The following is a 226,958-nucleotide window of genomic DNA, read 5'->3' as shown; positions in this document are numbered from 1 at the left end:
GCAAGCAAAATTTTATGGCTGAAGCGCAGATTTTTGTTCATGGCTTGGGGTTCCGCTAAGGTCTTAATGTCCTGGGCGTGCTTTTATAAAGGCGCGCAATATGGGCAAAGGTGAATGCAAACTGATATTTCCGACTCTCCTTAGGGAAATGTCCGACCGACTTTTCAGTCAGGTTCACGCTTTATCTATCGGCCACAGCGAATCAAAGATTAACCATAGGTGACAAAATGCCTGACTCATCGCAACTCGTAATCGGCGCCGATCTCGCGGGACAACAGATCGGTCAGGGCATGCGCCTGGCGAACCGCCACGGGCTGATCGCCGGTGCGACCGGTACCGGTAAAACCGTGACATTGCAGCGCTTGGCTGAAGCGTTCAGCGACGCCGGCGTGGCGGTATTCGCCGCTGACATCAAGGGTGATCTGTGCGGCCTCGGTGCCGCCGGTAACCCGCAGGGCAAGGTCGCGGAGCGCATCGCCGGGATGCCGTGGCTCGACTACAAGGCGCAGGCTTATCCGGTGACCTTGTGGGACATTCACGGTCAGTCCGGTCATCCACTGCGCACTACGTTGAGTGAAATGGGCCCGCTGTTGATTGGCAGTCTGCTGGAGCTGACCGACAGTCAGCAGGCGGCGCTGTATGCCGCTTTCAAAGTCGCGGATCGGGAAGGCCTGTTGCTGCTGGACTTGAAAGACCTGAAAGCGCTGCTCAATCACCTCAAAGACAACCCGCAAATGCTCGGTGAAGACGCCGCGCTGATGACCACCGGTTCCAGCCAGGCGCTCTTGCGTCGTCTGGCGACGCTGGAGCAGCAGGGCGCCGAAGCGCTGTTTGGCGAGCCGGCGCTGCAACTCGAAGACATTCTGCAACCGGCCGCCGATGGCCGTGGACGCATTCATTTGCTCGATGCCAGCCGTCTGGTTCACGAGGCACCAAAAGTCTACGCGACGTTCCTGTTGTGGTTGCTCGCCGAGTTGTTTGAGCAGCTGCCTGAGCGCGGCGATGCCGACAAACCGTTGCTCGCGCTGTTTTTCGATGAGGCGCATTTGTTGTTCGGCGACACCCCGAAGGCCTTGCAGGAGCGCCTGGAGCAAGTGGTGCGGTTGATCCGTTCGAAAGGCGTTGGGGTGTATTTCGTCACGCAGTCGCCGGCGGACTTGCCGGACAACGTGCTGGCGCAACTCGGGTTGCGTATCCAGCATGGCTTGCGCGCATTCACCGCCAAGGAGCAGAAATCCCTGCGTGCGGTGGCAGACGGCTTCCGGCCGAATCCGGCGATCGATACGTTATCGGTACTGACTGAGTTGGGCATTGGCGAAGCGCTGGTCGGCACGCTGGCAGAGAAGGGTACGCCGGAAATGGTTCAGCGCGTGCTGGTGGCGCCGCCGCAATCGCGGATCGGGCCGTTGACGGAAACCGAGCGCACCGTGTTGATCGCCGGTTCGCCGTTCAAAGGGCGCTATGACAAGCCGATCGATCGTGAGTCAGCGTATGAAATTCTGATGGGCCGTAAAGGCTTGGCGCCGGAGGCCGAGGCAACGGCCAGCAAACCGCCGGCTGAAGAGCCAAGCCTCGCCGACAGGGCCGGAGAGTTCCTCGGCACAGCCGCCGGTCAGGCGCTGAAATCCGCCATGCGCCAGGCTGCCAACAACCTCGGCAAACAGCTGGTACGCGGCCTGATGGGCTCGTTACTCGGAGGCAGCAAACGCCGCTAAACCCGTAGGAACCGTATCAAACAACATCAACGCTGAATGACACACCGCGTCCTTAGTAGGAGCCGAGCTCGCTCGCGAAGGCGCCGTATCAGACAACATCAATGTTGAATGACACTGCGCTTTCGCGAGCAAGCTCGGCTCCTACAAAAAAACGGGATCAGGTTTTGTCTTTGGCGTGCGCCGCAAGACGTTCCAGCGCCGCCCGCAAACCCGGATCGCTGATCCCGTCCGCCGTCGCCTGAATCGTCGCTGCCGCATCCGTCGACAGATCCATCGTGTGCCCAATCGCGCCGCGCTGAACCGTCGGTGGCTGCACCTTGAACAGAATCCGCGTCAAACTGGCGAACTCATCGAACATCTGCAATTGCCGCTGCAAACGTTTCTGCTGATAACGCAGGCGCGTGGCCCAGTGGCCATCGGTGACAATCAGTAACAGACTGCCCTCACGCCACGACGCGACGTGGCAATGCTCGCGGGCGGCGGGTTGCAGTTGGCTTTCGAGCAGGCGTTGCAGATGACCCAGACGTTGGGCATGGCCGAGGATGGCTTTGAGCGGCTTGGCTTCGCGTAATAGAACGGCGGGTGCTCTGGCCGTAAGAGGGCGAAATGCCATGATCGAACACCTGAAGTAACAGAAGCGCCATGGTAGCAGATGCAGCGAAATCACTCGCCCATTGCTTTTGCACCTGCTTTACCCATTAAATCAACAACTAACTTCTTTGCCGTACGACTTGAAGTTATGCAAAACGCCCCTATTTTAAGTGAGCCCCGTCAACGCGCAGTGCCAGCATCGTGGAATATCGCCACTTTCCTCACCACCGTTTCCGGGTAGAATGCTCGTTCGCATGCGGCCATGAGGGCTGCTCGGGCGACTCACGGGGCCGCCCTCCATCCCTTTAGTGTGGAAGATCCTGCCGATATGTTTGCGCCTTTGTTAAAGAAACTTTTTGGAAGCAAGAACGAGCGTGAAGTCAAACGCATGCTCAAGACGGTGCAGCTCGTCAATGCCTTCGAAGAGCAAATGGTGGCCCTTTCGGACGATCAATTGCGCGCCAAGACCGATGAGTTCAAGGCCCGCATCGCCAAAGGGGAAACCCTCGACAAGCTGTTGCCAGAAGCCTTTGCGGTCGCCCGTGAAGCCGGTAAGCGCATCATGGGTATGCGCCACTTCGACGTACAACTCGTCGGTGGCATGACCCTGCACGAAGGCAAAATCGCCGAAATGCGTACCGGTGAGGGTAAAACCCTCGTGGCGACCCTGGGCGTTTACCTCAACGCATTGTCCGGCAAGGGCGTTCACGTTGTGACCGTGAACGACTACCTGGCCCGTCGTGACGCCAACTGGATGCGTCCGCTGTATGAATTCCTTGGCCTGACCGTCGGCGTCGTGACGCCGTTCCAGCCGCCGGAAGAGAAGCGCATCGCTTACGCCGCCGACATCACCTACGGCACCAACAACGAATTCGGTTTCGACTACCTGCGCGACAACATGGCGTTCAGCATGGAAGAAAAATTCCAGCGCGAACTCAATTTTGCCGTGATCGACGAAGTCGACTCCATCCTCATCGACGAAGCGCGTACCCCGCTGATCATTTCCGGTCAGGCCGAGGACAGCTCCAAGCTGTACATGGAGATCAATAAACTGATCCCGCAGCTGGAACTGCACGTCGAAGAAGTCGAAGGCGAAGTCACCAAGGCTGGCCACTACACCGTTGACGAGAAGACCCGCCAGGTCGAACTCAACGAAGCCGGTCACCAGTTCATCGAAGACATGCTCACCCGCGTTGGCCTGCTGGCTGAAGGCGAGAGCCTGTACTCGGCGCATAACCTGGGCCTGTTGACCCACGTGTATGCCGGTCTGCGTGCGCACAAACTGTTCAACCGCAACATTGAATACATCGTGCAGGACGGTCAGGTCGTACTGGTCGACGAACACACCGGTCGTACCATGCCGGGCCGTCGTCTGTCCGAAGGCCTGCACCAGGCCATCGAAGCCAAGGAAGGTCTGAACATTCAGGCCGAGAGCCAGACCCTGGCCTCGACTACGTTCCAGAACTACTTCCGTCTGTACACCAAGCTGTCCGGCATGACCGGTACCGCTGACACCGAAGCGTTCGAATTCCACCAGATCTACGGTCTGGAAGTCATGGTCATTCCGCCGAACAAGCCTTTGGCGCGTAAAGACTTCAACGACCTGGTGTTCCTGACGGCCGAAGAGAAGTACACGGCCATCGTCGCCGACATCAAGGAAAGCATGGCGGCTGGTCGTCCGGTACTGGTAGGTACTGCGACCATCGAAACTTCCGAGCACATGTCCGCATTGCTGGTGAAGGCAGGCATCGAACACAAGGTTCTGAACGCCAAGTTCCACGAAAAAGAAGCCGAGATCATCGCGCAGGCCGGTCGTCCGGGCGCACTGACCATCGCCACCAACATGGCCGGTCGTGGTACCGACATCCTGTTGGGCGGTAACTGGGAAGTTGAAGTCGCGTCGCTGGAAGACCCGACCCCTGAGCAGATCGCGCAGATCAAGGCCGACTGGCAGAAGCGTCACCAGCAAGTGCTGGAGTCGGGCGGTTTGCAGGTAATTGCCTCCGAGCGTCACGAATCCCGCCGTATCGACAACCAGCTGCGTGGCCGTGCCGGCCGTCAGGGCGATGCCGGTTCGAGCCGCTTCTACCTGTCGCTGGAAGACAGCCTGATGCGCATCTTCGCCTCTGACCGGGTGAAGAACTTCATGAAAGCCCTGGGCATGCAGCCCGGCGAAGCGATCGAGCACCGCATGGTGACCAACGCGATCGAGAAGGCGCAACGCAAGGTTGAAGGTCGTAACTTCGACATTCGTAAGCAACTGCTCGAGTTCGACGACGTCAACAACGAACAGCGTAAAGTGATTTATCACATGCGTAACACGTTGCTGGCCGCCGACAACATCGGTGAGACCATCGCTGACTTCCGTCAGGACGTACTCAACGCCACCGTCAGCGCGCATATTCCGCCGCAATCGCTGCCGGAGCAGTGGGACGTCGCCGGTCTGGAAGCTTCGATTGCCAGCGACTTCGGTGTGAAGCTGCCGATCCAGCAATGGCTCGACGAAGACGATCACCTGTACGAAGAAACCCTGCGCGAGAAGCTGATGGCCGAGCTGATTGCCGCGTACAACGAGAAAGAAGACCAGGCCGGTGCCGACGCACTGCGCTCCTTCGAGAAGCAAATCGTTCTGCGCGTGCTGGACGACCTGTGGAAAGACCACCTGTCGACCATGGATCACCTGCGTCATGGTATCCACCTGCGTGGCTATGCCCAGAAGAACCCGAAGCAGGAATACAAGCGCGAGTCGTTCACGCTGTTCTCCGAGCTGCTCGATTCGATCAAGCGCGACTCGATCCGTGTGCTGTCGCACGTTCAGGTTCGCCGCGAAGATCCGGAAGTCGAAGAACAACGTCTGCGTCAGGAAGCCGAAGATCTGGCCGCCCGCATGCAGTTCGAACACGCCGAAGCACCTGGTCTCGACCAGCCGGAAGCATTGGGTGAAGAGGTTGATGTCGCCCTCGCCACCGCGCCGGTGCGCAACGAGCAGAAGCTGGGCCGCAACGAACTGTGCTACTGCGGTTCGGGCAAGAAATTCAAGCATTGCCACGGGCAGATCCAGTAAAACCCGTTTCAATCGCTGAAATACCCGCGCCGCGACCGGCATAAGCCGTCGCGGCGTTTTGCCATTTAAATCACCGTCCCTGTGAGTGGCGGTGCTGACATCATTGAGTAAGGAGCGCATTCATGGCTGTTGGTCTTGGTCCTTTGCCAACGTTGCACCCGGTTGCCGGTTTTGAACTCGGTATCGCCTCGGCCGGCATCAAGCGCCCCGGGCGCAAAGATGTCGTTGTGATGCGCTGCGCCGAAGGCTCGACTGTGGCCGGCGTGTTCACGTTGAACGCCTTTTGTGCGGCACCGGTGATTCTGGCGAAAAAGCGCGTACAGAACGCCGTGCGTTATTTGCTGACCAACACCGGCAATGCCAACGCCGGCACCGGCGAGCCTGGCCTGGCTGCTGCCGAGCGCACCACCGCGAAACTGGCCGAGTTGACTGGCGTTGATGCCAGCCAGATTCTGCCGTACTCCACCGGTGTGATTGGTGAGCCGCTGCCGGTCGAGAAGATCGAAGGCGCGCTGCAAGCGGCGCTGGACGATCTGTCGGAAAACAACTGGGAAGCGGCCGCCACCGGGATCATGACCACCGACACCTTGCCGAAGGGCGCCAGCCGCCAGTTCGAGCATGACGGTGTGACCATCACTGTCACCGGCATCAGCAAGGGCGCGGGCATGATCCGCCCGAACATGGCGACCATGCTCGGTTACATCGCCACTGACGCCAAAGTCTCCCGCGATGTGCTGCATAACCTGATGCTCGACGGCGCCAACAAGTCGTTCAACCGCATCACTATCGACGGCGATACCTCGACCAATGACTGCTGCATGCTGATCGCCACGGGCAAGGCTGCATTGCCGGAAATCACCCGTGCCGAAGGCGAGCTGTTCGCCAAGTTGAAGCAAGCGGTGTTCGAAGTGTGCATGGACGTGGCCCAGGCCATCGTGCGTGACGGCGAAGGCGCGACCAAGTTCGTGACCGTTGAAGTCAATGGTGGCGGCAATCATCAGGAATGCCTGGACGTCGGCTACACCGTGGCGCACTCGCCGCTGATCAAGACCGCGCTGTTCGCTTCAGATCCGAACTGGGGCCGTATCCTCGCCGCCGTCGGTCGTGCCGGCGTGCCGGATCTGGACGTGAGCAAGATCGACGTGTTCCTCGGCGATGTGTGCATCGCCAGCCGTGGCGCTCGCGCAGCGACCTACACTGAAGCGCAAGGCTCGGCGGTGATGCAGCAGGAAGAGATCACCATCCGTATCGAGTTGGGCCGCGGCGATTGCAGCGAAACCATCTGGACCACCGACCTGTCGCATGAGTACGTGAAGATCAACGCCGAATACCGCACCTGATCCAGGATCGGGTCGCTTCTTTCGCGAGCAGGCTCGCTCCCACAGGGGATTTGTGACAACACGATCCAATGTGGGAGCGAGCCTGCTCGCGAAGACGGCAGCTCAAGAATTCAAATCTCCAGGTTTCTCCACTGACGAAAAGGCGCCACACCATGTCTCTGCACCTGATCATCGGCGACAAACTGCTTTCTTCCTGGTCCCTGCGCGCGGCATTGGCGCTTGAACTGACCGGCGCGCCCTATAGCGAAGAATTGATCAAACTCGGCAAGCCCGACACTCGCGCGCTGCTGCTCAAGCATTCGCCGACCGCGAAGGTGCCGCTGCTGCAAACCGCACGCGGAACCATTGCCGATTCGCTGGCCATCGCCGAATACCTCGCCGAGCAATTCCCGTCCGAGCAGCTCTGGCCAAGCGACATCTTCGCCCGTGCTCAGGCCCGATCGGCCTGCGCGCAAATGCACAGCGGCTTCTTTGCCATGCGCAATCACATGCCGTTCAACCTCAGCCACGACGCGCCGCTAAACCCGGTGCCGCCGGAGGTCAAGGTCGATATCGAACGCATGCTCGCGCTGTGGGCCGAGTGCCGCGCCGCCGCCACCGAAAGTGGGCCGTATCTGTTTGGCCGCGTGAGCCTGGCCGATGCTTTTTTCGCGCCGATTGCCGTGCGCCTGCGCACCTATCAGGTGAAGCTGCCGGCCGCCGACGAAGCCTATGTTGAAACCGTCTACCAATGGCCCGCCTTCAAGGCGTGGCAAAAGGCTGGACTGGAGGAGCTGATCCCGTGAAACGCGTACACGTCGCCGCCGCCGTCATTCGTGACGAGAGTGGCAAAATCCTCATCGCCCGCCGTGCCGACACCCAGCATCAGGGTGGCTTGTGGGAGTTCCCCGGTGGCAAAGTCGAGGCCGACGAGTCGGTCGAAACGGCGCTGGCCCGTGAATTGAACGAAGAATTGGGCATTGTTGTAGGCGCCGCCCGACCATTGATCAAAGTACGTCACGACTACCCCGACAAGCAGGTATTGCTGGATGTCTGGGAAGTTTCGAGCTTCAGCGGCGAGCCTCATGGTGCCGAAGGCCAGCCATTGGCCTGGGTGACCGCGAAAGAGCTGGCGGGCTACGAGTTCCCGGCCGCCAACCAGCCGATTGTTGCTGCGGCGCGTTTGCCCGCCGAATACCTGATCACTCCGGAAGATCTGGAAACTCCGGCGTTGCTGCGCGGTATCCAGAAAGCAATTGCTGGCGGGATCAAACTGATCCAGTTGCGCGCCCCGAATGGTTACGACCCCAAGTACCGTGACCTCGCGGTGGATGCTGCCGGGTTGTGTGCCGGCAAGGCGCAACTGATGATCAAGGGGCCGTTCGAATGGCTCGGCGATTTTCCTTCCGCCGGTTGGCACATCACCTCTGCTCAGTTGCGTAAATACGCAGCCGCAGGCCGTCCGTTGCCGGCGGAGCGCTGGTTGGCGGCGTCGTGCCACAACGCTGAAGAGTTGGCGTTGGCTGAGCAGATGGGCGTGGATTTTGTGACGCTGTCGCCGGTGCAACCGACGCTGACGCACCCGGATGCGCAACCGCTGGGCTGGGAGCAGGCGTCGACATTGATCGAAGGCTTTAGCAAACCGGTGTTTCTGCTGGGCGGGGTTGGCCCGGCGGAGCGGGAGAAGGCCTGGAGTTCTGGGGCGCAGGGTGTGGCGGGAATTCGCGCGTTCTGGCCTGAACCTTTGTAAAAGGCCACTGGCCTCATCGCTGGCAAGCCAGCTCTCACAGGTATTTTGGTGAACACAGTGTTAGTGAACGACCCAAAACCCTGTGGGAGCTGGCTTGCCAGCGATGGCGGCCGATCAGGCGCTACAGATCTGAAGGTTTAGCCGCAGGCTGCCACAATATTTCGGCAATCCCCTGCCGCCGCGCAATCAACCGCGCCGCCACAAACAACAAATCCGACAACCGATTGATATACGCCAGGCCAACCCCGGCCAACGGCTCCAGCGCATTCAAATGCTGGCAGCGCCGCTCGGCACTGCGCGCCAGACTGCGGCACACGTGCGCCTGTGCAATCAACATCGAACCCCCGGGCAGAATGAAATTCTCCAGCGGCCCCAGCTCCTCATTCCACACATCGATCGCCGCTTCGAGCCGTTCGATTTCCGCCGCGTTCAACGCCTGATATTCCGGCATCGCCAGTTCGCCGCCCAAATCGAACAGACGATGCTGACACGGCGCCAACACGTCGATCAGTTCATTCAATCCCGGATAAGTCTCGCGCTCGGCGATCAGGCCTGCGAGCAACACGCCGACCTGACTGTTCAGCGTATCGACTTCACCAATCGCTTCAATGCGTGGGTGATCCTTCGGCACGCGGCGGCCGTCGCCCAGGCCGGTTTCGCCTTTGTCGCCGGTGCGGGTGTAAATCTTCGACAAGCGAAAGCCCATGGGTTACCTCGGTAGTTGATTGGTTTCGGCCGCGATGGCCGCCGGTTGCGCCAGCGGCAGGCGCAGGGTGAAGCAGGTGCCCTGGCCGGGCGCCGACTGCACTTCCATCTGGCCTTTGTGATTGTTGGTGATGATGAAGTACGACACCGACAAACCAAGGCCTGTGCCCTGGCCGATTTCCTTGGTGGTGAAGAACGGCTCGAAGGTGCGTTTGCGCACACTCTCGCTCATGCCGATGCCATTGTCCTCGACCTGAATCTCGGCCCACGGCGGATTGAGTCTGGTGCGCAGAATGATCCGCCCGGGCTCGCTGTCGTCCTCGCGCTGGTGAATCGCCTGCGCGGCGTTCTTCAGCAGATTGAGCAGCACTTGTTCAAGTTCGTTGGCGGTGCCCGGCACCGGGCCGAGCGCCGGGTCGAACTGACGGACGATTGCCTGGCCCTTGAAGTCGAAACCGATGGCCAGATCAAAGTCGTTGCCGGCAATTTCCACTGCTTGATCGATCAGCGCCGGCAGATCGCACGGGGCCATTTGCCGGGTGCTGCGGCGGCTGAAACTGAGCATATGGGTGACGATCTTCGCCGCGCGGGCGCCAGCCTGTTGAATGCCGTCGAGCAGCTTGGGCACTTCGCGGCCTTGCAGGTAGCGGTTGACCGTGTCCAGTTCGATGCCCAGTTGCTCGGCGGTTTCGAGGTTCTTCGGCAGATCCGCCGACAACCGTCGACGGATGTTTTGCACGTTGTGCAGGATCGCGCCGAGTGGGTTGTTGATCTCGTGGGCCATACCGGCGGCGAGGCCGCCGACCGAGAGCATCTTTTCCGACTGCACCATCATTTCTTCCAGCGACAAACGCTGGGTGATGTCGTCGATACGGATCACCACGCCACGCCCGGCACCGCCCATCAACGGATAAAACGTCAGGGCGTAATGCTTGGGCTCGTCGTCCTTGAACCAGGTCACGCGCTCGATCTTCGCCACCGTGTGTTCTTCGACGGTTTGCTTGAGTTGCGGCAGAAACGGCTTCAGCGGTTCAAAGGCGAGGAAGATCGGCTGGTTCAGCGCTTCGTCCAGACGTGTGCCGGAGAGCGCGCTGGCCTCCTGATTCCATTGGGTGACGTAGAGCTGCTCATCGAGGGCGATCAGCGCCGAAGGCATCGAGTCGATGATGCTGTTGAGGTAGTTCTGAAAACCGGTGAGCTTCTTCTCGATCTTGCTGCGCACCTGGACTTCCAGTTCCAGTTTACGGTTGGTGTGGCGGGTTTCTTCGGCCAGCCCCTGGGCCTGATCGTAAGCGGCTTGCGAGTCGTCGCGAGCGCGCTTGAGTTGCTGTTCGCGCGCCTCGATGCGCGAGAGCATGGTGTTGAACGCCTCGGCGAGGCTGCCGATTTCGTCATGGTTGCCGCGAGAGGCGCGCAGCGCATAGTTCTCTTCACGGGTGACCTGACGCGACAACTCCTCAAGCTGATGGATCGGGCGGGTGATCAGGCGCTTGATCTGCCGGGCAATCACCAGCCACAGCAACACACTGAAAATCAGGATGCCGAGGCTCGCGGTCAATGTGCCGGTGTAGAACGCCATGGGCAGTTCGCTGCTGGCCACCAGCAACAAGTGGCCCGGCGCGGTGCCGGGGCGGGGCAGGGTGATCAATTGGTTGCTGCGAAATTCGGTGAGCTGCCAGGCTTCGATGTGGCGGTAACGTTCCGGCAGATTGAGTTTGTCGCCGCGCTGCACTTGTGCGATCCGCTCGCCCTTGCCGTCATACAGGGCGGCCGCGCGCAGCGGTGAATAGCTGTCGAGTTCCTTGAGCAGGCGTTCGGCGCTTTGCGGTGATTGCAGAGCTTCACTGACCAGGCTCGGGTTGGCGATCAACCTGCCAATGGTCTGCAAGGCCTGGGGCGCCATGCTCTCCTGGGAGATGTAGTAGGCGGCGCTGATAAAGGTCAGGTTGGCGACCAGCAGAACGGTGGTCAACAGCACCAGCAGGGCGGCCAGCAGTTTCTGGCCGACTGGCAGGTTTTCGAGGCGCTGGCGCAATGGCATCAGGTTTATCGCAGCAAAGGAACAAGTGGCCAGCGTAGCCGCTGCTCAGTCGCTGGGCAATCCAAGGCTGCCGAGATGGGCGATCAGGCGCTGCTGCAATTGATTGAGGTGCGGCAGGTTCAATTGGTGACGCGCGGCGACTTTGCAGGCGTGGCCCAATAGATAGCTGATTTCGGTGCGGCGCTGGTTGGCGACGTCCTGATACATCGATGAGTAATTGGCGGCCGTGGCCTGGATCACCCGTTCGACCTCCTGTTGCAGATTGTCGGCGGCGGCGGGCTGGCCGCAACGCTCGAGCAATTCGGCGAGTTCGGCGCACAACGTGGCGACTTCGCAGTGATGGTCCTGCAATCCGCCGTTGCGGCAATGGTGCAGCACGGTCAGCGGGTTGATCGCGCAGTTGAGTGCCAGCTTGCGCCATAGCCGGGTGAGGATGTCGGTGCTCCATTCGTGGGGGATTTTTGCGGCCTCCAGGTCATCCAGCCAGATCGGTGCAACCGGATGACCGGCATCGCCCAGCCAGGTGTAACCGTGGCCGGCGAACACCACGCGCCAATCACCGTCGCGAAACGCGCCTTCGGTGCTGGAGGCACTGATGCAGCGCGCCTGTGGCACTTGCATGGCCACGGCGTCCTGACTGCCCAGGCCGTTTTGCAGCAGGATCAGCTCGGCATCCGCCGCCAGGCGCGAGGCGAGGCGGGCGACGGCGTTTTCGGCGTCGTAGGCCTTGCAGGCTACCAGCAGACGACGGATCGGCTCGGGGCTGTCCGGGGTTTCGCCGGGAACTGCATAGGTGTTGGCCTGTCCGTTTTCTACGAGGGTCAATCCGCCTGCTGCCTTATAGCTGTGCAAGCGCATGGTATCGCGCACGATCAGCCTGACCGGCAGACCGGCGCGGGCCAGTCGCGTGGCCCACAGTGTGCCGAGGCTGCCGGCGCCGAGAACATGCCAGGTGGTGGACATCAGTTTTTTGCTCGTTTGATTGCAGGCATGTGCGGCTCGCCGTGTCGTCAGGAAAAGACCCGTTATAATGAGCCCGATTTTAACCGCAAGCCAAGCGCGCTCCATCCTCATTGAGCGCGCCTTTTTATTGGAGAGATTACATGCCGTCGTTCGACGTGGTATCCGAACTGGACAAACACGAACTCACCAACGCGGTCGAGAACGCCGTGAAGGAACTCGATCGTCGTTATGACCTGAAAGGCAAAGGCAGTTTCGAGTTCAAGGAAAAGGACCTGACCGTCAGTCTGACCGCTGAAGCCGGGTTCCAGCTGGAAGCGATGATCGAGATCCTCAAGCTGGCACTGGTCAAGCGCAAGATCGATGTGCAGTGCCTTGAGGTCAAGGATGCCTATGCATCGGGCAAGCTGATGAAGCAGGACGCCGTACTCAAAGAAGGCATCGACAAGGAACTGGCGAAGAAAATCGTCGGCCACATCAAGGATGCCAAGCTCAAAGTACAGGCCGCCATTCAGGGCGAGCAGGTACGTGTGACCGGCAAGAAGCGTGATGATCTGCAAGAAGCCATCGCGGCCCTGCGTGCCAAGGAATTCGGCATGCCACTGCAGTTCAACAACTTCCGCGACTAAGCTATCCGCGGCCCTGTGGGAGCGAGCCTGCTCGCGAAGACGGCGTGTCAGTCAACCTTATTGCTGAATACACACGCCTTTCGCGAACAGGCGCGCTCCCACATTGCATTTATGTACAACCCGGCGGTTTTCTGCCGTTCATCTTTCGCGTGCCGAATGGCCGGAAATCAGGAGATAGAACATGGATTTGAATACTGAGGTAGACAACCTGGTCAAGGCGTCCCAGGCGTGGATACCGATGATCATGGAATACGGCAGCCGCGTGCTGCTGGCCGTGATCACTCTGGCCATCGGTTGGTGGTTGATCAACAAGGTCACGCAAAAGCTTGGTGGTCTGCTGGCCCTGCGTAACGCTGACCTGGCGCTGCAAGGCTTTATCAGCAGCCTGGCAAACATCATTCTCAAGGTGCTGCTGATCGTCAGCGTGGCGTCGATGATCGGCGTTGAAACCACCTCGTTCGTTGCTGCCATCGGTGCTGCCGGTCTGGCCATCGGTCTGGCATTGCAGGGCAGCTTGGCGAACTTCGCTGGCGGCGTGCTGATTCTGCTGTTCCGTCCATTCCGCATCGGTGACTGGATCGAAGCGCAAGGCGTATCGGGTACTGTCGACAGCATCCAGATTTTCCACACTGTGCTGCGTACTGGCGACAACAAGACCATCATCGTGCCGAACGGCAACCTGTCCAACGGCATCATCACCAACACCAACCGTCAGCCAACCCGCAAGGTTGTGTTCGATGTGGGTGTCGATTACGAAGCCGATCTGCAAAAGGCTCGTCAGGTGCTGCTGGATCTGGCCAAGGATGATCGCGTTCTGCAGGATCCTGCGCCACAAGCGGTGATTTCGACGCTGGGTGACAGTTCGATCACGGTTTCCCTGCGTGTCTGGGTTAAAACCGCCGACTATTGGGACGTGATGTTCATGTTTAACGAACAGTCCCGCGACCGCTTAAAAACGGCTGGTATTGATATCCCGTTTCCGCAGCGGGTGATTCGCGTAGTTCAGGAAAGCGCTGTTCAGTAACAACTTTGATACCTGGCCTTGCGGTCAGTTAATTAATGAAAACCCAGGAGCTGTTCGCACTCTTGGGTTTTTTTATGTCTGTGTTAAAAGATTGCTGGCTAATAGATAGCTGGCTAATCTTTGTTGTTTGGAAGTAAGTTGCCTGGCATAAGTAAGTCGGGCATAAAAAAACCGCTCACCTGAATCAGGTGAGCGGTTCTTGTTAGAGCAGAGCTCTACAGTACGTCAGCTGTGCATCCGGATTAGAGGATGTTCAGTGGGTACTCAACGATCAGACGGGTGTCGTTGTTGTCAGACGAGTAGCCGCTGTACGCGCCGTTGGAGCGGTACATGGCATAACGCAGACGGAACGACAGATCCTTGGCTGGACCTTCCTGAATCACGTATTTGGATTCGGCGTTCCACTCGTTCTCTTTACCTTCACCCAGACCGTTGGTCTCGATGTTGTCACCCATTACGTAACGGGTCATGAAGCTCAGGCCAGGTACGCCGTAGGTTTTCATGTTCAGGTCGTAACGAGCCTGCCAGGATTTCTCTTCGCGGCCGACGAAGTCGGAGATCTGGATGGAGTTGGCTACGAAGATTGTGCTGTTACCGTCAACGCCATAGTAGTAAGCGTTGTCGCCGCTCGACTGCTGGTAGGCAACGGTGAACTTGTGCGCGCCCAGGCTATAGGCAGCGGCCAGGGACCACAGGTTGTTGTCTACACCGAGGGTGCCGTCGCCGATGGCGTCAACCAGATCACCGCGCTTGTCGCCTTTGGTCTTGTAACCGTTCAGGTCGAAGTTCAGCGACTGTTCGTCGTTGATTGGCAGGGTGTAGTTCAGGTTGATGTAGTACTTCTTGAAGTACTCATCAGCGTCGGAGGCAGCCAGCGCACCGGTGAAGTTGTCGGTGAAGGCGTAGCTGGCACCGAAGATGTTGATGTTGGTCAGGCCTTTGCCGCCAAAGCCATTTTCATCAGGCAGACCGCCGATGCTGTCACGGCCCATACCGGTTTGCTTGCTCAGCGCGGTGAAACGACCGGCGCTCAGTTCCAGACCCTTGATCTCTTTGGAAGTGATCAGGGTACCGGTCGCGACTTCTGGCAGCAGTCGGCTGTCATCGGTGGCGAAAACCGGGCTGGCCACGAACTGCTGGCCGTATTTCAGAGTGGTGTCGGAAACGCGGAATTTAACTGCGCCGCCGATTTTGCCCTGGGATTTTTCCGGGTTGCCGTCGCTGTCGCTGGCGAACAGGCCGTTACCGCGGTGGCCCGAGCCGCCGTCCAGTTTGACCGAACCCATTGCCATGGCATCGAGACCGAAGCCTACGGTGCCTTGAGTGAAGCCCGACTCGTAGGTCAGCAGTTGGCTGACACCGGTGTCCTGACGATAGCCAGCGGTACCGGAAGAGCTGTTGCCTGCACCGTTTTTGTAATCGCGGTTCATGTATTCCATACGAGTCTTCAGTTTCAGACTCTGGTCTTCCAGGAAGCCTTTGGAATCATCCTGAGAGGACGCCATTGCGAACTGCGAGGTGCCTGCTGCTACAGCCAGGGCGATCATGCTCCACTTCATCACGCGCATCGTGATTTGCTCCTTTGGTTTTTAGAAGAGTACTGCCGTCCCACCTGTTTTATTATCTGGGCGGCTCTTTCTTTTTGTGTCGGCGCAAACTTATATCACGCAGACAATGTTGGCGATACTTGCGAATCTAACCTTTCACCTTCTTTACGACGCTGTCGCAGACGGTTGTGTAGATGTCGCAAATTCACAGTACCGATGCAATCGGGCCTACAACTTTCTCGCTGTTTTTTTAGCCGTTTGCATCGCTAAAAAAGAGTCCCTGGCAAAACACTTGAATCTCCATCGGGCAACCCTGCCACTGTTTTTGTTGGGCTTGAGGCATCCACATCGTGTGGTGCGCTTATAGTCCATATGTGTGCGAATGCAACAAGCGTGCACAAACCGCAATGTCGCTGCGGTTATTTTTCTGCACAGCGCGTGTTACCTGTAAAAACCTCATAAATACGGGGCGCAAAGCCCATTTTTACAAGGGCTTGACGCCATTCCTGCAATGGTGTTGCCACGGCGTCAGCCGCACGCGACAGCCAAAAACGTTACCGGTTCACCCCAGGAGTGAGTATTCGGCGGATGCTTCGACGCATGAGCGTAGACGCACTGTGCGGTTTTGGTGCAAAAAAAATCGCACGCTGTCCTGTAATCACACAGCTTGGTGAGTGGGCGATCTCGAACGCATCAACGTTTTTCGGTCATTTGCGGGTGTTCATTGCCTTTCTCGGGTCTTTGTTGGTGCGGCGTGTCGGTAAATGTCACATGTCGGGGCGCGCGGTGAATGACGAGAGGGCACTGCTGTCGTGAAGGCTGGCGTAATCGCAGGTATGCTGCCGGTCTGTCGCTTGGTGCAACGTCCTGCGGGATGGCCGCTAAGCTCACTATGTCGATCAGCCGGAGTGCACGCAGTGTTTGCTTTAGATTCACGACTTCAACAGGACACGCTGGTTATCGGCGACTTCCCGCTCTGCCGGCTATTGCTGTCCAACGACGCCAACTACCCGTGGTTCATCCTGGTGCCACGCCGCGACGATATCAGCGAGTTGTTTCAGTTGGATGTCGCCGATCAGCAGCAGTTGTGGCTGGAAACCACCGCAATGGCGGAGTTGCTCAAGGATCTGTTCGACGCTGACAAAATGAACGTCGCGACGCTGGGTAACGTGGTCAGCCAGATGCACATGCATGTGATCGTGCGTAAACGGGATGACGCCGCCTGGCCGGCGCCGGTCTGGGGCAAGCACCCGGCCAAGCCTTACAGCGCCGAGCAAGCAGCGGCCATTCGCGAGCGGTTGCGTCTGGTGTTGACCGAAGACTTCACGTTTCTGGAGGGCTGAAGCATGAGCCTGGAACAACGCGTTATGGATCTGGAAAGCCGTCTGGCGTTTCAGGATGACACTATTCAGGCGTTGAACGACGTGCTGGTCGCGCAGCAGCGTGTGGTTGATCGTCTGCAATTGCAGATGGCGGCATTGCTCAAGCGTCAGGAGGAAATGGTCGGGCAGTTCGAGTCGTTCGAAGAAGAAGCGCCACCGCCGCACTATTAAGGAGCCGTTTGCTTCAATAGAAATTGAGGGCATAAAAAAACCGCGAACAGCCAGGCTGTTCGCGGTTTTTTATTGCCTCGGATCAGCGACGCGGCAGAGCGGCGATCACGTCCTCGGCTTGCAGGCCTTTGTCTCGGTTCATCACCGAGAATTCCACGCGCTGGCCTTCGACCAGAACGCGGTGGCCTTCGCCACGGATTGCACGAAAGTGCACGAAAATATCATCGCCGGAATCGCGCGAGATAAAGCCGAAGCCTTTGGAGGTGTTGAACCACTTGACGGTGCCGGTATCGCGGTTGGTCATGTCGTAGCTGGTTGGCGCGGCAGCCGGTGAAGATCGATAGAAGCTGACAGCCAGGTGCAGGATAACGGCAACCAGCGCAATTACCAGGCTGAACAACACAGCTGGCTGGCCGGCGATGACAGGCATCGGCGCGATCAGAGTCAAGGTTTGCAGGACGACAGTCAGCACCAGAAGCGCGCTGACCAGATTTTGCAGATGCTGACGCGGGCCTTTGTTCCAGTAAGGAATCACTGGAGCGATGACCAGGTTCAGCAGGCCGAAAAAGGCCAGGTAGAGTGCGTCGGGTTGTTGCAGGTAGGGAACGGCTTCGGATTTCAAGCTGGGTATGAACGACAGCAGCAAGGCCGCTGCGCCCATTAGCAGGTGGACGATTTTCAACATTTTAATTGGCTCACGTTTATGACGGCTCACAAGGAAGAGCTGAAGGCGTACGGTTCGCTTCACAACAAAATAAAGAGGCGGTAGGCACGTACACGGCATCAGCCTATGCGCAACACCCCGGAAAATTGGGCATGGCGACACACTGCCTATTTAACAGCAAAGCCTGCAGCGACTCAAATCAGCCCGGCCAGTGGCAAGGTGCCGGTCGATTTGTCGCAGCCTGTATGCGTGATCGGGGCTGCGAGGTGTCGACAGCCTTGCTAGAGTGGGTCTGCACCTTTGGATGAATTCAATCGCCGTTAGGGGGTAAAACATGGCAATCGATATCGGTATCAGTGAAGAGGATCGCAAGTCCATCGTTGAAGGGCTGTCGCGTCTGCTGTCGGACACCTACGTGCTGTATTTGAAAACCCACAACTTCCACTGGAACGTCACCGGGCCGATGTTCCGCACGCTGCACTTGATGTTCGAAGAGCAATACAACGAACTGGCGCTTGCCGTGGATTTGATCGCCGAGCGCATTCGCGCCCTCGGTTTCCCGGCGCCGGGTGCCTATGCCACCTACGCGCGTCTTTCTTCTATTAAGGAAGAGGAGGGCGTACCGGCTGCCGAGGACATGATCAAGCAACTGGTTGCCGGTCAGGAAGCGGTGACCCGCACGGCTCGCGGTATCTTCCCGTTGCTCGACAAAGTCAGCGATGAGCCCACCGCCGACCTGCTGACCCAGCGTATGCAAGTGCATGAAAAAACCGCGTGGATGCTGCGCGCGCTGCTGGAAGCATGACCCAGCCGCGCGGGCATCTCGACCAGGTGCTCGCGCGCTGTCCAGACTCTTACCTGTTTCGTTGGCTTATCCTACGTTGATGGTCAATAAGTCATCTGGATATAACTTTGCGTCTGCGGTTTTATGAAGTCACAGGATGTGGCTTCAAATAACCCGCAGAGATGGCAAAGGAGTGTCACCGAAATGGAAGATGCAGACAGGCGAAACGACAGGATTGTCGGGCCGCCACAGGAATTTATCGTCGGCCCGTTCATCAACGAGTTCGACATGGCATTGGTCCGACCGCTGTCGCGATCCGTGCGTTTGAATGGTTATGCAACCTGCCTGCGGCTCGAGCAGGTGTACTGGAATATCCTCGGCAACATGGCGCGCAATAACTGCTGTTCGATCAGCTCGCTGTTGTCCCACGTTGATCGCCAGGTGCAATTGCGCCACGGTGGCGTGAAAAACTTCAGCGCGCTGGTGCGGGTGGTCTGCGTGATGAACGAGGGCAGGGAGGTGACGCCAGCGCCTGCGCTTTGAACAACAGCGGTTGCAGGCAAGGTGTCGGACTGTGCAGTGTTACGGCTGCACAGCCCGCATTTAATGGATATAATCCCGCCCTTTCGCCGCAAAGCCCTGCGCGCGGTGGCAATCTGATCGCCGAGACACCCCCATGCCGATGTACGATTACCAATGCGCTTCCTGTGGTCATCAGTTGGAAGCCATTCAAAAGATCAGCGAGTCACCGCTGGTCGACTGCCCTGCCTGCCAGGCGCCAGAGTTGAAGAAACAACTGTCGATGCCAGGCTTTCGCCTCAGTGGCGGCGGTTGGTACGAAACCGATTTCAAGACCGGCGCCAAGAAGAACCTGGCCGGTGGCGACAAATCTGACTAGGGTTCAACCCCAGGTTGAACGACACGCGTGAGTTTCCGCATTGCTTGAGAGCAACGGGATCTCCACCGAATATCGAATGACGAGAAGCGAACCATTATCATGATGCGCAGCCACTATTGCGGCCAACTGAACGAAAGCCTGGAAGGCCAGGAAATTACCCTTTGCGGATGGGTTCACCGTCGTCGCGACCACGGCGGGGTGATTTTCCTCGATATCCGTGATCGTGATGGTCTGGCCCAAGTGGTATTCGATCCGGATCGCGCCGAAAGCTTCGCCGCTGCCGATCGCGTGCGCAGTGAATACGTGGTGAAGATCACCGGCAAGGTACGTCTGCGTCCGGCCGGTGCGACCAACGCCAACATGGCGTCGGGCATGATCGAAGTGCTGGGCTACGAGCTGGAAGTGCTGAACGAGTCGGAAACCCCGCCGTTCCCACTGAACGAATTCTCCGACGTCGGCGAAGAAACCCGTCTGCGCTATCGTTTCCTCGACCTGCGTCGTCCGGAAATGGCCGAGAAGCTGCGTCTGCGTTCGCGCATGACCACCAGCATCCGTCGCTTCCTCGACGAAAACGGCTTCCTCGACGTTGAAACGCCGATCCTGACCCGTGCCACCCCTGAAGGTGCGCGTGACTATCTGGTGCCAAGCCGTACCCACGCCGGTTCGTTCTTCGCCCTGCCGCAATCGCCGCAACTGTTCAAACAACTGCTGATGGTTGCCGGTTTCGACCGTTACTACCAGATCGCCAAGTGCTTCCGTGACGAAGACTTGCGTGCCGACCGTCAGCCTGAATTCACCCAGATCGACATCGAGACCAGCTTCCTCGATGAAAAAGAGATCATGGGCCTGACCGAGCAAATGATCCGCAACCTGTTCAAGGAAGTGCTGGATCTGGAATTCGGCGAGTTCCCGCACATGACCTTCGAAGAAGCCATGCGCCGTTACGGTTCCGACAAGCCAGACCTGCGTATTCCGCTGGAGCTGGTCGACGTTGCCGATCAACTCAAAGAAGTTGATTTCAAGGTGTTCAGCGGCCCGGCCAACGACCCGAAATGCCGCATCGCCGCACTGCGCGTTCCAGGCGGGGCGAGCATGCCGCGCAAGCAGATCGACGACTACACCAAGTTCGTCGGCATCTACGGTGCCAAGGGCCTGGCATACATCAAGGTCAACGAGCGCGCAGCCGGTGTTGACGGTCTGCAATCGCCGATCGTGAAAAACATCCCGCTGGACAACCTCAATGCCATCCTTGATCGCGTTGGCGCAGTTGACGGCGACATCGTGTTCTTCGGCGCCGACAAGGCCAAGATCGTCAGCGAAGCCTTGGGTGCGCTGCGCATCAAGCTCGGTCACGACCTCAACCTGCTGACCTGCAAATGGGCACCGATGTGGGTTGTCGACTTCCCGATGTTCGAAGAAAACGACGACGGCAGCTTCTCCGCGCTGCACCACCCGTTCACCGCACCGAAGTGCTCGCCAGAAGAGCTGGAGGCCAACCCGGCCGGCGCTCTGTCCCGTGCCTACGACATGGTGCTGAACGGCACTGAGCTGGGTGGCGGTTCGATCCGTATTCACCGCAAGGAAATGCAGCAAGCGGTATTCCGTCTGCTGGGCATCAACGAAGCGGAACAGGAAGAGAAATTCGGCTTCCTGCTCGACGCGCTGAAGTACGGTGCACCGCCACACGGTGGTCTGGCTTTCGGTCTGGACCGTCTGGTGATGCTGATGACCGGCGCTCAGTCGATCCGTGAAGTGATCGCCTTCCCGAAAACCCAGAGTGCTGCCGACGTGATGACGCAAGCGCCGGGTGTGGTGGATGCCAAGGCACTGCGCGAGCTGCATATTCGTTTGCGCGAAACGCCAAAGGCTGAGTAAGACGGGCCTGAAGGCGCATCTTCGGATGCGCCTTTTTTCTTTCCAGAGAGCAGGTCGAGATTTTTTGTTTGCTGGCCGCTGCATGAGCAGGGCGGGCAACGTTTCAAAGAGAATTCGGAGCGAGTTATGGCAGGTCATTCCAAGTGGGCGAACATCAAGCACCGCAAAGAACGTCAGGATGCCAAGAGAGGCAAGATCTTCACCAAGTGGATTCGTGAGCTGACCGTTGCGGCCCGTCAGGGCGGCGGCGATCCGGGCTCCAACCCGCGTCTGCGTCTGGCCCTCGACAAGGCGTTGAGCGCCAACATGAGCCGCGACATCATTGACCGCGCCGTTGCGCGCGGCGCCGGTGCCACCGAAGCGGACAACGTTGAAGAGCTGACCTACGAAGGTTACGGCCCGGGTGGCGTGGCAGTGATGGTCGAGTGCATGACCGACAACCGCAACCGTACTGCGGCAGCCGTACGCCATGCGTTCAGCAAGTGCGGAGGCAACCTCGGCACCGACGGTTCAGTGGCGTACCTGTTCGAACGCAAAGGCCAGATCAGCTTCGCGCCGGGCGTCGACGAAGATGCACTGACCGAGGCTGCACTGGAAGCCGACGCCGATGACGTGGTTACTCACGAAGACGGTTCGATCGACGTGTTTACCTCGTTCACCAGTTTCTACGCGGTGCGTAACGCGCTGGAAGCCGCTGGTTTCAAGGGTGATGACGCGGAAATCGTCATGCAGCCGACCACCAGTGCCGAACTGGATCTGGAAGGTGCGGAGAAGGTACTCAAGCTGATCGACATGCTTGAAGACCTGGATGACGTGCAGAACGTCTATTCCAACGCGGACATTCCTGAAGACGTGGCCGCTCAACTCGGTTGAGGCAAATAGAAAGGTCGCAGTTTTTGCTGGCTCTACACTTCACCTGTAGGAGCTGCCGAAGGCTGCGATCTTTCTGTTTTTAAAGATCAAAAGATCGCAGCCTTCGGCAGCTCCTACATGTACCCTCAGCTTTCGCATCAATTTCTGCAGGCGTTATGACTTTAATTCTTGGTATCGACCCCGGCTCGCGCATCACCGGTTACGGGATTGTTCGTGATACCGGGCGTGGCGGCTGCATTTATGTGGCCTCTGGCTGCATCCGCACCGGCGCAGGCGAATTGCATGAGCGTTTGCAAATTGTTTATCGCGGCGTGCGTGAGATCATCCAGACTTATGGCCCGGTGACCATGGGCATCGAAAAGGTGTTCATGGCGAAAAATGCCGATTCGGCGCTGAAGCTGGGGCAGGCTCGTGGCGCTGCGATTGTCGCTGGCGCTGAAGAGAGCCTGGAGATCGCCGAATACACCGCCACTCAGGTCAAGCAGGCCGTGGTGGGCACCGGCGCCGCCAATAAAGAACAAGTGCAGATGATGGTCATGCACATGCTCAAGCTGACCAGCAAACCGCAGATCGATGCCTCCGACGCCCTGGCCATCGCCATTTGTCACGCGCACACCCGTTCCAGCCTGCTACCGCATGGCTTGGGCACTGCACGCAGTCGTGGCGGGCGCTTGCGTCTCTGATAGCATCAGCATCAATTTTCCTGAAAGCGGATTTTTGCGCCTGGGTCGTCGGCCCTTGATCCGCCTTTCGACAGTCGCCAGCCCACGGCTGGCCAACGCTCAAGGATCTGAAACGTGATTGGACGCTTGCGCGGCACTCTGGCTGAGAAACAGCCGCCGCACCTGATTCTCGATGTAAACGGCCTCGGGTATGAGCTGGAAGTGCCCATGACCACGCTTTATCGTCTGCCGTCGGTCGGTGAACCACTGACCCTGCACACCCATTTGGTCGTACGCGAAGACGCGCAGTTACTCTATGGTTTTGCCGGCAAGCGTGAGCGAGACTTTTTTCGCGAGTTGATCCGTCTCAATGGTGTCGGGCCGAAATTGGCGCTGGCATTGATGTCGAGCCTGGAGGTCGACGAACTGATCCGCTGCGTACAGTCCCAGGACACCTCGGCCCTGACCAAGGTGCCGGGCGTCGGCAAGAAAACTGCCGAGCGTTTGCTGGTCGAACTGAAAGATCGCTTCAAGGCCTGGGAAACCTCGCCGGCAATGTTTGCCCTGGTACCGAATCAGCCCGACGGCCCGGCGCCGGTCAACACCGCCGAGAACGATGCAGTGAGTGCGCTGATTTCCCTGGGCTACAAGCCGCAGGAAGCGAGCAAGGCGATTACCGCCATCAAGGACAAGAATTTGAGCAGTGAAGACCTGATCCGCCGCGCCCTGAAGGGAATGATTTAAGTGATTGAAGCTGATCGTCTGATCGCCGCTGCGCACAGCCCGCGCGAGCGCGAAGAAGTCCAGGACCGCGCCATTCGCCCGGTCAGCCTGGCCGACTACATTGGCCAGCCGACCGTGCGCGAACAGATGGAACTGTTCATCCAGGCCGCCCGTGGCCGTAGTGAATCCCTCGATCACACGCTGATCTTCGGCCCGCCGGGGTTGGGTAAAACCACGCTGGCCAACATCATTGCCCAGGAAATGGGCGTGTCGATCAAGAGCACCTCGGGCCCGGTGCTGGAACGTCCGGGCGATCTGGCCGCACTGCTGACCAACCTTGAACCGCACGATGTGCTGTTTATCGACGAAATCCATCGTCTGTCGCCAATCGTTGAAGAAGTGCTGTACCCGGCGATGGAAGATTTCCAGCTCGACATCATGATCGGCGAAGGGCCAGCAGCGCGCTCGATCAAGCTCGATCTGCCACCTTTCACCCTGGTGGGGGCGACCACTCGCGCCGGCATGCTGACCAATCCGTTGCGTGACCGCTTTGGTATCGTCCAGCGTCTTGAGTTCTATAGCACTGCCGATCTGGCGACGATTGTCAGTCGTTCGGCGGCTATCCTTGGTCTGCCGCTGGATCCGGAGGGTTCTTTCGAAATCGCTCGGCGCGCCCGTGGTACGCCGCGAATCGCCAATCGTCTGCTGCGCCGCGTGCGCGATTTTGCCGAAGTACGCGCCAAGGGCCATATCACCAAATCGGTGGCTGACCTGGCGTTGAACCTGCTGGATGTCGACGAACACGGTTTCGATCATCAGGACCGGCGTCTGCTGCTGACCATGATCGAGAAGTTTGATGGCGGCCCGGTGGGCATCGACAGTCTTGCTGCTGCGATCAGCGAAGAGCGTCACACCATTGAAGATGTGCTGGAGCCGTACCTGATTCAACAGGGTTACATCATGCGCACGCCACGGGGCAGGGTGGTGACGCGGCATGCGTATCTGCATTTCGGTTTAAACATTCCGTCACGAATGGGTGAGATGCCCGTGGTAGACGAGTTTCTCGATGCCGTGGACGATTGATACACATTTTTTGGCGATTTATTCAGGGTTTGTACTGTCAGACGACGGTACTTTTGCAGTAAAGCCCTGAAACCATGAAAAACAGTTGCCTGGCCGGATTGGCAACCCGAGGAGTAAGCACTAGAGTATGCGCGCGCAAAACGGGCTTGAGCCGTTCGCACATCGTTGTCGCGTTTATTACGAGGACACCGATGCGGGCGGCATCGTGTATTACGTTAATTACCTCAAGTTTATGGAACGGGCTCGAACCGAGCGGCTCCGCGAGCTGGGCTTTGCCCAATCGCAGCTGGCCGGGGAGGATCTGTTGTTCGTCGTGCACTCCAGCGAAGCGCGTTACCACGCGCCGGCGCGACTGGACGACGAACTGCTGGTAAGCGCTGATGTAATCGAATTGAACCGGGTCAGCCTGCGCTTCAAACAGCAGGTCAGGCGGGCAACGGATAATGTGCTGCTCTGTGAAGGGCAGTTTTTGGTGGCCTGTGTGCGCACTAACAGTTTGAAACCCCGGGCCCTTCCCGAAGACTTGCGTGCGGCCTTTGCCGACGCGGTCGGCCCGGGTACACACTCAAAGCAGGAGATAAAGCGTGGAAGCTAACGTCGTCGACCATTCCTCCATGTGGAGCCTGGTCAGCAATGCCAGCATCGTGGTGCAGTTGGTAATGTTGACCCTGGTGGCCGCATCGGTGACCTCATGGATCATGATCTTTCAGCGCAGCAATCTGCTGCGCGCCGGTCGACGCGCCCTGGAGAGCTTCGAAGAGCGCTTCTGGTCGGGTATCGACCTGTCCAAACTGTACCGTCAGGCGGGCAGCAACCCGGACCCGGATTCGGGCGTGGAGCAGATCTTCCGTGCCGGTTTCAAAGAGTTCTCCCGTCTGCGTCAGCAGCCAGGTGTCGATCCTGAAGCGGTGATGGAAGGCGTGGCTCGTGCCATGCGCGTTGCCATCTCCCGTGAAGAAGAGAAGCTGGAGCAGAGCCTGCCGTTCCTCGCCACCGTTGGTTCGGTCAGCCCGTACATCGGTCTGTTCGGTACCGTGTGGGGCATCATGAACTCCTTCCGCGGCCTGGCCAGCGCCCAGCAAGCGACCCTCGCCACCGTGGCACCGGGTATCGCCGAAGCCCTGATCGCCACCGCGATCGGTCTGTTCGCCGCGATCCCTGCGGTCATCGCTTACAACCGTTTCGCTGCTCGCAGCGAAACCTTGCTGGGCCGCTACTACACCTTCGCCGATGAATTCCAGGCGATCCTGCACCGCAAAGTGCACACCAGCGAAGAATAAGCAGGTAATTTCCAATGGCTTTAATCGCTCGAGCTCGCAAAAAGCGCAAGCCGGTCGCCGAGATGAACGTGGTGCCTTACATCGACGTGATGTTGGTACTGCTGGTCATCTTCATGGTGACCGCGCCGATGCTCAATCAGGGCGTGAAAGTTGATCTGCCCAAGGTTTCCAGCGAAGCCTTGCCGCAGGACAACAACACCCAGGTCCTGACCATTTCGATCAAGGCTGACAAGACCTACTACTGGAACCTTGGCAGCGAAGTCGACACCGAGAAGCAACAGGACAGGGCCATGACCCTGCCGCAAATGACCGATGCGGTGACCAAGATCATTCGTGCCGGCACCGAAGGCGGCAAGCGTACCCAGGTCTTCATCCGCGGTGACAAAACCGTCGACTATGGTTCCGTCATGGGCGCCATGGGCGGGTTGCAGAAAGCCGGGGTCGGTAATGTTGGTTTGATTACCGAGGCCCCCTGATGCAGCAACAGCGAGAGCCGTCCGCCTCGGAAAGCTACTTCTGGCCTAGTGTTCTGGCAATTGTCCTGCACGTGCTGGTGTTCGGCATGCTGTTCGTCAGTTTTGCCTTTACACCAGAGCTGCCGCCGGCCAAGCCGATTGTCCAGGCGACCTTGTACCAGCTGAAATCGAAAAGTCAGGCAACCACCCAGACCAATCAGAAGATTGCGGGTGAGGCGAAGAAATCCGCCGCGCGCCAGACCGAAGTCGAGCAGATGGAACAGAAAAAGGTCGAGCAGGAAGAGATCAAGGCCGCTGCGGAACAAAAGAAAGAAGAAGCGGCTCAAAAAGCCGAGGAAGCCAAGAAGGCCGATGAGGCTAAAAAAGCGGACGAAGCGAAAAAGGCGGATGACGCCAAGAAAGCCGACGACGCGAAAAAAGCCGAAGCCAAGAAGGCCGAAGAGAAACAATTGGCTGATATAGCCAAGAAGAAGGCTGAAGAAGAGGCTAAGGAAGAGGCCAAGAAAGAGGCCGCTGAAGAAGCCAAGAAGAAGATCGTCGAAGACGCGAAGAAGAAAGCCGCCGAAGACGCCAAGAAGAAAGCTGAAGCTGAAGAGGCGAAAAAGAAAGTCGCCGAAGATGCGAAGAAGAAAGCTTCTGCCGATGCTGCGAAGAAGAAAGCGCAGGATGCGGCACGTAAATCGACCGAAGACAAAAAGGCTCAGGCCTTGGCCGACTTGCTTTCCGACACGCCGCAGCGCCAGCAGGCCTTGGCCGATGAGCAGGGTGACGAAGTCGCGGGCAGTTTCGATGACCTGATTCGTGCGCGAGCAGCGGAAGGTTGGGCTCGTCCACCTTCGGCACGCAAAGGCATGACGGTCGTGCTGCAAATCGGCATGTTGCCGGACGGTACGGTGACTTCGGTCAGCGTCTCCAAGTCCAGTGGCGACGGTCCGTTCGATGCGTCGGCAGTCGCGGCAGTGAAGAATATTGGACGTTTGACAGAAATGCAGGGAATGAAGCCGAGCGATTTCGCTCCGTATCGTTCATTCAAGATGACATTCACACCTGAGGATCTAGCCTTGTGAGAAACCTTCTTCGAGGAATGCTGGTCGTGATCTGCTGCATGGCAGGGATCGCGATGGCTGATGAAAAGAACATTCTGGTCACCAGCGGCAGCGATCGGGCTACTCCGATCGCCGTTGTACCGTTCGGTATGCAGGGCGGTGCCGTGCTGCCGGACGACATGGCTGAAATCATTGGTAACGATTTGCGTAACTCGGGCTACTACTCGCCGATTCCCAAGCAAAACATGATCAGCCAGCCAAGCCAGCCGAGCGAAATCATCTTCCGTGACTGGAAGGCGGTGGGTGCTCAGTACATGATGGTCGGCAGCATCGCTCCAGCGGGCGGTCGCCTGCAGGTGCAGTGGGCACTGTTCAACGTGGCCACCGAACAGAAAGTGGCAGACGGCAGTGTTTCCGGGACCACCGAGCAATTGCGCGACATGGCGCACTTCATCTCCGACCAGTCGTTCCAGAAGCTGACCGGTATCGAAGGTGCGTTCTCGACGCGTCTGCTGTACGTGACGGCTGAGCGCTTCTCCGAGAAGAACACTCGCTACACCCTGCAGCGTTCTGACTACGACGGTGCTCGCGCAGTGACTCTGTTGCAATCGCGCGAGCCGATCCTGTCGCCGCGTTTCGCACCGGATGGCAAGCGCATCGCCTACGTGTCGTTCGAGCAAAAGCGTCCGCGCATCTTCATGCAGAACATCGACACCGGTCGCCGTGAGCAGATCACCAACTTCGAAGGCCTGAATGGCGCTCCAGCCTGGTCGCCGAACGGTGATCGCCTGGCGTTCGTGCTGTCGAAAGACGGTAACCCGGACATTTACGTGATGAACCTGGCCTCGCGTCAGATCACCCGCGTGACCGCAGGTCCTGGCATTAATACCGAACCGTACTGGGGCAAGGATGGTTCGACCATCTACTTCACGTCGGACCGTGGCGGCAAGCCGCAAATCTACAAAACCAGCGCCAGTGGCGGCGGTGCGGAGCGAGTGACCTTCATTGGTAACTACAACGCCAACCCGAAACTGTCGGCTGATGAAAAGACTTTGGTGATGATTCATCGTCAGGATGGCTTCACCAATTTCAAGGTGGCAGCCCAGGATCTGCAGCGAGGTAGTGTAAAGATCCTCACTGATAGCACTCTGGACGAGTCACCTACTGTTGCGCCCAACGGCACCATGGTAATCTACGCCACCCGCCAACAGGGCCGGGGAGTCTTGATGCTCGTGTCCATTAATGGACGCGTTAGGCTCCCGCTTCCTACCGCTCAAGGCGAAGTCAGAGAACCGTCCTGGTCCCCTTACCTGAAGTGAGCGGGCGCTACACGTTTTACTTAACACACTGGGGTTCATTAGGAGTTTCACGATGGAAATGCTGAAGTTTGGTAAATTTGCTGCGCTGGCTCTGGCCATGGCTGTAGCTGTAGGTTGCTCGTCCAAAGGCGGCGACAACGCCGGTGAAGGCGCTGTTGATCCAAACGCTGGTTACGGCGCAAACACTGGTGCCGTTGACGGTTCCCTGAGCGAAGAAGCTGCTCTGCGCGCAATCACCACCTTCTACTTCGAATACGACAGCTCGGACCTGAAGCCAGAAGCCATGCGCGCTCTGGACGTTCACGCCAAAGACCTGAAAGCAAACGGCGCTCGCGTTGTTCTGGAAGGCAACACCGACGAACGTGGTACTCGTGAGTACAACATGGCACTGGGCGAGCGTCGTGCGAAAGCCGTTCAACGCTACCTGGTACTGCAAGGTGTTTCCCCAGCTCAGCTGGAACTGGTTTCCTACGGCGAAGAGCGTCCAGTTGCTACCGGCAACGACGAGCAGTCCTGGGCTCAAAACCGTCGCGTCGAACTGCGTAAGTAATTCGATATGCGAACGTGCCGTCGTGCTGTAACTGTTCTGGCTCTCAGCCTCGCGCCGCTTGCGGCGTGGGCTGCGGTTCCTGTGGTCGATGACAACTCCGGTTATAACAATAGCGGGAGCAGTTATCCGCCTGCAGGTTACGGTACGAACGGCGCCTATGCCGGGGGAGCGGCTTCGGCCCCTGCCTCGGCACAAGGCATGCTGTTCAACCAATTGCAACAGATGCAGGATCAGATATCGCGCCAGCAAGGTGTGATTGAAGAGCTGCAAAATCAGGTTGCGCGCATGAAGCAGGAATCCCTGGAGCGATACCAGGATCTTGATCGGCGCATAGGATCCGGTGGTGCTGCACCTGCCGCGACTCCTGAGAATTCTTCTGCCGGTGGCGACGCAAGTGCTGCTGCCGGTGCTGCCGCTGGCGCCGGGGCTGCTGCAGCCCAGGCACCCGCTGCAGGTAGCGAACCGGCTGATCCGGCGAAAGAGAAGCTCTATTACGATGCTGCTTTCGACTTGATCAAAGCCAAGGATTTCGACAAGGCCAGCCAGGCTTTCGCCGCTTTCCTGCGCAAATACCCAAACAGCCAATACGCGGGCAACGCTCAGTACTGGTTGGGTGAAGTGAATCTGGCAAAAGGCGATCTGCAAGGTGCAGGTCAGGCATTTGCCAAGGTTTCGCAGCTGTATCCCAAACACGCCAAAGTGCCGGATTCGCTGTACAAGCTGGCTGATGTAGAGCGCCGCCTCGGTCACACCGACAAGGTCAAAGGCATTCTGCAACAAGTGGTTTCCCAATATCCGGGTACGTCCGCTGCTCAGTTGGCCCAACGCGATCTGCAACGCATGTAAACGTGTTTGACCCGTTTGGAAGAAACCCGCGCTAGTCGCGGGTTTTTTCGTTAGAATTCACGCCCTTTTTCTGAAACACGCTTCTTGTGATCCACGCGTTGGCGGGTTTGCCTGAAGTGCCTGACGGAGGCGGACAGCCTGTTTAGCTGTTACGCCCGTGGCGACTATGCAAGACACATTGAGAATTACCGAAGTTTTCTACTCTTTGCAGGGGGAAACGCGGACTGCCGGGCTGCCCACTGTTTTTGTGCGCCTGACCGGTTGCCCATTGCGTTGCCAATACTGCGACAGTGCCTATGCGTTCAGTGGCGGTACGATCCGCACCCTCGACGACATCCTCGAACAAGTGGCCGGATTTCGTCCGCGCTACGTCTGCGTTACCGGCGGTGAGCCGCTGGCACAGCCGAACGCCATTCCTTTGCTTAAACAGTTGTGTGATGCCGGTTACGAGGTCTCGCTGGAAACCAGCGGTGCTCTCGACATCTCGGCTGTGGATCCGCGTGTCAGTCGCGTTGTCGATCTGAAAACCCCGGATTCGAAAGAAGCTCATCGCAACCGCTACGAGAACATCGAACTGCTGACCCCCAACGATCAGGTGAAGTTTGTCATCTGCTCGCGGGACGACTACGACTGGGCTGTTTCCAAGTTGATCCAGTACGGTCTCGAGCGCCGTGCTGGTGAAGTGCTGTTCTCGCCAAGCCACCACGACCTCAATGCTCGCGATCTGGCGGACTGGGTGGTGGCGGACAACCTGCCGGTTCGCCTGCAATTGCAGCTGCATAAATATCTTTGGAATGACGAGCCGGGGCGCTGATATGACTGAACAACTGAACACCACTGAAAAACGTGCAGTCATCCTGCTGTCCGGCGGCCTCGATTCGGCCACTGTTGTGGCCATGGCTCGCGCCGAGGGCTATAGCTGCTACACCATGAGCTTTGATTACGGTCAGCGCTCGCACGCTGAGCTGCACGCTGCTGCGCGCGTCGCTCGCGATCTGGGCGTGGTCGAGCACAAAGTCATTGGCCTCAACCTGAACGGCATGGGCGGCTCGGCGCTGACTGACAGCAGCATCGACATCCCGGAAGAGCTGGGCGAAGGCATCCCGGTCACTTACGTGCCAGCGCGCAACACAGTGTTCTTGTCCCTGGCGTTGGGCTGGGCTGAAGTGCTCGGCGCTCGCGACATCTTTATTGGTGTGAACGCCGTGGACTATTCCGGCTACCCGGATTGCCGTCCCGAGTTCATCGAATCGTTCGAGCGCATGGCCAACCTGGCGACCAAGGCCGGCGTTGAAGGCAATGGCTTTCGCATTCAGGCGCCGTTGCAGAACCTGAGCAAGGCGCAAATCGTTCAGGCCGGCGTGAAGCTTGGCGTTGATTACGGGCTCACCGTTTCCTGCTATCAGGCCGACGATGACGGCCGTGCCTGCGGTAAATGCGACAGCTGCCGCCTGCGCGCAGAAGGCTTTGCGGCGGCGGGTGTGAGCGATCCAACAGCTTATTTTTGATTATTTTCAAAAAGGTGTTGAATAGTCCTTAAAAATCAGTATTATACGCGCCACCACACAGCGGGTCGTTAGCTCAGTTGGTAGAGCAGTTGGCTTTTAACCAATTGGTCGTAGGTTCGAATCCCACACGACCCACCATTTTTGGCGGTTTAGAAAATCCGGAAGGCCCACGAAAGTGAGGATTTCCGGGTTTTTTTTTGCCTGCAATTCAGGCACCTCTTCTGTCATCGTTGCCTGCGCTGACACAGGTCAGAATCATCTTTTGTATCAACGGGATATTCTGTAGCCTTGCGCAGCTTCAACGCTGTCCGTGCCTGATAAAACTCACTCTCCCGGCGGTACCCTCAAGTGGTCCGGAGCCGGGTGTATACTCGACTTTCGCGCGAAAGCGCCTGCAGGTCTTGCGAACATGACGCAGATTTCCGAACGCCTTCTGGTTCAAGCCCACCTCGATGCCAAACAGCCCAAACCGCTGACTGCCGAGGAAGAGGCTTATTACCGTTCTGCCATCGCCGCCGAGCTCAAGGCTCAGGACGCGGTGCTGGTGGCCCACTTTTATTGCGATCCGGTGATTCAGGCGCTGGCCGAAGAAACCGGCGGCTGCGTGTCCGACTCCCTCGAAATGGCGCGCTTCGGCAACGCTCACCCGGCGAAGACCGTGGTGGTTGCCGGCGTGAAGTTCATGGGCGAAACCGCGAAGATTCTCAATCCTGAAAAACGTGTACTGATGCCGACCCTCGACGCGACCTGCTCGCTGGACCTGGGTTGCCCGGTGGACGAGTTTTCAGCGTTCTGCGATCAGCACCCGGAGCGCACAGTGGTGGTCTACGCCAACACTTCCGCTGCCGTGAAGGCGCGGGCTGACTGGGTGGTGACATCAAGCTGCGCGCTGGAGATCGTCGAAAGCCTGATGGACAACGGCGAGACGATCATCTGGGGACCGGACAAGCACCTGGGCACCTACATTCAGCGCAAGACCGGCGCCGACATGCTGCTCTGGGACGGTGCCTGCATCGTCCACGAAGAGTTCAAGTCCAAGCAGCTCGAAGACATGAAGGCGCTGTACCCGGACGCCGCCATTCTGGTGCACCCGGAGTCGCCGACCTCGGTGATCGAGTTGGCGGACGCCGTCGGCTCCACCAGCCAGTTGATCGCTGCCGCGCAATCGCTGCCGAACAAGACCCTGATCGTCGCCACTGACCGTGGCATCTTCTACAAGATGCAGCAGCTGTGCCCGGACAAGGTCTTCATTGAGGCGCCAACCGCCGGTAACGGCGCAGCGTGCCGTAGTTGCGCACATTGCCCGTGGATGGCCATGAACACCCTTGAGCGCACACTGAGGAGCTTGAAGGAAGGGACGAACGAGATCTTTGTGGATCCGGCGTTGATTCCGCAGGCGATTCGGCCTTTGAAGCGCATGCTGGACTTTACACAAGCGGCGCGGATGAAGCTGGCCGGTAACGCCTGAGATCTAGACGCAGACACAATCCCTGTGGGAGCGAGCCTGCTCGCGAAAGCGGTGTACCAGTCACCATTGAAATTGACTGATACGACGCCTTCGCGAGCAGGCTCGCTCCCACATTGGTATTCGGTGTCTGGACGTTACTTGATTTTCTTCGGGATTCGTACGACGCGGGTATCGGAATAGATGTCGTGCCACGTGCGCTTCTGCTTGTCATACAGCGACCAGAAGAATCCAAGCCCTGCACACAGCCACGATGCAATCGACACCATAAAGCGCAGCAGCGCCTGCCACAGGCTGATTGCGCTGCCATCGGCGTTCTGCACGCGAATGCCCCACACCTGCATGCCCAGCGTCTGCCCGCCATGGGTCCAGAACTTGGCGAAGAAGGCGAACAGCACCAATAGCAATACCGTCGAGTACAGCGGATCGCCATCAAGTTTGCCGGCATCGGTCATCACCCGCAGTCGCTCTTCGCCAATGATTGCTGCCTGGATGAGCTTGTAGATGAAGCCGGTCACGATCAGCAGGGCGGTGCACAACAGGAAGTCATAGAACATTGCTGCCAGACGACGCCCAAGGCCGACGGTGGGAAAGTCGCCTTGCGGGGTGAGCAGGTTTTTCGACATGGCAGCCTCTGGACGCAAAATGAAGCGCCATTTTACGGATTCGCGCGCACAAAAAAGCCCCTGATATCAATATCAGGGGCTTTTTCGTTACAGAAGATCAGCCTTCTGCTTGAACTTCATCAGCCTGCATGCCTTTCTGGCCTTGCACAGCAACGAAGGTCACTTTCTGGCCTTCTTTCAGGCTTTTGAAGCCGTTGCCCTGAATGGCGCGGAAATGCACGAACAGATCCGGACCGCTTTCTGGAGTGATAAAACCAAAACCTTTCTCGTCGTTAAACCACTTGACGGTACCGCTCTGACGTGTGGACATTTCTTATTTCCTTTGACGCAAAAAATTAATGACAGTCTCCTTCTCATGAAAGAGTACTGGGGCTGGTTGCAGGAGAGTAAGAAGACGTCGAACGGGATGTAGCTAACTTGTAGGCTACTGCCCAGGTCACGATTCCAAGCTGACCCATGCAAACACAGTGGACAAACTCTACGCCAACTACGGGAGAAAAAACAAGCCCCGTTAAGGCCCCGGTTTTGCTGCCCTTGGTGGTGTTTAGTCGGTTCGCTAGTGCAGGCTTAGACGATGAGCTTGTTCAATTGTTTTCGATCGTTATAAGCAAAGTTCATATTCGAATCAGTTGATAGAAAATGCACTTTTTTGTGGCGATTGCGTTACACATTAGTGCACGCATAACGCAACCGCGTTACGTATAGAAACAGTCAATCAACCCCGGTAGTAGCGTTGTGGAACAAATGGCATTTTGCTTACAAGCATTTGCACCTTTTTCCCACGAACGATTGCCCAAACTGGCGTATCAAGTGTGACATAAGCACTATCGAGGTAACCCATTGCCAAGGGACCGCCCAAGGTCGGACCGAAACCACCGCTGCAGACGGTGCCGATGATCTCGCCTGCTTCGTTGACGATTTCTGCGCCTTCACGCACTGGCGTACGTTCTTGTGGCAGCAGGCCGACGCGTTTGCGCGCAACACCGTTCTGTTGCTGGGCGAACACAACTTCTGCCCCCGGGAAACCACCGGCCCGTGGGCCATCAGCGCGACGCGGCTTGGAGATCGCCCACAACAGGCTGGCCTCGATTGGCGTGGTCTCGGTGTTCATGTCGTGGCCGTACAGGCACAGACCGGCTTCAAGGCGCAGCGAATCGCGAGCACCAAGGCCAATGGCCTGAACTTCTGGCTCGGCGAGCAGGGCTCGGGCGAGTTTTTCCGCAGCGTCAGCCGGCACCGAAATTTCGAAACCGTCTTCACCGGTGTAACCCGAACGGCTGACGAAGCAATCGATGCCCAGCAGATTCACGCGGGCGAATTGCATGAAAGTCATCTTCGCCACTTCAGGAGCAAGACGTGCGAGCACGCTGACCGCCGCCGGACCTTGTAGCGCGAGCAGCGCGCGTTCTTCGAACAGCGCCGTAATGGTGCACTGATCGCCGATGTGTTGTTGCAGGTGGGCCAGGTCCTGATCCTTGCATGCAGCGTTGACCACGAGGAACAGTTCGTCGTTGCCGAGGTTGGCGACCATCAGGTCATCGAGAATGCCGCCGGTTTCATTGGTGAACATCGCGTATCGCTGCATGCCCACTGGCAGGTCGATGATGTCCACCGGCACCAGAGTTTCCAGGGCTTTGGCGGCATTGGCGCCAGTCAGGCGGATCTGGCCCATGTGCGAAACATCGAACAGACCGGCCTGTTCGCGGGTGTGCTGGTGTTCTTTCATCACGCCGAGCGGGTATTGCACCGGCATGTCGTAGCCGGCGAACGGCACCATGCGAGCGCCGAGTTCGATGTGCAGAGCGTGCAGCGGGGTTTTCGACAGTTGTTCGGTGGACATGCGGAACTCCTTGATTCACGCCAACCCTCTCCCGGAGGGAGAGGGAGTTAGTTACGTTTCTCTTCCGGAGGGAGAGGGGGCTAAGTACGATCGTCTCCCTGAGGGAGGCGGAGTTAAATAAGGCTCAGCACTCGATAATGTTGACCGCCAGACCGCCGCGGGCGGTCTCTTTGTATTTGCTTTTCATGTCGGCGCCGGTCTGGCGCATCGTGCGGATGACCTTGTCGAGCGAGACGAAATGCTGGCCGTCGCCGCGCATCGCCATGCGCACCGCGTTGATTGCCTTCACCGAACCCATTGCGTTGCGCTCGATGCACGGCACCTGCACCAGCCCGCCAATCGGGTCGCAGGTCAGGCCGAGGTTGTGCTCCATGCCGATTTCCGCAGCGTTTTCGACTTGCTGCACGCTGCCGCCGAGCACTTCGCACAACGCTCCGGCCGCCATCGAACAGGCCACGCCGACTTCACCCTGGCAACCGACTTCGGCACCGGAGATCGAGGCGTTTTCCTTGTACAGAATGCCGATGGCCGCAGCGGTCAGCAGAAAACGTACAACGCCGTCATCGTTCGAACCGGGGATAAAACGCATGTAGTAATGCAGCACTGCTGGAATGATCCCCGCCGCGCCGTTGGTCGGCGCCGTGACCACTCGCCCGCCATTGGCGTTTTCTTCGTTGACGGCCAGCGCGTAGAGGTTGACCCAATCGAGCACTGACAGTGGATCGCGCAGTGCCGACTCCGGGTTCTTGCACAGTTGTCGATGCAGCGCCGCCGCACGGCGTTTAACCTTCAGGCCACCCGGCAAGATGCCTTCGTTACGGCAACCGGCGGCGACGCAGTCCTGCATGACCTGCCAGATCTTCAGCAGACCGGCACGGGTTTCCGCTTCCGGGCGCCAGGCGCTTTCGTTGGTCAGCATCACTTGGCTGATCGACAGACCATAAGTGGCGCAATGGCTGAGCAAGTCTTTTGCGCTTTTGAACGGGAAGGTCAGCGGCGTGGCGTCTTCGACGATACGGTCGGCACCCGCGGCGTCTTCATCGACGACAAAACCACCGCCGACCGAGTAATACTCGCGGCTGCGGATTTGAATGCCAGCGGCGTCGAAGGCGCGAAAGATCATGCCGTTGGGGTGATAGGCCAGCGGCTTTCGGATCATCGCCAGATGTTCTTTCTCGTTGAACGCAATGCTGTGTTCAGCGAGCAGGTTCAGTCGGCCATCGCCGCGAATTTGTTGCAGGCGGGCGGCGACGGTTTCGGTGTCGACGGTATCCGGGTGTTCGCCTTCGAGGCCGAGCAGCACGGCTTTGTCGCTGCCGTGGCCTTTGCCGGTAGCGCCGAGGGAACCATATAACTCGACGCGCACGCTGGCGGTGGTGGTCAGCAGATTTTCACGTCGCAGGCCTTCAGCAAAGCGCGCAGCAGCACGCATCGGGCCGACGGTGTGGGAGCTGGAGGGGCCGATACCAATCTTGAACAGGTCGAACACGCTTAACGACATGAGTGGTTCTCCGGTTTCTTGTTATAGGAATTGGCGGATCTTTGCGGCTGCCCGCATTCCCTTGTAGGAGCTGAGCTTGCTCGCGAAAGCGGTGTGTCAGTCAACTTGTCAGCTATCTGATACACCGCTTTCGCGAGCAAGCTCAGCTCCTACAGGGATGCGGTGTGTGCGGGATCAGCGATAACTGATCCCGCATCGGGTTAAGCGTAGCTTTCGATCGACGGGCAGGCGCAGACCAGGTTGCGGTCGCCGAACACGTTGTCGACGCGACCGACCGGTGGCCAGTACTTGCCTTCGATCAGCGACGCGACCGGGTACACCGCTTGCTCGCGGCTGTACGGGTGAGTCCACTCGCCAACCAGTTCCGCTGCGGTATGCGGCGCGTTTTTCAGCGGGTTGTCGTCCTTGTCCAGCGTGCCGTTTTCCACCGCGCGGATTTCTTCGCGGATGCGGATCATGGCGTCGCAGAAGCGATCCAGTTCTTCCTTGGACTCACTTTCAGTCGGCTCGATCATCAGCGTGCCGGCCACCGGGAACGACATGGTCGGGGCGTGGAAACCGAAGTCGATCAGGCGCTTGGCGACGTCATCGACGCTGATGCCGCTGCTGTCTTTCAGTGGACGCAGGTCAAGGATGCACTCGTGCGCGACCAGACCGTTGCTGCCGGTGTACAGCACTGGATAGTGCTCTTCGAGGCGGCGGGAAATGTAGTTGGCATTGAGGATCGCCAGTTGCGAAGCACGCTTCAGACCCGCGCCACCCATCATCCGAATGTACATCCAGGTGATCGGCAAAATGCTCGCACTGCCGAACGGTGCCGCGCAGACCGCGCCTTCCTTGCGCTCCATCTGGCCGTGGCCGGGCAGGAACGGAGTGAGATGCGACTTGACGCCAATCGGGCCAACGCCCGGGCCGCCACCGCCGTGCGGGATGCAGAAGGTTTTGTGCAGGTTCAGGTGCGAGACATCGCCGCCGAACTTGCCCGGCGCGCAGAGGCCGACCATCGCGTTCATGTTGGCGCCGTCGATGTACACCTGGCCGCCGTTGTCATGAATGATCCCGCAGATTTCGCGGATGCCTTCTTCGAACACGCCGTGGGTGGACGGGTAAGTGATCATCAGGGCGGCGAGGTGTTCGCGGTGCTCGATGGCTTTGGCGCGCAGGTCTTCAATGTCGACGTTGCCACGCGCATCGCACGCGGTCACGACAACGCGCATGCCCGCCATGTTGGCGGTGGCCGGGTTGGTGCCGTGAGCGGACGACGGGATCAGGCAGATGTCGCGACGCTCATCGCCACGGCTCTGGTGATAGGCGCGGATCGCCAGCAGGCCAGCGTATTCGCCTTGCGAACCGGCGTTCGGTTGCAGCGAGATCGCGTCGTAACCGGTGGCGGCGCAGAGCATCGCTTCCAGTTCATCGGTCAGTTGCTGATAACCGGCGCTTTGCGCGGCGGGGGCGAACGGGTGCAGGGCGCCGAATTCAGCCCAGGTCACCGGGATCATTTCGCTGGCGGCGTTGAGTTTCATGGTGCACGAGCCCAGCGGGATCATGGTGCGATCCAGCGCCAGGTCCTTGTCGGCCAGTTTGCGCAGGTAGCGCATCAGCTCGGTTTCCGAGTGATAACGGTTGAACACCGGGTGGCTGAGGATTGGCGACTGGCGCACCAGCGACGCCGGAATGGTGCTTTGCACCGAAGCGGCCAGCGCAGCGAAGTCCGGCAGGGTCTTGCCGTCGGCGAACAGGCCCCACAGGGTTTCGATGTCCGACTGTGTGGTGGTCTCGTCAACCGACAGGCCCAGACGCTCAGCGTCGATCACGCGCAGGTTGATCTGCGCAACGTGCGCCCTGTCGTGCAGCGCGGCGGTTTGTGCGCCGGTGGCCAGGGTCAGGGTGTCGAAGAAGCTCGCCTGCTCGACGGTCTGGCCCAGAGCGGTCAGGCCCTTGGCCAGAATCGCGGTCAGGTGATGCACGCGGTTGGCGATCTGCGTCAGGCCTTTCGGGCCGTGGTAGACGGCGTACATGCTGGCGATGTTGGCCAGCAGCACTTGCGCGGTGCAGATGTTCGACGTGGCCTTCTCGCGACGGATGTGTTGCTCGCGGGTTTGCATGGCCAGGCGCAGCGCCGGCTTGCCGAAACGGTCAACCGAAACACCGACCAGACGGCCCGGCATGTCGCGCTTGAACGCATCTTTGGTGGAGAAGTAAGCGGCGTGCGGGCCACCGAAACCCAGCGGCACGCCGAAGCGTTGTGCCGAACCGATGGCAACGTCAGCGCCGAACTCGCCTGGCGCGGTCAGCAGCGTCAGGGCCAGCAAGTCAGCGGCCACGGCCACCAGCGCATTGGCAGCGTGGAAGCGTTCGGTCAGTTCGCGGTAGTCGAACACGTCACCGTTGGCGGCCGGGTATTGCAGCAGCGCGCCGAAGAACGGCGTCACCTCAGTCAGTTCACGCTCATCGCCCACTACAACTTCAATACCCAGCGGCTCGGCACGGGTGCGCAGCACGTCGAGGGTTTGCGGGTGACTGTGGATCGAGGCGAAGAACTGGTGGCTGCCCTTGTTCTTGCTCAGGCGTTTGCAGAAGGTCATGGCTTCGGCAGCGGCGGTGGCTTCGTCGAGCAGGGAGGCGTTGGCAATCGGCAGGCCGGTGAGGTCGCTGATCATCGTCTGGAAGTTCAACAGCGCTTCGAGACGGCCCTGTGAAATTTCAGGCTGGTATGGGGTGTAAGCGGTGTACCAGGCCGGGTTTTCCAGCAGGTTGCGCAGGATCGGCGAAGGCGTATGGCAGTTGTAGTAGCCCTGGCCGATGTAGGTCTTGAACAGCTGATTCTTGCCGGCGATGGATTTGATCATCGCCAAGGCGTCGGCTTCGCTGAGACCGTCGTCCATGCCAAGCACGCTGGTGCCCTTGATGCTTTCCGGGATGACGCTGGCGCTCAGCGCTTCGAGCGAATCGAAGCCGAGGCTGTTGAGCATGGCTTGCTCGTCACCGGCGCGCGGGCCGATATGACGGGCGATGAATTCGTTGGCGGTGCCAAGGTTTACTTGAGTCATGTCGGCGTTCCTCAGGCTTCGGCTTGGGCTTTGATCAGACGGTCGTACGCGTCCTGATCGAGCAATTTGCCGACAGCGGCGGCATCGCTTGGCTGGAAGCGGAAGAACCAGCCTTGGCCCAGCGGATCTTCGTTGACCAGTTCCGGAGCGTCTTCCAGCGCCGGGTTGACTTCCAGTACGTCGCCGTCGAGAGGCATGTACACGCCGCTGGCGGCTTTCACCGATTCCACGGTGGCGGCTTCGGCGCCTTTTTCGTAAGCCTGCAGCTCAGGCAGTTGCACGAATACCACGTCGCCCAAGGCGTTCTGCGCGAAAGCGGTGATGCCGACAGTAACGCTGCCGTCAGCTTCGGTGCGCAGCCATTCGTGATCTTCAGTAAAACGCAACTCGCTCATGGAAACTCCTCAGGGGGCCAGACTCGTCTGGTGGACGCGGTGGAATAGTCGGGCGCGAAGGCCCTTATTTATGAGGGGTTGATTAGCAAGATCGCGGCCAAGGTTTATTTGTCGTTATAAATCAATGAGTTATGTGTTTCAGCGAAATGGCTGACTTGATCGCGTGTAGCGAAATCGCTACAGCATGGAGCGAGGAAAAAAGCTGAACGGGATCAAAGCCTTGCACAGCGGTGATCGGAGGTGGGTGTAGCGATATCGTTCCGCTGTAGCGCTTTCAGTACAGACAGAGGTCGTTTTTGACGCGATTTCGAATCTACCCTCTAACCCCTGTGGGAGCGAGCCTGCTCGCGAAGAGGGTGTGTCAGTCACCAATGATTCTGCAGATATACCGCTTTCGCGAGCAGGCTCGCTCCCACAGGGGGGTATTTCCCACAGGGGGGATTTTTGGTGTGCTCAGGGTTTGTTGGGGATGCCGTACTTGCGCAGTCGATGGGCGATGGCCGTGTGCGAGGTTTGCAGGCGGCTGGCCAGTTGGCGGGTCGAGGGGTAGCTGACGTAGAGTTTTTCCAGCAGTGATTTCTCGAAGGACTCGACCGCTTGTTCGAGGCTGTCGACATCGCTGTCGGTCTGACGCGCCACCGAGGTGCCGGCGATGTCGAGGTCGCCGATGTCTACAAGGCTGCTTTCACAAATCGCCGCCGCGCGGAAGATCACGTTTTGCAATTGCCGCACATTGCCTGGCCAGCGGTTGCCGAGCAGCGCCGGGTAAGTCCCCGGTGCGAGGCGGCAGACCGGACGCTGGATCTGCGCGCAGGCCTGCTGCATGAAATAACGCGCCAACAACAGAATGTCCTGACCACGTTCACGCAACGGCGGCACTTCGACGTTGAGCACGTTGAGGCGATAAAACAGGTCTTCGCGGAACAAACCTTCGACGACCATTTTTTCCAGGTCACGGTGAGTCGCGCTGAGGATCCGCACGTTGACCTTTACCTCACGATCACCGCCAACCCGACGGAAGCTGCCGTCATTCAAAAAGCGCAGCAGCTTGGCCTGCAAGTACGGCGACATCTCGCCGATCTCATCAAGAAACACCGTGCCTTGGTTGGCCAGTTCCATCAGCCCCGGTTTGCCACCGCGAGCCGCGCCGGTGAAGGCGCCGGGGGCGTAGCCGAACAGTTCGCTCTCGGCGAGGTTCTCCGGCAGCGCTGCGCAGTTCAGCGCGAGAAACGGCGCGCTGTGCCGCGCGCTGATGGCGTGGCAGGCGCGGGCAACGAGTTCTTTACCGGTGCCGGTTTCGCCTTGAATCAATAGCGGCGCATCGAGGGCCGCGACTCTTTGAGCGCGGGCCTTGAGGGTGCGGATCGCCGGGGATTCGCCGAGCAAAGCATCGAAGCCCTCGGCGTGGTCATGGTGCAGTGCCGAGAGTTGTTCGCCGATGCGGTTCGGTTGGTACAACGTGAGCAGGGCGCCAGCGTCGGTGATCGGCGTGGCGTCGAGCAGCAGGGTCTGGCCGTTGACGGTGATTTCGCGCAGCGGCAGACGGAAACCGTGTTCGAGCAAGGTGTCGAGCAGGGCGGGGTCGTTGAACAGTTCAGCGACGCTTTCACCGGCCGGTTCACGACCGTACAGCGCGATCAACGCCGGATTGGCCAGCAACACCTTGCCGGCACTGTCGAGTGCCAGCACCGGGTCGGTCATCGCCGCGAGCAGGGCATCGAGCTGCAAATGCCGGCGCTGGCCGGGGAGGATGTCGACCACCGTCACCGCTTCCACGCCGAGCACACGAAACAGCGCATCTTTCAGTTCTTCGAGCACTTGCGGGCTCAAGGTCGGCGCGTCGATGTAGACGTTCGGCGGGATCATCTCCACCGCATCCAGATTGAGATTGCGCCCACCGAGGATAGCCAGGACTTCCTGGGTGATGCCGACGCGGTCGATGAAACTGACGTGGATACGCATGGGGCGGTTTTGGGTTCTGGATTGCGGAGGGTGGCAAGTATGCCTTAAATCAAAAACACCCTCATCGGAAACGCCGCCCGCCCATCCCTCTCCCGGAGGGAGAGGGGGCCGATTGTGGGATGCTCATGAGATACGCCGACCTGAAAATACGGCTGTGAATCCATAATCGACTCGGACTTCCAGGTCGATGTCTGCCGGCATACACCTCGTTCAGTCCCCTCTCCCTCTGGAAGAGGGCTAGGGTGAGGGTTTTTTAAAGGGTCATTCGAAATGCTCGAGATTGACCGGATCCCCGGATTGCATATTCAACTGCTTGCGGATGTCTTCAAACATCAAGTCGTAATGTTTGTGAACCGAGCCGATCTGGCTGTGTGTCTTGGGGATTCCGTATTTTTCGGCGATCCGGGTCACGTCGCGGGCAAAGTTGTATGCCTCTTCCTTGGGCAGGAAAAACGTTTCCTTCATGTCCTTGCCCTGCATATTGCCATGCAAGGTGAACTGTATCCCTTTGCCTTTTTGCGGGTCGGTGAACACTTCATAGTCGAGGTGCACGTTGTAATTGACGTCATCGTCGGTCAACGCGTGCCGCTCGATATGCAAATGACCAGGTTCAAACTGAGCCATGGTTTTCTCCTTTCAAGGCATGGGAGAAGGGCAGGCCTGGGCCTGCCCCCGGAGTTTCTAATTATCGATAGCTGATGCCCGGCTTCGCCGTACTCACGCGAGTACCGGCGGTGCCCTGGACGATGGCTTCGATGTCCGTTAGCGAACCGATCACCGCGACCTTGCCAGTATGGCGCGCGAATTCGCAAGCTGCCTGCACCTTCGGCCCCATGGACCCGGCGGCAAAACCCAAGCGTTCCAGTTCATCCGGATGCGCTTCGGCGATGGCCTTCTGCGACGGCTTGCCGTAGTCGATGAACGCCGCATTGACGTCAGTGGCGATCACCAGCAGATCGGCTTCCAGTTGTTCGGCGAGCAGCGAGGAACACAGATCCTTGTCGATGACCGCCTCAATGCCTTTGAGATTACGGTTCTCGTCATACATGGTCGGAATCCCGCCGCCACCGGCGCAAATCACGATGCTGCCCTTGTCCAGCAACCACTTGATCGGGCGGATTTCGAAGATGCGTTTCGGCCGAGGGCTGGCCACCACACGGCGGAACTTGTCGCCGTCGGGAGCGATGGCCCAGCCTTTTTCGGCGGCGAGTTTTTCCGCTTCGGCCTTGTCGTAGACCGGACCGATCGGTTTGGTCGGGTTCTTGAAGGCCGGGTCATTGGCGTCGACTTCGACCTGAGTCAGCAGGGTGGCGAACGGCACTTCGAAGTCGAGCAGGTTGCCCAGTTCCTGTTCGATGATGTAGCCGATCATGCCTTCGGTTTCGGCACCGAGCACGTCCAGCGGGTAAGGGGTGACGGAGGTGTAAGCCGCCGCTTGCAGCGACAGCAGGCCGACTTGCGGGCCATTGCCGTGGGCGATGACCAGTTGGTTGCCGGGATGGATCTTGGCGATTTGCTCGGTGGCGATGCGGATGTTGGCGCGCTGATTGTCAGCGGTCATCGGTTCACCACGGCGGAGCAGGGCGTTACCGCCCAGCGCTACGACGATACGCATGGTGCATGTCCTTCTGAAGAACAATAAGGTCTGACGGAACAAGCGCGATCCTGTGGGAGCCGGGCTTGCCCGCGATGGCGGTGTAACAGTCAGCATTCTCGTCGGCTGACACACCGCTATCGCTGGCAAGCCAGCTCCCACATTGACCGTGTCTCGTCAGGAGGAGCGGGCGAGCTTTTTAGATATCCGCCAACGCCGACACCAGAATGGCCTTGATGGTGTGCATGCGGTTTTCCGCTTGCTCGAAGGCAATGTTGGCCGGGGATTCGAAGACCTCTTCCGTCACTTCGACGCCGTTGGCCAGGTGCGGATAGCGCGCGGCGATGTCTTTGCCGACCTTGGTTTCACTGTTGTGGAACGCCGGCAGGCAGTGCATGAATTTCACCCGTGGGTTGCCGGAGGCTTTCATCATCTTGGTGTTGACCTGGTACGGCAGCAGTTGCTCGATGCGCTCATCCCACGCTTCCACTGGCTCACCCATCGACACCCAGATGTCGGTATGGATGAAGTCGACATCTTTGACCGCTTCTTTCGGGTCTTCTGTGAGGGTGATGCGCGCGCCGCTTTCTTCGGCGAATTCTTTGCACTGGGCAATGAAATCAGCGTGTGGCCACAGCGCTTTCGGTGCAGCAATGCGCACGTCCATGCCCAGTTTGGCGCCGATCATTAGCAGCGAATTACCCATGTTGTAACGGGCGTCACCGAGGTAGGCGTAGCTGATGTCATGCATCGGCTTGTCGCTGTGTTCGCGCATGGTCAGCACGTCGGCAATCATTTGCGTCGGGTGGAATTCAGCGGTCAAACCGTTGAACACCGGCACACCGGCGAACTTGGCCAGTTCTTCGACGATTTCCTGTTCGAAGCCACGGTACTCGATGGCGTCAAACATCCGGCCCAGTACGCGGGCGGTGTCTTTCATGCTTTCTTTGTGGCCGATCTGCGACGACACAGGGTCAATGTAGGTGACGTGAGCACCCTGGTCGTGGGCGGCGACTTCGAAGGCGCAACGGGTTCGAGTCGAGGTTTTTTCAAAGATCAGCGCGATGTTCTTGCCTTGCAGGTGTGGACGCTCGGTGCCGGTGTACTTGGCGCGCTTGAGGTCGCGGGACAGGTCGATCAGGTAGTTGAGCTCGCGAGTGGTGTGGTGCATCAAGCTCAGCAAGCTGCGGTTGCGCATATTAAAAGCCATGATGGATCTCCTTCGGTGTCGGTTATCCCCCTGGCCGCACGTTGTAAGTGTCGGCCAGGGCTCAGAGGTTTAGTAATCGATCGGGTCGCGGATGATCGGGCAGGTCATGCAGTGGCCGCCGCCACGGCCACGGCCGAGTTCGCCGGCGCTGATGGTGATGACCTCCACGCCCGCCTTGCGCAGCAGGGTGTTGGTGTAGGTGTTGCGGTCGTAGCCGATGACCACGCCCGGTTCCACGGCCACCACGTTGTTGCCGTCGTCCCATTGCTCGCGTTCGGCGGCGAAGCTGTTGCCGCCGGTTTCCACTACGCGCAGCTTCGGCAGGTTGAGGGCTTTGGCGACGGTGTCGAGGAAGCTCGATTCTTCGCGGCGGATATCGATGCCGCCCTGTTTGCTTTCGTCAGGGCGCAGGGTGAACGCGACGATCTGATTGACCACCTCAGGGAAAATCGTCACGAGGTCGCGGTCGCAGAAGCTGAACACGGTGTCCAGGTGCATCGCCGCGCGGGATTTCGGCAGGCCGGCAACGATGACTTTTTCCACGGCTTTGTTCTTGAACAGGTTCAGCGCCAGTTGGCCGATGGCCTGACGGGATGAGCGCTCGCCCATACCGATCAGCACCACGCCGTTGCCGATCGGCATCACGTCGCCGCCTTCGAGGGTGGAGCTGCCGTGGTCCTTGTCCGGGTCGCCGTACCAGATTTCGAATTCGGCGTTGGTGAACTGCGGGTGGAATTTGTAGATGGCGGTGGTCAGCAGGGTTTCCTGACGACGCGCCGGCCAGTACATCGGGTTCAGCGTCACGCCGCCGTAGATCCAGCACGTGGTGTCGCGGGTGAACTGGGTGTTCGGCAGCGGCGGCAGAATGAAGCTGGAGTGGCCGAGGAAGTCGCGGAACATCTGGATGGTCTTGCCACCGAAGCTGTCCGGCAGATCATCGGCGGACACGCCACCAATCAGGTATTCGGCGATGTGTCGCGGCTCCAGACTTTTCAGCCAGGATTTCACTTCGTTGATCAGGCCCAGGCCCACCGAGTCGGCGGTGACCTTGCGCTCGAGAATCCAGTCCAGCGCTTCCGGGATGGCGACGATGTCGGTCAGCAGGTTGTGCATTTCCAGCACATCGATGCCGCGCTCGCGCATCTTGGTGACGAAGTCGAAGTGGTCGCGCTTGGCTTGGGCAACCCAGAGCACGTCATCGAACAGCAGTTCATCGCAGTTGTTCGGGGTCAGCCGCTGGTGGGCCAGACCTGGGGAGCAAACCATGACTTTGCGCAGTTTGCCGGCTTCGGAATGGACGCCGTACTTAACTTTTTCCGTGGTCATTGCAGTGATCCTCCAGAGATAAAACGTTTGGCAATTACAGAGTCAGGAAACCGTCGTAGAGACCGTAGGCAGCCACCAGGGCACCGACGACCACCGCGGCAAAAATCAGCTTCTCGACATTGGTGAAAACAGCTTGTTTGAGTTCCAGCTTGGCCTTGGCGAACAGGATCGCGCCGGGCGCATACAGCAGGGCGGAAAGCAGCAGGTACTTGACCCCGCCGGCGTACAGCAGCCACACCGCGTAGATCAGGGCGATGCCGCCGATGATCAGATCCTTGCGCCGCTCGGCCGCGAAGCCTTCGTAGGTTTCGCCGCGCACCGCCAGCAGCAGGGCATACGCCGCCGACCACAGGTACGGCACCAGAATCATCGAGGTGGCGAGGTAGATCAGCGACAGGTAAGTGCTGGCCGAGAACAGGGTGATGATGAGGAAAATCTGCACCATCGCGTTGGTCAGCCACAGGGCATTGACCGGTACGTGGTTGGCGTTTTCCTTACGCAGGAATTCCGGCATGGTGTGGTCTTTGGCGGCGGCGAACATGATCTCCGCACACAACAGCACCCACGACAGCAACGCGCCCAGCAGCGAGATGATCAGACCGACGCTGATCAGCACCGCGCCCCAGTGACCGACCACGTGCTCAAGCACGGCGGCCATCGACGGGTTCTGCAGTTTGGCCAGTTCCGGCTGAGTCATGATGCCCAGCGACAGCACGTTCACCAGCACCAGAAACAGCAGCACGGTGATGAAACCGATCACGGTGGCCTTGCCGACGTCCGAGCGTTTTTCTGCTCGGGCCGAGAAGATGCTCGCGCCTTCGATGCCGATGAACACCCACACGGTGACCAGCATCATGTTGCGCACCTGGTTCATCACGCTGCCCAGATCCGGGTTTTTCACGCCCCAGATGTCAGCGGTGAAGATGTCCAGTTTGAAGGCGAAGATCGCGATCAGCACAAACAGCAGTAACGGCACGACCTTGGCGACCGTGGTCACGAGGTTGATGAACGCTGCTTCCTTGATCCCGCGCAGCACCAGAAAGTGCACGGCCCACAACAGCGCGGAAGCGCCAATGACGGCAGCAACGGTGTTGCCCTCACCGAACACCGGAAAGAAGTAGCCGAGGGTACTGAACAGCAGAACGAAGTAACCGACGTTGCCCAGCCAGGCACTGATCCAGTAACCCCAGGCGGACGAGAAACCCATGTAATCGCCGAAACCGGCCTTGGCGTAGGCGTAGACGCCGCCGTCCAGGTCAGGCTTGCGATTGGCGAGGGTTTGAAAGACAAAAGCGAGGGTGAGCATGCCGACAGCGGTAATGGCCCAACCGATCAGCACCGCGCCGACGTCGGCGCTGGCGGCCATGTTTTGTGGCAAAGAGAATATCCCGCCACCGATCATTGAACCGACTACCAAGGCAACCAGTGCACCAAGTCGTAGTTTTCCGGGAGCTTCAGACATTGCATGACTCCATTGCAGGAGAGAAGAGTTCACAGCGTAGGACTGTTGACTGTTCGAACAACTGACGTAGATCAGTTCATGGACACATTCCATTGTTAATGAATGACTTAGTAAGCCACTGCAGGCATAAAGCTATTGTCTGTAAAGCCCGTCCTAGAGGGGTTTGTTGTGGGTTTTTGGGAATGGCTATTATTACTTTCGAACTATCACGCTAGTTCTTTTTCAGGTTTTGGCAAATTTTCCGCTTCTGTTTTCAGTACAGAATTGATTTATTAGGTTCAGCGCACAAAACTGTCTTAACGTGCTAGGCGTTAGCGTCTTCGGCTATATATAAATGGACGTTTTTCGGTGGTATTCAATAAACGTTTTTAGTGTTTATCCATTTAGTTAATGTTTGATGAACACGCCTATTCTGTGGCGAGGGGATAAAATCCCTCGCCACAGAGAGTCACTCTCACCACAGGTGTAAACAGGTTCTGATAACCCGTTGTTTGGAAAAGGGAGACTGGAATGTCGCAAACGACGCAAAAGCTGCGCCTGGGTGCGTTGATCGCCCTAGTGGTGGGTTCAATGATCGGCGGGGGGATTTTCTCGTTGCCGCAGAACATGGCCGCGCGCGCCGATGCCGGGGCGATCCTGATCGGTTGGGGTATCACGGCGATCGGCATGTTGACCCTGGCGTTTGTGTTCCAGACCCTGGCCAACCGCAAGCCGGAGCTGGATTCCGGTGTGTATGCCTACGCCAAGGCCGGTTTTGGCGACTACATGGGTTTTTCGTCTGCGTGGGGTTACTGGATCAGCGCGTGGCTGGGCAACGTCGGTTATTTCGTCCTGCTGTTCAGCACCCTCGGTTATTTCTTTCCGGTGTTTGGTCAGGGCAATACGCCAATCGCCATCGGCTGTGCGTCGGTGCTGCTGTGGGCTGTGCATTTTCTGGTGATGCGCGGGATCAAGGAGGCTGCGTTCATCAATCAGGTGACCACAGTGGCGAAGATCGTGCCGTTGATCATGTTCATCGTCATCGCCGCCGTGGCGTTCAAGGCCGACATCTTTACCCGTGACATCTGGGGACGCAGCAACCCGAGTTTCGGCGGGGTGATGGATCAAGTGCGCAACATGATGCTGGTCACCGTGTTCGTGTTCATTGGTATCGAAGGCGCCAGCGTGTATTCGGCGCGGGCGGCGAAACGCAGCGACGTCGGCCGCGCCACAGTGATCGGTTTTATCGGCGTGCTGGCGCTACTGGTGCTGGTCAATGTGTTGTCGTTGGGGATCATGAGCCAGCCGGAACTGGCCAAGCTGCAGAACCCGTCGCTGGCGGCGGTGCTGGAGCACATCGTCGGGCCGTGGGGGGCGTTGCTGATCAGTATTGGTCTGGCGATTTCCCTGCTCGGCGCATTGTTGTCCTGGGCGTTGCTGTGTGCGGAAATCCTCTTCGCGACCGCCAAGGACAAGACCATGCCGGCGTTCCTGAAAAAGGAAAACAAGAACCATGTGCCGGTCAATGCGTTGTGGCTGACCAACGTGATGATCCAGATTTTCCTGTTGATCACGCTGTTTTCGGCGGGCACCTACACCAGCCTGATTTATCTCGCTTCGTCGATGATTCTGGTGCCGTACTTGTGGTCGGCGGCGTATGCGGTATTGCTCAGCGGGCGCGGCGAAACCTACGAACACGCCTCGGCCGAGCGCACCAAGGACTTGCTGATCGGCGGCATCGCGCTCGGTTATGCGGTGTGGCTGTTGTATGCCGGCGGAGTGAAGTATTTGCTGCTGTCGGCGTTGCTGTATGCGCCGGGGGTGATCCTGTTTGCCAAAGCCAAGCATGAGCAGGGCGAGCCGTTGTTCACCCATGTCGAGAAAGGCATTTTTACCTGCGTGATCATCGGCGCCGGGCTGGCGGCTTACGGTTTGTACAGCGGATTGCTGTCGTTGTGAGGTTGCGGCTTGAGTATCAGCCGCCTTATGACTGGGCGGCGATGCTGGGGTTTCTCGCGGCGCGGGCGGTGGTCGGGATGGAGACCGTTGTCGACGGTGTGTACTCGCGAAGCATCGGGTTGCACGGCGTTCACGGTACGGTTTCGGTCGGCCCCGGCACCGCTGATGCGCTGGAGGTGGCGCTGGATTTTCCAGATTTGACGGCGCTGCCGGAGATCGTTGCGCGGTTGCGGCGAATGTTTGATCTGGATGCTGATCTGCCGCTGATGCAACGGCATCTGGCGCAAGATCCGTTGCTGGCGCGGTTGATCGCCGAGCACCCGGGGTTGCGGATTCCCGGCGCATGGGACGGTCTGGAACTGGCGTTTCGCGCGGTGCTTGGGCAGCAGATTACCGTGGTCGCGGCGATTCGTCTGGCGGGGAAACTGGTCGGGCAATATGGCGCGCCGCTGCGTTCAACAATTCCCGATTTGACTCACGTTTTTCCTCAGGCGGATGTTTTGGCAGCGGCGGATCTGGCCGCTTTGGGCATGCCAAAAAGTCGTGGGCGCACGCTGTCGGGCGTGGCACAGGCGTTGCTGGAGGATCCGTCGTTATTTGAGCCGAATCGCGAGGGCGGGGTGGTGCGATTGTTGGCGCTGCACGGCATTGGTGATTGGACGGCGCAGTACATTGCGCTGCGGCAGTTGCGCGATATGGATGGGTTTCCCCATGGCGATATCGGGTTGCTAAGAGCGCTGGAAGTGCTGGAGGGGCAGCGGCCGACGGCGCAGGAACTGGCCGTTCGTGCAGAGGCGTGGCGGCCGTATCGAGGGTATGCCGCTCAGCTTTTGTGGACGTCCTTGAGCCGGGCTGACTGATCCGAAGTGTGTGCCGGCAAAACCGGCCTCATCGCTGGCAAGCCAGCTCCCACAGGTTTCCGGGCGCTCACAGATTACGAGGGCGACACGGACACTGTGGGAGCTGGCTTGCCAGCGATGGGGCCCGAGCAGTCACTACCACTGTGGCCGGTGTGAACCCAATTCTGTGGCCGGCAACGCCCAATGCACCGGCGTCCCGCTGATCGTCAGCGGCGCTTGCAACCGGTGCGCCGGGCCCCACGGGGTTTGCTCGAGAAATGAACCCTGATCCCGCTCATCCTCGGCCCGCAACGCCTCACCTGTTCCCGGCCCATGCTCGATCAGCAACTTTGCCGTACGCGCCAGCGACAGCCGTGCCGAACCACTGCGGCCGCTGCGCAAGCGCTCGGCCAGCAAGGTGATTGCACTCGCGGCCATCAGATACCCGGTCGCATGATCCAGCGCCTGTACCGGCAGTGGCGTCGGTTTGTCGGCGTGCTTCCAGCGTTGCCCCGCCTCGGCGATGCCGCTGCTCATCTGCACCAGGCTGTCGAACCCGCGCCGGTTTTGCCACGGGCCGCTCCAGCCGTAGGCGTTGAGGCAGACATCAATCAGACCCGGCGCCAGTTGCCGACGGCGCTCGGCGCCGAAACCGAGCTGCTCCAAGGCATCGGCGCGGTAGCCGTGGAGCAGAATGTCCGCGTCTTTGAGTAGATGTTCGAACACGCTGCGATCGGCCGGATTGTACAGATCCAGTCGCGCACAACGTTTGCCGAGGGTGACTTCCGGGACCACACCCGGCTCGTTCCAGGTCGGCGGATCGATGCGCAACACATTGGCGCCGAGGCCGGCAAGAAAGCGGCTGGCGGTCGGGCCGGCGAGCACGCGTGTCAGGTCCAACACCTTGATTGCGGCCAACGGACGCTCCACTGAGCCTTGCCACGATTTGGCTTGTTCATCCTGAGCGGAGCTGAAGTGCACAAGCGGCTCGGCATTCACCGCCAACCCCTGCGGATGTTGTTGCCACTGCGCCCAACTGCGCATCTCGGCGGCACAACCTTTGGCATCGACCACCGCTTGCTCCAGATCCTTGCTGACCCATTGCGCAACTTTGGCGGCCATCGCCGCGCGGTCGGCACAGGCGCCGAGTACGCTTTCGGCGGCAGCGCGGTGGTGCGGGGCATTGGTGTGCAGGCGGATCCAGCCGTCCTTTGTCGCATAGTCGCCGGCCACCGGATCCCACAGCGGCGGCAGTTGCCAGCCGATCGGGCGGATCGAGGTGGCGAACCAGAACGAGGCCAGGCGTCGGTCGACTTCAACGGCGGGCAGGTGACCGGTTTGCTGATTCAACAGTTCGCTGACGGCCTGAGCGGCAGCGGCGATGCTGGCGCAGGCCAGTTCGGTGACGGTGAACGCCGAGGGCAGGGCGCCACGGTCGGTGAACGCAATCGACGTGTGCGGCAAGCCGAGTGCGGCTTGAATGGACGTGAGCAGATCAGTCATCAAAGGCCCTCCGGAACGAGAGGGCGATGATAGTGCAAAAAATCGATGGGTTAGATGAAACCCCCGATTCCAGAGTTGCCACTTGACCCTGTGGGAGCTGGCTTGCCAGCGATAGCGGTGTGTCAGTCAACAATCTATCGACTGATCTGCCGCCATCGCTGGCAAGCCAGCTCCCACAGTGATTTGTGGTGATTTTTTGGTCGGTGATTACACGCGGAACTGGTCCATCAGCTTCATCTGCTGACTGGCCAGTGCATTGAGTTGGCTGCTGATCGCGGCCGATTCGGTTGCCTGGCCGGTCAGGGTTTCGGTCACGGTACGAATCGCCGAGACGTTGCGGTTGACCTCCTCAGCCACCGCACTCTGTTGCTCGGCGGCGCTGGCGATTTGCAGGTTCATGTCGCTGATCACCGTCACCGCATCGCTGATCTTGCCCAGCGCATCGACGGCCTGGCGGATCTGCCCGGCGTTGTTGTGCGCTTGGGTCTGGCTCGAATGCATGGTCGCGACCACGCCACGGGTGCCGGTCTGGATGCGTTCGATCACCACGCGAATCTCTTCCACCGAATCCTGCGTACGCTTGGCCAGATTGCGCACTTCGTCAGCGACCACGGCGAAACCACGTCCGCTCTCGCCGGCGCGGGCCGCTTCGATCGCCGCGTTGAGCGCCAACAGGTTGGTCTGTTCGGCGATGCTGCGGATCACTTCCAGCACTGAGCCGATCTGTTCGCTGTTGACCGCCAGCGCTTCGACTTCGGTCACTGCTTTGCTGACTTCGTCGGCCAGTTGATTGATGTCGCGGGTGCTGCGCTCGATGATCGACATGCCGTCGCGGGCCGATTGGTCGGCACCTTTGGCGGCATTGGCAGCGTTCGATGCGCTGTTGGCGACATCGTGGGCGGTGGCGCTCATCTCGTTCGACGCGGTGGCCACCTGATCGATCTCGCGGAACTGCACCTGCATGCCTTCACTGGTCTGCCGAGCGATCTCCGAAGACTGGTCGGCAGTGCCGCGCGCTTCGGTGATGCTTTGTTTGATCTGCGCGATGGTCGGTTGCAGCTTGTCGAGGAAACGGTTGAACCAGTTCACCAGTTCGCCCAATTCATCCTGCTTTTTGTAGTTCAGGCGTTGGGTCAGGTCGCCCTCACCACTGGCAATGTTCTTGAGCATTTCGGCGACGCTGTTGATCGGCCGGGTCACGCCCGAAGCGGTGAGCCAGATCAGCAGCAGGCCGATGAGACCAGCGGCTACAGCCACCAACACGGCGGTGATCACGCCGGTTTCCTGAGCGTCGTCGAGTACCGCTTGCAGCTTGACCGAGTCGGCCAGCAACACTTGTTTCGGCAGGTCGATGACCACGCCCCAGGCGCGCGAATTGCCAATCGGATCGACCGGGTAAACGGCGCGAATCAGGTCGCCCTGTTCGAGGATTTTCGGCGTGCTGCTGGCGAGCAATTGCAATACGTCCTTGCCATCGGCGCCAAGGGTGTCGCTGATCTTCTTGCCAACCTTGGCAGCGTCTGAGCTGTCGGCAGCCAGGACGCCACTGCCAGAGACGATGAGCATGTGCCCAGCGTTGTTGAACAGGTTGCGCTGCGAGTCCACTGCTGCCGCTTGCAGGGCATCGAGGGCGATGTCGACACCGACCACACCGATGGCTTTGCCATCGACAATCAACGGTACGGAAATGGTCGTCATGAGCATTTCCTTGGTGCCGACGGTATCGGCGTACGGGTCGAGCAAGCAGGTTCGTTTATTGTCGCGAGGGCAGGTGTACCAGCTGTTGTAGGGCGTGCCACTGACGCTGAGGGTGGTCTTGGTCAGGTCTTCTTCGACCATGATCGTGTTCAGCGAGGAACCGGCCGCGCGGCTCCAATAGGTCGCGAAGCGTCCGGCTTCGTTGGATTGGCGGGCGGCGTCGTTGACGAACTCGCTGTCCTTGCCGTCAAGGCCGTTCGGTTCAAAGGCGAGCCAGATGCCGAGGACTTTGTCGTTGCGCTCGAACGCGGTTTTCAGGCTCAGGTTCAACTCTTCACGTAATGCGCCCGCCTCCAGCGAGCGCTTGGTGGCCATCGCGCGCATGTCCTTGATCTGGTCGGCCAGCGCAGTGATCACCGTCAGGCTTTCGCCGAAGGTTTTCTGGACGCGCACGGCTTGTTCGGCGGCTTTGGCTTGCAGCAGGTTCTCCACGCTGGCGGTGAGCATTTTGCTGCTGGAGTCGCTGACCAGTTCGTCGTTCTGGTTAGTCTGGTAAATATTCATGCCGACGATCAGCGCCACCACACCGAGCAGGCACAGACCGGAGAGCAGAACGATTTTCAGGCGAATGGACAGAGCGTCGAACATGGGGCGATCTCGCGAATGAATAAACGGGTGGCATGCGGACATGAACGGTCCGGTTCGCCAAATCCATTCAGCGCCATTCAATGCTCATCGGCGAGAAGCGAGAGGGCATGAGCAGGCTGCCGACGGACGGTCAGCGCTAAACGTTTGCGCAGGAGATTGTGCTGAAAAGGCGATTAATTACAGGGAAGTTTCAGGGGGACACAGCGTGTTGATCGGGCCTGAGCCTTGCTGTGGTGAGGGGATCAAGGGGATAGGGTTTCCGGGCGCGACCAGATCCACAGGTTGCCCAGACTCATCCCGGCAATTGCCAGATAAACCGGCCAGCCGTGATCGAGCATCACCAGCATCAAGGTCGCGCACAGCAGCATGCTCACCGTGGCACTGACCTTGGCCTTGCGCGCAATGATCCTGCCGTTGCGCCAGTTGAAGAGGATCGGCCCGAACAGGCGATGGTTTTCCAGCCAGGCACTCAGGCGCGGCGAACTGCGGGTCGCGGCCCATGCGGCGAGAAGGATGAACTCGGTGGTCGGCAGGCCGGGCACGACGATGGCGATCAGGCCAATGCCGAGGCTGACGTAGGCCAACAAGCCGAACAGCAGGCGGGCGAGTTTCGAGGAGGCTGGTTGCGGCATGGGCTCAGCGGATTGCTTCTGAAGCGGAATGGAGATCTTACAGGCTTACGCGGCCCCTTGTCGGAGCAAGGCTTGCCCGCGAAGGCGGCGGGTCAGTCAACGGTGATGTTGAATGGGCTGACGCCTTCGCGGGCAAGCCTTGCTCCGACAAGGGGTGTGTTGCTTCAGGCCGGTTCGGCTTCTGTGGCGTAAGCCTGTTCCAGCAGCACGGTGAAACGGTTGAACGCGTCAATCGCGCCTTGCTCGACTTCAGCCTCTTCCTGGGCCGTGAACTGCAGCGAGTCGAGGGTTCTGACAAAGCTCTTCCAGCCTTCGGCACGGCCACCTTCTGGCTCGCCGAGGTGACGGGCGCCAAAGTTTTCGCTCAACTCCAGCGCCACGGCGCGTTTGATCAGGAATGCAGCGCCGAGCTTGGAACCTTCGGAGACGAAGATCCAGCCCAATGCACGGGCCTTGCCCGGGTTTTTCACCGCGCCGGCCACTGGCGCCGGGACTTCGGTGTGCAAGTCTGCGAGGTCTGCCTTGGCCGCTTCGGCGCGGCAACGCGCTGGCAGGTCAGGCACGATCGCGGTCAACTCGGCATCGTTGTACAAGTCGACCAGTTCCGACTGAAACAAGTACTGCGCGACGACGAAACGAGCGAAGTTGGCGCGGGTCTCGAACGGCGCATGCGCCTTCACCAGCGCATCGAGCTTGGTGTGCGGCTCGTTGGTGATCTGGTTCAAGCGTTGCGAACGCAGGGCAGGGCGTTGTTCGGTGTCTTGAGCTGTCATGAGGAGTCCTTGAGAAAAAGAGGCGCTTGTTAACGAGACGAACCACATCACGCCAGAGCGTAAAAAAACCTCACTGCGCGGTGAGTCAACACGCGCAGTGAGGTCGACCGGATCAGATGTCCCAGATCAGGTTGATCGCGAAGTTGCGGCCCGGCTGGGTCAGGCGGTCAAGGTTGGCCGGTTGTGTGACCGAGGCCTCGCCGACGCTGTCGTATCCGCGCACGTCATCCCACAGCCAGTATTTCTTGTCGGTCAGGTTGTAAATGCCGCCGCTGACGGTGACGTCGTCGGTGACTTTGTAGTACCCGGCCAGATCAAGAATGCCGAAGCCTGGCGACTTGAACTGATTGCTGACGCCATCCGGCGACTTGAAGTTGCTGTCGTCGACGCGATCCTTTTTCTTCACCATGGTCCAGCTCAGCAGGCCGCCGTAGTTGTCCTGGTCGTAACCCAGGCCGAACACGCCGGTCAGCGGGTTGACGCTGTTGAGCGGCTCGCCGTTGTCGTTGTTGCGACCGTAGGCGTAGGCAATCGAGCCTTGGGTGTAGAGGCCTTGCGGGGCGCCAAAGGAGTCCAGGTTCAGACGACCTTTGACTTCCGCACCCTTGATGGTCGCGTGCTTGATGTTGCTCGACTGGAAGGTCAGCTCGCTATAGCCGGGGGTGACGGCATCTTCGTTGATGAAGTCGCGGTACTTGTTATAGAACACCGCCACATCGAACGAGCCTTGTTCGAAGTTGCCGCGCAGACCGGTTTCGTAGCTTTTGCTCTTCTCCGGTTCGAGGTCCGGGTTCGGCGCGACGTTGTAGCCGGTGGTGCTGTTTTCGAAACGACCGTACAGCGCTTTCGCCGTCGGGGTGCGGAAGCCTTCGGCGTATTGACCGTACCAGGTGTAGTTCTCGGTCAGGGCGTAGGTCAGGCCGAATTTCGGCGAGACTTTGTGCCAGGTCTTGTTCTCGTCGCTGACCGTGCCCTGGCCATCCGCCGCCACGGTGTTGAGGAATTCCTCGGTGATGTGCGGCTTGAGCTGCGTGTAGTCGTAGCGCAGGCCTGGCAGGAAGGTCCAGTTGTTCCAACTGATCTGATCCTGGGCAAACAGGCTATAGGTATTGATGGTCGGGTCGGGGAAGTCGCTGGCCTTCTTCAATACATCCGCCGGACTGACCGCGCCGATCTGGCGGCAACTGCCGAGGACTGCGACACAGGTGCCGTTGCCACTGCGCGAACCGGTGACTTTCTGCTGCTTGATGGTGGTGCCGTAAGTCAGCACGTGATCGGTGTCGCCGATGGCGAACGCCTTGTCCAGTTGCGCGTCGAAGACCCACTGTTTTTCTTCATAAATCGTGTCGCGGGTGCGCAACACTTTACGCGACATCGGGTAGTAGAACTCTTCGGTACTCTGATCGGTTTTGGCGATCTGGTGATTAAGGCTCCACTTCACGTTGTCGACCAGCAGGCTGTCGAGAGCAAAGCGGTGCTCGATGCCGAAACGTTCACGGGTGATGGTGTCGTTGCCGGTGCGCCACTGGTACATGCCGCCGGGCAGCATGCTGTTCGGGATTGTCGGGGCACCGTTGAAATACGGGCCGCCGTAGGCACTTTTCTGATCGGTGTCGCGATCATCCTTGTACTTTTCGTAGGTCAGGCCCAGGCGTGAATCTTCGTTGTAGTTCCAGCCGATCTTGGCCAGCACGTTGGTGGCTTTGACGTCTTCCGGGTTGGCGGCGGTGCGCTCAAGGCCAGTGCCGTTGTTGCTGCCGTAGGAATCGGTTTCGTGGCCGTCGCGCTGGCTGTAATGCAGCAAACCGTCGAACTGCTCGGCACGGCCGGCGACGGTGGCGGATTTCAGCCAGCTCTCATCGGCGGAGCTGTAGCCGGTTTTCAGCCGCGCGCCGACGTCTTTGCCCGGTTTGATGATGTCGTCGGCGTCGAGGGTGTAGTAGCTGACGGCGCCGCCGATGGCGTTGCTGCCGTACAGCACCGAGGCTGGGCCGCGAAGAATTTCCACGCGTTTGACGATTTCCGGGTCGACGTAATTGCGCTGGGTCTTGGCGTAGGGACCGTTGAAGAAACCGTCCGGTATTTCGACACCGTCAACCTGAGTGAGAATGCGGTCGCCGTCGATACCGCGGATGTTGTAGCCGCTGATACCGCCACGCTGACCGGCACCGCCGACCGAAACCCCCGGCTCGTAACGCACCAGATCCTTGATCGTGTTGACGTTGTTGCGGTCCAGATCCTCGCGGGTCTGCACGGTAACGCTGGCCGGCACGCTGCTGACCGACTGTTCCTGACGGGTAGCGCTGATGGTCACCTGATCAAGATTGAGGGTGCCGCTGTTGTTGCGTTTTTCCAGCACGACGTTGTTGTTGCTCAGCTTGCGGAAGCTCAGGTTGGTCCCCACCAACAGGCGCTCCAGGGCTTTTTCCGGTGGCAGCGAGCCGCGCACGCCCGGCGACGAGACGCCTTGACCCAGTTCTGCCGGCAGGCCGACTTGCCAACCGGTGACGGCGGTGAAGGCATTGAGCGCCGACACCAGCGGTTGCTGGCTGATGGAGAACGAGTAATCACCCATGTTGCGCGCGGGTTGCTCGGTGGCAGCCATCAGCGGTGCGGTGCCGGCCATGAGGATGGCAGCGGTCAGCAGCGACAATACGCGGGAAGGGGAAGAGGTCTGGCGGGTAAGGCGTGAGGACATCGATAGCGCTCCGTGTCGCACGAATCTTTATAGGTGCAGATTGGCATCGCGTGATGCGAATCAATTGCATTGGCTATAACTAGACGTACCTGCTTCGGCTATCGAGTAAAAATAATTCTCATTTAGTTCAAGATCACCAGCGCGGGGAATTCCTGCAAGCGCGCGGAGGTGATGTGGGCGAGGGAGCGGACGACGTCGAGCGGTTGATCGAGGCGGTAATTGCCGGTCACGGCGACGTCGGCCAATTGCTCGTTGTTGTTGATGATCCAGCCCGGATAGTAGCGGCGCAGTTCGGCCAGCACCTGGTTCAACGGGCAGTTCTCGAACACCAGTCGGCCCTGTACCCAGGCCAGATCAGTGGCGGCATCGAGTTTGGCCGGGCGGTCGAAACCGTTAGGGCCGATGCGAATGCTTTCCCCCGCCGACAAGCGCACGTGGCTATCGTTGTGCGTCGCGCGCAAATCGACATCGCCGCGTTGCACGTTGACCTGCGCCACGCCATCGAGATAACGCACGGCGAATGCGGTGTCGCGCACGCTGGCCTTGACCGGGCCGGCATCGATTTCCAGCGGTTGATTGCGGCTGCCAGCCACTTCGAAAAATGCTTCGCCCTGGTACAGCCGCGCGACGCGCTGTTGATCGTTGATGGTGCTGGAGAATGCGGAGTTGGTGTTGAGCAGGACTTTCGAGCCGTCCTCCAGTTGCAGGCGCTGGCGCTCACCGACCACGGTCAGATGATCGGCCTGAAGGCGCATCGGCAAATTACTGAAACTGAACAGACCGAGAACCAGCACCGCCGCGGTGGCCAGCGGTTTCCAGTGCGGGCGCAAGCGTCGGAGGAAGGTGACTTTCGCCGGTTTCAACGCCAAGCTTTGCGCGCACTGGGCGACTTGCGGGCCGTCCCAGATCGCCTGCGCCTTGGTGAACGCCTCGGCATTCAAGGGATCAGCCGCCAGCCAGGCATGGAACTGCCGGGTCTGTTCCTCGTCCGGGCTGCCGAGCACGATGAGCCAGTCCAGCGCCTGGTCCATTGCGTTTGCAGCGTCCTGCGCCGAGTCTGGCGAAGGCGAGCGGTGGGTGTCCGTCACGGTGTTTCCTCGGCGGTGTCTGCGCACGGCTGTTTTTTTAAGTGAAGCGTAAAGTCGGGCAAGGGTAACAAAGCCCAATGATCAGTGCAGTCGATCCTGATGTGTGCCGGATCGTTCAGTCGCCATTCAGGCGTTCGGCAACGCCAATGCAAATGGACATGATCAGTTTCAATTCTTTCTGCACGGTGCTGAGGGAAACGCTCAGTTCATCGGCGATTTCCTGATAGCTGTGCCCGTGCAGGCGGCTGAGGATGAAAATCTGCTGCTGACGGGCGCTGAGTTCACTGAGGCTCACGTTCAAGCGCTCCAGCATCTGTTCGGCGTGGGCGGCGTCTTCGGCGCTGCTGGCGGGGGCGGCAATGCTGTGCACGACATCCTGCGGGACGTCGTCAACCATCGTCCGTGAATGAATCTTGCGCGCACGCAAATGGTCCAGGGCCAGATTGCGCGCAGTCTGGAAAACAAAGGGTTCAAGATGATCGATGGCCCGCTCGCTCAGCGCCCGCGTCACGCGCAGGTAGGTTTCCTGCAGCAGGTCTTCAGCGGTGCTGTGATTGTTGACCATCCGTTCCAGCGTGCGCAGAAGTGAGGTGCGCTGGGTGAGGAAGACGTGGTTGAAGCGCGATTGACTCACGGGGGAACCTGATCCATTTCGAGCGAATGATAATGCTTATCATCTGCCCGTTTGGTCAAGCCTTGATTTTGAATTGAAATCGAAAACCTGTGGGAGGTGGGGTGCTCGCGAAAGCGCTGTATAAGCCAACATGAATGTTGAATGACAGATCGTATTCGCGAGCAGGCTCGCTCCCACTGGGATTGGGAATTTATTCCGCGTTACACAGCGCCAGGCAGTTATCCAGCATGCGGTTGGAGAAGCCCCATTCGTTGTCGTACCAAGCCAGTACTTTCAGCAATTTGCCGCTGGATTTGGTGTGGTTGGCGTCGAAGATCGACGACAGCGGGTTGTGGTTGAAGTCACTGGAAACCAGCGGCAACGTGTTGTAACCCAAAATTTTCGAATGCTGGCTCGCGGCTTTCATCAGCGCGTTGACTTCTTCGGCGCTGGCTTCTTTTTTCAGTTGCACGGTCAGGTCCACCAGCGACACATTGATCACCGGCACCCGCACGGCCATGCCGGTCAGTTTGCCCGCCAGCTCCGGCAGAACCAGGCCCACCGCTTCGGCGGCGCCGGTCTTGCTCGGGATCATGTTCTGCGTGGCCGAACGCGCGCGGTACGGGTCGGTGTGGTAGACGTCGGTCAGGTTCTGGTCGTTGGTGTAAGCATGAATCGTGGTCATCAGACCGCTTTCGATTCCCAGCTCGCGGTGCAGCACCTGCGCCACCGGCGCCAGGCAGTTGGTGGTGCACGAAGCGTTGGAGATGATCTGGTGCGACTGGCGCAAAATGTCGTGGTTCACACCGTAAACCACAGTGGCGTCGGCGCCTTTGGCCGGTGCCGAGATGATCACTTTGCGTGCGCCGGCAGTAATATGCGCAGCGGCTTTGGCCCGGTCGGTAAAGAGACCGGTGCATTCGAATACCACGTCGATTTTTTCCGCAGCCCATGGCAACTCGGCCGGGTTGCGGATAGCGCTGACTGCAATGCGGTCGCCGTTGACCGTCAGGCTTTCGTTGTCATGTTCGACCTGTGCGTCGAATGTGCCGTGAACGGTGTCGTATTTGAGCAGATGAGCGTTGATCGAGCTGTCGCCCAAATCGTTGATGGCGACGATCTGCAAATCCTGTCGATAGCCTTGGGTATACAGTGCGCGTAGGACATTACGGCCGATGCGGCCAAAACCATTGATTGCGATTCGTAGAGTCATGGAACAGCGCCGCCGTCGTTTTGTTGTTGGAATTACAAGATTATTCGCATAAAAATAGAAAACAAGCCTTTTTAGTGGCAATATTTTGTTTTATCTACAACGAGTGACCTGAATCAACTGGTCCGAATGGTCAAAAAAACCGTCTGTCATTCCAACGACAACGGTGTTTGATCAGCATAGACAATCAGGTCGCCACATCCGTTAGCCTGGAGTTCTACACATGCATCCCCGCGTTCTTGAGGTCACCGAACGGCTTATCGCCCGCAGCCGCGCCACGCGTCAGGCTTACCTTGCACTGATTCGCGGCGCCGCGACGGATGGCCCGATGCGCGGCAAGCTGCAATGCGCCAACTTCGCCCATGGCGTGGCCGGCTGCGGCAGCGAAGACAAGCACAGCCTGCGGATGATGAACTCGGCGAACATCGCCATTGTTTCTTCATATAACGACATGCTCTCGGCGCATCAGCCGTACGAAGTGTTTCCCGAGCAAATCAAGAATGCCCTGCGCGAAATCGGCTCGGTCGGCCAGTTCGCTGGCGGCACTCCGGCGATGTGCGACGGCGTGACCCAGGGCGAGCCAGGCATGGAGCTGAGCCTGCCGAGCCGCGAAGTGATCGCCATGTCGACCGCTGTGGCGCTGTCGCACAACATGTTCGATGGCGCGCTGATGCTCGGCATCTGCGACAAAATCGTGCCAGGCCTGATGATGGGTTCGCTGCGCTTCGGTCATCTGCCGACGATCTTCGTACCGGGCGGGCCGATGGTCTCGGGGATTTCCAACAAGGAAAAAGCCGACGTGCGGCAGAAATACGCCGAAGGCAAGGCAACCCGCGAAGAGCTGCTGGAATCGGAGATGAAGTCCTACCACAGCCCGGGCACCTGCACTTTCTACGGCACTGCCAACACCAACCAGTTACTGATGGAAGTCATGGGCCTGCACTTGCCGGGCGCCTCTTTCGTCAACCCGAACACGCCGCTGCGTGATGCGCTGACCCGCGAAGCCGCGCATCAAGTGACGCGCCTGACCAAGCAGAACGGCAACTTCATGCCAATCGGCGAAATCGTCGACGAGAAGTCGCTGGTCAACTCGATCGTCGCGCTGCACGCCACCGGTGGCTCGACCAACCACACCCTGCACATGCCGGCCATCGCCATGGCTGCGGGCATTCAACTGACCTGGCAGGACATGGCCGACCTCTCTGAAGTCGTGCCAACCCTGAGCCACGTTTATCCGAACGGCAAAGCTGACATCAACCACTTCCAGGCCGCGGGCGGCATGTCATTCCTGATCCGCGAACTGCTTGCTGCAGGCCTGCTGCACGAAGACGTCAATACTGTCCTGGGCCACGGCTTGAGCAAATACACCAAAGAGCCATTCCTCGATAACGGTGAATTGGTCTGGCGCGAAGGCCCGGTCGACAGCCTCGACGAAAACATCCTGCGTCCAGTCGCGCGCGCGTTCTCCACGGAGGGCGGTTTGCGCGTGATGGAGGGCAACCTCGGTCGCGGTGTGATGAAGGTTTCGGCCGTGGCGCTGGAAAACCAGATCGTCGAAGCACCGGCGATGGTGTTCCAGGATCAACAGGATTTGGCCGACGCCTTCAAGGCTGGCCTGCTGGAAAAAGATTTTGTCGCGGTGATGCGCTTCCAGGGCCCGCGCTCCAACGGTATGCCCGAGTTGCACAAGATGACGCCGTTCCTTGGCGTGCTGCAGGATCGCGGCTTCAAAGTCGCATTGGTGACGGACGGACGTATGTCCGGCGCTTCGGGGAAAATCCCGGCGGCGATCCACGTCAGCCCGGAAGCTTATGTCGGCGGTGCTTTGGCGCGCGTGCAAGAGGGCGATATCATCCGCGTCGATGGCGTCAAAGGCACCTTGGAGCTTAAGGTGGACGCCGACGAATTTGCTGCGCGCGAACCCGCCAAAGGCCTGTTGGGCAACAACATCGGCAGCGGGCGCGAGCTGTTTGGTTTCATGCGTTTGGCCTTCAGCTCGGCGGAGCAGGGCGCCAGCGCCTTCACTTCTGCCCTGGAGACGCTTAATTGAAACTGGCTTTGGTCGGTGATATCGGAGGCACCAACGCGCGGTTCGCGTTGTGGAAAAACCAACAACTGGAATCGATTGAGGTCTTGGCTACCGCCGACCACGCCAGCCCGGAAGAGGCGATCAGCCTCTATCTGAGCGGGCTCGGTCTGGCGCCGGGTTCGATCGGTTCGGTGTGCCTGTCGGTGGCAGGTCCGGTCAGCGGCGATGAATTCAGGTTCACCAACAACCACTGGCGGCTGAGTCGCAAGGCGTTTTGCCAGGCCTTGCAGGTCGAGCAGTTGTTGCTGGTCAATGACTTCTCGGCGATGGCGCTGGGCATGACCCGATTGCAGCCTGACGAGTTTCGTGTGGTTTGCGAGGGTACGCCGGAGCCGTTGCGTCCTGCTGTGGTGATTGGGCCGGGCACTGGCCTTGGCGTCGGCACGTTGCTCGATTTGGGCGAAGGCCGGTTTGCCGCGTTGCCGGGCGAGGGCGGTCACGTCGATCTGCCGCTGAGCAGCCCGCGTGAAACACAGCTGTGGCAGCACATCCACAACGAGATTGGCCATGTCAGCGCGGAAACGGCGTTGAGCGGTGGTGGATTGCCGCGTGTTTACCGGGCGATCTGCGCGGTGGATGGTCACGAACCCAGGCTTGATACGCCGGAAGCCATCACGGCTGCGGGCCTCGCGGGCGACCCGATTGCGCTGGAAGTGCTGGAACAGTTCTGCTGCTGGCTCGGGCGTGTGGCCGGGAATAACGTACTGACTACTGGCGGTCGCGGCGGTGTGTACATCGTGGGTGGGGTGATTCCACGGTTTGCCGATTTCTTCCTCGAAAGTGGTTTCGCCCGCAGCTTTGCTGACAAAGGTTGCATGAGCGATTATTTCAAAGGCATTCCTGTGTGGCTGGTGACAGCGCCGTATTCCGGCCTCGTTGGCGCCGGTGTGGCGCTCGAACAGGCTTGAGACCGAGTCGCTTTCATCGCTGGCAAGCCAGCTCCCACAGGATTGAGGACATTCTCAGGATGTGTACAAGACCCTGTGGGAGCTGGCTTGCCAGCGATGGGGCCAGAACAGACAACAAATTTCCAAGGTTCATCAGGCATAATCCGCCCCAATTCCAACAACAAGGATGCCTTCGAAGTGAGCTCAGTCAACAAGTCGATATTGTTGGTCGATGACGACCAGGAAATACGCGAGTTGCTGGAAACCTACCTGACCCGCGCCGGGTTTCAGGTGCGGGCCACCGCCGATGGCGCCAGTTTCCGCCAGGCACTCAATGAGGCGCCGAGCGATCTGGTGATCCTCGACGTCATGCTGCCCGACGAAGATGGCTTCAGCCTCTGCCGTTGGGTGCGTCAGCATCCGCGTCAGGCGCAGGTGCCGATCATCATGCTCACCGCCAGTTCCGACGAAGCCGACCGCGTGATCGGTCTGGAACTCGGTGCCGACGACTACCTCGGCAAACCCTTCAGCCCCCGCGAACTGCAAGCGCGCATCAAGGCATTGCTGCGTCGTGCGCAATTTGGCCAGGAACGCAGTGGCAGTGAGGTGCTGGCGTTCGACGAGTGGCGGCTCGACATGGTCAGCCATCGGCTGTTCCACACTGATGGCGAAGAAGTGATCCTGTCCGGCGCCGACTTCGCCCTGCTGAAACTGTTCCTCGATCACCCGCAGGAAATCCTCGACCGCGACACCATCGGCAACGCTACCCGTGGCCGCGATCTGATGCCGCTCGATCGCATCGTCGACATGGCGGTGAGTCGCTTGCGCCAACGCCTGCGCGACACGGAAAAACCGCCACGGCTGATCCGCACCGTGCGCGGTAGCGGTTACCAACTGGCAGCCAACGTGGTTGCCGGCAATGGTCACTGAGTCGCTGCGTAAACTTGCCGCCAAGGTGCCGGTGCCGCGCTCGCTGCTCGGGCGGATGCTCCTGCTGACCTTGCTCGCGGTGTTGTTCGCACAGACGTTATCCAGCGTGATCTGGGTGTCGCAATTGCGCGCCACCCAGCTCGAAGGCCTGGTCACCAGCGCCCGCAGCCTTGCCCATTCGATGACCGCCAGCGTCAGCTATTTCCGCTCATTGCCGGTGGCGTATCGGCCGTTGGTGCTCGACCAGTTGCGCAGCATGGGCGGCACCCGGTTCGTGGTGACGCTCAACGATAAACCGTTGGGTATGGACGTGCTACCGGTCACGCCGCGTAAAGCGGCGGTGATGAAAGCGGTGGATGAAGTCCTGCGCCAGACCCTGGGCAATGACACCGATATTTCGGTGACATTTGTCAGCCCCGAAGACCTGCGGATTTTCAACGCCGGGTTGAAACTTGATGAACTGCCGCGTTCCTGGGCGCATTACGCCTTGACCCTTGAGCCGGTGAACCCGCCGGTACTGGTCACGCAGATTCAAATGGCGCCGGGCGAATGGCTGTACATCGCCTCGCTGTTGCCCGAGCCGTACACCAGCCTGGAAGAACAAGGGCTGCCGTCGCAACAGGTGTGGTTCATCGTCCTAACCAGCGGCTTTTTGCTGCTGTTCATCGGCCTGCTGGTGCACTGGCAGAGTCGGCCGCTCAAGCGTCTGGCGCGTGCCGCGCGGGATATGTCGCTGGGCGCCGACGTCGAGCCGGTGGCTGAGGGCGGCGGCAGCGAAGTGGTGGAAGTGGGCCGCGCGTTCAACAGCATGCGCGAACGCATCAGCCGTTACCTGACCGAACGCAGCCAATTGTTCAGCGCGATTTCCCATGACCTGCGCACGCCGATCACGCGTTTGCGCTTGCGCGTCGAGTTGCTTGAGGACGAGGCGTTGCAAGCGAAGTTCGGCCGTGATCTGGATGAGCTGGAGCTGCTGGTCAAAGGCGCGCTGCAATGCGTGAAAGACACCGATATCCACGAGAACATCGAACCGGTGGATCTCAACCATGTGCTCGATTGTCTGGTCGAGCCGTATCTGGCGCCCAACGGCAATGGTCGCGTGACCCAGCACGGGCGTGCGCTGGCGGCGTATTCGGGCAAGCCTTTGGCGTTGAAGCGTTGCATTGGCAACCTGATCGACAACGCGCTGAAGTATGGGCAGAACGCGCATTTGCATATCGATGACGATGAGAGTGCGTTTGTCCTGCACGTCGACGATGAAGGGCCGGGGGTGCCGGAGCAGCGGCTGGAGCAGGTGTTCGAGCCGCACTTTCGCTTGGCGGGGCAGCAGCAGGGTTATGGGCTTGGTCTCGGGATCGCGCGCAACATTGCCCATAGCCATGGTGGTGAGGTGACGTTGCAGAATCTGCGTGAGGGTGGCTTGCGCGTGACCCTGCAACTGCCGCGTTCGGCGGATTGAGTCAAAAGCTTTCCCTCACTGTAGAGACCGGTACATCCTTTACACATTAGACCGGGGACATCGTTTACACCTTTTCCAGGCTTGCTACGCGTTTAGCGCCGCGTTCAAGCCTGCCTAAACAGAAGGTGCAAAAGTACAACTCCCACACATCATCAGCCACCTCCTTCAGCGCGATCTCTTCGCCGATCAGTGCCTCTCCCAGAAAAATCAGCTGTCCTTTCCATTTGAACTCTCCGTTCGAACGAACCTTACGCACTTCAACGTCAGTGCCGTATTCAACCGCTGGCAGGTAACCGGGGTAGGGTCGTAACGACGGGCTATACACCGAAGCAGGTGGCTTCATGTCCAACGCGGTGTGCGGTCGAACCTGATTGAAGTCCTGGATGAAATCCTCAAAGGCCAATTGCTGGCGCACAAGATTTTCCGCAGGTGTTCGTAATACCGCTGCTTTCAGCGTTCGGTGCATCCGTTCGTGCCGGCCATTTTGGTCGGGACGGCCAGGCGTAATTGTCTCGACGTGAATTCCGTGCCTGATGAACCACACCGACAACTTCGATAAACGCGCCAAACCCGTTGATGCGAAGGGAGCGCCATTGTCCGTGCGAATCACATCCGGCAACCCAAACTCCCGGAAGGCCCACTCGAAGCCCTGCCGCGTCGGCTCCCCATGCGTGCTGGGCAATGCCCGGCAAAGCAGCAGATAGCGACTCATCTGGTCGGTAATGGTCAGCGGATAGCACCAATTGCCATCCTGCATTTTGAATTGCCCTTTGTAATCGGCACACCAGGTCTGATTGGGTTGATCGACCGGACGCAAATGCGTCGGAGCGCGTGGGCGCACGGGATAGGGGCGCCGCGCGGTGACCAGACCAGCCTTCTTCAACCATATCCCGGCGGTACTCGCGGCCGGCCAGTGGATATCCGGATCGGAGACGCGCAGACGATCAATGATCTGCTTAGGCCCCCGATCGGGATGCTCGTTTTTCTTGGTCAGCAGCGTGGCTATGATTTCGTCGGGCGTTTGATGAGGGCAATTCAATGGCTTACGCGATTGCTCTTTCAAGCCGTCCACGCCCAGTGCTGCATACCGTTCCAGCCACTTGTCGATGGTTGGACGGCTGACGCCATAGCGCCGACTTAATTGGCTTTTGGTGTAACTGCCGCCAAGCCAGTCGCTGACTAACTTCACTCGTTGATCCATTGGGGACTCTTGATTCCAGGGCATGGTCAGCACCTCCTGACCATGATTGATACCTGTAAACCATGTCCCCGGTCTCAAACGTAAAGGATGTACCCGGTCTTTACCCACCCTAGCCCTCTCCCAGAGGGAGAGGGGACTGATCGGGGGATGCTGCAGAGATACGCCGACCTGGAAGTCCGGTAGCGAATCCATAATCGACTCGATGTGACAGGTTGGCGGATAGCTCGGCACCACTCGGTCGGCCCCCTCTACCTCTGGGAGAGGGCTGGGGTGAGGGCTGTTCTTTGTCACGGATCGGTGACAAAACCCGCCCCCTTCGTTACAAGCCCGCCCCGGCCCGTTGTTTAGACTCCCGCAGTCATAACAACAAAAAAGGCCACCCATGGATCTCTTCCAACCCGGCTTCAGCAGTTGGCTGAACGCCCCTGCCCACCAGCAATGGCTCGCCGCCGAAGGCCTGCGCCTGCTGGAATTCGCCAAGGCGTCCAAACTGCCCGAAGGTTTCGGCAACCTCGACGAACGCGGCCATCTCCCCGCGAACGCGCAAGCCGAAACCATGAACACCGCGCGCATGACCCACAGCTTCGCCATGGCCCATATTCAAGGCTTGCCGGGTTTCGCCGAACTGGTTGATCACGGCATTGCCGCCCTGCGCGGGCCATTGCGTGATGCGCTGCACGGTGGCTGGTTCGCCGTCGCCGAACACCGCGATGACAACACCGGCAAAAACGCCTATCTGCATGCCTTCGTCGCCCTGGCCGCCAGTTCGGCCGTGGTCGCCAAACGCCCCGGCGCACAGGCATTGCTGGATGACGCCATCGACATCATCGACACCTGTTTCTGGAGCGAAGAAGAGGGCGCCATGCGCGAATTCTTCAACCGCGACTGGAGCGAAGAAGAAGCCTATCGCGGCGCCAACAGCAACATGCACGCGACCGAGGCATTCCTCGCGCTGGCCGATGTCACCGACGACACGCGCTGGCTGGTGCGTGCGCAACGTATCGTCGAGCGGGTGATTCACGGTCACGCTGCCGCCAACGGTTACATGGTCATCGAGCATTTCGATCGCGACTGGCAACCGCTGCGCGAATACAACCATGACAATCCCGCCGACGGTTTCCGTCCTTACGGCACCACCCCAGGCCATGGTTTCGAGTGGGCGCGGCTGTTGCTGCACCTCGAAGCGGCGCGGGTGCAGGCGGGTATGCTCACGCCGGGTTGGCTCGCCACCGACGCGCAAAAACTCTTCGAGAACAACTGCCGCAACGGCTGGGACGTCGATGGTTTGCCGGGCATCGTCTACACCCTCGACTGGGGCAACAAAGCCGTCGTCCGCCATCGCCTGCACTGGACGCACGCCGAAGCCAGCGCTGCTGCCAGCGCCCTGCTCAAACGCACTGGCGATGAGCAATACGAAACCTGGTACCGGCTGTTCTGGGAATTCTGCGAGGTGAATTTCATCGACCGCTGCGATGGCAGTTGGCACCACGAACTCAATCCGCAAAACACCCCAAGCGCCGATATCTGGGCGGGAAAACCCGATCTGTATCACGCCTGGCAAGCCGTGCTGATCCCTCGTCTACCCTTGTCACCGAGTATGGCGACTGCTTTGGCGCAGTTGTCCCAGAGCAGTCCTGTGTAACCATGTGGTGACATTCGCGCGTCCCTTCGTTACCTGCGAAGGGAATCGCCCTGTTTAAACTCCTGTGCAGCGCAAGCACCAGACTTGCATGCATAACAACAAGAAAGGTACATCTCAGATGAATGCGATTTCTCGCCTCGCTACTGTCATTTCTGTCGCCTCCCTGTTCCCGCTCGCAATTCTGCCTCTCAGTGTTTCCGCTGCCGAATCCAAAGGTTCGGTTGAAGTCGTGCACTGGTGGACGTCCGGTGGCGAAAAAGCTGCCGTTGATGTGCTCAAGGCCCAAGTCGAAAAAGACGGTTTCACCTGGAAAGACGGCGCTGTCGCCGGTGGTGGCGGTGCGACCGCCATGACCGTGCTGAAAAGCCGTGCCGTTGCCGGTAACCCGCCAGGCGTTGCCCAGATCAAGGGCCCGGACATTCAGGAATGGGCGTCGACCGGTTTGCTCGACACCGACGTCTTGAAAGACGTTGCCAAAGAAGAGAAGTGGGACAGCCTGCTCGACAAGAAAGTCTCCGATACCGTGAAGTACGACGGTGATTACGTGGCCGTGCCGGTGAACATTCACCGTGTGAACTGGCTGTGGATCAACCCGGAAGTCTTCAAGAAAGCCGGTATCACCAAGAACCCGACCACCCTCGAAGAATTCTACGCTGCGGGCGACAAGCTGAAAGCCGCGGGCTTCATTCCGCTGGCCCACGGCGGTCAGCCTTGGCAGGACAGCACCGTGTTCGAAGCCGTGGTGCTTTCGGTCATGGGTGTCGATGGTTACAAGAAAGCCCTGGTTGATCTGGACAACGGCGCGCTGACCGGTCCGGAAATGGTCAAGGCGCTGACCGAGCTGAAGAAAGTCGCGACCTACATGGACGTCGACGGCAAAGGCCAGGACTGGAACCTGGAAGCGGCCAAAGTCATCAACGGCAAGGCCGGCATGCAGATCATGGGTGACTGGGCCAAGTCCGAATGGACCGCCGCCAAGAAAGTCGCCGGCAAGGATTACGAGTGCGTAGCGTTCCCGGGCACCGACAAGGCGTTCACCTACAACATCGACTCGCTGGCGGTGTTCAAGCAGAAAGACAAGGGCACTGCTGCCGGTCAGCAGGACATCGCCAGAGTCGTGCTGGGTGAAAACTTCCAGAAAGTCTTCAGCATCAACAAAGGCTCGATCCCGGTTCGCAACGACATGTTGAACAACATGGACAAGCTCGGCTTCGACTCCTGCGCACAAACCGCTGCCAAGGACTTCCTGGCGGATGCCAAATCCGGTGGTTTGCAGCCGAGCATGGCGCACAACATGGCGACCACGCTGGCCGTGCAAGGCGCGTTCTTTGATGTCGTGACCAACTACATCAACGACCCGAAAGCCGACCCGGCCGACACCGCCAAGAAACTCGGCGCAGCGATCAAGTCCGCCAAGTAATGCTTGGACCTGTAGGAGTGAGCTTTTGTGGTGAGGGGATTTATCCCCGTTGGGTTGCGCAGCGACCCCAGAAAGTTGCAGCGGCGCAGTTTCAGAAACACCGCATGCAATGGTTTTGCGACTGCTTCGCAGCCGAACGGGGATAAATCCCCTCGCCACAGGGCTCACTCCTACAGGGAAATGCCCTTGTCATCTTTATTCTGGATTTCCCCATGAGTTCTGTTGCTGTGTTCAGCAAGGCCTCGCCGTTCGATGCATTGCAGCGCTGGCTACCCAAACTGGTGCTGGCGCCGAGCATGTTCATCGTGCTGGTGGGCTTCTATGGCTACATCCTGTGGACGTTCGTGCTGTCGTTCACCACCTCGACGTTCCTGCCCAACTACAAGTGGGCCGGTCTGGCGCAATACGCACGGTTGTTCGACAACGACCGCTGGTGGGTTGCGAGCAAAAACCTCGCGGTGTTCGGTGGCATGTTCATCGGCATCACGCTGGTGATTGGTGTGCTGCTGGCGGTGTTCCTCGACCAGCGCATCCGTCGTGAAGGCTTTATCCGCACCATTTACCTGTACCCGATGGCGCTCTCGATGATCGTCACCGGTACCGCATGGAAATGGCTGCTCAACCCGGGCATGGGCCTGGACAAACTGTTGCGTGACTGGGGCTGGGAAGGCTTCCGTCTCGACTGGCTGATCGACCCTGATCGCGTGGTTTATTGCCTGGTGATCGCCGCTGTCTGGCAAGCCTCGGGCTTCATCATGGCGATGTTCCTTGCCGGCCTGCGTGGCGTTGATCAATCGATCATCCGTGCTGCACAGATCGATGGCGCGAGCATGCCGATGATCTACTGGAAAGTGGTGCTGCCAAGCCTGCGTCCGGTGTTCTTCAGTGCGGTAATGATCCTCGCGCATATCGCGATCAAGAGCTTCGACCTGGTCGCGGCGATGACCGCCGGTGGTCCGGGTTATTCCTCCGACCTGCCAGCGATGTTCATGTATTCCTTCACCTTCAGTCGCGGCCAGATGGGCATGGGCTCGGCCAGTGCGATTCTGATGCTCGGTGCGATCCTCGCGATCATCGTGCCTTACCTGTATTCCGAGCTGAGGACCAAGCGCAATGACTAGTCTCGCTGCCAAACCTGCTATCAGCCTGAGTCGCATCGCGATCTACGCGGTGCTGATCCTCGCCGTACTGCTTTATCTGGTGCCGCTGGTGGTCATGTTGCTGACCAGCTTCAAAACCCCGGAAGACATCAGCACCGGCAACCTGCTGAGCTGGCCAACCGTGGTCAGCGGCATCGGCTGGGTCAAGGCCTGGGCCACGGTTGACGGTTACTTCTGGAACTCGATCAAGATCACCGTTCCGGCGGTGATCATCTCCACCGCCATCGGCGCGTTGAACGGTTATGTGCTGTCGTTCTGGCGCTTCCGTGGTTCGCAGCTGTTCTTCGGTCTGCTGTTGTTCGGCTGCTTCCTGCCGTTCCAGACCGTGCTGCTGCCAGCCTCGTTCACCCTCGGCAAAATGGGCCTGGCAAGCACCACCACCGGCCTGGTGTTTATCCACGTGGTGTACGGTCTGGCGTTTACTACGCTGTTCTTCCGTAACTACTACGTGAGCATCCCGGATGCGCTGGTGAAAGCCGCACGCCTTGATGGCGCGGGTTTCTTCACGATTTTCCGGCGGATCATTCTGCCGATGTCGACGCCGATCATCATGGTCTGCCTGATCTGGCAGTTCACCCAGATCTGGAACGACTTCCTGTTCGGTGTGGTGTTCTCCAGCGGTGATTCGCAACCGATCACGGTGGCGCTGAACAACCTGGTCAACACCAGCACCGGCGCCAAGGAATACAACGTTGATATGGCAGCGGCGATGATCGCCGGCCTGCCGACCCTGCTGGTCTATGTGGTCGCAGGCAAGTATTTCGTGCGCGGGCTGACGGCCGGCGCAGTCAAGGGGTAATCATGGCAACGCTCGAACTTCGCAACGTAAACAAGACCTACGGTGCCGGCCTGCCGGACACCCTGAAGAACATCGAACTGTCGATCAAGGAAGGCGAATTCCTGATCCTCGTCGGCCCGTCGGGCTGCGGCAAATCGACGTTGATGAACTGCATTGCCGGTCTGGAAACCATCACTGGCGGCGCGATCATGATCGGTGACCAGGACGTCAGCGGCATGAGCCCGAAAGATCGCGACATCGCCATGGTGTTCCAGTCCTACGCGCTGTACCCGACCATGAGCGTGCGCGAGAACATCGAGTTCGGTCTGAAGATTCGCAAAATGGCCCAGTCGGCGATCGACGAAGAAGTCGCGCGTGTCGCCAAGCTGTTGCAGATCGAACATTTGCTGAACCGTAAACCGGGTCAGCTCTCCGGTGGTCAGCAACAGCGCGTGGCCATGGGCCGTGCCCTGGCGCGTCGTCCAAAGATCTATCTGTTCGACGAACCGCTGTCCAACCTCGACGCCAAGCTGCGCGTCGAGATGCGTACCGAAATGAAACTGATGCACCAGCGCCTGAAAACCACCACGGTCTACGTGACCCACGACCAGATCGAAGCGATGACCCTGGGCGACAAAGTGGCGGTGATGAAGGACGGCATCATTCAGCAGTTCGGTACGCCGAAAGAGATCTACAACGACCCGGCCAACCTGTTCGTGGCGAGCTTCATCGGTTCGCCGCCGATGAACTTCATCCCGCTGCGTCTGCAACGCAAGGACGGTCGTCTGCTGGCGCTGCTCGACAGCGGTCAGGCGCGTTGTGAACTGCCGATGAGCATGCAGGACGCCGGGCTTGAAGATCGCGAAGTGATCCTCGGTCTGCGCCCGGAGCAGATCGTTCTGTCGAACGGCGAGGGCAATGGCCTGCCAAGCATTCGTGCCGAAGTGCAGGTCACCGAGCCGACCGGCCCGGACACGCTGGTGTTCGTCAATCTGAATGAAACCAAAGTCTGCTGCCGTCTGGCGCCGGACGTGGCACCGCAGGTGGGCGAGAGCCTGACGTTGCAATTCGATCCGTCGAAAGTGTTGTTGTTTGATGCCAATACCGGTGAGCGCCTCGGCACTGCCGGCCAACCACAGACCGATGCGCGGTCTGCGAACGTGGCGCAATTCAAAGGCCGCTGAATATTTGATGTAGGAGAGGGCTTTTGTGGCGAGGGGATTTATCCCCGTTGGGTCGCGTAGCGGCCCCATAAAAGCGGGGTCTGCTGCGCAGCCCGACGGGGATGAATCCCCTCGCCACAGGGCTCGCTCCCACAAAGGAGCACGCGGTGGATGGTTTGTCATTCGTCGCAATTTATGTAAACCGCGTTAGATAAAAACAGTTAATAACAATAAAGACGAGGATGTAGGGATGAAAAAGAAACACGTCAATGCCCGGTTGATCTGCCAAGTGTCAGCTGCGGCGGCATTGGTGCTGGCCGGTAACGCGATGGCCGCGGATGCCTTCAGCTCCGATTCCAAATGGATGACCGGCGATTGGGGTGGTGAGCGGACCAAGCTGATCGAGCAGGGTATCGACATCAAGGCCGACTACGTTGGGGAAGTCGGTGGCAACCTGCACGGTGGCTACAACGACGACAAGACCGCGCGTTACGCCGACCAGTTTGGTCTGGGCGTGGCACTCGATCTGCAAAAGCTGTGGGGCTGGGATAACACCCAGGCGAAGATCCAGCTGACCAATCGTAACGGTTACAACATCTCCAACGATCGCGTTGGCGATCCGCGTGCCGGCACCTTGAGTTCGTCGCAAGAAGTGTATGGCCGTGGCCACATGGTGCGTCTGACCCAGTTGTGGATTCAGCACCAGTTCTTCGACAACAAGCTCGACGTCAAGGCCGGTTACTTCGGCGAAGGCGAAGACTTCAACACCTTCCCGTGCGATTTCCAGAACCTGGCGTTCTGCGGTTCGCAAGTGGGTAACTGGGCGACCAACATCTGGTACAACTGGCCGGTTAGCCAAGCCGCGATTCGCGTGAAGTACAACATCAACGACGAGCTCTACGCGCAGATTGGTGCGTACAACCAGAACCCGTCGCAGCTGGAACACGGCAACGGCTTCAAACTCAGCGGCAGCGGCACCGCCGGTACTGTTCTGCCAGTCGAATTGGTCTGGTCGCCGAAGGTCAACAGCCTGCCGGGCGAATACCGTGTCGGTTACTACAAGAGCACGGCGGATGCCGACGACGTTCGCGAAGACGTCAACGGGTTCGACGCTGCTACCACTGGCGACGCCTACAAAACCCACAGCAGCAAAAGCGGCTACTGGTTCGTGGCGCAACAGCAACTCACCAGCCACAACGGTGATGCTTCGCGCGGTCTGAACATCGCGGCGAACGCCACGTTCCACGACAAAGACACCAACTTCATCGACAACTACCAGTCGGTGATGTTTGTCTACAAAGGCCCATTCGACGCGCGTCCAAAGGATGACGTCGGTATCGGCGCGGCGCGTATCCACGTCAACGACGACGTGAAGAAAAACGCCGAGTTGCTTAACGTTTCCAACGGTGTTTCGGACTACGACAACCCGGTGTTCTCGCCGATTCGTGAAACCGAATACAACTACGAGATCAACTACGGCTTCCACGTCACCAACTGGCTGACCGTACGTCCTAACCTGCAATACATCACTCACCCGGGCGGTGTGGATGCAGTGGACAACGCATTGGTCGCTGGCCTGAAAATTCAGTCTACGTTCTAACGCGTCTGCGATAAGCTCCTCTCTATGTGCGCATATTTGCGGACAGCCAAGGCTGTCCGCTTTTTTTTGTGACATAGGTCTGATGTGTTGCTTGATGATTTTTGTGGCTGGAGAGTTTTTGTGGTGAGGGGATTTAGCGAAACGTCGCACCGCCCCGTTCGGCTGCGAAGCAGTCGCAAATCCGTAAAACGCCGTCTGACTGATACGCCTCATTGAATGGTTTCAGGGCCGCTTCGCGACCCAGCGGGGATAAATCCCCTCGCCACAAAGTGCTATGCAAGGCTTTAGGATTGATAAGTACCCCCATGATTTTCAGGACCGTGGCAAATGCATGAGCATCCGCTACAACGCTTCTTCAAATCCCTGCGCGAACAACCGGTGTTCGCCTGGGAGCGCTATCAGATGCGCGACGTGTTGGTGATCGATCATCCGCTGTGTCAGGCGGTGTTCAGTCGTCAGGGTGCGCAGTTGCTGCACTTTCAGCCGCGCGGGCAAAAGCCGTGGTTGTGGTGTGCGGCGAAGTGGCCGCATGTCGGTGCGATCCGCGGCGGGGTGCCGGTTTGCTGGCCGTGGTATGGCCGTCATCCCAGCGAAAACGCGTGGCCGTCGCATGGCTGGGCACGACTGCTCGACTGGAAGTTGCTCGACAGCAGCAGCGCCGATGACGGCGTGCGCCTGCATTGGCAATTGCAGCTGTGCGACTGGCAGGTCGACCTGCACGCACACTTGGGTGAACGCATGGAATTACGCCTGAGCACCGAGCATCAGGACGACATGCCGTGCCAGTTGAGCCAGGCTTTGCATGCTTACTGGCGTATTGGCGATGTCGGTGAGATAGCGCTGTCTGGGCTCGAAGGTGCGCAGGGTTACGACCAGTTGAACCGCCAGATTTGCCAGCAGGAAGGCGAGTTGCGGGTTGATGGCGGTTGTCAGCGAGTGTTTCAGCATGACGGCGAATTACAGCTCAAGGATCACGCCTGGCAGCGCGAGTTGTGCATCGATACCGGTGACAGTGCCGACACGGTGGTCTGGCATCCGGGCTCGCGGCCGCTGTTGGGCGTGAGTTGGGATGAGGTGTTGGAGTTTGTTTGCGTGGAAGCGGCGGCGGGCGGGACGGACAGCTTGCACCTGGCGCCGGGGGAGAAGGCGCATCTGAGCTTGCAGGCGTGGGCCGCGGCTTAGTGAAATGATGATGACATTGTTGCCCCTCACCCTAGCCCTCTCCCGGAGGGAGAGGGGACCGAATGGGGGATGCTTAAGAGTTACGCCGACGTGAAAGTGCAGTACTGAATCTAAAATCGACTCGATCATTCGGGTCGATGGACAGCGCAAGACACCTCGGTCGGCCCCCTCTCCCTCTGGGAGAGGGCAGGGGTGAGGGGCTTTTGGTCTTTAGTTGAACTCGTCACCCACCGGATACCGGCTGGCGTTCAAGCTCTCTTTGATCTTGCGCAGATGCGGCTGGAAATCCACCCCGCGACGCAGGGTCATCCCCGTCGCCAGCACATCCAGCACCGTCAACTGAATGATCCGCGAGGTCATCGGCATATAGATGTCGGTGTCTTCCGGCAGCGGAATGTTCAGGCTCAAGGTACTGGCCTTGGCCAGCGGCGAATTCTCCGCCGTCAAACCCAACACCGAAGCGCCGTTCTCGCGAGCAATGCGCGCAACCTCGACCAGCTCACGGGTGCGGCCGGTATAGGAAATGATCACGAACAGTTCACCGGTGTGCGCCACCGAAGCAATCATCCGCTGCATCAATACATCGGCGTGCGCCGTGACCGCAAGGTTGAAGCGGAAGAATTTGTGCTGCGCATCCAGCGCCACCGGTGCAGAAGCGCCGAGGCCGAAGAAGTGGATCTGCCGCGCCTGAATCAACAGGTCGACGGCGCGGCTGATCAGGTTCGGGTCCAGCGCCTGGCAAGCACTGTCCAGGGATGCGATGGCGCTGCCGAAAATCTTTTGCGTGTACGCCTCGGGATTGTCATCGGCTTCCACCGCACGGCTGACATACGCCGCGCCGCTGGCCAGGCTCTGCGCCAGTTGCAGCTTGAGCTCGGGATAACCGCTGACACCGAATGAACGGCAGAAACGATTGACCGTCGGTTCGCTCACCGACGCGGCCTGGGCGAGGGCGGCGATGCTGAAGCGGGTGGCCTGCTGCGGGTTGAGCAGGATCACCTCGGCGACTTTGCGTTCGGCCTTGTTCAGGTCTTCAAGGCGACTCTGGATCTGTTCCAGTAAATTTCGCACGCGGTCCATATGGAATTCCTAATTCACCTGCGCAAAGTTGCGCCGGGCTATGCAAATTGGGCCTTTGATATGGCCCGTAACGGTGGCCTATCCTACTGATGGCTCCGACCGACCACCACTCGGAATCTGTATTTTGCGAAAATGTTGTGGTTATTACTACATTTTCCCTTGAGTGATGCCTTGAAAAAAGGTATTTGTAGCTTAACTTGATAAAAGAACAAACATCATGCCTTCGATTACGGTTGAACCGTGCACCTTTGCCTTGTTCGGCGCTCTTGGCGATCTGGCCCTGCGCAAGCTGTTTCCTGCCCTTTATCACCTCGATGGCGCTGACTTGTTGCACGAGGACACGCGCATCATCGCGTTGGCCCGTGAAGCAGGCAGCGAGCAGCAGCACATGGCGTTCATCGCCGCCGAATTGCGCCGCTACGTCGGCAAAGAGCTGGACGAAGCCGTCGCCGAGCGTTTTCTCGCTCGCCTGACCTACCTGCACGTCGACTTCCTCAAGGCCGAAGACTATGTCGCGCTGGCCGAACTGGCTGGCAGCACGCAACGCATGATTGCCTACTTCGCCACGCCGGCAGCGGTGTACGGCGCTATTTGCGAGAACCTGGCGAAAGTCGGTCTGGCGGAAAATACCCGCGTGGTCCTCGAAAAGCCGATCGGTTCCGATCTGGAGTCCTCGCGCAAGGTCAACGACGCCGTGGCGCAGTTCTTCCCGGAGAACCGTACCTACCGCATCGACCATTATCTGGGCAAAGAAACCGTTCAGAACCTGATTGCCCTGCGTTTCGCCAACAGCCTGTTCGAAACCCAGTGGAACCAGAATTACATCTCCCACGTGGAAATCACCGTGGCCGAGAAGGTTGGCATCGAAGGCCGCTGGGGTTACTTCGACAAGGCTGGCCAACTGCGTGACATGATCCAGAATCACCTGTTGCAGTTGCTTTGCCTGATCGCCATGGACCCGCCGGCCGACTTGTCCGCCGACAGCATCCGTGACGAGAAAGTAAAAGTGCTCAAGGCGCTGGCACCGATCAGCCCGGAAGGCCTGACCACGCAGGTTGTGCGCGGTCAGTACATCGCCGGTTACAGCGAAGGCAAATCGGTAACGGGCTACCTCGAAGAACCGAATTCCAACACCCAGAGCGACACCGAAACCTTCGTCGCCCTGCGTGCCGACATCCGCAACTGGCGCTGGGCCGGCGTACCGTTTTACCTGCGCACCGGCAAGCGCATGCCGCAGAAACTGTCGCAGATCGTCATCCATTTCAAAGAACCGTCGCACTACATCTTCGCCCCGGAGCAGCGCCTGCAGATCAGCAACAAACTGATCATCCGCCTGCAACCGGACGAAGGTATTTCGCTGCGCGTGATGACCAAAGAACAGGGCCTGGACAAAGGCATGCAACTGCGCAGCGGCCCGCTGCAACTGAATTTCTCCGACACCTGGCGTAGCGCACGAATCCCCGATGCCTACGAGCGGTTGTTGCTGGAAGTGATGAACGGCAATCAGAACCTGTTTGTCCGTAAAGATGAAATCGAAGCCGCGTGGAAATGGTGTGACCAGCTGATCGCCGGGTGGAAAAAATCCGGTGACGCGCCCAAGCCGTATGCGGCCGGGTCGTGGGGGCCGATGAGCTCCATTGCATTGATCACGCGGGACGGGAGGTCGTGGTATGGCGATATCTGAAGTGAAACTGCCCGCGGGCGTGAACGCTCACGAATTCAAGAGCCCGGTGCTGTTGGCCGAAGGTCTGGCGCTGAATGTGGCCAAGCAACTGAGTGATGCCATCGCAGCACGCGGCAACGCCGTGCTGGTGGTGTCTGGCGGTCGCAGCCCGGTCGCGTTTTTCCAGCACCTGGCCAAGCAGGAACTGGACTGGTCGAAGGTCGTTGTGACCCTTGCCGACGAGCGCTGGGTGCCGGTTGAACACGCCGACAGCAATGCTGGTTTGCTCAAGCAGTACCTGCTCAAAGGCCCGGCAGCGAAGGCGCAGTTCCTCAGCCTCTACAGTGCTGCGGCGAACGTCGAGCAAGCCGCTGAAAACGCCGACCGCTTGCTCGCCGAGCTGCCGCCGATCGATGTGCTGGTACTGGGCATGGGTGATGACGGTCACACCGCGTCGCTGTTTCCTGGCAGCCCGAATCTGACTGAAGCACTGCAAGTCGACGGCACTCGCCGTTGCTGGCCGATGCTGGCGCCGAGCGTGCCGCGTCAGCGTCTGACCATGAGCCGTGCGCTGCTCGCTTCGGCCAGGCACAAGATTCTGTCGATTTCCGGTCAATCGAAACTGACCACACTGAATGCCGCACTGGCATCCGACGTCGCTGCCATGCCGGTGCGCGCGTTTCTGCAACCTACGTTAGAGATTTACTGGTGCCCATGAGCCAAGGAACAGCCGCTATGACAATCCCATCCCCGACCGTTTCCATGGCGGACAAAGTTGCCCTGATTGACAGCCTCTGCGCCAAGGCGCGGATCCTGCCGGTAATCACCATCGCCCGTGAACAGGACGTGCTGCCGCTGGCCGACGCCCTGGCCGCCGGTGGCCTGACCGCGCTGGAGGTGACCCTGCGCTCGCAGTTCGGCCTCAAGGCCATCCAGATCCTGCGTGAGCAACGTCCGGAGCTGATGACCGGTGCCGGCACCGTATTGGATCGCAACATGCTCGCGGCGGCTGAAGCAGCGGGTTCGCAATTCATCGTCACCCCGGGCATCACCCGTGATCTGCTCGAAGCCAGCGTCGACAGCCCGATTCCACTGTTGCCAGGCATCAGCAACGCCTCCGGCATCATGGAAGGCTACGGTCTGGGTTATCGCCGCTTCAAACTGTTCCCGGCTGAAGTCAGCGGTGGCGTAGCAGCGATCAAAGCCCTCGGCGGCCCGTTCGGTGAAGTGAAATTCTGCCCGACTGGCGGCGTCGGCCCGGCCAATATCAAGAGCTACATGGCGCTGAAAAACGTCATGTGCGTGGGCGGTAGCTGGATGCTGGATCCTGAGTGGATCAAGAACGGCGACTGGGCGCGTATTCAAGAATGCACTGCCGAGGCGTTGGCGCTGCTGGACTGATGCTGCCGGACTGATTGTTACCAAACACTTCGTTGTGTGTTCTACGGCTTTACGGTGCGCTTGGTCGGTGCACCGTTTTTTTTTGCCCGCAGAAAATCCAGCATCAAAAGATCGCAGCCTTCGGCAGCGCCTACAAAAGCACGTTACGACGCGATACATAGTTACCGCACACAGGTTTTTGCGTAGCGCTAATCTGCGTTCATCTTATGGAAGAGAGAACGCGTCATGGATCGAGACTCTGCAACAGCCTCACCGAACCCCGTGTATCAGTTGGCCCCCGAACAAATCGCCGGGCCGTATTTCCGTAACCCGCAACTATTGCGCCGCAACATCAGCGAAGGTGCAGATGGTCTGCCACTGCTGTTGCGCCTGAGCATTGTCGATGCCATGACCGGTGAGCCGGTGAGCGGCGCGCTGGTGGATATCTGGCATTGCAATGCGCGAGGCGCGTATTCGGGCTGGAGCCGCATCAACCCGGACCTTGAAGTCGAATCCGACGCCATCGGTTCAATCCCGCGTACCGACGATGACACCTACCTGCGCGGAAGCCAGTTCTGCGATAAAAAAGGCAAGGTGCGTTTCACCACGATCTATCCGGGCTTCTATGCCGGCCGCGCACTGCACATTCATGTGGCGGTGCGCATGGTGACCGGCAGCGAATATCTTGAAGAGCGCAACGTCGCCTGGGTCGGCCAGTTGTACTTTCCCGAGGTCGTCTCGCGCTCGGTGCTCAATGCCAAAGCCTATCGCGGGCGAGCCTCGGCGGCGCTGAACAATGTCGAGGACAGCATCTACGCTGGCATGGGCGGCGAAGCTTCGACCCTGGCCGTGTGGCCGATCGGCCGCGACACCTATGAAGACGGCTTCTTCGGACACCTGACCATCGGCATCGACACCTTCGCGGTGTCGTCGCAGATCAAGCCCGAGGACTTCGACAAATACACCGTCTAGGCCAACTAACGCAGTTCGTTCAGCGCGCGGGTGAGCAATTGCATTTCACCCGCGGTGGTGGTCAGCCCCGGCGTTATCCGGATGCACGGCCCGCACGCGGCACCGGTGCGCACCACGGTGAACAGATTGAAGTCGTTGAGCAAACGCTCGGCCATCGCCTGTTGATCGTCATGGCGAGTGAAACGCAGCGCCGTGATCCCGCAATAAAGGCGCGGATCGTCCGGCGTCAGCACCTCGATGCCCGGCAAATGACGCACGGCGCTGACCCACAGGTTACGCAGGTAATTCAGGCGCGCACCCTTGGCCGCGGCACCGCCGAGTGAGCGATGCTCCTCGAAGACCAACGGCAACGTCATCAGCGCCGGGATGTTGGGTGTGCTGTACGAGGTGCGGGCGCGGATGTCGTTGATGGGGTAATGCATCTCGCCCATGTCCGGGTCGATGTCGCCAAGGCGCTGCGGGGCGATATAGAGGAAGCCAAGTGTCAGCGGGGCGCCGATCCATTTGTGCAGGTTGTACCCGGCGAAGGCGATGCCCAGTGCTTCGAAGTCGAACTCGATTTGCCCGAGGGCGTGGGCACCATCAAGGATGATGTCGACCCCGTGCTCCTTGGCCAGCGCGGCAATCGCCTGTACCGGCATCACCAGACCCGTGCGATGGGTGACGTGCGTCAGGGCCATCAGTTTCAATTTCGGGTGACGGATGAACGTTTCACGGTAGGCGTCCAGCAGGCTGTCGAAGCTCGCCGGATGCGCATGGGCGATTTCAATGACTTCAACGCCGCGATGCTTGGCCAGCCAGCGCATGGCACCCTTGACCGTGTCGTACTCAAGGTCGCAGATCAGCACCTGATCGCCCGGCTCCAGGCGGTTGTAATTGCGGATCAGCGATTGCAAGCCCTCGGTGGCATTGCGCGTGAAAGCGACACTCTGTGCGCGCACGCCGATCAGCTCGGCCAGTTGTGCACGGATGTCGAGATTGTCGTGTTGCTCGAACCGCTGGCGCACGTACACCGAGTTGCTGGTGTTGATCAGCTCTACGTTACGTTGGTACTCCTCGATCACCGTGCGCGACATACGCCCGAAATAACCGTTTTCCAGGTTCACGGGGCCGGGTTGAACGTCGTAACGGTCGGAGAACGTTTGCCAAAAGGCTTCGTCACGGGCGCGGCGGGTGTTATCGGGCATGGCGGCTGGCTCTAAAGAGGAGGGCGCTTCAGTGGCGCGGGGCGGGTTTGCCATGTTTGGCGCGCAGCGGTTCGAGCAAGTCCGATAAGCCGTTGTGGTCGATCTCCTGCATCAGCGCAAGCAGGCCGCCCAGTTCGCCGTTAGGAAAACCCTCGCGGGCAAACCAGTTCAGGTAAGGCCCCGGCAGGTCGGCGATGATCCGACCCTTGTATTTGCCGAAAGGCATTTCGCGGGTGATCAGCAGTTCGAGTTTTTCGGGATTCATCAGTGAGATCGTCTGGCTTCAAATCAGAGTGGAAAATACAGGCATTCTGCATGCAGGCCAAATGACAGATCATGCAAATAACCACAATACAGATAGTTCATTTAACTTTAAGTTGTTGATTTATAAAGGTTTTATAGTTTTTAAAAAGCTGGCACGCACACTGCAATATCCCTTGCATCTTCCACCGATCGCAAGGAATTGAAAAATGACCGACATGAATAAAGAAGCCATCTCTGTACTCAATGACCTGATTGAAACCTGCAAGGACGGTCAGGAAGGGTTCAAGACTTGCGCCGAAGACATCAAGCATCCAGAACTGAAAACCCTGTTTGTCACTCGCTCTGCCGATTGCGCGACCGCAGCTGCTGAACTGCAAGCGGCCGTACGTTCGATGGGCGGCGATCCGGAAACTTCCACCAGCGTCAGCGGTGACCTGCACCGTCGCTGGGTCGACGTCAAAGCCATGTTCACCGGCAAGGACGAAGAGGCTGTGCTGAACGAAGCCGAGCGCGGTGAAGACCATGCGCTGAAGGCTTATCGTGAAGCCATCGAGAAAATCAACAAGCACAATCTGGTCGGCATTCGTGATCTGGTTGAGCGCCAATACCATGGCGTACAACGCAACCATGACCAGGTGAAAGCCCTGCGTAACCAGGCTCGCGCACGCTCGTAAGCGTTCGTAGCCCACAAAAAACGCCAGCTAGTCTGGCGTTTTTTTATGTGTCCGGGAAAGCAGAAGCAGAAGCAGAAGCCCCTCGCCCTAGCCCTCTCCCAAAGGGAGAGGGGACTGACCGAGTTGTTTATTCGAGGTCCATCGACCTGACAGTCCGAGGTGAATGTAGATCTCAAGAACAACACAGATCGGCTCCCTTTCCCCTCTACCCCTTGGGGGCGGTCCGACGTTTCGGGAGGGCTGGGGTGAGGGGGAAAAGCTCCCACTGACACTCCTCTAATCAATCAACCAATGCTGATCGCTGGCAAAGTCGGCAGCGTCACCGTCTGCTGCTTGCGCGGCGCCAGAATCTCAGCCTCGCCATCCACCACCAACTCATCGCGCTGGTTGAACACGCGAGTGGCAATGCGCACACGAAACTTCGGCAGTTTTTCGAGGATTTCCAGGCGCACTGTCAGCGTGTCGCCGATCTTCACCGGCTTCTGAAAGCTCATCTGCTGGCCGATATAAATAGTGCCCGGCCCAGGCATTTCGCAAGCCACTGCTGCACTGATCAGCGCACCGCTGAACATACCGTGCGCAATGCGCTCCTTGAACATACTGGCGGCGGCAAACTCGGCGTCCAGGTGCACCGGGTTGTGGTCGCCGGACATCGCGGCGAACAGCTGAATGTCGCGTTCTTCGACGGTCTTGCTGTAGCTGGCGGTCTGGCCGACTTCGAGGGCTTCGTAAGGGATGTTGGTAACCTGGGTCATCGGTCTTGATTCCTGTGACGGATTAAATGAATCCACAAAAAATTATTCGCTGCGGTGAGGGCGTTGATGGCCCAGCGCCTGGTCGATCCAGGCCAGCACATCGGCGATCACTTCGTCGCGGTTGGTTTCGTTGAACAATTCGTGCCGCGCCTGTGGGTAGATCTTCAGTTGCAGGTTCTGGCTGCCGGCTGTGCTTAATGCATTGGCCAGATCTGTCAGACGCTTGCCGTCACTCACCGGATCACATTCGCCGCCGATCACCAGCAACGGCAGGCCCGGGTCGATCTGGGCGAGATTGGACGCTTTGCTGATTTGCTGCAAGCCGCCGAGCAAGTCGATCCACAGCTGATTGGTGCAGCGAAAGCCGCACAGCGGATCGGCGGCATACTTGTCGACCTCGGCCGGATCGCGGCTCAGCCAGTCGAACGGCGTGCGCACCGGTTTGAATTTTTTGTTGAACGAGCCGAACGACAACCATTCGATCAGCGCACTGCGGCCCTTGCCGCCCTGACGCAGTTTTTCGAAGCGGGCAATCTGTCGCGCGGCGCCATACAGAGCCACCGGCTGGAAGTTCGAGCCGCTGAGAATCGCCCCCTGCAGACTGGCGCTGTGGTGCAGCAGATAACCCTGAGCGAGATAGCTGCCCATGCTGTGGCCGAGCAGGATGATGGGTACACCGGGGTGTTGCTGGCCGATGTGTTGATTGAGGCTGGCGAGGTCGCCGACCACTTTGCACCAGCCATCGTCATCGGCGAAATGCCCGAGGGTACCGTTTTCGGCAGTAATGCCATGTCCACGCAGATCCGGGGCGTACACGCCGTATCCTTTGTCGCAAAACGTGTCGGCCAATCGTGCGTATCGAGCGCTGTGTTCAGCCATGCCGTGAGCCAGCAGAACCACCGCTTTGAGCGGCGCGAGCGGCAACCAGCGATTGACGTACAGGCGGCTGCGGTCACTCGCATCCAGCCATAGGGTGTCGTGGGTCATGGCGATTCCTTTGCTCAGAGTCGGGACATTGTATAGCGCGTCTGATCAGCCCACGCCACGGCAGGAAGATTCACACGATCAATGACGGCTTTGCCCTTATTTGCCTGAATGGCCATAACTGCTAGTGTCCGTGAAGCTCCGCTTTTTCAGAAATGACAGAAAGCGGCCCGGATCGGCTCAGGTAAAGAGGACAAGAACAATGCAACCTGATTTCTGGAACGACAAACGCCCGGCCGGCGTACCGCTGGACATCGACATGGGCGAGTTCAAGTCGGTGATCGAGGTGTTTGAGCGTTCCTGCAAGAAGTTCGCGGATCGCCCGGCATTCAGCAACATGGGCATCACGCTGACCTACGCCGAGCTTGAACGCCAGAGCGCTGCCTTCGCCGGTTATCTGCAAGCGCATACCGACCTGGTGCCGGGCGATCGTATCGCCGTGCAGATGCCCAACGTCCTGCATTACCCGATTGCCGTGTTCGGTGCGTTGCGCGCCGGGCTGATCGTGGTCAATACCAACCCGTTGTACACCGCACGGGAGATGCGCCATCAGTTCAAGGATTGCGGTGCGCGTGCGTTGGTTTACCTGAACATGTTCGGCCAGAAAGTCCAGGAAGTACTGCCCGACACGGACATCCAGTACCTGATCGAAGCAAAGATGGGCGACCTGATGCCCACCGCCAAGGGCTGGCTGGTCAACACCGTGGTCAGCAAAGTGAAGAAAATGGTTCCTGCCTATTCGCTGCCGCAGGCGATCGCCTTCAAAAGCGCGCTGCGCATGGGCCGGGGTCTGGGCATCAAGCCGTTGAAGGTCGGCCTCGACGACATCGCCGTGCTGCAATACACCGGCGGCACCACCGGGTTGGCGAAGGGGGCGATGCTCACCCACGGTAACCTGGTGGCGAACATGCAACAGGTGCGCGCCTGCCTCGCGCAACTCGGCCCGGATGGCCAGCCACTGCTGCGCGAAGGCCAGGAGGTGATGATCGCGCCACTGCCGCTGTACCACATCTATGCTTTCACCGCGAATTGCATGTGCATGATGGTTTCCGGCAACCACAATGTGCTGATCACCAACCCGCGCGACATTGCCGGGTTCATCAAGGAGCTGAAGAACTGGCGTTTCTCGGCGTTGCTGGGCTTGAACACCTTGTTCGTCGCGCTGATGGAGCACCCGGACTTCAAGACCCTGGATTTCTCCAGCCTGAAACTCACCAACTCCGGCGGCACCGCGCTGGTCAAAGCCACCGCTGAACGTTGGGAGCAAATGACCGGTTGCCGCATCACCGAAGGTTACGGCCTGACCGAAACCTCTCCGGTAGCCTGCACCAATCCGTACGGTGATCAGTCACGCCTGGGCACGGTTGGCCTGCCGGTGCCGGGCACGCAGCTCAAAGTCATCAATGATGACGGCGTCGAACAGCCGATGGGCGAGCGCGGCGAGCTGTGCATCAAAGGCCCGCAAATAATGAAGGGCTACTGGAACAAACCTGAAGCCACCGCGGAAGTGCTGGATGCCGAGGGCTGGTTCAAGTCTGGCGATATTGCAGTGATTGATCCGGACGGTTTCGTGCGTATCGTCGATCGCAAGAAGGACATGATCATCGTCTCCGGTTTCAACGTGTACCCGAACGAGATCGAAGATGTGGTCATGGCTCACCCGAAAGTCGCCAACTGTGCAGTGATCGGCGTGCCGGACGAACGTTCCGGCGAGGCGGTGAAGCTGTTTGTAGTGGCGCGCGAGAACGGCGTGAGCCTTGAAGAATTGAAGGCGTACTGCAAAGAGAATTTCACCGCGTACAAGGTGCCCAAGCACATCGTGCTGCGTGAGTCGTTACCGATGACGCCGGTCGGCAAGATCCTGCGCCGTGAGTTGCGCGATATCGCCTAAGGGCGCAGAAACACAAAGATCGCAGCCTTCGGCAGCTCCTACAGGAAATGCATTCCCCTGTAGGAGCTGCCGCAGGCTGCGATCTTTTGCTTCCAAGCCCCAAATTCCGGGGCTTTTAAAGAGTTCTAGGATTTTTGCTCTAAAATGACCGTTAGCAAGTCTTGAGTCACGAACATGACTGTATGGGCTGCTTTTCCCTCTATTCGACCCTTGGCAAAGCTGCTACTCTCGGCGCGCTTTGTGACTTCTCGGCCTATATAAAAGCCAGATTCACCAATACAAAACAAACACCAATAATAATCGCATCAAATGCGGTGAAGAATTCGCGTTGCTGAGGAGTGGGCTTCCATGATCGAAGACTTTTGGAAGGATAAGTACCCCGCTGGAATTGCTGCCGACATCAATCCAGACGAGTACCCGAATATTCAGGCAGTGTTGAAGCAGTCCTGCCAACGCTTCGCCAACAAACCGGCTTTCAGCAACCTGGGCAAGACAATCACCTACGGTGAACTGTACGAATTGTCCGGTGCGTTTGCCGCGTATCTGCAACAGCATACCGACTTGCAGCCCGGCGATCGAATCGCCGTGCAACTGCCCAACGTTCTGCAATACCCGGTGGCCGTCTTCGGTGCCATCCGCGCCGGGCTGATCGTGGTCAACACCAACCCGCTGTACACCGCGCGGGAAATGGAACACCAATTCAACGACTCCGGTGCGAAAGCCCTTGTTTGCCTGGCAAACATGGCGCATCTGGCCGAGGCCGTGGTGCCGAAAACCGGCGTCAAACACGTCATCATCACCGAAGTCGCCGACTTGCTGCCGCCGATAAAGCGTCTGCTGATCAACAGCGTCATCAAGTACGTGAAGAAGATGGTGCCGGCTTATCACCTGCCCAAAGCCGTCAAGTTCAACGATGTGATGAGCAAGGGCCAGGGCCAGCCTGTCGCCGAAGCCAACCCGCACAGCGGTGATGTTGCGGTGCTGCAATACACTGGCGGCACCACCGGCGTGGCCAAGGGCGCCATGCTGACTCACCGCAACCTCGTCGCCAACATGCTGCAGTGCAAGGCGCTGATGGGCTCGAACCTCAATGAAGGTTGCGAGATCCTGATCACGCCGCTGCCGCTGTACCACATCTATGCGTTCACCTTTCATTGCATGGCGATGATGCTGATCGGCAACCACAACATCCTGATCAGCAACCCGCGCGATTTGCCGGCGATGGTCAAGGAGCTGTCGAAGTGGAAGTTCAGCGGCTTCGTCGGTTTGAACACTCTGTTCGTCGCGCTGTGCAACAACGAAGGTTTCCGCAAGCTGGATTTCTCGGCGCTGAAAGTCACGTTGTCGGGCGGCATGGCCCTGCAACTGGCCGCTGCCGAACGCTGGAAGGCCGTCACCGGTTGCTCGATCTGCGAAGGTTACGGCATGACCGAAACCAGCCCGGTGGCCACGGTCAACCCGATCCAGAACATCCAGATTGGCACCATCGGCATTCCAGTGCCGTCGACCCTGTGCAAAGTCATCGACGATGCCGGTGTCGAGCAGCCGCTGGGTGAAATCGGAGAGTTGTGCATCAAGGGCCCGCAAGTGATGAAGGGCTACTGGCAGCGTCAGGAAGCCACCGATGAAATGCTCGACAGCGAAGGCTGGTTGAAGACCGGTGATATCGCGCTGATTCAGCCGGATGGCTATATGCGCATTGTCGATCGCAAGAAAGACATGATTCTGGTCTCTGGCTTCAACGTCTACCCGAACGAACTGGAAGATGTGCTGGCAACCCTGCCGGGCGTGTTGCAGTGCGCGGCCATCGGCGTGCCGGACGAGAAGTCGGGCGAAGCGATCAAGATTTTCATCGTCGCCAAACCGGGCGTGACCCTGACCAAGGAAACGGTGATGGATCACATGCGCGCCAACGTCACCGGCTACAAGGTGCCGCGTTCGGTGGAGTTCCGCGATGCGCTGCCGACCACCAACGTCGGCAAGATCCTGCGCCGAGAGTTGCGCGACGAAGAGCTGAAGAAGATCAAGGCCAAGTCCGCCGCTTAAACCAAAAAGCCCCGCAGATGCGGGGCTTTTTGTTGGTGCAGAGCATGGCTTGGATTTTGGGGTGAATCCTGCCCCTCACCCCAGCCCTCTCCCTAGGGAGAGGGAGCTGATCATCTGCACTTCAAGATCTGCGTTCGACTCGATATCTCAGGTCGGTGTGGCTCGCTCAAACACCTCGGTCAGTCCCCTATCCCTCTCGGAGAGGGAGCTGATCACCTGCACTTCAAGATCTGCGTTCGCCTCGATATCTCAGGTCGGTGTGGCTCGCTCAAACACCTCGGTCAGCCCTCTCGCCCTCAGGAAGAGGGGGCTGATCATCTGCACTTCAAGATCTGCGTTCGCCTCGATATCTCAGGTCGGTGTGGCTCGCTCAAACACCTCGGTCAGCCCTCTCTCCCTCAGGAAGAGGGAGCTGATCATCTGCACTTCAAGATCTGCGTTCGCCTCGATATCTCAGGTCGGTGTGGCTCGCTCAAACACCTCGGTCAGCCCTCTCGCCCTCAGGAAGAGGGGGCTGATCATCTGCACTTCAAGATCTGCGTTCGCCTCGATATCTCAGGTCGGTGTGGCTCGCTCAAACACCTCGGTCAGCCCTCTCTCCCTCAGGAAGAGGGAGCTGATCATCTGCACTTCAAGATCTGCGTTCGCCTCGATATCTCAGGTCGGTGTGGCTCGCTCAAACACCTCGGTCAGCCCTCTCTTCCTCAGGAAGAGGGAGCTGATCATCTGCACTTCAAGATCTGCGTTCGACTTGATATCTCAGGTCGGTATGGTTCGCTCAAACACCTCGGTCAGCCCTCTCTCCCTCAGGAAGAGGGAGCTGATCATCTGCACTTCAAGATCTGCGTTCGCCTCGATATCTCAGGTCGGTGTGGCTCGCTCAAACACCTCGGTCAGCCCTCTCTTCCTCAGGAAGAGGGAGCTGATCATCTGCACTTCAAGATCTGCGTTCGCCTCGATATCTCAGGTCGATGTGGCTCGCTCAAACACCTCGGTCAGCCCTCTCTCCCTCAGGAAGAGGGAGCTGATCATCTGCACTTCAAGATCTGCGTTCGCCTCGATATCTCAGGTCGATGTGGCTCGCTCAAACACCTCGGGCAGTCCCCTATTCCTCTCGGAGAGGGAGCTGATCATCTGCACTTCAAGATCTGCGTTCGCCTCGATATCTCAGGTCGGTGTGGCTCGCTCAAACACCTCGGTCAGTCCCCTCTCCCTCTGGGAGAGGGCTAGGGTGAGGGAAAAAGGCGCCCCCAATCTTATTGACGGAATGGTGCGAAGTTGACGTTGGTGCCCGTCGGACGCATGTCCTGCAGATACGAATCCTTGTCTGCACTCAACTCCAGGCTCAACGCAGCCTTGCGCTTGCCCTCGTTGCGGATCACCAGTCCTTCGAGCTTTTCACGCAAAAACACTGTCGGCACTTTCAGGTGCAGCAGTTCGTCGGTGGCCGGCGTGTGCATCAACAGGTGAATCCACTCGTACTGACCCACGGCCAGACGAGTCACCGGCAAATCGAACCACCAGATGTTGCGGTTACGGTTCAGTTCGGCGAAGTGGCAGTTGTTGGTGCCGAGCACGGCGCCGCCCAGTTCCTGGTTTCTACGGGCGATGGCGAGCTTTTTATCGAGTTTCATAACATTCCTGCGGGATCGGTTCATGGCGCTTGGCGCCCATATATTGCGCATTCTCGGGGCTGCGCACGCAAACATAAAGCCTAACCTGCGCGCCGCGACGAAATGATCCCGCAAAAAATAAATGAAACTTGGCGCAAACCTGCCCGGTCAATCATTACGTACTGACTTTTCCCCCTAATTGCACCAAGGAGAAACACCATGAGTAGCACAGGCGATAAAGTAAAAGGCATGGCCAACGAAGCGGTCGGTAACGTCAAGCAAGGCGTAGGTAAAGCCACTGACAACACCAAACTGCAAGCCGAAGGCAAGATTCAAGAGAAAAAAGGCGAAGCCCAGCAAGCAGTCGGCAAAGCCAAGGATGCTGTCAAGAAAGGCGTCGACAAGGTGTGATTCAGCCTTGAACGAAAAACACGAGCGGCCATCCAAGGATGGCCGTTTTTGTGTCGAAAGGCTGCGCGCGCCCACCGAGGGTCGCCAAGTAGGCTAACGTGATGTAAAAAACGGCCCCTGAGTCGCCACGACTTCAACCTGTAATGCGGCGAAAGGAGACGCGAATGATATTTCCAGACATGAAAGGTCTGCCCCTGCACCGAGTGATGGTGCGCACGGTCACTGAATTCGTCGACGACGAGATGTCGACCTATGCCTCGGCGCTGGCCTACCAGATGCTGTTCTCGCTGTTCCCGTTCATTCTGTTCCTGATTGCCCTGATCGGTTTCCTGCACCTGCCGGACTTCTTTTCCTGGTTGCGCCTGCAATCGGAACTGGTGCTGCCACCGCAGGCCCTGGAGCAGGTCAACCCGGTGATTGATCAGTTGCAGCAGTCCAAGGGCGGCTTGCTTTCGGTGGGTATCGTCATCGCCCTGTACACCGCTTCTGCCGGCGTGCGCCTGATGATGAGCGCAATGAATGCAGCGTATGACGTGGTCGAAGGCAGGCCAATCTGGAAGCGCTTTCCGTTGTCGATTGTCTACACCGTCGGCATCGCCGGCATGCTGCTGGTGGCCGCGGCACTGATGGTGCTCGGGCCGCAAGTGATGGGCTGGATTGCTGCGCAGGTCGGCCTTGAAGAAGTCATCGTCACCGTGTGGACGATTGCGCGCTGGCCGGTGATCGTTATTCTGATGATGGTCGCCGTGGCGCTGATCTACTACGTGATGCCCGACGTCAGACAGGAATTCCGCTTTATTACACCGGGTTCGGTGTTGGCCGTGGTGGTGTGGATCATCGCCTCGTTGGGTTTTGCGTTCTACGTCAAAACCTTCGCCAACTACAACGCGATGTATGGCAGCATCGGTGCGATCATCGTGCTGTTGCTGTATTTCTACATTTCCGCCGCAGTGCTGTTGCTCGGCGCGGAGATGAACGCGGTGATCGAGCACATGTCCAGCGAGGGCAAGGACGCGGGTGAAAAAGTCCCCGGAGAACTCGATGAACAACCCAAACAACATGTCTCGGGCCTGGGCCGCGATCACTCGCTCAAGCCGGACACTGACGAAGCCTGACCATGATCCGTGAAATCCTCAAAATGGGTGACGAGCGCCTGCTGCGCATCGCCCCGCCGGTGCCGCCGGAAATGTTCGACAGCCCGGAACTGTGGCAACTGATCGACGACATGTTCCAGACCATGGAAAGCGTCGGTGGCGTGGGCCTCGCCGCGCCGCAGATCGGTGTCGATCTGCAACTGGTGATCTTCGGTTTCGAGCACAGCGAACGCTACCCGGACGCGGAAGCGGTGCCGCAGACGATCCTGATCAATCCGCTGATCACGCCGCTGAATCCGCTCACGGAAGAGGGTTTTGAAGGGTGTTTGTCGGTGCCGGGTCTGCGCGGTGCGGTGGAGCGTTTCCAACAGATTCGCTACGAAGGTTTTGATCCCAAGGGCCAGCCGATCGTGCGTGTGGCCGCGGGTTTCCATGCGCGCGTGGTGCAACACGAATGCGATCACCTGATCGGCCGGTTGTACCCCTCGCGGATTACCGACTTCAGCAAGTTCGGTTTTACCGAAGTGATGTTCCCGGATCTCGATCCCACAGCCGACGACTGATCCAAGACCCGGCACATACCCCTGTGGGAGCGAGCCTGCTCGCGAATGCGTAATTTCAGTGACAGGTTCTGTGACTGACCCAGCGCTTTCGCGAGCAGGCTCGCTGCCACTTTGGTTTTGCATTGCACATCAGGATTGAGCAGGAATCAGCTCCATCGCAATCATCGGTTTGCTCCGCGCATACCGGCTCAAGCGCTCCGCCATCGCTTGTGGCAGCGCCGGGTCGAACGTGAACCCGCGTCGCTCATAAAAATCGCGCAAATCCGGATGACAGAACAGCCACACCGGTTCGCTCACATCCTGCACCGCCGCTGCGATCAGCTGCGCGGCAACGCCCTGTTCACGACACCCCGGATCAACAAACAGCCCGGTCAACCATTGCCCGCCGGACACCGGCCGCAAACACAACGCGCCCACAATCTCTCCGCGCCGCGCGACCCACAATTGCGCATCGCGCACCGCTTTCATTGACGATTGGTGGCTGCGGTAAAACTTGTTGATCAACGGCCAAAGAGATTCATCGAGCAGGCTGTATTGGGTATCTGGCATGGGATCGGACTGGCGGTGGGGGAGGCGGCGATTATAAAAGAACGCGCGCCTTGGGATAGGTGTATACCTGAGCCTACAGCCCTGTGAATGGAGTAACCATCATGTCCAAAGGTATGAATTCAAAGAAAGCCGACAAGAAGAAACCGGCCAAGACCGCGATTGAAAAACGTGCGGAGAAAAAAGCCAAGAAAGTCGACATCTTCGGTCATTGATCACGCCTTTCCGGAGCCCGGTTCTCGGGCTCCCGCCTGAACCTGAAAATAATCTGCAAGATTTATCGGCGTCGTTGCACAGAAGGGGAAGATCCCCGTTTCGAGCAACGCCATGCCTCATTACTTCGACGCCGCGCACCGTCTGCATATCGAATCCCTGCGCCAACGCTTCACGGCCCGCAGCGAATGGCCGACCTGGTTGTTGCTGATCGCGGTGTATGGCGGCTGGTTTGCCATCCTTCTCAATAGCCGCACGCTCGGTCTCGGCCTGAGCACGTTGCTGTTGATTCCATTGCTGGTGCTGTGGCTGTCGGTGCAGCACGAATTGCTGCACGGGCATCCAACGCGCTCCAAGACCGTGAACAAAATCCTTGGCTACGCGCCATTGGCAGTTTGGTATCCGTACACGCTGTACCGCGACAGCCATTTGTTGCATCACCGCGACGAAGACTTGACCGTGCCTGGTGTCGATCCTGAAAGCCGTTACCTGAGCAGTGCAGGTTGGCAGGGCAGTTCGCTGTTCGAACGTAGCCTGCACTGGCTGAACAAAACCGTACTGGGGCGTTTCCTGATTGGCGCACCGCTGGGGCTGATTGCGCTGGCGAGGGAGGAGCTGCAACGATTGAACAACGGTGAGCGCCAAGCGTGGCTGATGTGGCTGACCCACGGCGCGCTGACTTTACTGATGCTCTGGTTTATCGCTCGCTACAGTGCACTGCCGGTGTGGCATTACCTGCTGCTGATCAGTGTGCCGGCACTGTCGATTGCGATGCTCCGCTCCTACTATGAACACCGACCGCACGCGCGACCGGAGATGCGTACCGTACTCAACGAAGCCGGGTGGCCGTGGCGCTGGCTGTTTCTGAACCTGAATTTTCATCTGGTGCACCACGATTTGCCGGGCCTTGCCTGGTACGACTTGCCCAAGGTCTATTGGCTGTATCGCGAACAATGGGTGCTGCGCAGTGGCGGGTTTCTGGTGCGCGGGTATGGGCAGCTCTGGCGGCAGAATGGCTTCAAACCGATCGACAGCCCCCAACACCCTTACCACTGACCCAAGAACACCGCCGCCCCTACAGTTGGAAATTTGTTGTCAGGAAACATGTGTATGACCCAGCACCACGCCGAACTGCTGATGTATACCGCCCCTGAGCCCATCCGCGTGGCCAATGAGCGTTGGCTCGCGCGCATTCTCGAACACCTCGGGCATACGCGGTTGAATGCTCAGGGCTTGTCGTTGCCTCAACTCTGGCTGTCGCCCGCTCTGCTTGTCACGCAAACCTGCGGCTATCCGCTGATGACAGTTTTAAAGGGGCGGGTGCGCGTCATCGGTCGCCCGCGTTACGAACTGCCCGACGCCAGTGCCGGCAATCATTGCAGCCTGATTCTCAGCCGAGCCGATGACTCACGCAAAACCCTTGGCGAATTTCGCCACAGCCGTGGGGTGATCAACAGCGAAGACTCCAACAGTGGCATGAACCTGTTGCGCCAGCGCCTGGCGCCGTTGCAACAGGACGGTCAATTCTTCACTGCCGTCGGCACCAGTGGCGGTCACCGCGAGAGTCTGCGCTGGCTGCGCGACCAACGTGCCGATCTGGCGGCTATCGACAGCGTCACCTATGCCTATCTTGCGCAACACGCGCCTGAAGAGGTCAGCGGCTTGCGGGTACTCGCGCGCAGTGCTTGCAGTCCGACGTTGCCTTTCATCACGGTTGCCAGCGCTACCGACGAGCACGTCGAACTCCTGCGGCAAGTGATGAACCAGGCCCTGCGCGAACTTCCTGATGTGGTGCGAACACTGGGTTTGCCCGAAGTGCTGCCGGCAGGCGAAGGTGATTATCAGGTTGTCCTCGACTATGAGCACGAGGCTGAAGCATTGGGGTATGGCCGCTTGCGCTGAAACATCGCCGCCAGTGATCTTTTGATCAGGTATTCCTATTGGTAATATAAAAATAAGTTTTAAGTATTATTAATGCATAAGGCGCCTTGTTACGATCGCGCCACCGGAACACCGGACATTCAGCGACCCCTCATTCAGGAGCCCCTATGTCCGGTGCCCAGCGTTCCCATCGTCAGGTTGTTGGCAGCCTGTTCCGCGCCCACTACCCGTGGCTCTGCCTGTACCTGCGCCGTCATCTGCACGATGCAGCCAGCGTCGAAGACATCGCTGCCGAAACCTTCGCGCAGTTGCTCGAAGCTCCCGCGTTGAGCGCCATCCGTGAGCCTCGTGCGCTGCTGACCACCGTCGCCCAGCGTCTGCTCTATCAGCGTTGGCGCCGGGCCGATCTGGAGCGTCGTCATGCGCAGCAAGTCGAGATCGATTTCGCCACCTCGCCCGAAGTGCTCGCGCAACTGACGCAAACCCTCAACCGTCTCGACCACAGCTTGCAGCGCTTGCCGGACAAAGTCCGTTCAACCTTTCTGCTCGCGCGCATCGACGGCCTGACGTACCCACAAATTGCCGCCGAACTGGGGATCTCCCAACGTTCGGTAAGTGCGTACATGACGCGTACCCAAGCGCTGTGCGATCGCCACAGCGCCAACCAATTCCTACAAGACAAGAGGTCTGCATGAGATCGATCAAAACCCTGCTCGGCGGCTCGTTGCTGGCGCTGAGCCTGAGCGTCGGCGCGGTATCGGCGACGGAGAACACTGCGCCGATTCATTTTGGTGACATCACTTGGGAGAGCGGTAGTTTCATCACTGAAGTGCTGCGCGTGATTGTCGAAAAAGGTTACGGCTACCCGACCGACACATTGCCGGGCAGCACTGTCAGCCTGGAAGCCGCGCTGGCGAAAAACGACATTCAAGTGATCGGCGAAGAGTGGGCCGGGCGCAGTCCGGCGTGGGTCAAGGCGGCCAACGAAGGCAAAGTGTTTGGCCTGGGTGACACGGTCAAAGGCGCGACCGAAGGCTGGTGGGTGCCGGAGTACGTGATCAAGGGCGACCCCGAGCGTGGCATCAAGGCTTTGGCGCCAGAGCTGAAGTCGGTCGCGGATCTGCCGCGCTACAAGGATGTTTTCCGCGACCCGGAAGACCCCACTCGTGGGCGTTTCCTCAACAGCCCGACCGGATGGACCTCGGAGATCGTCAACAGTCAGAAGCTCAAGGCGTATGCCCTGACCGACAGCTTCGTCAACTTCCGCACCGGCTCCGGCGCAGCGCTGGACGCCGAAGTGGCGTCGTCGATCAAGCGTGGCAAACCGGTGCTGTTCTATTACTGGTCGCCAACGCCACTGTTGGGGCGGTTCAAACTGGTGAAACTGGATGAACCAGCGTTTGATGCCGAGGCCTGGAAGACCCTGGCTGATGCCAACAACCCGAATCCAAAGGGCACTCGCTCAATGCCGGCGAGCCTGGCGATTGGCGTGTCGGCGCCGTTCAAGTCGCAATATCCGGACTTGGTGGCGTTCTTCGAGAAGGTCGATTTGCCGATTGATTTGCTCAACCAGACGCTGGCGGGCATGAGTGAAAAACGCCAGCAACCAAGGGCGGTGGCCGAGGCGTTTTTGCGTGATCAGCCGCAGGTCTGGAAGCCTTGGGTGCCGGGAGAAGTTGCTGACAAGGTGAGTGGAAGTCTGTAAGTCATTTCTGTTGTTTTCGCAGTGTTTGTAATGGCCTCATCGCTGGCAAGCCAGCTCCAACAGATAGTGCGCTGATTTGAAATAGCGCAGAACCCTGTGGGAGCTGGCTTGCCAGCGATAGCGTCAGACCCGCCAACACCTCCCGCGCTGAATCGATTTTTGTGCAAAAAGTGCCAGCTACTGGCCGACTAGTGGCCTTGCGCAAGGCTTTGCGCTGGCTATGCTGCTCTGTAACTAACTATGTCGACCGTGCACGGTTAGTGCGCAAATTCATGCTGCCAGAGTGCGCAAGCCAAGGCACCGACACTGAAACAACAAGGAGCATCTTGTACATGGAAGTTCTTCAACGCGTTAGGGCTGGCCCGCGTGCGGGCTATCAAGAGAAGGATGTCTTGATTAGAGCGCTGCTGCATGGACGCTCCGATTGATCATCATTTATCACCTGACAACTTCCTCCTGTGGAGGAATGCGTGTGCCTGTTCTGTGGAACGTAGTGGTGGATTCTGAAAGACCTGAACTTTCATCAAATCAAAAGAACGCGCGGAAGGTGATACAACCATGTTCAACCTACATCACAAGGCTGACCTGCAGGAAATCGAGCGATTCAGCTGCGCCCTGACCGAAGCCAATGCCAAGTTGGCGGCGATCAGCCGCTCGATGGCAATGATTGAATTCAGCCCTGACGGCATCGTTCTGGATGCCAACGAAAACTTCTGCAAGACCATGGGCTACAGCGCTGAGGAAGTGCGCGGCAAACATCACCGGGTATTTTGCGAAGAAGCGTTTTACCGCAGCGAGGAATACGCCAGGTTGTGGCGTGACCTGGCCCGTGGCGAACCGATCAGTGGCACGTTTCTGCGCTTGAACAAGGCTGGCAAGGAAGTCTGGCTTGAAGCCAGCTACATGCCCGTTTACGGCCCGGATAAACAGGTCAGAAGTGTGATCAAAGTGGCATCGGACATCACTGCCCGAGTGCACAAGGAACACGAAGAAGAAAGCATGCTCGCGGCGATCAGCCGCTCGATGGCGGTGATCGAATTCACCCCTGAAGGCAATGTCATCACCGCCAACGACAACTTTCTGAAAACCATGCAGTACTCGCTCAACGAAGTCGTCGGCCATCACCACAGTCTGTTTTGCCACCGCGCAGAAGCCGAGTCTGCGCAATACAAGGCATTCTGGGCTTCGCTCAATCGCGGCGAATATCACTCCCATCGTTTCGAGCGCAAGAACAAGTCCGGGCAGATGGTTTATCTGGAGGCCTCGTACAACCCGTTGTTCGACGCGAAAGGGCGGCTATACAAAGTGGTCAAGTTCGCCAGCGATATCACCCATCAGATGACCACCCTGCAGAACGCTGCCGAATCGGCCCACAGCACCTCGGTGCAAAACGACGCCTGTGCGCAGAAAGGCTCGCAAGTCGTGCAGCAGACGGTGCAGATCATCCAGGACATTTCCCGCGACCTCAACGAAGCCGCCGTGAGCATCGATGCGGTGAGCAAACAGTCGGACATCATCGGCACCATCGTTCAGACCATTCGCGGCATTGCCGATCAGACCAACTTGCTGGCGCTCAACGCCGCGATCGAAGCGGCGCGGGCCGGCGAACACGGGCGCGGGTTTGCGGTGGTCGCGGACGAGGTGCGCAGCCTCGCGGCACGAACCAGTCAGGCGACGCTGGAGATTGTCGACGTGGTGCGCAAGAACCATGATTTGTCGTTGAGTGCGGTGTCGAGCATGCAATCGAGTTTGAGCCGCACCGGGCTTGGGGTGGAGTTGGCCAACGAGGCGGGGGCGGTGATTCAGGAAATCCAGCAGGGTTCACGGCATGTGGTGGATGCGATCAGTCAGTTCAATGAGACGTTGCAGTTGAATTGATGCTCTGAAATCGTGAGGGTCATTTTCTAACAACCAAGGGCAGTTGCGACTGCCCTTGTTTTATTACTTGCACCTGTTACTTCAATTCGTAATTGGCACTGAACGTACCCTTGAAGGTAATCGGCCGCCCAATATCATCAAGGTAACTGGCGTCAATTGTTCCTTTTTGGGTATCCAGATTCGGCCCGATGGTGACTTTCCCTGTTCCGGTCAATCTGAGTAATGTTTTTCCATTGTGATACTGCAGTGTAGTAGCCCCAGCTGGAGTAAAATCCAGATCGTATTCACCAGGCTTGAGGTTTTCGGCGGCATATCCTATCTGGACATAATGTTTGTCCATGGTCGCTATAAAGCTAAGTTGATTAAATTCAACCTGTTCTGTATCAAAGTCCTTCCCGACGGGGTTTCCGTTGTAGGAGGACTTGCAATTGCAAAGACCGGTGAATGATTTGGCTTCCATGATTATCTCCTGATCCTGACTGTGACCCCGAGTGTGATCACTCGACCCATTAAACAAGCGATGTTCAATCAGCACTACTGTCAGTTCTTACAGGTATCAGGATTTTCTGATGTAGGGTAGCGAGCCGGAGGGAAGGGCGTGACACAGGACGGAGGCCTCCGTGTCCCCCGTCCAGTTGTTTGGCACTGACCAAGATGATGAATTGACCTGTAGGTGATGACTGACTGCTGTACAGGAGCAATTACCGGGTTTCAACGATGGGCAATGTTTTCCAGCGCCAGATTGCGTGTGCGCGGGCCGAACCAGCCGATGGTCAGCATCACGATCAACATGCTGCTGGCAATGAACGCCAACACGCCCGGCGTGCCGAAGCTGTCGAGAAAAAAGCCGATCAACAGACTGCTGAACACCGTCGACAAGCGACTGAACGAATAGCAGAAGCCCACTGCCCGTGCGCGGATATTGGTCGGGAACAGTTCGCTCTGGTACGAGTGATAACTGAAGCTCAGCCACGCGTTGCAGAACGTGATCATCACGCCGCAAAAGATCAGCCCGAATGCGCTGGTCTGCAGGGCGAACAACGTACCGAAGGTCATTGCGCCGAGGGCGGAGCCGACGATCTGCCATTTGTTCTCGAAGCGATTGGCGAACTTCACGAACAGCAACGGCCCGAGCGGGTAGGCGAGGGTGATGATGAAAGCGTACATCAGGCTATGGGTAACGCTGACACCCTGGCCGGACAGCAGCGCCGGCAACCAGTTGCCGAAGCCGAAGAAGCCGATCGCCTGAAAGACGTGGAAAACGATCAACATCAGTGCGCGACGGCGATAGGGTGGCTGCCAGATGTCGGCGAAACGGCCCTTGCCTTCGACATCGACCGGCACGGTTTCAGGAGCGTCCAGCGGCTTGCCGTGATCCTTCACGCATCGTGCTTCGATGTCGTCGAGAATCCGCGTGGCTTCATCGAACCGGCCATGTTGCGCGAGCCAGCGCGGCGACTCCGGCAGGCGCTTGCGCAGCCACCAGATAAACAGCGCAAACACCGCACTGGCCAATACCACCCAGCGCCAGCCGGACACGCCGAACGGCGCTTGCGGCACCAGCCACCACGACATCAATGCCACCGCCGGCACCGACAGAAACTGCACGAAAAACGCGAAGGCAAACGCCGAACTGCGCATGCGTTTGGGCACCAGTTCCGAGAGGTAGGCGTCGATGGTCACCAGTTCGATACCCAGACCGATGCCCACTAGAAAGCGCATGCCGATGATACCCAGCGCCGAACTCTGAATGCCCATCAACACCGTCGCCACGGTGTACCAGACCAGTGCGAAGGTGAAAATCGCCCGGCGCCCGAAGCGATCCGCCAACGGGCTGAGCAGGCTGGCGCCGAGGAACAGGCCGAGGAACGTTGCCGAGGCAAACGCTGCCTGATCGGAGAAACCGAACACACCCTGATTGCCGGTGGCGAAGATGCCGTCGCGAATCAGGCCGGGGCTGATATAGGCCGTCTGAAACAGATCGTAGAGTTCGAAAAATCCACCGATCGACAGCAGCGCCACCAACCGCCAGATCGTCGCGACGGCGGGGAGTCGGTCGATGCGGGCGGAAACCTGGGCGGAGCGAATCGGGTCGATGCCGTCGCTTTGCGCGGCGGCGGGTGCGTGAGCGGTCATGAGGCTGATCCATTTTTTATTGATGGAAAAGCTTAGCCTGCTATCGGAGTTCGCGGATTGTGAATATCAGCGGTTTTATCGGCTAAACCGCTGATTTTTTGCAATATCTGTTTACGAATTAACGATTTATGCCGCTGTCGCTGCATCCGGTAACGCCGAGGCCGGCAAACCGAAAATCCGGTCAAACAGCCAGTTGAACGCAAACGTGTAGCACGGGATAAAAATGATCAACGCCAGATCAAGCAGGAACGCCTGCACCAGACTGATGTTCATCCACCACGCGATCAGCGGAATCAGAAACACGATCAGCGTCAGTTGAAAACCAACAGCGTGGGCGATGCGCCGTTTTACGGTGCGGGTGCGCGATGGCTGGCGACTTTCCCACTGCTCGAACAGTGAGGTGTAGATGAAATTCCAGGTCACGGCGATGGTGGTGATGATCACTGCCAATGGCCCGGTGCTGCCCGGCGAGGTGCCGGACAACAGCGCCAGACCGAGGGCGGAAAAGCTCATGCCGATGATTTCATAGAGCGACACGTAAACCACTTTGCGTTTAACGCCTTGCATGCAGATTGCCTCTTTTCGTCGAATCAATGGCCAGCGGGGCTGGCGGAGGCGGCGAAAGATAGCTTCAATAGGTCTGACAGAAAAAGTCAGCTACTTTCAGTTTCTCTGATAGATAGATGCATTGACAGGTTAACCAAGTGAATTTCAACAGCGACAGCATTCAACTCTTTCTGGCCGTGATCGAACGCGGCTCGTTTTCGGCTGCCGCTCGGGCGTTGGGTAAAGTCCCGTCGGCGGTCAGCATGGGCATCGGCAACCTTGAGGCCGAGCTCGGTTATTTGTTATTCGACCGCAGTCATCGCGAACCACAACCGACAGCGATGGCGCTTTCACTGGCGCCCCACGCGCGATTGATCGCCGAGCAACTCAAACAACTGCAAGTGCACGCGGTGGAGTTGTCGTTGGGGCTGGAGAGCAAGTTGTCGATTGCCGTGGTTGCGGACATTGATCGGCGGCGTTTGCTGGCGGCGATCAAGGTGATTGCCGAGCGTCATCCGTTGCTCGACATCGAAGTGCTGACCGCGCCGCAGGATGACGTGTTGGCTATGTTGCACAGCGGTCGGGTCAGCGTGTGCCTGGCGTTTGCCGGGTTGAGCGTGAATGTGTTGGAACAGTTTCAGTTTGTCGGCAGCGAGCGGATGACCGCCACGCTGGCGGCGGACAGCCCGTTGTTGCAGGGTCGGGATCTGTTTCTCGAGGACCTGGTGCATGTGCGACAGGTCGTTGTGGCCAGTCGCGATTTACCGATCAGCGAGACACGGCCATTGGTGGCGGAGTCTTATTGGCGCACCGACAGCCTCGAGACAGCGATGGAAATGGTTGAGGCGGGACTGGGCTGGGGAAATTTTCCCCTGTCGGTGGTGCAGTCGCGGCTGGACAGCGGACGGCTGAAACGCCTGAATTTCCGCAACATCGAAAACGGCCTGGTGCTACCGGTGCATGCGGTGTGGCTCAAGAGCCAGCCGCTACAGAAAGGCGCATCGGCCTTGGTCGATCTACTCAGTCACTAAAGTCTGTGGAGATCCAATGTGGGAGCGAGCCTGCTCGCGAAAGCGGTGTGTCAGATAAGCCTGTGCCAAGTTACACGACGCTTTCGCGAGCAGGCTCGCTCCCACAGGAGGGTGTTTCAACCTCGAATCTTTGGGGATCAGGTGCTTTCGCGGATTTTCAGTTCGAAACCCATGTCTTCAACCGGGCGTGCCACCGAGTTGCCCGCCATCAGCGTCAGCATCTGCTCGGCGGCGCGCCGGCCAATCGCTTCGCGCGGGGTATTGATGCTGCTCAGACGCGGCACCATGTGTTCGGACATCGGCAAGTCGTTGAAACCCAGAATCGCCACTTGCTCGGGAATCTTGATGCCATGACGCAACGCCTCGAGCAACGCACCTTGAGCCAGGTCATCGTTGCCAAAAAAGATCGCATCGACGTCCGGGTGCGCCGCGAGCAATTGCATGAACAACTCACCGCCCAGGCCCACGGACGACGCGCGTGGCGTCAGCACTTCCAGGTCCGGGTCATAACGACCGGCCTTCTGCAGCGCTTTGCGGAAACCTTCACCGCGCAGCAAGGTGCGCTGATCGAGTTGCGCGCCAATGTAGGCCAGCCGCTGGCGCCCACGGGAAAGCAAATGGTCGGCCGCCGTTTCGCCGGCACTCAGTTGCGAGAACCCTACGCAATTCACCCCGGCGGCGCTGTCCAGTTCCATCATGTACACGCAGGGGATATTGCTGGCCTCGATCATCCGTCGCGAACTTTCGGTGCGATCGAACCCGGTCAGCAGCAAACCACGCGGTTGATAAGCCATGTAGTTGCGCAGCAGGTTTTCTTCTTCATCGCGCGAGTAGTGGAAGTTGCCGATCAGCACTTCAAAACCCTTGGGCGTCAGTACCCGGTGAATGGCTTCGAGCGTATCGATGAACAACAAGTTGGACAGCGACGGTACTAACACCACCACCGAATGGCTCTGTGCCGAGGCCAATGCGCGAGCAGCAGGGTTGACCACGTAGTTGAGTTCACTGGCGGCTTTCTGCACTTTTTCCACCAATTCGGTGGCCACAGTGCTCACACCTCTGAGGGCGCGCGAGGCAGTAATCGGACTGACACCGGCCAGGCGGGCAACTTCATTAAGGGTGGGACGGCCGGTGGTGCGGGTATTTTTATCGTTTTTAGGGGTGGTCATCGGGCGGCTTGCCAAACAAAAATCAAGGCACTAAGGTAGCGCTGTCCTGATGCAGCTGTAAATGCGTAAGCGAGGTCCTGCCTGATCTTCGCTTTTTGGCGTTGGGCGCAAACCTGCTGCAACCCAAAAAAACGACAAGAAGGCGTCGGCAACTTCTGCCTGTGCACTAGAGTCATAGCTAGCAAAGGTAGCGCTGTCTGCGCGCTGAGGTGTTATATGAGTCATCCCATCACCGCCCTGGTCATCATGGGCGTTGCCGGTTGCGGCAAGACGTGCGTCAGCGAGGCCCTGTGCCAATTGAGCGGCGCCACTGCCATTGAAGGCGATACTTTCCATCCGGCCGCGAACATCGAAAAGATGAGCGCGGGGATCCCCCTGAACGACGACGACCGCGCCGGCTGGCTCGACAGCCTGTGCGATGAACTGCGTCGCGTCGATGCATTGGGCAAGCGCCCGGTGTTGACCTGTTCCGCCCTTAAACACAGTTATCGCGAAGTGCTGCGCAGTGCCTTGCCGGGCCTGGGCTTCGTGTTTCTTGAATTGACCCCTGAAGTCGCTGCCGAGCGTGTGTCGCACCGCCCGGGCCACTTCATGCCGGCCACGTTGATCGAAAGCCAGTTCGCCACCCTCGAATCGCCCAAGGGCGAGCCGCTGACATTGGCGCTGAATGCGTCGATCCACAGCGTTGAAGAACTGGCGTCCCAGGCTCACGTCTGGTGGCAGGCCCACGGTCTGAAGCAGGCGGTATGAGTGTGTTGAAAGAGACTGCGCGGTCCTCACGACTTCTGTTTAACCCGCTTTAATAACAACAACAATCCAGGAGACACCCCCAATGTTTGGCATGTCCCACGACACGTTCCTGCTGCTCGACGCAGTGGTTACGGTAATCGGGCTGATTGTCCTGATTACCAAGTTCAAGATTCACCCGTTCATTTCCCTGACCATCGCTGCGGCGTTTCTCGGCCTGACCTCGGGCATGCCGATCGGCACCATCATCAAAGCGTTCCAGGACGGCTTTGGTGGCGTGCTCGGTTTCGTCGGCATCATCCTTGCGCTGGGCACCATGCTCGGCAAAATGATGGCCGAATCCGGCGGTGCGGATCAGATCGCCCAGACCCTGATCCGGGCGTTCGGTAAAGAAAGAGTCCAGTGGGCGATGATGTTTGCCGCGTTCCTGGTAGGCATTCCGCTGTTCTTCGAAATCGGCTTTGTCCTGCTGATTCCGCTGGTGTTCATCGTTGCGCGCCGTACCGGTGTGTCGATCATCAAGATCGGTATCCCGCTGCTCGCCGGCCTGTCCGCCGTACACGGCCTGGTGCCGCCGCACCCGGGTCCGCTGCTGGCCATCGGCGTGTTCGGCGCCGACATCGGCAAGACCATTCTTTACGGCCTGATCGTTGCGCTGCCGACGGCAATCATTGCCGGCCCGATCTTCGGTACGTTCATCGCCAAGCACATTCCCGGTACACCGAATCAGGAACTGGTCGATCAACTGGCCCGCGAAAACGACGACTCGGCGAAACTGCCGAGCTTCAGCATCACCCTGATCACCGTGCTGCTGCCGGTGTTCCTGATGCTGCTGAAAACCTTTGCTGACGTGGCGCTGCCGGACGGTAACTTCTTCCGCACCTGGATGGACATGATCGGTCACCCGATCTCGGCGCTGCTGCTGGCGTTGCTGCTGTCGCTGTACACCTTCGGCCACAAGCAGGGCATCGGTTCCCAACAAATCCTCAAGTGGCTTGATGCGAGCCTGGCGCCAACCGCCGCGATCATTTTGATCATCGGTGCGGGCGGTGGCTTCAAGCAGATGCTGGTGACCAGCGGCGTGGGCGACGTGATCGGCCACATGGCGGTCAGCGCGCAGATCTCGCCGATCCTGCTGGCGTGGCTGGTGGCGGCGGTGATCCGTATCGCGACCGGTTCGGCCACCGTGGCGACCATCACTGGCGCGGGCATTGTGGTGCCGGTGGTGGGGATGATTCCGGGCGTCAACCGTGAGTTGCTGGTACTTGCTACCGGTGCCGGTTCGTTGATTCTGTCGCACGTGAACGACGCCGGTTTCTGGCTGGTGAAGCAGTACTTCAACATGACCGTGGCCGAGACCTTCAAGACCTGGACGGCGATGGAAACTATCCTGTCGGTGGTCGCGTTGGGCTTTATCCTGCTGTTGTCGCTGTTCGTTTAAACAGCTTCTTGCAGACACAAAAAAACCGCAGTGATGCGGTTTTTTTGTGCCTGAATTTCAGGTTCCACCCAGAACCAATGTGGGAGCGAGCCTGCTCGCGAAGAGGCCATGCCAGCCAACCAATATGTTGACTGATAGATCGCTTTCGCGAGCAGGCTCGCTCCCACAGGGGGCAGGTGTCAGGCGCCAGTTTTCGTGACTAATCCATCGGCCCGGAACATCCCGCGAATGCCGCGTACGGCCTGGCGAATCCGGTCCTGGTTTTCGATCAGCGCAAAGCGTACGTGGTCATCGCCGTACTCACCAAAACCAACCCCCGGCGAGACGCACACCTTGGCCTCGGCCAGCAGTTTCTTGGCGAACTCCAGCGAACCCAGATGCGCATACGCCTCGGGAATCTTCGCCCAGACATACATCGACGCCTTCGGGTTCTCGACCATCCAGCCCAGTTCATGCAGGCCTTTGACCAACACATTACGACGCTGGCGATACTGCTCGGCGATATCGCGCACGCACTGTTGATCGCCTTCCAGCGCAGCAATCGCCGCGACTTGCAGTGGGGTGAACGTGCCATAGTCGTGGTAGCTCTTGATCCGCGCCAGGGCGTTGACCAGTTCCGGGTTGCCAACCATGAAACCGATGCGCCAACCGGCCATGTTGTAGCTCTTGGACAGGGTGAAAAACTCCACCGCGATGTCCTTGGCGCCCGGCACCTGCATGATCGACGGAGCTTTCCAGCCGTCGTAGACGATGTCGGCGTACGCCAGATCGTGAATCACCAATACGTCGTACTGCTTGGCGAGGGCGATCACCCGCTCGAAGAAATCCAGCTCCACACACTGCGCAGTCGGGTTCGACGGGAAGCCGAGGATCATCATTTTCGGTTTCGGAATCGAGCCACGAATTGCCCGTTCCAGCTCGTCGAAGAAGTCCACGCCCGGTACCAGCGGCACCGAACGCACTTGAGCGCCGGCAATCACTGCACCGTAAATGTGAATCGGATAACTCGGGTTCGGCACCAGCACCGTGTCGCCCTGATCCAGCGTCGCCAGCATCAAATGCGCCAGGCCTTCCTTGGAGCCAATGGTGACAATGGCTTCGCTTTCCGGGTCGATATCGACCTCGTAGCGTTGCTTGTACCAGTTGGAAATCGCCCGACGCAGGCGCGGAATGCCCTTGGACGTCGAGTAACCGTGGGTGTCTTCGCGTTGGGCAACTTGTACGAGTTTTTCGACAATGTGCGGCGGCGTGGCGCCGTCGGGGTTGCCCATGCTCAAGTCGATGATGTCTTCACCACGACGACGCGCAGCCATCTTCAGCTCGGCGGTGATGTTGAAAACGTAAGGGGGGAGTCGATCTATGCGCGCAAAGCGGCGCGGCGAACCTTGTTCAGCCATTGTTGCCTCGGATAACGTAAGCGCCCGGAACCGTCCGAGCGACGCTGGTCACTGCGGTGACCTGTGGCGGAAGATAAGGTCAGTGATGGCATACTGTCCAGCCCGTTTGTAAACAATTTTGTCCCAAGGAAAATGGTTGATGGAATTCACCAGCGGCTTCTTGCTGAGCCTTTCGCTGTGCCTGGATATCGGCGTGGCCAACATCGCAATGATCACGCTGGCGATGCAGCGTGGTTACTTTCAGGGCTTCGCGCTGGGTCTCGGCACTTGCGTCGGCGACCTGATCTACGCCGTGCTGGCGCTGGCCGGAATGACGGTTCTGCTGCAATACGAAACCGTGCGCTGGGTGTTGTGGATCGGTGGTTCGGCGCTGCTGATCTACTTCGCGGCGAAGATGATCTATTCGGCGATCCATCACGAAGCGCAATTGGCGGCCACCGCCGAAGTGGGGCAGAACTCTCATCGCAAGGAGTTCTTTCGCGGGATCTTCCTGGCGATGTCCTCGCCGAGCGCGATCCTCTGGTTCGCCGCGGTCGGTGGCACGCTGATCGCCCGTTCCGGTGGCGGTGGCCCGCTGAGTTCGGCGCTGTTCCTCGGCGGTTTCCTCTGCGCCGGGCTGCTCTGGTCGGCCGGTTTGTGCTTTGCCGCCAGCCACGGCGGCAAGCTGCTCGGTGACAAGCTGTTGCGCTACTCCTACATGGCATCTGCGGCGATCTTCTGCTATTTCGCGGTGTACGTGATCGTATCCGGCTATAACGAGTTTGTCGGATCGGGTGCCGTCGAGCAGCTCCATTCGTTGTAACCGTGCGAAATGGGTTTGGCTTTCTATACTCCCAGCCGAACCCCTTTTTTGTTCCAGGAGTCGAGTCATGGATGAGCAAAAACGCGTCGAAGTGGCTGAACCTCGCTTCGAACATGGACACTTCCTGCTGATTGCAGGGCTGGGTGAGCGATATACCCAGGAAACCGCGCATAACATTCCGGCGTTGTGGGAAAAATTCCTGCCCCATCTGGGCCAGATTCCGGGTCAGAAAGGTGAAGTCACCTACGGCGTCTGCTGCAATTTCGATGGTAAGGGTGGGTTCGATTACATCGCTGGGGTGGAAATCAGCAAGCTCGATGAGTTGCCTCAGGACACGTTTCGCTGGGTTGAGGTTTTGCCCCGACAATATGCGGTGTTCGAGCACAAAGGCTCTCTGGAGCACCTGCCGCAGACCCTGCAATACATCTACAAGACCTGGCTGCCAGCCTCCCACTACGTGGAGCTCAACGCCCCGGAACTGGAGCGATACAGCGCGGACTTCAACCCGGCGCGTAAAACCGGCAAGCTGGAAATCTGCGTACCGGTCGAAGCCCGGCGGTAATCAAACAACGAGGCGGCGGATTTACGATCCGCCGCCTCGTTTTCATCTCTGTTTTGCCTTGTTGGTCCGACGCGTGCGCATCAGGTCGATGCCCAGGGTGATAAAGCCGAAAGTACTGATGCCCAACACCATCAACAGGCCAATCTCAACGCTGCTCATAAGCGGTTTCCCTCAAGGGTAGTCAGAGACACGCCCTACAAGTAGCCGCTCGCGAAGCCGAATAAAAGCGCATATACGCAGGCTTTACGCTGCACCTGCGGATCGATATGCAGACCTTATTCAATTATGCTTTCGGCACTTTCTTCTGCTGATTTTCGAGTTGCCATGAACACCCTCATTCGTAACGTCACCGCCGCCGACCTCGATCGCTGCTACGCCATCGAAACCGTTGCCTACGAAGGCGACGAAGCCGCCACCCGCGAGAAGATCGCCACGCGCATCGCCACTTGGCCGGATGGTTTTATCGTCGCCGAGGTGGATGGCGTGGTGGCAGGGTTCGTCAATTCAGGCGCAGCGTTTGATGTGCAGATGTCGGATGAGGCGTTCAAGGAGCTGATCGGCCATGACCCGAAAGGGCCGAACGTGGTGATCATGTCGGTGGTGGTGCACCCAGATTATCAGGGGCAGGGTTTGGCCAAGCGCTTGATGGGCGAATTCATCGAACGCATGCGCGGGATGGACAAGGCAACGATTCATTTGATGTGCAAGGAGAAGCACATTCCGCTGTATGCCGGGTTCGGTTTTGCCTACATCAAACCCTCGGAGTCCGACCACGGCGGCATGGCGTGGCACGAGATGATCCTCACTCTGTAAATCATCACACATACCAAGTGGGAGCTGGCTTGCCAGCGATAGCGGTGGGTCAGTCGACATCAATGGTTGATATGCCGACGCCATCGCTGGCAAGCCAGCTCCCACAGGGTTAAGTGGTGTCTCGGAGTCTTTAGTACAGCGTGTCCAGCACCCTTTTTAGCGCTTCGCGGTCGTAACTGTCCGCGTCGAACTGGCCGTCGTTCAATCGCTTGTGAAAGGCCCCGGCCGTCGGCAACGCCGAACGTGGTAAATGCGTTTCCGGGTTCCACGCATCGGAACGCACAAACGCTTTCGAACAATGAAAGAACGCCGCTTCCACCGTCACCAGCAACACGGTTTTCGCCGGTTTGCCATTCACCGCAAAGCTTTCCAGCAGCGCCGGATCTGCGCTGATCGTCGCGGTGCCGTTGACCCGCAACGTTTCGCCAATCCCCGGGATGATGAACAGCAGCGACACTCGCGGATCGTGCAGCACATTGCGCAAGGTATCGATGCGGTTGTTACCCGGGCGATCCGGCAGCGCCAGCGTGCGTTCGTCGATGATCCGCACAAACCCCGGTGCATCGCCGCGCGGTGAATTGTCGAGGCCATCGGCGCCCACCGAGCTGACGATCACCAGCGGCGAGACGCGCACCATCGCCTGATAATCCGCGTTGAGAAAGGTGATCTGCTTGCGCACCGCACGTTCGTGGGGCAGTCCGTAAATAGCTTCCAATGCTTCGATTGAATCGATCATCGTGCATCCCTCGATGATTTAGAAAAACAGCCCCATGCGCCGCTCATAACCGATCCGGCCCTTGTACGCTTCGCCGCTGTCGACGAAACCGTATTTGGCGTACAGCGCAATCGCGGCATCGTTGTCAGCATCCACCGATAACTCCAGCCCTTTGATCTCCGGCCACGCCTGACGCGCAACCTGCGGCAGCGCTTGCAGGCAGGCTTTGCCATAACCCTTGCCTTGGGCCCGGTGATCAACCTGCAATGCATGCAATGTGGCGCTGTGTTCATCGGCCCACGCCGGCAATACCGGCGGACGTTTGAGCAACAGAAACGCTACGGGTACGTCATCAGCCAGCAGCGCGAAGCCCTTCACGCCGGGGGCGGGTTTCGACAGCAAGGTGTGCAGAGCGCCATGGATGTCACCGGAGAACTTGATCTGCTCGGCATGGATTTCAATCGCCTCGACTTGCTGACGCTGCAAAGCGTTCAAGCTGTCGTACGGCACGAGTTGGGCTGACACGGGAATTTCCTTTTTCCTACAAAGATGAACCTCGGATTCTAGCGACTTTGCCTTCCGTGGAAATCTTTTGTTTCGCCTGTCGATCTGTCGACTCGCCGAGCGACTAAGGGTGTCTTCACAACAAAAACCACGGAGAACACCATGAGCGCACAGACTGAGATCCAGACGCTGATCAACACGTACCGCGAAGCCGTCATGACCAAGAACGTGGAGAAAGTCATGGCGCTGTACGCCGACGACATCGTCTCCTTCGACGCGATCAAGGCCCTGCAATTCAAGGGCAAAGCGGCCTACCGCGCGCATTGGGTGGCGTGCATGGAAATGTGCCCCGGCCCGCACATTTTCGAGTTCCACGAAATCGCCATCGAGAGCGCCGACAACATCGCTTTCGCCCATTGGGTGGCCAACTGCGGCGGCACCAATGACAAGGGCGAAACCCAGAGCTGCTGGATGCGTGTCACCGCGTGCTATCGGCAGGTGGGCGGCGCGTGGCGGATCGCTCACGAACACTGGTCGGCCCCGTTCGATCCGATGAGCGGCGCAACCCTGTTTGATGTGCAGCCGTGATCTTCAGCCATAGTTGATCCGTTCGAATCAGGAGAACCGCCATGAAGTATTTATGCCTGGTCTACAGCGATGAGCGCCTTCTGCACGCGTCGCCCGACAGCCCCGAAGATGCCGAATGCTGGGCGTACGCCGAGTCGATCCAGGGCAGCGGGCGGATGGTCGCTGCCGAAGCGTTGGAGTCGGTGCAGACCGCCACCACTGTGCGCATGCGCAACGGTAAATTGTCGATCACCGATGGCCCGTTCGCGGAAACCAAAGAGCAACTGGCCGGTTTCTACCTGATCGACGCCAAGGACCTCAATGAAGCGATCCAGGTCGCCGGCAACATTCCGGCGGCGCGAATCGGCAGCGTTGAAGTGCGGCCGGTGCGGCAGTTGAATGTCTGAGCTGCGCACGCGGGTCGAGCAGGTCTATCGCGAAGACTCGCGGCGGATTCTGGCGACGCTGATTCGTCTGCTGGGTGATTTCGACCTCGCCGAGGAAGCCTTGCACGAGGCGTTCTTCGTCGCGGTCGAGCGCTGGCAGCGCGACGGCGTGCCGGACAATCCACGCACTTGGCTGGTGTCCACCGGGCGCTTCAAGGCGATTGATGTGTTGCGTCGGCGTGCGCGCTTCAAGGCCGCACAACCCTTGCTGCTGGCGCAACTGGAAGAACTTGAACAGGCCGACTGGAGTGGTGAGGACGTGGAAGACGATCGCCTGCGGCTGATCTTCACCTGTTGTCACCCGGCGCTGGCGGCCGATGCGCAAGTGCCGCTGACCTTGCGAGAAGTCTGCGACCTGACCACCGAGGAAATCGCCCGCGCTTTCCTCTCGGCGCCAGCGGCAATTGCCCAGCGAATCGTGCGCGCCAAAGCGAAGATTCGCGACGCGAAAATCCCCTATCAAGTACCGAGCCTGAGCGAACTGCCCGAACGCCTCGACAGTGTGCTGCGGGTGATTTATCTGGTGTTCAACGAGGGCTATTCGGCGTCGATGGGCGCTGAAGTCACCCGAGAGGATCTGACCCGCGAGGCGATCCGACTGGGGCGGTTGTTGATGGAGTTGTTGCCGGAACCCGAGGTCATGGGCCTGCTGGCGCTGATGCTGCTGCACGAATCGCGGCGGCCGGCGCGCACCTCACCCAGTGGTGAACTGGTGTTGCTGGATGATCAGGATCGTGCGCAGTGGGATGCCGAGCTGATCGCCGAAGGCTGTGCACTGGTGGAGCGCGCACTGACCACGCGGCGGTTTGGCCCATATTGTTTGCAGGCGGCGATTGCCGCAGTGCATGCCGAGGCGCCGACAGCCGAGGAGACCGATTGGGAGCAAATAGTCGGGCTGTATGACGTGCTGTTGCGGGCGGTGCCGTCGCCGGTGATCGAGTTGAACCGCGCGGTGGCGGTGGCCAAACGTGATGGAGCGTTGGCCGGGTTGCGCTTGATCGAGGGGATTCTGGATCGCGGTGAACTGCAGGATTACCATCTGGCGCATTCGGCGCGGGCGGAATTCTGTCGGCAGTTGGGAAGGGTGGAGGAAGCGCGAACGGCTTACCTCCGAGCTCTGGCGTTAACCCGACAAGAGCCGGAGCGAAGGTTTATCGAGGCGCGCCTGTCGCAGTTGGATTGATCCAAAACCTTCAATGGCAGTGCCGACCCTTTCGCGAGCAGGCTCGCTCCCACGGTTGATCTCATTCCAAATGTGGGAGCGAGCCTGCTCGCGAAGAGGCCAGTAAGCCCAACATCAAAACATCAGGCTTGCTGGCGGGTCGCGGCCATGACGATCTCGCGAATGCACACGCCCTGCGGCTGCTCATACGCATACGCAATCGCCGTCGCGACATCCTCGGCACTCAACACCGTACCGCCCATCTCTTGTTTCCACGCCTGATAACCGGTCTTGATCGCCTCGTCAGTGGTGTGGCTGAGCAGCTCGGTCTCGACAGCCCCCGGCGCAATTGTGGTCACACGCACGTTGTGCGGCGCCAGTTCTTCACGCAGGTTTTCCGACAAACCATGCACGGCAAACTTGGTGCCGACATACGCGACGTGGTTCGGGAACGTCTTGCGCCCGGCCACCGAGCTGACATTGATGATCGTGCCGTGCTTGCGCTCAATCATCCCGGCGACTACAGCGTGCACGCCATTGAGCAATCCCTTCACATTGACGTCGAGCATCTGATCCCACTGCGCCGGATCCTGCTCGCTCATCGCGCCCAGCAGCATCACACCAGCGTTATTGATCAGCGCATCGGCCGGGCCGAATTGCGCTTCGGCTTCTGCCACGGCGGCGAGCAAAGCGGCGCGATCCGTGATGTCGACTTTGCGGCTGAGCGTGTTCGGCAGCTCCAGCGCTTGCAGGCGTTCGATGCGTCGCGCCAACAACAGCAAAGGATGGCCGGCCGCGCTGAGACGACGGGCGGTGGCTTCACCGATGCCCGAGCTGGCACCGGTGATGATGATCAAAGGCTTGCTCATGGTGGAACTCCTGAAATAAGAATTTCAAATGACTGAACGATGAGCGCAGTATATTTAGCCCTGTACGGGCTGAAAAATGCCTTATTCCTCTGTCACCTATCGGAATTTCCTATGGATATCCGTCACCTCAAAGCCTTCCTCGCGGTATTCGAAGAGCGCAACATTACCGCTGCCGCGCAGCGACTGTTCATCAGTCAACCGACGCTGTCGGTGACGATCAAGCAGTTGGAAGAAGAACTCGGCGCGACGTTGTTCGTACGTCAGCCGCGCGGTGTCGAGGTCAGCGATGAGGCGCGGTTGCTGTACCCGCAGGCGCGGCGGATGGTGGCGGAAGCGGAGGCGCTGAGCCAGATGTTTCGCGGGCGCGAAAATCGTGCAGCGCTGACCCTGGGCATCGAGGGCGACATCGCTGCCAGTCATATCGAAGCGTTCGTGCGCATGGCGCATCTGGCGTTGCCGAATTTGTTACTGACGCTGGAGGAGGGGTGCAGCGGCGAGGGTCGCCTGGCGGTCGAGGAGATGTGCTGCGAGGACGAATTGTTCCTGCCGCTGTGGGAAGAACCGTATGTGATGGCGTTGCCATTGGATCACCCGATGGCGCTGGCGCAGGCGGGTTGGGCGCCGATTGCGGATTGGATTACGTGTCCGCAGCATCCGTCGCATCAACGTCTGATGGCGTTATATGGGCGCTCGCCGGAGGCGGTGGCCGGGCATGCCGGTTCGTTGCAGCAGGCGTTGCACATGGTCGCGGCGGGTGTCGGGGTGGCGATGTTGCCGCAATCGCTGGTGAACGGCCATGAGCGGGTGGTCGTGCGCGCACTGCACCTGCCGGCGCCGACCCGACGGGTTGGCTTGTGTTATGCGGCGCAGGCGCTGGAACTGCCGGCGATGCGTGGGCTGCATGAGTATTTTCAGGTGAACCGGCCAGCAGCGATTGAGGCGGCTTGATCGGTTGTCTGGGCTGACGCCTTCGCGAGCAGGCTCGCTCCCACACTTGGAATGCATTCCCCTGTGGGAGCGAGCCTGCTCGCGAATGGGGTCACCCCCCTATTCCAGCATCTTGCTCAGCAACCAGCTACCCGCCGGCCCCGGCGGGTACAGCCGCGACCACAGCGCATCGACAAACACCGGTTTCGGCCAGCCGCGCACGTTCAGTTCCACCAGCGTGCCATTACCGAAACGCCCCACCAGCCAACGCGGCAGCGGCGCCCAGCCGAAACCCATTTCGGCCATTTCCATCAGCATCAGATAACTCGGCGCCGACCATACTCGACCCTTCGCGCGACTCTCGTACGGATTGACGATGGTTGCCAGGCGCAATTCGCGATGCTGTTCAAGGCTGGCTTGATCGATGTTTTGCAGTTTCGTCAGCGGATGTTCGGCGCTGACGAACAGCGCGATATCGGTACGTTCGGCGACGGTCGAGGTCACCAGGTCTGGCGGATAAGTGTCCTGCATTTCGGCGAACGCCAGATGCGCACGACCGCGCTGCACCAACTCGATCAGGTCATCGCATTCGGCGATCAGGCATTCCAGCTCCAGGTCCGGATAACGCTGCTCGAACCCGACCAGCGCCGCTTCGAAGCGCGCCGATTGATAAGTGTCGGAAATCGCCACGGTCAGTTTCGGCTCGACGCCTTGGGACAGTTGCCGCGCGGTCATTTCCAGTCGACTGCTGGCCGCGAGAATTGCCTCGGCCCGTTGCAGCATCACGTGGCCGGCCGGGGTCAGCGTCGGCTTGCGGCTGCTGCGATCGAACAGCACCAGGTCCAGATCAATCTCAAGGCTTGCCACCGCCGCGCTGATGGTCGACTGACTGCGCCCGAGTTTGCGCGCCGCTGCCGAAAACGAACCTTGAGTCGCGGCTTGAACGAACGCCAGCAACACTTCTTGAGAGGCCATGAACTATCGCCTTGATCGATGGTTATTGGTTATGAAGTATCGGAGCGATGCCGGAACATGGCAACCATCTTCACTCAAGGAGTCAGGCCATGACGGCTAACAAATCCATCACTGAACGTATTTTCCAGGCCGTCGGCTTCGAGCTGCTGGCGATCCTGATCTGCACGCCGTTGCTGGCGTGGATCATGAAGAAGTCGCTGCTCGACATGGGCGCGGTGACGCTGCTGATCGCGTTGTTGGCACTGGCGTGGAACGTCGTGTTCAACGGCTTCTTTGACCGCATGCTCAAACGCCTGAATATCGGCCACAACGCCTGGGTGCGGGTGGTCCACGCGCTACTGTTTGAGGGTGGTTTGATCGTGATGGGCGTGCCCCTGATTGCGTGGTGGTTGTCGGTCAGTCTGTGGCAGGCATTCTTGCTGGATATCGGCGTGCTGCTGTTCTTCCTGCCGTACACCTACGTGTATCACTGGGGCTATGACGTGCTGCGCGAACGCTTGCTGATGGCCCGTACGGTCTAATGCTGGAATGCAAGTTGTGGCGAGGGGATTTATCCCCGTTGGACTGCGCAGCAAGCCCATCTTTTCTGGATCAAAAGAGGGGGGCGCTGCGCACCCCAACGGGGATAAATCCCCTCGCCACATGGGGCGGTGTCAGATTTAGAGAAACATCCCGCCGGAGGCTTCGACGCGTTGGCCATTGATCCATTGCGCACCCGGTGACAGCAGCAGCGCCAATGCTCCGCCAATGTCATCCGGCTGCCCGGCACGGCCCAGCGCGGTGTTTTCGGCGACCATGGCGTTCACCGCCGCGTTGTCGCGCACGGTGCCGCCGCCAAAGTCGGTTTCGATCGCACCTGGCGCCAGGGTATTCACGGCAATCTGTCGCGCGCCCAGCTCTTTTGCCTGATAACGAGTGAGTACTTCAATCGCGCCTTTCATCGCCGCATAAGCACTGGCGCCCGGGAGGGTGAAACGCGCGAGGCCGCTGGAGATATTGATGATGCGCCCGCCATCGTTGATCAGCGGCAGCAGTTGCTGAGTCAGGAAGAACGGCCCTTTGAAATGCACGTTCATCAGCAGGTCGAATTGCTCCACGGTGGTTTCGGCGAAACTCACGTGCAAACCGACCCCAGCGTTGTTGATCAGAAAATCGAAGCGCTGACGATCGAAGTGTTGCAGCGCCTTTTCGACGTGTGTGCCGAACGCAGCAAAGCTTTCGCTGCGGCCGACATCCAGTTGCAGCATCACGGCTTTACCACCGAGTGCTTCGATTTCGCTTACCAGTGCCTGGGCTTCATCGGCGCGGCTGTGGTAGGTGCCGATGATGTCGACGCCTTGCGCGGCGAGGTGCAGGGCGGCGTTTTTGCCCAGGCCACGGCTGGCGCCGGTGATCAATGCGATTTTGCGGTTCATGAGGCTTCCTCGATTGCGCTGAGTGGTGGTGATGGGTTCAGTTTATTTATCCGCCGGGAGGTGATAAACAGACTGAAATCGGAATCACTGGTCGGATCTGGCGAACAATCGAGGGTGAGCCCATGAACAAACTGGAACTGCTGCGAACCTTCGTCCGGGTCAGCGAATTGTCGAGTTTCACCCTTGCCGGTGAGAGCCTCGGCTTGCCGCGCTCGACCGTGTCCGAGCATGTGCAAGCGCTGGAGGCGTTACTCGGCACGCGCCTGTTGCAGCGCACCACGCGCAAGGTGCAGGCGACGCAGGATGGTCTGGTGTTGTACGAACGCAGCAAGGACTTGCTGTCGCACATGGACGAGATCGAAGGATTGTTTCGCCAGGACGAAGCCTCGCTGACCGGGCGCATTCGTGTCGACCTGCCAAACATTCTCGCGCGGCGCCTGATCCTGCCGCGCCTGCCGCAGTTCATGGATCGTCACCCGAACCTCGAGCTGGAAATCAGCAGCACCGACCGCCGCGTCGATTTGCTCAGCGAGGGGTTCGACTGCGTGGTGCGGATCGGCGCGCAGCCTGATCAATCGGTGGTCGCGCGGCACCTCGGCGACTTCTCGATGATCAACTGCGCGAGCCCTGCGTATCTCGAACGCTACGGCGTGCCGCAGACTCTGGAGGATCTGGCGCAGCATCGATTGGTGCATTACGTCGGCGTACTGGGTTCGCGTTCGGAAGGGTTTGTGTACGAGGAGGGCGGTCAGGTCAAACGCTTGCCGATGGCTGGCAGCGTGACGGTCAACAGCACCGATGCCTACGAGTCGGCGTGTCTGGGCGGCTTCGGGCTGACCCAGGTGCCACGCACCGGCATGCAGCCGCATCTGGACAACGGCGAACTGGTAACGGTGTTGCCGCAATTCACCGCCCCAGCGATGGGCATTTCATTGTTGTATGCGCGGCAGCGACATTTGCCGCTGCGAGTGCGCGTGTTCATGGATTGGCTCGGCGATGTCATCCGCTCAACCCTCTGACCACAACCTGGACTCAAACCTCGCCGGATCTCTCTCTATTACGGCTACCGGTAGGAGCTGCCGCAGGCTGCGATCTTTTGATCTTGCGTTTGAACAACAAGATCAAAAGATCGCAGCCTGCGGCAGCTCTCCTACAGGGGTCAGAAGATTTGTGTGAACAGCCAGTAGAGGCTGCCTGACAACAGGATGGCGGCTGGCAGTGTCAGCACCCACGCCATCAACAGATTGCGGATGGTCCTCATCTGCAACCCGCCACCGTTGGCGACCATGGTCCCGGCCACACCCGAGGACAACACATGCGTCGTCGACACCGGCAAACCAAACATGTCCGCGGCGCCAATGGTCAGCATTGCCACGGTTTCTGCGGACGCGCCCTGAGCGTAAGTCAGGTGGGTCTTGCCGATTTTTTCGCCGACCGTGACCACGATGCGCTTCCAGCCGACCATGGTGCCCAGCCCGAGCGCAATGGCCACGGCGATCTTCACCCACAGCGGAATAAACCGCGTGGCGTTGTCGATCTGCTGCTTGAACAGTTGCAGCTTGCCAGCGGTATCCGCATCGAAGTTGCCGACCTTGTTCTTGTCCATCAAGCGAATACTTTCGCTGGCCAGGTACATGTCGTTACGCACGTTGCCCATGGCTTCAGCCGGGACTTTCGCCAACGAGCCGTAGCCTTTGACCTCTTCGCCGATGTGCCCGGTGAGGGCGGCGAGGGCGGGAATCAATTGCGGCGTGGCCTCCTTGCTACGCACGTAATCGGAAAGGGTCGCCCGTGGGTCGGCCGGCGCCGGCAGCGGTGCGTTTTTTACCAGCGCTTGCTGAGTGACTTGCGCCACGGCGGCGAACTGCAGGGATTGTTCTTCCGGCATGGTCCGGTTCAGCGCATAAGCCATCGGCAAGGTACCGACCAGGATCAGCATGATCAGGCCCATGCCTTTCTGGCCGTCGTTGGAGCCGTGGGCGAACGATACACCGGTGCAGGTCAGGATCAGCAAACCGCGAATCCACCATGGCGGCGGGGCGTTGCCTTCAGGGGCTTTGTACAGCGAGCGATTCTTCACGAACGCGCGCAAGGCCAGCAGCAGCAACGCGGCGCAACCGAAACCCACCAGCGGCGACAACAGCAACGCATAACCGATCTTGGTCGCCTGCGCCCAGTCGACACCGCTGGTACCGTCGCGGCCGTGCATCAAGGCATTGGCCACGCCGACACCGATGATCGAGCCGATCAAAGTGTGTGATGACGAGGCCGGCAAGCCCAGCCACCAGGTGCCGAGGTTCCACAGAATCGCGGCGATCAGCAGGGCGAAAATCATGGCGAAACCGGCGGACGAGCCCACCTGCAGAATCAGCTCCACGGGCAGCAAGGCGATGATGCCGAACGCTACCGCGCCGCTCGACAGCAGCACGCCGAGGAAGTTGAAAAAGCCCGACCACACCACCGCGACATTTGGCGGCAGCGAGTGGGTGTAAATCACCGTCGCTACGGCGTTGGCGGTGTCGTGGAAACCGTTGACGAACTCGAAACCCAGTGCAATCAACAGCGCCACGCCGAGCAGCAGAAACGGCGTCCAGGTGGTGACCACGGTGCCGAGTTCGTGCATGTCGTGCATCAGGCTGTAGGCGGTGAACAGCATCCCCATCGCCAGCACGGCGAAAAAGATCACGTAGGTGAACGGGCCGGTTTTCTTGTCGAGGGCAGGCCTGCCGCTGGCGGCGGACGCGGGGCTGGCGGTCAGGGAGGGAGTAGCCATGGGAGGACAATCCTGAGCGAGGGAAGGAGTGCCGCCCATGATCGTTGCAGAATGTTACAGAGAGACTGCGATAGATCAGTGTTTGGCGGATTAGCCCGACCACTGATCTGTTGACCCCATCCCTAAGCTCAGGAGGGGACGGTGATCTAAGGTGAGCTCTGTGTGGCGAGGGGATTTATCCCCGCTGGGTTGCGAAGCAGCCCCAAAAACCTTCACCTCGGTGTATCTGCTCAACCGCATTCACCGGATTTACGACTGCTGCGCAGCCGAACGGGGATAAATCCCCTCGCCACAGAATTTCTGGCACCTCAATGGATCTGTGGTGGGCAAGGTCAGTAATCGCCTCTTTTGCGGAACGCCCAGCGCCCGGCAATCACGGTGAACGTCGCCACCAGCGCGACCAATATCCAGAAGCCTTCCTGCCCAACCGCGCCCACCGAGGTGAGCTCTTTGTGGCGAGGGGATTTATCCCCGCTGGGTTGCGAAGCAGCCCCAAAAACCTTCACCTCGGTGTATCTGCTCAACCGCGCCCACCGAGGTGAGCTCTTCGTGGCGAGGGGATTCATCCCCGCTGGGTTGCGAAGCAGCCCCAAAAACCCCCACCTCGGTGTATCTGCTCAACCGCATTCACCGGATTTACGACTGCTGCGCAGCCGAACGGGGATAAATCCCCTCGCCACAGAATTTCTGTCACCTCAATGGATCTGTGGTGGGCAAGGGTCAGTAATCGCCTCTTTTGCGGAACGCCCAGCGCCCGGCAATCACGGTGAACGTCGCCACCAGCGCGACCAATATCCAGAAGCCTTCCTGCCCAACCGCGCCCACCGAGGTGAGCTCTGTGTGGCGAGGGGATTTATCCCCGCTGGGTTGCAAAGCAGCCCCAAAAACCATTCACCTCGGTGTATCTGCCCAACCGCGTGCACTGGATTTACGACTGCTGCGCAGCCGAACGGGGATAAATCCCCTCGCCACAGAATTTCTGTCAGCCCAATGGTTCTGTGGTGGGCAAGGGTCAGTAATCGCCTCTTTTGCGGAACGCCCAGCGCCCGGCAATCACGGTGAACGTCGCCACCAGCGCGACCAATATCCAGAAGCCTTCCTGCCCAACCGCGCCCACCGAGGTGAGCTCTGTGTGGCGAGGGGATTTATCCCCGCTGGGTTGCAAAGCAGCCCCAAAACCATTCACCTCGGTCTATCTGCCCAACCGCGCCCACCGAGGTGAGCTCTTTGTGGCGAGGGGATTTATCCCCGCTGGGTTGCGAAGCAGCCCCAAAAACCATTCACCTCGGCGTATCTGCCCAACCGCGTGCACTGGATTTACGACTGCTGCGCAGCCGAACGGGGATAAATCCCCTCGCCACAGAATTTCTGTCAGCCCAATGGTTCTGTGGTGGGCAAGGTCAGTAATCGCCTCTTTTGCGGAAAGCCCAGCGCCCGGCAATCACGGTGAACGTCGCCACCAGCGCGACCAATATCCAGAAGCCTTCCGGGTCCTGCGACAACGGCACGCCCCCGACATTCATCCCGAAAAAACCGGCAATGATGTTGATCGGCAGCGCCAGCACCGTCACTACCGTCAAGGTAAACAGCGTGCGGTTGCTCTGTTCGTTGAGGTTGGCGGCGATCTCCTCCTGCAACAGTTTGATCCGCTCGCCGAGGGCCGTCAGGTCGTTGATGATCAGCGCAAACTCCTCAGTGGATTTGCGCAGCTCCTTGACGTCCTCCTTCTGCAACCATGGCGGCGGCCGGTTGAGCAGGCGCAACAACGACCCCGGCTCCAGCGCCAACAGTCGTTGCAAACGCACCAGCACGCGGCGGTTGGCACCGAGTTCGGCGCGGTTGGTCGACAGCCGCGAGGAGAGCAATTCATCTTCGACCTGATCGACGCTCAGGCTGGTCTTGCGCACGATTTGCGTGAGCACTTCGCCCTGATCGCGCAGCAGGTGCACGAGCAGTTCCGAGGGCGAGCGAAAGCGTTCGCCAGCCTTCACCGATGAGCGCAATTTGTCCACCGAGTGCAACGGTTGCAGGCGCGCGCTAACGATCAGTTTGCTGCGCACGCAGACCCACAGCGTCGACACGTCTGACGAGACCATGCTGCTGAGGTTGAACACTACGTCGTTGACCACCGCCAGCAACGCCGAGTCGACGTGCTCGATGCGCGTCGACCGCGAACCTTCGTGCAGCGCCTCGAAAAACTCCTCAGGCAATTGCAGATGGCTTTTCATCCAGCGTTCGCACGCGGCGTGAGCCAGGTTCAGGTGCAGCCAGAGGAATTCGCCGCTGTCGCTGTCGTCTTGCAGGCAGCGCAACGCGGTCGCCGAATCGACTTCGCGGCCGCGTTCGCCGGGCAGAAAACGAAAGCCGTAAAGCAGGCCAAACAGATCAGGATCGCGATGACTGATGTCGAGGCTGTGGTTCATGAAAGCTCGCTGCGAGGAGGGCGTCTGGCGCGGGATTGTCAGGTTCACCTGAGCCGCATCTTCGCAATGTCACATGACGTTTGTGTGACAGCAAAATGACGTCAAATCAGCGGCTTACCGACAGTCGGATTTTCTTCAAGAAGCGCTCTGGTACGCCGATCACGCTTAGGTTACGTTGCGCGCCTTTGGCCATGAGCCAAGGCTCGCCGACATGGATGTCCGGCAAAATTCCACGCCTTATCGGGCGTGCCTCATCCCTGTCATGAGTACCTGCGATGCTGCAAAAATCCTTGAGAGCGCAAATTCTCGCCCTGCTGAGCGGCAGTCTGCTGGCGATGCTGTTGATCGCGCTGGCCTGCTTCCACTTCCTGTCCAACGGTGTGCAAAGTTACAGCCAGTTGATCGCGGGCCCGTTGCACACTTCGCAACTGATCGATGAGGCCAACCTGCAATTCAAGGTGCAGGTACAGGAATGGAAAAACGTTTTGCTGCGCGGCAAGCAACCGGCAGACCTGGCCAAGTATTGGGGCCAGTTCGAAGACCGTCAGCGTGATGTGCAAAATATTCTCGGCGAACTGGCCGGCCAGAAAGGCATCGAACCGAGCCTGAAAACCCGCATCGAGCGTCTGCGTGACGAGCATCGCCAACTCGGCGCTGCTTACCAAAGGGGCCGAGATGCCTATGTCGCAGCCGGTGCTGATCCGACGGCGGGCGACGTTGCCGTCAAAGGCGTCGACCGGGCAACCAGCGATCAGATGAGCGAACTGGTGGCCGAGCTGCGCAAGCAGGGCACCGAGCAATCGGCGCAGATCAGTGCCGAAGCTGATCACACAGTGTTGCTGGGCATTCTGGTGATGCTCGCGTCGGGTCTGTTGATCGGCCTGTTGAGTCTGTGGCTGGTCAACCGCAATCTGGTCGAGCCGATCCGTAAACTGATTGATTACGTCACCCGGTTGAGCCGCGGCAAACTCGCCGAACGCGTGGTCAGCGACCGTCAGGATGAGTTGGGCAATCTTGCTGCGGCGGCCAATACCCTGCGCGATTTTCTCGCCGACACCTTCACTCAACTGCAACGCAGCGCCAGCGATCTGGACAGCGCCAGTGGCGAGTTGAATGCCATCGCCACGACCATGGCCGGCGGCACCAACGAGCAGTTCAACCGCACCGACCAAGTGGCCACGGCGATGAACGAAATGTCTGCCACTGCTCAGGAGGTGGCGCGTCACGCAGCCGATGCGGCGCGTGCGGCCGACGACGCCGACCAGTCTGCCCAGCAGGGTGAAAAGGTCATGCAAAGCACCATTCACAGCATCACCCAGATGCGCGGCGAGATCGCCAACACCGCCACGGTCATCCGTCGTCTGGAAGCCGACAGCGGCCGCATCGGCAAAGTGCTGGAAGTGATTCGCGGCATCGCCGAGCAGACCAACCTGCTGGCGTTGAACGCGGCGATTGAAGCGGCGCGGGCGGGTGAGGCCGGGCGTGGTTTTGCCGTGGTTGCCGATGAAGTCCGCAACCTCGCACAGCGCACGGCTGAGTCGATCATCGAGATCAATCAGATCATCCAGAGCGTGCAGACCGGCGCGGTGGACGCGGCCCAGGCCATCGACAGCGGCCAGACCCGTAGCGACGAAAGCGTCGAGCAAGTGACTCAGGCCGGGGCGATGCTGGAGCGCATCACCCATGCGGTTGAAGCGATTCGCGACATGAACCGTCAGATCGCCACGGCGGCTGAAGAGCAGACGTCGGTGGCCGAGGACATTTCGCGCAACCTGACCGAAATCACTTCGATCGCCAGCACTAACCTCGATAACGTCCAGCGCACCGAAAGCGCCAGCCAGAACCTGCATGGCTTGTCGGGACAACTGAACGAAGTCACTGCACGCCTGAGCGCGTGACCCTTTGACTGTGTACCGATTCGGATACCGAGTCGCTACACAGTCGATCTCAAGTTGAGCTGAGCACCGACGATGACCGGTTATCTATAACCGGCATTGGAGCCTTCCCATGGTCAGCATCACATCCGTTTCGATCACTCAGCCCGTCGCTGCCTCGACCAGCAAAGCCGCAGTCAGCGACACCGCTGAAGAAAACTCCACCAGCGCAGTCGCTGGCACCGGCGCCGCCAGCGATGCACCGAAAGCGGCCGGCGGCGCAGCGCCGGCTGGCGACAGCAGTTCCAGCAGCAGCGACGAGTCGGACACGGTGAAAGAACTGCGCAAGCAGATTGCCGAGTTGCAAAAGCAATTGCAGGAACAACAGCAGGCGTTGCAAGCGGCCCAGGCGAAACAGGAAAGTTCTGACGCCAAGGCGACCGAAGTGGCTGCCGCGCAATCGCAGGTAACGGCCACTTCGGCCTCGCTGCAAACGGCGACGGCGGCGTTGCTGCAGGCGTTGCAGGATTCCGACAGCAGCACCTCCGGCTCGCTGGTCAGCACCTCGGCGTGATGCCGATTCCCCTCACCCCAGCCCTCTCCCGGAGGGCGAGGGGACTGACTGCGGTGGATATTCGAGCTACGCCGACCTGAAATTTCGAGCCGCACTCAGGCTTTGAAAACCCCCGATTTGCTCCCTTTCCCCCTCGCCCCCTGGGGGAGAGTGCTGGGGTGAGGGGGAGAAAATCTCACTGACACCAAATTTCAAAAGCCGAACGCAAAAAAGCCGCACGATTTCTCATCGTGCGGCTTCTCATATTCGCGCTATCAGGTGTCTTGCTTGTTGCTCAGCACCTTGCCGGTGGCGGCGTCGAAGTCGACGTCGAATTCTTTGCCATCAGCGGTTTTCAATTCAACTTCGTACTCGTAACCGTTGAAGTGGTTATCCAGATCCGTGTCAGTGATGGTCGCGCCCGGATGCAGTCTCAGAGCTTCGGCGTTCATTGATTCCAGCGACTTGATCTTGCCGGACTTGACCAGCTCAGGGATCTGGTCGACGCGTACGTCAGCTTGGGCCAGGCCAGCGGTGAGGGTCAGGGCAGCGGCGGTAAACAGGGCAGTCAAGGTTTTCATCGGTTCAATCCTTTTGGTGTTTATCTAAGCGGTGTGCTGTTTGAGTGAGTTCAGGTTAATCAGCGCAACTTAACTCACCCTTAAAAACATCCTGGTCGATTGCGTCGTTTGTTCAATTGCCCCACATCGCAACCTCTCATGCTGTGCCTTCGATCAAAGGAGGTGCAGATGAAACGTATGTTTGCCAGGTTGTACGCGCCGCTGTTCTGGGGCGGTTTCATAGGCGGCGGTGTGTGGCTGGCCAATCTTTCAACCGTGTGGCTGTTGCCGTTGTTTCTTGCGGCATTGGCCGTGTCATTCGCGGCTGAATGGGCATTGCCCTATGAGGTGTGCTGGAACCGTGCGGCGGGTGATCGTCAGCGCGACATCTTGCATGCGCTGATCAACGAAGCGTTGAGCGCATTGGGATTGCTCGCATTGCCGGGGTTGGTCGCTCTGTTGGCGATTGACGGTGTGCGGCCAACGGGCTGGCCGTTATGGCTGCAACTGGGGCTGGCGATGTTGATTGCCGATGCGGGCATCAGCCTGATGCATTACGCCAGTCATCGCGTGCCGTGGCTGTGGCGTTTGCATGCGGTGCATCACAGTGTTGAACGCCTGTACGGCTTCAACGGTTTGATGAAGCATCCGTTGCATCAATTACTGGAAGCATCGGCGGGGCTGCTGCCATTGCTGGTGCTGGGCATTCCATTGCAGGTCGCCTCGTTGTTGGCGTTCGCCATCGCCATCCAGTTACTGTTGCAGCATTCCAATGTCGACATGCGCCCCGGTTTCCTGCGCTGGATTTTCGCCTGGGCACCGCTGCATCGCTTCCATCACATGAAGTACGGGCGCGCCGGTGACGTCAATTTCGGTTTGTTCTTCACCGTGTGGGATTGGCTGCTGGGGACTGCGTTCTATACCGAGGATTACCGCATCGGCCAAGGCGATCTGGGGATTGGCAGCCGCCCGGATTTTCCCCGCGACTATGTGGCGCAATTGCTTGATCCGTTCGAGTCGGTGGCATTGAGCCGTGAGCCGAAAGTGCCTGATGCGCTGCGCCGCTGACTCAGTCGAGCAGTTTCAGGTCGATGTGTTGCAAGGCTTGGCGCGCGGTGACGCCGAAGAGTTTTTTCAGACTGCGTGAGAAGTGCGCCGAATCGGCGAATCCTGCGTTGTGCGCGGCGGATGTCACCGGGTCGCCCGCCAGAATAGAGGCCATCGCCATGCGCAGACGTCGCCACAACACCAGCCTGCGCACTGGCAAACCGACCTGGCTGACCAACAGTCGCTGCAACTGGCTCAAGGATAAATTCGCTGTATCGGCGACGGCGCGGGCGGCGACTTTATCGCTCAGCGAAGCCTCCACCGCGGCCAGCGCACGCTCGATGCGCGGATCACTGCGCGAGCGACGCGGGCATTGGCGTATCGCCAGATCAAGTGCAGGCAACGTCAGTTCGGTGTTAAACAGCGCATCACGCAACGTGTGCGCGGCAAACAGCAACGGTTCGGCATAAACGGTAAACAGCGGATCCGGCGCTTCAACGATTGCATGGCGCACGTTTGAGGCTATCAACAGCTGCGAGGCGCTGAGGGTTTCGCCATCGAGCAACACCGTCACCGGTCGCTCGGGGGCAAGAATGATTTGGTGAGCATAGTGAGAATGGGGCGCCGTGCGCCCCGACACGCCGTGGATCAGGCCATAGTCGTGCCCCAGCCAGAGGCGGCCTGTCCACTCGGTGTGGGTGGTCACTCAGTAACCGTTGTTCTTCAACAGCTGATCGACACTGGCGGCCGCCGGGCGTTTATAGAACTTCAACAGTTCGCTGGCGCGGTTGGTGAAGATGCCGTCGACGCCGGCCGCCATGACCTTCTCGAAGTCCACCGGCTCATCGACCGTGTAAACGTGTACCAGCAGGCCCTGATCGTGGGTGTACTTGTTCATCCACGGCTGTACCAGATCCGAATAGCTCTGATCGCCGCCATGGCTCAGCTTCGCCGAAGGTCCGGTACCGATGGCACCCTGCGCCTTGGCGTAGTCGATCCACTGCTTGAATTCGGCTTCGGACTTCGGCTCCTGCTTGCCGTAGAACGCATTTTTGTCCTTCTCGCCCGACTCGGCAAAAGTCACCTTGGATTTCGGCTCGATGCTGCCTTCGCCAACCCACAGCAAGAGGATTTTCGGCACTTGCGGCATTTCCTTTTGCAGCAGTTCGAGGCTGTTTTTCTCGAACGTCTGCAGGATCACTTTGCCTTTGCCTTGACCGACACCCAGCTCGCTTTTCGCCAGTTTCGAGCCGGCCGGGCTCAGCCAGCCGCGATCCTGCAGTTTTTCCTTGAGGTCTTTCTCGATGCCGGGGAACAGCTGCGGCTCTTTGGTCTCAATGTACAAGCCAGGCTTGTGCTGCGCATTGGCCTGGGCGATGTCGATGATTTCATCGAGGGTGAGGATTTTCAGCCCGGCGTAGGACGCGCGAGCGCGATCCGGATAGGCCTTGTTGTACCAACTGCCGGCGTCGAGGGTTTTCAGTTCGGCCATGGTGAAAGCGTTGGCCGGGCTGTCCTTGCGATCCGGGAACTTGCTCGCGACGTCGGTGGTGCGTTGCAGGTTGTTATCGTGCAGGGCGAACAGCACGCCGTCCTTGCTGCGTTGCAGGTCCATTTCCAGGTAGTCGGCGCCGAGGTCGCGGGCCAGTTTGTAGGACGCGGCGGTGGATTCCGGTGCGTCGAACGACGCGCCACGGTGGGCGATCACCGCCGGGTGCGGAATGCCGTGAGCGGCGGCCAGCGCGTCGACATCGGCGGCGTGAGCCTGACCGAGACCGAGCAACAGGCTCAGCATGAGGGCGCTTTTGGTGAAAGTGGCGGGCATGTTCGAGATCCTTTCGCAGGGCATTTTCAAAGACGTACCTTTTAACAACTGAATCGATTGCTTGCTATCGCCAGACCGACATAAACGTATTAAAAGCGATTTTTCCTGCACTTTTGTGGTGCCGTTTGCAGTACGCTTGCCCTCGGCAGACGTCCCGGCAGAGGGCGCGCCGCTCCGTTGCCCTGCGTGTAAACCATCGATCATTTTTCGTGAGGTTTACCATGCGCATCACCTCCCAACTCATCTGCCAGGCGGCCGACGACCTCAAGGGTTTTGTCGGCCTCAACCGCAAGACCGGTCAATACATCGTGCGTTTCAGCGAAGACTCGTTCGGCATGGACGTGGCCGACGACGGCATTATTCCCGCCAGTGAATTCGTCTGGGCACGGGTTTCGGATACGACGATGACGTTGAAACGCGAGCTGATTCAGTTGCTGCTGGACCAGCACATTGATGAGCGCATCAACATCACCGAGCCGTTGCGGGTTTACCTGCAAAAGGTTGAAGTGCCGGAGATTGTCGCGGTGCGGAGTCTGGTGCGGGGCTGAGGATTTTGCGGTGAAGCTTCTGGCCCCATCGCTGGCAAGCCAGCTCCCACAGGTACAGCGTGATCTTCAGAGCTACGCAATACCCTGTGGGAGCTGGCTTGCCAGCGATGAGGCCATTGATTACACAGCCTGCTCACTGCCCAAACCGATACTCCCGCTCAACCTTGCACACCCGCGTATGAAACGCCGAATACCAGATCTCGCGCCCGCGCGCTTGGATCAGCCGATGCTCAGGATGCTGCCGCCACGCCAGAATCGCTGCTTCGCTCTGCCAATACGACACGGTGATGCCAACGCCATCCTCCCCGCGAATCGAATCGACACCGAGAAACCCAGGCTGTTCGCGCACCAGTTCGCCCATGCGTTCCGCCGCTGCGGCATATCCGTTATCACCCTCGGTACGGGTCGAGGTGAAAATTACTGCGAAACACTCCGTGGTTGCTTTCATCAACGCGACTCCGCACAGGCTTCGATAAACGCCCGCACCAGCGGCGGCATCTGCCCCTTGAGGGCTGCGCGCTCCGGTTGGAACAGTGTGGCGACGAAAAACCGGTGATCCTTCAATTCGATTGCGCGCAAATCCCCGGCTGAATCGTGACCCACTTCGTGTAGCCGATTGTTGAAGAGATCACCTTCGAACTGCGGATTCACACCGTAGCGGCAGCGATAGCCTTCACGAATCTGCGACGTTTCGTACGCCTTGGCGATCAACGAGCCGGGCAGCAAATCAATGCTGTCCACCGCTTCGACCAGTGAACAGGTCAGCGGCGTCAACACGGCGCGATCTGAATCTGGCGATGTTTCGCCGTGTTCGGCATCGGCCCAACCCAGCACGTTGCGGGAATATTCCAGCACCGCATGTTGAAAGCCGCCGCAGGTGCCTAGGAAAGGGCGCTGTTGTTCGCGGGCAAAGCGGATGGCGCGCAGTGCACCGTCTTCGCTTTTGTAAGGGCTGGCCGGCACGCACCAGAAACCGTCGAAGCGTTGTAGCGGTGTGTCAGCGTGGATCTGCTCAGTGGCCAGCCATTCGAACTGCACCGTCTGGCCAAGGTGTTCGGTCACCAGGCCAAGGGCAATCGGGATGGCCTGGTGGGCAGTCACTTGCGGGTCGTAGTCGCCGATCAGGGCGATGGAAACAGCGTCCATGGGATTTCCTTTTCTTGAGTAAGACGAAGTGCTTTTGTGGCGCAGTTGTCGGTTGCCGGGGCTCACTATAGATTGGCGTTCACGCACTCAATATTGGCGTTTCCCCAATTGATCAATGCACCAGCGCACTATCAGCTCGACTTCCCGGACCTGGCCCTGATCCTCGCCCTCGTGCGCGGCGGGTCTCTGGCCCGCGCTGCGCAGCTATTGAAAGTAGACGTGTCGACGGTGTTTCGCGCGGTGCGTCGTCTTGAAGCCGCTCTCGGCCAGCAGTTGTTCGAAAAAAGCCGCGCCGGTTATTTGCCGACCACACTCGCACAAACCCTTGCCGAGCAGGCCGAACGCGCTGAACAGGCGCTCGACGCTGCGCGAATCGGTGTGGAGCAGGGCGGGGAAGTGGTCAGCGGCACAGTGCGCCTGACCTGTACCGATTCGGTGCTGCAAGGTTTGTTGCTGCCAGCGCTGGCGCAGTTCATGCCGAACTACCCGGCGCTGAACATCGAACTGAGCACCTCCAACGATTTCGCCAACCTCAGCCGTCGCGATGCCGACATCGCCCTGCGCTTGACGCGTACACCGCCGGAACATCTGGTCGGACGGCAATTGGCGAAGATTTCCTACCGGGTCTGCGCCAGTGCGCGCTATCTGCAAGGCGTCGACGCGGCGGATTTGTCAGCACTGACCTGGATCGCCCCGGACGACTTTCTACCTGATCACCCGACCATCGCCTGGCGCCGTCAGCAGTTGCCGGGTGTCACACCGAGTTATCGCTGCAACAGCATGCTGTCAGTCACCGAACTGGTGCGCGCCGGACTGGGGGTCGCGGCATTGCCGGATTTTCTCATCACCGACGATCTGCAAGCCCTGAGCGAGCCTTTGCAGGGTTACGACACCGCGCTGTGGCTGCTGACGCGCCCGGATTGCCGGGCATTGCGCTCGGTGGTTACGCTGTTCGATGAGCTCGGCCGGGCATTGCGTTTGCCGTGATCAGTCGCGCGGGTTCTTGTTCATGTGCTGATGCATTTCGCTGGTCAGGCTCTCGATGCGCTCGGTCAGGCTCTTGGTCATTTCGGTGAGGCGAGTGTTCTGCTCCAGCAACTCAAGCAGTTGCGCGGTGTTCTTTGCGGCCTGCGCCTGCCGCTCAGTGTTGGCCACGGCCAAGGCTTCACGGTGCTGCGCATCGGCATCCGATTGCGCCTTGTCCCGTGCAGCCTGGCGGGTTTGCGCCAGCAGAATCAGCGGCGCGGCGTAAGCCGATTGCAGGCTGAAGGCGAGGTTTAAAAGAATGAACGGGTAAACGTCGAACGTCGTCACGCCAAACACGTTGAGGCAAACCCACAGCAACACGATCAGGGTTTGCGCGCCAAGAAAGGTCGGCGTGCCGAAGAATCGCGCAAAAGCCTCGGCACGCAGCGCGAAGGTGTCGTTGCCGAAGGTTGTGTTGAGGTGGGCGTGGGGGCGATGGAAGCGCAGATGATCGACGGGAGTGGTTTCAGGTGTTGCGGGTTTTTCTGTGGTCATGATGCACTCGGCGGGGCTTGGGACGTTGCATGACTATAGCCCTGCGCCGGGGTTTATGGCCTTTTCGCGGGCAAGCCTTGCTGCCACAAAATCTGTAGGAGCAAGGCTTGCCCGCGAAGGCCGCGCCTCGATTCAAACGCGTCTACACGCGCTCATTGGCAAACATGCTCACCGCCTGCACCGCTTCACTGGCGCCGTCGCGAATCTGCAAAATCACCGTCCCGGCCTGATTCGCCAATTCCACGCCGTCGGCCGCTCGGTCTCGAGTGACGTCCATGCTCTTGATCGCCTGACGCGTTTCGCTCTGAATCAAACCGATCATGCTGGAAATCTCCGCAGTCGAACCGCTGGTGCGCGCCGCCAGTTGCCGCACTTCATCGGCGACCACGGCAAAACCGCGCCCTTGTTCACCGGCTCGTGCCGCTTCAATCGCCGCATTCAGTGCCAGCAGATTGGTCTGATCGGCAATCGCGCGGATGGTGTTGACGATGGCAGTGATCTGTTCGGAGCGTTCACCCAATTGCGCGATCAATGTTGAAGATTCGGCAATGTCCTGAGCAATTTCGCGCATTTCGCTGGCAGCTTGCTGAATCACCTCAGTACCTTGCTCGGCGACTTTTCGGGTCGCCACCGAAATGTGATAAGCCGCGCTGGCACTGCGCGCATCCTGCTCATGCTGCACGACACGGGCGGTGACGTCAGATGCGAATTTAACCACTTTGCACAAGCGGCCGGCGGCGTCGTACACCGGGTTGTAATTGGCCTCCAGCCACACTGTTTGCCCGTGTTTATCCACGCGTTCAAATTGCCCCTGGAAGAATTCACCCTGGTTCAAGCGCCGCCAGAAGTCCTCATAGGCGCTGCTGTTGACCACCGCCTGCGTGCAGAACAAACGGTGATGTTTACCTTTGAGTTCGGCGAGGGTGTAACCCATGCGTGTCAGAAAATTCTGATTGGCTGTGAGAATACTGCCGTCAAGGTTGAACTCGATCACCGCCATCGCGCGGTCGATAGCCTGCAACTTGGCGTTTGCCTCACTTTCCTGCTGCACCTTGGCGGTTACGTCCATGGCGTACTTGACCACTTTCACCACACGTCCCGCGTCATCCTTGATCGGGTTGTAACTGGCTTCCAGCCAGATCGGCTGACCCTTGCTGTTGACCCGTTCAAACGTGCCGGACTGGAACTGACCGTTTTTCAGACGTGACCACAACTCGCGGTACTGAGCGCTGCGACCAAATTCCGGCGTGCAGAAGTGCCGGTGCGGCTGACCGATCACCTGTTCGGGCGCATAACCCATGGTCTTGAAGAAGTTGTCGTTGGCGCGCAACACCACGCCTTCAAGGTCGAATTCAATCACCGCCATCGAGCGATTGATCGCGTCGAGCAGGCCGGATTGTTCAGTGAGTTTGTGTTGCAGATCGTCGAGAGCCGACTTGTGGCGGTTGAAAAACATGCTCGCAGTACTCTGGAAGTAGGGAAGGTCAAGGATTCAGTCCTTATTCCCGCGCTGGCAGGCCGAATACACGGACGGCATTCGGCGGTGACTGCTCAATGCCAGCGTTCCTTGACTGACAGCCGGATACTTATACAAAACTTCATAAAGTTGTACAAGAAGGCGGTCTGTCGCAGTTTTGTATAAGTTTTCAGGCGCTAGTGTTGTCGGTCTCGGGTCGGCCAAGGGCTACGCTGACGGTGTTGCGACCCGTGTGTTTGGCGGTGTAGAGCGCTTTGTCGGCATCGTCCAGCCAGTCGAGCGCATCCTTGTACGCATTTTGATACCGCGCCAAACCGATACTCAGGCTCACTCGCAACTCGGGCACCTGCGGATGGCGATATTGTTGCAAGGTCTCACGCAGTTGCTCCATCAGCATTTCGGCCTTGCTCAGTGGCAGGGTCGGCAGGATCACGCAGAACTCATCGCCACCGTAGCGCCCGGCCAGCTCGTATTCATCCAGCAGGCTTTTGAGTTCTTTGCTCAACTGTTGCAGTGCGGCATCGCCGACGATATGTCCGTAGCTGTCGTTGATCACCTTGAAATGATCGATGTCGATCAATGCCAGTGTGGCTTGGCTGTTGTGCTGGCGGCACTGCTGAAATTTCAGGTGCAGCAGGTCTTTCCATGCACCGTGGTTGAGCAGGCCGGTCAGGCTGTCGGTCCGGCTGAGCGTGCTGAGCGCGCGTTTGTGTTGGGCGAGTTTGATCGCCAAGCGATAACAGACCATGCCCAACGCCAGCGGATACAACGTCAGCATGGGCAGGCAGGCCCAGACTTGCGCTTGCGTGGTGATCAGAGTGAATTTGAAACCGAAGATCGCCCAGCCCAACAGCACCCCGGCGAGCTGGGCGAGGGCGCCCAACACGAACAAACGATGGCCACCGGCGGCGACGTTGTTCATGGTCATCATCGACAGGATGGTCACGGTGGTCAGCGGATTGAACTGGGAGCACGCGGCCCAGAAGCCACCGCACAGCGAGTCATACAACAGATTGCGGCGCTCGGCCTGATAAGGGAACGCTGCGCGAGTGGAGATCTGATAAGCCAGATGCGGCCAGGCGAAACCGTTGAACAGCAGCAATGCCCAGATCCAGCTCGGCATGGTCAGTGGGTACAGCGCCGCGCCGACGCTGAAAAAGCCGATGCCCAGACCAATGACCCGTGGCAGGTAAATGCGTCTGGCGAATGACAAGCCTTTGCCGCGTTGGTTTTCCATGATGCCCTGCGCGAAATTCATCCTGAAACACTTTGCAGTATTTTTCTCAGGCTGACCGTTCGTCGGTCAATTGTCGGACATTGTCATTTATTCCAACGGGAATAATCAGTGTCCTTCCGAGCCATTTAATCGCGGGTTCGCGCAGGAGAGCGGCGATTTAGAGCTGGTAGCAGTTCAGGAACATGTCCAACGCCGACTCCACGACGGTGCTTTGCGTCTGGGCATCGAGCGGCGGTTGGCCCATGGAGATCTGCGGCCAGAACGCGAAGGACTTCAGTAACCCCTGCACTTGCTGGGCGGCGAACTCGGGATCCACGGGTTTGAGTCGGCCGTCTGCCTGCGCGGCTCTGATCCACACGGTCAAACCTTCCTCGCGTTCGCCCATGCGCGCCACCATGTTCTGCGCGCGCTCCGGGGAATGGATAGTTGCGGCAATTGCCACGCGTGCCAGGCCCATGAAGTTGTCGTCGGCCATCATCTGCAACTTGGCGAGCAACATCTGCTGCAACTGCTCGCGCAGTGGCTGGTCTGGGCAATAGACCGCGGTCATCTCTGCGCTGATCCGCGCCCACAATTGATTGAGGATTTCGGCGAACAACTCCTCCTTGCTCGGGAAGTGGTTGTACACCGTGCGCTTCGACACGCCGGCAGTGGCTGCGATCTTGTCCATGCTGGTGATTTCGAAACCGTTGGCACGGAATTCGGCAATCGCCGCTTGAATGATCGCTTCGCGTTTTCGCTCGGTGAGTCGCTGTGGAGCTGTCATAAGTACGCTTCGGCAGAGAAAAGTGGAAATTACACTTGGCAGTTTACTTGTCATCTACTTTGATGCAACCTAGAAACTACACCGAGCAGTGTAATGTTGCGTTAATCCTCGCAACTTAAAAAAACAGAACGTTCGGCCACTGCGTGCAGCCATGGCCATTCATCGTCCCAGCGTGGAAAGCCGTGAATTGCGCGGTTTTTCTGGAGTCACTCAGACATGGCCAACTCAAATTCCGCTTCCACACCTGAAGCCTCGCGGCAGGATCAAGGACTGTTCCGTAACCATGCGCCGGTGCAGCGCGAAGGTCTGCGCAAAATGCTGCGCATCATGTGGAACATGATCTTCCATAAACCGCGCGATACCCGTCCAGCCGCAGCGATTCCGGTACAGGCCTTGACCCATGAGGACTTGCTGGCAGCGCCGAACCACAGCATCTATCGTCTCGGTCACTCGACCCTGCTGCTGAAAATGCGCGACAAGTTCTTCATCACCGACCCGGTCTTCGCCGAGCGCGCCTCTCCGGTGCAGTGGGCTGGGCCGAAACGCTTTCACCAGCCGCCGATCAGCATCGACCAACTACCGCCGATCGAAGCGGTGATCCTGTCGCACAACCACTACGATCACCTCGACTATCAGGCTGTGTTGCAGTTGGCCGCCAAAACCAACTACTTCCTGACCCCGCTGGGGGTTGGCGATACGCTGATCAAATGGGGCATCGACGCCAGCAAAGTGCGCCAGTACGACTGGTGGCAGGGCACCGAAATCGCCGGCATACGCTTTGTCGCCACACCGTCGCAGCACTTCTCCGGCCGCGGCCTGTTCGACGGCAACAGCACGTTGTGGGCGTCGTGGGTGATGGTCGACGGCGATACGCGAATCTTCTTCAGCGGTGACAGCGGTTACTTCGACGGCTTCAAACGCATCGGCGAACAGTACGGACCTTTCGACCTGACCCTGATGGAAACCGGCGCCTACAACGTCGAATGGCCGCACGTGCACATGCAGCCCGAAGAAACCCTGCAAGCGCACATCGACCTTAAAGGAAGGTGGTTGTTTCCGATCCACAACGGCACGTTCGACCTGGCGATGCATGCCTGGCATGAACCGTTTGACCGGATTCTGGCGCTGGCTTGGGAACGCAGCGTTTCCATCACCACGCCGCAGATGGGGGAAGCGTTCAACATCGCTCAACCACAACGCGGGGATGCCTGGTGGCTGGCGGTTGAAGGGGAGAGTGGGGCGGTGGTGCAGAACGCCTGACGAGTGTTCGTGTTAGGCGAATACAACCTCAATACGCCCCTCTTTCCTTGATCGGGGGGCTGACTTCACGACGATCTGCACGTCTCGCCCAAGATGTGAAAGACATTCCATCATTTTGGCCTCACTGATGCCTCGAAATTTTCCTCGCAGCATTTCGGAAAGTTTCGGCTGAGATAGCCCTAGAATTTCAGAGGCCTGAATCTGAGTGAGATGGCGTGCCTTGATGATCTCGCCGATCTTTGCCGCGAGTTGCGACTTGACCTGCATTTCACTGGCATTGGGCAATTCGAGGTCTTGGTAGACGTTGCCGCTGCCTTCTTCAATTTCTATCATTTTCTGATCCTTTCGCGTGATCCTGAGCGGCTCGACGTCTGCCTCGGATCAGATCGCTGTCGGATTGAGCGGTTTTAATTCCGCTTGTCGACCTCTTCTAAAAACAGTGCAAAACTTAAATCGCACTGCCGAAACGAACCGTGTAAATGGCGCGTAAATGTTGGTGTCGAAGTCTCCAATCAACTCCAGTACACCCGCGTCTCCGAACCCTTTCAAGGGTTTTGCATCTGGGTGCTTCAGGCCACTTTGGGCCAAGTCCAGTGCATAACCAAAAACATCCTGTACGTCTGTGGGCATCTGCTTGAGATCTTTCTTGCTACTGCAAACCCACAAGAGCGGCTTCCTTGCACTCATGCGAAAATATACCTATTTGGGAATAAAGATCAACTTGTCCTTTCAATCAGCCATCGCATAATCCCCACGCCCCGCTGTTTCCGCAGCCATCGCGTTCAGACTCGCACTTCGCCCCGGCGCAAACCCGGGAAAGAACACCAACCCCTGCGATTCAAACCGATACGCCAGCGCCAGACGCGCCGCGTCCGCCACCTCTTGCTGCGCTTCAAACCGTTGAATGTCTTCCGCCGAAACCTCGGCCTCCCGCGACAGCTGATCCACGCTCCAGCCCAGCATTGCTCGGGCCTGGAGGCAGTGCGTCGGGGTGAACTGGAAAAGGGCAATGCGTTCGAGGATGTGATTCATCGCAAGAGAGGCCATGGTGTGCTCCGGGCTCAAGAGTGCTGATGGAAAATGTACTGTGTTTTTGTACAGTTGTTTTCGACCGGGATCAAACGCATTTTTTGATTTGCCCTAATTTGGCGGCTCCAACCAGACGGACGGTGCCTGCCCCAACACCCGCCGAAACATCGTCGAGAACGCCGCTGGGCTCTCATAACCGAAGTCCAGTGCAATCCGCGTCACGGCTTCGCCCGCTGCCAGCCGTGCCAGCGCGAGTACCACGCAGGCGCGCTGGCGCCACTGGCTGAAATTCAGCCCGGTCTGTTGGCGGAAGAGTCGATTGAAGGTGCGCAAGCTTACGTGCAACTGATCCGCCCACTCTTGCGGTGTTTGATGCGCATTGGGTTGATGCAGAAAACTCTGACAGAGCGCGAGCAGTTTTCCGTCAGCCGGCAGTGGAATGTGCAAAGGCAGGGGCGCACTGCGCGCCAGTTCATGCAGGAGCAAATCGATCAACACACCATCGCGGCCCGCCTCGTCGTAAGCCAACGGCAACTCCACCGCCTCCAGCAACAAATGCCGCAGCAGTGGCGACACATTGATCACCTGGCAACGTTCGCCCAACTCCACCGCACCCGGTTCGATGTACACGCTGCGCGTGCTCACCCCGAGCATCAACACCTCATGCGCGACGCCCGGCGGAATCCACACCGCCCGCTGCGGCGGCACCACCCAGTTGCCGTCATGGGTGCTGACCTGCATCACCCCGGTCGCGCCGTAGAGCAATTGCGCCCGTCGATGTGTATGACGCGGTAGCAGATGACCGTAGGAATAATCCGTACCGATCGCCACCACTGCGCGCGGCGTGTCATCCAGCAGATTGATCGAAACATTGCGCATCGAGCGATTTCCAACGGTTGGCGTAAACGCAAACATTATTGGCTGACTTGCTGAAGCAGGCCAAGCCATGCCGCTCTATCTTCGTGAGCCTCCCCGTTAAGGACGCCGCGAAATGTTCTACCTCTTGCTCACATGCTTCGGTTGCCTGACCGGCATCACCGCTGTGCTGTTCGGCTTCGGCGGCGGCTTCGTCGTCGTGCCGCTGCTCTATCGCCTGCTCACCGCCAGCCACGGCGCCGACGACCCGGTCGGCCAATCGGCGATGCACATTGCCGTCGCCACCTCGACCTGCGTAATGATCGTCAACGCGCTGATCGCTACCGACAAACATCGCCGCGCCGGCAATCTCCTCCGCGTTTACCTGTGGCCGTTGGGTGGGTTTATTGCAGTGGGCTCAGTGGTCGGCGCGATAGCGGCGGTGTGGGTCAGTGGCGAGGTGATTCGCTACGCGTTCATCGTCTACCTCGGCGTGACCATTGTCGACTGCGTGCTCAGACGCGGGTTTCTCACCCAGGTCGAAGGCGTAATCCCTCGGCGACTGGGCGCCGTGGAAACGTCTGGCGGCGGTGTAGGCATTGGCGCCATCGCGACGTTTCTCGGCGTAGGAGGAAGCGTCATGACCGTGCCGCTGTTGCGCCGTTGTGGCTTGAGCATGTCGCAAGCGACGTCCATGGCCAATCCGCTGAGCGTGCCAGTGGCGTTGGCTGGAACGCTGACGTACATGGCGCTTGCCGGGTTCAGTCAGGCCGAGTTGGGCGCGTGGTTTGTCGGGTACGTGGATTTGCTGGCATTTGCGCTGCTGACGGTGGGATCGTTGCTGGGGATTCGACTGGCCACGCCGTGGATTGGGCGGATTCCGGATCAAGTGCATGCGCGTGTGTACATCGGGTTGTTGCTGATGGTGATGATCAGCATGTGCTTGAGCTGAAAGCGAAGGCGCTCGATTCCCCCGCGCAACGTCGACATAATCCGCAACGCTTCCACCGGGCACACGCCCAGTCAACTCAAGGATGAAATGATGTATCGCGGATTGTTACGAATCTCCGCCATTTTGCTGCTCGTCGGTTTGGTGCTCCCGAGCCGGGCAGGGGCCGACGACAGCAAGCAGGTGTACACCGGCACCCTGGGCAAAGCCGCGATCGTTATGGAAATCGACACCCGTTACAACCAGGGCCGTTACTTCTACAAAAAGTACCGCACCGACCTCGCACTGGACATCAGCAGAGAGGGCGACGCATTAGTGATGGTCGAAGGCGCTGTGATGGAAGGCGATTCGCGCCCGACGCTGCGCTTGCAGCCAAAACTCAACGGCTGGAGCGGCGAGTGGAGCAACCCGGCCGGGAAAGTCCTGAAAGTCGAGTTGCAGCCCGCTACGCTTCCCGATGTTCCCGCCGGTGCCTTGCCCTATCTCGCCAACCTGCATGACAAATTCCCCTACGAGTACCTGCGGCTGCAAGGTCTGCAACTTACAAAGGGTAAAACCGAAACCTTCATGGGCTACACGCTGCAAGGGTGGCGCGAGGCGGAGTCGGGAGTCTCGCTGTTCGAGGTCGTGTCAGGTTATTCACCGCAAGCGCGGGAGCGCATCAATCAACAGTTGATGGCGCGTTTGTGGGGATATGTGGCGGGATACTACGGCTGCCCAGGTGGTTTTTCGCAATCCAGCCAACCGCTGTGGATAACACCGACAGTGATGAGCGTGCGCCTAACTAACGAGTTTTACTGTCAGGGCGCCGCGCACCCGAATGAAGATGTTGAATCGCTCAACTTTGATAGCCAGACAGGTAAGTTGCTGACCCTTGAGGAGGTGTTGTGGGTGGGGCAGGGCAAGCCCTTTCACTTTCTGGCAGGCTACGAAGACGCATCGGCCAAGGCCTCGGAGAACTACTACAACTATCGCTCCACAGAATTCGCCCCATGGCTCCTCAAGCAGTTGTTGGAGCTCCATCCCAAACAAATGACCGTCATCGCCGAAGGCGAAGACGACTGCGGATACGACGAGCAGCAACCCTGGCAATTCCCATCGTGGTACTTCGGCGCAAAAGGCATCACCTTCCTGCCGTCGTACTCACATGCCGCCGCGGTGTGCGGCGTCGTCGAGTGGGGCGTGCTGCCCTATGACATAGTCAAACAGCACCCCGGCGGCGTCCCGTTGCAATTGCCCTGAGTCGAAGTGCAAACAGAACCTCGATTCCTGACCACAACCCCGCCATAATCCGCACCGAATTTACCTGCGCTGACCCTACAATGCCGGCGCGGCCTCCGCCTCTTTCAAGGAACGATCAATGCTCAAGGGACTGATGCGCCTGGCGCCGTGTGCCGCTGTGCTGTTCTCAATGCTGTCCACCGCGCACGCCGAAGATAACCGACTGGTATTCACCGGCACGTTGGGCAAAATGCCGATCGTGTTCGAAGTCGATACCAGTGACCCGGAGCAAGTCACCGGTCGCTACTTCTATGAGAAATTTCACCGCGATCTAGAGCTTAACGGCACCTATAAAAATGACGTCTTGCTGCTCACAGAGGGCAGCGATCGTATGGAACCGGGCAAACCGTTACCGACGCTGAAACTGCAACAGATAGATGGCGGTTGGAAGGGCGAATGGCAAAACCCAAAAGGCAAAAAGCTGCCCGTACTGGTCACCGATACGCCGCTTCCCGAAGTGCCGGCGAATGCACTGCCTTACATCGCCAAGTTGCCCAAGACCGAGCCTTACGAATATCTGCGGCTTCAGGGCCTGAAACTCAAAACCGGTAAAAAGCAGGACTTCATGGGCTACACCCTGCAATGGTGGGAAGAGCCTGACACCAAGATGACCATGTTCAGCATCGAGTCCGGGTTGCCAAAAGAAGATCTGCAACGGGTTAACCAGCAGTTACTCGGGCGCCTGTGGGACGAGGCCATCAGTTACTACGGTTGCCAGTTGCGCGGCCGCGGTTACGCCGAATTCCTCCAGGACGTCGCCCCGACGTTTATCTCGCCCAGTGTGATCAGCCTGAACATCTCCACCAGCTATGACTGCGGCGGCGCACACCCGGACTTCGGCGATTCGCCGCTGAACATCGATGTGAAAACCGGCCACCCGTTGTCGCTCGAAGATGTGCTTTGGGTGGGCGAGGGCCAACCAATCCTTCACGCCGACCGTTACCGAGGCGGTGACCAGCCGTTGACCGAGGCCGAAGATGCCGCTCGCTCCAAGTATCAACGCGAAGTATTTATGCCGTGGCTGATCAAACAACTCACCGCGCTGTACCCGGATGAAATGAAGAAACCAGCGGAGGGAGATGAAGACAGTTGCGACTTCACCAATGAAGACAACTGGAGCTATTCCAACTGGCACTTCACTGAAAAAGGTTTGTACATCGGAGCGTACTTCGCGCGCGTAGAGCGAGCCTGCGATTCACCCGACTGGTCGATCCTGCCGTACTCGCTGATCAAACAACACCCCGGCGCCGTCACACTGCAACTGCCCCAGGGCTAACCGTCACTCCAGATCCGGCGCTTCACGAATAATGAAGTGATCCAGGTTCTCGATATTGGCATTGAAGACCTCGAAAGGCTTTTCGGGGTTCTTCTTGCCAGGCACCTGCTTCAACTCCGGCGTCACCCCATAGAAGAAACAAAACAACGCCTTGTCGCTATCCACCGCGTGCTTGATCTCTTCCAGAAACGCCTTGCGCTTGCGATAGTTGTCGATCAGCTTCTTGTTCAGATAAACGCTGACCGGATACGGCTTCTTCTTGCTGTCCTCGGGCTTCTTGAACCAGACCTTGTCCTCGAAATCGATACGAAAACTGGCACTGTGGAAGTCCTCGATCTTCTTGATCCGCCCCCAGTAAATCAGCCCCTTGTTGTCCGTCAGATACTCGATCTTCTTGAAGAACGAACTGTACGGCGCCGAATGCTCGCCGACCTTCAACGGCATCCGCTTGAGCAACTCCTTGTCCGCGAAGTTGGAAACAAAACACTCCACCGGATGCGCAAACACACTGGTTTTGTCCGGCGCCGACTCACGACTCGCCGACTCCTTACCACTGTCCGCCGCCACCCGCACCGGATCATCGCGCAACACATCCGCCGCCCCCGCTGGCGCGACAGGCTTGCGCACATACTCACGCCGGGTGAGCAGCAACTCCGATGGGAAGTGTTCCTCTTTCCCGTCATCAACCTCGCCATCTGCCGTCTCAACGCCAGACGCTGAAGCCTTCAAACTCACATACGGACAGCCCGCCACATGCTGCGTAGTGGGCAAATTCTTGAAGTGCGGCGTGCGCACGTAATTCACGTTCTTGGCGTTGAACGTACCCAACTCATTAGAAGCCTCGAACGCCGAACGACAGGCATCGTTGGGGCACTGGAAGTGTTCCTTCACAGAGTCGAAGGCCACCGTCTCATCGAAATTGAGATCGCGAACATCATAGATCGACAACTTGTCGTCGAGGCTGAGGCAGTAGGCGAGATCGAATTTCATGGTAGGGCTCGGATCCTTGAGTGGGGGAGGGGTATTAATAGCGGGAGGTGGCGCGGGTTACCAGTAATGGATCTCGCCACCCAGCATCAACAGAACAGCCATAAAGCCGAGATTGCCAAAAAGGAAAGGCAGAATGGTAATGACGATTTGAATCACAACCGCGATTTTAAAGCCGACGGACAGGCCATAACGTTTCCAATAAATGACATGCAGCACCATCGTCAAAGCGTTGGCCACCCAGACTGCACCGATGGCCATGATTTCGTTCTTTTGAGCGATGCGCAGGGTCATCATGAGCAGGCCGAAAAATACGATGAGGAATGAGACGACCAAGAGTCGGTATTGACCCGGAGTGGTCGAGTCCGTGGATGGTTGCTGCATATGATGTTCGTCCATGTGTGTGGTCGAGATTGCTCTCGATTCACAGTAAGGCTGTCTATAAAGTTTCGGGATTATGGTAAGTCTGAGAGGTGTTGCTGGAACTATTTGCGATTTCCCGCATTAACTCAATCTCTGGGGCAAACCGATTCTTGTGGCGAGGGGATTTATCCCCGATGGGCCGCGGAGCGGCCCCAAAACGGTATGAGCGATGATACAGATAAATCATCGTTCGCTTGCAGACTGATCCGTAGCCGATTCGGGATGAATCCCCTCGCCACAGTCGCTATGCATATAGATTATTGCCGCTTCAACCGCTTAACCTTTTTATAAAGCAAGTCTGTGAATTCCTCTCGGTCGCTTGAATGATGGCAGCGTCGATGACAATTTGGACAGAGCGCAATGGTGTTGTTTTTGCGATCCTTGCCGTGTTGTGCCAAGTGCTTAACGTGGTGAACCTCGAGATATGGCTTTCCATCCATTTCGAAAGGGCCTGGCTGATCACAGGCCTCACAAATCCCGTTAGCGTTATCTAGGATCCAGCCCTTGACCTTAGAGTTTCGAACGAAATATCGGGTAATCGTTACCCCTTGTTGAGGTATCTCATCATCTTCTGGTTCGCCTGCAAAATCCTGTACTCTGGCGTGCTTTAGATATCGATTCTGAATTTCTCCCTCGGCGGAGGGGAGGTCATGACTCGGAGTCAAAAGACCTTTGGATTCTAAAATTTTGGTCAGCCGGGCAGCGATTCCTGAGCCAATGTTTACTTTTGGCTTGTAGTGACCAATCGTCTTCAGTCCTAACTCGTCAAACAGTGCTGAAAGGTTCTGAAGGCGATAGTCGATCGACTTGCTGTTGCGATTGGCAAGCACACCGCTCTGGAGAAGCTTGTGCTCCGCAGACTTATTGAATTTTTCGTCGTTTGGATATCTCGCTTGAATCGAGAGGTAGGCATCGATAGAGGCCTCCAATTCGTCATTGGTCCAGCCTTTGTGTTCCTTTTTCGTATCCATACTATCGCCGAGGGTTGAAAACCCTCGGACGATACTGAGTGGCCATCACATCTGTCTACGAAAAATCCTACAAAAAAAAGCGACGGATCTCGCGTGCGATCCTACAAGAGCATCGCTCAACCCATCGAATGCTTCGACGCCTGAGACGTCTGAGCGACCCTCCGCCACCAAGGCTTCGTCGCCATCGCTTTTCGTGGTGCCTGATCGCTCAACAAATAAGGCATATCCCGCAGCCGAATCCAACCTTCGCTCTGCCAATGCAGCAGACTCAACGACATCTCCGGCCAATCCAACAAACTCAACATCGGCCGATCTGAATGCCCCGAGTGTTCTGCATCGCGTAAGGCCGGCACTACCTGATGAGTCAGCCACTCACGCAGCAACCGATTGCCCGGAACGTAGTGATAAACCAGAAGCGCATAGACGCCGGATTCACTTAGCATCAATTGCTTTTCGGGTTGCCGGAAATACTCAATCGACAGAACGCGACGTTGATCCTTGTCTAGCTTGTTGAACATGCGTTCGCTGAGGTGCACACCCATCAAACGACCGATGTCGCGGGCGCAAAACCATGGCTGGTTTTCAACCAGAAGGCCGTGCAGATAAAGGCCGTGGCGTTTAAAAGTCGTGGGAATGATTGATTCAGACAAGGTCGGCCTCCAAGGTAGTGGGAGGCAGCAGCCATTTTTTTGTAAATATAACCTTACCTCTACGTTTAAGTTAAAAGAGCCGTAACCCGACGTAGAGGGATTAAGAATATCCCAACAAGCGTTATTTTTTACGCATTAAACATATATATTCTTGATAGAATATAGGTCGTAATGTGTAAATAAGTCAGCTTCTACGTTGGGTGTTTCTTAGGCACCTATGTATACCTTAGGTTCGATAGGTTTTCGCGTCAATAAGGTGGTGTGTGTGTGTTTGTGTGTGTGGGGATTATCTGTAAATCTAGGCGATGTATTGATGTCGCCTAGATTGTTTTCGGTTTGGTTTATTTTTTTAGAGATAAAAGTAGTGCGCCAGCGGTGCCCTGGGGAATAAGGCCTTGCGCTATTTTTTTCTGTAAATATGCAGGGAATTTTTGAGGTAGATATATCTTTTCTAGCCAGATTCTGAAATCGCCCAGAGCGCTCAGTGGATATATATTTGCTTCGGTTTTTGCTGCTGATTGAGGGAAGTAGTCTGGGTATTCATGAGGGAATTTTTTTCTTTCACCATGGACTGCTTCGAGATTTTCTGAAGCCCAGTGTCTGGCCCACATCTGTCCAACACTGATGTCTGGAACAGTATGTGTGTCAATGATCAGTCCCGACTCAATTGCAGATACAACGATGTCTGCAATCTCTCTGAAAACACTAAAGAAACCTGCAGGCAGTTTATTTAGTAAGATTCTGTCGTGGTAATGGCGCCATGAGTCTAGTTTTAGTGACTCGGGTGAGAATCCAACTCCTTCGTAGATAAAGGCCCGCAGGGTTCTGCGAGCTAGCAGTCTAAAGTTTCTTTGCGCTATCTGATTGTCGGTATTATCTGAGTCAAATGCGTAATATTCTAGGATTGCCATGCAGACCGTGTCTGGGTAGGCGCTGATTTTTTGGCCGTTTTGCTCTGTTTTAATAACTATTCGTTCAGCTGTGAAGTTTTGCTGAATCAACAGCTGTTTTATTCTTTTTCCTCTGGGCTTGAATACTTCATCGTGCCAATTGTTAGCTAAATCACTGATTGTTTTAGGGTTTACTCCGCAGAGCCTAGCTAAGCCTCTTTCTGTGAGATAAGGGGTAGTGTCGTTCAAAACGCCCATTTGTATCCCGTCGATTTCCGCGAAAGAAGCCGAGGGCAATTCTAGCGGTAGTTCTGACTGCATTAGCTCGCTCATCATCAACTCCGAATAAGTTTTATGGCTTCATTTATTAGTAATGGAGGGTACAAATGGTCCATGTGGGATTCGGGGTTTTTCTTCTTGTTATAAGTTATGCCCTGTTCCAAGCAAAGTTTTGCGCACATGGCTCTCAGATGTTGCAGGTCAATAATTAGAGACCTGTCCGAGCAGTAGCTTTGCACATCTATAAGGTCGGAGTTATCACTTGGAAGCGTAATTGTCTCGATTTTCTGATTTATTTCTTCGAGTTGTCGCTCGGTTTCTTCAAAGCGTAAACGGGTTTCATTGGCGAGCTTTTCTCGCTCTTCGATTTCTTTTATAAGTAGATTGGTATGCTGTGCGAGGGTTTGGGCTAGAGACATTATCTCTGAGCCGCCCTGTTTAACTGGTGCGGGGTATGTCCCGTACTTCCTTACTGCCGGTATTACTTCGTGGAATATCCATCTTTGGAATGATTTACTGGCTGGAGTGCTGTCACGAGAGATTACTCGGTATAAACCGGGTTCTGTGATAAAAACCTCTGTTCTCGGTTGCGCAGATAAGTCATCGATGACTGGGAAGTGTTTGTATTCGTCGCTGTCCAGTACATCGCGTTGAGCTTTTACTAACTGCCCTAGACCAGTTTTTCCTTGTTCGTTTATAGCTGTATTTGTTTTTGCTAGAGTTAAAACAACGTCTTCTAACGAGATATATAAATTTTCATCGATGTAGAAGCTTCTAATTTTCGAGGTGCCATGAATAGCGTGATAATCCAGCAGTATTGGCGTATGCATTTTAATTTCCTATAAAAAAGCCCCGCACTTGCGGGGCTTTAATTTATTCAGCTAAGCATCCTTTAGGCTTTTGCTGTTATAGCATGGCTCAACGCCATCATCAATCCCAGCTCAACGCACCACCAGTCTGATACTCAATAACCCGAGTCTCAAAGAAATTCTTCTCTTTCTTCAAGTCCATAATCTCGCTCATCCAAGGGAACGGGTTAGTCGTCCCTGGATACTCTTCCTTCAAACCAATCTGGCTCAAACGACGGTTAGCGATGAACTTCAGGTAGTCCTCCATCATCGCCGCGTTCATGCCCAGTACGCCGCGAGGCATGGTGTCACGAGCGTATTCGATCTCCAGCTGCGTACCCTGCAGAATCATCTGGGTCGCTTCTTCCTTCATTTCGGCATCCCACAGGTGCGGGTTTTCGATTTTGATCTGGTTGATCACGTCGATGCCGAAGTTCAGGTGCATGGATTCGTCGCGCAGGATGTATTGGAACTGCTCGGCGACGCCGGTCATTTTGTTGCGGCGGCCCATGGAGAGAATTTGGGTGAAGCCGCAGTAGAAGAAGATGCCTTCCAGAACGCAGTAGTAGGCGATCAGGTTGCGCAGCAGTTCTTTGTCGGTGTCAGGGGTGCCGGTTTCGAACTTCGGATCGGAGATCGAACGGGTGTATTTCAGGCCCCAGGCTGCCTTTTTGGCGACCGATGGGATCTCGTGGTACATGTTGAAGATTTCGCCTTCATCCATGGCCAGCGATTCGATGCAGTACTGATAGGCGTGGGTGTGGATCGCCTCTTCGAACGCTTGGCGCAGGATGTACTGGCGGCATTCCGGGTTGGTGATCAGGCGGTACACGGCCAGTACCAGGTTGTTGGCAACTAGGGAGTCGGCGGTGGAGAAGAAGCCGAGGTTGCGCATGACGATGCGGCGCTCGTCGTCGGTCAGGCCTTCCGGGTCTTTCCAGAGGGCGATGTCGGCGGTCATGTTGACTTCTTGCGGCATCCAGTGGTTTGCGCAACCGTCCAGATACTTCTGCCAGGCCCAGTCGTACTTGAATGGCACGAGTTGGTTGAGGTCGGCGCGGCAGTTGATCATGCGCTTTTCGTCAACGGCGACACGGGCGGAGGCGCCTTCGAGTTCGGCGAGGCCTTCGGCGACGTCGAGGGAGTTCAGTGCAGCCTTGGCGCGGGCGACAGCGGCCGAGTCGTCGGCGGTCACGGCGCGGGCTTCCAGCGCAGCGGCGCCGCCGGCGTTGTCGAGGCGGTCCATGTTGGCTTCAGTAGCGTGGCCGGCGTTGGCGCCTTTCACTGTTGCTACTTCACTGTCTTCTTTGTCGAATTCGTCCCAGCTCAGCATGACGTGTCGTCTCCTGCGTGAGGGCCTGTCGCCCGTGTGAAACCTGATGGTTGGTTTTTCACACGGTCGTACAGACCGCGTTGGATCTAAAGGAATCGTTCTTTGCAGCAGCTAAACGCAGGCATCAAACAGAATTTTGTACGGGTTCCGAGAGCCTCTGACGGGCGCAGTTCGCGTTGAACGCGTCTGCGGGGCTTCAGAATGGCTTTTGATCCCTGTAAGGGAATATTGCTGACCCGATTAGGGCGGCATTATAGGGAAAAAAATGCGCTCGTGGGGGAGGGCGAAAGCGCGCAGGGCGGTCGAGCGGGAGGGGGATTTGAGTCGGAGCGAGGGTTTACAGGGCTTTCGCCGATGTTGGTCTCTGAGAATTTTTTTTGATTAATTTTTTCGCCGGGCTTCGGTTGCTCAAGATTTGAGCAAAAAACCGCGTTTTTCACTATATCTTGTGTTTTGCAACCCTTTTGCACGACTCCAGACACAACTGAGCCCGACCGAAGCCGGGCTGGAATCGACCCTCAATGAAGCGCTGAGAGGTCCAATTCGGTGCAGTCTCAAATCATCAGTTGGTGCAGCCGTTGCCCATGACGCTGTAGCGCAGAATGTGACGCTGGCCTGTGGAGTCGTCGTATTCCATTTTCATTGGAACAACTTCGCAGACATTTGGAACTTCGCTCATCGATACAACGTTGGCGATGTCCAGGTGGGTGGAGTAAGTGTATTCCTCGATCACCGGTTGTTGCTGTGCGACATCAGTCGGGACCTCGTCTGCCATGGCGGTTGCGCACAGACTGCTGAGGGCCAGAACCAATAAAGCTTTCATTTCAAATTTACCTTTTTGAGGTCGAGTGGGGTCACGCAACCTTTTTAGGGTTGCGTGTGGAACTTCATCGTTTGCAGTTATTACTTGAGAGCTGGATTAACGGCCTTCGTGGGGGCTGTAACGTTGTTAATCGCGTTTGCCTTGTCGGCGAGGTGAATTCTAGGGAGGTGGGGCGGGGGTAAACAGAGCGGGTTTTGATAAACACCTTTGGCAGATTTGGTAACAATCGGTCGATAGGGTGTGGGAATTGGTTTGCTGGCGATGCAATTTGCCTGGGAGACCGAGTTGACTGAATCGCTGGCAAGCCAGCTCCCACAGGGTTCGCGGGCGTTTTGGAGGTTGGAGTCTGGCTTGTAAAAGGGGTATCTGGATGTTTTGTAGGGGCTTGTTACTACCATCGTCGAATGGTTCTATGGGCCCGGCCCCGTTACAACAGGGTCATACAAAAACAACTATTACACCGAGGTAGGAAAGATGAGTGCGGCTTCTCTGTATCCCGTTCGTCCCGAGGTTCTGGCTAACACGCTGACTGACGAGGCGACCTACAAAGCCATGTACCAACAGTCGGTCGTCAACCCTGACGGCTTCTGGCGCGAGCAAGCTCAGCGTCTCGACTGGATCAAGCCTTTCACCACGGTGAAACAGACGTCGTTCGACGATCACCATGTCGACATCAAGTGGTTTGCCGACGGCACCCTGAACGTTTCCTACAACTGCCTCGACCGCCATCTGGCCGAGCGCGGCGATCAAGTCGCAATCATCTGGGAAGGCGATGATCCTTCCGAGAGCCGCAACATCACTTACCGCGAACTGCACGAGCAAGTGTGCAAACTGGCCAACGCCCTGCGTGGTCAGGACGTGCACCGTGGCGACGTGGTGACCATTTATATGCCGATGATTCCCGAAGCCGTGGTCGCCATGCTGGCCTGCACCCGGATCGGCGCGATTCACTCGGTGGTGTTCGGCGGTTTCTCGCCGGAAGCCCTGGCCGGTCGCATCATCGACTGCAAATCGAAAGTGGTGATCACTGCTGACGAAGGCATCCGCGCCGGCAAGAAGATTTCCCTCAAGGCCAACGTCGACGACGCACTGACCAACCCGGAAACCAGCAGCATCCAGAAAGTCATCGTCTGCAAGCGCACTGGCGGCGACATCAAGTGGAACCAGCATCGCGACATCTGGTACGAAGACCTGATGAAAGTGGCGGGCACCGTCTGCGCGCCGAAAGAGATGGGCGCGGAAGAAGCGTTGTTCATCCTTTATACCTCCGGCTCGACCGGCAAGCCGAAGGGCGTGCAGCACACCACTGGCGGTTATCTGCTGTATGCGGCGATGACCCACGAGCGCGTGTTCGACTACCGTCCGGGCGAAGTCTACTGGTGCACCGCCGACGTCGGCTGGGTCACCGGCCACAGTTATATCGTCTACGGCCCGCTGGCCAATGGCGCGACCACGCTGCTGTTCGAAGGCGTGCCGAACTATCCGGACATCACCCGGGTGGCGAAGATCGTCGACAAGCACAAGGTCAACATCCTCTACACCGCGCCGACCGCGATCCGCGCAATGATGGCCTCGGGTCAGGCCGCTGTTGAAGGCGCCGATGGCAGCAGCTTGCGTCTGCTCGGTTCGGTGGGTGAGCCGATCAACCCGGAAGCGTGGGATTGGTACTACAAGAATGTCGGCAAGTCGCGTTGCCCGATCGTTGATACCTGGTGGCAGACCGAAACCGGCGGCAACATGATGAGCCCGTTGCCGGGTGCTCATGCGCTGAAGCCGGGTTCGGCGGCACGTCCGTTCTTCGGTGTGGTGCCGGCGCTGGTCGACAACCTCGGTAACATCATCGAGGGCGAGGCTGAGGGCAATCTGGTGATTCTCGATTCGTGGCCGGGTCAGGCGCGTACCTTGTATGGCGATCACGATCGTTTCGTGGATACCTACTTCAAGACCTTCCGTGGCATGTACTTCACCGGTGACGGTGCGCGTCGTGATGCTGATGGTTATTACTGGATCACCGGGCGTGTCGATGACGTGCTCAATGTGTCCGGCCATCGTATGGGCACGGCCGAGATCGAAAGCGCGATGGTTGCTCACCCGAAAGTCGCTGAGGCGGCGGTGGTTGGGGTGCCGCATGACATCAAGGGGCAGGGCATTTATGTCTATGTCACGTTGAAGAATGGCGAGGAGCCGACCGAGCAGTTGCGTCTGGAGTTGAAGAACTGGGTGCGAAAAGAGATCGGGCCGATTGCTTCGCCGGATGTGATCCAGTGGGCGCCAGGGCTGCCTAAGACCCGTTCGGGCAAGATCATGCGGCGCATTCTGCGCAAGATCGCTACGGCGGAATATGACGGGTTGGGGGATATCTCGACGCTGGCGGATCCGGGTGTGGTGCAGCATTTGATTGATACGCACAAGACCATGAATGTTGCTTAAGTAGCAGGTTGAAGTGCTGGAAAGCCCCGTTCGGTGTAGGCCGGACGGGGCTTTTTTGTGTCTGTTGGTTTTGTAGTGGCTGGATGGGCCTCATCGCTGGCAAGCCAGCTCCCACAGGGTTTGTGGTGTGTTGGGGGTTTCAGTTAATGCGCAAATTTGGGTTGGCTGGACTGGCGTCATCGCTAGCAGGCTAGCTCCCACAGGTTTTGTGGTGTGTCAGAAACTTCAGCTTTACCGCAAATCCCTGTGGGAGCTGGCTTGCCAGCGATAGCAATCTGTAAGGCGCCGATGTAGCCGACTGTCAGAAACCGAAACCACCCAACCAATAATTATCGATCTGCGTCGTAAGACATTTCCCGCTGTTACCCCGTGCTTTCCATGTAACCGAATGTGTAACCGCCCGCGCCAAACCGGGGCGAAGGGAAACGCATCGCCCCGTTTTAGAGCCTTTAAAACCCCGCTAAAAAATAAGACACAACGCTGCGCTTGCCGGATTAGAAGGGTTTGCGAATAATAGGCCCGCAATTTGCAGCATAGATCGGTTCACTGTCTTTCGCTCTTGCATGAAATTGCAGGGCTGTCAATGCGCCAAAGTCGCTTTCTCTGTGCATCTGTAATTAGTTGTCGCATTGAAGAAATATCGGCTTCGGGCCTGTCGTTAGAATGCCGATCACTCGCTCATCGTCGCTGACGTTGAAACCTCTACCGGGTTCAACGGGAAATGTCCCACCGATGCAGCAACCGATTTCCCGATTCACCCATTCGCATATTGGGCTGTCGCTCACTCTGCCGTTTTTGCCCTTTACCGATGGAGTCCCAAGATGAAGAAACTTGTGCTGCTTGGCGCCCTGGCACTGTCCGTGCTGTCGCTGAATGCCTTCGCTGACGAAAAACCTCTGAAGATCGGTATCGAAGCGGCTTACCCTCCGTTCGCCTCGAAAGCACCGGACGGCAGCATCGTTGGTTTCGACTACGACATCGGCAACGCTCTGTGCGAGCAGATGCAGGTCAAGTGTGTGTGGGTCGAGCAAGAGTTCGACGGTCTGATCCCGGCACTGAAAGTGCGCAAGATCGACGCGATCCTGTCGTCCATGTCGATCACTGAAGACCGCAAGAAGTCTGTCGACTTCACCAACAAGTACTACAACACCCCGGCGCGTCTGGTCATGAAGGCCGGCACTCAGGTCAGCGAAAACCTGGCTGAGCTGAAGGGCAAAAACATCGGCGTACAACGTGGTTCGATCCACGAGCGTTTCGCCCGCGAAGTTCTGGCTCCATTGGGCGCCGAGATCAAGCCATACGGCTCGCAGAACGAAATCTACCTCGACGTCGCCGCCGGTCGCCTCGACGGCACCGTGGCCGACGCCACCTTGTTGCAAGATGGCTTCCTGAACACCGATTCCGGCAAAGGCTTCGCCTTCGTGGGTCCACAGTTCACCGACGTTAAATACTTCGGCGACGGCGTAGGTATCGCTGTGCGTAAGGGCGACGCCCTGAAAGACAAGATCAACGCAGCCATCGCGGCCATCCGCGAAAACGGCAAATACAAAGCAATCCAGGACAAGTACTTCGCCTTCGATATCTACGGCAAGTAAGACGTCTCTGCGACAAGTCCGAAATGGCGCAAGCAACAGGATCTCTGCGGTTTGCGCCATTTTTTCATCCCAACTTTCGAGGACCTGAATCATGTTGAAAGGCTACGGGGCTGTCATCCTCGATGGCGCATGGCTGACGCTTCAGCTCGCCTTGTCGTCCATGGCTCTGGCCATCGTTCTCGGGCTGATCGGTGTTGCACTGCGCCTGTCGCCGGTGCGTTGGCTGGCGTGGCTGGGCGATCTGTATTCCACGGTAATCCGCGGGATTCCCGATCTGGTTCTGATCCTGCTGATCTTCTACGGCGGCCAGGACTTGCTCAACCGCGTTGCACCGCTGCTCGGCTTCAATGATTACATCGACCTGAATCCGCTGGCCGCCGGTATCGGCACCCTCGGTTTCATCTTCGGGGCGTACCTGTCGGAAACCTTCCGTGGCGCGTTCATGGCGATCCCTAAAGGTCAGGCCGAAGCGGGCATGGCGTACGGCATGAGCAGCTTTCAGGTGTTCTTCCGGGTGATGGTGCCGCAGATGATTCGCCTGGCGATTCCGGGCTTCACCAACAATTGGCTGGTACTGACCAAGGCCACCGCGCTGATTTCCGTGGTCGGTCTGCAAGACATGATGTTCAAGGCCAAGCAGGCGGCAGATGCCACCCGCGAGCCTTTTACCTTCTTCCTCGCAGTGGCGGCGATGTACCTGGTGATCACCAGCGTTTCGTTGCTGATCCTGCGTCAACTTGAGAAGCGCTACTCGGTAGGCGTAAGGGCGGCTGATCTATGATCTTCGACTACAACGTCATTTGGGAGGCGATGCCGCTGTACCTCGGCGGCCTGCTGACCACCCTCAAACTGCTCGCGCTGTCGCTGTTTTTCGGTCTGCTGGGGGCGCTGCCGCTGGGGCTGATGCGCGTCTCGAAGAACCCGGTCGTCAACGGTGCGGCGTGGCTTTACACCTACGTGATTCGCGGCACGCCGATGCTGGTGCAATTGTTCCTGATCTACTACGGTCTGGCCCAGTTCGAAGCGGTACGCGAAAGCTTCCTCTGGCCGTGGCTGTCCAGCGCAACGTTCTGTGCGTGCCTGGCCTTTGCGGTCAATACCAGCGCCTACACCGCTGAAATCATCGCCGGCAGCCTCAAGGCAACGCCCAATGGTGAGATCGAAGCGGCCAAGGCCATGGGCATGTCGCGCTTCAAACTGTACAAGCGCATCCTGCTGCCATCGGCGCTGCGCCGGGCGCTGCCGCAGTACAGCAACGAAGTGATCATGATGCTGCAGACCACCAGTCTGGCGTCCATCGTGACCTTGATCGATATCACCGGCGCGGCGCGTACTGTCAACGCGCAGTTCTACCTGCCGTTCGAGGCGTACATTACCGCTGGCGTGTTCTATCTGTGCCTGACCTTCATTCTGGTCAAGCTGTTCAAGCTGGCCGAGCGTCGCTGGTTGAGCTACCTCGCGCCGCGGAAGCACTGATATGGAACGCATCGACCACGTATTGCCGTGGAGCCATCTGGGCAGCGAGCGCAAGATTTCGGTTTTTCGTTTTGGTCACGGCGAGCGCAAAGCCTATATTCAGGCCAGCCTGCACGCTGACGAATTGCCGGGCATGCGCACCGCTTGGGAGCTGAAAAAGCGCCTCGGCGAACTCGAAGCCAAAGGCCAACTCAACGGTGTCATCGAGCTGGTGCCGGTGGCCAATCCGTTGGGGCTCGGGCAATTGCTGCAAGGCAACTTCCAGGGCCGTTTCGAGGCGGGCAGCGGCAAGAATTTCAACCGTGATTTCGTCGAGCTGAGCGCGCCGGTTGCGGCAGCGCTGGCTGATCGCCTGGGTGATGATCCCCACGCCAATGTGCGCTTGATTCGTCAGGCAATGGCGGATCACTTGGCCGCGTTGCCGCCAGCGAGCAGCCAGTTGCAAGGCATGCAGCGCGTATTGCTCAGCCATGCCTGCACCGCCGATGTGGTGCTGGATCTGCATTGCGATGCCGAAGCCGCGCTGCACATGTATGCATTGCCGCAGCATTGGCCGCAGTGGCGTTCGCTGGCCGCGCATCTGAATGTGAAAGTGGGTTTGCTCGCGGAAGATTCCGGCGGCAGCTCGTTCGATGAAGCGTGTTCGCTGCCGTGGCTGCGTCTGTCGCGTCAATTCCCGGACGCGCAGATTCCGCTGGCGTGCCTGGCGACGACGATTGAGCTGGGCGGTCAGGCTGACACCGGCCGCGTAGAAGCCGAGGCTTATGCTGAAGGCATTCTCGCGTTCCTTGCCGAGCAGGGACTGATGACTGGCGAGTGGCCGAACCCGGCGCACGAAGCCTGCGAAGGCATGCCGTTCGAAGGCACCGAATTGCTGTTCGCGCCGCACCCAGGCGTGGTGAGTTTTCTGCGTAAACCCGGCGAGTGGGTCGAGGCCGGTGACGAGATTTTCGAAGTGATCGATCCTTTATCCGATCGGGTCAGCACGGTGTGTGCTGGTACGTCCGGGGTGCTGTTTGCCATTGAACGGCTGCGCTATGCCCAACCCGGTTTCTGGCTGGCCAAGGTGGCGGGGCGCGAAGCGCTGCGTCACGGGCGCTTGCTCAACGACTGACTGACTGTTTTTGTGAGAACCGACCGCATGTACAAACTTGAAGTCCAAGACCTGCATAAACGCTATGGCAGTCACGAAGTGCTCAAGGGTGTTTCCCTGAAAGCGGCAGCTGGCGATGTGATCAGCATCATCGGCTCCAGTGGCTCCGGCAAAAGTACTTTCCTGCGCTGCATCAACCTGCTTGAGCAGCCGCACGCGGGCAAGATTCTGCTCAACAACGAAGAGCTGAAACTGGTCGCGAACAAGGACGGCGCGCTGAAAGCCGCTGATCCGAAGCAGCTGCAACGCATGCGTTCGCGCCTGTCGATGGTGTTCCAGCATTTCAACCTGTGGTCGCACATGACCGCGCTGGAAAACATCATGGAAGCGCCGGTTCACGTGCTGGGCGTGTCCAAGGCTGAAGCCCGCGAGAAAGCCGAGCATTACCTGAACAAGGTTGGCGTGGCGCATCGCAAAGACGCTTTCCCTGGGCATATGTCCGGTGGCGAGCAGCAGCGTGTGGCGATTGCCCGTGCGCTGGCGATGGAACCGGAAGTGATGCTGTTCGACGAACCCACCTCGGCGCTCGACCCGGAGCTGGTGGGCGACGTGTTGAAGGTCATGCAAGCGCTGGCTCAGGAAGGTCGCACCATGGTCGTGGTGACTCACGAAATGGGCTTCGCCCGTGAAGTGTCGAACCAGTTGGTGTTCCTGCACAAAGGTGTTGTTGAAGAGAGCGGCAACCCGCGCGAAGTGCTGGTGAATCCGCAATCTGAGCGTTTGCAGCAGTTCCTGTCGGGCAGCCTCAAGTAATCAGAACTGCCGATATGCACCGGAATAGTGCATGATTCGCAGCCTGAAGGCCGACCCACGATCTCTGTGGGAGCGAGCCTGCTCGCGAACGCGGTGTGACAGCCGACATAGGTGTTGACTGATCCACCGCTTTCGCGAGCAGGCTCGCTCCCACATTTAGATCCCTGCCTGGATCTCGGTTGGTTTCATGATTTGTGTTCATTTTCGGGCTAGCATTGGCCCTTGCCTTCATCACCGTTCTTCGTTTCGGATTGCCCGCCCATGACTGCCCATCGAATTGGTTTCCTGATTTGGCCCAGCACTAAAGCGTTGACGCTGGCGCTGGCGGAGGAGGCCTTGCGTGTTGCTCAGCGTGTGCACCCGGACGTGGTTTACGAACTGTCGTTTCTGCAAGCCGAAGCACCGGGCGAGGGCGCCTGGCAACTGCCGGGTGAACCGTGGGCCGGCAAGCTGGAAAACTTCCAGAAACTGTTCCTGCTCGCCGATGAGCCACCCACCGCATTGGCCTCGCCACTGAGCAGCGCACTCAAGCAACTGGTGCGTGCCGGTTGCGTGATCGGCGGTCTGTCTGCCGGTGTCTACCCGTTGGCGCAACTCGGTTTGCTCGATGGCTATCGCGCGGCCGTGCACTGGCGCTGGCAGGACGATTTTGCCGAGCGCTTCCCGAAAGTCATCGCCACCAGCCATCTGTTCGACTGGGACCGTGATCGCCTGACCGCGTGTGGCGGCATGTCCGTTCTCGATCTGTTGCTGGCGGTACTCGCCCGCGATCACGGTGCGGAACTGGCCGGCGCGGTGTCGGAAGAACTGGTGGTCGAACGCATCCGTGAAGGCGGCGAGCGTCAGCGCATCCCATTGCAGAACCGTCTCGGCTCCAGCCATCCGAAGCTCACCCAGGCGGTGTTGCTGATGGAAGCCAACATCGAAGAACCGCTGACCACCGACGAAATCGCCCAGCACGTCTGCGTGTCGCGTCGCCAGTTGGAGCGGATCTTCAAGCAATACCTCAATCGTGTGCCGAGCCAGTACTACCTGGAGTTGCGCCTGAACAAGGCCCGGCAGATGTTGATGCAAACCAGCAAGTCGATCATCCAGATCGGCTTGTCTTGCGGCTTCTCCTCGGGGCCGCATTTCTCCAGCGCCTATCGCAACTTCTTCGGTGCCACGCCGCGGGAAGATCGCAACCAGCGGCGCAGCAGCAGTCCATTCGAGTTGTCTTCAGTACCGCCTGAGCGCGGTTGATCGCTGCGCGTTATCTTTCGGTCTATTCGTCGACCTCCGAACCTTCGGAGGTTGAAATCTCTATTTCTGCCCACTCGACGGTGCTTTCGATTCCAAAGTGCATGCCGTGTTGTTTGAAGTAGGCGGTGAGGACTGTCTGGCTGTGCGCATCGAAAGGGTTGCCGCGTAAATTGATCGATTCGGCTAGCTTTACCGGCAGTTCGAGAATGTCACTGGGCATGTGGGTGATCGCGTTGTCGCTCAAGTCTGCGGTGGTCAGGTGTTTGAGTTGCAGCAAACCCTCGGGGAGTTCGCTGATGCCGGTTTTGTTGAGCGTCAACGCTGACAAACGGCCCAATTGGCTCACATTAGGTGCCAGTCCCAGCGCGTTGTAGCTCAAATCGAGAAACTCCAGCTTGACCATTTCACCCAGTCCCACCACGGTTTCGGCGCTCAGACTGATGTTGCATTCGGTCAGGAACAGCGCAGTAAGATCACCCATTTTGAACACTGCCTGAGGGATGTCGCCGAGTGAAAACTCGCGAATGTTCAGCGTCCTGAGTTTGGGGAAACCGTTCAGGAATTGATCCGCACCGGTCGTGGCACCTTCTTCGCTGAACAAGCTCAAGTTCGACACATGACTGAAGTCTGCCCTCAGTGCCGGTAACTCGCCGATGATGGTGGTCGGCAGGTTGAGCTCGTACAGCGTCTCGCCATTTTCACCGAGTTCTTCGAACTCGCTTTCCCTGCGCCAGCATTCTTCGACCAGTGCCTTGAATTCATCCCGTGCCGACTGCTCCTCTGTCAGTTCGAGCAGGGTGAACGGGGCGTTAGTGAACGGGTTGATTGCCGGAATATCACCGGTCCAGGCAGCCAGATCCTCTCTAAGAGTCGAGTATTCGTTTTCCAGCCGAGTCAGTTCCAATCGGGCGTTATCCGTGAGTCCCGGTAGGCGGTAGAAAAACTGGCTGGCTTCCTGCGTGTTGAACAACGAATAAAGCTGTTTTACCCGAGTGATGTCGACCTCTTCACAGAGCACGTCCAGCGTTTCCCCGTATTGATGAAAAAGCGCTCTTATTCTGTCGCGCGTAACGCTCGAAACGGGGTTGTGGGAAAAGTCGAAACCGGAGGTGATTTCTTGCGGGTAATGGAAAAAACCCTCTGGTATTTCGCTGATCTGGTTGTCGCTGAAAACACCGTTATGCAATTTCGGATGATTCAGCAGTCCGTTTGGAAGATCGGTGATGCCAGTGTCGGCCAGGTCGATGTAGGTCAACCCGGTCATGCCGGCGATATCCGGCGCTCGCCCCAGTGGGTTGCCATATAAATCCAGTGCGCTCAGCGAAGTCAGTCCGCCCAATGTGGCCACTGCTGCGTCATCCAGGGTGATGCCGCATTCGGCCAGTACCAGTTGATTCAGATTTGGCATGAGCCCGATGGCCTGGGGCACGCTACCCAGATTGCAGCTGCGAATTTGCAGATGCTTCAGTCCGGTGAAATTGCGCAGGAAACGGTCTGTGCCGAGTACCGCACGACTGCCTTCCAGTGACAGGTGAGTAACGTGGCTGAAATCCGCGGTGAGTTGCGGCAGCTCGCCGATGATCGGCTGCGCGAAATGCAGCGGTAATTGCGCCTCGGGGCCCTCGTTGTCAAGCGTTGTGCGTTCGATCCAGCAACGCTGTAGAGCGTCCTTGAATGCCAGGCGATCATTCTTCGCTTCGGAGAACGCTGCAGCATCGAACCGGGTGCCGGTCAGTGGGTGCAGCCTTGGTGTTTGTGTTGTCCAGGCGTCCAGATCAAGTCGCAGTTGCGCAAGCTCGGCAGTCAGACGCGTCAATTCCAGGCGCGGACCCGCTGGGTAGGTCATTAGCCTTTGCATGAATGCCTGCAGTTGTGCTGGCGTAAACGATGGGTTGAGCGCCATCGCCTGTTGTTCAAGCACCGGAACATAAGGGTTGAACTGTCTGTAGCCTTCGCTTCCTCCGGGTAAGCGCATGATGTGCGGATCGTAAGCCGGTTTGAGTTCGCGGTGCAGTGCGAGGATTTTTTTCAGATCGTCGCGGGCCAGTGCATGTTCGCGGACGGCCTGCTTGAGCTTTGTGCCTGCGCCGATGTTGATGTCCAGCGCGTCGCGCGCATTGTCGGGCAGGGCTTGCAGCACGGCATTGTAGAAATCGAACGCTGCTGACAACGGCTGATCGTGTTCGTCGTAAGCCTGGTAGCGGCCATCTTCAAGCAACACCAGGGTTTTGCGCGGCACGGCATCGGCGGGGCCAATGCTGTCGCGCAGTGTGCCGTGGACGCCGTACTCGTGAACTTCGATTCGCAGGTTTTTTGGCCACCCGGGGAGACCTTCAAGTGAGTGCAGTGCCAGCCGATCAGTGTCCAGCGGTTTGCTTGAGTCCAGGTACAAACCTTCAAAGGCGCGGCTGGTGCGGACGTCTTCCATGGCCCAGCGAGACAGTTGTACCAGCCGCTTGGGCACAGATGACTGTTGAAGTGGCTGGCGTTCTTCGCCCGTGACAGTGCGCAGTATCTCCCGGGCGACGCTGGTGGGGAGGCCGGGCGTTGCGTCGATAAGCTTTTGCGAAGCTGCGTCGGTGCTGTGTTCGAGGGCGCGATAGCGTGCATCGAACAAAAGCGTACGGCGCTCGGTGGCGATGTTCGCCAAGGTTTTCCTCAGCGTGTGAGCTCGCGCCGTAGAGGATATGGGAGGGCGGCCGGGCTCTTCGTTCAATAGCGTTTTGAGCTCGCTTTCGTCGAGTTTCGACAACAGATTACTGAGCAGATCGCCCGAACCCGCCGGCGGTTCGTTCAGTTCAATCGTCGGCAGATCCTGGCGGTTGCTTTCCCAGACGGTTTCGCCTTGAGCGTTGAGCAGGCGCAGGCTCTTGTCCTCTGGCCAGGGGCAATGTTCGGTCAGCAGTTGCAACTGAGTGATCGGCTCGGCCTGCGAAAATTCGGCGGCGTCGTGGCTGTGCATCTGCTCGATGAAAGTACGAATGGCTTTATCGATGTTGAAGCGTTTGAGGGTGTCTTCCAGCAGCGGTGGAAGTGGCTCGCGCTCAGCGTGAAATTTGCGCAGCACGCCTTCGTGGCAGCCGCTGCTGGTGAGTGCTTGTTCCAGCTCGGCGGGTGACAGGCTGTCGACCGTATGACCAATACGTCGCAGCAGTTTGTCGGTCGGCCAGGTCAGCGGGCGATCAAGCTCTGTTTGCCAGGTGCCGCTGTGGAAGTGGTCAAGCGCAGGAAGATAGGCATCTGCGCGCGTCGGGTGATCAATTCGAAAACCAGTGGAACCTGGCTCCGGCCTGACGGCGAAGACTTTGCCGTCCAGCGGCAGTAGTCGTTTCCCTTGGCTCTGATGCAGGCCGTATTGATCCGGCAAGGAGCCTTTCGCAGGAGTAATAGTTTGTTCGTAGGGGGCGAGATCGGCTTTCCAGTAGAGGGTTTTTCCGCTCGGAGTGATGACGGGTTTGAAGCGGTCAATGAACCGCAGCACCTGTTGCGGCAGCAGGTTGCGAAACTCCCCGGCCAGGAGCATACCGCCGGCAGCAAATGTTCCCAGTTGCACAACCGATTCAACGGCGTCCATCAGATGCAGAAAAGCTTCGGATCGTTGCCCCTGCGCCCATTCGATGATGCCCTCAAAGGTCTCGTTCAGAAACTGATAGGCCATGTAACCCAGCATCAGCTCTCCGAGAAACGGCACGAACGGCGTCGCCACCAAAGCGGCGACGGTCAACAACGTTGACGCGATGTTCGTCAGCGAATCCCAGAAGGCCCAACGTGCTTTCTGATCAACCCATGCTGTGGGCACGGCGAGGTCTTTGCCGTCGTTGAGGATTTTGTTCAGCGCATCTTCGAATTGCTGCTGCCATAACGATGCATTGATGATCTCGACGCGAAACTGCAGATTGGGACTTTCAACGGCGACTTCGCGCCAGGCAGGTTTCGGATCGCCTCGTTCGTGCGGGTAATACTGAATCTGCAACAGGCGTGTTTTGAGTGTCGAGAAGAAGCGGCCGCGCTCGTTGTGAGCAATGAAGCGATTGAAAAAATGCTGATAGTCGCTTTGTCGTAGCTGCCGGGTCAGCTCGGCGGCGAATATGGCGCTGGAAGCGTATTCCTTGATCGGGTGCTCGGGATCGTTCGGCACATAGGCGACCACCCGGCTGACGTGCTTGCTGGTATTCAGGTCGGGCGCAAACACGATAATGCCGTGCAGCTTTGAGGACAGCAGCGACAGGCTATTACTGCACAAGGTTTCGCCGTCCAGCCGCATGCCTTGCAGGCCGTCGATCAAGCCGCCGATGAGGCGGAACAGATCTTCCTGAATGTCGTTGTTCATGCGCGCGTACAACAGTGCCGATTTCAGCGCGGCTTTCTGGCTGGTTTCAACATGCAGACGCAATGTCGCCGCCACGTCGGGTCGGCTGACACCGAGATGGTGTTGCAGATGCTGTTGGTATTGCGCACCGAGATCGAGTGTCCGACACAGTTTTATGAAGTCGGGTATTGATAGCGTCCGGGTGACGTCCGGGAGGGTTTTGAATTGCTCGCGCTCGTCTGGCCGGGTGATGAAACAGGAGTCGGGCTCGAACGCATCCGCTTCGGTTTCCTGGCTCTCGAAGTTATGCCGCGCGGCGTCCAGCAAGGACAAGCTCCAGACCCGCTTGGCGCCCGTGGAAAATCCGAACCAGGGATTTGTCACAGGAATGTACAGACGAACGAACGTGTTGTTGACGTCGAGAGTCAGGCCGAATTGATCCTTGATGGCTGCTGTCAGCAACGGCGCGGCAAAGGCGTCGACATCCTTGAGATCGGCCAGCAGGCGATCCACCTGGTTCTGCGCTGTCCAGTGCTGCGCATTCAGTGCGCCCAAATCAACATGATGCTGACGAGGAGAGGTTGCCAGCCCAGGCTCAGGGTGTGGCGCTTTGCGCCGCAATGCATCACGTCGCGAGGCCGAAGCGCTGGCCAGCCAATCGGGTGTGGCGTGATGCAGGTGCAGAAAATGCGTGTCGTCGTGCGCCGTGTCGAAATCATCGAGACGGGCGGTAGATTGAAGCGGTTGTGACAGGTTCATACGCTCATCCATTAGCGTGTGGTGAGCGCCCAGCAAATCAGAAAAAAAATGATCATGTGCGGTACATAGTTACCGCACATTGAATTCATTGATCAAATACAGTGAAGCCACCGCAGATCTCTCTGGGCAGTTTAAACTGCGCCTTTGCGACGCTATATGTCGCATTGCCGTAAACCCGGGAAAATCCGGGGTTTGCGCTATAAGAAGTTGTCGCTTGGCGGCAAGGCCGGGCTGAAAACTGTCCTTACAATCCCCCCATCGCTCGCCAGTTTCAGGCGAGTGTTCCTCTTCAGGAGACTCCGATGTCCGTTGAGCACGCTGCGGTACAACGCGCCGATTTCGACCAGGTAATGGTTCCCAACTACGCGCCTGCCGCTTTCATTCCCGTGCGTGGCGCTGGTTCCCGCGTCTGGGATCAGGCTGGCCGCGAGCTGATCGACTTCGCTGGCGGGATTGCCGTTAACGTATTGGGCCATGCGCATCCGGCGCTGGTCGGTGCGTTGACCGAACAGGCGAACAAGCTGTGGCACGTGTCCAACGTGTTCACCAACGAACCGGCCCTGCGCCTGGCGCACAAGCTGATCGACGCCACGTTTGCTGAACGCGTGTTCTTCTGCAACTCCGGCGCTGAAGCCAACGAGGCCGCATTCAAGCTGGCCCGTCGTGTTGCGTTCGACCGTTTCGGCAGCGAGAAGTACGAAATCATCGCCGCACTGAACAGCTTCCACGGCCGTACCCTGTTCACCGTCAACGTCGGTGGCCAGTCGAAGTACTCCGACGGTTTCGGCCCGAAAATCACCGGTATTACCCACGTTCCTTACAACGATCTGGCGGCGCTGAAAGCTGCGGTTTCCGACAAGACCTGTGCGGTCGTGCTGGAACCGATCCAGGGCGAGGGCGGCGTACTGCCGGCCGAACTGGCCTACCTGCAAGGTGCCCGCGAACTCTGCGACGCGAACAACGCGTTGCTGGTGTTCGACGAAGTGCAGACCGGCATGGGCCGCAGCGGCAAGCTGTTCGCCTACCAGCATTACGGCGTGACCCCGGACATCCTCACCAGCGCCAAGAGCCTGGGCGGAGGTTTCCCGATCGCGGCAATGCTGACCACCGAAGCATTGGCCAAACATCTGGTCGTCGGTACCCACGGCACCACCTACGGCGGCAACCCGCTGGCGTGTGCTGTTGCTGAAGCGGTAATCGACGTGATCAACACGCCAGAAGTGCTGAACGGTGTGAACGCCAAGCACGACAAGTTCAAGACCCGTCTTGAGCAGATCGGCGAGAAATACGGCCTGTTCACTCAGGTGCGTGGCCTCGGTCTGTTGATCGGTTGCGTGCTCAGCGATGCCTGGAAAGGCAAAGCCAAGGACATCTTCAACGCCGCTGAAAAAGAAGGCCTGATGATTCTGCAGGCCGGCCCGGACGTGATCCGTTTCGCCCCGAGCCTGGTGGTGGAAGACGCCGATATCGATGCGGGTCTGGATCGTTTCGAACGCGCTGCTGCAAAACTGACACAAGCCTGATAGACCCTTCGGCGCCTGATGATTCGGGCGCCGATCAAAATTTTGATGCCGGCCCCGCTCTTCTGTAGGAGCAAAGCTTGCTCGCGAAAGGCTCCAGCGACTTCACAGTGGCTGACAAAGCTTCGCGAGCAAGCTTTGCTCCTACAAACGGGTCGGCTTATTTCCCCCAAAAGAATGTAAAGAAAGGAGTGACACCATGCTGGTGATGCGCCCCGCGCAAATGGCTGATCTGGGCGAGGTACAGCGTCTGGCTGCGGACAGCCCGATTGGTGTCACTTCCTTGCCGGATGACGTGGAACGTCTGAGCGACAAGATCGCTGCGAGCGAAGCCTCGTTTGCCGCCGAAGTGAGCTTCAACGGTGAAGAAAGCTATTTCTTCGTCCTCGAAGATTCCGCCACCGGCAAACTGGTCGGCTGCTCGGCCATCGTTGCTTCGGCCGGTTACTCCGAGCCGTTCTACAGCTTCCGCAACGAGACCTTCGTTCACGCCTCCCGCGAGCTGAAGATCCACAACAAGATCCACGTGCTTTCGCAGTGCCACGACCTGACCGGCAACAGCTTGCTGACCAGTTTCTACGTGCAGCGCGAGCTGGTGGGTTCGCCGTGGTCCGAGCTTAACTCCCGTGGTCGTCTGCTGTTCGTTGCCAGCCACCCGGAGCGTTTCGCTGATTCGGTGGTGACCGAGATCGTCGGTTACAGCGACGAGAATGGCGACTCGCCGTTCTGGGACGCTATCGGTCGCAATTTCTTCGACCTCAATTACGCGGCTGCCGAGCGCTTGTGCGGGCTGAAGAGCCGCACGTTCCTCGCCGAGTTGATGCCGCATTACCCGATCTACGTGCCGCTGCTGCCGGATTCCGCCCAAGAGGCGATGGGCCAGGTGCACCCGCGTGCGCAGATCACCTTCGACATCCTGATGCGCGAAGGTTTCGAGACCGATCATTACATCGACATTTTCGACGGTGGCCCGACCCTGCATGCACGTGTTTCGGGGATCCGTTCGATCGCCCAGAGCCGTGTTGTGCCGGTGAAAATCGGCGAAGCGGTCAAGGGTGTCGGGCGCCAGTATCTAGTGGCCAACGCGCAGTTGCAGGATTACCGCGCGGTGTTGCTGGAGCTGGATTACGCGCCAGGCAAACCGGTGACTCTGGATCTGGAAGCGGCCGAAGCCCTGGGCGTCGGTGAAGGTGCCAGCGTGCGCCTGGTGGCGGTTTAACGCCTTAGCGAGTTTCACGGGTGGCCGCGGCGGCCCGTTTGAGGAGATAGCATGATTGTTCGTCCCGTACGCAGCAGCGATTTATCCGCTCTGATCGACCTGGCCCGCAGCACCGGCACCGGCCTTACGACTTTGCCAGCCAACGAAGAGCGTCTGGCCCACCGGGTCGGCTGGGCCGAGAAGACCTTTCGCGGCGAAGCCGGCCGTGGCGATGCGGACTACCTGTTCGTGCTCGAAGACGATGATGGTCGCGTGGTGGGAATTTCCGCCATTGCTGGCGCCGTCGGTATGCGTGAGCCCTGGTACAACTTCCGTGTCGGCCTGACGGTCAGCGCCTCGCAAGAGCTGAATATCTATCGCGAGATTCCGACGCTGTTCCTCGCCAACGACCTGACCGGTAATTCCGAGCTGTGCTCGCTGTTCCTGCATGCCGATTACCGCAGCGGTCTGAACGGTCGCATGCTGTCGAAGGCGCGGATGCTGTTCATCGCTGAATTCCCTGAGCTGTTCGGTAACAAGATCATCGCCGAGATGCGCGGTGTCTCCGATGACGCCGGTCGTTCGCCGTTCTGGGAAAGCCTTGGCCGTCATTTCTTCAAAATGGAATTCAGCCAGGCCGATTACCTGACCGGCGTGGGCAACAAGGCGTTTATCGCTGAACTGATGCCGAAATTCCCGCTGTACACCTGCTTCCTGTCGCCTGACGCACGCAACGTCATCGGTCAGGTTCACCCGGACACCGAGCCCGCGCTGGCGATGCTCAAGGGTGAAGGTTTCAGCTATCAGGGTTACGTCGACATTTTCGATGCCGGCCCGGCCATCGAATGCGAAACCGGCAAGATCCGCGCGGTGCGTGACAGTGAGGCGCTGGTACTGGCTGTCGGTACGCCGGGCGATGACGCCACGCCGTTCATCATCCATAACCGCAAACGCGAAGACTGTCGCATCACTGCTGCGCCGGCGCGTCTCGCTGCCGGCACCCTGGTGGTTGATCCACAGACCGCCAAACGTCTTCAACTCAACGCTGGCGATCAAGTGCGCGCCGTGGCGTTGTCCGCTGCACGGGAGTCGAAATAATGAATTCGCTATACATCGCAGGTGAGTGGCTGGCCGGTCAGGGCGAAGCCTTTCAATCGCTGAACCCGGTGACCCAGCAAGTGCTGTGGTCGGGGGAGGGCGCCACCAGCGCTCAGGTCGAATCGGCGGTGCAGGCTGCACGTCAGGCTTTTCCGGACTGGGCGCGTCGTTCGCTGGAAGAGCGTATCGGCGTACTCGAGGCATTCGCGGCTTCGCTGAAAAACCACGCTGACGAGCTCGCTCGGACCATTGGTGAAGAGACCGGCAAACCGCTGTGGGAATCTGCGACCGAAGTGACCAGCATGGTCAACAAGATCGCTATCTCGGTACAGAGCTACCGCGAGCGTACCGGCGAGAAGAGCGGCCCGTTGGGCGACGCCACTGCCGTGCTGCGCCACAAACCGCACGGCGTGGTCGCGGTATTCGGCCCTTACAACTTCCCCGGTCACTTGCCGAACGGCCACATCGTGCCGGCCTTGCTGGCCGGTAACAGCGTGTTGTTCAAGCCAAGCGAGCTGACGCCGAAAGTCGCTGAACTGACGGTCAAGTGCTGGATTGAAGCCGGTCTGCCGGCTGGCGTGTTGAACCTGCTGCAAGGCGCTCGCGAAACCGGCATTGCGCTGGCGGCGAACCCTGGCATCGACGGTCTGTTTTTCACCGGATCGAGCCGCACCGGCAACCATCTTCACCAGCAATTTGCCGGGCGCCCGGACAAGATCCTTGCGCTGGAAATGGGTGGCAACAATCCGCTGGTGGTCGATCAGGTGGCGGATCTGGATGCGGCGGTTTACACGATCATTCAGTCTGCGTTCATCTCGGCTGGCCAACGCTGCACCTGCGCCCGTCGTCTGTTGGTCCCGCAAGGTGCGTGGGGCGATAGCCTGCTCAAGCGTCTGGTGGAAGTCAGCGCGACTATTGAGGTCGGTGCGTTTGATCAGCAACCGGCGCCGTTCATGGGCTCGGTGATTTCCCTCGGCGCGGCGAAAGCGCTGATGGATGCTCAAGAACATCTCCTGGCCAACGGCGCCGTGTCGCTGCTGGAAATGACCCAGCCACAGGCGCAAGCCGCGTTGCTGACGCCGGGCATTATCGATGTGAGCGCTGTTGCCGAGCGTCCGGACGAAGAACTGTTCGGCCCGTTGCTGCAAGTGATCCGCTACGTTGATTTTGAAGCGGCGATCGCTGAGGCGAATGACACTGCTTATGGTCTGGCCGCTGGTCTGCTGTCGGATTCCGAAGCGCGTTATCAGCAGTTCTGGCTGGAAAGCCGTGCCGGCATCGTCAACTGGAACAAACAACTGACCGGCGCTGCGAGCAGCGCACCGTTCGGCGGTGTCGGTGCTTCGGGCAACCATCGCGCCAGCGCCTACTACGCGGCGGATTACTGCGCGTACCCGGTGGCGTCGCTGGAAACCCCGAGCCTGACTTTGCCCACGACCCTCACGCCCGGCGTGAAAATGGCGTGATGCCCATTCGCGAGCAGGCTCGCTCCTACAGGTTGATGGTGGACACACAATTTGTGTACGACACAAACCCTGTAGGAGTGAGCCTGCTCGCGATAGCCGCACCTCGGTCTTACCTATTTGTTACTCGATGCCTATAACAACAGATTCTCGTGGAGCCTCGCTGATGAAATCCTATGAAGTCAATTTTGACGGTCTAGTGGGGCCGACCCATAACTACGGTGGTCTGTCCTACGGCAACGTTGCGTCCCAGAGCAACAGCCAGCAATCCTCGAACCCGAAGGAAGCGGCGCTGCAAGGTCTGGCGAAGATGAAAGCGCTGATGGAAATGGGCTTTCAGCAAGGCGTCCTCGCGCCGCAGGAGCGTCCGGACGTGGCCGCTCTGCGCCGTTTGGGTTTCAGCGGCAGCGATGCTCAAGTGATCGAGCGCGCCGCCAAAGAAGCGATGCCGCTGCTGGTCGCCAGTTGCTCGGCGTCGAGCATGTGGGTGGCCAACGCCGCCACGGTCAGCCCGAGTGCCGACACCGCTGACGGTCGCGTGCATTTCACCGCCGCCAACCTCAACTGCAAATACCACCGCAGCATCGAACACCCGACCACCAGTCGTGTGCTTGGCGCGATGTTCGCCAATCAGCAGCACTTCGCCCATCACGCCGCTTTGCCGGCGGTGGCGCAGTTCGGCGATGAAGGCGCGGCCAACCACACACGCTTCTGCCGTGAATATGGCGAGGCAGGTGTCGAGTTTTTCGTGTTCGGTCGCAGTGCCTTCGACAATCGTTATCCTGCGCCGCAGAAATACCCGGCCCGTCAGACCCTTGAAGCCTCGCAAGCCGTCGCACGTCTGCACGGTCTGCGTGACGAAGGCGTGGTTTACGCTCAGCAGAACCCGAACGTGATTGATCAGGGCGTGTTCCATAACGACGTGATCGCCGTAGGTAATGGCGAAGTCCTGTTCTATCACGAGGACGCGTTCCTTGAGACTGAACAGATGCTGGCCGAACTGGAAGGCAAACTCGCCAAAGCGGGTGGGAAATTTCAGTCTGTGTGTGTTCCGCGTTCGGCCGTCACCGTGGATGACGCGGTTCGTTCCTACTTGTTCAATAGCCAGCTTCTGTCACGCCCTGACGGCTCGATGCTGTTGATTGTTCCGCAAGAATGCCAGGCCAACGAGCGCGTCTGGACTTACCTGCAAGGTTTGACCAGCTCCGGCGGGCTGATTCGTGAAGTGAAAGTCTTCGACCTCAAGCAAAGCATGCAGAACGGCGGTGGCCCTGCTTGCCTGAGACTTCGCGTCGCACTCAACGAAACCGAACTGGCGGCGGTCAACCCAGGGGTTATCATGACCGCACCGTTGTACGGTTCCTTGACCGCATGGGTTGAAAAGCACTACCGCGACCGCCTGAGCGAAACCGATCTGGCGGATCCGCAATTGTTGCTTGAATGCCGGACGGCACTGGATGAACTGACGCAAATCCTTAAACTGGGCGCGGTTTATCCATTCCAGATCAATTGATGGCCGGCGCGTCGCCCGAACGCGGCGCGCGGCTTGTCTCCCGAAGAGAGTAAAAACATGAGCGATTCCCTGCAGCTGATCCTTGAAGACACCGACGGCACGCAACTGCAAACCTCGTGCACCCGCGTCGCGGTCATGTGGCAAGGCAAAGAGCTGTGGATCCAGCAGGACGGCCGTGGCCAACTGCTGATCGGCGTGGACGTCGAAGAAGGTGATGCCGAGTACGCCAACCTGCTGCTGCGCCCATTGGCAACTAATCTGGTAAGTCTGCAACTGGAAATGGAACCGGCTGACGTCGGCGACGACGAAGACCACGTGCACGGCCCGGATTGCAACCACGATCACTAAGGAAACCGCTCTATGCTCGCCCTCGGCAAACTGCTTGAACTGACCCTCGCCGGCCGCGAACCGGCGGAGAAAACTCAACTGACTGTCGAAGGCGTGCGGATGCGCTGGTTGAGCGAAGGGGCGCTGGAAGTCCGGCCCCCTGAAGCTCGCGACAATGGCCTGGATCTGCTGCTGTCGGCAGGTATCCATGGCAACGAAACAGCACCGATCGAGTTACTTGATCGGCTGCTGCACGACATCGCTCGCGGCGATCTGAAGCCGCGTGCACGCATTCTGTTCCTGTTCGGCAACCCGGAAGCGATTCGCAAAGGCGAGCGTTTCATCGAGCAGGACGTCAATCGGCTGTTCAACGGCCGTCATGAACAAAGCAGTGGTTCGGAAGCTTTGCGAGCCTGTGAGCTGGAACGGTTGGCGGCGAGTTTCTTCAGCCTGCCAGACCGCCAGCGCCTGCACTACGACCTGCACACGGCGATTCGTGGTTCGCGGATCGAGCAGTTCGCGTTGTATCCGTGGAAAGAAGGTCGCCAGCATTCCCGTCGGGAGTTGGCACGGCTGCGCGCGGCGGGCATGGAGGCGGTGTTGTTGCAGAACAAGCCGTCGATCGTTTTTAGTTCCTATACCTACGACAAGCTCGATGCCGAAGCCTTCACGCTGGAACTGGGCAAGGCGCGGCCGTTCGGGCAGAACGACGGGGTCAATGTGTCGCTGCTGGAAACTCGTCTGCAGCAGATCATCGAAGGCAATGAGCCAGATTTGGCTGAAGAAGGCCTGGACGGTCTGCAGTTGTTCAGCGTGGCGCGGGAAATCATCAAGCACAGTGATGCGTTCCACCTGAACCTGCCACAGGACGTCGAAAACTTTTCCGAGTTGGAGATGGGCTATGTGCTGGCCGAAGATCTGGCCAATACCCGCTGGATCATTGAGGAAGAGGGCGCGCGAATCATCTTCCCTAATCCCAAGGTCAAGAACGGCTTGCGCGCAGGCATCCTGATCGTGCCGGCCACCGACGAAAATCTCGCCTGATAGCGATCTATAAACCGGCACAAAACCTATGTGGGAGCGAGCCTGCTCGCGAAAGCGGTCTATCAGTCAACTTATCATCGACTGGCAGCCCCTCTTCGCGAGCAGGCTCGCTCCCACATTTGATTTGAGTGAGGTCAAAACCTCACTCGGCGTCAGACGGCGACAGCGCGCGGCTCGGTGCGGCGCAGTGCGCGGATTTTCTGCAGCGTATCGGCACAAGTCCGAGCCGCTTCCTGACCCTTGTGCACAAAGTGCTCGAAGAAGAACTTCTGATGTTCGTCGCCCGCATGGAAGTGATGCGGGGTCAGGGACACCGAGAACACCGGCACTTCGGTTTCCAGCTGCACCTGCATCAGGCCGCTGACCACCGATTGGGCGACGAACTCGTGACGGTAGATGCCGCCGTCCACGACCAGGGCGGCCGCAACGATGCCGGCATAACGACCGGTCTTGGCCAGCAACTTGGCGTGCAGGGGCATTTCAAAGGCGCCGCCGACTTCGAAGATATCGATGTCCGATTCCTGATAACCCAAGGCAATCATTTCGGCGACGAAGCCTTTACGGCTCTGGTCGACGATTTCCTTGTGCCAGCAGGCCTGGATGAACGCGACGCGCTCGCCATGAGTGTGTTTGTTTTTGCTGTCGATAGCGGTGGGTTGCATGTTCTGACTCCTGTTTGTGTGAAAAACAGGGCGTTATGAATCGAAAGGGATTCAAGGGTACGCGCGAGCACAGAAGTGCGCAGGCGGCCCTTTGGCGTCAATCCCGTTCTCTCTTCATCCGGACTATGACCGTCGGCCCCGGAATCACACCGGGTCTGCTGACCTTGTCGTCGATCACCGCTAAAAGCCGTGTTCGTTGCCAAGCGCTCGCGGGCTATGCGCATTGCGCGCAATTACCGCCGGTGGGGAATTACACCCCGCCCTGAGAACGTTTTCGCCGCCATTTGTTGGGCGGCGGAGCGTTTTTAACACATATTTTCCGGCCCTGCACTGAACCTGTGGGAGCAAGCCTGCTCGCGAAAGCAGTGTGTCAGTCAGCAGATGTGTCACTGGCAGACCGCTTTCGCGAGCAGGCTCGCTCCCACATGGATGTCGCGTTCTCAAGAAGTAACCTGACCTTTTTGCGCTCCAGGGTTGATTAATCGACGTGATGACCGCAGTAATTGACCTTCGTAAAGGGATTTCCCCTGCTGACTTTGAGGCCAGGTTCATGAGCGTTATCGATCTTCGCAGCGACACTGTCACCCAACCGACTCCCGCCATGCTCGACGCGATGACCGCGGCAGACACCGGCGATGATGTGTATGGCGAAGATCCGACCGTCAATCGTCTGGAAGCCGAACTGGCCAAGCGCCTTGGCTTCGCTGCCGCGCTGTTTGTCCCGACCGGGACCATGAGCAACCTGCTCGGTTTGATGGCGCACTGTGAGCGCGGCGACGAATACATCGTTGGCCAGCAGGCGCATACGTACAAGTACGAGGGCGGAGGCGCGGCGGTGCTCGGTTCGATTCAGCCGCAGCCGCTGGAAGTGCAGGCTGACGGTTCGCTGGATCTGGATCAGGTTGCTGCTGCGATCAAACCGGATGACTTCCATTTCGCCCGTACTCGCCTGCTGGCGCTGGAAAACACTATGCAAGGCAAAGTGCTGCCGCTGGAGTATCTGGCCCGCGCCCGCCGCTTCACTCAGGACAATGGCCTGCAATTGCACCTGGATGGCGCGCGGTTGTACAACGCGGCGGTCAAGCTTGGGGTTGATGCCCGCGAGATCACCCAGCATTTCGACTCGGTGTCGGTGTGCCTGTCCAAAGGCCTCGGTGCGCCAGTGGGCTCGGTGCTTTGCGGTTCGGCCGCGTTGATCGGCAAGGCGCGGCGTCTGCGCAAGATGGTCGGTGGCGGTATGCGTCAGGCCGGACTGCTGGCGGCGGCGGGCTTGTACGCCCTGGATCACAACATCGAGCGGCTGGCAGACGACCACGCCAATGCGCAACTTCTGGCGGAAGGTCTGCGTGAAGCAGGTTTCAGTGTTGAGCCGGTGCAAACCAACATGGTTTATGTGCAAATGGGCGACAAAGCCGAAGCGTTCAAGGCATTTGCTGCCGAGCGCGGGATCAAATTGAGCGCTGCCGCCCGTCTGCGCATGGTCACGCACATGGACGTCAATCGCTCGCAAATCGAGCAAGTGATCGCGGCATTCGTCGAGTTTTCGCGCAAGTGACAGCGTTAGCCGTCCAATTGACCGTTTCTATCGTATAAACACGCTGTACCCCGCGCGCGGGGCCGATATAATGCGGCCCTTTGCCGTCGCTTCGTCTGTTGACGTTTCGAACAGGCCTTTGGCCGCAGCCTCCGTGGAAGAACCTAATGAAAAGCGCAGAAATCCGTGAAGCCTTCCTTCGCTTCTTCGAAGAGCAAGGCCACACCCGTGTAGCCTCCAGCTCTTTGATTCCGGGCAACGACCCAACCCTGCTGTTCACTAACGCGGGGATGAACCAGTTCAAGGACTGCTTCCTGGGCCAGGAAAAACGTGCGTACACCCGTGCGACCAGCAGCCAGAAATGCGTGCGTGCCGGTGGCAAGAACAGCGACCTGGAAAACGTCGGTTATACCGCTCGTCACCACACGTTCTTCGAAATGCTCGGTAACTTCAGCTTCGGTGACTATTTCAAGCACGACGCGATTACCTTTGCCTGGACCTTCCTGACCGGCGTTCTCAAACTGCCGAAGGAAAAACTCTGGGTCACTGTCTACGCCTCCGACGACGAAGCGTATGACATCTGGACCAAAGAAGTCGGTGTGCCGGTCGAGCGCATGATCCGCATCGGCGACAACAAAGGCGCGCCATACGCGTCCGACAACTTCTGGACCATGGGCGATACCGGCCCGTGCGGCCCATGCACCGAGATTTTCTACGATCACGGCGACCACATCTGGGGCGGCCCACCGGGCTCGCCGGAAGAAGACGGCGACCGTTACATCGAGATCTGGAACAACGTGTTCATGCAATTCAACCGCACCGCCGATGGCGTGTTGCATCCGTTGCCAGCACCGTCGGTCGATACCGGCATGGGCCTGGAGCGGATCAGTGCGGTGATGCAGCACGTCAATTCGAACTACGACATCGACCTGTTCAAGAACCTGCTGAGCGCTTCGGCCGCAGCAATCGGCTGCGAAAACGGTGACCAGTCTTCGCTGAAAGTAGTATCCGACCACATCCGTTCTTGCGGTTTCCTGATCGCCGATGGCGTGCTGCCGTCCAACGAAGGTCGCGGTTATGTACTGCGCCGGATCATTCGTCGCGCCTGCCGTCACGGTAACAAGCTGGGCGCTACTGGCAGCTTCTTCTACAAAATCGTCGCCGCGCTGGTTGCCGAGATGGGCGAAGCCTTCCCGGAACTGAAAAAGCAGCAGAGCAACATCGAACGCGTGCTCAAGGCCGAAGAAGAGCAGTTCTCCAAAACTCTGGAGCACGGTCTGAAGATTCTCGAGCAGGATCTGGCGGAACTCAAAGGCACCGTGGTGCCGGGCGACGTGGTGTTCAAACTCTACGACACCTACGGTTTCCCGATGGACCTGACTGCCGACATCGCCCGCGAGCGCAGCCTGACTGTCGACGAAGTCGGTTTCGAGCGCGAGATGGAAGCGCAGCGTGTTCGCGCGCGCTCGGCCAGTTCGTTCGGTCTGGACTACAACACCCTGGTCAAGGTTGATGTGGCCACCGAGTTCACCGGTTACAAAGACACCAGCGGTTCGGCGAAAATCGTCGCCATCTATAAAGATGGCCAGTCGGTCGACGTCTTGAATGAAGGCGAAGAGGCGGTGATCGTTCTGAACCAGACGCCGTTCTACGCTGAGTCCGGCGGCCAGATTGGCGATTGCGGTTTCCTTCAGGCCGGCAGCGCACGTTTCGATGTGCGTGACACCACCAAGACCGGCGGCGCCTTCCTGCACCACGGCGTGCTGGATTCGGGCAGCCTGACCACCGGCGCGCCAGTGGAAACTCACGTTGATGCTGAAGTGCGTCACGCCACTGCATTGAACCACTCGGCGACGCACTTGCTGCACGCCGCATTGCGTCAGGTTCTGGGTGAACACGTTCAGCAGAAAGGGTCGTTGGTGGATAGCCAGCGTCTGCGTTTCGACTTCAGTCACTTTGAAGCGATCAAGCCTGAACAAATCAAGGCGCTGGAAGACATCGTCAACGCCGAGATTCGCAAGAACTCCGCCGTTGAAACCGAAGAAACCGACATTGAAACCGCCAAGAACAAAGGCGCCATGGCGCTGTTCGGCGAGAAGTACGGCGACAACGTACGCGTGCTGAGCATGGGCGGCGATTTCTCCGTCGAGCTGTGCGGCGGTATCCACGCCAACCGTACCGGCGACATCGGTCTGCTGAAAATCATCAGCGAAGGCGGTGTGGCTTCGGGCGTGCGTCGTATCGAGGCAGTCACCGGTGCCGCGGCACTGGCCTACTTGAACGCTGCAGAAGAACAACTCAAGGAAGCGGCGAGCCTGGTCAAGGGCAGTCGCGACAACCTGATCGACAAGCTGTCGGCTGTGCTGGAGCGCAATCGCCAACTGGAGAAGCAGCTCGAGCAATTGCAAGCCAAGGCTGCCAGCGCTGCGGGCGACGATCTGTCGTCCTCGGCACTGGACGTCAAAGGCGTGAAGGTTTTGGCTGCACGTCTGGATGGTCAGGATGCAAAAGCACTGCTGGCGCTGGTCGATCAACTGAAAAACAAACTCGGCCGCGCAGTGATCCTGCTCGGCAGTGTCCATGAGGAAAAGGTCGTTCTGGTTGCAGGCGTAACCAAAGACCTGACTGGCCAACTCAAAGCCGGTGATTTGATGAAACAGGCTGCTGCGGCAGTGGGCGGGAAGGGCGGTGGTCGTCCGGACATGGCGCAGGGCGGCGGTGTCGACGCCGGCGCGCTGGATGGCGCACTGGCGCTGACCGTTCCATTCGTCGAGCAGGGTTTATAAGACGGCCCGTCGGGTTCGCGGTCTAGTAGCGGGCCCGACGGCTGTTTGATTGATTATTGGGCGCCCTTCATGGGCAGAGGCGGCTTTGAAATGGCTTTGATCGTACAGAAATTTGGAGGCACCTCGGTCGGTACTGTCGAGAGAATCGAGCAGGTTGCCGACAAGGTTAAGAAGTTCCGCGATGCCGGCGATGACCTGGTGGTTGTGCTGTCTGCAATGAGCGGTGAAACCAACCGTCTGATCGATCTGGCCAAGCAAATCAGTGGCGACAGTCAACCGGTTCCGCGTGAATTGGATGTGATCGTTTCCACCGGTGAGCAGGTAACGATTGCCCTGTTGGCCATGGCGCTGATCAAGCGCGGTGTGCCGGCGGTGTCGTACACCGGTAATCAGGTGCGGATCCTGACGGACAGTGCGCACAATAAAGCGCGTATCTTGCAGATTGATGACCAGAAGATTCGTGGTGATCTGAAAGCAGGTCGCGTAGTGGTTGTCGCCGGTTTCCAGGGCGTCGACGAGCACGGCAACATCACTACCCTCGGTCGTGGCGGTTCCGACACCACGGGCGTCGCATTGGCTGCAGCGCTGAAGGCTGACGAGTGCCAGATCTACACCGACGTTGATGGTGTCTACACCACCGACCCGCGTGTTGTTCCGGTCGCTCAGCGCCTGGACAAGATCACCTTCGAAGAGATGCTGGAAATGGCCAGCCTCGGCTCCAAGGTGCTGCAGATCCGTGCGGTGGAATTCGCCGGCAAGTACAACGTTCCGCTGCGCGTACTGCACAGCTTCAAGGAGGGTCCGGGCACCCTCATTACTATTGATGAAGAGGAAACCATGGAACAGCCGATCATTTCCGGCATCGCTTTCAATCGCGATGAAGCCAAGCTGACCATCCGTGGCGTGCCAGACACCCCGGGTGTGGCGTTCAAGATTCTCGGCCCGATCAGTGCCGCGAACATCGAAGTCGACATGATCGTGCAGAACGTTGCGCACGATAACACCACCGACTTCACCTTCACCGTGCACCGCAACGACTATCAGGCCGCACAGACCGTGCTGGAAAACACCGCTCGCGAGATCGGTGCCCGTGAAGTGGTTGGCGACACCAAGATTGCCAAGGTCTCGATCGTCGGCGTCGGCATGCGTTCCCACGCAGGCGTGGCCAGCCGCATGTTCGAATCCCTGGCGAAAGAAAGCATCAACATCCAGATGATCTCGACCTCGGAAATCAAGGTTTCCGTGGTAATTGAAGAGAAGTACCTGGAATTGGCTGTGCGCGCCCTGCACACGGCTTTCGAACTGGATGCTCCGGCCCGTCAGGGCGAGTAATTCCGTTTCTTGAAGGGCGCGGTCTGACCGCGCCCTTTATTTTTTGAATGGCGCGAGCCCTGAACTGTTCTTTTGCTCGCGCTGGTCAATACTCAGGCATGTAGGGCTACGATCGCTCCGGTTGTAGGTCGGGTGCCTTTTTTTTGCAGACTGTTGTCCCAGAACTGAATTGCGTAAGGAGAAAGGTATGCTGATTCTGACCCGTCGGTGCGCAGAAAGCCTGATTATCGGTGATGGCGAAATCACCGTGACCGTGCTCGGCGTTAAAGGAAATCAAGTGCGTATCGGTGTGAATGCCCCGAAAGAGGTTGCTGTGCACCGTGAGGAAATTTACCTGCGTATAAAGAAAGAGAAGGACGAAGAACCAAGCCATTAATTTTTATCGATTTTTATGTTTGCAAACGGGGAAAAGGTTGGTTAAGATACGCCCCGTGTTGCGGAGAGCTGGCCGAGTGGCCGAAGGCGCTCCCCTGCTAAGGGAGTACACCTCAAAAGGGTGTCGGGGGTTCGAATCCCCCGTTCTCCGCCATTATTTGCTTAGTACGTCGTAATCTGGCTTTTTCTGTAAGTTGTTGAAATTAATAGAAAAAGTGGTTGGAATAGAGATTAGACGGGCTATAATGCGGCGCAACAAATGCACTCGTAGCTCAGCTGGATAGAGTACTCGGCTACGAACCGAGCGGTCACAGGTTCGAATCCTGTCGAGTGCACCATTTAAGAGTCAATTACAGCAATGTAAATGACTTGGCTTCAACCAGATGTGATCTGGTCTAAAAACACAAATGCACTCGTAGCTCAGCTGGATAGAGTACTCGGCTACGAACCGAGCGGTCACAGGTTCGAATCCTGTCGAGTGCACCATTTAAGAGTTAGTTGCAGCAATGCAGGTAACTTGGCTTCATCCAGTTGTGGTCTGGTCTAAAAACACAAATGCACTCGTAGCTCAGCTGGATAGAGTACTCGGCTACGAACCGAGCGGTCACAGGTTCGAATCCTGTCGAGTGCACCATACACCGAAAAGCCCGCGTTTAACGCGGGCTTTTTGCTGTCCGGGATTTACCTTTTTCCTTCACACATCCCCTCTGATCAAAATCGACTTGTGCGCTTCGGCCTCGCTTGAGGTCATAACGGTAAGTCGTTGTCGATGTCCTGATATTCACTTTGTCCGGTTTGCCCAGTGCGCTTTCGACATCCTGTGCGCTCATGCCCGCGATGACTCGTCGATTGATGATCGCTTCCCGGCGTTGCCTGGCATCGATCACGTTGCCGCACAGATGCTCTGCGACGCCGACAATGCCGGGCTCTCGCCCCTGGATATTCATGCCGGATGTTTTTTCGTGATTGGCTTCCGGCATCACGGCTACGACGGATCCGGGCGAGTAGGGGTGAACCTCCTGTTTTGAGAGTCGTTCGCCATGCGAGCAACTCATTGATGTGAATGTGATGCTGCCGTCCGCCGCTTCGCAGCGATGCAGGGTTGTCGCTTCACCACTACGCGCTAGGCAAAACAGGCAGGTCAGTACAAAAAGAATTGATTTTGTTGGCATCCGACGTCCTCCATGACGATCTACGCTCAAGGGTAGTCGCTACATTTTTCAATGCGGGTGTGTTTTCTTTTCAGGATGAGTCGTCGCATTTGCAAGGGTCAGGACAACGCTCAGGTTTGTTTCGCAAGCGCTTGTTTCGACCGCGATTTTTTAACGTTTAAAACCGTCAGGCGGTGTATCATTGCGCCCGTCAGCCCCGCCGGGGCTTGTGGAAAATCTCCATGGACTTACCCAGTAGTTACTCAGTACCCCGTTTCACCAATCATGAATTGACTGATTGATCCTTCCGGCGTGCCCCGCTGCTGGGAGTGGAGTTCGCCTATGTCTGAAATCGAAGTAAAGAAAACACAGGAAAGCCTGCAGGATCGACTGGCTCAAGTCGTCGAGCTGCTGCAGCGTCAACGGGTCGTCGAAGACCTGACTCATCGCCAGGAAGGCGCGCATCACGACCGGGTCGAGAACCTGGTTCACCGGCAGAACCTCGTCGAGTTGCAACGCAAGCTCGATGACCTGCACTCCGCCGACGTTGCCTACATCCTCGAAGCCTTGCCGCTGGACGATCGCCTGACGCTTTGGCAATTGGTCAAAGCTGATCGCGACGGCGACATTCTTCTAGAAGTATCCGATTCCGTTCGTGAAACGCTGATCGCCGACATGGACGATCATGAGCTCCTGGCTGCCGCCAAGGACATGGACGCCGACGAACTCGCTGACCTGGCTTCCGAGCTGCCGCGAGACGTCGTCCATGAGCTGATGGAGAGTCTCGATAACCAGCAGCGTGAGCGTGTCCGTTCGGCCTTGTCCTATGACGATGAGCAAGTCGGTGCGTTGATGGACTTTGAGATGGTGACGATCCGTGAGGATGTCAGTCTCGAAGTGGTTCTGCGTTATCTGCGTCGCCTTAAAGAGCTGCCGGGTCATACCGACAAGCTGTTTGTGGTCGACTACGACGGCGTGCTCAAGGGCGTGCTGCCGATCAAGCGTTTGCTGGTTAATGATCCGGACAAACAAGTTGCTGAGGTGATGGCGAGTGATCCGGTGAGTTTCCACCCGGATGAAGACGCCTACGATGCCGCCCAGGCATTCGAGCGCTATGACCTGATTTCTGCTCCGGTCGTCGACAAGAACGGCAAACTGATCGGCCGTCTGACCATCGACGAAATGGTCGACTTGATCCGTGAGGAGAGTGAAAGCGAAGTCCTCAACATGGCAGGTCTGCGCGAAGAGGAAGATATCTTCGCTTCGGTGTGGAAATCTCTGCGCAACCGTTGGGCGTGGCTGGCAATCAACCTGATCACTGCGTTCATCGCTTCCCGAGTGATCGGTCTGTTTGAAGGTTCGATCGAGAAGCTGGTAGCACTCGCGGCACTGATGCCGATCGTGGCAGGTATTGGTGGTAACTCCGGTAACCAGACGATCACCATGATCGTTCGCGCCATGGCGCTCGATCAAGTCAGTACAGGCAACACCTCGCGCCTCATGCGCAAGGAGCTGGCGGTAGGTCTGATCAATGGCCTGGTTTGGGGCGGTGTGATTGGCGTGGTTGCTTATCTGCTTTACGGCAGTTGGTCGTTGGGAGTGGTCATGACGGCGGCTATGACGCTCAATCTGTTGCTGGCAGCCTTGATGGGCGTATTGATCCCGATGACCCTGGCGAAAATGGGTCGAGACCCGGCGATGGGGGCGAGTGTGATGATCACTGCCATGACCGACAGCGGTGGCTTCTTCATCTTCCTCGGGTTGGCGACAATCTTCCTGCTCTGACCTGTTGTATCGAAACAGCCCGCTCAATGGCGGGCTTTTTTGTGCCTGTGAAAACTCAAAATCCGCGCAAAAAAAAGCCAGCAACTAAGCTGGCTTGAGGTGTTCGGTGTGGCTCAGGACGCGTCTGCTGCCATTTCGGCGTCGTGGGCGATCAAAGATACCAAGGCGTTCTGCTGGCGGTGAGACAGCTGGCGGAAACGTTGCAACAGCTCGCGTTCATGCAGCGAAAGCTCGGGGCTGTCCAAGCGCATGCTCAGCTCTTCGCCCAGTGCACCTTCCTGAATAAGACTCTGCTCAAGGCGCGCAATGATCTCGGAGTTCATGCTGCGATGATGATTGCGAGCCACCTCGGCAATGCGTTCACGCATTCCGTCTGGCAGACGTACGACGAACTTGTCAGCCGTACGGCTGGAATAAATTGCCTGTTTCAATGGGCGCATATATTTAACCGGTTAGTTCAGGGGAGCGGTTCTCGGGATTGGCCGCAGGATGTGTGGTAGGACAAGCATCCGCGCCAAATGGTTCAACCTGAATTGTTAAGAGGCCCGCATCATGCCTCAAAATTGCCAGATCATTGGCGTCAATTCTGTGACAAATATTGAGCTGGGTAAAGGCGTAATGCCAGCACCAATTATCAGAAATGCGGACTGGTTTGAAAACTTCGCTTCAACCCGCATCACTGTTCGCTTCCAAGTGCACATCAATAGATGCCCAAAGGCATCAGAACGTGCATGCTATGGCGCTTTCGATCCTCGTTCCTTGCCTTTACAGGATAGTGGCAATTTGCCGATTTACTAGGGGCGGGCACCTGCCAGAGGGCATTTCAGGATGGATGGCAAGCTTATTTATCTAATGGGCCCGTCCGGTTCAGGCAAGGACAGTCTGATTGAGGCTGCGCGTCAGCCGTTACGCGCGATGAATTGCGAAATCATGCGCAGGGTCATTACTCGATCGGCTGAATCGGTAGGGGAGGATGCCATCGGTGTAACGGCTGAGGAATTCGATCGCCATGAGCGCGCTGGGGATTTCTCGCTGGCATGGCGAGCGAACGGTCTCGCATACGGAATCCCGGTGGATATGGATCAACTGCTCTCGGCCGGACGAAATGTGCTGGTTAACGGCTCTCGTGCAAACCTGCGCCAAGCGCAGGAACGTTACCCAACGCTATTGCCGGTTCTGTTGACGGTAAAGGATGAGGTGTTGCGTGAGCGCCTCCTTCAGCGTGGTCGAGAAACGCTGAAGCAAATTGATGAGCGGCTTGCCCGCAATGCTCAATTTCAGAATCGCAGGTCAAGTGATTCGCCCGCGTATCTGATCGACAATTCTGGTGACCTGGTCTACGCCGTCAATCATCTCCTGGAATGGATACAGCTCAACGCAACACAGGGTCAAACTTGAACTTGCGTCCTGCTACCAATGCGAGAACAAAAAATACCGCGAATATGCCGCAGCCAATCAGGGGAAGGGTAATTTCGGTTTCCTCGAATAGCGAAAAATGCAAGGTGCCACTCAAAAAGGCGAGGATCAGAAATCCTGCTGCTGACTTCGACATCGGTTGCTCCTGAAGTTGTTTCAAAAAACCAGGCGTTCTTTAGCGTTCCCCGGCAGCGCTTGCTCGGAGTCGCTGACTGCCTGAGGTGCGGTACTGCTCTGGTCGTTCAATACCGCCCATTGAGGCGCTTTCTGCACCTGTAGGTAATGCGGCATGCGCTGAGCCACCTGTTCCGGTGCAGCACTCTCGGGAATAAAATGAAAGCCAAATAGAATCGCCAAGGCGATTGCGTTTGCAATGCAGAGAGTGCTGTTCATGTGAGGCCGCTCCGAGTGCGCTTTATATAAAGCAGGCAAAGCAGCCGTCGTGCCAACAGTCTAACTGCTGTTAAGTCCTTTAAAAACAAGCATTTGGGAGGTTTTTTGGGATTGGCAGGATTGCAATCTGCAATGATGGCTTTTTGAAGGAGTGCAAAATGCACGGAAAATCTTCCTTCAGCGTTGCAAGCCGCTTGCCTACACTTAAAATGCCTACGGATGACATGACAAATCAGGGCTTGGCCGTTAACATGCAGGCCGTCCGTCGCGCGGCGTCCGCTCGCGACCTTCGTATGTCTCAGTAGCTCAATTGGATAGAGCATCCCCCTCCTAAGGGGAAGGTTGGCAGTTCGAACCTGCCCTGGGACACCATTATAATCAGGTAGTTAGCTAGGTTTCTCGATAGCCCCCTCGATAGATTTTTCTCTCCAGTCCCCACTTTGGTCCCCACTTCTCTAAGCGTTCGGTATTGAGTTATCAACTTTCCAGGGGAATTGGATTCTTCTGCCTATTTCCGAAACTGATGCCTTGGCCGTTCCCTCTACCTGTGTAATTTCATCTCAATTGAAAAGTCATTGCACATTTCAACCGATCCCCCTGCGTCGGATTTGACCCGCACGCTTCGAAAGTATGATGAATGTTGCCTGTGGTGGCGCCAGGCTGAAATCGCCCAAAACCGGCCGGCCCAGGATCTAAATTCAGACTTTTCTTACAGACTCGCCCCCTCGCGGTGCGGTAATCTCCCGGAGCCTACAAAACGCTTTTAGCCTCCACACGAAGGCTTTTTATTGCACGACAAGGATGACGAATGACTCCCTCCGCTCGATTGGGTGACAAGCATGTCTGCCCAATGCCCGGTCATGGCACGACTCCGATTGCTTCCGCCAGTGGCGATGTAAACATCAACTTTATGGGATCTGCTCGCGTTGGCGATACCTGCGGCTGTGGAGCCGTAATCACAACAGGTTTCCCGTCCATTCAAGTGAACGGGCGTCCTATGGCCCACTTAGGCAGCCCAACCAGCCACGGCGGAACGGTCATTACCGGGTCAGGCGATGTTGGTGGCGGTTTTGTGATGGGCGATTCTGGTGGTGCAACCATTATCAACTTCATGGCACTGGGTGCGTTCCATCCAGATGGCACTGTGGATGACGAGAAAATGGCTACACTGCTCGCTGACCCAAACTTGAAACAAAAAGCAGTTGCCGCAAACGCTCTGGTAGCCCCCAAAGCCGCTCCGAACAAGCCAGAGCCAAAGACTGAACCGAAAGCCCCCGCTACGTGCAAAGACCCTGACCTGATGGAACAGGTGGCCACCTATATCGCCGGTGAAATGAACCGCAACATCACGCACCCATCCGTACTAAAAATGAAGAAGCTAACCAGCTTTGACGCAGTAGCGGAAAATGCAAAGTTTCAAAAGCTTCCTTGGTATGCGCGCCTTTCACCGCCTAACTTCCAAGCGATGGAGCTCGGTAACGCTGCGGCTGCGATGGCCCTTTGGACTGAGCGGGTTGCTCAAGGTCGGAAATGGGATCACAAGGGACCGATCGGGGAAGAGTTCGGCGGACCTTGGCAGAAACAAGGTCAACTGGACTACTTCTATGACATCTGGTCGAACATCCACTATGGCTATGTAGGCCGCGCTGGGGGGCTTTCTGAAAACGTTCTCCTAGACGGTGCTGGGCTTGAGCAAATCGCCTCAGACTCCCTCCGGAAGGTTCAAAAATGGGACGAGCGAAAAGGGCCTCACCGCTCGGCAGACATTGAAGGAATGCGGGCCTGGGATGACGTAGGCGACCGAGTATCAATCAGCATAGGCATCAAACTTTACGCGCAACATCCAAACGGTGGGATTACGGCAAAGATGCTCATGGATGAAGTGTTGGCACTACCACGTTCGAGCTGGGGAGATGGCACGCGTGACCACGTCTGTAAATAAACCGAAACGGCATTTCTGGCGCTGGGTGATAGCGCTAATACTCGCCCCCATCGTCTTTTGGTATGTCGCCACACCCCAAGTGAGCTTTCATTTTTCCAACGAGGGACAAGGGCGGCTCGGATATATCTTGAATGTTCAGCACGATATTTCAAAAGGCGAGATCTACCCAGGCGAAGCCACTGGTGGGGCAGGGCACATTTTCCCAAACAGCCGGTTTTTTATGGAGTTCGATTGGAACAACGGTGGAAAATCGCACTGCATCCGGGTTAAGCCGAAGTGGCCGAACACCGATGTCTACATCGGGGCAGATGGTGCCATCGATAGCCGCACTGATGGCAAACTTATTGAAGCATGTGGGCCACTACCAAAATAGGAAACTCCGAGAACCTAGCCCTGTGTGTGACGTGATGGTGCAGGGCTAGCGGAGACTGCTTCCGGCCAAACAAAGACGCTCGGATGTGTCACTCAATACAGGTAAAACTCCAGTTCCCACACTTTTCGAAGGCGTCGCTAAGCTGGAGGAAATGTGTTCAGCAAGAAGCTAGGAGTAATTCATGGATAGCAAGCGGGCGATTGAACTGGGTGCAAAGGTCATAGAAATACAGACGTTAATGATCGCGTATGCCACCGATGGCCGAACCTCTGCTCAGCCTGCCGAATACCGGGAACTCTATGCGGAGGTGACAATTGATCTAGAGGACGCGAAATATGCGAATCCTAACCCGCATAAATCGCTCGAAGTCTTCATGGCATTTTGCAAGCTTCAGGAAATGAGCACCTATGCTAACCGACGCGTTTACGTGCAGGAGCTCTACGCCGACATTTTGCTCGACCTCAAGCGGGTACAACGACACGCTCCGTCATCCAGGAATTGGAGTAAGGCAAATGAAGCGTTGGCTGATGAATTGACGCCAATCCGTGCGCAATGGCTAAAAGCGAAGAATTTCATTTATTCAGCAACGCCTGACTTCGAAAACTCCATAAAGGAGTCAATCAGCTCTGTTGAATCAAGCCTCATGGTGCTGCTGAACGAGCCAAACGGAACGCTCGGCAAGATCATTAAGCAAGCCAATCTCGACGCAGATATTGGACGCTTGATCACCCAAGCCTATGGCTATGCGAGTAATAAAGATTTCGTTAGGCACGGCGGCACCGTCGAGTCAGCTCTTTCGAAGGCAGAAGCAGAGTTTTTTCTAGAGTTCGCTGCAACATCTATCGTCTATATTACCAATTGTTTGAAAAACAAAACTCCTGGGTCGCATTCAAAGTCGTAGGCACATCTAAATGGCCGAACGATGGTCAATTCTACTGCGTAAGCGCCGCCGTTACATCGTCGAAGCGCGGTCCGATTTACCCCTCAATTGAATGATATCATTGCGCCCCAGTCCAGCGAGGTCAGATCTAATGTTCAAAGCTTTTTTCCTCATAACGTTTCTTATCAGCACTATCGCGGGAATTACCTATCTGCTACGCGAAAAAAATGGCGGCGATATTCGGGTGGTGTGGTACTTGTCTTCATTGACCGTGATGATCACGTTTGGTGTGGCCTGGATAGCGATTAGTGCAGGCGCTATTAAAAATGGTCAATTTATCGGTGAATATGGCGCTTGGCTTAATAGTTTCATCGGCTTCATGCTCGACATTGAAAAGGATTTCTTGATTGTGACAGGCGTTGCCAGTTTGATTATGGTTCCTCAGTTCGCGTGTTACATCCTCAGTGGACTATCAGGTAATGCGAAATCCCCAATGCTGATGAATGCAAGTTTGTCCTTTTTAGTCTGGGGCATCATCAAGTCGCTGGTCGTATGCGCTTCGATTCTCGTTTCCTTAGGGGCGTTGTGTCTTACTGGTTATCTACCGGAATCAGGTCATACCAGCTGGTTTTTCGTCGGTACAGGGTTGTACTCTCTGTTGCTGGCATTCAGCATTATCTTTTTTTATCGCGAAGGTGAGCAGCTAGCTCGCTACGTGGGGAAGCATGTGCCTTGTCTGAAAGCCATGCATATATGGTTTACCCGAAAAGAGAAAGCATCAGGCTCGGAAGAAGGGACCGTTGACGTTGATTTACTGGAGCTGTCTCAAATACTGTTGAGTGTGACGTCCGAAATCCACCGAGCAGCGGACAACTACAAGGCACGGAAGTCCCCAAGTACTGAAGGTTCGCGCACATAATGAGTAAAGGTTAGGAATCAACAGGTTGTCCGGTGAAAGTAATCGACGCGGCGAGCTCCAGAAACGTACCGCGTTTATCGTCAACAATGCGGATACCAAGGCATCCGAGCAGCGTGTGCTTTATTATAGGTTTAGGTAATGACGTCTCCCACATCTGAATTTCCGAGCTAAGTTAGAGTGCCCACTTACATCGACTTGACCGAGACCACTTCCACAAATCTGAATTTTTTTCTGGCCGTCTTAGTAGCTTCTTGTTCTGCAACTAGAGAGCTCAGCGTATCTGCCTCATGTATCATTTCGTGCGTCTCACCTTCAAATTCATTTCCCACACGGAGCGTGACTCTCAACCTAGGTGTGAAGCCTTTTGAGACTGTCTTTTTCTTCGCTGCCTTCACCGGTTGTATGATCACAACATCCGGGACTGTGTCCTGCACGTCTGAGTTAATTGCCGGCGCACAAGGCTCAGAATCACCGAATAGCGCCCGGCGCATCTCATCTTCCATCAATTCTGTATTCATACCATTTCTCAGAAGGGTGTTATCTATAACCTGAACGATTCTATCAGGATGGCCGGACTCTGTTGTAAAGCGTCGCTGGGGTGAGATCTCAAATAATAAAGCGTCAGCAGATTCCGGCGAACGTCAGCGTTTGTCCAATTGCCGCCCATCATGGGGGGCAGATGTCGGCCAAAAGCAGTCATCCGCCACCGCCAGCTATTAACCCAAGCCGTGTAAAAAACGTAGACTCCGCTTTGAAGTCCTCGTTTCACAGCGCTGGCATACATGGAGTGGTCGCGGCGCAGACGCTTTACCTCAGACGACGCAATGCCATTCCCAGCCTACCCTCGCTACCGATAGAATTTGCCAACAAATTGCGCCCCACTGAGGAGCCACGGATGATCCTTCCCACCCTCGCAGATGTCGTCGAGCTAGCTAAAAATGGAACGCTGCTAGAGGCCGTTTTCAGCGATCGTTGGCAATGTCGGTATCAGCACTTCGATGCGATTGCTCAACTACTTGCCGACGCCCACAACGAGGGGAGTTTCGATCTACTTGACACTCTCTCTGCCAGCGGCCTGGCCTCTTTTAGTGGCTTTCAGGGTTATCAAGGGCGAAGGATCTACAGCTTAGCCATAGAGCGCCTAGACACCTCTGCAACAGCTTTACTGCCATCACTCAGGATCCTCGCAGCCCAAGCGGACGGTGAACCTCACGAGGCTACTGAGACCTTTCGAAAGTGGTGCAGTGCCTCGCCGAACAGACCGAGGGAGCTAATTGCTCTCGTCGACTCTGGAGAGCTGGATGTCTGCGACTTCTACAGCTTGCACATTGCCATTCGCAACGGCCTAAAAGCGGATCTGCCCTACTTCACTGAACGGGCGTACGCGTTGATTGAGAATGGTACGGCTGTTGAGAAGGCTCAGGTTATCCAGGCTTTATCCTCCCCGCCATTTAACGATAACGCCCAATGGCGTCGAGCATTAGATGTGCTTGGGAAATCAGCTGTAACGGAGTCTGACGATGAGGTTCGTAGTGCACTGGTAAGAACACTATTGAGTTTCACAGAGTCGATTCCACAGCATTTCGCAATGGAGCTTGAAGATCTGACTGGCCAGGCCTCTCATCCGACCACATCAAAGGTTGCTCACCATCTTGCCTACGCACTCGCTTTCAGTTTCAAGGACATTGCACCTTCGTTAAGGGCAATGCTGCTGGCGCAGCTCGGAGCCATCCAGCTGGAAGTTCAAACTCAAAAGCTTGTCGACCTTGGCTTGGCAAACCTCGTAAAAGCAGGCGGCGCCGATGAAGCTCGCGCTTTCATCACTAACCTGCTTCTGCAACCGGGCTCCAATCTCCGGTTTGAGCTTTTCGATTCAACTATCCGAAACCTCATTGACGGCCCTGCCCAGGACTTCGAGACCTGGATTGTCGACTGGCTGAGGACAGCACCTAACTCGCTGTGCAGAGAAATGAATGAAGGCTTCTTCCGTAACAAGGAGGAGTACACGTTCCGGCTGGAATTCACCCTGTTCAATTTTACGGAAAGCGAATATGCGTTCATAGCTCGCAGAGCGACGGCGGTCTTCTTCATGAACCCTGCAATCGCTGCCAGCTTTCTGGTTAATTTAGGGCGATGCGCTCGGCGTGCGAGCATCGACTCTACGCTCGCACACGTTGATCAGCCCTCTTCTGAGCAAACTCAAGAGCCACCAAGCGAATCGCAAGGATCTGAAGATTGGGATACCGAAGTGAGCGATCTACTGTTCGACCCGCTGCTAATCAATTACACCAGTGCCCAAAAGCATCTTCAGCCCATTGCCGACGACACCAATGACAAAGCCGCTCCGATGGTAAAGCGCGCGCTCAACAGTCTTAAGCAGTACTGCGATGAAATTGAGAAGGTTGGGTTTATCGTCGAACTCCGGCCCTCTGAGCGCGAAAAACAGTTAGAGGGTCAGCGTCGTTCTGACGTCATGAATGATGCGATGCGGGCGAGTCGGAAAGACTCACCCTTTGCCGGCATTTTTGCCGAGAGCATTCTCCTTTATGGAAACGGGATGGTGACATGGATCGAGGACAGCCTGAGCTCCAACGATGGCGACGGGCAGGGCGATAGCCAACCTAGGCGCTTGGAGCATCCACTCGCAAGCATTAGCCACAGCGTTGAGTTGCCGCGCGAAGTGATTCTCGAACCCGTCGGTTTGCAGATGAAGTTGCTGAGTCTTCAAAACGTAGGTAAACCAGAATGAAGCTCGTATTCAGGGAATATCTCGCCTCTCTCCGAGAACGCCGCGAGCTTGACGTGGTGCTACCTGACTTACTCAGCGAGTTAGATTTTAACGTGATTTCGCGCCCCTCGGTTGGAACGCGTCAATACGGCGTGGACGTCGCTGCTGTGGGGAGTGAACTCGACCCGCAAACCGGTATCTCGGAGGAGAAGCTATTTTTGTTCTCCATCAAGCAGGGTGACCTAACTCGCAACGATTGGGACGGTACAACGCAGGCGCTAAGGGGCTCAATCAACGAAATCACGGATTTCTATATTCCCGTTCGGATTGCCGAGCAATACAAGCACATGAAAGTGGTTATCTGCCTGTGTTTCGGGGGGGAAATACATGAGGCTATCCAGGATATCGTAACCCAGTACATCAAAATAAAGACGAATGAACGCGTTTCCTTTCAGATCTGGAACGGGGATTTACTGGCCGGAAAGCTAACCCAGGGTGTGCTACAGCAGCAGTTGGTCGACGAGCGCCTGCGGAGTAGTTTTCAGAAATCGGTCGCGATGATCGACGAGCCGGATATTGCCTACCAGCATTTTTGCAACCTGGCGAAGGGGTTGTTGGGCGGTGAAGACCTGAAACCACAGTCACGGCTAACCAGCGTGAGGCAGGTCTACATTTGCTTGTGGGTACTGTTCGTCTGGGCACGTGCCGCGGGCAATCTGGAGGCCCCCTATCGGGCCAGCGAACGCGTCATCCTGTTAGCCTGGGAACACATCAAGGTGCACATTGATGCCAAGCAGCAGAAGAAAATTGCGGACGACATGGGTGGCACGTTCGCAGCGCTCATGGATCTTCACTTCCAAATCTGGGACGAGTTCTTAGGCAAAAAGGTTTTGCCCTACGTTCATGTGCGACATGGCATCTCTGCGGCGGTGAACACCTCGACATCAGTCGACATCAGTCTCAAACTGTTCGAGACATTGGGACGGATCGCCCAGCGCGGCCTCTGGTTGCTTTGGCAGATAAGCGGTGATGACACAGTCCCTCAGCGATGCCTGAAAACTGAGGCAGGCGACCCATCCAAATTCGACGAGGCCTCCAAGCTGGCCTCACAGATCAGTCATCTGATCAGCAATAATCCGAGCTTACTAAGCCCGATCGCAGATGAGCAGTCGATCGACATAGGCGTCGCGCTGACCTTCCTCTCCATGATGGAAAAATGGCAGCCGTTTGCAGTCGACTACTGTGACCACCTACTCGAAAACTACCGATTCACCTACTGGACACATGGGGGTTACCCAACAATCGATGCGAGCTATCGAAACCTGATCAGCCACCCCAGAGAATCCACTGAGACCTATCGTGAAGGTCAAACCAAAGGTAGTACTTTGATCCCGCTCCTGATGGCCTGGGCAACATCGCGAGGCGAAACAAAGAGAACCAGAGAATTCGCAGCCTTCGCTAAGGAGTCTCTCAAGCATTGCACCATGCAGGCCTGGTTGCCAGGGGGAAATAGTGAGGAGATGTTGTATAGAGGTATATCGGGGCATGGCCTAGCACTAACCGACATTCCCGTAACTGCGGACGGCGCGGCGGCGATCAAAATGCTCAACTCCGAGGTTTCGAGAGATGGGCATCTAATGACGCTGTCAGCTGTGAAACATGGGCACTGGCCAATTCTGGTTATGGCTTGTAGGCACTACCGGTTACCACTGCCGCCTCACCTGTGGTTGCCGCTCCTCACTCCCTAAACTCTTAGGCTACCTGCGGTCCACCGAGACCGACCGCTATGGGTCGACAACTGCCGTTCGTGGCGAGAGGCTATTGCCAGCAGCAGTCATGGATGTGTCTATCGCATTCGAGCGATTCACTCCCGTCCTGTCGTCAGTCGCGAAGTTTTTACTCAGCTTGCTCGGCTTTTTTTATGAGGTGTGGATCGCCCCCGATTTTGTAGATACATCGAATAGCGATTTGTCTGAAATTTTATCCTCTCGCGGCGGATCGCTTTGGGGGGCTACTGACGTGACAACCAAGCGTGATGCTCAAAATCGATTCAAATCCAAGTTTAAATAGATTGATTGGTTATATTTATAGTTATTTTAATTCTTTTCCGTCGCTTTGATTGTGGGCACTTCGCTGTGGCGCCGCATAAATATATTCAGATGCAATTACGATAGAAAAACGACCAAAAAAACAGCGAGTTAGGGCCTGTTTTCGGCGGATTGACGTGTCAGCTCGTGTCGCGAATGATCAGCGTCACAGGCTTCGACAACGAGACATATGCGATGCAAATTCAAACTACTGAGCAGGTTTGCGAGATCTTTAAAATTTCACGATCAACGCTTTATCGACTATCGAAAAACGATCCCGCCTTTCCACAGCCGTTGCATTTCGGTCGCGCAATTCGCTGGAATCTCGCAGACATTTGTGAGTTCTACGCGCAGCAGCGGCACGCCTCGCAAAAACGGGCATAAAAAAAGCCCGCACGAGGCGGGCCTTTCCTTAATTACGTTCGGCAGCTGATTTCTTGGCGGAAACCTGCGGAACGCAATCGGTAAGCTTAGTATGTACATGCTCTTGCAGCTCTGCAAGCGGCGACTTTGCGCGTGCGTTCACCACTGGTCGGGTGTGCGATGGCGAGGTTAGCCTCAGATCCACATTATGCGTTAAGCGCACCGGCCAGGAGTATTTCGTCTGCGCGTTTCGCAGCGCCACGGCGCCTATCTGAAAAGCAGAAGAGCAACCCGCTTATTAAGAAAGCCTGGGAAAGGTTATCTTGCATCGTAGAGAACCGCGGAAAGTATCTGCGTCGGCTCGACTCTATCCACGGTGACCGGCGCAGTCGTATAGAAAAGTACATCGCCTTGGGCAACATTGCAGAAGCCGTTCTCCTTCGCCTTGATTTGGCGACCAGCGTGCTTGGGTGGATCGACGAGGCCGGTCGTTTCAACCTAAATGCGCAATGCCGTATTGCTGAACAGTCTGGTATCTCTACCGGGGCCTTGAGTCGGCTCTTGAGCGGCATGGAGGCAGTGGGATACGTCTATAAACGAGCCCAAAAAAATCGGTTAGATGAAAAGAACGAGAATGGACTGCATCTTGTACGCACTAAAGTTTTAATCAGATTTACAAAGTTATTTTGGAGGGATCTGGGCCTCGCTTACCTCTTCGAGAGGGCACAAAAAAGAGCACTGAAAAACCGCAAGCTTCAACTACAGGCCATCTCGCAGCGCCGGTCTGCTGAAATCGAACGTCGGTCGCTGGAGCAGCTCAAGCGTGAGCGATCCACAAGCAATTGGCGCAAGGCTGAAGGGCGTAAGCAAGCGGCTGAACTCAGTACCCAGACCCTACCTCCTCGCGATTATGAATACGCGAGAATACGTCATCAACTGATCGTCGCTCTTGCTATAGAGCAAAATATTTCGGCTTCTGCCGCTGCAGTCATTGCAGATGAAAGGCTGGCTAGCGAGCTATCTCGACGACGAACATAGCCCTTTACACATCCGCTCCGCGGAGGTTGTCCCGTGCCCAACTGCCTGATATTTTCATTCTTGACTATCCTCACTGTAATCCATTGCCCCGCATCTAATACATAAACCTATCTTTTTGCTTTTCGCTTATCGGTTATCCGAGGCCGTCTCCTTGGCGTTGAAATAAGTGAAATTTTATAGTTCTGTCTATTCCCCCTACGGGTAAAGAAAGAGACTTTCGATGTGTCGGGAGCCCCATCGACGCATATAGGCATCGCGCATTTCGTGCCTTCGGCACGGCGCGATAACAAATCTCGGGCTCTGCCCGGGCCCGGCCGGGCTTGCAGCCCGACACCCGCAGTTCCATATCAGGTGCAAGCACCTACGGCGCCAAGGCATCGTATGCGCGTTGAAAAAAGCCCCAGAAGGGAAGGGGGTGGGTTCGAGCATCGGGGTGTCGCCTGGAGGATGCGCAATGGCGGATGTAGGCTTAAGAAGCCTGCTCAGCGCCCTCCCGGGGCTTAAGCGCTTGCCAGGGCAGAGCTGGAGGCTATCGACATCGAGCTGAGCAGGAGCAGATGGATCGGATAAACCGGGTAGAGCCAGTTTCCTACTGGACGCAGCGGCCGGACTTGGATCTGCAGCAGGGTCAGCCCAAGTACCGGCGCCAGTGCGGCTGCGGCGATGACTGCACAATCAATCGCGGGCAGATTAGGCAACAGCAAAATCGAGCCGCCGACATTTGCGATAGCGGCGAGGAGAGCGCACAGGGACCAACTTGCGACTTTTATCTCCAGCTTGCCCGCCCGGAGCGCGGATATCAGCGCAGCAGGTAGCAGTACTCCAGCCAAGCCGTAGCTCAGCACCGGGCGGTAAGCGATAGCAGTCACCAAGACTAAGATCCCGCCGGCGAATAGCCTGGGGGTTCGATGATGTACCGCCTGAGCGATCACCAGTCCAAGAGCGAGGACGAACAGAATATTTAAATGCCCATTATTGAAATATCTTGAATAGGGCCACTGGCTCAGTATTGCGAACAACAGTATCCCGCAGAGGTACGTCCATCCACCGGGGTAACGGAGTGGCCGCCGGGCTACATTTGCGGCAATCGTCAGGCAGAATAATGGAAATGCAAATCGGCCGAAAACTCTCATCCAACTCATATTTTCCTGGATTTCATTTGGTAGCACAAACCAGGTGTGATCGATGATCATCGTAAATAGTGCGATCCACTTAATTAGATCGAGCGAGCTGTCTCTTTCGAAAGTTTTCATCGTTGGTCTGTAGTGGCTACTTTTTGTCGTTGATTATATATGGCTTTTGGTTTTGCGATATATATTTATCATGAGGAAGTTGGCGGTTTGTTACTTGTATGTGCGGTAGTGCTGGTAGATAATTATGGCTAAGAAGTAAGTAGCAATTAATGGCTGCGTACCAAACTACCCCCGAGCAGCGATAGGGGTAGGGAGGCAATAACTAAAATAGCCCGGTCGGGTGCTCGCTGTTATTCGTATATATCCGGTTGACTCTATCAACTGGCTCGGACGCACTTTCTCCATTCTACGACTAACAACTAGAGGCCTCGACATGCAAAAAGCTATTACCTCCGTGCTGGTTACCAGCATTCTCCTCTCTCTCACTGGCTGCGCTGGTACTGGGTTGCAGGATCAGGATGGTACTCGCAACCAGACCCTGACCTGGGGCTCCATCGGCACTATCGTAGGAGCCGCCGCAGGTGCGCTGATCAACAAGGAAAACCAGGGTAAAGGCGCTCTCATTGGCGCTGGTATCGGTGGATTGGCCGGTGCGGGTTACGGAGTGTACGCCGACCGTCAGGAGGCTGAACTCCGCAAAGTGACCGCTGGCACTGGCATCGACGTAAAGCGCCAAGGCGATGACATCAAGCTGGTGATGCCAGGTGCGATCACGTTCGCTAATGGCTCGACCGAATTGTCTCCTGCAGCCCAATTTAACCTGGATAAGTTATCTGGATCCTTCAAACAGTACGGTGAGAACAATATTGAGGTAACTGGCCATACCGATAGTGTCGGTAGCAACTCTAGCAACATCGAGTTGAGCCAGAGGCGCGCTATTAGCGTCGGTAAGCACCTGATGAGCCAGGGCATTGATAAGAATCGCATCCAGGTGTTCGGTGCCGGTCCGTCCCAGCCGGTCGCAAGCAACAACTCGGAGCAGGGAAGGGCGCAGAACCGTCGTGTGGAAATCAAGCTGAAGGCGCCGCTGCAGCCGGTGGCTATGGAGCGGACGCAGTAACGAATCTACGTCTGGCTCCTTTGCCAGGTCTCGATACCGCCCCGCTGTTACAGCAGGAAGAGATCCTGGCACATTAAATTGAGGGAATCTGGTTATGAAAAAGCTGAGTATCATCGTTGTCACCCTGGTTTTGGCTGCACTTGTCGGCTGTGGCGAACCCAAAATGAATAAGGTCATGCCGGCAACTGCGACGGCTGATGCTGTGTACAGCGAAAAGACCTCTCGATACTTGGATAAAGCTGTAGGGCGGCCGGAGGCTGAAAGTATTCAACTCACTTTCTGGAATGAGCCTGGCAATCGCGACACCGGATATATGTCACTGCTGATAAATGGCGTTCAGAAGGTGCGTCCGATAGACAATATCGGCGGTTACGGCCGCCAAACTGCTGGTACAGACGCTTTTAAATTTGTATATGAAAATGGCAAGTGGTCAGCGTATGTTTCTGAGAGTGATATAGAGACGCATTCCAACCATCCCGAAGAATTTTTTGCGGGTGTTGCGCAGATGCTTCGGCGTTATTGATTTCGCTTCTTGTTCAGAAGCCCCTTCATAGGGGCTTTTTTTGCCGGTATATAGGCTGGCTCTATGATGGTCTTTATTTATGCTCTGTAAATCAAGCTAGAACTCATTCAAATTATTATTACGTAATTGCAAAAGCATTTTTATGTTTGTGAACAATCAATTAGATGGCTTAGCTTTAGGGTCATAGAATAGTGTGTATGAACATAAAGAGGCTTTGGTTATGTCGTATGAGCAGCTAAAGAAGGTTCTCGCAATACTGCGAGAAATACAGGTTAAAGCATGTGAGTTGCCCGAATCATGCATGCATGACGGCTATATCATTTCAACCCTTGCTGGAACTGTAGAGGAAATTCTTTCGAAGGAGGGCGGGAACCATGTTTAAAGAGGCAAGCGTAAAGATTCCAAGAGCCATCGGCGTTTTTCTAATTATTTATTTCGGTTTGGTCGTTCCGGCTCGTGAAATGCCGCAGGCTTATAGAAGCGAAAGTACGATACAAATCAAGGATCCAGAAATTCCAATTCCTCCTGTTTATATGGGGAGTAGTAATCATGAGTAAAATTAAAACGGCATTTGGTTACCTGAGTGGTTACCGTCAGACTGTTAATGCTGGTCGTGAGCTTAAAAATGCCGCTACTCTTCCGATTTATTTCATCAAAAATATTTACCATTGGGTCAGCGAAATAAGGATACAGTCGAAAGCTGATCGCCATCTCGCAGAGCTTGATGATGAGCTTTTGTGGGATGACATTTGTTTGAAGAGCCAAGTTACGAATGAGTCACTGCGACGTGCTTATAAGTCGCTTATTTTTGTCAATTTTGTATTGGTTATTAGTGTGGCTGCTGTGCTTGCTTATTTTGCCGCAAGCTGGGGGCAGGGCAAGATGCTTCTTTTCGCTAATGGTGTTTTTCTGAATATGGTGCTGATGTTGCTTTTTCAGAATGCCTACCGCATTCATATGGCTTATACGCAAAGCGCACCACACCCGTTGCGATTTTTGCGAGAGATTTTTAAACGACCGTCGTTGTTGATAGGACGAGTGCTGCCTAATGATTACTGTGTGCGGGTGAGGGCTATCGAATGAATAGTTTCTCCGCACTTGTGCTGTCATGGCTTTTCGGTCGTTGGATATTTGATGCGGCAGAACTCCCTGGAATAGGTGCTCAGGACGTAACTCCGCTGACGATATTTGCATCCGCTTTCTCTACACTCGGCCTAGCCATGTTCGGCGCCCTCGCGGCCTGGGCTATGTTTCTCGGCATTTTCCGACTCAAAAACAACGGTAATTTTTTCGGTGCAAAAGATGGGAACGAGGCTTTTTTCTACCCCCTGCGGGTGATCTTCGCCTTGACTCTAATTGCACCGGTTATTCCTGTCTCTAGTGCCGGCGGGATTCAGATCTCTTTGACGCCAGGACACGCTCTTGTCGCCGGGGTCTCCAAATCTGCGGCCGAATTCGGCGACACGATGCAACACAATGCATTTGAACTGATGCATCGCCATAACCTGTTTAGTGATCCGAAATTCCGAGTTGAAGTCGACGCGAGGGTCGCTTTGGACATGCTTAACAGTTGGAAAATCTCAGCGGTCCAACTCGCTGGTCTGAAGATATTCCGAGATCCGAACGATCAACTAAATTCGCTATCAAGTCGTGACCTTGCGAATGAGGCTCTAAAAATAAAATGGAATCAGGTCTACGGCGGTAAGTATCCAGCAGCGGGCTCGACTGAAGCCGCTGCTGCAGGTGTGTATATCGCAAACGCGGGCCGATCTTTACAGATACCGTTAATTCCTCCGAGCGACGAATTGGCCCGTGCTGTGAGCATGGGTGTCCAACGATTGATCGAGCCCGACGCGGTTACTGGCACGGTCGAGCGGGAGATGGAAACCGAGGGGTGGTTTTGCCAATCCGGTTGGTTGTCGTCAATGACCTGCAGTGATGAGTATGAACAGGTCAAGAAAAACAATGCCGCCTCTATCGAGGTCGGTATAGCCTCGGCTCAGCGTGAGATCTGGATCGGTCTGGTCGAGCATGCCGTCCAGCAGGCGATTTTGGCTCGAGACGGGACTGTTGGGGCAGGGGACGCGAAGACGTTTTTTGAGGAAAGTATCACATGGGCTAGTCAGTCCGCAGACTGGTACAAAACCATGGTTGAGCAAACCATCAGCACCACGATTGCAACTGACCAGGCTGCTCGTAGTGAAGCGTATTTTGACGAAGTAAAGAATTGGGGTTGGATGCTCGGCGGCACTTTCGTGTTGCGCGCAGCGAGCGACTTCTCACGTGCTGCTAGCTACGCAGAGGGCGCGACCGCACAGATGATGCCAAAATCTACGCTTTCGGCAATGACTCCGGGCGACTCGCTCTCAAAACTGGTCGAAAGCGAAGCCCTGGCACAGATTCAACCCGGAAATGTTGGTGCTGAAAAGTCGCTGCTGGCTAGAGTTTTTTCGCTCGACATCCTCAAGTCCACGACCGGGCCCTCGAACCAGAATATCCACAACATTGCGTCTTGGGGACGCTCGCTCGTTGGCACTGGCATTGGATTTTTTGCGGGCGGGACGATCGCGAAATACATCCCCGGTCTTAACTCAATCACTGATGGGACGCTGCCAAAAGCAATCGGAGGTGTAATGATTGTCTCCGGCGGGTTGCTTGGATACGTGATGCCTCTATTGTTTGCTATCTATGGACTTATGGGGGCAATCAGCTGGCTCGTAGCCGTTGCTACGACCTTTTTCGGAGTGACGCTCTGGTCGGCTGGCATGGCCGCCCCGAAAGGGGAAGAGCACACCTCCCAGCTGTCGGCGAAAGGGTGGAACGCCTTCATCTTCATCTTCCTCTATCCTGCTTTGGCCGTGGGTGGTCTGGCAGCAGCGATCGTGATCAGCGCTGTTGGTCTTGCAATGGTCCAGGCTATGGCTATGGGGCTTTGGGGTATGTTTGATCCGGGGGTCGCCGATGTCGGGCGTCCGCTGGAAAGCCTCGGCGGCATCCTGATCGGCGGCTTGCTGATGGTCGTAGTGATCATCCTGCTGTCATGGAACGTAGTTGTCACCAGCGCCCAACTGATCACTTCATTCCCGCGTAGCGTGCTCAACATGATTAGTCTGTCTGAGCCTGGTTTAAATCCTTACGAGAACTCTATGCAGGGGGTTATGGGGGGGCTGTCTATGAGTACCCGGCAGATGCTGACTGGGTCTATCAGCAGGGCGATCACTCCATTCCGACCGCCACAGTCCCCACAGGGGGGCGGTGCCTAATACTGCACTTTACATGTCGGCGAATCTTCCGGTCTGGAAGCTCGCCGATCGTATATGCACGTGGTGCTGATGTTGGCATGCCCCAGCTCATAACGCTTGCCTCGCGTTGAATCCCGCCTCGATCTCGGGCCACTCCGGCGAGGCCATCATCTCGCGGATCTGCCGTTCGTGTGGAAGCTCGGGAATCAGATGCTGCCAGCGCTGTTGGGCTTGCTCCAGATCACCCGTATGGAGTTCAGGGTCGATCAGTGCGCCTGCTGCTGCCAACCGCTGGCGAGCCTTGTACCAAAATCCCTTTGAACTCCAGAACTCTTGAATAGGCACCAAGGGCACCTGATGCGTGCGCCAAAGTAACCACATCACGGATAGACCCACTCCCCCACGTTGATGCTGGTCCTCGATTTCAATCTTGTTGATATAGAGCCGGTCGCCCAGCGGGTTGATGCCGTAGTCGACATAACCGACACGCTGGCCATCGACCTCGATGCCGGCAAAGGTGTCGATGCCTGGAAAAACAAAATGGCCTCGGTAGGCTGCGGCGCGCTCAGTCACTATTTGCACCGTCGACGCACGCTCACTCAGATGTTTGGCCTGGCGACGCTGGAAAAAATCGCGGATCGGCTCGAACTCTTCCATCGGCTCCTGCTCCGTAGAACGCTGAAACTGGGCAGCGCTGAGGCGCTGTTCGCCGGCGACCTGCAGATCGCCGCTATGCTTATTCATCAGGTCAGTCATCGTTATCCTCAGTGGCGCACTGGCACACCTCATCGTCTACAAAGGTCACCCAATAGGCAGTGTCGTCACCGATACCAGAGAGGTCTTCTGTCCATTCCACTGGCTCGAAGGGCAAGCCGCAGTCCAGGCAAACATTGAGGTCGTACATAGGAAACTCCGTATGGGTTGATTCCCACACGGTGCTGTCACGACATGATCCCCAGCAAGCGCAAGCTATCCCCTAGGCATGCAGTTGTAGTACTTGTCACGCTCAACGATGTCGTAGCCGTTCTTTTCAATTGCCAAATACCATTTGTTGCCCTTGCCCATTGCCGGTTTCGAGTCCTTCACCTCAAACAACCCCTGTGAAATGTCATGCTCCAGGACAATGTAGTCGCGGGTATCGAGCTCGCAGGCCGGGTGGCGCTCCACCAGTTGTGAATCACCGGCTTCATTCGCCAGGTGAACCCAAACGGGTTCACTGCAGGTTTTGCAGCGCCAAGTACGGCGATCCAGATTTTCTCGATCCATGTCCTCCACTTCACAGGTCCGGCAGTCGTAGCGTTGATCAAATCCAGTGCTGATTCCTAAACGCATGAGGGGCGTCCTTAATTGGTGATAACGTATTTTATCGGTAATTTTCAAACCTGCTGGGAATTGAGGCGAGGGGGGTAGGTCGGTAGCATCCAAATCATGAAACCTCACCTGAATGATCTGCTCCTCAATCACATCATTAACTCCGTTCCCGTCCTGCAGATCGGGTGTGATCGTATGGCTTACTATCCAGGCTCTGCGTTCGTCGGCCTGGCCTGCAACGCCTACCTGCAATCCTGGAGAGCCAAGGCATCGAAAGAACCCAGTGGTTCACTTTGGTTCGCGATCCACCTTGATGCGATCGGAATTTACTGGGAAGTTGACTATGTTGCATGGGCGAAAGGTTGCGCTTTCGTCTCTACCCCTGAGCATCGATTCTATTGGGCGCACGGCAAACCCGGGCTGGCTGAGAGGGTGCTGCGCCCCTTGTATCTGGACTGGATGCTTCAAGGTGCTCTTGCGGCTGAGTACGGGTCTGATTATTTACCAGGGTTAGCCGGCGACCCAGTGCTCCTGGACGAGTACAGCGAGTACCAGGAGCAGATGGCCCAGCTACTGAGCAGATTCGCAATCGAGGAGATGCAAGGGGACAAAAAACTAGCCCCCTAGCGCAGTACGGGACGGGCCCGCCAAAAACGCGTTGACCTTCATGCAATTTATACTTATATTTCCTATATTGTTAATATAAATATCTATAAAAGGTGCATTATGGGGTCCCCTTTAAACCCGAACGATTCAGTCGATGGCGAAAGCGAACAGGTCCTGACTGTAACGAGCCAACATCTTTCACGGGCTGCTGTGGCGTCAACCCGGCGTGGTATTGATGATTTAACTCAAGGAATTCAGCACATAGAAAGAAGCTTATTGCAGCAGGGCTTCAGTTCGACAAATCAGCAAACTGCCGTAGAGGTCGCTGAGCAATTTCTTGAAGCACAGCGGCTTAAGGCTGAATTAGGTCGAGCGCTTGCTCGCACTGAGGCAATTTTGCCAAGTCATGGCAATGCCAAGTTGACTGAGGAAGAGAAGAACCAGATTCGAGGGCTTTATGCTTCTGGTTTGTACACCCAAGCCCAGCTGGCTCGCCAGTATGGGGTACAGCAGCCCACCATTTCAGAGATTGTTAGATCTTGAAATTTTCACAGTAGGTTATGCGGGCACGCCAACCCTTCAGGGCTCACGCCCGAGAGCGGGCAAAAGGAACCCGGCCGAGGCCGGGTTTTCTATGGGCACGAGCCGAGCAGGCTACCAATCCAGCACTTGAACCTTTCCGGATTCGCCGGTCGCCGCGGTGCGCGGCTTCAACACCGGCGCCTGTTTTTGCGCCGCAGGAGTATCCAGCGGCATGACCGGCTCCGGAGCGGCGTCGACGCTTGGTGCGTAGCGAGGAGCTTCAGGCGCCGGCGCTACGGAGGCTTCCACCTCCCGAGGCTTTGCCTTGGGGCCAATGGCAAAGCGTTCATACCCCATCCAGGCAGGCAACGGTTGGCCGCGGTCGATCAGGTTCACAGCCTGCTCGAAGTTCTTCAAGTATTCCTCGGCCCGTTTCAGCTTCGCTAGCTCAGACTGATAGTGCTGCTCAAGCTGGGGACTAGTCCCCGAGGCAACCCAGCTTTGGCGGTCGGTCTCTAGGAAACTTTCAAACATTGCCGGATCGATGGCCTGAAGAGGCTTGTACGGCGCTGGATAGTGGCGAAGCATTTCGGCAACATCAGAGTGCTTTTCCGCTGCGACGATAATTCCCCGGAGGTCGGTAAGCAGGTTATCCCGTTGAGTGCTGATCTGCGTTTGCATTGCAGTCATACGCCTCTTCAGACCGGCAACCTGCGCCGCGGCGATTCGCACTTCTTCCGTCTTGTGAGCTGCTGCAGCCTTTTCCGCTGCAGCAACGCGAGCGGCTTCCTCACGAATACTTTGGGTGAATTGGCCTGCGCCGGCAGCAACTACGATGCACATGATCGCAGCCCCCATTGCCTTCAGGACCAGCCCCGATTTAACACCTTGTGCGCTTGCCGTCGTTACGGATCCGACTTGAAGGAGTTCACCGTGTTGGGCCAGCAGATGAGTGGATTGGTTGTTCATGCTGCTTTCTCCTCCGTCGGAAACTTAAACATTGGGATCAGGCGGATCTGGGAACGGCGGATGGTCCCGCAGCGATTGATCGCTGCCAGAGCGGTGAATTTATTCATGGTGAGAGAGTGGATCTCGTCGACGGCGACGAGAGGGATTTCGCCGATCTTGACGCTGCCTGCAGGGCGCTCGCGACGAATTACTGCTGGGAGTTGCTGCCAAGCCTGCTCGGCACCGAATTTCTTTGCAAGTTCGGACATGGTTTGAATGGCCTGGCCAACGTGACCATAGGACCTGCTGAGTTTCAGCATTTCGTCCGAGGTTTGCGCGCGGGCGGCTAAGGTGCCAGCTGAATAGCCACCAGCGTTTACGCCGTACGAGTTCGCCGTAGCAACCGGATCAGTGGTGTTAGCGGCGACTTCAGAGAATACAACCCGGGGCGAGGCGCCAATTCGTTTCGACACATAAGCGAGAGTCATGTCAGAGCCGATCTGCGCGCTCACAATCGAACGGAACTGGTCGAGAAGCATGATGGTGGCCTGTTCATCTTTCAGCGCGACCTGGAGCCCATCTAGGCCCTGAGTCGAGTAGACCGCACAGAGACCGAGGCTGCGAGCCTTGGGTAAAATCGCCAATTCTTCATGTGACACCAGGTCCTGAGCCTCATCGACAACCAGCAAGACAGCTGTCTGGCCATCAGCTTTCCAGCCATCGCCGCGGCGTTTGATCGCCGAGTAAAAGCGGCGCTTGGCCAGGGCAGAGATGGCAACGCCAGTTTGAGTATCTGGCAGAGCCAGCCCCAACATCGCGCCGTACAGGCAGTCCTCGATCTCGATGCCTTCCTCTGTATCAGCCCACGCACCCAGATCTTGGTCGTTGATCAGAGTACCGAGCCAGGTTTCAAGGTTGAGTTCGATGCTCGATCGAGTCTCATCGGCTTTTTCAATGTGGCGCACCATGAAACCATTGTAGGCACGTCGCACATGCCCCGGCATAAGGTGGCCACAGGCACTGCCTTCTTCAATAATTACTTTTGCACGCTCACGGCCGCCAGGCTCGAACGCGAGTCTGTAGATCGAACCCAGCGTCCAGGGCCACTCTGTCGGCTCCAGAGCATTCAGCAGGGCCAGAACTTTTGCGGCGCTGCGCAGCAACTCTCTTGCGAACTGCTCCCATTCGTTGCCGGACACGTCGCCAGCATTGCCTTTGTCCGACGAAAACAACTTGAACAGTGTGTCGGCAACTTCATCTGGGCGCAGATTCTGGATAGCGTTGAACGAGGCATTGCCTGGGCTGATTACTTGGAAGCCCGGGAGATCCATCAACTCAGTCGGCAGTTGACCTTTGCCATCGAGTACAAGCAGACCTCCAGCTTTCGCTGCTTGCCATTGCCAGACAACGGGGCGAATGCAAGCCGCCGTTTTACCTGTACCTGTGAGGCCCACAATTAACAGGTGAGTGGATAGGTCTGCGACAGTCATTCCGAACGGCACGCCGGCTTTTGCCGGGCTGAATGGATCACGGCGTTCGGCAAACAAATCGGTTGAGGTTCCTAGCTGGATGAACGGCGATTGTTCCGAAATGGCTCGTTCAATCTGTTCGTCAAGAGCGCGATCAAAGTCCGAAAATTTAGACTTTCCTTCCTGCTCGATGAGCTTCGGGTATGCGCTGACGGCTAGCGCTTCACGAGCTGCAGCAGCGCGAGTTTTTGCAATTGAGCTCAAATCGAAAATCGAAAGAAGCGACCAGACAGCAGCGGCACCCGCAACAATGGGGGCGAAGAACCAGCTAATTGAGTCGGTGGCCACGAACGCGCCGGCCATAGAGAACGCAATCCCCGCAACAGCCATCGGGACCGACTCATCGACCGCCGCTTTGCGCAGATATGAAACCGACAGATCGTCAGGAACAATCTGGCCGTCGACCGGGTTGCCGTCACGATCATAAGTCCAAGCCCGGTACGAGCCCACCAGGTCAGAAGGCGTTTGGGGTGGTGTCACACGCAGCAGTACTCGAGCGCCGAATTCTTTAACGTCCTCGATCTCCTCCTCGGTGAGCAACGGGCCGGCAGGAAGAATGAGATGCCAGCTATCAGCCGTTAGCCCACGAGCGCAACCGAAGAGGTAGATGCCAGCGATGACCATGCAGGCACCGGCAGCTGTCGAACCCCACTGCCAGGCGAGGCTGGAACCGTTGCGACCGAGTAGGTAGGCTGTGGCGCACACCACCAGGAACGACACTATGCTGATTACGAAGTTGCGAGCGCGCATGCGCTTCTGCAAACGAGCGCCGGAGTGATACGCCGCACGGCCGTAATACGCTCGACGCGTGATCGCCGCACGATCGGCGGGGATGGGGTCGATCACATCATCATGAATGATTTGCTCAACCGGCCAGCCGAAAGTATCGGTGCTGAGTTGTGGTGCCAGTGCCGTACGGAGCGCCGTGGTGCGCCACTCGCGCCAGGCGCGCTTGGCTGCCTCAGGATCTGTGAACCAGAGAAGCAGATTTTCCATGTAATTACGGAATTGCGTTACCATACAATTTCTTCCTTTCGTGGGTTTTTCCTGCCGCGAAACCGGCTCACCTGAGTTGCCGCTCAGGTGAGCCACCCTTTCACTTCGCTTGCTTAGTTTCGTTCGCCGCCGCAGCAATTTGAGCGCTCTCGATTACCAGCGCCCGCGATGCATCAGCAATTTTTGCTCGGGTGTCCGCATTGCGGACCCGTTGCTCAAAATGACGCAATTGCGGCATCCGGCCAGTTGTTTCTGTCTGAATCAGGTCCGATTTCATTGCATCTAGAAAACTGTTCAGGCTCGGATAAAACTTCAGGCTGCTGACGTCAGGTGGAGTGCCAGTTGCCAAGGCCAGACGAAGAGCGCGATTCTCCGTTTCGAGCAGTGCGATCCTGAAATCAGCGGCGATTAATCCAACGTGCATTGCCGCTTGGCCGGACTGCTTCAGGTCATACAAACCGAGCATGTCTTGGTCACGAGACTGAAACTGAGGCTCGCTCAATCCAGGTAGGCAATCTTCAAGAGGGCAAGCGCCCACTTGGCCCGTGAACACTGCGACCAGTGCCGATGCTGCAATGAGGGTTCTGTTGTCCATTACATTGATCTCCTGGCGTGTTCGCCCTGTTTTTCCTGATTGACCTGCTGATCAGTCAGCTTTTTTTGCTCATCCTGGACCACCTCCTGGGCATCTTTGCGCTGCTCGGCCTGGGATGTTGGAGCGTTGTCCCGCTGCTGATGTTGCTTATGCAGTTCTTCCATGCGCGGATCCTTGGCCAGTTTTTCCAGACCATCAAGGTCCCGTCCCTCAAGGCGTTTGAACTCTTCGCGCTCCTCGTGTCGTGCACGGATAAAAGCCTCCGCGTCACTGCCGAGCAGGCTCACCTTCTTTTTTCGGGCACGAAAATCCCCATCATCGCTATGGTTAGACATGCGACTTCTCCGTCAGTAGTAGTGGTTGCGCGCTAGCGCTGTTGGTTGGTGTGGGTTTGTTGGTTGAGGTGTTGGCTGGCCATCGGCACCAGGACGCTGAGCGAAACGACGACGCCGATCACCAGGCCTGCGCAAAAGTCGATCAAGCGAGTCTTACTCGCTCGCTGACTCGCGGCGGCAAAGTCGGCGGTCATCTGGCGAAAGGCCTTGTCTTTGTTCTGTTCGAAGTACGTCAGTCGCTCTGTCAGTGCAGTCGATTTAACTTTCTCTGTGTCGAGTTGGCCACGCAGTTGGTTGCGCTCTGCGAAGTAGTTAGCAGAGCTCTCGCCTAGCTGCGCCATCGCCGCTTTAACGCGCCCAGTTAGGTCATTGATGGCGACCTCAATCGCTTCCTGCTCAACTTGAAGCTTTGCATCGATGATCGCATCAGCTAGCACCTGAGCAATCCCCTCGCGCAGTGAGGCTCGGAAGTCGATCTCATCGGCCGGCTTGAGCAAACGACCTGGTAGACCAGCGATCTGCCGGCTGAGGGAGTCGAGCGCTCGCGAGAAGCCATCCAAGTTCATGGTGTCGATTGATGATGCTGCGCCACGGATATTTTCTGCAGCATCGAGCAGTAACTCGGCAATTCCCTTCTGCTCGCCAGAGCCGTGCAGGGATCGATCGACGGCTGCCATCTGATTTGCTGTTGCCTCGAAACGATCAGCCAACTCGAAGTGATCGCGGAAGAGCTCGCGCAGCATCAGTTGCTCCCGTGTGAGAGCAGCTTCGCTGACATTCATCGGGAGCGCACTCATCGTCAGGCCCCAACCGTCGAAGTCAGCAGTTCGAAAACATGCTGCAACTGTCGATCCATCGATTTGGACTGCTTGGTGATGGCCAGCATGTCCATGGCACGACGCCAAGCCTTCTTATCGTCGGAGCGAGTTGCTGCCTTCAACTCGGCCTTGTAATCGGTGATATCACTCAGTGCTTGGACGATGTTCATTTTCTTATCCGAGAGCAGGGCGAAAAGCTCCGACTCAGGGACAACGCATGCCGGATTGGCAAACGCCACACCGCTTTTCTTCGCGAAGTTCAGCACATCCGCAAACTCAGCCTCGACGCCATCAACGACGCGGTTGAACACGAACTGAATTTTTTCCGGAGGAACACCGAGAGCGCTGAGCATGTGGGCCGTTTTCATGGCCTCAGTGCGTTCCTTGGTATCAGAAGTGCAGGGGATGACGAACAGATCGATTTCATCGTGGCCATCCTCGAAACGGGAAAGGCCGACCAGGAAATCTTCGATGTTCGATGCGCCAACATCCAGAATCAAATCGTCGGCGGAAGCAAGTTCCGCATAGATCCGGGCGAACTGCTCGCCCTTCAGTTGCTCAACGGCAGCGCCAAGATCACCACCCGCGGCGTTGATCGTTTCTACTGCCAAGATCTTCGCTTCCGGCATACGCGGCGCGAACAGGTTTACTGAGAGGGTGGTCTTACCTTGGTTGCCGCCAAGGTTGACGAGTGCTACGCGCATTTTTCTCTTCCTTTCGTTATTGTCCCGACTACTCGTCGGTCCGGTACTTATCTGGGTCAAGTTGACCTGTCATCGCTCGGAGATCACCAGGGGTAAGAGGTGGTTTCTTTGCTGACGACTCGGCAGGTTTGACTTCTTTAGTGTTTCTCTCAGCCTTTGCTGGAGGCGTTAAACCCACATCAGGGGTGTTCTTGCTTATCACGTCAGGGTGTAGTTCCCGCCCTAAATCAGGGTCGGCACCTGTTGTGCGGACGTTTGCCAAGAATTCTCGATACTCGCGGGCCAGAAATTTCTGTATGAATTTGCGCAGGCTGTTGTAGCTGACAACGATTCCTGCCCTTTCCAGCATTTCTTGTTGCTGGGTAATCGGAGTACCCAGGCGGGTTGCCTCACGCAAGATTTCGATTCGTGGCAACAAGGCCTTGGTGACACTCCCTCTCACGTTCTTCTGGCCGCTACCAGATTCGGCGGCAGCCTTCATACGCTCCAGCTCGGCTTTCAACGCCGCTGTTTTCCGATCGGCCTCCTGCTGCTGCATCCGGATCCACTCCAGCTCGTCTTGCTCATCACGGGCGCGCTCTGCGTCTGTGCGTCGGTCATACATGGCGATCCCCTTGGGTTTCTGAGTTTGTTGAAAACTGATTGTTAACTCTACCAAAGGGCTCGCCTTAAAGTGGCTGTTTGTTGCAAACAAGATGCAAACGTCAGTCACTTGAGGTCTAGAATAGTTGCAAACTAATGCGAGTCAAGCAAAACTTGCACAAAGAGCTGCGAAATGCTTGTATATAAAAGCGATTTGATAACACATCTGCACCCTTCGGGTGCTTCGCGTCGGCCCGGATTCCGCGCAGTTCGCGGACTCCAAGCCGTAAAGCCAACAAAGCAAAAGCAAGGTACGCCGGCTAAAGCCGTCTACCTGAGAAGCGTTCTCAGAAGGGAAAAGGAAAATGGCGCGGAAAAAGGCTGGGGCAAAGACTTCGACCCAGTACCTGAATGAAGTTGCAGCGGTGCGCTTGGAGCGCCTTTCGGCACGCTTGGACGTTGCTCAAGGCCGCGTACTCGATGCCCTCATGTCCCAGCGTACAGACGAAGAGATCGCGGGCTTCCTAGAGGCGCAGCGCTTCTGCGCCGAGCCGTCTCGTCCGGTACCTGTTCTGCTCGATGGCCCGGTTGTGGCTTCAATTGCCGGCGCAATTACCCAATCCGTTTCTTCCCTTCTGGGCTCTGCTCTTCCTGATCTGCTGTTGCAGGTTCTCGCCAGCCAGGCCGAGCGCCGGCCTGAACTGCTCGCCGGCACCATCGAGCCGATGCTCAATCGACTCGTGCCGATGGTTATGGATCGCCTCATTGCCGAGCAGACAGGCATGGAGATTGAGCGATGAGTCACTACGGGATGAGCAACCAGAAGACCACGGCCGGTAATTTTGCGGCCAAGGCTTCCTACTTCGAAAAGAAGCTGAAGGAGCTCCAGGCCTTACGTGAGAAGCGCATTGATCTCGGCGCAGAGCGTGGCGTGACAGATGAGGTCATGGCTGCCGAACTGGCGAAAGTCGACGCCGAGATCGCCGCTATCGTCAGTCAGGTGGAGGGCGACCAGGGCACAGGGCGAGAGGACTACTACCACAAGTCCGGCAACGACACTTTGGCATCGGGTATTGCAGGCCCGTTGGCCAACAAGCTGGGCCTCGGTGAGCATCCCCAGGACGGTGATTACTTAGCTCTTTTCCGTGGAATCAACCCACGCACCGGAGAGGCGTTCCTTGATGAGAAGCGCGAAAAGGCCATCGACAAGGCTATTCAGGAAGCTGAATCGAAGAAGGCAAACCTGTCCTCGAAAAAGCAACTCGACGCCGGCGACCTGGAACGACTGGAGAAGGACGGGAAAGAAAAATCGGCAAAGGATCCTGTTCTGGGCTTCAGCTCGTGTGTGAGCCTGCAGAAGTCCATCAGCATCTACTGGGCACAGGCTGACGACCAAACCCGTCGCGTGATCCAGGAATGCATGATGGGGGCTGTGAACGATGCGATCGAGCGCGAGCACCGTACTGGCCGGATTCGCGGACGTGAAGGCGCTCAGGGCGCAGAATCTGTAACCGGCGAGTGCGTCACTCTGACATATGCCCATTGCACAGCACGTCGCGCACCCGGCCAGGACTTTCCTGATCCTCAGCTTCACGTACACCTGGAACGGCCGAATTTCGTTCGCACCGTCGACGGCAAGTTCCTGACCCTCGATGCGGGATGGTTGTACAAGAGCCAAAAGGAGTTTGGTGCAGTCGTCGACGTGGCCTTCTATCAGCGTCTCCAGGCACGCCTCCCCGAGTTGGCTTCTGCGATGGTCGTTGATTGGAGCGGGCATGGCCTGCGTCTCAACGATGCTTCAGTTTCGAAGGAACTCGTCGCCGAGTTTTCCAAGCGCAGCGAGCAGATCCAGGCAGAGAAAAAGACTATGGCCACCTCTGGCCAAGCTGCAGCTCAGGCTATCGCCGTCCGAAGCCGCGATGCGAAGGACATCGAGCTAGGTGACAGCTTGGATGGTCATTGGCGCGAAGCGATTCCCACTGTCGAGCTGAAGGCATCAACCGCCAAAGATCTCCAGGCACCGAGTCTCGCTGAGCTGCAGCGCATGGTGTTCCGCGGATCCACCGTGATCGATGAATTCGCGATCGATTCCGCGGCCGCGCACCTGACCATTGGCAAAGGTGGCCTTGAAGAAATCGAAGCAACCAAGTCGGAGATTTACAAACAACTCGGCATCATCGAAATTCCCCAGCAGCCGGACGAAAACGGCCGCATGCCGCCGAAGCGCTACACGACGAAGGAACTCTTCACCCTTGAAGCCGACTGCGTAAAGGCGGTGCATGCTGGTCTCGATGATCCGAGTTGGAATGTTGATCGTGCCTTTGTTGACCAGGTGATTGACGACTATGAGAAGGAAAAACAGGCGGCCCAGAAGCCAGGCGAAAAGCCTTTTCGGCTCACTCAGGAGCAGCGCCAAGCTGCCTACGATCTGACTGGGCCAGGTCAATACACATTCTTTAAGGGGGCCGCTGGCGTTGGTAAGTCTTCCACTCTGGCGCCGACCTTCCGCGTATACGCCGAAGTTTTCAAGGCGCAGGGGCGCCGTGTAATTGGCGTTGCGCCTGCAAACAAGCAGGCAACGGAGCTGGCTAAGTCGACCGGTATTCAGGCCCAGACTGTCCATTCACTACTGATCAAGCACCAGAACGCGCTTGCCGCGCAGCAGGCTGGGCAGCGTTTCAAACAGCAGGATCTCATCGGACGCGGCGATATCGTCGTGTGCGACGAAGCCGGCATGCTGGACACCTACCAGATGCATAACCTGGTGGTGGCTTGTCACCAGGCAGGCGCCCGCCTGATCTGCGTTGGTGATAGAAACCAGCATGACGCAGTGGAGACCGCCGCATTGTTCGGCCTTCTGCACGACGTTGTTGGGGATCGCTGCGCCAAGATCGAAACGATCGCCCGCCAAGTCGACCAGTTCAGGCCTACTGCTCAGGCCCTTTATGAAGGCAAGGTGAGCGATGCGGTCCGCCACATGCAGCGCGATGATCAGGTCAAGGTTTTCGCTGACGGCGTGAACGAAGCTGACGAGTTGGTTGGCGATGTTTTCGCTGACATGAAAGCTGGCCTGCCAGGGAAGGATAGCGTTGTCCGTGAGTTGGACTGGTCCCAGATTCTTGTCCTCACTGATACGAACGAACAGGTACGGGCGCTCAACGACAAAATTCGTGATGCCCGATTCGCTCGTGGTGAATTGAGTGCTGTAGGCAGCGTAAGCATCGAAACCGAGGTACTGCCCGGCGAGCGATTCACGATTCAGGTTGCGATTGGTGACCGCCTGCTTTTGCGCAAAACGGCCAAGGACTCTCAGAATGAACCGATCTACAACGGGGACCTTGGCACCGTGCTGGGTATTGAGCGAGTCACCCGCGAAGTCGACGGTGAGCGGATCGAGGACATTCTGTTCACGATCACCCGGGACGATGGGAGGACGGTCAAGATCAATGCCAGTGAATACGAGTCGCTGCAGCACGGCTATGCGATGACCGGCCATAAAGCGCAGGGCATGACTGTTATGCAGTCTTACTACCTGCCGTCATCCTACGCTTCTCTGCAGGCTTGGTATGTCGCCTATACCCGCGGAATCCACGGGTGCAAAACGTACCTGAGTGAAGCCAACTGGCTCCCATTCAAGAAGTCGACGGCGGAATTCGTCTATAAAGAGAACGCTCTCGACCTGATGCCTCAGGCTCGCGAAGCTATTCGCGCATCCGTGCACACCGGCCAGCCGTTCAGGCTGACCCCTCAGAAACTTTCCGTCCTCGATCGTCTCCAGGGGGGCTCTCCACTTTTCCAGTTCCCCGGCCAGGCGAAGGAACAGCCCCAAGAACAACCCCGCCAGTCCGTTACCGTCCTGCCGCCCGTAGAGGTTGAGATCGAGCACGCCAAGGCCTTCGGCGCTGAAATCGTCGACTTTCGCATCGACGAACAGACCTGGCCGGCTGATGCCCGCCGCGTTGCCGTTGTAGCTGCAGAAAACCCCGCTCCAGGTGCAGAAGTTGCGCGATGGACAAACCCCGGCTCATCCGTTCCCCCAGAGCAGCGCCGCGACCTTTGCGAAACGCTCCAGGGAATGACGACCGCCTTATTCACCACGAAGCTGAAACTGATCAAGCCTGAGCCTCAGGAGGCCCGCTATGTCCGAATTGATCCTGTCCGACCTGCCACCCTTGCCGGCCTCGGCCGATACCCCCGCGTTGATGGACGACCTGTCGCCGCCGCCGATGGAGTTTCCCGACCCGAATCCCGAGCCGGCGCCGCAGGCCAGCGAGTCGCCGGCAGCCTCGGCCAATTTGACCGCGCCGCCGGCGCCGGTGACGCAGCAAACGAAGAAGCCTTCTCCCGTCCGCTCGGCAACATTAAACGCCCTGCAGGGCGAGCTCCCTCAGACTGTCTGCGTACGTTGTCCACATGCGATCTGGCAGCAGGTCCCGGAAGGGGACGTGAGGGTGTATTGCCCGATAACACACTCGCTGATCGACAGCCTCTTGGTCGAGTGCGACGGCAGGTTCCTAGTACTGCTTTAGCACGCTCGATGAAATACGACAAAGCATCAGACGCCCGCGAAGTCGCCGCGATGAAACGCGACGTTGACCTGACCGACTACGCTGCTCACCTGGGCATGGAGTACGACAAGAAGGCCTCGTACAAAGGACATGCTGTTTTCCGCCACGGCTCAGGGAAATACGACATTTACCAAGCCGCTGATGACAATTGGGTCTGGCATGACCGCCACTCGGGCAAGAGCGGTGACATCTTCAAGCTCTATCAGGAAGCCAGTGGCGGCACCTTCATCCAGGCCAAGGACGATATTCGTGCGTTTCAGGGAGGCGTTCTGCCTTCGCTGGGTAAATCAGCGGAAGAGCAGGCCCGTATTGATCGGGCACGCGAAGAGTCGCGACAGAGGAAGGAACGCGAGCGCCTAGAGACAATCGCAACCAGCACGGAAAACCACTACCGCACTTTCGGTTTCATGTCTCGCCGTGATAGCTATCTGAGCCAAGAGCGAGGTATCTCGTCCGAAGTGTTGGCCGAAACGCGCTGGCGTACGAGCCGGCATGGCTCCGCTGTGTTTCCTCACATTGATGCTAATGCCAAGTTCTGCGGGTATGAGTACCGCGGCGCTCAGGTTATCAATGGCGAACGACGTGAGTTCAAGGGTTTTACGACAGAAACTGAAAAAGGTGTCTACCTCGCCAACCCGAAATGCGCGAACCCCACCGAAATCCGCTTCAGCGAGGGTGGTGTCGACACCCTGAGCACCTACCAGTTGGCTAGCCCAGAAGAGCGGCAGCGGATACTGTTCATCGGCACTACTGGCGAACCTGGTCCAAACACTGAGGCGGCAATCATCGCCTTGGCCGAGCGCTATAAAATCCAGCGCTTTTCGCTTGCTTATGATCGCGACCGAGGCGGCGATAGCCTTACGGTGAAGCGTCATGCTCGACTCGTCAGCCAGTTCGCTGGTGCGCAGATCGAGGATGTTCGCGAGCGTGTTGGTCTGCAGCTTGGCGAAGATCCCAACGAAGCCCTGAAGCGTATCGAAGCGATGAGCGCCCAGCGAGAAGTGCAGAATTCTGAAACCATTGCTCCGGCAGAACCGACAACAAGGCCGGCTGCCCAGCCAGAAACCCAACTTTCGTATGAAGAAGGTGAAGCAACTTATAGCCACAGGAGATCGATCTAATGTCTAGGGATCATGAAAAATTCCTTAATCAGATCCAAGCTCTTGGCAAGCAGATGCTTGCTTTAGAGATCTCCAATCTCGAGGTCCAACTTGAACAGCTTCGCGCTTCGCTTACCAACGAAAACGCAGGTCCTTTCGTACTCATGTTAGCTATCGCTCAGCAAGTGTTGCCGATTAAAGAGGCGTACGTCGTTCCCCATCCGCTATCCGATGAGAAATGCTGGGAGGGAAGTGGTGGTTGGCACCTGGCGCTATTTCTGGAAAACGCCCCTGATGAGATCGGCTTACTCAATCTTTGTAATCGCCTTTTCGACGACGGCCCTCGCTCGGTAGCCAGTCGATTCGAAGTATTCAGCTACATCAAACATGCTGGGTATCTAGGGCAGGCGATGGCCGTCGGCATCCAGATCCCTCTTTTGGAGTTACATCATGACTAAACGCTTGAGCTTCAGCCTGGACCTGAACGCAAATGACCTTGATGCTCTACAGACCGTGCTGGCAAACCCGAGGGCCGTCGCGATGGCTGTTGCACCGAATGATCCGTGGGAGCATGCGCGCATTGTTGATGTGTTGGTGGAAATGGCTGAGAGTGTTGCCACTGCAATGAAGTCAGCAGCGGATTGCGAATCGCTAGGTTAGGTCGCTCTCCGCCGCTACGGCGAGGTTACGTCGCGGAAATCAATTTTCGGTGACGTACCTATGCACCGTGCATAGCTCGCCGTTTGCGTGAATCACTGCAGTCATTGCGTGCATGATGAGTAGCAGATAGCCCGTGCGCATCCTGCATAGCCTCGCCATGCCGTATCAGTTTAGAACACATACCCGGTATATGACTGAGGCTAGGCATTGGCTTCGCTTTAATCTAATTAGCTTAGGCTAAAAGTACTGATGATTTCGCAATCACGACATGTAAGGTAGATACTAATGTCCTTCATCTTAAGGGTGTGCTCCTGCGAGCCACATTCTGGGCAGAAAAGATTGTTATCTCGTTTGTTTGGTTCATCATGCGGTAGTCGATGGCTTAGCACGTCTCTCCAGTACTTGCCCGGGGCTACCTTGAAAGCCGCGTCTACGTCACCGAGATAAAAATCGAAGAATATTTTACTGATTACCGAGCGCGGCGCGTTTATATCTCTGGAGAACTCAAATACTTCGCGTTTTTTTGAAGCATGCGCCTCTGCAAGCGATAGCATTTTGCCAGGAATAGTGTTGGCTGCATGTCTATGGCTTACGTGTTTTTTTTTGTAGAAAAGATGGGCGTTATCAACGGCGTTAGAAGCTAGCGTGTAAAGCTGTGATGTAGAATGAGTTTCGAGAAGCTGCCTAATAATTGCGGGGGTCTTTGTTTCGGCACCAAAACTAACATCTAGGATATTTGCTTTAAGGTGTAGGTATTGGATTACTTCCTCCTGAGGTATTTGGAATAGTATTTCTTTTATCTCTGAGGACCAGTTGCTTGATATGTTTTCATTGAGGTCTTTATTTATTGCGTTGTAAAGCGCCGTGAGCGTTGTTCGATGTTGACCGTCTAGCGTTACGTTTGATAACCACTGGACATTGAATGTATCTGGGTCTTTATTTCTGAGTGAATTGGGTGCTGAGTTAGGATCGATAATGATTGCTTTGCATTTGTAAAGCGATGTTAGCAACTGTTCTGTAAAGCTTGCTGTTGGAGTCAATAAATGATTTTTATGGCTGTGTGTGATGGGAATTATATAATCGAAGCTTTCCGGCGTTTGGCTGCGAAGTAAGCTTATCAATGTAAGCTTGTGTTTGAAATTTAGATTTGCGTACGGTATTGGTGTTACCAATTCGGGGTTGTACTTTTCTTTAATTTTTTTTTGGAACTCCAGTTCGCGTTGTACTTCCGCTTCTTTCCGCTTTAATTGGCATGGTTTACAGTTGCAGTGTTTTTTGAAGCGACCGGACTGCGGGTCTTCAAAGTGACCGCAGTCTAAACATTTTATTATATTCTCCTCGGATGCACGTTGGGTTTTATTTTTGCGTTTGCTTGACATGGCGGAGTGGCAATATGGGCATGGTTTGTCATTTAGTATTAGAGGAGGGAATAGGTATATAAGTTGTTTAGCTGTATTTGGAATTCGAAATTCGGCCTGAAGCACGGATATTTTTTCACCAGCGAGATAGCGTGTGTATAGCGCTTCAATCTCCTCCGGATCAAGATGAGCGATTTGTGACGCTAGGGGCGGAAGGTTTCTCATAGAAGTCCAAGTAATATGATTTTAACGAGAGTGCTGGTCGTGGATCCTTGCGGTCCGGTTTCTTCGGGCGAAAAAGGAGCTGAGCTTTCGGCCAACGTCATTGCCATTCTTTCACTACCCGCGCAGTCAACGCCACAGGTTGCCTGCGGCGGTATGTCAGAACGACTCGCCACGGGGGCGAATAGCCGTACGCCTTACCAGGGCCGAGTCGTCTCGGTTAAACAGATCACTAGTAGTTCAGCCGTCATTTGGATACTGTTGAGCAAAATGCCATCAACGGGCATAGGGAAATGTCATGCGCATCGTTTCAGTGAGTATTCAGCATTTTCGCGGGATTGAATCTCTTCATTGGTCACCTGCTCCAGGCATGAACTGTCTGATCGGCCCCGGCGACTCGACAAAAACCTCCATACTTGATGCGATCGAGCATTGTCTAAACCCTAAGCCTTACACGCTGGCAGACGACTGCGATTTCTATAATTTGGACACCTCGAAACCAGTCGACATTATGGTGACGTTGGTAGACCTGCCCACGGCATTCCTGTCTGAAGAGCGTTATGGGATGCAGATGCGAGGGTGGAATGCTGAAACGCTAAAAATTGAAGACGAGCCAAACGAGGGACTGCACTACGCTCTAACGCTGCGGATGACTATTGACGCATCCCTCGAGGCTCGTTGGTCGCTTTATAACGATCGGATAAACGCAGCTGAGAAAGACCCTCCAACCTTGCGTTATAAAGACTGGAAATTGCTGTCCGTTACACGTCTCGGCCCTTATGCAGAGCGACACTTGGCTTGGGGGCGGTCATCTGTATTGACGCGAGTGGGGGAGTCCAACAGCGGGTATTCGCTCCAGCTGGCTGATGCCGGAAGGGCTGCCAGGAAGGCTTTCGGGGACACCAATCAGAACATTTTCAAATCAGTAATCGATCGCGTGAAGATTCTGAGCAGGAAATTTTCCGTACCGGCTAGGGGCGCCTATGCTGCGGCTTTAGACGTAGATGGGGTTAATATCACGGCGGGAGGTATTTCTCTGCATGATGATGGATTACCACTGCGCCTGCTTGGCACCGGTTCCTCCCGATTGATTGTGTCTGCTCTCCAGCATGACGTAGGCCAACAACATATTTCGATGATCGATGAGCTTGAGTTTGGTCTTGAGCCTCATCGAATCGCTAGGTTGCTGAAGCTTCTGAAAACGGCTCCGCTAGGTGAAGGGGCGAGCAAGGCACAGATATTCATCACCACGCACTCACCAGTCGTAATTTGCGAACTGAAGGCAGAGGATATTTTTTCTGTCAGGTCATCTGCCGGTGTTACCGAAGTTAAATCTATATCTGCGGCAGTAAGGAAGCTAGGCACCGCACAACGGCACTTGCGAGGTGCACCAGAAGCGTTCCTCGCCAGACGAATCGTTGTCGGAGAAGGTCGAACAGAGCAAGGCATTGTTCGTGGCCTTGATAACTGCTGGGTTGAACGAGGAATGGACTCATTGGCCGCCCAAGGCGTTGTCGCGGTCAATGGTTCAGGCAAAGACAGTGCGCCGGTGATCGCCGAGCATCTTTGTGACCTCGGTTATGAAGTGTTGATGTTGCTCGACTCCGACGAGCCACCAAACCCTGCAGCAATGGCGAGAGCGCAGGCCAAAGGCGCTAGCTGCCTTCAGTGGCCAGGACAATATTCAACTGAAGAACGCCTGTTTATTGACTTGCCGTGGGGCGGGGTTGAGGCCGCAGTCAAATACGCGAGTGGGTGTGTCAGCGCCGACAGTATCTTGAGTGGTATTAACAAAACACTGAAAGTCATGGGCATCGACCAGATTGGCGACCTAGCCCTGCCACCTTGGAGAGATGAGCCGAATTTCAGACTTGCTTTGGGCAAAACAGCGAAGGAAGAAAGCTGGTTCAAGGACATCACCAGAGGAGAAGGTTTAGGGGAAATAATCGCGAACAATTTTCCTCCCAACGACGTGACGCCCTTCGCGAATATCATTTCCGATCTACGGAAGTGGATCGATGCTTGAGTCGCCTGAGAATACCCTGAGCCTGTACATTTCTGGTTTGGAACGTGCAAGCATTGTGGCCGCGGCGGGGTGTGGAAAAACTGAGCAGATAGCGCGGGCGGTGGCTTGTTCAGGTCAGCGGCGCTTAATTCTCACGCATACACACGCGGGGGTAGATGCGATCACCGCGAGACTTAACAAACTCTCGGTTCCAAGTGACAAGTTCAAGGTCGAGACCATCGCAGGCTGGTGTTTAAGGTTCGCCGCTTCGTTCCCCTTACGCTCAAAAATCAAAGCTATTCGACCGACTACTTCAGCAGAGTGGAATGCAGTCTACGACGCAGCTCTGAGACTCCTTCAGACCGAGGCAGTCGCCGAAATTATTGGTGCTTCCTACGAAGGTTTGTTTGTAGACGAGTACCAAGATTGTTCACCTGTACAGCATCGGGTGGTTTGTCTTTTAGCCAATCAACTTCCCACCTGTATTTTCGGTGACCCACTGCAGGCGATCTTTGATTTCAAAGGGCAGAATCCCGTGAGCTGGGGGACGGAGGTTTATCCCGCGTTCCCGTTGGTAGCCGAGTTAGATACACCATGGCGGTGGAAGGCATCGAACAACACTCCCCTTGCTGATTGGTTACGAGATGTACGCAAAAAACTTGAAGCAGGGATGGCAGTCGATTTGAGGGCTGCTCCAGCATGTGTTGAGTGGTTCGAGCTTCCTGATAATCCTATGTATCAGCAGCCCGTCATCTATGCGCAGTGCCTGAAATCGATATACGACGGTGAGAGCGTTGTTGTCATTGGGAATAGCACCAACGAGGCAAGCCGAGCATCACTAGCGCAAAAGCTATCAAAGAGAGCGTTCTCCACTATTGAAGCAGTCAATTGTAAATCTCTGGTCAAAAATGCAAAAGCAATCGAGGGTGCTGTGGGCGAGCAGCTTTTTGGCGCTTTGCTGAATTTCGCCAGTGAGTGCATGACGGGTACTGACAAAACCCCAATGGAAAAGGCCATCGCCTCTCGCATCAAGGGAGGTCGATGCGGGATGAAATTTTCCCCATTGTTTCCTGCCATTGATTCGCTTATCAGCACCAACACTGGGGACGCAGCGGTAGCGTTCTTGGATGCTCTCAAAGGAATGCCGGGGACATATCTGTTCAGGCGCGAAATGTTTTACGCGATGCGCTCGGCGCTGATTCTGAAGGGGAGCGTGGAGGGGGATACCCTAATGTCCGCGGTCGCGGAGGTGCAGAATAGGCAACGGCATATGGGGCGCAAGCTGCCGCTTCGTTGCATTGGCAGTACGCTTTTAGTGAAAGGGCTTGAGTTCGACCATGCAGTGGTTGTGCAGTCGGCCAATATGTCCGCGAAGGATTGGTATGTGGCCCTGACCAGAGCAACCAGAACCATCAGGATCGTAAGCTCTCATCCTGTTATTCGAGTGGTCTAGGAGCCGTGGCCTGAAGGCGGCTATTTTTTGATCTACCTCCTGCGGTTCAGCCAATGATGCATGTTCAGCGTCACAGACTTTTACCATAGGGTCGGTGCTCCATACATTAGCCGACTCTCTCGCGCAGCTTTCATAAATTCCTCTCAGTAGGAGCTGACTATCTTGTCGTTCATCGGACTTGCACCCACGTCGCCCGCTAGGTCTTCGGCACCGAAAGGCAGCGCTCTCGATAGCGCACACGCAGGCGTCAAGCTCGCTGGTAGTATGCGGCGAGGCTGACGCTTGAGCGTTTCGAGCGTTGTTGATCCTATTTTCCAGAAGGAAACTGCATGCGTTCAGTTGTTGGTTGTAGTGTCGTGCTGGCTTTGGCCACGCTCGCTGGTTGTGCTAACTGGGGGGGCGCCGATAAAGGGCCTGTTGTCGTCGACTATTACGCTGGGACGACCGATCTTTCTGGCTATCCCGGTATGGGGATTGGGGCAGGCAATGTGCTTTACGGCAATGCCGGCGCCGCAGAGGGTTATCGATATCAGCCTCTTGAAGTACGGCAATGCAATGCGCAGAAATCCGCGTGTGCGTTGGGCATTGTGAACCTTGTCAGTCAGATCCAGATACTTTCGGTCGGCGATACAGTTGCGAAGCTTCGGGTCGACCTTAATTACCAGGTTGGTGCTGAGGGGCGCCGGGAGTGGCCAGAGAACACCTATGTTGAAAAGCTTTCCGTACCTGAGATCATCAACGATAAGGGCACGGTTTCGCGAACTGCTGAGGTTCCCTACGGCGAAGTTCGGCACATTGAACTGCCTTATGGGGTGAGCCTTACACTATGTGTCTCTCCGCCGGGTGTATCGAACATGAATACCAGGCCATGCGCAGGGCAGCTGAAAGTGAAGGATACAACCGGCGTTCCGGTGTTTTAACTGACGAAAACAGCCCCGACATGTCGGGGCCGAGCCAATAGATGAGCGTGCATTTTCGCGTCCGCGAAATCGAGGGAACGAAGGTATGGTAAATAGCCGACCAACGGATGCTCTGATCAGTCTGCAAAGCGAGGTGCGCTGAGATATACCCACGCATCAACCTTCTAGTTAATGATCTAAATAGCAAGGAGTGATAATGCAACAGATCAACAAGGAACGATTAAAGCAAGAAATTGGGGCTGGTTTTAAGCCGCTCGCTCTAGACGTTGGGTTATCAGCTCTTCCATATGATGAACTAGGCGATCGTGACTTTGAGAATTTAATTTATTGTCTTGTGAATTCGGAGATAACGCTAGGCGAGTATGGGGCTTTTGATAATGTCATGTTAATGCAGGGCGTCGGCGAGAGAGGGCGAGACTGCGTTTTATACACATCTCAAAAAGTTTCAGGAACAATTCAATGTAAAAAAATGAAAGCAAGGCTTTCTCGCCCAGCGCTAATCAAAGAACTCGTTAAGTTTCTGTTGTTCACTATTCTTGATAAAGATTTGATGCCGGGTGACACCTGCTTTGAATATCACTGTTACGCATCTGGCGGTTTCAGCGAGCCAGCTCTTAAATTGGCGTCATCATTTACAAGCGAAATAGAACTTGAGATATCTGACGGGCGCCTAGCTGAATATTTAAAACAAGTTTCCGACGACTTTGAGTCTTTCAGTGATTTTAGAAATACTCCTCCATTCGACTTAATAAATCAAGCCCTTCGAAAAATCGTTTTCAAAACATTCGATGGGACATCTATCAATGCAAGGCTGGCCCAAAAAAGCAGCGTGCTTTCTTCATTTTTTCAAGTCCATTTAGTAGTCGAGCATGAGGCTGTAAAAAGCTATTTTAGACAGGAGTTCGAAAGCGCTGGGTTAAATTTTCTAACTGATGAAAATTTGAAATCCCTCCACTCTCGCCTTATGTCCACAACAAAAGACTCTAGGGTGGCACTCGGCTCTGTTGATCTTTATGGCTACAATATGGAATTTCTTAAGTACCTAAAGAATGATGGGTTCTCTGAACTCATCAAAAAAACAACTGATTTGCGAACCTTCTTAGATGCCGGCCTGACTAAATATCTGGCGGACAAAATAGGCCGAATGGTGTACAGCGAAATTACCGTTCCGTTTGTATTTGAAGAGGTAGTTCTTCCTTTCACCACAAGCGTGGTAATGCAATACTTACTGCGCCTAGCTCTACCGAAAATATCTGAAGGAGCAATCCCCGAGAAAGCATTTCTCAAGATGTATCCGACAGCTAAAAATAGTCCTGAGGAGGTTTTAAAAATAGTCGCAGAAGATAGTCTCTTGAGCCAAAGAATGGTAACGAGAGGCGACTACAGTCGCTTTCCTGATCCAGATCCTGATCGAGAGAAGCGTCTATGGTTATTCGAGTCTTTGAGGGCAGGTTGCAGTGTGGAAGACCTTGAGGCGAGGTTTTGGAAGGACATGGAGAAAATTAGGCGAGTAGTCAGCTCAATTTCTTCAGAAATTGCGGAAGAATTTAGCGGAACAAGAACTGTAATAATCAAAGATTCAGCTTTCCTGTCTGATCCGGTTGAAATGAAGCGGGTTATTGAGAACATGAAAATATTGAATGAAATTCCAGGCTCAGAGTCCTCTACTGCAAAATCGTAACGATCAAACTGATCTTCAAAAAAGATGAAGTCATTCAGTGATAGGAACGCTAATGAGTAAAGATCCACAACACATCGAGCTAATGCGAATGGTCGACAACCTGTTAGCAGCGGTGGAGTCGTTAAATGGCTGTTTCGAAGATCATGAGGCTGCAAACGTGGATGGCCGTTTAGCCGCCGCCCGAGCAGTACTCCGGATTTCATCGAATGAAGCTCGCGCCGTAGTCGAGCGTCAACGCGCTGGCAGTGAAGTCTGCGAGTCGACGAAGCGCAGTAAACCTTCACAAGCGGAGGTGCTAAAAATCGCAACTGAGGCCCTCGAGTGGCAGGCCGCGAAGCAAAATGCAAATGGTGATGCACAAGGAGCGACTCAGTCAGCCGAGAATGCAAGATTGCTGCGCGAGGAGGCTGGGGAGAGAAGCGTTATTGATCGCAGAAATGCCATGAAATTGGTTAGCACCGACTAGTTAAGGAGAGGTTTTATGGATCTTGAGACATGCCTTCGTCAGCTCGCCGGCGCGGGTGTAGGCTTCACGGTGAAACATATCAGCCCAAGCGGTGAAGTGACGGCTGAAATTGAGGCTGCGGACGTAGTGCGTTACTGCGCAGATCCAGACGCATTTTGGGGGGATCGCTATGGAGTGACCCCGCGCCAGTACCGGCTCTGGCATGACAGCAAATATGCGGTAGCTTGTTCTGGTTACACCGTTCGTGACGAACCCTGCAAGGCGATTGTGACCGGTGGATCGCTCGTAGATACACCTTACAAATGGGTAGCCCTGCAAGGTCATTATTGTCACGTTCATGAGAATGGACGTTAGTGACGTCACGACCCCCCGCCTACTTTCTTCGTGCAATAAAGGCACCATTGCATGAGCGTAGGTGCCGCTGATCTCGCGGCAAAAGAGCGAGTGCGCGAACTGATGGCGTGTGCCTACGCAGAGACCGGACTGTGTTCGTTATGCTGTGAATTGCACTCCGCTAGACACCTGTTTGTATTCGAGCAGACCAGTAATTTTGCGTTCGATCTGACCACCGAATGCATCAGATTGATCAGCACGCTTCGTAGCCATGACCGGCAGAGAACTGCCCATAGGTGCTGGTGGTGACAGGCAGAAATCGACCCAAACCGGCCTTCCCCGATTCTCCCGATCACTAATCTTCGCCAAGTACTGGTAGCATCCCGCCTCAGGAACATGAGGAGGCGGGATGCCAACAAAGCATTCATTAGCAGAGATAATAGAACGCTTGCACGCTAACCAACGAGGATTCAAGGAGGCTCTGCATGGTGTGCAGAGCATCGTTGAAAAATTTGGTAACGAAGAAGCTGTCGAGCGCATTCGGGCCACGTTAAAGGCTGTTCAGGACATCACTTCAGAAATCGATGATGCTTATACACGGGCAAGCGTGACCAGGCAGGCCTCTAGGGAAGCGGTCGTAAAAGGCCCAAGCACTATTGGCAGTCGGTTACGTGAGGAGCGGGTCAAGCTGAAGATGACCCAACAACATTTTGGAGCCGTTGGCGGTGTAAATCTCGACGCTCAGTATAAATATGAGCGAGGAGTGCGAATCCCTAAAGCTGATTATTTGGCGAACATACATTCGTTGGGCGCAGACATTCTTTACATTACTACGGGCAGTCGTTCAGCGAGTTAAATCGATTCGCAGGCAAAGCGGCGCGGCATTCTATGAGCGTCCGCTAATGGCCGATTACTGCCTGTCACGAAGGTTTACGAATAAAGAATAAAGCGAAACGGGAACACTCATTGGCCGGTCTATCGCGTCTGGTCAGTAGGTAGATTGACCATCACTCCGATGTTCAACTTAGTTCCAAATCCGCCTACCAATTTCGCCCGAAGCTGGAAACACGAAGTTCCATGGACTCCTTGGGCCGCCATCTGGTCGGCAAAATTCGCAGCCGCATCCCTGGGCAAGTAGCCGACTTTATACCCGTCGATATAGATCGCGCAGGCATTGGAGTCATGGGGGTTTTCAGGCTCAGTCACAATGAAGGCCTCGAAGTTGTTGTCTTCGGCCATGCACGTGGAGCTTCGAATTTTTCGAAGTGCTCCTTGAAAATGTGATTCCCCAACAATGTTGAATCCAAAATCCTTGGTGCCCCTGATTTTTCCGGTGAGCGGCGGAAGGCCAATCTTCTCTGGGCGAGGCATCGACCTATGCCGAAGTGTTTTCTGCTCGACCTCAATGCCCGGATCGGCCAGATCAATCTTGCGGTGGAGAAGGTAGGCGCTGCGTTCCTCTGGGGATAGCAAATGTCGTGCGCCGGCCGCACTCAATGACGATACGACTCCGTCAAGTTCCATGGCTTCGATGAAGCTAGCTGCGCGGTTGTACCCAATTTTGAGTTGCTTTTGGATTCCGCTTATCGAAGTCTGCTTGGACTCAAGAACGAAGTTGATTGCTTGGATGTACATCGGGTCGTCGATATCACTATAAGGTCCACCGAGAGCCGCAAGTAGGTCTGGTAGGTCGGTGCGTGACGGCCCGGATTGAGCAGCAGGCTGATCTAGGGTGTCACTGCGTGACAATCCAAAAAACCTATTGAACCAAGACATTCGATCGACCTTCCGTTGGGTAATGGCGAATGAAACCAAAGACCATTGTTATCCAAGAAACGGACGAAAATCTCTTGAAAAAGAAAAAAACGCTGAAAACGAATTTAACCTCCAGCCCAGGTGCCTTCTAGATTCGAAAGCAGCGTCGCTGTCGCCACCGTCAGCTTTGGGGTTGTGGATTGCGGCCCTTCGTGGCAGGCAGCAATTGGCCGCTCTCTGTCGGTCGTCACTGCGGCGCCTGTTGGTCAAGTCGAATCACAGCGTCAGCTTTTTGTGATCTCCTGAGGCCGCTTTCGGCTGAGCAAAATAACCTTGCCTTGGTCCCACTCTTTCTCCGCATACAAACAGTCTAGGTATCTACCCCATAACTCCAGAGCAGCCTTTTTCTCTGGTAGATAGCTGTATCGATCGTAGTGAATCGATTGAACATCGTTGCGTCCGTGAGATAAAAGCCAGCTACGGATTTCCTTCGTAATTCCAAGTGCAGCCATCAGCGTTTCAGCACTTACCCGAACGTTCGCATAACTGAAATATCGCGTTTTACCGGACCCACTCAAAGCTTTTCCAGCATCACTGAATCGCTTGCCCGCTGTATCCGGACGAATACAACGCCGGCCAATACAAAACGGGCCAGGCCCGATTTTGCTCTCAAACAAAGGCGTCAGAATTTGCTTAATTCTGGCGGTCAGGGGTAGCAGGTGATCCCATGCTTGAGTCTTTTGCCCTTTGCCGTCGGTAAGGTGCAGAAGGTCATCGGACGTATCCTCCCAGGTCACACGGAGCAGTTGCTCCATTCGTTGGCCGCCCAGGTAGATTAAACCTTTGCAGATCGCTATCTCTCGGGGAGGCAGGGTATCCAAGTGACGTAAAAGCTCACCCAACTCTTCTGGCGTCAGGGATTCAGTCTGACCGCCGCGTGTATTAGCAAGGGTAGGGACCTTGGTAGCTGGATTGACCCCGATGTCGAAAACTTTCGAATCACTTACATCTCGATCCAAGGAGAGGTGTGCCTTGCTGCCATAGCTGAATGCAGCCTTTAGATATCGGTGGACGCTGGCGGCTGTTGATCGCATGTCAGTATTGGCCGTTTTCGCTTTGTTCCCGATACCACGACCTTTAGGCTTGCGTGCGAGTAGCGCGCTCATTACTAAATGAATGTCTTCGCCGGTGATGGACTTTGCTGGACGCGTCATCAGATCAGGGTGGTGCTGTATTACGTGAGTTTGAAATAGGCGCTCGACTTCTTTCGCCTTGACCTTGCCGCGAGCGGTCAGATCTTTGACGTATGCATTTAGCAGTTCTTCGAAGCTACCTTGTCGGGTCGCAAGCTGCTGCGCGAGCACTACGGCCTGTCGTTGTGTTTTCTCTGCGGCGGCTCTGGCCGCCAAGTACACCTTAACGTCGCCGTGCTCGGAAGCAATCAATGCCATCTCTGCCGCTTTGTCGCGTAGCTCAGACAGCGCCAGTCCCGGCGCTCTGGCGCTCAAGCGATACTGGCCCAGAGAGATCATCGTATCCTTTGAGTTGAGCCGGTAGCGGAAGTAGGCGCTGATCGCTCCATTTTGGCTACGCTTGAACAAAAGGCTGCCCCGGGAACGGCCAGGCAAACTTTCCGTCATCTTGGATGCTGGCGGCATACCCTTGAGCTTTTGATCGTTCACACTTTTGTCAGCAGTGTTGATGGCCAATTCTAGTCCCCACTTCGGTCCCCACTTCTCATGATGCAGAACGCTACAAGGAGAAACCTCAAGACACAAGCAGAATAGGTAGGCCCTTTAAAAACAGAGAATTGTGATGTTTCAGGAAGCGACCGGAATCAAGCTGACTCACCAAAGCATATGCCTCCTAAGGGGAAGGTTGGCAGTTCGAACCTGCCCTGGGACACCATCTATTGTTGGAATTCCCTTCTTCTATTGCTCGCCGGTCTCAAGATCGCTCGGTCGCGTTATTGCGCGTGCGGTACTTGATTGGCTTTTAACGTCAGTGGATTGTGCGTGTGCCTGTCATGCTTGGGTGGTTTTGAGTCGCACGCTGGTGTCGCGTCTATATATAGGGAGGCTTTTGGGGTGTTTCGATAAAAAGCGAAATTAACGGTTGACGGCAGATTCTG

At 57.4% G+C, this 226,958-nt stretch carries 211 protein-coding genes, 6 tRNA genes and 1 riboswitch (1 of these 218 running past the window's edge); of the genes, 128 read left to right on the top strand and 89 right to left on the bottom strand.

Features of this window, described 5'->3' with window-relative positions; genetic code table 11:
* A protein-coding gene (locus tag JFT81_RS17335; protein WP_201228269.1) for a methyl-accepting chemotaxis protein crosses the window boundary here: on the bottom strand, positions 1-41 show its 5' end (the start). Its footprint begins 1,849 nt before the window's first position; the window shows 41 of its 1,890 coding nt (coding positions 1-41); the start codon lies at positions 39-41; its stop codon lies beyond the left edge, outside the window.
* A 186-nt stretch (positions 42-227) separates the two neighbouring features.
* Here JFT81_RS17335 and JFT81_RS17330 point away from each other — a divergent pair, with 186 nt between their 5' ends.
* Positions 228-1,715, top strand: coding sequence for a helicase HerA-like domain-containing protein (locus JFT81_RS17330; protein WP_201228268.1), 1,488 nt, complete (start codon positions 228-230; stop codon positions 1,713-1,715).
* 157 nt (positions 1,716-1,872) lie between these two features.
* Here the strand turns inward: JFT81_RS17330 and JFT81_RS17325 are convergent, their stop codons facing one another.
* The gene (locus tag JFT81_RS17325) at positions 1,873-2,328 is read right to left on the bottom strand and encodes a DciA family protein (protein WP_201228267.1); all 456 of its coding nucleotides are present in this window, start codon (positions 2,326-2,328) and stop codon (positions 1,873-1,875) included.
* 306 nt (positions 2,329-2,634) lie between these two features.
* Between JFT81_RS17325 and secA the strand changes: the two genes are divergently transcribed.
* From secA to JFT81_RS17305, 4 genes are all read left to right on the top strand, one after another.
* Complete coding sequence (gene secA, locus JFT81_RS17320) at positions 2,635-5,370, top strand: preprotein translocase subunit SecA (protein WP_201228266.1); 2,736 nt, start codon at positions 2,635-2,637, stop codon at positions 5,368-5,370.
* Between the two features lie 122 nt (positions 5,371-5,492).
* A complete protein-coding gene (gene argJ, locus JFT81_RS17315) occupies positions 5,493-6,710 on the top strand; it encodes a bifunctional glutamate N-acetyltransferase/amino-acid acetyltransferase ArgJ (RefSeq protein WP_038366685.1) in 1,218 nt (405 codons plus the stop codon).
* A gap of 152 nt (positions 6,711-6,862) precedes the next feature.
* Complete coding sequence (locus JFT81_RS17310) at positions 6,863-7,495, top strand: glutathione S-transferase family protein (RefSeq protein WP_201228265.1); 633 nt, start codon at positions 6,863-6,865, stop codon at positions 7,493-7,495.
* Positions 7,492-8,439: a Nudix family hydrolase gene (locus JFT81_RS17305; RefSeq protein ID WP_201228264.1), complete on the top strand. Its 948-nt coding sequence runs from the start codon at positions 7,492-7,494 to the stop codon at positions 8,437-8,439. The genes JFT81_RS17310 and JFT81_RS17305 overlap by 4 nt, the downstream gene beginning before the upstream one ends.
* 121 nt (positions 8,440-8,560) lie before the next feature.
* Here the strand turns inward: JFT81_RS17305 and JFT81_RS17300 are convergent, their stop codons facing one another.
* From JFT81_RS17300 to JFT81_RS17290, 3 genes are read right to left on the bottom strand one after another with little or no spacing between them, the layout of a single operon-like run.
* Positions 8,561-9,145 carry a cob(I)yrinic acid a,c-diamide adenosyltransferase gene (locus tag JFT81_RS17300; protein ID WP_201147042.1) on the bottom strand — a complete coding sequence of 195 codons (585 nt, stop codon included), beginning with the start codon at positions 9,143-9,145 and terminating at the stop codon, positions 8,561-8,563.
* A 3-nt stretch (positions 9,146-9,148) separates the two neighbouring features.
* Positions 9,149-11,185 (bottom strand): HAMP domain-containing sensor histidine kinase, encoded by a 2,037-nt coding sequence (locus tag JFT81_RS17295; RefSeq protein WP_201228263.1) that lies wholly within the window; start codon positions 11,183-11,185, stop codon positions 9,149-9,151.
* Between the two features lie 45 nt (positions 11,186-11,230).
* Positions 11,231-12,148 carry a putative 2-dehydropantoate 2-reductase gene (locus JFT81_RS17290; protein ID WP_201228262.1) on the bottom strand — a complete coding sequence of 306 codons (918 nt, stop codon included), beginning with the start codon at positions 12,146-12,148 and terminating at the stop codon, positions 11,231-11,233.
* A 140-nt stretch (positions 12,149-12,288) separates the two neighbouring features.
* Here JFT81_RS17290 and JFT81_RS17285 point away from each other — a divergent pair, with 140 nt between their 5' ends.
* Both JFT81_RS17285 and JFT81_RS17280 read left to right on the top strand, forming a co-directional pair.
* Complete coding sequence (locus tag JFT81_RS17285) at positions 12,289-12,774, top strand: YajQ family cyclic di-GMP-binding protein (protein WP_007912755.1); 486 nt, start codon at positions 12,289-12,291, stop codon at positions 12,772-12,774.
* Positions 12,775-12,955: 181 nt separating this feature from the next.
* On the top strand, positions 12,956-13,798 hold the full coding sequence (locus JFT81_RS17280) for a mechanosensitive ion channel family protein (RefSeq protein WP_201149056.1): 843 nt from the start codon (positions 12,956-12,958) through the stop codon (positions 13,796-13,798).
* Positions 13,799-14,040: 242 nt separating this feature from the next.
* Here JFT81_RS17280 and JFT81_RS17275 read toward each other — a convergent pair whose 3' ends face one another.
* On the bottom strand, positions 14,041-15,366 hold the full coding sequence (locus JFT81_RS17275; protein WP_201206171.1) for an OprD family porin: 1,326 nt from the start codon (positions 15,364-15,366) through the stop codon (positions 14,041-14,043).
* Between the two features lie 896 nt (positions 15,367-16,262).
* Between JFT81_RS17275 and JFT81_RS17270 the strand changes: the two genes are divergently transcribed.
* Entirely contained in the window at positions 16,263-16,688 is a 426-nt protein-coding gene (locus JFT81_RS17270; protein ID WP_201228261.1) for an HIT domain-containing protein, read from the top strand.
* A 3-nt stretch (positions 16,689-16,691) separates the two neighbouring features.
* Positions 16,692-16,898, top strand: coding sequence for a SlyX family protein (locus tag JFT81_RS17265; protein WP_201228260.1), 207 nt, complete (start codon positions 16,692-16,694; stop codon positions 16,896-16,898).
* 82 nt (positions 16,899-16,980) lie between these two features.
* Here the strand turns inward: JFT81_RS17265 and JFT81_RS29545 are convergent, their stop codons facing one another.
* On the bottom strand, positions 16,981-17,583 hold the full coding sequence (locus JFT81_RS29545) for a cold-shock protein (RefSeq protein ID WP_122589597.1): 603 nt from the start codon (positions 17,581-17,583) through the stop codon (positions 16,981-16,983).
* Positions 17,584-17,896: 313 nt separating this feature from the next.
* Here JFT81_RS29545 and JFT81_RS17255 point away from each other — a divergent pair, with 313 nt between their 5' ends.
* From JFT81_RS17255 to nadA, 19 genes are all read left to right on the top strand, one after another.
* Entirely contained in the window at positions 17,897-18,367 is a 471-nt protein-coding gene (locus JFT81_RS17255; RefSeq protein ID WP_201228259.1) for a Dps family protein, read from the top strand.
* A gap of 183 nt (positions 18,368-18,550) precedes the next feature.
* Positions 18,551-18,889, top strand: a complete 339-nt coding sequence (locus JFT81_RS17250; RefSeq protein ID WP_201228258.1) for a ribbon-helix-helix domain-containing protein — start codon at positions 18,551-18,553, stop codon at positions 18,887-18,889.
* A 133-nt stretch (positions 18,890-19,022) separates the two neighbouring features.
* Positions 19,023-19,244 (top strand): zinc ribbon domain-containing protein, encoded by a 222-nt coding sequence (locus JFT81_RS17245; RefSeq protein ID WP_201149061.1) that lies wholly within the window; start codon positions 19,023-19,025, stop codon positions 19,242-19,244.
* A 99-nt stretch (positions 19,245-19,343) separates the two neighbouring features.
* Positions 19,344-21,119 (top strand): aspartate--tRNA ligase, encoded by a 1,776-nt coding sequence (gene aspS / locus JFT81_RS17240; protein ID WP_201228257.1) that lies wholly within the window; start codon positions 19,344-19,346, stop codon positions 21,117-21,119.
* Positions 21,120-21,245: 126 nt separating this feature from the next.
* On the top strand, positions 21,246-21,992 hold the full coding sequence (locus JFT81_RS17235; RefSeq protein ID WP_034153419.1) for a YebC/PmpR family DNA-binding transcriptional regulator: 747 nt from the start codon (positions 21,246-21,248) through the stop codon (positions 21,990-21,992).
* 155 nt (positions 21,993-22,147) lie between these two features.
* A complete protein-coding gene (gene ruvC / locus JFT81_RS17230; protein WP_007951206.1) occupies positions 22,148-22,675 on the top strand; it encodes a crossover junction endodeoxyribonuclease RuvC in 528 nt (175 codons plus the stop codon).
* A 114-nt stretch (positions 22,676-22,789) separates the two neighbouring features.
* Complete coding sequence (gene ruvA / locus JFT81_RS17225) at positions 22,790-23,398, top strand: Holliday junction branch migration protein RuvA (protein ID WP_003227522.1); 609 nt, start codon at positions 22,790-22,792, stop codon at positions 23,396-23,398.
* Positions 23,399-24,460: a Holliday junction branch migration DNA helicase RuvB gene (gene ruvB / locus JFT81_RS17220; RefSeq protein ID WP_201149064.1), complete on the top strand. Its 1,062-nt coding sequence runs from the start codon at positions 23,399-23,401 to the stop codon at positions 24,458-24,460.
* Between the two features lie 127 nt (positions 24,461-24,587).
* Positions 24,588-25,055, top strand: a complete 468-nt coding sequence (gene ybgC / locus JFT81_RS17215; RefSeq protein WP_007912735.1) for a tol-pal system-associated acyl-CoA thioesterase — start codon at positions 24,588-24,590, stop codon at positions 25,053-25,055.
* Positions 25,045-25,740: a protein TolQ gene (gene tolQ / locus JFT81_RS17210; RefSeq protein ID WP_008080223.1), complete on the top strand. Its 696-nt coding sequence runs from the start codon at positions 25,045-25,047 to the stop codon at positions 25,738-25,740. Before ybgC ends, tolQ begins: the two co-directional genes overlap by 11 nt.
* Positions 25,741-25,763: 23 nt before the next feature.
* Positions 25,764-26,216: a protein TolR gene (gene tolR, locus JFT81_RS17205; protein WP_161806672.1), complete on the top strand. Its 453-nt coding sequence runs from the start codon at positions 25,764-25,766 to the stop codon at positions 26,214-26,216.
* Positions 26,216-27,283, top strand: coding sequence for a cell envelope integrity protein TolA (gene tolA, locus JFT81_RS17200; protein ID WP_201228256.1), 1,068 nt, complete (start codon positions 26,216-26,218; stop codon positions 27,281-27,283). Before tolR ends, tolA begins: the two co-directional genes overlap by 1 nt.
* A 17-nt stretch (positions 27,284-27,300) precedes the next feature.
* Positions 27,301-28,581: a Tol-Pal system beta propeller repeat protein TolB gene (tolB, locus tag JFT81_RS17195; protein ID WP_172828178.1), complete on the top strand. Its 1,281-nt coding sequence runs from the start codon at positions 27,301-27,303 to the stop codon at positions 28,579-28,581.
* Positions 28,582-28,633: 52 nt separating this feature from the next.
* Positions 28,634-29,131: a peptidoglycan-associated lipoprotein Pal gene (pal, locus tag JFT81_RS17190; RefSeq protein WP_003178634.1), complete on the top strand. Its 498-nt coding sequence runs from the start codon at positions 28,634-28,636 to the stop codon at positions 29,129-29,131.
* A 6-nt stretch (positions 29,132-29,137) separates the two neighbouring features.
* Positions 29,138-29,977, top strand: a complete 840-nt coding sequence (gene ybgF / locus JFT81_RS17185; protein ID WP_201228255.1) for a tol-pal system protein YbgF — start codon at positions 29,138-29,140, stop codon at positions 29,975-29,977.
* Positions 29,978-30,143: 166 nt separating this feature from the next.
* A complete protein-coding gene (gene queE / locus JFT81_RS17180; protein ID WP_201228254.1) occupies positions 30,144-30,791 on the top strand; it encodes a 7-carboxy-7-deazaguanine synthase QueE in 648 nt (215 codons plus the stop codon).
* Position 30,792: 1 nt separating this feature from the next.
* Positions 30,793-31,485, top strand: coding sequence for a 7-cyano-7-deazaguanine synthase QueC (gene queC, locus JFT81_RS17175; protein ID WP_201228253.1), 693 nt, complete (start codon positions 30,793-30,795; stop codon positions 31,483-31,485).
* Between the two features lie 62 nt (positions 31,486-31,547).
* A tRNA-Lys gene (locus JFT81_RS17170) sits at positions 31,548-31,623 on the top strand.
* A 271-nt stretch (positions 31,624-31,894) separates the two neighbouring features.
* On the top strand, positions 31,895-32,953 hold the full coding sequence (gene nadA, locus JFT81_RS17165; protein WP_201228252.1) for a quinolinate synthase NadA: 1,059 nt from the start codon (positions 31,895-31,897) through the stop codon (positions 32,951-32,953).
* Positions 32,954-33,087: 134 nt separating this feature from the next.
* Here nadA and JFT81_RS17160 read toward each other — a convergent pair whose 3' ends face one another.
* The 12 genes from JFT81_RS17160 to arcD (JFT81_RS17105) all read right to left on the bottom strand — a co-directional run bounded on the left by JFT81_RS17160 (position 33,088) and on the right by arcD (JFT81_RS17105) (position 47,919).
* Positions 33,088-33,576: an RDD family protein gene (locus JFT81_RS17160; protein WP_201228251.1), complete on the bottom strand. Its 489-nt coding sequence runs from the start codon at positions 33,574-33,576 to the stop codon at positions 33,088-33,090.
* Between the two features lie 97 nt (positions 33,577-33,673).
* On the bottom strand, positions 33,674-33,886 hold the full coding sequence (locus JFT81_RS17155; protein ID WP_003237709.1) for a cold-shock protein: 213 nt from the start codon (positions 33,884-33,886) through the stop codon (positions 33,674-33,676).
* Positions 33,887-34,291: 405 nt separating this feature from the next.
* A complete protein-coding gene (gcvT, locus tag JFT81_RS17150; protein ID WP_201228250.1) occupies positions 34,292-35,416 on the bottom strand; it encodes a glycine cleavage system aminomethyltransferase GcvT in 1,125 nt (374 codons plus the stop codon).
* 124 nt (positions 35,417-35,540) lie between these two features.
* Positions 35,541-36,917 carry an L-serine ammonia-lyase gene (locus JFT81_RS17145; protein WP_201228249.1) on the bottom strand — a complete coding sequence of 459 codons (1,377 nt, stop codon included), beginning with the start codon at positions 36,915-36,917 and terminating at the stop codon, positions 35,541-35,543.
* Between the two features lie 200 nt (positions 36,918-37,117).
* Entirely contained in the window at positions 37,118-39,970 is a 2,853-nt protein-coding gene (gcvP, locus tag JFT81_RS17140; protein ID WP_201228248.1) for an aminomethyl-transferring glycine dehydrogenase, read from the bottom strand.
* 11 nt (positions 39,971-39,981) lie between these two features.
* Positions 39,982-40,365 (bottom strand): glycine cleavage system protein GcvH, encoded by a 384-nt coding sequence (gcvH, locus tag JFT81_RS17135; RefSeq protein WP_034153410.1) that lies wholly within the window; start codon positions 40,363-40,365, stop codon positions 39,982-39,984.
* Positions 40,366-40,818: 453 nt separating this feature from the next.
* Complete coding sequence (locus tag JFT81_RS17130; protein WP_201228247.1) at positions 40,819-42,327, bottom strand: sigma-54-dependent transcriptional regulator; 1,509 nt, start codon at positions 42,325-42,327, stop codon at positions 40,819-40,821.
* Positions 42,328-42,588: 261 nt separating this feature from the next.
* Entirely contained in the window at positions 42,589-42,951 is a 363-nt protein-coding gene (locus tag JFT81_RS17125; RefSeq protein ID WP_047599537.1) for a DUF5064 family protein, read from the bottom strand.
* A 61-nt stretch (positions 42,952-43,012) separates the two neighbouring features.
* A complete protein-coding gene (arcC, locus tag JFT81_RS17120) occupies positions 43,013-43,942 on the bottom strand; it encodes a carbamate kinase (protein WP_201228246.1) in 930 nt (309 codons plus the stop codon).
* A 178-nt stretch (positions 43,943-44,120) separates the two neighbouring features.
* Positions 44,121-45,131 carry an ornithine carbamoyltransferase gene (locus JFT81_RS17115; RefSeq protein ID WP_201228245.1) on the bottom strand — a complete coding sequence of 337 codons (1,011 nt, stop codon included), beginning with the start codon at positions 45,129-45,131 and terminating at the stop codon, positions 44,121-44,123.
* A 69-nt stretch (positions 45,132-45,200) separates the two neighbouring features.
* On the bottom strand, positions 45,201-46,457 hold the full coding sequence (arcA, locus tag JFT81_RS17110) for an arginine deiminase (protein ID WP_201228244.1): 1,257 nt from the start codon (positions 46,455-46,457) through the stop codon (positions 45,201-45,203).
* A 34-nt stretch (positions 46,458-46,491) separates the two neighbouring features.
* Complete coding sequence (arcD, locus tag JFT81_RS17105) at positions 46,492-47,919, bottom strand: arginine-ornithine antiporter (RefSeq protein WP_201228243.1); 1,428 nt, start codon at positions 47,917-47,919, stop codon at positions 46,492-46,494.
* Positions 47,920-48,429: 510 nt separating this feature from the next.
* Here arcD (JFT81_RS17105) and arcD (JFT81_RS17100) point away from each other — a divergent pair.
* Both arcD (JFT81_RS17100) and JFT81_RS17095 read left to right on the top strand, forming a co-directional pair.
* A complete protein-coding gene (arcD, locus tag JFT81_RS17100) occupies positions 48,430-49,857 on the top strand; it encodes an arginine-ornithine antiporter (RefSeq protein ID WP_201228242.1) in 1,428 nt (475 codons plus the stop codon).
* Positions 49,854-50,717 (top strand): DNA-3-methyladenine glycosylase 2 family protein, encoded by an 864-nt coding sequence (locus JFT81_RS17095; RefSeq protein WP_201228241.1) that lies wholly within the window; start codon positions 49,854-49,856, stop codon positions 50,715-50,717. The genes arcD (JFT81_RS17100) and JFT81_RS17095 overlap by 4 nt, the downstream gene beginning before the upstream one ends.
* Before the next feature lie 135 nt (positions 50,718-50,852).
* Here the strand turns inward: JFT81_RS17095 and JFT81_RS17090 are convergent, their stop codons facing one another.
* From JFT81_RS17090 to gap, 8 genes are all read right to left on the bottom strand, one after another.
* On the bottom strand, positions 50,853-52,199 hold the full coding sequence (locus tag JFT81_RS17090) for a CoA transferase (RefSeq protein ID WP_201228240.1): 1,347 nt from the start codon (positions 52,197-52,199) through the stop codon (positions 50,853-50,855).
* A gap of 207 nt (positions 52,200-52,406) precedes the next feature.
* Complete coding sequence (locus tag JFT81_RS17085) at positions 52,407-54,545, bottom strand: methyl-accepting chemotaxis protein (protein WP_201228239.1); 2,139 nt, start codon at positions 54,543-54,545, stop codon at positions 52,407-52,409.
* 242 nt (positions 54,546-54,787) lie between these two features.
* Positions 54,788-55,177 (bottom strand): YbaN family protein, encoded by a 390-nt coding sequence (locus JFT81_RS17080; protein WP_201228238.1) that lies wholly within the window; start codon positions 55,175-55,177, stop codon positions 54,788-54,790.
* Positions 55,178-55,341: 164 nt separating this feature from the next.
* Positions 55,342-55,950: a biliverdin-producing heme oxygenase gene (locus tag JFT81_RS17075; protein ID WP_201228237.1), complete on the bottom strand. Its 609-nt coding sequence runs from the start codon at positions 55,948-55,950 to the stop codon at positions 55,342-55,344.
* Between the two features lie 112 nt (positions 55,951-56,062).
* Positions 56,063-58,648, bottom strand: coding sequence for a TonB-dependent receptor (locus JFT81_RS17070; protein WP_201228236.1), 2,586 nt, complete (start codon positions 58,646-58,648; stop codon positions 56,063-56,065).
* 122 nt (positions 58,649-58,770) lie between these two features.
* Positions 58,771-59,736 carry a FecR domain-containing protein gene (locus JFT81_RS17065; protein ID WP_201228235.1) on the bottom strand — a complete coding sequence of 322 codons (966 nt, stop codon included), beginning with the start codon at positions 59,734-59,736 and terminating at the stop codon, positions 58,771-58,773.
* Positions 59,737-59,851: 115 nt separating this feature from the next.
* Positions 59,852-60,370 carry a sigma-70 family RNA polymerase sigma factor gene (locus tag JFT81_RS17060; protein ID WP_201228234.1) on the bottom strand — a complete coding sequence of 173 codons (519 nt, stop codon included), beginning with the start codon at positions 60,368-60,370 and terminating at the stop codon, positions 59,852-59,854.
* Between the two features lie 190 nt (positions 60,371-60,560).
* Complete coding sequence (gene gap, locus JFT81_RS17055) at positions 60,561-61,562, bottom strand: type I glyceraldehyde-3-phosphate dehydrogenase (protein ID WP_201228233.1); 1,002 nt, start codon at positions 61,560-61,562, stop codon at positions 60,561-60,563.
* A gap of 220 nt (positions 61,563-61,782) precedes the next feature.
* Between gap and edd the strand changes: the two genes are divergently transcribed.
* From edd to JFT81_RS17035, 4 genes are all read left to right on the top strand, one after another.
* Positions 61,783-63,609: a phosphogluconate dehydratase gene (gene edd, locus JFT81_RS17050; RefSeq protein WP_201228232.1), complete on the top strand. Its 1,827-nt coding sequence runs from the start codon at positions 61,783-61,785 to the stop codon at positions 63,607-63,609.
* A complete protein-coding gene (locus JFT81_RS17045; RefSeq protein WP_201228231.1) occupies positions 63,606-64,556 on the top strand; it encodes a glucokinase in 951 nt (316 codons plus the stop codon). Before edd ends, JFT81_RS17045 begins: the two co-directional genes overlap by 4 nt.
* Positions 64,557-64,733: 177 nt before the next feature.
* Positions 64,734-65,465, top strand: coding sequence for a response regulator transcription factor (locus JFT81_RS17040; protein WP_025112821.1), 732 nt, complete (start codon positions 64,734-64,736; stop codon positions 65,463-65,465).
* Positions 65,455-66,924: an ATP-binding protein gene (locus JFT81_RS17035; RefSeq protein WP_201228230.1), complete on the top strand. Its 1,470-nt coding sequence runs from the start codon at positions 65,455-65,457 to the stop codon at positions 66,922-66,924. The genes JFT81_RS17040 and JFT81_RS17035 overlap by 11 nt, the downstream gene beginning before the upstream one ends.
* 64 nt (positions 66,925-66,988) lie before the next feature.
* On the opposite strand, the gene JFT81_RS17030 is transcribed toward JFT81_RS17035, so the two are convergent.
* Positions 66,989-68,149, bottom strand: coding sequence for an integrase core domain-containing protein (locus JFT81_RS17030; protein WP_201228229.1), 1,161 nt, complete (start codon positions 68,147-68,149; stop codon positions 66,989-66,991).
* Between the two features lie 358 nt (positions 68,150-68,507).
* Here JFT81_RS17030 and JFT81_RS17025 point away from each other — a divergent pair, with 358 nt between their 5' ends.
* The 7 genes from JFT81_RS17025 (at position 68,508) to JFT81_RS16995 (ending at position 77,070) form a co-directional block, all read left to right on the top strand.
* Complete coding sequence (locus JFT81_RS17025) at positions 68,508-69,767, top strand: AGE family epimerase/isomerase (protein ID WP_201228228.1); 1,260 nt, start codon at positions 68,508-68,510, stop codon at positions 69,765-69,767.
* Between the two features lie 118 nt (positions 69,768-69,885).
* Positions 69,886-71,187: an ABC transporter substrate-binding protein gene (locus tag JFT81_RS17020; RefSeq protein ID WP_201228227.1), complete on the top strand. Its 1,302-nt coding sequence runs from the start codon at positions 69,886-69,888 to the stop codon at positions 71,185-71,187.
* Positions 71,188-71,399: 212 nt separating this feature from the next.
* Entirely contained in the window at positions 71,400-72,308 is a 909-nt protein-coding gene (locus tag JFT81_RS17015) for a sugar ABC transporter permease (protein ID WP_008082808.1), read from the top strand.
* On the top strand, positions 72,301-73,146 hold the full coding sequence (locus JFT81_RS17010) for a carbohydrate ABC transporter permease (RefSeq protein WP_007917872.1): 846 nt from the start codon (positions 72,301-72,303) through the stop codon (positions 73,144-73,146). The genes JFT81_RS17015 and JFT81_RS17010 overlap by 8 nt, the downstream gene beginning before the upstream one ends.
* A 2-nt stretch (positions 73,147-73,148) precedes the next feature.
* Positions 73,149-74,309, top strand: coding sequence for an ABC transporter ATP-binding protein (locus tag JFT81_RS17005; RefSeq protein WP_201228226.1), 1,161 nt, complete (start codon positions 73,149-73,151; stop codon positions 74,307-74,309).
* A 229-nt stretch (positions 74,310-74,538) separates the two neighbouring features.
* Entirely contained in the window at positions 74,539-75,888 is a 1,350-nt protein-coding gene (locus tag JFT81_RS17000) for a carbohydrate porin (RefSeq protein WP_201228225.1), read from the top strand.
* 327 nt (positions 75,889-76,215) lie between these two features.
* Positions 76,216-77,070 (top strand): D-hexose-6-phosphate mutarotase, encoded by an 855-nt coding sequence (locus JFT81_RS16995; RefSeq protein WP_201228224.1) that lies wholly within the window; start codon positions 76,216-76,218, stop codon positions 77,068-77,070.
* Between the two features lie 210 nt (positions 77,071-77,280).
* On the opposite strand, the gene JFT81_RS16990 is transcribed toward JFT81_RS16995, so the two are convergent.
* Positions 77,281-78,141 (bottom strand): MurR/RpiR family transcriptional regulator, encoded by an 861-nt coding sequence (locus JFT81_RS16990; protein WP_171057240.1) that lies wholly within the window; start codon positions 78,139-78,141, stop codon positions 77,281-77,283.
* A gap of 226 nt (positions 78,142-78,367) precedes the next feature.
* Between JFT81_RS16990 and zwf the strand changes: the two genes are divergently transcribed.
* From zwf to JFT81_RS16970, 4 genes are all read left to right on the top strand, one after another.
* Entirely contained in the window at positions 78,368-79,834 is a 1,467-nt protein-coding gene (zwf, locus tag JFT81_RS16985) for a glucose-6-phosphate dehydrogenase (RefSeq protein ID WP_201228223.1), read from the top strand.
* Positions 79,821-80,531 (top strand): 6-phosphogluconolactonase, encoded by a 711-nt coding sequence (pgl, locus tag JFT81_RS16980; protein WP_201228222.1) that lies wholly within the window; start codon positions 79,821-79,823, stop codon positions 80,529-80,531. Before zwf ends, pgl begins: the two co-directional genes overlap by 14 nt.
* A 17-nt stretch (positions 80,532-80,548) precedes the next feature.
* A complete protein-coding gene (locus JFT81_RS16975; RefSeq protein ID WP_201228221.1) occupies positions 80,549-81,214 on the top strand; it encodes a bifunctional 4-hydroxy-2-oxoglutarate aldolase/2-dehydro-3-deoxy-phosphogluconate aldolase in 666 nt (221 codons plus the stop codon).
* A 225-nt stretch (positions 81,215-81,439) separates the two neighbouring features.
* The gene (locus tag JFT81_RS16970; RefSeq protein ID WP_201228220.1) at positions 81,440-82,165 is read left to right on the top strand and encodes an intradiol ring-cleavage dioxygenase; all 726 of its coding nucleotides are present in this window, start codon (positions 81,440-81,442) and stop codon (positions 82,163-82,165) included.
* A 5-nt stretch (positions 82,166-82,170) separates the two neighbouring features.
* On the opposite strand, the gene JFT81_RS16965 is transcribed toward JFT81_RS16970, so the two are convergent.
* The gene (locus JFT81_RS16965; protein WP_201228219.1) at positions 82,171-83,352 is read right to left on the bottom strand and encodes an aminotransferase class V-fold PLP-dependent enzyme; all 1,182 of its coding nucleotides are present in this window, start codon (positions 83,350-83,352) and stop codon (positions 82,171-82,173) included.
* Between the two features lie 28 nt (positions 83,353-83,380).
* The gene (locus JFT81_RS16960; protein WP_123467122.1) at positions 83,381-83,617 is read right to left on the bottom strand and encodes a DUF3820 family protein; all 237 of its coding nucleotides are present in this window, start codon (positions 83,615-83,617) and stop codon (positions 83,381-83,383) included.
* Between the two features lie 205 nt (positions 83,618-83,822).
* Between JFT81_RS16960 and JFT81_RS16955 the strand changes: the two genes are divergently transcribed.
* The gene (locus tag JFT81_RS16955) at positions 83,823-84,290 is read left to right on the top strand and encodes a PA2169 family four-helix-bundle protein (protein ID WP_201228218.1); all 468 of its coding nucleotides are present in this window, start codon (positions 83,823-83,825) and stop codon (positions 84,288-84,290) included.
* 284 nt (positions 84,291-84,574) lie between these two features.
* On the opposite strand, the gene JFT81_RS16950 is transcribed toward JFT81_RS16955, so the two are convergent.
* Entirely contained in the window at positions 84,575-85,045 is a 471-nt protein-coding gene (locus JFT81_RS16950; RefSeq protein ID WP_053123003.1) for a MaoC family dehydratase, read from the bottom strand.
* Between the two features lie 42 nt (positions 85,046-85,087).
* Positions 85,088-86,032 (bottom strand): alpha/beta hydrolase, encoded by a 945-nt coding sequence (locus JFT81_RS16945; RefSeq protein WP_201228217.1) that lies wholly within the window; start codon positions 86,030-86,032, stop codon positions 85,088-85,090.
* Positions 86,033-86,231: 199 nt separating this feature from the next.
* Here JFT81_RS16945 and fadD2 point away from each other — a divergent pair, with 199 nt between their 5' ends.
* From fadD2 to JFT81_RS16930, 3 genes are all read left to right on the top strand, one after another.
* Complete coding sequence (fadD2, locus tag JFT81_RS16940; protein WP_201228216.1) at positions 86,232-87,920, top strand: long-chain-fatty-acid--CoA ligase FadD2; 1,689 nt, start codon at positions 86,232-86,234, stop codon at positions 87,918-87,920.
* Between the two features lie 348 nt (positions 87,921-88,268).
* Positions 88,269-89,966, top strand: coding sequence for a long-chain-fatty-acid--CoA ligase FadD1 (gene fadD1 / locus JFT81_RS16935; RefSeq protein ID WP_201228215.1), 1,698 nt, complete (start codon positions 88,269-88,271; stop codon positions 89,964-89,966).
* A gap of 61 nt (positions 89,967-90,027) precedes the next feature.
* On the top strand, positions 90,028-91,248 hold the full coding sequence (locus JFT81_RS16930; RefSeq protein WP_201228214.1) for a hypothetical protein: 1,221 nt from the start codon (positions 90,028-90,030) through the stop codon (positions 91,246-91,248).
* Here the strand turns inward: JFT81_RS16930 and JFT81_RS16925 are convergent.
* The gene (locus JFT81_RS16925) at positions 91,223-91,600 is read right to left on the bottom strand and encodes a hypothetical protein (RefSeq protein ID WP_201228213.1); all 378 of its coding nucleotides are present in this window, start codon (positions 91,598-91,600) and stop codon (positions 91,223-91,225) included. The two genes, JFT81_RS16930 and JFT81_RS16925, sit on opposite strands and share 26 nt — an antisense overlap.
* Positions 91,601-91,798: 198 nt before the next feature.
* Between JFT81_RS16925 and JFT81_RS16920 the strand changes: the two genes are divergently transcribed.
* The 3 genes from JFT81_RS16920 to def all read left to right on the top strand — a co-directional run bounded on the left by JFT81_RS16920 (position 91,799) and on the right by def (position 93,647).
* Positions 91,799-91,990: a CsbD family protein gene (locus tag JFT81_RS16920; RefSeq protein ID WP_201228212.1), complete on the top strand. Its 192-nt coding sequence runs from the start codon at positions 91,799-91,801 to the stop codon at positions 91,988-91,990.
* 164 nt (positions 91,991-92,154) lie between these two features.
* Positions 92,155-93,105: a YihY/virulence factor BrkB family protein gene (locus JFT81_RS16915; RefSeq protein WP_201147519.1), complete on the top strand. Its 951-nt coding sequence runs from the start codon at positions 92,155-92,157 to the stop codon at positions 93,103-93,105.
* A 2-nt stretch (positions 93,106-93,107) separates the two neighbouring features.
* The gene (gene def / locus JFT81_RS16910; RefSeq protein ID WP_201228211.1) at positions 93,108-93,647 is read left to right on the top strand and encodes a peptide deformylase; all 540 of its coding nucleotides are present in this window, start codon (positions 93,108-93,110) and stop codon (positions 93,645-93,647) included.
* 129 nt (positions 93,648-93,776) lie between these two features.
* Here def and JFT81_RS16905 read toward each other — a convergent pair whose 3' ends face one another.
* Entirely contained in the window at positions 93,777-94,196 is a 420-nt protein-coding gene (locus JFT81_RS16905) for a GNAT family N-acetyltransferase (RefSeq protein WP_201228210.1), read from the bottom strand.
* 324 nt (positions 94,197-94,520) lie between these two features.
* Here JFT81_RS16905 and JFT81_RS16900 point away from each other — a divergent pair, with 324 nt between their 5' ends.
* The 5 genes from JFT81_RS16900 to JFT81_RS29540 all read left to right on the top strand — a co-directional run bounded on the left by JFT81_RS16900 (position 94,521) and on the right by JFT81_RS29540 (position 99,870).
* A complete protein-coding gene (locus JFT81_RS16900) occupies positions 94,521-95,462 on the top strand; it encodes a fatty acid desaturase (RefSeq protein WP_201228209.1) in 942 nt (313 codons plus the stop codon).
* Between the two features lie 54 nt (positions 95,463-95,516).
* Complete coding sequence (locus JFT81_RS16895) at positions 95,517-96,308, top strand: PhnD/SsuA/transferrin family substrate-binding protein (protein ID WP_201228208.1); 792 nt, start codon at positions 95,517-95,519, stop codon at positions 96,306-96,308.
* A 146-nt stretch (positions 96,309-96,454) separates the two neighbouring features.
* Complete coding sequence (locus tag JFT81_RS16890; RefSeq protein ID WP_201228207.1) at positions 96,455-96,982, top strand: sigma-70 family RNA polymerase sigma factor; 528 nt, start codon at positions 96,455-96,457, stop codon at positions 96,980-96,982.
* Positions 96,979-97,992 carry an ABC transporter substrate-binding protein gene (locus JFT81_RS16885; protein WP_201228206.1) on the top strand — a complete coding sequence of 338 codons (1,014 nt, stop codon included), beginning with the start codon at positions 96,979-96,981 and terminating at the stop codon, positions 97,990-97,992. The genes JFT81_RS16890 and JFT81_RS16885 overlap by 4 nt, the downstream gene beginning before the upstream one ends.
* A 558-nt stretch (positions 97,993-98,550) precedes the next feature.
* On the top strand, positions 98,551-99,870 hold the full coding sequence (locus JFT81_RS29540; protein WP_201228205.1) for a PAS domain-containing methyl-accepting chemotaxis protein: 1,320 nt from the start codon (positions 98,551-98,553) through the stop codon (positions 99,868-99,870).
* Positions 99,871-99,946: 76 nt separating this feature from the next.
* Here JFT81_RS29540 and JFT81_RS16875 read toward each other — a convergent pair whose 3' ends face one another.
* The 3 genes from JFT81_RS16875 to JFT81_RS16865 form a co-directional block, all read right to left on the bottom strand.
* Complete coding sequence (locus JFT81_RS16875) at positions 99,947-100,330, bottom strand: hypothetical protein (protein WP_201228204.1); 384 nt, start codon at positions 100,328-100,330, stop codon at positions 99,947-99,949.
* Positions 100,331-100,581: 251 nt separating this feature from the next.
* Positions 100,582-102,006: an MFS transporter gene (locus tag JFT81_RS16870; RefSeq protein ID WP_201228203.1), complete on the bottom strand. Its 1,425-nt coding sequence runs from the start codon at positions 102,004-102,006 to the stop codon at positions 100,582-100,584.
* Between the two features lie 126 nt (positions 102,007-102,132).
* Positions 102,133-102,573 (bottom strand): PACE efflux transporter, encoded by a 441-nt coding sequence (locus JFT81_RS16865; protein WP_201228202.1) that lies wholly within the window; start codon positions 102,571-102,573, stop codon positions 102,133-102,135.
* Positions 102,574-102,710: 137 nt separating this feature from the next.
* Between JFT81_RS16865 and JFT81_RS16860 the strand changes: the two genes are divergently transcribed.
* A complete protein-coding gene (locus tag JFT81_RS16860) occupies positions 102,711-103,583 on the top strand; it encodes a LysR family transcriptional regulator (protein WP_201228201.1) in 873 nt (290 codons plus the stop codon).
* Positions 103,584-103,720: 137 nt separating this feature from the next.
* On the opposite strand, the gene JFT81_RS16855 is transcribed toward JFT81_RS16860, so the two are convergent.
* Entirely contained in the window at positions 103,721-104,752 is a 1,032-nt protein-coding gene (locus JFT81_RS16855; protein ID WP_201228200.1) for a LacI family DNA-binding transcriptional regulator, read from the bottom strand.
* A 216-nt stretch (positions 104,753-104,968) separates the two neighbouring features.
* On the opposite strand from JFT81_RS16855, the gene JFT81_RS16850 reads away from it, so the two are divergent.
* Positions 104,969-105,502, top strand: coding sequence for a gluconokinase (locus JFT81_RS16850; protein WP_095048167.1), 534 nt, complete (start codon positions 104,969-104,971; stop codon positions 105,500-105,502).
* An 82-nt stretch (positions 105,503-105,584) separates the two neighbouring features.
* On the top strand, positions 105,585-106,940 hold the full coding sequence (locus JFT81_RS16845) for a GntP family permease (protein WP_201228199.1): 1,356 nt from the start codon (positions 105,585-105,587) through the stop codon (positions 106,938-106,940).
* Positions 106,941-107,119: 179 nt separating this feature from the next.
* On the opposite strand, the gene alaC is transcribed toward JFT81_RS16845, so the two are convergent.
* Positions 107,120-108,337 (bottom strand): alanine transaminase, encoded by a 1,218-nt coding sequence (gene alaC, locus JFT81_RS16840; protein ID WP_201228198.1) that lies wholly within the window; start codon positions 108,335-108,337, stop codon positions 107,120-107,122.
* Positions 108,338-108,476: 139 nt separating this feature from the next.
* Between alaC and JFT81_RS16835 the strand changes: the two genes are divergently transcribed.
* From JFT81_RS16835 to JFT81_RS16825, 3 genes are all read left to right on the top strand, one after another.
* Positions 108,477-109,139, top strand: a complete 663-nt coding sequence (locus JFT81_RS16835) for a LysE family transporter (protein ID WP_201228197.1) — start codon at positions 108,477-108,479, stop codon at positions 109,137-109,139.
* A gap of 67 nt (positions 109,140-109,206) precedes the next feature.
* Entirely contained in the window at positions 109,207-109,701 is a 495-nt protein-coding gene (locus JFT81_RS16830) for a GyrI-like domain-containing protein (protein ID WP_201206043.1), read from the top strand.
* A gap of 324 nt (positions 109,702-110,025) precedes the next feature.
* Entirely contained in the window at positions 110,026-110,514 is a 489-nt protein-coding gene (locus JFT81_RS16825; RefSeq protein WP_201228196.1) for a GNAT family N-acetyltransferase, read from the top strand.
* A 130-nt stretch (positions 110,515-110,644) separates the two neighbouring features.
* Here JFT81_RS16825 and JFT81_RS16820 read toward each other — a convergent pair whose 3' ends face one another.
* Both JFT81_RS16820 and JFT81_RS16815 read right to left on the bottom strand, forming a co-directional pair.
* Complete coding sequence (locus JFT81_RS16820) at positions 110,645-111,250, bottom strand: pyridoxamine 5'-phosphate oxidase family protein (RefSeq protein ID WP_201228195.1); 606 nt, start codon at positions 111,248-111,250, stop codon at positions 110,645-110,647.
* 18 nt (positions 111,251-111,268) lie between these two features.
* Positions 111,269-111,754: a GNAT family N-acetyltransferase gene (locus JFT81_RS16815; RefSeq protein ID WP_201228194.1), complete on the bottom strand. Its 486-nt coding sequence runs from the start codon at positions 111,752-111,754 to the stop codon at positions 111,269-111,271.
* Positions 111,755-111,895: 141 nt separating this feature from the next.
* On the opposite strand from JFT81_RS16815, the gene JFT81_RS16810 reads away from it, so the two are divergent.
* The 3 genes from JFT81_RS16810 to JFT81_RS16800 are packed head-to-tail and all read left to right on the top strand — an operon-like array spanning position 111,896 to position 113,929.
* Positions 111,896-112,321, top strand: coding sequence for an SgcJ/EcaC family oxidoreductase (locus tag JFT81_RS16810; protein WP_201228193.1), 426 nt, complete (start codon positions 111,896-111,898; stop codon positions 112,319-112,321).
* Between the two features lie 41 nt (positions 112,322-112,362).
* Entirely contained in the window at positions 112,363-112,707 is a 345-nt protein-coding gene (locus JFT81_RS16805) for a YciI family protein (protein ID WP_201228192.1), read from the top strand.
* The gene (locus tag JFT81_RS16800; protein WP_201228191.1) at positions 112,700-113,929 is read left to right on the top strand and encodes an RNA polymerase sigma factor; all 1,230 of its coding nucleotides are present in this window, start codon (positions 112,700-112,702) and stop codon (positions 113,927-113,929) included. Before JFT81_RS16805 ends, JFT81_RS16800 begins: the two co-directional genes overlap by 8 nt.
* A 122-nt stretch (positions 113,930-114,051) precedes the next feature.
* Here JFT81_RS16800 and JFT81_RS16795 read toward each other — a convergent pair whose 3' ends face one another.
* Positions 114,052-114,777, bottom strand: coding sequence for an SDR family oxidoreductase (locus tag JFT81_RS16795; protein WP_201228190.1), 726 nt, complete (start codon positions 114,775-114,777; stop codon positions 114,052-114,054).
* A 111-nt stretch (positions 114,778-114,888) separates the two neighbouring features.
* Here JFT81_RS16795 and JFT81_RS16790 point away from each other — a divergent pair, with 111 nt between their 5' ends.
* Positions 114,889-115,725, top strand: coding sequence for a LysR family transcriptional regulator (locus tag JFT81_RS16790; RefSeq protein ID WP_201228189.1), 837 nt, complete (start codon positions 114,889-114,891; stop codon positions 115,723-115,725).
* Positions 115,726-115,824: 99 nt separating this feature from the next.
* Here the strand turns inward: JFT81_RS16790 and JFT81_RS16785 are convergent, their stop codons facing one another.
* A complete protein-coding gene (locus JFT81_RS16785; RefSeq protein WP_201228188.1) occupies positions 115,825-116,679 on the bottom strand; it encodes a LysR family transcriptional regulator in 855 nt (284 codons plus the stop codon).
* Between the two features lie 89 nt (positions 116,680-116,768).
* Between JFT81_RS16785 and JFT81_RS16780 the strand changes: the two genes are divergently transcribed.
* Entirely contained in the window at positions 116,769-117,200 is a 432-nt protein-coding gene (locus JFT81_RS16780; protein ID WP_201228187.1) for a multidrug/biocide efflux PACE transporter, read from the top strand.
* Between the two features lie 138 nt (positions 117,201-117,338).
* On the opposite strand, the gene JFT81_RS16775 is transcribed toward JFT81_RS16780, so the two are convergent.
* Positions 117,339-118,094 (bottom strand): SDR family oxidoreductase, encoded by a 756-nt coding sequence (locus tag JFT81_RS16775; protein WP_201206021.1) that lies wholly within the window; start codon positions 118,092-118,094, stop codon positions 117,339-117,341.
* Between the two features lie 122 nt (positions 118,095-118,216).
* Between JFT81_RS16775 and JFT81_RS16770 the strand changes: the two genes are divergently transcribed.
* Positions 118,217-119,113: a LysR family transcriptional regulator gene (locus tag JFT81_RS16770; protein ID WP_201206019.1), complete on the top strand. Its 897-nt coding sequence runs from the start codon at positions 118,217-118,219 to the stop codon at positions 119,111-119,113.
* Positions 119,114-119,253: 140 nt separating this feature from the next.
* Here the strand turns inward: JFT81_RS16770 and JFT81_RS16765 are convergent, their stop codons facing one another.
* Both JFT81_RS16765 and JFT81_RS16760 read right to left on the bottom strand, forming a co-directional pair.
* Positions 119,254-120,867, bottom strand: coding sequence for an inorganic phosphate transporter (locus JFT81_RS16765; protein ID WP_201228186.1), 1,614 nt, complete (start codon positions 120,865-120,867; stop codon positions 119,254-119,256).
* 1,400 nt (positions 120,868-122,267) lie between these two features.
* The gene (locus JFT81_RS16760; protein WP_095121237.1) at positions 122,268-123,290 is read right to left on the bottom strand and encodes a transporter; all 1,023 of its coding nucleotides are present in this window, start codon (positions 123,288-123,290) and stop codon (positions 122,268-122,270) included.
* A 275-nt stretch (positions 123,291-123,565) separates the two neighbouring features.
* Between JFT81_RS16760 and JFT81_RS16755 the strand changes: the two genes are divergently transcribed.
* Entirely contained in the window at positions 123,566-125,188 is a 1,623-nt protein-coding gene (locus tag JFT81_RS16755; protein ID WP_201228185.1) for a methyl-accepting chemotaxis protein, read from the top strand.
* Positions 125,189-125,297: 109 nt separating this feature from the next.
* Positions 125,298-125,738, top strand: coding sequence for a hypothetical protein (locus tag JFT81_RS16750; RefSeq protein ID WP_201228184.1), 441 nt, complete (start codon positions 125,298-125,300; stop codon positions 125,736-125,738).
* Positions 125,739-125,992: 254 nt separating this feature from the next.
* Here the strand turns inward: JFT81_RS16750 and JFT81_RS16745 are convergent, their stop codons facing one another.
* A complete protein-coding gene (locus JFT81_RS16745) occupies positions 125,993-126,298 on the bottom strand; it encodes a PepSY domain-containing protein (protein ID WP_201228183.1) in 306 nt (101 codons plus the stop codon).
* Positions 126,299-126,466: 168 nt separating this feature from the next.
* Here JFT81_RS16745 and JFT81_RS16740 point away from each other — a divergent pair, with 168 nt between their 5' ends.
* Positions 126,467-127,345, top strand: a complete 879-nt coding sequence (locus JFT81_RS16740) for a sterol desaturase family protein (protein WP_201228182.1) — start codon at positions 126,467-126,469, stop codon at positions 127,343-127,345.
* A 1-nt stretch (position 127,346) separates the two neighbouring features.
* Here JFT81_RS16740 and JFT81_RS16735 read toward each other — a convergent pair whose 3' ends face one another.
* A complete protein-coding gene (locus JFT81_RS16735) occupies positions 127,347-128,030 on the bottom strand; it encodes a helix-turn-helix domain-containing protein (protein ID WP_201228181.1) in 684 nt (227 codons plus the stop codon).
* The gene (locus JFT81_RS16730) at positions 128,031-129,149 is read right to left on the bottom strand and encodes a glycerophosphodiester phosphodiesterase (RefSeq protein WP_201228180.1); all 1,119 of its coding nucleotides are present in this window, start codon (positions 129,147-129,149) and stop codon (positions 128,031-128,033) included. It lies immediately after the preceding gene.
* 221 nt (positions 129,150-129,370) lie between these two features.
* Between JFT81_RS16730 and JFT81_RS16725 the strand changes: the two genes are divergently transcribed.
* On the top strand, positions 129,371-129,697 hold the full coding sequence (locus JFT81_RS16725) for a DUF2025 family protein (RefSeq protein WP_201228179.1): 327 nt from the start codon (positions 129,371-129,373) through the stop codon (positions 129,695-129,697).
* Positions 129,698-129,830: 133 nt separating this feature from the next.
* Here JFT81_RS16725 and JFT81_RS16720 read toward each other — a convergent pair whose 3' ends face one another.
* Complete coding sequence (locus tag JFT81_RS16720; protein WP_201228178.1) at positions 129,831-130,145, bottom strand: antibiotic biosynthesis monooxygenase; 315 nt, start codon at positions 130,143-130,145, stop codon at positions 129,831-129,833.
* Complete coding sequence (locus tag JFT81_RS16715) at positions 130,145-130,843, bottom strand: CTP synthase (RefSeq protein WP_201228177.1); 699 nt, start codon at positions 130,841-130,843, stop codon at positions 130,145-130,147. The genes JFT81_RS16720 and JFT81_RS16715 overlap by 1 nt, the downstream gene beginning before the upstream one ends.
* Before the next feature lie 45 nt (positions 130,844-130,888).
* Here JFT81_RS16715 and JFT81_RS16710 point away from each other — a divergent pair, with 45 nt between their 5' ends.
* Positions 130,889-131,830: a LysR family transcriptional regulator gene (locus tag JFT81_RS16710; protein WP_201230573.1), complete on the top strand. Its 942-nt coding sequence runs from the start codon at positions 130,889-130,891 to the stop codon at positions 131,828-131,830.
* Here JFT81_RS16710 and JFT81_RS16705 read toward each other — a convergent pair whose 3' ends face one another.
* The 4 genes from JFT81_RS16705 to JFT81_RS16690 form a co-directional block, all read right to left on the bottom strand.
* Positions 131,831-132,364, bottom strand: coding sequence for a DUF1003 domain-containing protein (locus JFT81_RS16705; RefSeq protein WP_201228176.1), 534 nt, complete (start codon positions 132,362-132,364; stop codon positions 131,831-131,833).
* A 142-nt stretch (positions 132,365-132,506) separates the two neighbouring features.
* Positions 132,507-133,820 carry a PAS domain-containing methyl-accepting chemotaxis protein gene (locus JFT81_RS16700; protein ID WP_201228175.1) on the bottom strand — a complete coding sequence of 438 codons (1,314 nt, stop codon included), beginning with the start codon at positions 133,818-133,820 and terminating at the stop codon, positions 132,507-132,509.
* A gap of 190 nt (positions 133,821-134,010) precedes the next feature.
* Positions 134,011-135,078: a diguanylate cyclase gene (locus tag JFT81_RS16695; RefSeq protein WP_201230572.1), complete on the bottom strand. Its 1,068-nt coding sequence runs from the start codon at positions 135,076-135,078 to the stop codon at positions 134,011-134,013.
* Between the two features lie 157 nt (positions 135,079-135,235).
* Positions 135,236-135,844, bottom strand: coding sequence for a TetR/AcrR family transcriptional regulator (locus JFT81_RS16690; protein WP_201228174.1), 609 nt, complete (start codon positions 135,842-135,844; stop codon positions 135,236-135,238).
* 216 nt (positions 135,845-136,060) lie between these two features.
* Between JFT81_RS16690 and JFT81_RS16685 the strand changes: the two genes are divergently transcribed.
* A complete protein-coding gene (locus JFT81_RS16685; RefSeq protein ID WP_201228173.1) occupies positions 136,061-137,104 on the top strand; it encodes an MBL fold metallo-hydrolase in 1,044 nt (347 codons plus the stop codon).
* Between the two features lie 12 nt (positions 137,105-137,116).
* Here JFT81_RS16685 and JFT81_RS16680 read toward each other — a convergent pair whose 3' ends face one another.
* From JFT81_RS16680 to JFT81_RS16670, 4 genes are all read right to left on the bottom strand, one after another.
* Positions 137,117-137,437 carry a helix-turn-helix transcriptional regulator gene (locus JFT81_RS16680; protein WP_047295878.1) on the bottom strand — a complete coding sequence of 107 codons (321 nt, stop codon included), beginning with the start codon at positions 137,435-137,437 and terminating at the stop codon, positions 137,117-137,119.
* A gap of 48 nt (positions 137,438-137,485) precedes the next feature.
* Positions 137,486-137,734: a type II toxin-antitoxin system RelE/ParE family toxin gene (locus JFT81_RS29465; RefSeq protein WP_242485631.1), complete on the bottom strand. Its 249-nt coding sequence runs from the start codon at positions 137,732-137,734 to the stop codon at positions 137,486-137,488.
* 99 nt (positions 137,735-137,833) lie between these two features.
* Positions 137,834-138,151, bottom strand: coding sequence for an XRE family transcriptional regulator (locus JFT81_RS16675; RefSeq protein ID WP_201228172.1), 318 nt, complete (start codon positions 138,149-138,151; stop codon positions 137,834-137,836).
* 93 nt (positions 138,152-138,244) lie between these two features.
* Positions 138,245-139,012, bottom strand: a complete 768-nt coding sequence (locus JFT81_RS16670) for a helix-turn-helix transcriptional regulator (RefSeq protein WP_201228171.1) — start codon at positions 139,010-139,012, stop codon at positions 138,245-138,247.
* Between the two features lie 112 nt (positions 139,013-139,124).
* On the opposite strand from JFT81_RS16670, the gene JFT81_RS16665 reads away from it, so the two are divergent.
* The 3 genes from JFT81_RS16665 to JFT81_RS16655 all read left to right on the top strand — a co-directional run bounded on the left by JFT81_RS16665 (position 139,125) and on the right by JFT81_RS16655 (position 142,494).
* Complete coding sequence (locus JFT81_RS16665) at positions 139,125-139,940, top strand: sulfite exporter TauE/SafE family protein (RefSeq protein ID WP_201228170.1); 816 nt, start codon at positions 139,125-139,127, stop codon at positions 139,938-139,940.
* Positions 139,941-140,030: 90 nt separating this feature from the next.
* Complete coding sequence (locus JFT81_RS16660) at positions 140,031-141,179, top strand: hypothetical protein (RefSeq protein ID WP_201228169.1); 1,149 nt, start codon at positions 140,031-140,033, stop codon at positions 141,177-141,179.
* Positions 141,180-141,297: 118 nt separating this feature from the next.
* Entirely contained in the window at positions 141,298-142,494 is a 1,197-nt protein-coding gene (locus JFT81_RS16655; protein ID WP_201228168.1) for a hypothetical protein, read from the top strand.
* Positions 142,495-142,497: 3 nt separating this feature from the next.
* Here JFT81_RS16655 and JFT81_RS16650 read toward each other — a convergent pair whose 3' ends face one another.
* The 8 genes from JFT81_RS16650 to JFT81_RS16615 all read right to left on the bottom strand — a co-directional run bounded on the left by JFT81_RS16650 (position 142,498) and on the right by JFT81_RS16615 (position 149,698).
* Entirely contained in the window at positions 142,498-143,484 is a 987-nt protein-coding gene (locus JFT81_RS16650; protein ID WP_201228167.1) for a hypothetical protein, read from the bottom strand.
* 57 nt (positions 143,485-143,541) lie between these two features.
* Entirely contained in the window at positions 143,542-143,880 is a 339-nt protein-coding gene (locus tag JFT81_RS16645) for a hypothetical protein (protein WP_242485630.1), read from the bottom strand.
* 281 nt (positions 143,881-144,161) lie between these two features.
* Positions 144,162-144,875, bottom strand: coding sequence for an HNH endonuclease signature motif containing protein (locus JFT81_RS16640; protein ID WP_201228166.1), 714 nt, complete (start codon positions 144,873-144,875; stop codon positions 144,162-144,164).
* 116 nt (positions 144,876-144,991) lie between these two features.
* A complete protein-coding gene (locus tag JFT81_RS16635) occupies positions 144,992-145,525 on the bottom strand; it encodes a Bro-N domain-containing protein (RefSeq protein ID WP_201228165.1) in 534 nt (177 codons plus the stop codon).
* A gap of 341 nt (positions 145,526-145,866) precedes the next feature.
* Positions 145,867-146,748: a hypothetical protein gene (locus tag JFT81_RS16630; protein WP_201228164.1), complete on the bottom strand. Its 882-nt coding sequence runs from the start codon at positions 146,746-146,748 to the stop codon at positions 145,867-145,869.
* 2 nt (positions 146,749-146,750) lie between these two features.
* On the bottom strand, positions 146,751-147,524 hold the full coding sequence (locus tag JFT81_RS16625) for a BRO family protein (protein WP_201228163.1): 774 nt from the start codon (positions 147,522-147,524) through the stop codon (positions 146,751-146,753).
* 100 nt (positions 147,525-147,624) lie between these two features.
* Complete coding sequence (locus JFT81_RS16620; protein WP_122662771.1) at positions 147,625-148,875, bottom strand: ribonucleotide-diphosphate reductase subunit beta; 1,251 nt, start codon at positions 148,873-148,875, stop codon at positions 147,625-147,627.
* A 562-nt stretch (positions 148,876-149,437) separates the two neighbouring features.
* The gene (locus JFT81_RS16615) at positions 149,438-149,698 is read right to left on the bottom strand and encodes a DUF2790 domain-containing protein (RefSeq protein WP_096818120.1); all 261 of its coding nucleotides are present in this window, start codon (positions 149,696-149,698) and stop codon (positions 149,438-149,440) included.
* A 474-nt stretch (positions 149,699-150,172) separates the two neighbouring features.
* Here JFT81_RS16615 and acs point away from each other — a divergent pair, with 474 nt between their 5' ends.
* The 7 genes from acs to argR all read left to right on the top strand — a co-directional run bounded on the left by acs (position 150,173) and on the right by argR (position 158,347).
* Complete coding sequence (gene acs / locus JFT81_RS16610; protein WP_034153332.1) at positions 150,173-152,128, top strand: acetate--CoA ligase; 1,956 nt, start codon at positions 150,173-150,175, stop codon at positions 152,126-152,128.
* Between the two features lie 821 nt (positions 152,129-152,949).
* Positions 152,950-153,723: an ABC transporter substrate-binding protein gene (locus tag JFT81_RS16605; protein WP_201149068.1), complete on the top strand. Its 774-nt coding sequence runs from the start codon at positions 152,950-152,952 to the stop codon at positions 153,721-153,723.
* A gap of 91 nt (positions 153,724-153,814) precedes the next feature.
* Entirely contained in the window at positions 153,815-154,504 is a 690-nt protein-coding gene (locus JFT81_RS16600) for an ABC transporter permease (RefSeq protein WP_201149067.1), read from the top strand.
* On the top strand, positions 154,501-155,199 hold the full coding sequence (locus JFT81_RS16595) for an ABC transporter permease (protein WP_201228162.1): 699 nt from the start codon (positions 154,501-154,503) through the stop codon (positions 155,197-155,199). Before JFT81_RS16600 ends, JFT81_RS16595 begins: the two co-directional genes overlap by 4 nt.
* Before the next feature lies 1 nt (position 155,200).
* Positions 155,201-156,313 (top strand): M14 family metallopeptidase, encoded by a 1,113-nt coding sequence (locus JFT81_RS16590; RefSeq protein ID WP_201228161.1) that lies wholly within the window; start codon positions 155,201-155,203, stop codon positions 156,311-156,313.
* Between the two features lie 27 nt (positions 156,314-156,340).
* On the top strand, positions 156,341-157,105 hold the full coding sequence (locus tag JFT81_RS16585; protein ID WP_003227281.1) for an ATP-binding cassette domain-containing protein: 765 nt from the start codon (positions 156,341-156,343) through the stop codon (positions 157,103-157,105).
* A 261-nt stretch (positions 157,106-157,366) separates the two neighbouring features.
* Positions 157,367-158,347, top strand: coding sequence for a transcriptional regulator ArgR (gene argR / locus JFT81_RS16580; RefSeq protein ID WP_201228160.1), 981 nt, complete (start codon positions 157,367-157,369; stop codon positions 158,345-158,347).
* A gap of 22 nt (positions 158,348-158,369) precedes the next feature.
* Here argR and JFT81_RS16575 read toward each other — a convergent pair whose 3' ends face one another.
* Complete coding sequence (locus JFT81_RS16575; RefSeq protein WP_242485629.1) at positions 158,370-163,415, bottom strand: DUF6543 domain-containing protein; 5,046 nt, start codon at positions 163,413-163,415, stop codon at positions 158,370-158,372.
* Positions 163,416-163,717: 302 nt separating this feature from the next.
* On the opposite strand from JFT81_RS16575, the gene JFT81_RS16570 reads away from it, so the two are divergent.
* The 7 genes from JFT81_RS16570 (at position 163,718) to astE (ending at position 171,578) form a co-directional block, all read left to right on the top strand.
* On the top strand, positions 163,718-164,938 hold the full coding sequence (locus JFT81_RS16570; RefSeq protein WP_201228159.1) for an aspartate aminotransferase family protein: 1,221 nt from the start codon (positions 163,718-163,720) through the stop codon (positions 164,936-164,938).
* A 196-nt stretch (positions 164,939-165,134) separates the two neighbouring features.
* Positions 165,135-166,154, top strand: a complete 1,020-nt coding sequence (gene aruF, locus JFT81_RS16565; RefSeq protein ID WP_201228158.1) for an arginine/ornithine succinyltransferase subunit alpha — start codon at positions 165,135-165,137, stop codon at positions 166,152-166,154.
* Positions 166,155-166,205: 51 nt separating this feature from the next.
* Positions 166,206-167,231 (top strand): arginine N-succinyltransferase, encoded by a 1,026-nt coding sequence (gene astA / locus JFT81_RS16560; RefSeq protein ID WP_201146766.1) that lies wholly within the window; start codon positions 166,206-166,208, stop codon positions 167,229-167,231.
* Complete coding sequence (astD, locus tag JFT81_RS16555; protein ID WP_201230564.1) at positions 167,228-168,697, top strand: succinylglutamate-semialdehyde dehydrogenase; 1,470 nt, start codon at positions 167,228-167,230, stop codon at positions 168,695-168,697. The genes astA and astD overlap by 4 nt, the downstream gene beginning before the upstream one ends.
* A 163-nt stretch (positions 168,698-168,860) precedes the next feature.
* The gene (gene astB, locus JFT81_RS16550) at positions 168,861-170,207 is read left to right on the top strand and encodes an N-succinylarginine dihydrolase (RefSeq protein ID WP_201228157.1); all 1,347 of its coding nucleotides are present in this window, start codon (positions 168,861-168,863) and stop codon (positions 170,205-170,207) included.
* Between the two features lie 57 nt (positions 170,208-170,264).
* Positions 170,265-170,555, top strand: a complete 291-nt coding sequence (locus JFT81_RS16545) for a hypothetical protein (protein ID WP_016983958.1) — start codon at positions 170,265-170,267, stop codon at positions 170,553-170,555.
* Between the two features lie 12 nt (positions 170,556-170,567).
* Positions 170,568-171,578 (top strand): succinylglutamate desuccinylase, encoded by a 1,011-nt coding sequence (gene astE / locus JFT81_RS16540; protein ID WP_201228156.1) that lies wholly within the window; start codon positions 170,568-170,570, stop codon positions 171,576-171,578.
* A gap of 152 nt (positions 171,579-171,730) precedes the next feature.
* Here astE and JFT81_RS16535 read toward each other — a convergent pair whose 3' ends face one another.
* Complete coding sequence (locus JFT81_RS16535; RefSeq protein ID WP_201146763.1) at positions 171,731-172,240, bottom strand: 6,7-dimethyl-8-ribityllumazine synthase; 510 nt, start codon at positions 172,238-172,240, stop codon at positions 171,731-171,733.
* A gap of 101 nt (positions 172,241-172,341) precedes the next feature.
* Positions 172,342-172,514: riboswitch (FMN riboswitch) on the bottom strand.
* A 276-nt stretch (positions 172,515-172,790) separates the two neighbouring features.
* Here JFT81_RS16535 and ltaE point away from each other — a divergent pair.
* From ltaE to JFT81_RS16495, 8 genes are all read left to right on the top strand, one after another.
* Positions 172,791-173,795 (top strand): low-specificity L-threonine aldolase, encoded by a 1,005-nt coding sequence (gene ltaE / locus JFT81_RS16530; protein WP_201228155.1) that lies wholly within the window; start codon positions 172,791-172,793, stop codon positions 173,793-173,795.
* Between the two features lie 146 nt (positions 173,796-173,941).
* Positions 173,942-176,560, top strand: coding sequence for an alanine--tRNA ligase (gene alaS, locus JFT81_RS16525; RefSeq protein WP_201228154.1), 2,619 nt, complete (start codon positions 173,942-173,944; stop codon positions 176,558-176,560).
* Between the two features lie 90 nt (positions 176,561-176,650).
* Positions 176,651-177,892 (top strand): aspartate kinase, encoded by a 1,242-nt coding sequence (locus tag JFT81_RS16520; protein WP_201146760.1) that lies wholly within the window; start codon positions 176,651-176,653, stop codon positions 177,890-177,892.
* Positions 177,893-178,079: 187 nt separating this feature from the next.
* On the top strand, positions 178,080-178,268 hold the full coding sequence (csrA, locus tag JFT81_RS16515) for a carbon storage regulator CsrA (RefSeq protein WP_002554426.1): 189 nt from the start codon (positions 178,080-178,082) through the stop codon (positions 178,266-178,268).
* A 62-nt stretch (positions 178,269-178,330) separates the two neighbouring features.
* Positions 178,331-178,421, top strand: a tRNA-Ser gene (locus tag JFT81_RS16510).
* A gap of 107 nt (positions 178,422-178,528) precedes the next feature.
* Positions 178,529-178,605: transfer RNA gene (locus JFT81_RS16505), tRNA-Arg, on the top strand.
* Between the two features lie 71 nt (positions 178,606-178,676).
* Positions 178,677-178,753, top strand: a tRNA-Arg gene (locus JFT81_RS16500).
* A 71-nt stretch (positions 178,754-178,824) separates the two neighbouring features.
* Positions 178,825-178,901 (top strand) — tRNA-Arg (locus JFT81_RS16495).
* Positions 178,902-178,920: 19 nt separating this feature from the next.
* Here the strand turns inward: JFT81_RS16495 and JFT81_RS16490 are convergent.
* Positions 178,921-179,439, bottom strand: coding sequence for a cell envelope protein SmpA (locus tag JFT81_RS16490; protein WP_201228153.1), 519 nt, complete (start codon positions 179,437-179,439; stop codon positions 178,921-178,923).
* A gap of 321 nt (positions 179,440-179,760) precedes the next feature.
* Between JFT81_RS16490 and mgtE the strand changes: the two genes are divergently transcribed.
* Positions 179,761-181,203 carry a magnesium transporter gene (mgtE, locus tag JFT81_RS16485; RefSeq protein ID WP_201146759.1) on the top strand — a complete coding sequence of 481 codons (1,443 nt, stop codon included), beginning with the start codon at positions 179,761-179,763 and terminating at the stop codon, positions 181,201-181,203.
* Between the two features lie 113 nt (positions 181,204-181,316).
* Here the strand turns inward: mgtE and JFT81_RS16480 are convergent, their stop codons facing one another.
* The gene (locus JFT81_RS16480; RefSeq protein WP_003178899.1) at positions 181,317-181,643 is read right to left on the bottom strand and encodes an Arc family DNA-binding protein; all 327 of its coding nucleotides are present in this window, start codon (positions 181,641-181,643) and stop codon (positions 181,317-181,319) included.
* A 388-nt stretch (positions 181,644-182,031) separates the two neighbouring features.
* Here JFT81_RS16480 and phnN point away from each other — a divergent pair, with 388 nt between their 5' ends.
* A complete protein-coding gene (phnN, locus tag JFT81_RS16475) occupies positions 182,032-182,601 on the top strand; it encodes a phosphonate metabolism protein/1,5-bisphosphokinase (PRPP-forming) PhnN (RefSeq protein WP_201228152.1) in 570 nt (189 codons plus the stop codon).
* Here the strand turns inward: phnN and JFT81_RS16470 are convergent.
* Entirely contained in the window at positions 182,576-182,755 is a 180-nt protein-coding gene (locus JFT81_RS16470; RefSeq protein WP_201205926.1) for a PA3371 family protein, read from the bottom strand. The two genes, phnN and JFT81_RS16470, sit on opposite strands and share 26 nt — an antisense overlap.
* A 20-nt stretch (positions 182,756-182,775) precedes the next feature.
* Positions 182,776-183,012 (bottom strand): hypothetical protein, encoded by a 237-nt coding sequence (locus tag JFT81_RS16465; RefSeq protein ID WP_201228151.1) that lies wholly within the window; start codon positions 183,010-183,012, stop codon positions 182,776-182,778.
* A 295-nt stretch (positions 183,013-183,307) separates the two neighbouring features.
* Here JFT81_RS16465 and JFT81_RS16460 point away from each other — a divergent pair.
* The 5 genes from JFT81_RS16460 (at position 183,308) to JFT81_RS16440 (ending at position 187,126) form a co-directional block, all read left to right on the top strand.
* A tRNA-Arg gene (locus JFT81_RS16460) sits at positions 183,308-183,384 on the top strand.
* A 436-nt stretch (positions 183,385-183,820) separates the two neighbouring features.
* Entirely contained in the window at positions 183,821-184,954 is a 1,134-nt protein-coding gene (locus JFT81_RS16455; RefSeq protein ID WP_201228150.1) for a polymorphic toxin type 44 domain-containing protein, read from the top strand.
* Entirely contained in the window at positions 184,935-185,327 is a 393-nt protein-coding gene (locus tag JFT81_RS16450; RefSeq protein WP_242485628.1) for a hypothetical protein, read from the top strand. Before JFT81_RS16455 ends, JFT81_RS16450 begins: the two co-directional genes overlap by 20 nt.
* A gap of 181 nt (positions 185,328-185,508) precedes the next feature.
* Entirely contained in the window at positions 185,509-186,228 is a 720-nt protein-coding gene (locus JFT81_RS16445) for a hypothetical protein (protein ID WP_201228149.1), read from the top strand.
* A gap of 130 nt (positions 186,229-186,358) precedes the next feature.
* Positions 186,359-187,126 (top strand): hypothetical protein, encoded by a 768-nt coding sequence (locus JFT81_RS16440; RefSeq protein ID WP_201228148.1) that lies wholly within the window; start codon positions 186,359-186,361, stop codon positions 187,124-187,126.
* 185 nt (positions 187,127-187,311) lie between these two features.
* On the opposite strand, the gene JFT81_RS16435 is transcribed toward JFT81_RS16440, so the two are convergent.
* On the bottom strand, positions 187,312-187,644 hold the full coding sequence (locus JFT81_RS16435) for a hypothetical protein (protein WP_201228147.1): 333 nt from the start codon (positions 187,642-187,644) through the stop codon (positions 187,312-187,314).
* A gap of 377 nt (positions 187,645-188,021) precedes the next feature.
* On the opposite strand from JFT81_RS16435, the gene JFT81_RS16430 reads away from it, so the two are divergent.
* The 3 genes from JFT81_RS16430 to JFT81_RS16415 all read left to right on the top strand — a co-directional run bounded on the left by JFT81_RS16430 (position 188,022) and on the right by JFT81_RS16415 (position 193,342).
* Positions 188,022-189,875 (top strand): hypothetical protein, encoded by a 1,854-nt coding sequence (locus tag JFT81_RS16430; RefSeq protein WP_201228146.1) that lies wholly within the window; start codon positions 188,022-188,024, stop codon positions 189,873-189,875.
* Positions 189,872-191,602, top strand: coding sequence for a chemotaxis protein (locus tag JFT81_RS16425; protein WP_201228145.1), 1,731 nt, complete (start codon positions 189,872-189,874; stop codon positions 191,600-191,602). Before JFT81_RS16430 ends, JFT81_RS16425 begins: the two co-directional genes overlap by 4 nt.
* An 855-nt stretch (positions 191,603-192,457) precedes the next feature.
* Complete coding sequence (locus JFT81_RS16415; protein ID WP_201228143.1) at positions 192,458-193,342, top strand: hypothetical protein; 885 nt, start codon at positions 192,458-192,460, stop codon at positions 193,340-193,342.
* A gap of 500 nt (positions 193,343-193,842) precedes the next feature.
* On the opposite strand, the gene JFT81_RS16410 is transcribed toward JFT81_RS16415, so the two are convergent.
* The gene (locus JFT81_RS16410) at positions 193,843-194,595 is read right to left on the bottom strand and encodes a TraX family protein (protein ID WP_201228142.1); all 753 of its coding nucleotides are present in this window, start codon (positions 194,593-194,595) and stop codon (positions 193,843-193,845) included.
* 313 nt (positions 194,596-194,908) lie between these two features.
* On the opposite strand from JFT81_RS16410, the gene JFT81_RS16405 reads away from it, so the two are divergent.
* The 5 genes from JFT81_RS16405 (at position 194,909) to JFT81_RS16385 (ending at position 199,381) form a co-directional block, all read left to right on the top strand.
* Positions 194,909-195,595: an OmpA family protein gene (locus JFT81_RS16405; RefSeq protein ID WP_201228141.1), complete on the top strand. Its 687-nt coding sequence runs from the start codon at positions 194,909-194,911 to the stop codon at positions 195,593-195,595.
* 94 nt (positions 195,596-195,689) lie between these two features.
* Positions 195,690-196,118: a hypothetical protein gene (locus JFT81_RS16400; RefSeq protein WP_201228140.1), complete on the top strand. Its 429-nt coding sequence runs from the start codon at positions 195,690-195,692 to the stop codon at positions 196,116-196,118.
* A 374-nt stretch (positions 196,119-196,492) separates the two neighbouring features.
* Positions 196,493-196,675: a hypothetical protein gene (locus JFT81_RS16395; RefSeq protein ID WP_201228139.1), complete on the top strand. Its 183-nt coding sequence runs from the start codon at positions 196,493-196,495 to the stop codon at positions 196,673-196,675.
* The gene (locus JFT81_RS16390; protein ID WP_201228138.1) at positions 196,668-197,201 is read left to right on the top strand and encodes a hypothetical protein; all 534 of its coding nucleotides are present in this window, start codon (positions 196,668-196,670) and stop codon (positions 197,199-197,201) included. The genes JFT81_RS16395 and JFT81_RS16390 overlap by 8 nt, the downstream gene beginning before the upstream one ends.
* Positions 197,198-199,381: a hypothetical protein gene (locus tag JFT81_RS16385; protein WP_201228137.1), complete on the top strand. Its 2,184-nt coding sequence runs from the start codon at positions 197,198-197,200 to the stop codon at positions 199,379-199,381. The genes JFT81_RS16390 and JFT81_RS16385 overlap by 4 nt, the downstream gene beginning before the upstream one ends.
* An 87-nt stretch (positions 199,382-199,468) precedes the next feature.
* Here JFT81_RS16385 and JFT81_RS16380 read toward each other — a convergent pair whose 3' ends face one another.
* From JFT81_RS16380 to JFT81_RS16370, 3 genes are all read right to left on the bottom strand, one after another.
* Entirely contained in the window at positions 199,469-200,116 is a 648-nt protein-coding gene (locus tag JFT81_RS16380; protein ID WP_201228136.1) for an N-acetyltransferase, read from the bottom strand.
* Entirely contained in the window at positions 200,109-200,264 is a 156-nt protein-coding gene (locus JFT81_RS16375; protein WP_201228135.1) for a hypothetical protein, read from the bottom strand. The genes JFT81_RS16380 and JFT81_RS16375 overlap by 8 nt, the downstream gene beginning before the upstream one ends.
* Positions 200,265-200,329: 65 nt before the next feature.
* Positions 200,330-200,692, bottom strand: coding sequence for a hypothetical protein (locus JFT81_RS16370; protein WP_201228134.1), 363 nt, complete (start codon positions 200,690-200,692; stop codon positions 200,330-200,332).
* A 96-nt stretch (positions 200,693-200,788) separates the two neighbouring features.
* Between JFT81_RS16370 and JFT81_RS16365 the strand changes: the two genes are divergently transcribed.
* Positions 200,789-201,298 (top strand): hypothetical protein, encoded by a 510-nt coding sequence (locus JFT81_RS16365; protein WP_201228133.1) that lies wholly within the window; start codon positions 200,789-200,791, stop codon positions 201,296-201,298.
* A 99-nt stretch (positions 201,299-201,397) separates the two neighbouring features.
* Positions 201,398-201,820 (top strand): hypothetical protein, encoded by a 423-nt coding sequence (locus tag JFT81_RS16360; protein WP_201228132.1) that lies wholly within the window; start codon positions 201,398-201,400, stop codon positions 201,818-201,820.
* 111 nt (positions 201,821-201,931) lie between these two features.
* Here the strand turns inward: JFT81_RS16360 and JFT81_RS16355 are convergent, their stop codons facing one another.
* The 7 genes from JFT81_RS16355 to JFT81_RS16325 all read right to left on the bottom strand — a co-directional run bounded on the left by JFT81_RS16355 (position 201,932) and on the right by JFT81_RS16325 (position 208,328).
* The gene (locus JFT81_RS16355) at positions 201,932-202,768 is read right to left on the bottom strand and encodes a hypothetical protein (protein ID WP_201228131.1); all 837 of its coding nucleotides are present in this window, start codon (positions 202,766-202,768) and stop codon (positions 201,932-201,934) included.
* A complete protein-coding gene (locus tag JFT81_RS16350) occupies positions 202,765-205,296 on the bottom strand; it encodes a TraM recognition domain-containing protein (RefSeq protein ID WP_201228130.1) in 2,532 nt (843 codons plus the stop codon). Before JFT81_RS16350 ends, JFT81_RS16355 begins: the two co-directional genes overlap by 4 nt.
* Before the next feature lie 76 nt (positions 205,297-205,372).
* Positions 205,373-205,867, bottom strand: coding sequence for a hypothetical protein (locus tag JFT81_RS16345; protein WP_201228129.1), 495 nt, complete (start codon positions 205,865-205,867; stop codon positions 205,373-205,375).
* Positions 205,867-206,202: a hypothetical protein gene (locus JFT81_RS16340; protein WP_201228128.1), complete on the bottom strand. Its 336-nt coding sequence runs from the start codon at positions 206,200-206,202 to the stop codon at positions 205,867-205,869. Before JFT81_RS16340 ends, JFT81_RS16345 begins: the two co-directional genes overlap by 1 nt.
* A 32-nt stretch (positions 206,203-206,234) precedes the next feature.
* Positions 206,235-206,984, bottom strand: a complete 750-nt coding sequence (locus JFT81_RS16335) for a hypothetical protein (protein WP_201228127.1) — start codon at positions 206,982-206,984, stop codon at positions 206,235-206,237.
* 17 nt (positions 206,985-207,001) lie between these two features.
* Positions 207,002-207,724: a StbB family protein gene (gene stbB / locus JFT81_RS16330; protein ID WP_109634050.1), complete on the bottom strand. Its 723-nt coding sequence runs from the start codon at positions 207,722-207,724 to the stop codon at positions 207,002-207,004.
* A 28-nt stretch (positions 207,725-207,752) separates the two neighbouring features.
* Complete coding sequence (locus tag JFT81_RS16325; RefSeq protein ID WP_201228126.1) at positions 207,753-208,328, bottom strand: hypothetical protein; 576 nt, start codon at positions 208,326-208,328, stop codon at positions 207,753-207,755.
* A 343-nt stretch (positions 208,329-208,671) separates the two neighbouring features.
* Between JFT81_RS16325 and JFT81_RS16320 the strand changes: the two genes are divergently transcribed.
* Genes JFT81_RS16320 through JFT81_RS16305 form a run of 4 tightly spaced genes read left to right on the top strand, consistent with a single transcriptional unit; the run spans position 208,672 to position 214,634 of the window.
* Positions 208,672-209,106 (top strand): hypothetical protein, encoded by a 435-nt coding sequence (locus JFT81_RS16320; RefSeq protein ID WP_101156001.1) that lies wholly within the window; start codon positions 208,672-208,674, stop codon positions 209,104-209,106.
* Complete coding sequence (gene mobF, locus JFT81_RS16315) at positions 209,103-213,995, top strand: MobF family relaxase (protein WP_201228125.1); 4,893 nt, start codon at positions 209,103-209,105, stop codon at positions 213,993-213,995. Before JFT81_RS16320 ends, mobF begins: the two co-directional genes overlap by 4 nt.
* Positions 213,995-214,432: a hypothetical protein gene (locus JFT81_RS16310; protein WP_201228124.1), complete on the top strand. Its 438-nt coding sequence runs from the start codon at positions 213,995-213,997 to the stop codon at positions 214,430-214,432. Before mobF ends, JFT81_RS16310 begins: the two co-directional genes overlap by 1 nt.
* Positions 214,425-214,634: a hypothetical protein gene (locus JFT81_RS16305; protein WP_201228123.1), complete on the top strand. Its 210-nt coding sequence runs from the start codon at positions 214,425-214,427 to the stop codon at positions 214,632-214,634. The genes JFT81_RS16310 and JFT81_RS16305 overlap by 8 nt, the downstream gene beginning before the upstream one ends.
* 227 nt (positions 214,635-214,861) lie before the next feature.
* Here the strand turns inward: JFT81_RS16305 and JFT81_RS16300 are convergent, their stop codons facing one another.
* Positions 214,862-216,217 carry a hypothetical protein gene (locus JFT81_RS16300; RefSeq protein WP_201228122.1) on the bottom strand — a complete coding sequence of 452 codons (1,356 nt, stop codon included), beginning with the start codon at positions 216,215-216,217 and terminating at the stop codon, positions 214,862-214,864.
* 295 nt (positions 216,218-216,512) lie between these two features.
* Between JFT81_RS16300 and JFT81_RS16295 the strand changes: the two genes are divergently transcribed.
* The 7 genes from JFT81_RS16295 (at position 216,513) to JFT81_RS16265 (ending at position 223,928) form a co-directional block, all read left to right on the top strand.
* Positions 216,513-218,240, top strand: a complete 1,728-nt coding sequence (locus JFT81_RS16295; protein ID WP_201228121.1) for an ATP-binding protein — start codon at positions 216,513-216,515, stop codon at positions 218,238-218,240.
* On the top strand, positions 218,233-219,672 hold the full coding sequence (locus JFT81_RS16290; RefSeq protein WP_201228120.1) for a UvrD-helicase domain-containing protein: 1,440 nt from the start codon (positions 218,233-218,235) through the stop codon (positions 219,670-219,672). The genes JFT81_RS16295 and JFT81_RS16290 overlap by 8 nt, the downstream gene beginning before the upstream one ends.
* A 329-nt stretch (positions 219,673-220,001) precedes the next feature.
* Positions 220,002-220,592, top strand: coding sequence for a hypothetical protein (locus JFT81_RS16285; protein ID WP_201228119.1), 591 nt, complete (start codon positions 220,002-220,004; stop codon positions 220,590-220,592).
* Between the two features lie 196 nt (positions 220,593-220,788).
* Complete coding sequence (locus tag JFT81_RS16280) at positions 220,789-222,273, top strand: hypothetical protein (protein WP_201228118.1); 1,485 nt, start codon at positions 220,789-220,791, stop codon at positions 222,271-222,273.
* A gap of 52 nt (positions 222,274-222,325) precedes the next feature.
* Positions 222,326-222,739, top strand: coding sequence for a hypothetical protein (locus JFT81_RS16275; protein ID WP_201228117.1), 414 nt, complete (start codon positions 222,326-222,328; stop codon positions 222,737-222,739).
* Between the two features lie 15 nt (positions 222,740-222,754).
* Entirely contained in the window at positions 222,755-223,093 is a 339-nt protein-coding gene (locus JFT81_RS16270) for a hypothetical protein (protein WP_201228116.1), read from the top strand.
* Between the two features lie 388 nt (positions 223,094-223,481).
* Complete coding sequence (locus JFT81_RS16265) at positions 223,482-223,928, top strand: helix-turn-helix transcriptional regulator (protein ID WP_201228115.1); 447 nt, start codon at positions 223,482-223,484, stop codon at positions 223,926-223,928.
* A 119-nt stretch (positions 223,929-224,047) separates the two neighbouring features.
* On the opposite strand, the gene JFT81_RS16260 is transcribed toward JFT81_RS16265, so the two are convergent.
* Together JFT81_RS16260 and JFT81_RS16255 are read right to left on the bottom strand one after the other, a co-directional pair.
* Positions 224,048-224,848, bottom strand: a complete 801-nt coding sequence (locus JFT81_RS16260; protein WP_201228114.1) for a DNA translocase FtsK — start codon at positions 224,846-224,848, stop codon at positions 224,048-224,050.
* 263 nt (positions 224,849-225,111) lie between these two features.
* A complete protein-coding gene (locus tag JFT81_RS16255) occupies positions 225,112-226,536 on the bottom strand; it encodes an integrase family protein (RefSeq protein ID WP_201228113.1) in 1,425 nt (474 codons plus the stop codon).
* Positions 226,537-226,958 lie beyond the last annotated feature (422 nt).

Source organism: Pseudomonas sp. TH43, from assembly GCF_016650635.1.
In the GTDB taxonomy this organism is placed as follows: Bacteria; Pseudomonadota; Gammaproteobacteria; order Pseudomonadales; family Pseudomonadaceae; genus Aquipseudomonas.
This window is presented reverse-complemented; position numbering and strand designations above follow the sequence as displayed.

What these genes read in the sequence shown, in the direction of transcription:
- JFT81_RS16905 (WP_201228210.1), bottom strand. Translation starts at nt 94,196, where the DNA reads ATGCCAGATACCCAATACAGCCTGCTCGATGAATCTCTTTGGCCGTTG.
- JFT81_RS17290 (WP_201228262.1), bottom strand. Translation starts at nt 12,148, where the DNA reads ATGTCCACCACCTGGCATGTTCTCGGCGCCGGCAGCCTCGGCACACTG.
- JFT81_RS16685 (WP_201228173.1), top strand. Translation starts at nt 136,061, where the DNA reads ATGGCCAACTCAAATTCCGCTTCCACACCTGAAGCCTCGCGGCAGGAT.
- JFT81_RS16325 (WP_201228126.1), bottom strand. Translation starts at nt 208,328, where the DNA reads ATGTATGACCGACGCACAGACGCAGAGCGCGCCCGTGATGAGCAAGAC.
- JFT81_RS17250 (WP_201228258.1), top strand. Translation starts at nt 18,551, where the DNA reads ATGGAAGATGCAGACAGGCGAAACGACAGGATTGTCGGGCCGCCACAG.
- mobF (WP_201228125.1), top strand. Translation starts at nt 209,103, where the DNA reads ATGAGTCACTACGGGATGAGCAACCAGAAGACCACGGCCGGTAATTTT.
- JFT81_RS16535 (WP_201146763.1), bottom strand. Translation starts at nt 172,240, where the DNA reads ATGCAACCCACCGCTATCGACAGCAAAAACAAACACACTCATGGCGAG.
- JFT81_RS16785 (WP_201228188.1), bottom strand. Translation starts at nt 116,679, where the DNA reads ATGGCCTCTCAAGAAGTGTTGCTGGCGTTCGTTCAAGCCGCGACTCAA.
- JFT81_RS16760 (WP_095121237.1), bottom strand. Translation starts at nt 123,290, where the DNA reads ATGAACCACAGCCTCGACATCAGTCATCGCGATCCTGATCTGTTTGGC.
- JFT81_RS16870 (WP_201228203.1), bottom strand. Translation starts at nt 102,006, where the DNA reads ATGACCGCTCACGCACCCGCCGCCGCGCAAAGCGACGGCATCGACCCG.
- JFT81_RS16445 (WP_201228149.1), top strand. Translation starts at nt 185,509, where the DNA reads ATGGATAGCAAGCGGGCGATTGAACTGGGTGCAAAGGTCATAGAAATA.
- JFT81_RS16360 (WP_201228132.1), top strand. Translation starts at nt 201,398, where the DNA reads ATGGGGTCCCCTTTAAACCCGAACGATTCAGTCGATGGCGAAAGCGAA.
- JFT81_RS16285 (WP_201228119.1), top strand. Translation starts at nt 220,002, where the DNA reads ATGCGTTCAGTTGTTGGTTGTAGTGTCGTGCTGGCTTTGGCCACGCTC.
- JFT81_RS16425 (WP_201228145.1), top strand. Translation starts at nt 189,872, where the DNA reads ATGAAGCTCGTATTCAGGGAATATCTCGCCTCTCTCCGAGAACGCCGC.
- csrA (WP_002554426.1), top strand. Translation starts at nt 178,080, where the DNA reads ATGCTGATTCTGACCCGTCGGTGCGCAGAAAGCCTGATTATCGGTGAT.
- JFT81_RS16395 (WP_201228139.1), top strand. Translation starts at nt 196,493, where the DNA reads ATGTTTAAAGAGGCAAGCGTAAAGATTCCAAGAGCCATCGGCGTTTTT.
- JFT81_RS16490 (WP_201228153.1), bottom strand. Translation starts at nt 179,439, where the DNA reads ATGCCAACAAAATCAATTCTTTTTGTACTGACCTGCCTGTTTTGCCTA.
- gcvH (WP_034153410.1), bottom strand. Translation starts at nt 40,365, where the DNA reads ATGAGCGAGTTGCGTTTTACTGAAGATCACGAATGGCTGCGCACCGAA.
- JFT81_RS16670 (WP_201228171.1), bottom strand. Translation starts at nt 139,012, where the DNA reads ATGCGCAATGTTTCGATCAATCTGCTGGATGACACGCCGCGCGCAGTG.
- JFT81_RS16375 (WP_201228135.1), bottom strand. Translation starts at nt 200,264, where the DNA reads ATGTACGACCTCAATGTTTGCCTGGACTGCGGCTTGCCCTTCGAGCCA.
- JFT81_RS16835 (WP_201228197.1), top strand. Translation starts at nt 108,477, where the DNA reads ATGGAATTCACCAGCGGCTTCTTGCTGAGCCTTTCGCTGTGCCTGGAT.
- JFT81_RS17325 (WP_201228267.1), bottom strand. Translation starts at nt 2,328, where the DNA reads ATGGCATTTCGCCCTCTTACGGCCAGAGCACCCGCCGTTCTATTACGC.
- acs (WP_034153332.1), top strand. Translation starts at nt 150,173, where the DNA reads ATGAGTGCGGCTTCTCTGTATCCCGTTCGTCCCGAGGTTCTGGCTAAC.
- JFT81_RS16775 (WP_201206021.1), bottom strand. Translation starts at nt 118,094, where the DNA reads ATGAACCGCAAAATCGCATTGATCACCGGCGCCAGCCGTGGCCTGGGC.
- JFT81_RS17070 (WP_201228236.1), bottom strand. Translation starts at nt 58,648, where the DNA reads ATGTCCTCACGCCTTACCCGCCAGACCTCTTCCCCTTCCCGCGTATTG.
- gcvP (WP_201228248.1), bottom strand. Translation starts at nt 39,970, where the DNA reads ATGACTCAAGTAAACCTTGGCACCGCCAACGAATTCATCGCCCGTCAT.
- JFT81_RS16655 (WP_201228168.1), top strand. Translation starts at nt 141,298, where the DNA reads ATGCTCAAGGGACTGATGCGCCTGGCGCCGTGTGCCGCTGTGCTGTTC.
- JFT81_RS16810 (WP_201228193.1), top strand. Translation starts at nt 111,896, where the DNA reads ATGAGCGCACAGACTGAGATCCAGACGCTGATCAACACGTACCGCGAA.
- JFT81_RS17035 (WP_201228230.1), top strand. Translation starts at nt 65,455, where the DNA reads ATGGTCACTGAGTCGCTGCGTAAACTTGCCGCCAAGGTGCCGGTGCCG.
- gap (WP_201228233.1), bottom strand. Translation starts at nt 61,562, where the DNA reads ATGACTCTACGAATCGCAATCAATGGTTTTGGCCGCATCGGCCGTAAT.
- JFT81_RS16680 (WP_047295878.1), bottom strand. Translation starts at nt 137,437, where the DNA reads ATGATAGAAATTGAAGAAGGCAGCGGCAACGTCTACCAAGACCTCGAA.
- JFT81_RS29465 (WP_242485631.1), bottom strand. Translation starts at nt 137,734, where the DNA reads ATGCCCACAGACGTACAGGATGTTTTTGGTTATGCACTGGACTTGGCC.
- JFT81_RS16455 (WP_201228150.1), top strand. Translation starts at nt 183,821, where the DNA reads ATGACTCCCTCCGCTCGATTGGGTGACAAGCATGTCTGCCCAATGCCC.
- JFT81_RS16465 (WP_201228151.1), bottom strand. Translation starts at nt 183,012, where the DNA reads ATGAACAGCACTCTCTGCATTGCAAACGCAATCGCCTTGGCGATTCTA.
- JFT81_RS16865 (WP_201228202.1), bottom strand. Translation starts at nt 102,573, where the DNA reads ATGCAAGGCGTTAAACGCAAAGTGGTTTACGTGTCGCTCTATGAAATC.
- JFT81_RS16790 (WP_201228189.1), top strand. Translation starts at nt 114,889, where the DNA reads ATGGATATCCGTCACCTCAAAGCCTTCCTCGCGGTATTCGAAGAGCGC.
- JFT81_RS17030 (WP_201228229.1), bottom strand. Translation starts at nt 68,149, where the DNA reads ATGCCCTGGAATCAAGAGTCCCCAATGGATCAACGAGTGAAGTTAGTC.
- JFT81_RS16385 (WP_201228137.1), top strand. Translation starts at nt 197,198, where the DNA reads ATGAATAGTTTCTCCGCACTTGTGCTGTCATGGCTTTTCGGTCGTTGG.
- JFT81_RS17075 (WP_201228237.1), bottom strand. Translation starts at nt 55,950, where the DNA reads ATGACAGCTCAAGACACCGAACAACGCCCTGCCCTGCGTTCGCAACGC.
- stbB (WP_109634050.1), bottom strand. Translation starts at nt 207,724, where the DNA reads ATGCGCGTAGCACTCGTCAACCTTGGCGGCAACCAAGGTAAGACCACC.
- JFT81_RS16885 (WP_201228206.1), top strand. Translation starts at nt 96,979, where the DNA reads ATGAGATCGATCAAAACCCTGCTCGGCGGCTCGTTGCTGGCGCTGAGC.
- tolB (WP_172828178.1), top strand. Translation starts at nt 27,301, where the DNA reads ATGCTGGTCGTGATCTGCTGCATGGCAGGGATCGCGATGGCTGATGAA.
- JFT81_RS16295 (WP_201228121.1), top strand. Translation starts at nt 216,513, where the DNA reads ATGCGCATCGTTTCAGTGAGTATTCAGCATTTTCGCGGGATTGAATCT.
- JFT81_RS16950 (WP_053123003.1), bottom strand. Translation starts at nt 85,045, where the DNA reads ATGACCCAGGTTACCAACATCCCTTACGAAGCCCTCGAAGTCGGCCAG.
- JFT81_RS16590 (WP_201228161.1), top strand. Translation starts at nt 155,201, where the DNA reads ATGGAACGCATCGACCACGTATTGCCGTGGAGCCATCTGGGCAGCGAG.
- arcA (WP_201228244.1), bottom strand. Translation starts at nt 46,457, where the DNA reads ATGACCACGGAAAAAGTTAAGTACGGCGTCCATTCCGAAGCCGGCAAA.
- JFT81_RS16645 (WP_242485630.1), bottom strand. Translation starts at nt 143,880, where the DNA reads ATGGACGAACATCATATGCAGCAACCATCCACGGACTCGACCACTCCG.
- def (WP_201228211.1), top strand. Translation starts at nt 93,108, where the DNA reads ATGATCCGTGAAATCCTCAAAATGGGTGACGAGCGCCTGCTGCGCATC.
- JFT81_RS16430 (WP_201228146.1), top strand. Translation starts at nt 188,022, where the DNA reads ATGATCCTTCCCACCCTCGCAGATGTCGTCGAGCTAGCTAAAAATGGA.
- JFT81_RS16755 (WP_201228185.1), top strand. Translation starts at nt 123,566, where the DNA reads ATGCTGCAAAAATCCTTGAGAGCGCAAATTCTCGCCCTGCTGAGCGGC.
- pgl (WP_201228222.1), top strand. Translation starts at nt 79,821, where the DNA reads ATGGCGATATCTGAAGTGAAACTGCCCGCGGGCGTGAACGCTCACGAA.
- JFT81_RS16770 (WP_201206019.1), top strand. Translation starts at nt 118,217, where the DNA reads ATGAACAAACTGGAACTGCTGCGAACCTTCGTCCGGGTCAGCGAATTG.
- JFT81_RS16400 (WP_201228140.1), top strand. Translation starts at nt 195,690, where the DNA reads ATGAAAAAGCTGAGTATCATCGTTGTCACCCTGGTTTTGGCTGCACTT.
- JFT81_RS16690 (WP_201228174.1), bottom strand. Translation starts at nt 135,844, where the DNA reads ATGACAGCTCCACAGCGACTCACCGAGCGAAAACGCGAAGCGATCATT.
- JFT81_RS16965 (WP_201228219.1), bottom strand. Translation starts at nt 83,352, where the DNA reads ATGCCCGATAACACCCGCCGCGCCCGTGACGAAGCCTTTTGGCAAACG.
- JFT81_RS17285 (WP_007912755.1), top strand. Translation starts at nt 12,289, where the DNA reads ATGCCGTCGTTCGACGTGGTATCCGAACTGGACAAACACGAACTCACC.
- ruvC (WP_007951206.1), top strand. Translation starts at nt 22,148, where the DNA reads ATGACTTTAATTCTTGGTATCGACCCCGGCTCGCGCATCACCGGTTAC.
- JFT81_RS16895 (WP_201228208.1), top strand. Translation starts at nt 95,517, where the DNA reads ATGACCCAGCACCACGCCGAACTGCTGATGTATACCGCCCCTGAGCCC.
- JFT81_RS17255 (WP_201228259.1), top strand. Translation starts at nt 17,897, where the DNA reads ATGGCAATCGATATCGGTATCAGTGAAGAGGATCGCAAGTCCATCGTT.
- JFT81_RS16380 (WP_201228136.1), bottom strand. Translation starts at nt 200,116, where the DNA reads ATGACTGACCTGATGAATAAGCATAGCGGCGATCTGCAGGTCGCCGGC.
- JFT81_RS16320 (WP_101156001.1), top strand. Translation starts at nt 208,672, where the DNA reads ATGGCGCGGAAAAAGGCTGGGGCAAAGACTTCGACCCAGTACCTGAAT.
- nadA (WP_201228252.1), top strand. Translation starts at nt 31,895, where the DNA reads ATGACGCAGATTTCCGAACGCCTTCTGGTTCAAGCCCACCTCGATGCC.
- JFT81_RS16730 (WP_201228180.1), bottom strand. Translation starts at nt 129,149, where the DNA reads ATGCCCGCCACTTTCACCAAAAGCGCCCTCATGCTGAGCCTGTTGCTC.
- aruF (WP_201228158.1), top strand. Translation starts at nt 165,135, where the DNA reads ATGCTGGTGATGCGCCCCGCGCAAATGGCTGATCTGGGCGAGGTACAG.
- JFT81_RS17155 (WP_003237709.1), bottom strand. Translation starts at nt 33,886, where the DNA reads ATGTCCACACGTCAGAGCGGTACCGTCAAGTGGTTTAACGACGAGAAA.
- JFT81_RS16960 (WP_123467122.1), bottom strand. Translation starts at nt 83,617, where the DNA reads ATGAATCCCGAAAAACTCGAACTGCTGATCACCCGCGAAATGCCTTTC.
- zwf (WP_201228223.1), top strand. Translation starts at nt 78,368, where the DNA reads ATGCCTTCGATTACGGTTGAACCGTGCACCTTTGCCTTGTTCGGCGCT.
- JFT81_RS16995 (WP_201228224.1), top strand. Translation starts at nt 76,216, where the DNA reads ATGCATGAGCATCCGCTACAACGCTTCTTCAAATCCCTGCGCGAACAA.
- JFT81_RS16595 (WP_201228162.1), top strand. Translation starts at nt 154,501, where the DNA reads ATGATCTTCGACTACAACGTCATTTGGGAGGCGATGCCGCTGTACCTC.
- mgtE (WP_201146759.1), top strand. Translation starts at nt 179,761, where the DNA reads ATGTCTGAAATCGAAGTAAAGAAAACACAGGAAAGCCTGCAGGATCGA.
- JFT81_RS17160 (WP_201228251.1), bottom strand. Translation starts at nt 33,576, where the DNA reads ATGTCGAAAAACCTGCTCACCCCGCAAGGCGACTTTCCCACCGTCGGC.
- JFT81_RS16900 (WP_201228209.1), top strand. Translation starts at nt 94,521, where the DNA reads ATGCCTCATTACTTCGACGCCGCGCACCGTCTGCATATCGAATCCCTG.
- queC (WP_201228253.1), top strand. Translation starts at nt 30,793, where the DNA reads ATGACTGAACAACTGAACACCACTGAAAAACGTGCAGTCATCCTGCTG.
- JFT81_RS16300 (WP_201228122.1), bottom strand. Translation starts at nt 216,217, where the DNA reads ATGAGAAACCTTCCGCCCCTAGCGTCACAAATCGCTCATCTTGATCCG.
- JFT81_RS16640 (WP_201228166.1), bottom strand. Translation starts at nt 144,875, where the DNA reads ATGGATACGAAAAAGGAACACAAAGGCTGGACCAATGACGAATTGGAG.
- JFT81_RS16615 (WP_096818120.1), bottom strand. Translation starts at nt 149,698, where the DNA reads ATGAAAGCTTTATTGGTTCTGGCCCTCAGCAGTCTGTGCGCAACCGCC.
- astB (WP_201228157.1), top strand. Translation starts at nt 168,861, where the DNA reads ATGAAATCCTATGAAGTCAATTTTGACGGTCTAGTGGGGCCGACCCAT.
- JFT81_RS16745 (WP_201228183.1), bottom strand. Translation starts at nt 126,298, where the DNA reads ATGAAAACCTTGACTGCCCTGTTTACCGCCGCTGCCCTGACCCTCACC.
- astA (WP_201146766.1), top strand. Translation starts at nt 166,206, where the DNA reads ATGATTGTTCGTCCCGTACGCAGCAGCGATTTATCCGCTCTGATCGAC.
- JFT81_RS17000 (WP_201228225.1), top strand. Translation starts at nt 74,539, where the DNA reads ATGAAAAAGAAACACGTCAATGCCCGGTTGATCTGCCAAGTGTCAGCT.
- pal (WP_003178634.1), top strand. Translation starts at nt 28,634, where the DNA reads ATGGAAATGCTGAAGTTTGGTAAATTTGCTGCGCTGGCTCTGGCCATG.
- JFT81_RS16890 (WP_201228207.1), top strand. Translation starts at nt 96,455, where the DNA reads ATGTCCGGTGCCCAGCGTTCCCATCGTCAGGTTGTTGGCAGCCTGTTC.
- JFT81_RS17025 (WP_201228228.1), top strand. Translation starts at nt 68,508, where the DNA reads ATGGATCTCTTCCAACCCGGCTTCAGCAGTTGGCTGAACGCCCCTGCC.
- JFT81_RS16340 (WP_201228128.1), bottom strand. Translation starts at nt 206,202, where the DNA reads ATGTCTAACCATAGCGATGATGGGGATTTTCGTGCCCGAAAAAAGAAG.
- JFT81_RS16310 (WP_201228124.1), top strand. Translation starts at nt 213,995, where the DNA reads ATGTCTAGGGATCATGAAAAATTCCTTAATCAGATCCAAGCTCTTGGC.
- arcD (WP_201228242.1), top strand. Translation starts at nt 48,430, where the DNA reads ATGTCGCAAACGACGCAAAAGCTGCGCCTGGGTGCGTTGATCGCCCTA.
- JFT81_RS16715 (WP_201228177.1), bottom strand. Translation starts at nt 130,843, where the DNA reads ATGGACGCTGTTTCCATCGCCCTGATCGGCGACTACGACCCGCAAGTG.
- JFT81_RS16410 (WP_201228142.1), bottom strand. Translation starts at nt 194,595, where the DNA reads ATGAAAACTTTCGAAAGAGACAGCTCGCTCGATCTAATTAAGTGGATC.
- JFT81_RS17015 (WP_008082808.1), top strand. Translation starts at nt 71,400, where the DNA reads ATGAGTTCTGTTGCTGTGTTCAGCAAGGCCTCGCCGTTCGATGCATTG.
- JFT81_RS16290 (WP_201228120.1), top strand. Translation starts at nt 218,233, where the DNA reads ATGCTTGAGTCGCCTGAGAATACCCTGAGCCTGTACATTTCTGGTTTG.
- ybgF (WP_201228255.1), top strand. Translation starts at nt 29,138, where the DNA reads ATGCGAACGTGCCGTCGTGCTGTAACTGTTCTGGCTCTCAGCCTCGCG.
- JFT81_RS17310 (WP_201228265.1), top strand. Translation starts at nt 6,863, where the DNA reads ATGTCTCTGCACCTGATCATCGGCGACAAACTGCTTTCTTCCTGGTCC.
- JFT81_RS16435 (WP_201228147.1), bottom strand. Translation starts at nt 187,644, where the DNA reads ATGAATACAGAATTGATGGAAGATGAGATGCGCCGGGCGCTATTCGGT.
- JFT81_RS16570 (WP_201228159.1), top strand. Translation starts at nt 163,718, where the DNA reads ATGTCCGTTGAGCACGCTGCGGTACAACGCGCCGATTTCGACCAGGTA.
- JFT81_RS16470 (WP_201205926.1), bottom strand. Translation starts at nt 182,755, where the DNA reads ATGTCGAAGTCAGCAGCAGGATTTCTGATCCTCGCCTTTTTGAGTGGC.
- JFT81_RS17275 (WP_201206171.1), bottom strand. Translation starts at nt 15,366, where the DNA reads ATGCGCGTGATGAAGTGGAGCATGATCGCCCTGGCTGTAGCAGCAGGC.
- secA (WP_201228266.1), top strand. Translation starts at nt 2,635, where the DNA reads ATGTTTGCGCCTTTGTTAAAGAAACTTTTTGGAAGCAAGAACGAGCGT.
- astE (WP_201228156.1), top strand. Translation starts at nt 170,568, where the DNA reads ATGCTCGCCCTCGGCAAACTGCTTGAACTGACCCTCGCCGGCCGCGAA.
- JFT81_RS16345 (WP_201228129.1), bottom strand. Translation starts at nt 205,867, where the DNA reads ATGGACAACAGAACCCTCATTGCAGCATCGGCACTGGTCGCAGTGTTC.
- argJ (WP_038366685.1), top strand. Translation starts at nt 5,493, where the DNA reads ATGGCTGTTGGTCTTGGTCCTTTGCCAACGTTGCACCCGGTTGCCGGT.
- JFT81_RS29545 (WP_122589597.1), bottom strand. Translation starts at nt 17,583, where the DNA reads ATGTTGAAAATCGTCCACCTGCTAATGGGCGCAGCGGCCTTGCTGCTG.
- JFT81_RS16975 (WP_201228221.1), top strand. Translation starts at nt 80,549, where the DNA reads ATGACAATCCCATCCCCGACCGTTTCCATGGCGGACAAAGTTGCCCTG.
- JFT81_RS16270 (WP_201228116.1), top strand. Translation starts at nt 222,755, where the DNA reads ATGGATCTTGAGACATGCCTTCGTCAGCTCGCCGGCGCGGGTGTAGGC.
- JFT81_RS16780 (WP_201228187.1), top strand. Translation starts at nt 116,769, where the DNA reads ATGACGGCTAACAAATCCATCACTGAACGTATTTTCCAGGCCGTCGGC.
- JFT81_RS16795 (WP_201228190.1), bottom strand. Translation starts at nt 114,777, where the DNA reads ATGAGCAAGCCTTTGATCATCATCACCGGTGCCAGCTCGGGCATCGGT.
- JFT81_RS16265 (WP_201228115.1), top strand. Translation starts at nt 223,482, where the DNA reads ATGCCAACAAAGCATTCATTAGCAGAGATAATAGAACGCTTGCACGCT.
- JFT81_RS17300 (WP_201147042.1), bottom strand. Translation starts at nt 9,145, where the DNA reads ATGGGCTTTCGCTTGTCGAAGATTTACACCCGCACCGGCGACAAAGGC.
- JFT81_RS17235 (WP_034153419.1), top strand. Translation starts at nt 21,246, where the DNA reads ATGGCAGGTCATTCCAAGTGGGCGAACATCAAGCACCGCAAAGAACGT.
- JFT81_RS16695 (WP_201230572.1), bottom strand. Translation starts at nt 135,078, where the DNA reads ATGGAAAACCAACGCGGCAAAGGCTTGTCATTCGCCAGACGCATTTAC.
- JFT81_RS16390 (WP_201228138.1), top strand. Translation starts at nt 196,668, where the DNA reads ATGAGTAAAATTAAAACGGCATTTGGTTACCTGAGTGGTTACCGTCAG.
- JFT81_RS16660 (WP_201228169.1), top strand. Translation starts at nt 140,031, where the DNA reads ATGTATCGCGGATTGTTACGAATCTCCGCCATTTTGCTGCTCGTCGGT.
- JFT81_RS16575 (WP_242485629.1), bottom strand. Translation starts at nt 163,415, where the DNA reads ATGAACCTGTCACAACCGCTTCAATCTACCGCCCGTCTCGATGATTTC.
- gcvT (WP_201228250.1), bottom strand. Translation starts at nt 35,416, where the DNA reads ATGTCCACCGAACAACTGTCGAAAACCCCGCTGCACGCTCTGCACATC.
- JFT81_RS16925 (WP_201228213.1), bottom strand. Translation starts at nt 91,600, where the DNA reads ATGAAACTCGATAAAAAGCTCGCCATCGCCCGTAGAAACCAGGAACTG.
- phnN (WP_201228152.1), top strand. Translation starts at nt 182,032, where the DNA reads ATGGATGGCAAGCTTATTTATCTAATGGGCCCGTCCGGTTCAGGCAAG.
- JFT81_RS16280 (WP_201228118.1), top strand. Translation starts at nt 220,789, where the DNA reads ATGCAACAGATCAACAAGGAACGATTAAAGCAAGAAATTGGGGCTGGT.
- JFT81_RS16850 (WP_095048167.1), top strand. Translation starts at nt 104,969, where the DNA reads ATGAGTCATCCCATCACCGCCCTGGTCATCATGGGCGTTGCCGGTTGC.
- JFT81_RS17010 (WP_007917872.1), top strand. Translation starts at nt 72,301, where the DNA reads ATGACTAGTCTCGCTGCCAAACCTGCTATCAGCCTGAGTCGCATCGCG.
- JFT81_RS17145 (WP_201228249.1), bottom strand. Translation starts at nt 36,917, where the DNA reads ATGTCGTTAAGCGTGTTCGACCTGTTCAAGATTGGTATCGGCCCCTCC.
- JFT81_RS16260 (WP_201228114.1), bottom strand. Translation starts at nt 224,848, where the DNA reads ATGTCTTGGTTCAATAGGTTTTTTGGATTGTCACGCAGTGACACCCTA.
- JFT81_RS17245 (WP_201149061.1), top strand. Translation starts at nt 19,023, where the DNA reads ATGCCGATGTACGATTACCAATGCGCTTCCTGTGGTCATCAGTTGGAA.
- JFT81_RS16875 (WP_201228204.1), bottom strand. Translation starts at nt 100,330, where the DNA reads ATGGAAGCCAAATCATTCACCGGTCTTTGCAATTGCAAGTCCTCCTAC.
- JFT81_RS16355 (WP_201228131.1), bottom strand. Translation starts at nt 202,768, where the DNA reads ATGAACAACCAATCCACTCATCTGCTGGCCCAACACGGTGAACTCCTT.
- JFT81_RS16705 (WP_201228176.1), bottom strand. Translation starts at nt 132,364, where the DNA reads ATGACCACAGAAAAACCCGCAACACCTGAAACCACTCCCGTCGATCAT.
- JFT81_RS16370 (WP_201228134.1), bottom strand. Translation starts at nt 200,692, where the DNA reads ATGCGTTTAGGAATCAGCACTGGATTTGATCAACGCTACGACTGCCGG.
- JFT81_RS16625 (WP_201228163.1), bottom strand. Translation starts at nt 147,524, where the DNA reads ATGCATACGCCAATACTGCTGGATTATCACGCTATTCATGGCACCTCG.
- JFT81_RS17295 (WP_201228263.1), bottom strand. Translation starts at nt 11,185, where the DNA reads ATGCCATTGCGCCAGCGCCTCGAAAACCTGCCAGTCGGCCAGAAACTG.
- JFT81_RS16920 (WP_201228212.1), top strand. Translation starts at nt 91,799, where the DNA reads ATGAGTAGCACAGGCGATAAAGTAAAAGGCATGGCCAACGAAGCGGTC.
- JFT81_RS16970 (WP_201228220.1), top strand. Translation starts at nt 81,440, where the DNA reads ATGGATCGAGACTCTGCAACAGCCTCACCGAACCCCGTGTATCAGTTG.
- JFT81_RS17330 (WP_201228268.1), top strand. Translation starts at nt 228, where the DNA reads ATGCCTGACTCATCGCAACTCGTAATCGGCGCCGATCTCGCGGGACAA.
- JFT81_RS16740 (WP_201228182.1), top strand. Translation starts at nt 126,467, where the DNA reads ATGAAACGTATGTTTGCCAGGTTGTACGCGCCGCTGTTCTGGGGCGGT.
- JFT81_RS16365 (WP_201228133.1), top strand. Translation starts at nt 200,789, where the DNA reads ATGAAACCTCACCTGAATGATCTGCTCCTCAATCACATCATTAACTCC.
- queE (WP_201228254.1), top strand. Translation starts at nt 30,144, where the DNA reads ATGCAAGACACATTGAGAATTACCGAAGTTTTCTACTCTTTGCAGGGG.
- JFT81_RS17085 (WP_201228239.1), bottom strand. Translation starts at nt 54,545, where the DNA reads ATGTTCGACGCTCTGTCCATTCGCCTGAAAATCGTTCTGCTCTCCGGT.
- JFT81_RS17005 (WP_201228226.1), top strand. Translation starts at nt 73,149, where the DNA reads ATGGCAACGCTCGAACTTCGCAACGTAAACAAGACCTACGGTGCCGGC.
- JFT81_RS29540 (WP_201228205.1), top strand. Translation starts at nt 98,551, where the DNA reads ATGTTCAACCTACATCACAAGGCTGACCTGCAGGAAATCGAGCGATTC.
- JFT81_RS17280 (WP_201149056.1), top strand. Translation starts at nt 12,956, where the DNA reads ATGGATTTGAATACTGAGGTAGACAACCTGGTCAAGGCGTCCCAGGCG.
- JFT81_RS16675 (WP_201228172.1), bottom strand. Translation starts at nt 138,151, where the DNA reads ATGGCCTCTCTTGCGATGAATCACATCCTCGAACGCATTGCCCTTTTC.
- JFT81_RS16855 (WP_201228200.1), bottom strand. Translation starts at nt 104,752, where the DNA reads ATGACCACCCCTAAAAACGATAAAAATACCCGCACCACCGGCCGTCCC.
- JFT81_RS16805 (WP_201228192.1), top strand. Translation starts at nt 112,363, where the DNA reads ATGAAGTATTTATGCCTGGTCTACAGCGATGAGCGCCTTCTGCACGCG.
- edd (WP_201228232.1), top strand. Translation starts at nt 61,783, where the DNA reads ATGCATCCCCGCGTTCTTGAGGTCACCGAACGGCTTATCGCCCGCAGC.
- JFT81_RS16545 (WP_016983958.1), top strand. Translation starts at nt 170,265, where the DNA reads ATGAGCGATTCCCTGCAGCTGATCCTTGAAGACACCGACGGCACGCAA.
- JFT81_RS16605 (WP_201149068.1), top strand. Translation starts at nt 152,950, where the DNA reads ATGAAGAAACTTGTGCTGCTTGGCGCCCTGGCACTGTCCGTGCTGTCG.
- JFT81_RS16830 (WP_201206043.1), top strand. Translation starts at nt 109,207, where the DNA reads ATGGATGAGCAAAAACGCGTCGAAGTGGCTGAACCTCGCTTCGAACAT.
- JFT81_RS16405 (WP_201228141.1), top strand. Translation starts at nt 194,909, where the DNA reads ATGCAAAAAGCTATTACCTCCGTGCTGGTTACCAGCATTCTCCTCTCT.
- JFT81_RS16800 (WP_201228191.1), top strand. Translation starts at nt 112,700, where the DNA reads ATGTCTGAGCTGCGCACGCGGGTCGAGCAGGTCTATCGCGAAGACTCG.
- JFT81_RS16720 (WP_201228178.1), bottom strand. Translation starts at nt 130,145, where the DNA reads ATGAAAGCAACCACGGAGTGTTTCGCAGTAATTTTCACCTCGACCCGT.
- ltaE (WP_201228155.1), top strand. Translation starts at nt 172,791, where the DNA reads ATGAGCGTTATCGATCTTCGCAGCGACACTGTCACCCAACCGACTCCC.
- JFT81_RS17130 (WP_201228247.1), bottom strand. Translation starts at nt 42,327, where the DNA reads ATGCGTATCCACGTCAGTTTCATCGACCGCGTCGGCATCACCCAGGAA.
- fadD1 (WP_201228215.1), top strand. Translation starts at nt 88,269, where the DNA reads ATGATCGAAGACTTTTGGAAGGATAAGTACCCCGCTGGAATTGCTGCC.
- JFT81_RS16955 (WP_201228218.1), top strand. Translation starts at nt 83,823, where the DNA reads ATGACCGACATGAATAAAGAAGCCATCTCTGTACTCAATGACCTGATT.
- alaC (WP_201228198.1), bottom strand. Translation starts at nt 108,337, where the DNA reads ATGGCTGAACAAGGTTCGCCGCGCCGCTTTGCGCGCATAGATCGACTC.
- JFT81_RS16915 (WP_201147519.1), top strand. Translation starts at nt 92,155, where the DNA reads ATGATATTTCCAGACATGAAAGGTCTGCCCCTGCACCGAGTGATGGTG.
- ybgC (WP_007912735.1), top strand. Translation starts at nt 24,588, where the DNA reads ATGCGCGCGCAAAACGGGCTTGAGCCGTTCGCACATCGTTGTCGCGTT.
- JFT81_RS16820 (WP_201228195.1), bottom strand. Translation starts at nt 111,250, where the DNA reads ATGATCGATTCAATCGAAGCATTGGAAGCTATTTACGGACTGCCCCAC.
- arcC (WP_201228246.1), bottom strand. Translation starts at nt 43,942, where the DNA reads ATGCGTATCGTCGTAGCGCTGGGCGGTAACGCCCTGCTCCGCCGTGGT.
- JFT81_RS16725 (WP_201228179.1), top strand. Translation starts at nt 129,371, where the DNA reads ATGCGCATCACCTCCCAACTCATCTGCCAGGCGGCCGACGACCTCAAG.
- JFT81_RS16650 (WP_201228167.1), bottom strand. Translation starts at nt 143,484, where the DNA reads ATGAAATTCGATCTCGCCTACTGCCTCAGCCTCGACGACAAGTTGTCG.
- JFT81_RS16275 (WP_201228117.1), top strand. Translation starts at nt 222,326, where the DNA reads ATGAGTAAAGATCCACAACACATCGAGCTAATGCGAATGGTCGACAAC.
- argR (WP_201228160.1), top strand. Translation starts at nt 157,367, where the DNA reads ATGACTGCCCATCGAATTGGTTTCCTGATTTGGCCCAGCACTAAAGCG.
- JFT81_RS16765 (WP_201228186.1), bottom strand. Translation starts at nt 120,867, where the DNA reads ATGGCTACTCCCTCCCTGACCGCCAGCCCCGCGTCCGCCGCCAGCGGC.
- JFT81_RS16665 (WP_201228170.1), top strand. Translation starts at nt 139,125, where the DNA reads ATGTTCTACCTCTTGCTCACATGCTTCGGTTGCCTGACCGGCATCACC.
- JFT81_RS16520 (WP_201146760.1), top strand. Translation starts at nt 176,651, where the DNA reads ATGGCTTTGATCGTACAGAAATTTGGAGGCACCTCGGTCGGTACTGTC.
- JFT81_RS16700 (WP_201228175.1), bottom strand. Translation starts at nt 133,820, where the DNA reads ATGTTTTTCAACCGCCACAAGTCGGCTCTCGACGATCTGCAACACAAA.
- tolA (WP_201228256.1), top strand. Translation starts at nt 26,216, where the DNA reads ATGCAGCAACAGCGAGAGCCGTCCGCCTCGGAAAGCTACTTCTGGCCT.
- JFT81_RS17020 (WP_201228227.1), top strand. Translation starts at nt 69,886, where the DNA reads ATGAATGCGATTTCTCGCCTCGCTACTGTCATTTCTGTCGCCTCCCTG.
- JFT81_RS16600 (WP_201149067.1), top strand. Translation starts at nt 153,815, where the DNA reads ATGTTGAAAGGCTACGGGGCTGTCATCCTCGATGGCGCATGGCTGACG.
- JFT81_RS16350 (WP_201228130.1), bottom strand. Translation starts at nt 205,296, where the DNA reads ATGGTAACGCAATTCCGTAATTACATGGAAAATCTGCTTCTCTGGTTC.
- JFT81_RS16945 (WP_201228217.1), bottom strand. Translation starts at nt 86,032, where the DNA reads ATGACCCACGACACCCTATGGCTGGATGCGAGTGACCGCAGCCGCCTG.
- JFT81_RS16825 (WP_201228196.1), top strand. Translation starts at nt 110,026, where the DNA reads ATGAACACCCTCATTCGTAACGTCACCGCCGCCGACCTCGATCGCTGC.
- JFT81_RS16305 (WP_201228123.1), top strand. Translation starts at nt 214,425, where the DNA reads ATGACTAAACGCTTGAGCTTCAGCCTGGACCTGAACGCAAATGACCTT.
- arcD (WP_201228243.1), bottom strand. Translation starts at nt 47,919, where the DNA reads ATGTCTGAAGCTCCCGGAAAACTACGACTTGGTGCACTGGTTGCCTTG.
- JFT81_RS17080 (WP_201228238.1), bottom strand. Translation starts at nt 55,177, where the DNA reads ATGCCGCAACCAGCCTCCTCGAAACTCGCCCGCCTGCTGTTCGGCTTG.
- JFT81_RS16620 (WP_122662771.1), bottom strand. Translation starts at nt 148,875, where the DNA reads ATGCTGAGCTGGGACGAATTCGACAAAGAAGACAGTGAAGTAGCAACA.
- JFT81_RS16630 (WP_201228164.1), bottom strand. Translation starts at nt 146,748, where the DNA reads ATGAGCGAGCTAATGCAGTCAGAACTACCGCTAGAATTGCCCTCGGCT.
- JFT81_RS16335 (WP_201228127.1), bottom strand. Translation starts at nt 206,984, where the DNA reads ATGAATGTCAGCGAAGCTGCTCTCACACGGGAGCAACTGATGCTGCGC.
- JFT81_RS17125 (WP_047599537.1), bottom strand. Translation starts at nt 42,951, where the DNA reads ATGGCTCAGTTTGAACCTGGTCATTTGCATATCGAGCGGCACGCGTTG.
- fadD2 (WP_201228216.1), top strand. Translation starts at nt 86,232, where the DNA reads ATGCAACCTGATTTCTGGAACGACAAACGCCCGGCCGGCGTACCGCTG.
- aspS (WP_201228257.1), top strand. Translation starts at nt 19,344, where the DNA reads ATGATGCGCAGCCACTATTGCGGCCAACTGAACGAAAGCCTGGAAGGC.
- JFT81_RS16480 (WP_003178899.1), bottom strand. Translation starts at nt 181,643, where the DNA reads ATGCGCCCATTGAAACAGGCAATTTATTCCAGCCGTACGGCTGACAAG.
- JFT81_RS16585 (WP_003227281.1), top strand. Translation starts at nt 156,341, where the DNA reads ATGTACAAACTTGAAGTCCAAGACCTGCATAAACGCTATGGCAGTCAC.
- alaS (WP_201228154.1), top strand. Translation starts at nt 173,942, where the DNA reads ATGAAAAGCGCAGAAATCCGTGAAGCCTTCCTTCGCTTCTTCGAAGAG.
- JFT81_RS17090 (WP_201228240.1), bottom strand. Translation starts at nt 52,199, where the DNA reads ATGACTGATCTGCTCACGTCCATTCAAGCCGCACTCGGCTTGCCGCAC.
- JFT81_RS16440 (WP_201228148.1), top strand. Translation starts at nt 186,359, where the DNA reads ATGTTCAAAGCTTTTTTCCTCATAACGTTTCTTATCAGCACTATCGCG.
- JFT81_RS16845 (WP_201228199.1), top strand. Translation starts at nt 105,585, where the DNA reads ATGTTTGGCATGTCCCACGACACGTTCCTGCTGCTCGACGCAGTGGTT.
- JFT81_RS16750 (WP_201228184.1), top strand. Translation starts at nt 125,298, where the DNA reads ATGGTCAGCATCACATCCGTTTCGATCACTCAGCCCGTCGCTGCCTCG.
- JFT81_RS17115 (WP_201228245.1), bottom strand. Translation starts at nt 45,131, where the DNA reads ATGGCTTTTAATATGCGCAACCGCAGCTTGCTGAGCTTGATGCACCAC.
- JFT81_RS17265 (WP_201228260.1), top strand. Translation starts at nt 16,692, where the DNA reads ATGAGCCTGGAACAACGCGTTATGGATCTGGAAAGCCGTCTGGCGTTT.